General features: G+C 45.3%; 204 protein-coding genes, 2 tRNA genes, 1 pseudogene and 1 riboswitch (1 of these 208 cut by a window edge). Of the genes and pseudogenes, 103 read left to right on the top strand and 104 right to left on the bottom strand.

Annotated features, from left to right (window positions below; genetic code table 11):
* The 5 genes in view from LZG94_RS25965 to hemC are tightly spaced (at most 52 nt apart) and all read left to right on the top strand, a layout consistent with a single transcriptional unit that may run on beyond the window.
* Positions 1–318 carry the 3' portion of a RimK/LysX family protein gene (locus LZG94_RS25965; RefSeq protein WP_215236048.1) on the top strand. Its footprint begins 147 nt before the window's first position, so only the last 318 of its 465 coding nucleotides appear in the window; its start codon lies off the left edge, out of view; the stop codon is at positions 316–318.
* 34 nt (positions 319–352) lie between these two features.
* Positions 353–1,255 (top strand): 30S ribosomal protein S6--L-glutamate ligase, encoded by a 903-nt coding sequence (gene rimK / locus LZG94_RS25960; protein ID WP_215236047.1) that lies wholly within the window; start codon positions 353–355, stop codon positions 1,253–1,255.
* A 52-nt stretch (positions 1,256–1,307) separates the two neighbouring features.
* A complete protein-coding gene (locus tag LZG94_RS25955; RefSeq protein WP_233794567.1) occupies positions 1,308–1,619 on the top strand; it encodes a type II toxin-antitoxin system HigB family toxin in 312 nt (103 codons plus the stop codon).
* Positions 1,603–1,962: a type II toxin-antitoxin system HigA family antitoxin gene (locus LZG94_RS25950; protein ID WP_233794566.1), complete on the top strand. Its 360-nt coding sequence runs from the start codon at positions 1,603–1,605 to the stop codon at positions 1,960–1,962. Before LZG94_RS25955 ends, LZG94_RS25950 begins: the two co-directional genes overlap by 17 nt.
* Positions 1,963–1,990: 28 nt before the next feature.
* A complete protein-coding gene (gene hemC, locus LZG94_RS25945) occupies positions 1,991–2,923 on the top strand; it encodes a hydroxymethylbilane synthase (RefSeq protein WP_233794565.1) in 933 nt (310 codons plus the stop codon).
* A gap of 54 nt (positions 2,924–2,977) precedes the next feature.
* On the opposite strand, the gene LZG94_RS25940 is transcribed toward hemC, so the two are convergent.
* Positions 2,978–5,887, bottom strand: coding sequence for an outer membrane beta-barrel family protein (locus LZG94_RS25940; protein ID WP_233794564.1), 2,910 nt, complete (start codon positions 5,885–5,887; stop codon positions 2,978–2,980).
* A gap of 285 nt (positions 5,888–6,172) precedes the next feature.
* On the opposite strand from LZG94_RS25940, the gene LZG94_RS25935 reads away from it, so the two are divergent.
* Both LZG94_RS25935 and LZG94_RS25930 read left to right on the top strand, forming a co-directional pair.
* The gene (locus LZG94_RS25935; protein ID WP_215236044.1) at positions 6,173–7,249 is read left to right on the top strand and encodes a sensor histidine kinase; all 1,077 of its coding nucleotides are present in this window, start codon (positions 6,173–6,175) and stop codon (positions 7,247–7,249) included.
* The gene (locus tag LZG94_RS25930) at positions 7,246–7,980 is read left to right on the top strand and encodes a LytTR family DNA-binding domain-containing protein (protein ID WP_215236043.1); all 735 of its coding nucleotides are present in this window, start codon (positions 7,246–7,248) and stop codon (positions 7,978–7,980) included. Before LZG94_RS25935 ends, LZG94_RS25930 begins: the two co-directional genes overlap by 4 nt.
* Here the strand turns inward: LZG94_RS25930 and uvrA are convergent, their stop codons facing one another.
* Positions 7,981–10,833: an excinuclease ABC subunit UvrA gene (gene uvrA, locus LZG94_RS25925; RefSeq protein WP_233794563.1), complete on the bottom strand. Its 2,853-nt coding sequence runs from the start codon at positions 10,831–10,833 to the stop codon at positions 7,981–7,983. It lies immediately after the preceding gene.
* 325 nt (positions 10,834–11,158) lie between these two features.
* Between uvrA and LZG94_RS25920 the strand changes: the two genes are divergently transcribed.
* The 3 genes from LZG94_RS25920 to LZG94_RS25910 all read left to right on the top strand — a co-directional run bounded on the left by LZG94_RS25920 (position 11,159) and on the right by LZG94_RS25910 (position 16,487).
* On the top strand, positions 11,159–14,419 hold the full coding sequence (locus tag LZG94_RS25920) for a TonB-dependent receptor (protein WP_233794562.1): 3,261 nt from the start codon (positions 11,159–11,161) through the stop codon (positions 14,417–14,419).
* Positions 14,420–14,455: 36 nt separating this feature from the next.
* On the top strand, positions 14,456–16,219 hold the full coding sequence (locus LZG94_RS25915) for a RagB/SusD family nutrient uptake outer membrane protein (protein WP_233794561.1): 1,764 nt from the start codon (positions 14,456–14,458) through the stop codon (positions 16,217–16,219).
* 103 nt (positions 16,220–16,322) lie between these two features.
* Positions 16,323–16,487, top strand: a complete 165-nt coding sequence (locus LZG94_RS25910) for a hypothetical protein (protein WP_233794560.1) — start codon at positions 16,323–16,325, stop codon at positions 16,485–16,487.
* On the opposite strand, the gene LZG94_RS25905 is transcribed toward LZG94_RS25910, so the two are convergent.
* From LZG94_RS25905 to LZG94_RS26640, 4 genes are read right to left on the bottom strand one after another with little or no spacing between them, the layout of a single operon-like run.
* Positions 16,488–17,093, bottom strand: a complete 606-nt coding sequence (locus tag LZG94_RS25905; RefSeq protein ID WP_233794559.1) for a YigZ family protein — start codon at positions 17,091–17,093, stop codon at positions 16,488–16,490. It lies immediately after the preceding gene.
* Positions 17,083–18,267 (bottom strand): MFS transporter, encoded by a 1,185-nt coding sequence (locus LZG94_RS25900; RefSeq protein WP_233794558.1) that lies wholly within the window; start codon positions 18,265–18,267, stop codon positions 17,083–17,085. The genes LZG94_RS25905 and LZG94_RS25900 overlap by 11 nt, the downstream gene beginning before the upstream one ends.
* A gap of 51 nt (positions 18,268–18,318) precedes the next feature.
* On the bottom strand, positions 18,319–18,486 hold the full coding sequence (locus LZG94_RS25895; protein WP_233794557.1) for a hypothetical protein: 168 nt from the start codon (positions 18,484–18,486) through the stop codon (positions 18,319–18,321).
* Positions 18,470–18,922 (bottom strand): DUF6934 family protein, encoded by a 453-nt coding sequence (locus LZG94_RS26640; protein WP_409013372.1) that lies wholly within the window; start codon positions 18,920–18,922, stop codon positions 18,470–18,472. Before LZG94_RS26640 ends, LZG94_RS25895 begins: the two co-directional genes overlap by 17 nt.
* Positions 18,923–19,063: 141 nt before the next feature.
* On the opposite strand from LZG94_RS26640, the gene corA reads away from it, so the two are divergent.
* Positions 19,064–20,008 carry a magnesium/cobalt transporter CorA gene (gene corA / locus LZG94_RS25890; RefSeq protein ID WP_233794556.1) on the top strand — a complete coding sequence of 315 codons (945 nt, stop codon included), beginning with the start codon at positions 19,064–19,066 and terminating at the stop codon, positions 20,006–20,008.
* Positions 20,009–20,015: 7 nt separating this feature from the next.
* On the opposite strand, the gene LZG94_RS25885 is transcribed toward corA, so the two are convergent.
* Positions 20,016–21,434: a hypothetical protein gene (locus LZG94_RS25885; RefSeq protein WP_233794555.1), complete on the bottom strand. Its 1,419-nt coding sequence runs from the start codon at positions 21,432–21,434 to the stop codon at positions 20,016–20,018.
* 108 nt (positions 21,435–21,542) lie between these two features.
* Positions 21,543–22,427: a glycosyltransferase family 2 protein gene (locus LZG94_RS25880; protein ID WP_233794554.1), complete on the bottom strand. Its 885-nt coding sequence runs from the start codon at positions 22,425–22,427 to the stop codon at positions 21,543–21,545.
* A 245-nt stretch (positions 22,428–22,672) separates the two neighbouring features.
* Here LZG94_RS25880 and LZG94_RS25875 point away from each other — a divergent pair, with 245 nt between their 5' ends.
* Positions 22,673–23,668 (top strand): ribonucleoside-diphosphate reductase small subunit, encoded by a 996-nt coding sequence (locus LZG94_RS25875; protein ID WP_233794553.1) that lies wholly within the window; start codon positions 22,673–22,675, stop codon positions 23,666–23,668.
* On the opposite strand, the gene LZG94_RS25870 is transcribed toward LZG94_RS25875, so the two are convergent.
* Entirely contained in the window at positions 23,665–24,150 is a 486-nt protein-coding gene (locus tag LZG94_RS25870) for a regulatory protein RecX (RefSeq protein WP_233794552.1), read from the bottom strand. The two genes, LZG94_RS25875 and LZG94_RS25870, sit on opposite strands and share 4 nt — an antisense overlap.
* Before the next feature lie 111 nt (positions 24,151–24,261).
* On the opposite strand from LZG94_RS25870, the gene LZG94_RS25865 reads away from it, so the two are divergent.
* Complete coding sequence (locus tag LZG94_RS25865) at positions 24,262–25,077, top strand: metallophosphoesterase (RefSeq protein WP_233794551.1); 816 nt, start codon at positions 24,262–24,264, stop codon at positions 25,075–25,077.
* Here the strand turns inward: LZG94_RS25865 and LZG94_RS25860 are convergent, their stop codons facing one another.
* From LZG94_RS25860 to tyrS, 5 genes are all read right to left on the bottom strand, one after another.
* Positions 25,078–25,500 carry a PIN domain-containing protein gene (locus tag LZG94_RS25860; RefSeq protein ID WP_233794550.1) on the bottom strand — a complete coding sequence of 141 codons (423 nt, stop codon included), beginning with the start codon at positions 25,498–25,500 and terminating at the stop codon, positions 25,078–25,080. It lies immediately after the preceding gene.
* The gene (locus LZG94_RS25855) at positions 25,487–25,720 is read right to left on the bottom strand and encodes a hypothetical protein (RefSeq protein ID WP_233794549.1); all 234 of its coding nucleotides are present in this window, start codon (positions 25,718–25,720) and stop codon (positions 25,487–25,489) included. Before LZG94_RS25855 ends, LZG94_RS25860 begins: the two co-directional genes overlap by 14 nt.
* 173 nt (positions 25,721–25,893) lie before the next feature.
* Complete coding sequence (locus LZG94_RS25850; RefSeq protein ID WP_233794548.1) at positions 25,894–26,163, bottom strand: hypothetical protein; 270 nt, start codon at positions 26,161–26,163, stop codon at positions 25,894–25,896.
* A gap of 66 nt (positions 26,164–26,229) precedes the next feature.
* Entirely contained in the window at positions 26,230–26,442 is a 213-nt protein-coding gene (locus LZG94_RS25845) for a hypothetical protein (protein WP_233794547.1), read from the bottom strand.
* Positions 26,443–26,845: 403 nt separating this feature from the next.
* A complete protein-coding gene (gene tyrS, locus LZG94_RS25840) occupies positions 26,846–28,141 on the bottom strand; it encodes a tyrosine--tRNA ligase (RefSeq protein WP_233794572.1) in 1,296 nt (431 codons plus the stop codon).
* Between the two features lie 147 nt (positions 28,142–28,288).
* Between tyrS and LZG94_RS25835 the strand changes: the two genes are divergently transcribed.
* The 3 genes from LZG94_RS25835 to LZG94_RS25825 all read left to right on the top strand — a co-directional run bounded on the left by LZG94_RS25835 (position 28,289) and on the right by LZG94_RS25825 (position 30,687).
* Positions 28,289–30,064 (top strand): discoidin domain-containing protein, encoded by a 1,776-nt coding sequence (locus tag LZG94_RS25835; RefSeq protein ID WP_233794546.1) that lies wholly within the window; start codon positions 28,289–28,291, stop codon positions 30,062–30,064.
* A gap of 115 nt (positions 30,065–30,179) precedes the next feature.
* Complete coding sequence (locus LZG94_RS25830; RefSeq protein ID WP_215236024.1) at positions 30,180–30,389, top strand: hypothetical protein; 210 nt, start codon at positions 30,180–30,182, stop codon at positions 30,387–30,389.
* Positions 30,390–30,459: 70 nt separating this feature from the next.
* Positions 30,460–30,687 carry a hypothetical protein gene (locus tag LZG94_RS25825; RefSeq protein WP_233794545.1) on the top strand — a complete coding sequence of 76 codons (228 nt, stop codon included), beginning with the start codon at positions 30,460–30,462 and terminating at the stop codon, positions 30,685–30,687.
* 759 nt (positions 30,688–31,446) lie between these two features.
* On the opposite strand, the gene LZG94_RS25820 is transcribed toward LZG94_RS25825, so the two are convergent.
* Together LZG94_RS25820 and LZG94_RS25815 are read right to left on the bottom strand one after the other, a co-directional pair.
* Positions 31,447–31,878, bottom strand: coding sequence for a DUF5618 family protein (locus LZG94_RS25820; RefSeq protein WP_233794544.1), 432 nt, complete (start codon positions 31,876–31,878; stop codon positions 31,447–31,449).
* 46 nt (positions 31,879–31,924) lie between these two features.
* A complete protein-coding gene (locus tag LZG94_RS25815) occupies positions 31,925–32,536 on the bottom strand; it encodes a Uma2 family endonuclease (RefSeq protein ID WP_233794543.1) in 612 nt (203 codons plus the stop codon).
* Between the two features lie 155 nt (positions 32,537–32,691).
* On the opposite strand from LZG94_RS25815, the gene LZG94_RS25810 reads away from it, so the two are divergent.
* Both LZG94_RS25810 and LZG94_RS25805 read left to right on the top strand, forming a co-directional pair.
* On the top strand, positions 32,692–33,837 hold the full coding sequence (locus LZG94_RS25810; protein ID WP_233794542.1) for a ligase-associated DNA damage response exonuclease: 1,146 nt from the start codon (positions 32,692–32,694) through the stop codon (positions 33,835–33,837).
* Positions 33,834–35,432, top strand: coding sequence for an ATP-dependent DNA ligase (locus LZG94_RS25805; RefSeq protein ID WP_233794541.1), 1,599 nt, complete (start codon positions 33,834–33,836; stop codon positions 35,430–35,432). The genes LZG94_RS25810 and LZG94_RS25805 overlap by 4 nt, the downstream gene beginning before the upstream one ends.
* Before the next feature lie 16 nt (positions 35,433–35,448).
* Here LZG94_RS25805 and LZG94_RS25800 read toward each other — a convergent pair whose 3' ends face one another.
* Entirely contained in the window at positions 35,449–36,477 is a 1,029-nt protein-coding gene (locus tag LZG94_RS25800) for an acyltransferase (protein WP_233794540.1), read from the bottom strand.
* Positions 36,478–36,660: 183 nt separating this feature from the next.
* On the opposite strand from LZG94_RS25800, the gene LZG94_RS25795 reads away from it, so the two are divergent.
* From LZG94_RS25795 to LZG94_RS25785, 3 genes are read left to right on the top strand one after another with little or no spacing between them, the layout of a single operon-like run.
* Complete coding sequence (locus tag LZG94_RS25795) at positions 36,661–39,165, top strand: ligase-associated DNA damage response DEXH box helicase (protein ID WP_233794539.1); 2,505 nt, start codon at positions 36,661–36,663, stop codon at positions 39,163–39,165.
* Positions 39,155–39,796 carry a ligase-associated DNA damage response endonuclease PdeM gene (gene pdeM, locus LZG94_RS25790; RefSeq protein ID WP_233794538.1) on the top strand — a complete coding sequence of 214 codons (642 nt, stop codon included), beginning with the start codon at positions 39,155–39,157 and terminating at the stop codon, positions 39,794–39,796. Before LZG94_RS25795 ends, pdeM begins: the two co-directional genes overlap by 11 nt.
* 55 nt (positions 39,797–39,851) lie before the next feature.
* Complete coding sequence (locus LZG94_RS25785; protein WP_233794537.1) at positions 39,852–40,364, top strand: hypothetical protein; 513 nt, start codon at positions 39,852–39,854, stop codon at positions 40,362–40,364.
* A 56-nt stretch (positions 40,365–40,420) separates the two neighbouring features.
* Here LZG94_RS25785 and pyk read toward each other — a convergent pair whose 3' ends face one another.
* The 5 genes from pyk to LZG94_RS25760 form a co-directional block, all read right to left on the bottom strand.
* On the bottom strand, positions 40,421–41,860 hold the full coding sequence (pyk, locus tag LZG94_RS25780; RefSeq protein WP_233794536.1) for a pyruvate kinase: 1,440 nt from the start codon (positions 41,858–41,860) through the stop codon (positions 40,421–40,423).
* A 27-nt stretch (positions 41,861–41,887) separates the two neighbouring features.
* Positions 41,888–44,383 carry a primosomal protein N' gene (gene priA, locus LZG94_RS25775; protein ID WP_233794535.1) on the bottom strand — a complete coding sequence of 832 codons (2,496 nt, stop codon included), beginning with the start codon at positions 44,381–44,383 and terminating at the stop codon, positions 41,888–41,890.
* A gap of 105 nt (positions 44,384–44,488) precedes the next feature.
* The gene (locus LZG94_RS25770) at positions 44,489–44,686 is read right to left on the bottom strand and encodes a hypothetical protein (RefSeq protein WP_233794534.1); all 198 of its coding nucleotides are present in this window, start codon (positions 44,684–44,686) and stop codon (positions 44,489–44,491) included.
* A 46-nt stretch (positions 44,687–44,732) separates the two neighbouring features.
* On the bottom strand, positions 44,733–45,326 hold the full coding sequence (locus LZG94_RS25765) for an aminotransferase class IV (protein ID WP_233794533.1): 594 nt from the start codon (positions 45,324–45,326) through the stop codon (positions 44,733–44,735).
* Positions 45,313–46,314, bottom strand: coding sequence for an aminodeoxychorismate synthase component I (locus LZG94_RS25760; protein ID WP_233794532.1), 1,002 nt, complete (start codon positions 46,312–46,314; stop codon positions 45,313–45,315). The genes LZG94_RS25765 and LZG94_RS25760 overlap by 14 nt, the downstream gene beginning before the upstream one ends.
* A 147-nt stretch (positions 46,315–46,461) precedes the next feature.
* On the opposite strand from LZG94_RS25760, the gene LZG94_RS25755 reads away from it, so the two are divergent.
* On the top strand, positions 46,462–47,469 hold the full coding sequence (locus tag LZG94_RS25755; RefSeq protein ID WP_233794531.1) for a YpdA family putative bacillithiol disulfide reductase: 1,008 nt from the start codon (positions 46,462–46,464) through the stop codon (positions 47,467–47,469).
* Between the two features lie 18 nt (positions 47,470–47,487).
* Here LZG94_RS25755 and LZG94_RS25750 read toward each other — a convergent pair whose 3' ends face one another.
* On the bottom strand, positions 47,488–48,639 hold the full coding sequence (locus tag LZG94_RS25750; RefSeq protein ID WP_233794530.1) for an oxidoreductase: 1,152 nt from the start codon (positions 48,637–48,639) through the stop codon (positions 47,488–47,490).
* 56 nt (positions 48,640–48,695) lie between these two features.
* On the opposite strand from LZG94_RS25750, the gene LZG94_RS25745 reads away from it, so the two are divergent.
* Positions 48,696–48,992, top strand: coding sequence for a YtxH domain-containing protein (locus LZG94_RS25745; RefSeq protein WP_215236009.1), 297 nt, complete (start codon positions 48,696–48,698; stop codon positions 48,990–48,992).
* Between the two features lie 64 nt (positions 48,993–49,056).
* Here the strand turns inward: LZG94_RS25745 and LZG94_RS25740 are convergent, their stop codons facing one another.
* The 12 genes from LZG94_RS25740 to tgt all read right to left on the bottom strand — a co-directional run bounded on the left by LZG94_RS25740 (position 49,057) and on the right by tgt (position 65,072).
* Positions 49,057–49,605, bottom strand: coding sequence for a DUF4136 domain-containing protein (locus LZG94_RS25740; protein WP_233794529.1), 549 nt, complete (start codon positions 49,603–49,605; stop codon positions 49,057–49,059).
* 15 nt (positions 49,606–49,620) lie between these two features.
* The gene (dnaG, locus tag LZG94_RS25735) at positions 49,621–51,618 is read right to left on the bottom strand and encodes a DNA primase (protein ID WP_233794528.1); all 1,998 of its coding nucleotides are present in this window, start codon (positions 51,616–51,618) and stop codon (positions 49,621–49,623) included.
* Positions 51,619–52,011: 393 nt separating this feature from the next.
* On the bottom strand, positions 52,012–52,989 hold the full coding sequence (locus tag LZG94_RS25730) for a hypothetical protein (RefSeq protein ID WP_233794527.1): 978 nt from the start codon (positions 52,987–52,989) through the stop codon (positions 52,012–52,014).
* Positions 52,982–54,382, bottom strand: coding sequence for an O-antigen ligase (locus LZG94_RS25725; RefSeq protein ID WP_233794526.1), 1,401 nt, complete (start codon positions 54,380–54,382; stop codon positions 52,982–52,984). Before LZG94_RS25725 ends, LZG94_RS25730 begins: the two co-directional genes overlap by 8 nt.
* Positions 54,370–55,710, bottom strand: a complete 1,341-nt coding sequence (locus tag LZG94_RS25720) for a hypothetical protein (RefSeq protein WP_233794525.1) — start codon at positions 55,708–55,710, stop codon at positions 54,370–54,372. The genes LZG94_RS25725 and LZG94_RS25720 overlap by 13 nt, the downstream gene beginning before the upstream one ends.
* Positions 55,680–56,408 (bottom strand): cytidylyltransferase domain-containing protein, encoded by a 729-nt coding sequence (locus LZG94_RS25715; protein ID WP_233794524.1) that lies wholly within the window; start codon positions 56,406–56,408, stop codon positions 55,680–55,682. Before LZG94_RS25715 ends, LZG94_RS25720 begins: the two co-directional genes overlap by 31 nt.
* On the bottom strand, positions 56,408–57,559 hold the full coding sequence (neuC, locus tag LZG94_RS25710; RefSeq protein ID WP_233794523.1) for a UDP-N-acetylglucosamine 2-epimerase: 1,152 nt from the start codon (positions 57,557–57,559) through the stop codon (positions 56,408–56,410). The genes LZG94_RS25715 and neuC overlap by 1 nt, the downstream gene beginning before the upstream one ends.
* 1 nt (position 57,560) lies before the next feature.
* On the bottom strand, positions 57,561–58,562 hold the full coding sequence (locus LZG94_RS25705; protein ID WP_233794522.1) for an N-acetylneuraminate synthase family protein: 1,002 nt from the start codon (positions 58,560–58,562) through the stop codon (positions 57,561–57,563).
* 2 nt (positions 58,563–58,564) lie between these two features.
* Positions 58,565–60,901 carry a tyrosine-protein kinase gene (locus LZG94_RS25700; protein WP_233794521.1) on the bottom strand — a complete coding sequence of 779 codons (2,337 nt, stop codon included), beginning with the start codon at positions 60,899–60,901 and terminating at the stop codon, positions 58,565–58,567.
* 140 nt (positions 60,902–61,041) lie between these two features.
* A complete protein-coding gene (gene glf, locus LZG94_RS25695) occupies positions 61,042–62,145 on the bottom strand; it encodes a UDP-galactopyranose mutase (protein WP_233794520.1) in 1,104 nt (367 codons plus the stop codon).
* A 113-nt stretch (positions 62,146–62,258) separates the two neighbouring features.
* Positions 62,259–63,713: an OmpA family protein gene (locus LZG94_RS25690; RefSeq protein ID WP_215235998.1), complete on the bottom strand. Its 1,455-nt coding sequence runs from the start codon at positions 63,711–63,713 to the stop codon at positions 62,259–62,261.
* 225 nt (positions 63,714–63,938) lie between these two features.
* Positions 63,939–65,072, bottom strand: coding sequence for a tRNA guanosine(34) transglycosylase Tgt (gene tgt / locus LZG94_RS25685; protein WP_233794519.1), 1,134 nt, complete (start codon positions 65,070–65,072; stop codon positions 63,939–63,941).
* Positions 65,073–65,181: 109 nt separating this feature from the next.
* Between tgt and LZG94_RS25680 the strand changes: the two genes are divergently transcribed.
* The 4 genes from LZG94_RS25680 to LZG94_RS25665 all read left to right on the top strand — a co-directional run bounded on the left by LZG94_RS25680 (position 65,182) and on the right by LZG94_RS25665 (position 67,383).
* Positions 65,182–66,312, top strand: a complete 1,131-nt coding sequence (locus LZG94_RS25680) for a glycosyltransferase (RefSeq protein WP_233794518.1) — start codon at positions 65,182–65,184, stop codon at positions 66,310–66,312.
* A complete protein-coding gene (rsmG, locus tag LZG94_RS25675; RefSeq protein WP_233794517.1) occupies positions 66,303–66,923 on the top strand; it encodes a 16S rRNA (guanine(527)-N(7))-methyltransferase RsmG in 621 nt (206 codons plus the stop codon). Before LZG94_RS25680 ends, rsmG begins: the two co-directional genes overlap by 10 nt.
* Positions 66,924–66,943: 20 nt before the next feature.
* Positions 66,944–67,225 (top strand): hypothetical protein, encoded by a 282-nt coding sequence (locus LZG94_RS25670; RefSeq protein ID WP_215235994.1) that lies wholly within the window; start codon positions 66,944–66,946, stop codon positions 67,223–67,225.
* 84 nt (positions 67,226–67,309) lie between these two features.
* Positions 67,310–67,383 (top strand) — tRNA-Asn (locus LZG94_RS25665).
* Between the two features lie 284 nt (positions 67,384–67,667).
* Here the strand turns inward: LZG94_RS25665 and LZG94_RS25660 are convergent.
* On the bottom strand, positions 67,668–68,900 hold the full coding sequence (locus LZG94_RS25660) for a hypothetical protein (RefSeq protein WP_233794516.1): 1,233 nt from the start codon (positions 68,898–68,900) through the stop codon (positions 67,668–67,670).
* 256 nt (positions 68,901–69,156) lie between these two features.
* Positions 69,157–70,587 (bottom strand): hypothetical protein, encoded by a 1,431-nt coding sequence (locus LZG94_RS25655; RefSeq protein WP_233794515.1) that lies wholly within the window; start codon positions 70,585–70,587, stop codon positions 69,157–69,159.
* 147 nt (positions 70,588–70,734) lie between these two features.
* Between LZG94_RS25655 and LZG94_RS25650 the strand changes: the two genes are divergently transcribed.
* Together LZG94_RS25650 and LZG94_RS25645 are read left to right on the top strand one after the other, a co-directional pair.
* Entirely contained in the window at positions 70,735–71,253 is a 519-nt protein-coding gene (locus LZG94_RS25650) for a hypothetical protein (RefSeq protein WP_233794514.1), read from the top strand.
* A complete protein-coding gene (locus LZG94_RS25645) occupies positions 71,250–71,939 on the top strand; it encodes a nucleotidyl transferase AbiEii/AbiGii toxin family protein (RefSeq protein WP_233794513.1) in 690 nt (229 codons plus the stop codon). Before LZG94_RS25650 ends, LZG94_RS25645 begins: the two co-directional genes overlap by 4 nt.
* Positions 71,940–71,947: 8 nt before the next feature.
* On the opposite strand, the gene LZG94_RS25640 is transcribed toward LZG94_RS25645, so the two are convergent.
* The 7 genes from LZG94_RS25640 to LZG94_RS25610 all read right to left on the bottom strand — a co-directional run bounded on the left by LZG94_RS25640 (position 71,948) and on the right by LZG94_RS25610 (position 78,169).
* Complete coding sequence (locus tag LZG94_RS25640) at positions 71,948–72,532, bottom strand: hypothetical protein (RefSeq protein WP_233794512.1); 585 nt, start codon at positions 72,530–72,532, stop codon at positions 71,948–71,950.
* Positions 72,529–73,464 (bottom strand): relaxase/mobilization nuclease domain-containing protein, encoded by a 936-nt coding sequence (locus LZG94_RS25635; protein WP_233794511.1) that lies wholly within the window; start codon positions 73,462–73,464, stop codon positions 72,529–72,531. The genes LZG94_RS25640 and LZG94_RS25635 overlap by 4 nt, the downstream gene beginning before the upstream one ends.
* Positions 73,454–73,870: a MobC family plasmid mobilization relaxosome protein gene (locus LZG94_RS25630; RefSeq protein ID WP_233794510.1), complete on the bottom strand. Its 417-nt coding sequence runs from the start codon at positions 73,868–73,870 to the stop codon at positions 73,454–73,456. Before LZG94_RS25630 ends, LZG94_RS25635 begins: the two co-directional genes overlap by 11 nt.
* Before the next feature lie 85 nt (positions 73,871–73,955).
* Positions 73,956–74,900 (bottom strand): toprim domain-containing protein, encoded by a 945-nt coding sequence (locus LZG94_RS25625; RefSeq protein WP_233794509.1) that lies wholly within the window; start codon positions 74,898–74,900, stop codon positions 73,956–73,958.
* 241 nt (positions 74,901–75,141) lie between these two features.
* Positions 75,142–76,371: a primase-helicase family protein gene (locus tag LZG94_RS25620; RefSeq protein ID WP_233794508.1), complete on the bottom strand. Its 1,230-nt coding sequence runs from the start codon at positions 76,369–76,371 to the stop codon at positions 75,142–75,144.
* 11 nt (positions 76,372–76,382) lie between these two features.
* The gene (locus LZG94_RS25615) at positions 76,383–76,724 is read right to left on the bottom strand and encodes a helix-turn-helix domain-containing protein (protein WP_233794507.1); all 342 of its coding nucleotides are present in this window, start codon (positions 76,722–76,724) and stop codon (positions 76,383–76,385) included.
* A 446-nt stretch (positions 76,725–77,170) separates the two neighbouring features.
* On the bottom strand, positions 77,171–78,169 hold the full coding sequence (locus LZG94_RS25610; RefSeq protein WP_233794506.1) for a TolB family protein: 999 nt from the start codon (positions 78,167–78,169) through the stop codon (positions 77,171–77,173).
* Between the two features lie 175 nt (positions 78,170–78,344).
* Here LZG94_RS25610 and LZG94_RS25605 point away from each other — a divergent pair, with 175 nt between their 5' ends.
* The 5 genes from LZG94_RS25605 (at position 78,345) to LZG94_RS25585 (ending at position 81,155) form a co-directional block, all read left to right on the top strand.
* Positions 78,345–78,644, top strand: a complete 300-nt coding sequence (locus tag LZG94_RS25605) for a hypothetical protein (protein ID WP_157486847.1) — start codon at positions 78,345–78,347, stop codon at positions 78,642–78,644.
* A gap of 6 nt (positions 78,645–78,650) precedes the next feature.
* A complete protein-coding gene (locus LZG94_RS25600) occupies positions 78,651–79,028 on the top strand; it encodes a hypothetical protein (RefSeq protein ID WP_233794505.1) in 378 nt (125 codons plus the stop codon).
* Positions 79,029–79,194: 166 nt separating this feature from the next.
* Positions 79,195–79,419, top strand: coding sequence for a Kazal-type serine protease inhibitor (locus LZG94_RS26635; protein ID WP_233794504.1), 225 nt, complete (start codon positions 79,195–79,197; stop codon positions 79,417–79,419).
* Between the two features lie 1,000 nt (positions 79,420–80,419).
* Positions 80,420–80,716 (top strand): hypothetical protein, encoded by a 297-nt coding sequence (locus tag LZG94_RS25590; protein ID WP_233794503.1) that lies wholly within the window; start codon positions 80,420–80,422, stop codon positions 80,714–80,716.
* Positions 80,717–80,723: 7 nt separating this feature from the next.
* Positions 80,724–81,155 (top strand): hypothetical protein, encoded by a 432-nt coding sequence (locus LZG94_RS25585; protein WP_233794502.1) that lies wholly within the window; start codon positions 80,724–80,726, stop codon positions 81,153–81,155.
* 198 nt (positions 81,156–81,353) lie between these two features.
* Here LZG94_RS25585 and LZG94_RS25580 read toward each other — a convergent pair whose 3' ends face one another.
* The 5 genes from LZG94_RS25580 to LZG94_RS25560 all read right to left on the bottom strand — a co-directional run bounded on the left by LZG94_RS25580 (position 81,354) and on the right by LZG94_RS25560 (position 85,430).
* Entirely contained in the window at positions 81,354–81,656 is a 303-nt protein-coding gene (locus LZG94_RS25580; protein WP_233794501.1) for a hypothetical protein, read from the bottom strand.
* A gap of 121 nt (positions 81,657–81,777) precedes the next feature.
* The gene (locus LZG94_RS25575) at positions 81,778–82,200 is read right to left on the bottom strand and encodes a hypothetical protein (RefSeq protein WP_233794500.1); all 423 of its coding nucleotides are present in this window, start codon (positions 82,198–82,200) and stop codon (positions 81,778–81,780) included.
* A 449-nt stretch (positions 82,201–82,649) separates the two neighbouring features.
* Complete coding sequence (locus LZG94_RS25570) at positions 82,650–82,853, bottom strand: hypothetical protein (protein WP_233794499.1); 204 nt, start codon at positions 82,851–82,853, stop codon at positions 82,650–82,652.
* 134 nt (positions 82,854–82,987) lie between these two features.
* On the bottom strand, positions 82,988–83,983 hold the full coding sequence (locus LZG94_RS25565; protein WP_233794498.1) for a hypothetical protein: 996 nt from the start codon (positions 83,981–83,983) through the stop codon (positions 82,988–82,990).
* Between the two features lie 34 nt (positions 83,984–84,017).
* Positions 84,018–85,430 carry a tyrosine-type recombinase/integrase gene (locus LZG94_RS25560; RefSeq protein WP_233794497.1) on the bottom strand — a complete coding sequence of 471 codons (1,413 nt, stop codon included), beginning with the start codon at positions 85,428–85,430 and terminating at the stop codon, positions 84,018–84,020.
* Positions 85,431–86,080: 650 nt separating this feature from the next.
* On the opposite strand from LZG94_RS25560, the gene LZG94_RS25555 reads away from it, so the two are divergent.
* Positions 86,081–86,389, top strand: a complete 309-nt coding sequence (locus LZG94_RS25555) for a hypothetical protein (RefSeq protein ID WP_233794496.1) — start codon at positions 86,081–86,083, stop codon at positions 86,387–86,389.
* Between the two features lie 317 nt (positions 86,390–86,706).
* Here LZG94_RS25555 and LZG94_RS25550 read toward each other — a convergent pair whose 3' ends face one another.
* From LZG94_RS25550 to LZG94_RS25540, 3 genes are read right to left on the bottom strand one after another with little or no spacing between them, the layout of a single operon-like run.
* The gene (locus LZG94_RS25550) at positions 86,707–88,221 is read right to left on the bottom strand and encodes an alpha,alpha-trehalase (protein ID WP_233794495.1); all 1,515 of its coding nucleotides are present in this window, start codon (positions 88,219–88,221) and stop codon (positions 86,707–86,709) included.
* Positions 88,222–88,277: 56 nt separating this feature from the next.
* The gene (locus LZG94_RS25545; protein WP_233794494.1) at positions 88,278–89,084 is read right to left on the bottom strand and encodes a DUF2490 domain-containing protein; all 807 of its coding nucleotides are present in this window, start codon (positions 89,082–89,084) and stop codon (positions 88,278–88,280) included.
* A 45-nt stretch (positions 89,085–89,129) separates the two neighbouring features.
* Positions 89,130–90,620: a glycosyltransferase family 39 protein gene (locus LZG94_RS25540; RefSeq protein ID WP_233794493.1), complete on the bottom strand. Its 1,491-nt coding sequence runs from the start codon at positions 90,618–90,620 to the stop codon at positions 89,130–89,132.
* Positions 90,621–90,867: 247 nt separating this feature from the next.
* On the opposite strand from LZG94_RS25540, the gene LZG94_RS25535 reads away from it, so the two are divergent.
* The 3 genes from LZG94_RS25535 (at position 90,868) to LZG94_RS25525 (ending at position 94,776) form a co-directional block, all read left to right on the top strand.
* A complete protein-coding gene (locus LZG94_RS25535) occupies positions 90,868–92,142 on the top strand; it encodes a hypothetical protein (protein WP_233794492.1) in 1,275 nt (424 codons plus the stop codon).
* Between the two features lie 69 nt (positions 92,143–92,211).
* Positions 92,212–93,090 (top strand): alpha/beta hydrolase, encoded by an 879-nt coding sequence (locus tag LZG94_RS25530; RefSeq protein WP_233794491.1) that lies wholly within the window; start codon positions 92,212–92,214, stop codon positions 93,088–93,090.
* A gap of 138 nt (positions 93,091–93,228) precedes the next feature.
* Positions 93,229–94,776 carry a tail fiber domain-containing protein gene (locus tag LZG94_RS25525; RefSeq protein WP_233794490.1) on the top strand — a complete coding sequence of 516 codons (1,548 nt, stop codon included), beginning with the start codon at positions 93,229–93,231 and terminating at the stop codon, positions 94,774–94,776.
* Positions 94,777–94,884: 108 nt separating this feature from the next.
* Here LZG94_RS25525 and LZG94_RS25520 read toward each other — a convergent pair whose 3' ends face one another.
* The 9 genes from LZG94_RS25520 to LZG94_RS25480 all read right to left on the bottom strand — a co-directional run bounded on the left by LZG94_RS25520 (position 94,885) and on the right by LZG94_RS25480 (position 103,944).
* Positions 94,885–95,811, bottom strand: coding sequence for a carbon-nitrogen hydrolase family protein (locus LZG94_RS25520; protein ID WP_233794489.1), 927 nt, complete (start codon positions 95,809–95,811; stop codon positions 94,885–94,887).
* Positions 95,811–96,413: a GNAT family N-acetyltransferase gene (locus LZG94_RS25515; protein ID WP_233794488.1), complete on the bottom strand. Its 603-nt coding sequence runs from the start codon at positions 96,411–96,413 to the stop codon at positions 95,811–95,813. Before LZG94_RS25515 ends, LZG94_RS25520 begins: the two co-directional genes overlap by 1 nt.
* Entirely contained in the window at positions 96,413–96,817 is a 405-nt protein-coding gene (locus LZG94_RS25510; protein WP_233794487.1) for a nuclear transport factor 2 family protein, read from the bottom strand. The genes LZG94_RS25515 and LZG94_RS25510 overlap by 1 nt, the downstream gene beginning before the upstream one ends.
* Entirely contained in the window at positions 96,795–98,807 is a 2,013-nt protein-coding gene (locus LZG94_RS25505; protein ID WP_233794486.1) for a glycosyltransferase family 39 protein, read from the bottom strand. The genes LZG94_RS25510 and LZG94_RS25505 overlap by 23 nt, the downstream gene beginning before the upstream one ends.
* A 91-nt stretch (positions 98,808–98,898) precedes the next feature.
* Positions 98,899–99,921 carry an ABC transporter ATP-binding protein gene (locus LZG94_RS25500; RefSeq protein ID WP_233794485.1) on the bottom strand — a complete coding sequence of 341 codons (1,023 nt, stop codon included), beginning with the start codon at positions 99,919–99,921 and terminating at the stop codon, positions 98,899–98,901.
* Entirely contained in the window at positions 99,918–100,970 is a 1,053-nt protein-coding gene (locus LZG94_RS25495) for an iron ABC transporter permease (RefSeq protein WP_233794484.1), read from the bottom strand. The genes LZG94_RS25500 and LZG94_RS25495 overlap by 4 nt, the downstream gene beginning before the upstream one ends.
* Entirely contained in the window at positions 100,970–102,130 is a 1,161-nt protein-coding gene (locus LZG94_RS25490) for an ABC transporter substrate-binding protein (RefSeq protein WP_233794483.1), read from the bottom strand. The genes LZG94_RS25495 and LZG94_RS25490 overlap by 1 nt, the downstream gene beginning before the upstream one ends.
* An 18-nt stretch (positions 102,131–102,148) precedes the next feature.
* A complete protein-coding gene (locus LZG94_RS25485; RefSeq protein ID WP_233794482.1) occupies positions 102,149–103,420 on the bottom strand; it encodes an S-adenosylmethionine:tRNA ribosyltransferase-isomerase in 1,272 nt (423 codons plus the stop codon).
* Positions 103,421–103,431: 11 nt separating this feature from the next.
* A complete protein-coding gene (locus LZG94_RS25480; RefSeq protein ID WP_215235978.1) occupies positions 103,432–103,944 on the bottom strand; it encodes a hypothetical protein in 513 nt (170 codons plus the stop codon).
* Between the two features lie 97 nt (positions 103,945–104,041).
* Between LZG94_RS25480 and LZG94_RS25475 the strand changes: the two genes are divergently transcribed.
* Together LZG94_RS25475 and LZG94_RS25470 are read left to right on the top strand one after the other, a co-directional pair.
* Positions 104,042–104,602: a cob(I)yrinic acid a,c-diamide adenosyltransferase gene (locus tag LZG94_RS25475; RefSeq protein ID WP_215235977.1), complete on the top strand. Its 561-nt coding sequence runs from the start codon at positions 104,042–104,044 to the stop codon at positions 104,600–104,602.
* A 97-nt stretch (positions 104,603–104,699) separates the two neighbouring features.
* Positions 104,700–105,767: a branched-chain amino acid aminotransferase gene (locus LZG94_RS25470; RefSeq protein WP_215235976.1), complete on the top strand. Its 1,068-nt coding sequence runs from the start codon at positions 104,700–104,702 to the stop codon at positions 105,765–105,767.
* A gap of 156 nt (positions 105,768–105,923) precedes the next feature.
* Here LZG94_RS25470 and LZG94_RS25465 read toward each other — a convergent pair whose 3' ends face one another.
* Positions 105,924–106,808, bottom strand: a complete 885-nt coding sequence (locus LZG94_RS25465; protein ID WP_233794481.1) for an AraC family transcriptional regulator — start codon at positions 106,806–106,808, stop codon at positions 105,924–105,926.
* Between the two features lie 256 nt (positions 106,809–107,064).
* Between LZG94_RS25465 and LZG94_RS25460 the strand changes: the two genes are divergently transcribed.
* From LZG94_RS25460 to LZG94_RS25440, 5 genes are all read left to right on the top strand, one after another.
* Positions 107,065–108,888 (top strand): sodium:solute symporter family protein, encoded by a 1,824-nt coding sequence (locus LZG94_RS25460; RefSeq protein WP_233794480.1) that lies wholly within the window; start codon positions 107,065–107,067, stop codon positions 108,886–108,888.
* A 100-nt stretch (positions 108,889–108,988) separates the two neighbouring features.
* Positions 108,989–109,504 (top strand): phosphoheptose isomerase, encoded by a 516-nt coding sequence (locus tag LZG94_RS25455; RefSeq protein WP_233794479.1) that lies wholly within the window; start codon positions 108,989–108,991, stop codon positions 109,502–109,504.
* A 45-nt stretch (positions 109,505–109,549) separates the two neighbouring features.
* A complete protein-coding gene (locus LZG94_RS25450) occupies positions 109,550–110,446 on the top strand; it encodes a DUF72 domain-containing protein (RefSeq protein WP_233794478.1) in 897 nt (298 codons plus the stop codon).
* Between the two features lie 11 nt (positions 110,447–110,457).
* On the top strand, positions 110,458–110,910 hold the full coding sequence (locus tag LZG94_RS25445) for a GNAT family N-acetyltransferase (protein ID WP_233794477.1): 453 nt from the start codon (positions 110,458–110,460) through the stop codon (positions 110,908–110,910).
* Between the two features lie 11 nt (positions 110,911–110,921).
* On the top strand, positions 110,922–111,296 hold the full coding sequence (locus tag LZG94_RS25440; RefSeq protein ID WP_233794476.1) for a VOC family protein: 375 nt from the start codon (positions 110,922–110,924) through the stop codon (positions 111,294–111,296).
* Between the two features lie 31 nt (positions 111,297–111,327).
* Here the strand turns inward: LZG94_RS25440 and LZG94_RS25435 are convergent, their stop codons facing one another.
* From LZG94_RS25435 to LZG94_RS25410, 6 genes are all read right to left on the bottom strand, one after another.
* A complete protein-coding gene (locus LZG94_RS25435; RefSeq protein WP_233794475.1) occupies positions 111,328–111,531 on the bottom strand; it encodes a hypothetical protein in 204 nt (67 codons plus the stop codon).
* Entirely contained in the window at positions 111,528–111,836 is a 309-nt protein-coding gene (locus LZG94_RS25430) for a type II toxin-antitoxin system HigB family toxin (protein WP_233794474.1), read from the bottom strand. The genes LZG94_RS25435 and LZG94_RS25430 overlap by 4 nt, the downstream gene beginning before the upstream one ends.
* A gap of 137 nt (positions 111,837–111,973) precedes the next feature.
* Positions 111,974–113,275 carry an AarF/ABC1/UbiB kinase family protein gene (locus LZG94_RS25425; protein ID WP_233794473.1) on the bottom strand — a complete coding sequence of 434 codons (1,302 nt, stop codon included), beginning with the start codon at positions 113,273–113,275 and terminating at the stop codon, positions 111,974–111,976.
* A gap of 2 nt (positions 113,276–113,277) precedes the next feature.
* Positions 113,278–113,952 carry a TetR family transcriptional regulator C-terminal domain-containing protein gene (locus tag LZG94_RS25420; protein ID WP_233794472.1) on the bottom strand — a complete coding sequence of 225 codons (675 nt, stop codon included), beginning with the start codon at positions 113,950–113,952 and terminating at the stop codon, positions 113,278–113,280.
* 91 nt (positions 113,953–114,043) lie between these two features.
* A complete protein-coding gene (locus tag LZG94_RS25415) occupies positions 114,044–115,399 on the bottom strand; it encodes a D-arabinono-1,4-lactone oxidase (protein WP_233794471.1) in 1,356 nt (451 codons plus the stop codon).
* 67 nt (positions 115,400–115,466) lie between these two features.
* Positions 115,467–116,954, bottom strand: coding sequence for a PLP-dependent aminotransferase family protein (locus tag LZG94_RS25410; RefSeq protein WP_233794470.1), 1,488 nt, complete (start codon positions 116,952–116,954; stop codon positions 115,467–115,469).
* Between the two features lie 147 nt (positions 116,955–117,101).
* On the opposite strand from LZG94_RS25410, the gene LZG94_RS25405 reads away from it, so the two are divergent.
* Positions 117,102–119,048, top strand: coding sequence for a TonB-dependent siderophore receptor (locus LZG94_RS25405; RefSeq protein WP_233794469.1), 1,947 nt, complete (start codon positions 117,102–117,104; stop codon positions 119,046–119,048).
* A 52-nt stretch (positions 119,049–119,100) separates the two neighbouring features.
* Complete coding sequence (locus tag LZG94_RS25400; RefSeq protein WP_233794468.1) at positions 119,101–119,868, top strand: alpha/beta fold hydrolase; 768 nt, start codon at positions 119,101–119,103, stop codon at positions 119,866–119,868.
* Positions 119,869–119,874: 6 nt separating this feature from the next.
* On the opposite strand, the gene LZG94_RS25395 is transcribed toward LZG94_RS25400, so the two are convergent.
* The 5 genes from LZG94_RS25395 to LZG94_RS25375 all read right to left on the bottom strand — a co-directional run bounded on the left by LZG94_RS25395 (position 119,875) and on the right by LZG94_RS25375 (position 123,611).
* Positions 119,875–120,864: an NAD(P)H-quinone oxidoreductase gene (locus LZG94_RS25395; protein ID WP_233794467.1), complete on the bottom strand. Its 990-nt coding sequence runs from the start codon at positions 120,862–120,864 to the stop codon at positions 119,875–119,877.
* 20 nt (positions 120,865–120,884) lie between these two features.
* The gene (locus LZG94_RS25390; RefSeq protein ID WP_233794466.1) at positions 120,885–121,253 is read right to left on the bottom strand and encodes a YccF domain-containing protein; all 369 of its coding nucleotides are present in this window, start codon (positions 121,251–121,253) and stop codon (positions 120,885–120,887) included.
* A complete protein-coding gene (locus LZG94_RS25385) occupies positions 121,250–121,861 on the bottom strand; it encodes a pseudouridine synthase (protein ID WP_233794465.1) in 612 nt (203 codons plus the stop codon). Before LZG94_RS25385 ends, LZG94_RS25390 begins: the two co-directional genes overlap by 4 nt.
* Positions 121,862–121,869: 8 nt before the next feature.
* Complete coding sequence (locus LZG94_RS25380; protein WP_233794464.1) at positions 121,870–122,232, bottom strand: endonuclease domain-containing protein; 363 nt, start codon at positions 122,230–122,232, stop codon at positions 121,870–121,872.
* A gap of 308 nt (positions 122,233–122,540) precedes the next feature.
* Positions 122,541–123,611, bottom strand: a complete 1,071-nt coding sequence (locus tag LZG94_RS25375) for a DUF3500 domain-containing protein (protein WP_233794463.1) — start codon at positions 123,609–123,611, stop codon at positions 122,541–122,543.
* A 116-nt stretch (positions 123,612–123,727) separates the two neighbouring features.
* Between LZG94_RS25375 and LZG94_RS25370 the strand changes: the two genes are divergently transcribed.
* The 5 genes from LZG94_RS25370 to LZG94_RS25350 all read left to right on the top strand — a co-directional run bounded on the left by LZG94_RS25370 (position 123,728) and on the right by LZG94_RS25350 (position 130,136).
* A complete protein-coding gene (locus LZG94_RS25370) occupies positions 123,728–125,074 on the top strand; it encodes a deoxyguanosinetriphosphate triphosphohydrolase (protein ID WP_233794462.1) in 1,347 nt (448 codons plus the stop codon).
* A 108-nt stretch (positions 125,075–125,182) separates the two neighbouring features.
* Positions 125,183–126,307 (top strand): FIST signal transduction protein, encoded by a 1,125-nt coding sequence (locus tag LZG94_RS25365; protein ID WP_233794461.1) that lies wholly within the window; start codon positions 125,183–125,185, stop codon positions 126,305–126,307.
* Between the two features lies 1 nt (position 126,308).
* On the top strand, positions 126,309–127,661 hold the full coding sequence (locus LZG94_RS25360; protein WP_233794460.1) for an ATP-binding protein: 1,353 nt from the start codon (positions 126,309–126,311) through the stop codon (positions 127,659–127,661).
* A gap of 15 nt (positions 127,662–127,676) precedes the next feature.
* Entirely contained in the window at positions 127,677–128,105 is a 429-nt protein-coding gene (locus LZG94_RS25355) for a response regulator (protein WP_233794459.1), read from the top strand.
* 27 nt (positions 128,106–128,132) lie between these two features.
* Complete coding sequence (locus LZG94_RS25350) at positions 128,133–130,136, top strand: response regulator (protein ID WP_233794458.1); 2,004 nt, start codon at positions 128,133–128,135, stop codon at positions 130,134–130,136.
* Here the strand turns inward: LZG94_RS25350 and LZG94_RS25345 are convergent.
* Together LZG94_RS25345 and LZG94_RS25340 are read right to left on the bottom strand one after the other, a co-directional pair.
* The gene (locus tag LZG94_RS25345; protein WP_233794457.1) at positions 130,129–132,333 is read right to left on the bottom strand and encodes a molybdopterin cofactor-binding domain-containing protein; all 2,205 of its coding nucleotides are present in this window, start codon (positions 132,331–132,333) and stop codon (positions 130,129–130,131) included. The two genes, LZG94_RS25350 and LZG94_RS25345, sit on opposite strands and share 8 nt — an antisense overlap.
* Positions 132,330–132,803, bottom strand: a complete 474-nt coding sequence (locus LZG94_RS25340; RefSeq protein WP_233794456.1) for a (2Fe-2S)-binding protein — start codon at positions 132,801–132,803, stop codon at positions 132,330–132,332. The genes LZG94_RS25345 and LZG94_RS25340 overlap by 4 nt, the downstream gene beginning before the upstream one ends.
* Before the next feature lie 173 nt (positions 132,804–132,976).
* On the opposite strand from LZG94_RS25340, the gene LZG94_RS25335 reads away from it, so the two are divergent.
* The 4 genes from LZG94_RS25335 to LZG94_RS25320 all read left to right on the top strand — a co-directional run bounded on the left by LZG94_RS25335 (position 132,977) and on the right by LZG94_RS25320 (position 138,026).
* The gene (locus tag LZG94_RS25335) at positions 132,977–133,351 is read left to right on the top strand and encodes a BlaI/MecI/CopY family transcriptional regulator (RefSeq protein WP_215235952.1); all 375 of its coding nucleotides are present in this window, start codon (positions 132,977–132,979) and stop codon (positions 133,349–133,351) included.
* An 11-nt stretch (positions 133,352–133,362) separates the two neighbouring features.
* Positions 133,363–135,102 carry a M56 family metallopeptidase gene (locus LZG94_RS25330; protein WP_233794455.1) on the top strand — a complete coding sequence of 580 codons (1,740 nt, stop codon included), beginning with the start codon at positions 133,363–133,365 and terminating at the stop codon, positions 135,100–135,102.
* A 5-nt stretch (positions 135,103–135,107) separates the two neighbouring features.
* Positions 135,108–136,919, top strand: coding sequence for a M56 family metallopeptidase (locus tag LZG94_RS25325; protein WP_233794454.1), 1,812 nt, complete (start codon positions 135,108–135,110; stop codon positions 136,917–136,919).
* 81 nt (positions 136,920–137,000) lie between these two features.
* Positions 137,001–138,026 carry a Gfo/Idh/MocA family protein gene (locus LZG94_RS25320; protein ID WP_233794453.1) on the top strand — a complete coding sequence of 342 codons (1,026 nt, stop codon included), beginning with the start codon at positions 137,001–137,003 and terminating at the stop codon, positions 138,024–138,026.
* A 221-nt stretch (positions 138,027–138,247) separates the two neighbouring features.
* On the opposite strand, the gene LZG94_RS25315 is transcribed toward LZG94_RS25320, so the two are convergent.
* Both LZG94_RS25315 and LZG94_RS25310 read right to left on the bottom strand, forming a co-directional pair.
* On the bottom strand, positions 138,248–138,640 hold the full coding sequence (locus tag LZG94_RS25315) for a biopolymer transporter ExbD (protein WP_233794452.1): 393 nt from the start codon (positions 138,638–138,640) through the stop codon (positions 138,248–138,250).
* Between the two features lie 15 nt (positions 138,641–138,655).
* The gene (locus LZG94_RS25310) at positions 138,656–139,336 is read right to left on the bottom strand and encodes a MotA/TolQ/ExbB proton channel family protein (RefSeq protein ID WP_215235947.1); all 681 of its coding nucleotides are present in this window, start codon (positions 139,334–139,336) and stop codon (positions 138,656–138,658) included.
* A gap of 223 nt (positions 139,337–139,559) precedes the next feature.
* On the opposite strand from LZG94_RS25310, the gene LZG94_RS25305 reads away from it, so the two are divergent.
* From LZG94_RS25305 to LZG94_RS25280, 6 genes are all read left to right on the top strand, one after another.
* Complete coding sequence (locus LZG94_RS25305; RefSeq protein WP_233794451.1) at positions 139,560–140,372, top strand: MbnP family protein; 813 nt, start codon at positions 139,560–139,562, stop codon at positions 140,370–140,372.
* 19 nt (positions 140,373–140,391) lie between these two features.
* Positions 140,392–141,519, top strand: coding sequence for a cytochrome-c peroxidase (locus LZG94_RS25300; protein ID WP_233794450.1), 1,128 nt, complete (start codon positions 140,392–140,394; stop codon positions 141,517–141,519).
* A gap of 162 nt (positions 141,520–141,681) precedes the next feature.
* A complete protein-coding gene (locus tag LZG94_RS25295) occupies positions 141,682–142,017 on the top strand; it encodes a DUF6787 family protein (protein ID WP_215235945.1) in 336 nt (111 codons plus the stop codon).
* Between the two features lie 118 nt (positions 142,018–142,135).
* Positions 142,136–143,458 (top strand): signal recognition particle protein, encoded by a 1,323-nt coding sequence (gene ffh / locus LZG94_RS25290; RefSeq protein WP_233794449.1) that lies wholly within the window; start codon positions 142,136–142,138, stop codon positions 143,456–143,458.
* A gap of 2 nt (positions 143,459–143,460) precedes the next feature.
* A complete protein-coding gene (locus LZG94_RS25285; RefSeq protein WP_233794448.1) occupies positions 143,461–143,961 on the top strand; it encodes a hypothetical protein in 501 nt (166 codons plus the stop codon).
* A gap of 84 nt (positions 143,962–144,045) precedes the next feature.
* The gene (locus LZG94_RS25280) at positions 144,046–145,287 is read left to right on the top strand and encodes an alkaline phosphatase family protein (RefSeq protein ID WP_233794447.1); all 1,242 of its coding nucleotides are present in this window, start codon (positions 144,046–144,048) and stop codon (positions 145,285–145,287) included.
* A gap of 4 nt (positions 145,288–145,291) precedes the next feature.
* Here LZG94_RS25280 and LZG94_RS25275 read toward each other — a convergent pair whose 3' ends face one another.
* Entirely contained in the window at positions 145,292–145,954 is a 663-nt protein-coding gene (locus LZG94_RS25275) for a hypothetical protein (protein ID WP_233794446.1), read from the bottom strand.
* Between the two features lie 103 nt (positions 145,955–146,057).
* On the opposite strand from LZG94_RS25275, the gene LZG94_RS25270 reads away from it, so the two are divergent.
* On the top strand, positions 146,058–147,515 hold the full coding sequence (locus LZG94_RS25270) for an NADH-quinone oxidoreductase subunit N (protein WP_233794445.1): 1,458 nt from the start codon (positions 146,058–146,060) through the stop codon (positions 147,513–147,515).
* Between the two features lies 1 nt (position 147,516).
* Here LZG94_RS25270 and LZG94_RS25265 read toward each other — a convergent pair whose 3' ends face one another.
* Positions 147,517–148,386, bottom strand: a complete 870-nt coding sequence (locus LZG94_RS25265) for a TraB/GumN family protein (RefSeq protein WP_233794444.1) — start codon at positions 148,384–148,386, stop codon at positions 147,517–147,519.
* 82 nt (positions 148,387–148,468) lie between these two features.
* Entirely contained in the window at positions 148,469–150,061 is a 1,593-nt protein-coding gene (locus LZG94_RS25260) for a M28 family peptidase (RefSeq protein ID WP_233794443.1), read from the bottom strand.
* Positions 150,062–150,199: 138 nt separating this feature from the next.
* On the opposite strand from LZG94_RS25260, the gene LZG94_RS25255 reads away from it, so the two are divergent.
* The 10 genes from LZG94_RS25255 (at position 150,200) to LZG94_RS25210 (ending at position 160,037) form a co-directional block, all read left to right on the top strand.
* Positions 150,200–150,463 carry a DUF4160 domain-containing protein gene (locus LZG94_RS25255; protein WP_233794442.1) on the top strand — a complete coding sequence of 88 codons (264 nt, stop codon included), beginning with the start codon at positions 150,200–150,202 and terminating at the stop codon, positions 150,461–150,463.
* A 1-nt stretch (position 150,464) separates the two neighbouring features.
* Positions 150,465–150,734, top strand: coding sequence for a DUF2442 domain-containing protein (locus tag LZG94_RS25250; protein WP_233794441.1), 270 nt, complete (start codon positions 150,465–150,467; stop codon positions 150,732–150,734).
* Positions 150,735–150,945: 211 nt separating this feature from the next.
* Positions 150,946–152,760, top strand: a complete 1,815-nt coding sequence (gene typA / locus LZG94_RS25245; protein ID WP_233794440.1) for a translational GTPase TypA — start codon at positions 150,946–150,948, stop codon at positions 152,758–152,760.
* Between the two features lie 191 nt (positions 152,761–152,951).
* On the top strand, positions 152,952–153,983 hold the full coding sequence (locus LZG94_RS25240; RefSeq protein WP_233794439.1) for a sensor histidine kinase: 1,032 nt from the start codon (positions 152,952–152,954) through the stop codon (positions 153,981–153,983).
* The gene (locus tag LZG94_RS25235) at positions 153,984–154,694 is read left to right on the top strand and encodes a LytTR family DNA-binding domain-containing protein (RefSeq protein ID WP_233794438.1); all 711 of its coding nucleotides are present in this window, start codon (positions 153,984–153,986) and stop codon (positions 154,692–154,694) included.
* Positions 154,695–154,974: 280 nt separating this feature from the next.
* Positions 154,975–156,249 carry a Glu/Leu/Phe/Val dehydrogenase gene (locus LZG94_RS25230; RefSeq protein WP_233794437.1) on the top strand — a complete coding sequence of 425 codons (1,275 nt, stop codon included), beginning with the start codon at positions 154,975–154,977 and terminating at the stop codon, positions 156,247–156,249.
* Positions 156,250–156,539: 290 nt separating this feature from the next.
* Positions 156,540–157,631, top strand: a complete 1,092-nt coding sequence (locus LZG94_RS25225; RefSeq protein WP_233794436.1) for a cell wall metabolism sensor histidine kinase WalK — start codon at positions 156,540–156,542, stop codon at positions 157,629–157,631.
* Positions 157,632–157,660: 29 nt separating this feature from the next.
* Positions 157,661–157,960 (top strand): Dabb family protein, encoded by a 300-nt coding sequence (locus LZG94_RS25220; RefSeq protein ID WP_215235929.1) that lies wholly within the window; start codon positions 157,661–157,663, stop codon positions 157,958–157,960.
* Positions 157,961–158,186: 226 nt separating this feature from the next.
* Positions 158,187–158,495 carry a hypothetical protein gene (locus LZG94_RS25215; RefSeq protein WP_233794435.1) on the top strand — a complete coding sequence of 103 codons (309 nt, stop codon included), beginning with the start codon at positions 158,187–158,189 and terminating at the stop codon, positions 158,493–158,495.
* Positions 158,496–158,642: 147 nt separating this feature from the next.
* Positions 158,643–160,037, top strand: coding sequence for a sodium:solute symporter family protein (locus LZG94_RS25210; RefSeq protein WP_233794434.1), 1,395 nt, complete (start codon positions 158,643–158,645; stop codon positions 160,035–160,037).
* Here LZG94_RS25210 and LZG94_RS25205 read toward each other — a convergent pair.
* Complete coding sequence (locus LZG94_RS25205) at positions 160,030–160,824, bottom strand: SDR family NAD(P)-dependent oxidoreductase (protein WP_233794433.1); 795 nt, start codon at positions 160,822–160,824, stop codon at positions 160,030–160,032. The genes LZG94_RS25210 and LZG94_RS25205 overlap by 8 nt on opposite strands.
* A 112-nt stretch (positions 160,825–160,936) precedes the next feature.
* Between LZG94_RS25205 and LZG94_RS25200 the strand changes: the two genes are divergently transcribed.
* A complete protein-coding gene (locus LZG94_RS25200) occupies positions 160,937–161,815 on the top strand; it encodes a PIG-L family deacetylase (RefSeq protein ID WP_233794432.1) in 879 nt (292 codons plus the stop codon).
* 9 nt (positions 161,816–161,824) lie between these two features.
* On the opposite strand, the gene LZG94_RS25195 is transcribed toward LZG94_RS25200, so the two are convergent.
* The 10 genes from LZG94_RS25195 to rocD all read right to left on the bottom strand — a co-directional run bounded on the left by LZG94_RS25195 (position 161,825) and on the right by rocD (position 174,280).
* Positions 161,825–162,592 (bottom strand): bifunctional 2-polyprenyl-6-hydroxyphenol methylase/3-demethylubiquinol 3-O-methyltransferase UbiG, encoded by a 768-nt coding sequence (locus tag LZG94_RS25195; RefSeq protein WP_233794431.1) that lies wholly within the window; start codon positions 162,590–162,592, stop codon positions 161,825–161,827.
* Positions 162,589–163,509, bottom strand: a complete 921-nt coding sequence (locus tag LZG94_RS25190; protein ID WP_233794430.1) for a glycosyltransferase family 2 protein — start codon at positions 163,507–163,509, stop codon at positions 162,589–162,591. The genes LZG94_RS25195 and LZG94_RS25190 overlap by 4 nt, the downstream gene beginning before the upstream one ends.
* Before the next feature lie 2 nt (positions 163,510–163,511).
* A complete protein-coding gene (locus tag LZG94_RS25185) occupies positions 163,512–164,603 on the bottom strand; it encodes a DegT/DnrJ/EryC1/StrS aminotransferase family protein (RefSeq protein WP_233794429.1) in 1,092 nt (363 codons plus the stop codon).
* A complete protein-coding gene (locus tag LZG94_RS25180) occupies positions 164,600–164,986 on the bottom strand; it encodes an FdtA/QdtA family cupin domain-containing protein (protein WP_215235917.1) in 387 nt (128 codons plus the stop codon). The genes LZG94_RS25185 and LZG94_RS25180 overlap by 4 nt, the downstream gene beginning before the upstream one ends.
* A gap of 226 nt (positions 164,987–165,212) precedes the next feature.
* A complete protein-coding gene (locus LZG94_RS25175) occupies positions 165,213–166,412 on the bottom strand; it encodes a hypothetical protein (protein ID WP_233794428.1) in 1,200 nt (399 codons plus the stop codon).
* Positions 166,413–166,457: 45 nt separating this feature from the next.
* Complete coding sequence (locus tag LZG94_RS25170) at positions 166,458–169,556, bottom strand: SMC family ATPase (protein WP_233794427.1); 3,099 nt, start codon at positions 169,554–169,556, stop codon at positions 166,458–166,460.
* Positions 169,557–169,686: 130 nt separating this feature from the next.
* Positions 169,687–171,201 (bottom strand): GH3 auxin-responsive promoter family protein, encoded by a 1,515-nt coding sequence (locus LZG94_RS25165; protein ID WP_233794426.1) that lies wholly within the window; start codon positions 171,199–171,201, stop codon positions 169,687–169,689.
* Positions 171,202–171,310: 109 nt separating this feature from the next.
* On the bottom strand, positions 171,311–171,565 hold the full coding sequence (locus LZG94_RS25160; protein WP_233794425.1) for a GlsB/YeaQ/YmgE family stress response membrane protein: 255 nt from the start codon (positions 171,563–171,565) through the stop codon (positions 171,311–171,313).
* A gap of 64 nt (positions 171,566–171,629) precedes the next feature.
* Positions 171,630–173,021, bottom strand: a complete 1,392-nt coding sequence (locus LZG94_RS25155; protein ID WP_233794424.1) for a S41 family peptidase — start codon at positions 173,019–173,021, stop codon at positions 171,630–171,632.
* A complete protein-coding gene (gene rocD, locus LZG94_RS25150; RefSeq protein WP_233794423.1) occupies positions 173,018–174,280 on the bottom strand; it encodes an ornithine--oxo-acid transaminase in 1,263 nt (420 codons plus the stop codon). Before rocD ends, LZG94_RS25155 begins: the two co-directional genes overlap by 4 nt.
* A 121-nt stretch (positions 174,281–174,401) precedes the next feature.
* On the opposite strand from rocD, the gene LZG94_RS25145 reads away from it, so the two are divergent.
* The 5 genes from LZG94_RS25145 to LZG94_RS25130 all read left to right on the top strand — a co-directional run bounded on the left by LZG94_RS25145 (position 174,402) and on the right by LZG94_RS25130 (position 179,198).
* On the top strand, positions 174,402–174,635 hold the full coding sequence (locus LZG94_RS25145) for an addiction module protein (protein WP_233794422.1): 234 nt from the start codon (positions 174,402–174,404) through the stop codon (positions 174,633–174,635).
* Entirely contained in the window at positions 174,635–174,937 is a 303-nt protein-coding gene (locus LZG94_RS26630; RefSeq protein ID WP_409013369.1) for a type II toxin-antitoxin system RelE/ParE family toxin, read from the top strand. The genes LZG94_RS25145 and LZG94_RS26630 overlap by 1 nt, the downstream gene beginning before the upstream one ends.
* A gap of 47 nt (positions 174,938–174,984) precedes the next feature.
* A riboswitch (TPP riboswitch) is annotated at positions 174,985–175,079 on the top strand.
* Between the two features lie 79 nt (positions 175,080–175,158).
* Positions 175,159–177,612: a TonB-dependent receptor gene (locus LZG94_RS25140; protein ID WP_233794421.1), complete on the top strand. Its 2,454-nt coding sequence runs from the start codon at positions 175,159–175,161 to the stop codon at positions 177,610–177,612.
* A gap of 27 nt (positions 177,613–177,639) precedes the next feature.
* A complete protein-coding gene (hemE, locus tag LZG94_RS25135; RefSeq protein WP_233794420.1) occupies positions 177,640–178,668 on the top strand; it encodes a uroporphyrinogen decarboxylase in 1,029 nt (342 codons plus the stop codon).
* Positions 178,668–179,198, top strand: coding sequence for an HAD-IIIA family hydrolase (locus tag LZG94_RS25130; RefSeq protein ID WP_233794419.1), 531 nt, complete (start codon positions 178,668–178,670; stop codon positions 179,196–179,198). Before hemE ends, LZG94_RS25130 begins: the two co-directional genes overlap by 1 nt.
* Here LZG94_RS25130 and LZG94_RS26435 read toward each other — a convergent pair.
* Positions 179,195–179,323 carry a hypothetical protein gene (locus LZG94_RS26435; protein ID WP_255700718.1) on the bottom strand — a complete coding sequence of 43 codons (129 nt, stop codon included), beginning with the start codon at positions 179,321–179,323 and terminating at the stop codon, positions 179,195–179,197. The two genes, LZG94_RS25130 and LZG94_RS26435, sit on opposite strands and share 4 nt — an antisense overlap.
* 111 nt (positions 179,324–179,434) lie before the next feature.
* Entirely contained in the window at positions 179,435–180,922 is a 1,488-nt protein-coding gene (locus tag LZG94_RS25125) for an arginine decarboxylase (RefSeq protein WP_215235904.1), read from the bottom strand.
* A 540-nt stretch (positions 180,923–181,462) separates the two neighbouring features.
* Between LZG94_RS25125 and LZG94_RS25120 the strand changes: the two genes are divergently transcribed.
* From LZG94_RS25120 to LZG94_RS25095, 6 genes are all read left to right on the top strand, one after another.
* Positions 181,463–182,089: a TetR/AcrR family transcriptional regulator gene (locus LZG94_RS25120; RefSeq protein WP_233794418.1), complete on the top strand. Its 627-nt coding sequence runs from the start codon at positions 181,463–181,465 to the stop codon at positions 182,087–182,089.
* Positions 182,079–183,455: a TolC family protein gene (locus LZG94_RS25115; RefSeq protein ID WP_233794417.1), complete on the top strand. Its 1,377-nt coding sequence runs from the start codon at positions 182,079–182,081 to the stop codon at positions 183,453–183,455. Before LZG94_RS25120 ends, LZG94_RS25115 begins: the two co-directional genes overlap by 11 nt.
* Before the next feature lie 42 nt (positions 183,456–183,497).
* Entirely contained in the window at positions 183,498–184,631 is a 1,134-nt protein-coding gene (locus tag LZG94_RS25110) for an efflux RND transporter periplasmic adaptor subunit (protein ID WP_233794416.1), read from the top strand.
* Between the two features lie 30 nt (positions 184,632–184,661).
* Positions 184,662–188,093 (top strand): efflux RND transporter permease subunit, encoded by a 3,432-nt coding sequence (locus LZG94_RS25105; protein WP_233794415.1) that lies wholly within the window; start codon positions 184,662–184,664, stop codon positions 188,091–188,093.
* 179 nt (positions 188,094–188,272) lie between these two features.
* A complete protein-coding gene (locus LZG94_RS25100; protein ID WP_233794414.1) occupies positions 188,273–188,518 on the top strand; it encodes a GIY-YIG nuclease family protein in 246 nt (81 codons plus the stop codon).
* 3 nt (positions 188,519–188,521) lie between these two features.
* Positions 188,522–188,595: transfer RNA gene (locus tag LZG94_RS25095), tRNA-Pro, on the top strand.
* Between the two features lie 310 nt (positions 188,596–188,905).
* Here LZG94_RS25095 and LZG94_RS25090 read toward each other — a convergent pair.
* Positions 188,906–190,687 carry a tetratricopeptide repeat protein gene (locus tag LZG94_RS25090; protein WP_233794413.1) on the bottom strand — a complete coding sequence of 594 codons (1,782 nt, stop codon included), beginning with the start codon at positions 190,685–190,687 and terminating at the stop codon, positions 188,906–188,908.
* Between the two features lie 407 nt (positions 190,688–191,094).
* Between LZG94_RS25090 and LZG94_RS25085 the strand changes: the two genes are divergently transcribed.
* The 13 genes from LZG94_RS25085 (at position 191,095) to LZG94_RS25025 (ending at position 218,221) form a co-directional block, all read left to right on the top strand.
* The gene (locus tag LZG94_RS25085) at positions 191,095–194,928 is read left to right on the top strand and encodes a T9SS type A sorting domain-containing protein (RefSeq protein WP_233794412.1); all 3,834 of its coding nucleotides are present in this window, start codon (positions 191,095–191,097) and stop codon (positions 194,926–194,928) included.
* Between the two features lie 880 nt (positions 194,929–195,808).
* On the top strand, positions 195,809–196,189 hold the full coding sequence (locus tag LZG94_RS25080) for a hypothetical protein (RefSeq protein ID WP_233794411.1): 381 nt from the start codon (positions 195,809–195,811) through the stop codon (positions 196,187–196,189).
* A 13-nt stretch (positions 196,190–196,202) separates the two neighbouring features.
* A complete protein-coding gene (locus tag LZG94_RS25075; protein ID WP_233794410.1) occupies positions 196,203–198,701 on the top strand; it encodes a M4 family metallopeptidase in 2,499 nt (832 codons plus the stop codon).
* Positions 198,702–199,164: 463 nt separating this feature from the next.
* Positions 199,165–199,512 carry a hypothetical protein gene (locus LZG94_RS25070; protein WP_233794409.1) on the top strand — a complete coding sequence of 116 codons (348 nt, stop codon included), beginning with the start codon at positions 199,165–199,167 and terminating at the stop codon, positions 199,510–199,512.
* A gap of 1,521 nt (positions 199,513–201,033) precedes the next feature.
* On the top strand, positions 201,034–201,618 hold the full coding sequence (locus LZG94_RS25065; protein ID WP_233794408.1) for an RNA polymerase sigma-70 factor: 585 nt from the start codon (positions 201,034–201,036) through the stop codon (positions 201,616–201,618).
* Between the two features lie 102 nt (positions 201,619–201,720).
* Positions 201,721–202,983 carry a FecR family protein gene (locus LZG94_RS25060; protein WP_233794407.1) on the top strand — a complete coding sequence of 421 codons (1,263 nt, stop codon included), beginning with the start codon at positions 201,721–201,723 and terminating at the stop codon, positions 202,981–202,983.
* 268 nt (positions 202,984–203,251) lie between these two features.
* Positions 203,252–206,755 (top strand): TonB-dependent receptor, encoded by a 3,504-nt coding sequence (locus LZG94_RS25055; RefSeq protein ID WP_233794406.1) that lies wholly within the window; start codon positions 203,252–203,254, stop codon positions 206,753–206,755.
* A gap of 6 nt (positions 206,756–206,761) precedes the next feature.
* Positions 206,762–208,198: a RagB/SusD family nutrient uptake outer membrane protein gene (locus LZG94_RS25050; protein WP_233794405.1), complete on the top strand. Its 1,437-nt coding sequence runs from the start codon at positions 206,762–206,764 to the stop codon at positions 208,196–208,198.
* 68 nt (positions 208,199–208,266) lie between these two features.
* On the top strand, positions 208,267–209,268 hold the full coding sequence (locus LZG94_RS25045; protein ID WP_409013367.1) for a Gfo/Idh/MocA family protein: 1,002 nt from the start codon (positions 208,267–208,269) through the stop codon (positions 209,266–209,268).
* A gap of 25 nt (positions 209,269–209,293) precedes the next feature.
* Positions 209,294–212,053 carry a DUF1553 domain-containing protein gene (locus LZG94_RS25040; protein WP_233794404.1) on the top strand — a complete coding sequence of 920 codons (2,760 nt, stop codon included), beginning with the start codon at positions 209,294–209,296 and terminating at the stop codon, positions 212,051–212,053.
* Positions 212,054–212,089: 36 nt separating this feature from the next.
* Positions 212,090–213,568 carry a DUF1501 domain-containing protein gene (locus LZG94_RS25035; protein ID WP_233794403.1) on the top strand — a complete coding sequence of 493 codons (1,479 nt, stop codon included), beginning with the start codon at positions 212,090–212,092 and terminating at the stop codon, positions 213,566–213,568.
* A 16-nt stretch (positions 213,569–213,584) separates the two neighbouring features.
* Positions 213,585–215,078: a c-type cytochrome domain-containing protein gene (locus tag LZG94_RS25030; RefSeq protein ID WP_233794402.1), complete on the top strand. Its 1,494-nt coding sequence runs from the start codon at positions 213,585–213,587 to the stop codon at positions 215,076–215,078.
* 62 nt (positions 215,079–215,140) lie between these two features.
* Positions 215,141–218,221: a PVC-type heme-binding CxxCH protein gene (locus LZG94_RS25025; protein ID WP_233794401.1), complete on the top strand. Its 3,081-nt coding sequence runs from the start codon at positions 215,141–215,143 to the stop codon at positions 218,219–218,221.
* On the opposite strand, the gene LZG94_RS25020 is transcribed toward LZG94_RS25025, so the two are convergent.
* Together LZG94_RS25020 and LZG94_RS25015 are read right to left on the bottom strand one after the other, a co-directional pair.
* Positions 218,186–218,650 carry a hypothetical protein gene (locus tag LZG94_RS25020; RefSeq protein ID WP_233794400.1) on the bottom strand — a complete coding sequence of 155 codons (465 nt, stop codon included), beginning with the start codon at positions 218,648–218,650 and terminating at the stop codon, positions 218,186–218,188. The genes LZG94_RS25025 and LZG94_RS25020 overlap by 36 nt on opposite strands.
* A gap of 94 nt (positions 218,651–218,744) precedes the next feature.
* Positions 218,745–218,939, bottom strand: coding sequence for a hypothetical protein (locus LZG94_RS25015; protein WP_233794399.1), 195 nt, complete (start codon positions 218,937–218,939; stop codon positions 218,745–218,747).
* Between the two features lie 98 nt (positions 218,940–219,037).
* Between LZG94_RS25015 and LZG94_RS25010 the strand changes: the two genes are divergently transcribed.
* On the top strand, positions 219,038–219,346 hold the full coding sequence (locus LZG94_RS25010; RefSeq protein ID WP_233794398.1) for a M20/M25/M40 family metallo-hydrolase: 309 nt from the start codon (positions 219,038–219,040) through the stop codon (positions 219,344–219,346).
* A 156-nt stretch (positions 219,347–219,502) separates the two neighbouring features.
* Entirely contained in the window at positions 219,503–219,805 is a 303-nt protein-coding gene (locus LZG94_RS26625; RefSeq protein ID WP_409013373.1) for a peptidase dimerization domain-containing protein, read from the top strand.
* A gap of 21 nt (positions 219,806–219,826) precedes the next feature.
* Here the strand turns inward: LZG94_RS26625 and LZG94_RS25005 are convergent, their stop codons facing one another.
* The 3 genes from LZG94_RS25005 to LZG94_RS24995 all read right to left on the bottom strand — a co-directional run bounded on the left by LZG94_RS25005 (position 219,827) and on the right by LZG94_RS24995 (position 223,290).
* Positions 219,827–220,060, bottom strand: coding sequence for a hypothetical protein (locus tag LZG94_RS25005; RefSeq protein ID WP_233794397.1), 234 nt, complete (start codon positions 220,058–220,060; stop codon positions 219,827–219,829).
* An 81-nt stretch (positions 220,061–220,141) separates the two neighbouring features.
* A complete protein-coding gene (locus LZG94_RS25000; protein WP_233794396.1) occupies positions 220,142–222,712 on the bottom strand; it encodes a cation-translocating P-type ATPase in 2,571 nt (856 codons plus the stop codon).
* A 68-nt stretch (positions 222,713–222,780) separates the two neighbouring features.
* Complete coding sequence (locus tag LZG94_RS24995) at positions 222,781–223,290, bottom strand: DUF4833 domain-containing protein (RefSeq protein WP_233794395.1); 510 nt, start codon at positions 223,288–223,290, stop codon at positions 222,781–222,783.
* Between the two features lie 348 nt (positions 223,291–223,638).
* On the opposite strand from LZG94_RS24995, the gene LZG94_RS24990 reads away from it, so the two are divergent.
* Both LZG94_RS24990 and LZG94_RS24985 read left to right on the top strand, forming a co-directional pair.
* Positions 223,639–224,391, top strand: a complete 753-nt coding sequence (locus LZG94_RS24990; protein WP_233794394.1) for an SDR family NAD(P)-dependent oxidoreductase — start codon at positions 223,639–223,641, stop codon at positions 224,389–224,391.
* A 559-nt stretch (positions 224,392–224,950) separates the two neighbouring features.
* Complete coding sequence (locus LZG94_RS24985) at positions 224,951–225,724, top strand: hypothetical protein (protein ID WP_233794393.1); 774 nt, start codon at positions 224,951–224,953, stop codon at positions 225,722–225,724.
* Positions 225,725–227,339: 1,615 nt separating this feature from the next.
* Here LZG94_RS24985 and LZG94_RS24980 read toward each other — a convergent pair.
* Positions 227,340–227,969, bottom strand: coding sequence for an HAD hydrolase-like protein (locus tag LZG94_RS24980; protein WP_233794392.1), 630 nt, complete (start codon positions 227,967–227,969; stop codon positions 227,340–227,342).
* Here LZG94_RS24980 and LZG94_RS24975 point away from each other — a divergent pair.
* Entirely contained in the window at positions 227,969–228,262 is a 294-nt protein-coding gene (locus tag LZG94_RS24975) for an NAD(P)/FAD-dependent oxidoreductase (protein ID WP_233794391.1), read from the top strand. The two genes, LZG94_RS24980 and LZG94_RS24975, sit on opposite strands and share 1 nt — an antisense overlap.
* Positions 228,263–228,560: 298 nt before the next feature.
* Here LZG94_RS24975 and LZG94_RS26620 read toward each other — a convergent pair whose 3' ends face one another.
* The 4 genes and pseudogenes from LZG94_RS26620 to LZG94_RS24960 form a co-directional block, all read right to left on the bottom strand.
* Positions 228,561–228,830, bottom strand: a complete 270-nt coding sequence (locus tag LZG94_RS26620; protein ID WP_409013366.1) for a 2Fe-2S iron-sulfur cluster-binding protein — start codon at positions 228,828–228,830, stop codon at positions 228,561–228,563.
* 56 nt (positions 228,831–228,886) lie between these two features.
* Positions 228,887–229,969: a cytochrome-c peroxidase gene (locus LZG94_RS24970; RefSeq protein WP_233794390.1), complete on the bottom strand. Its 1,083-nt coding sequence runs from the start codon at positions 229,967–229,969 to the stop codon at positions 228,887–228,889.
* A 113-nt stretch (positions 229,970–230,082) separates the two neighbouring features.
* Positions 230,083–230,475, bottom strand: coding sequence for a DUF488 domain-containing protein (locus LZG94_RS24965; RefSeq protein ID WP_233794389.1), 393 nt, complete (start codon positions 230,473–230,475; stop codon positions 230,083–230,085).
* An 11-nt stretch (positions 230,476–230,486) separates the two neighbouring features.
* Positions 230,487–230,686: pseudogene (locus LZG94_RS24960) on the bottom strand (globin); the annotation flags it as partial.

Here is a 230,686-nt window from a genome sequence, read left to right as displayed (position 1 = left end):
CAAATTCAGCTGCAATTTTATCTCGATAAAAAAAAAGGAGCCCCGCAGGAGTCTTTTATCGTCGACGAATTCAAGGAAACATTTGTCCGAAATTCCTCTGGAAAAGAAGAAAAACGATATGTAATTAAAACCAAGATCAAGATTTTCGGAAAAAAGATACGAACCGAATTCTCGCTCGCGAATCGCCGCAAAATGCAGTATCCCATATTACTTGGCCGCAAATTGTTGAAAAACAGATTTCTCATTGACGTTTCCCAAAAAAATCTATCCGCTTCAAAGCTTTCGTCCGCGTCAAAGCGTTTGAAGTCTGATGAATAATACCCTCACCCGTTCTGCTAATTATTCCGATTCTATGAAAATCGCCGTTTTGTCCACCAATGCAGACCTTTATTCGACGCGCCGTTTGGTGGAGGCAATCAAGCAAAAAGGCCACGAGGCCACTGTTATTGACCATGTTAAGTGCTTTGTCATGATCGAGGGAGGCAAGCCAACAATTATATACAAGGGAAAACCGATCCCGGAGATCGACGCGGCTATTCCGAGAATTGGTACATCTGTGAGTGCATTCGGCTGTGCCGTGGTACGCCAGCTGGAATTGATGAAAGTTTTCACGACCGTCAAATCACAGGCGATATTGCGTTCGCGCGACAAGTTGCGCAGTATGCAGGTTTTAGCAAAAGCCGGTATTGATATTCCAAAAACCGTTTTTGCTAAAAATCCGTCGCAGGTAAATGAACTGATCCACCTTGTCGGCGGGCCGCCGGTGGTGATCAAACTACTGGAAGGAACGCAGGGAGTAGGCGTAGTTTTAGCCGAAACCATCAAGGCAGCAAAATCTACGATTGAAGCTTTTTACGGATTGAGAGCCAATTTCTTGATCCAAGAATATATTGCCGAATCAAAAGGCGCGGATATCCGGGCATTTGTGATCGGAAATAAAGTAATAGCGGCAATGCGCCGCCAGGGAGCCGACGGAGATTTCAGAAGCAACCTGCACCGGGGAGGCCAGGGCAGCCTGGTGGAACTTACCCCGGAAGAAGAAGAAACTGCCGTAGCTGCGGCAAAAGCATTGGGCGTGAAGATCGCCGGCGTCGATATGCTGCAATCTGACCGCGGCCCATTGGTTATGGAAGTCAATTCCTCCCCCGGCCTGCGCGGAATTGAGGAAGTAAGCGGGATCGATGTAGCCGCATTGATTGTTAGCTATATTGAAGATAAAATTGTTACCGACGAAGGGGATACTGTTGGAGTTTAGATCTCAAAAACCGTAACCAATTTGGGAACATTATGTATCTTTATAATGTGAGATGCGGGTAATAGCTGTAAAAACGTTGAAGACTTACTGGGAAAACTATCCAAAAGCGAAGCAATCCCTGCTAGCGTGGAACGAAGAAGCTGAATTGGCCGATTGGAATTCTCCCAATGAACTCAAAGAACAATATCGAAATGCTTCAATACTGAGCAGCAAACGAGTTGTTTTTAACATACATGGCAATACCTACAGGCTGATCGTTGATATTGAATTCAGATTGAAAATTGTTTTCATTGTATGGTTTGGCCCCCATGACGCTTACGACAAAATTGACGCAAAAAATATAGAATATGGCGACTCCAATTAAGAACAATGAGCAGCACGAGCAGGCGTTACGTCAGATATATCGATTGATGCAGAAAGATCTGGTACCTGATTCTGTGGAATCAGATGAACTGGAAGTACTATCTATTCTTGTACAAGATTACGAAAAGCTTAATTTTCAGATACCGAAACCGAATCCATTAGAGGCTATCCGATTCAGATTGGAGCAATTAGGAATGTCTGAAAAAGAGCTATCAGATATATTGGGTTTCAGATCACGTAAATCGGAAATTCTTTCCGGCAAGCGCAAGCTCAGTTTAGGAATGATTCGGAAGCTAAATCAGGCTCTTAATATTCCGGCGGAAATACTAATCCAAGCCTACTAAATACCTGAAAAACAGAAGCAAGTAAATCATGCATATTAAAATTGGAACACGCGGTAGCAGGCTCGCTCTTTGGCAGGCATATTATGTCAGGGACTTGTTGCTCGCTGGCGGGATAGATTCGGAAATTGTTATTATTGAGACAAAAGGAGACAAAATCCTTGACAGGTCTTTGTCAAAAATTGGAAGCAAAGGCGTTTTTACAGAGGAACTGGAAGACCAGCTGCGAAGTGGCGGAATTGATATTGCTGTACACAGCGCAAAAGATCTGCAATCACAACTAGACGATGCATTCGAAATAATCGCATTTACCGAGCGCGAAAAAGCGAACGATGTGCTCGTAAGCCACAATACTGCATTGTCGCTGAAAAGCGGCGAAACGTTTGTAGTCGGTACTTCTTCGACCCGCCGAATAGCTATTTTGAAGCATTTTTATCCCCAGATCAAAACTGTGGATATGCGGGGGAACCTGCAAACGCGCCTTAGAAAACTCGAAGAAGGACAATGTGACGCGCTGTTACTCGCTTATGCCGGAGTGCACAGAATGGAGTACGATAATAAGATCGCAGAGCATTTGCTATTGGATGAATTCACGCCGGCTGTCGGGCAGGGAAGTGTTGCGATTGAATGCGCGGTAACCCTCGATGAATCCAAAAAAGCGATCCTGAAAGTGCTCTTAAACCATAAAGAAACAGAAACCTGCCTCCTTACCGAGCGCGCATTCCTGAAAAGATTACAGGGTGGATGCAGTATTCCTGTATTCGCTATGGCGACATTAAATGAAGAGCAGATCCATATTACAGGCGGCATCGTCAGTCTCGACGGTTCTGAGTTGATCCGCAAAACGCAAACCGGCGCAAAGGCTTTCCCGGAAGAACTCGGACTAGCCCTCGCCGACGAGCTCCTCGAAGCAGGCGCCGACAGGATATTGCAGTCGATCCGATCTCAAAATACACTGGCCTAAAAAGTAAAAGCCCGGCACTGAGTCCGGGCTTTACTTCGGTTAACGGGTTATGTATTACTCTTTCTTCGGCAGTGAATCCGCGGGAACCGCAGGTTTTGCCGGAATTGAATCTGTTTTCACGGGAAGAGCCGAACTATCAGGTTTCATGGTAGAATCTGCCGGAACTACTGGTCTGGCTGCCGAATCCGGCATTACAGCAGGTACAGCTGGTCGCATTGTCGAATCAGGACGCATTGTTGAATCTCTTCTCATCGTCGAATCCGGAGTTACTCCCGGCTGCATCGGCATTCCCTGACGCACAGGTCTTGTGGTGCTATCTCCGGTTGGAGCCACGCCTTGCGGTCTTCCCGCTCCGTTTGGTCTTGCAGGTGTGATCGCCGGAGTAGATATTGCGGGTGCAGCTTGTCCACCGCCGCCACCGTCCATTCCGCCGCCGTCGCTTTTCTGATCATCGTTATTAATCGATTTTCTTCTGCGCGATTTTTGCTCTACGAAAGTCATTTTACCCAAACGATAAGAGAAATTCAACCTAAAACCTCTGTTAAACAGATAGTTGGTATTCGTTTGTGTAAATGTATTCGATTCAAGACTGGTGCGCATTTTGAAAGAAGGAGCCAGGAAGTTTTCCATTCCGAAACCTATACTTCCGCGTTTGTTCTTGAAATCCTTTTTAATTCCCAGATCATACATCCGGAAACCAGCCTGCGTTCCCTGCAACTGCACTTCGCGACCGCGGGCAAAACCGCCAGCCTGCAATCCCCAGCCATTTTTGATATTTAAACTGGTACGGAAACGACCGCTGATAACCACCCCGCTGTTATTGGATTGGAGCGAAGGATCCGGGCTATTGTTTGTCAGATTTGCATAATAGGCATCAAATCCACCACCGATCTGCCATTTTTTGAACAATGTGATATTTCCGAAGACATTCACACCGTAGTTTTTCTTCTCACCAATATTACCAAAGGTGGTAGAAATCACACCTGAAGTATCGGTAGTACGAATGCTCTCGATGGAATTATTGGTGAACCGGGCAAAACCCGAAACATTGACATATAGGGAATTTTTGAAGAAACTGGTCCCTACTTCCACCTGATCTGTCAGCTCAGGATCCAGATTTGGATTACCGAAACTGATGTTCTTTGGATTCGCAGAGTTTACGTTAGGGTTCAGAAATTGAATACCCGGACGCTGCAAACGGCGGTTATAGCCTAACTTAATGGTTTGCCCCTTGCCAAAAGTTTGGGATAAGTTAAGGCTTGGTACCAGGTTACTGTACGATGGCAGGGCCAGTTCTCCCTGCTCTCCCTGCGTCGCGTCGATGCTGGTATATTCGTAGCGCGTTCCCGCTTTGATCGTAAATCTGCTCTTGGTAGTATAGGTATATGATAAATATCCTGCGCCTACATTCTGATCATAGTTCAATGCACTTACCGGCCTCGCCGCGATCAGCCCGCCGTATTCGATATTACTTACTACCTGCCGGAAAATGCCTTTTCCACCAAATTCAAACATTTGATTATCCTTAATAGGAGTCTGGTAATCGATCTGGACCGTACTTTCCTGGTTGTGGCTGTTGTTATCGTTCAATTCCTGGCCCAGAAACTCACGTGTACTTGTTCCGCTCCATGAATATACGTCGGCCTCATAATCATTCGTGCGGTTGTTCCGGCTGAACTGTGTTGAAATGCTCAACTCCTGCTGTGGCTTCGAAAGCGTTTTGATATAATCTACATTGACATCCCAGGTACCGGACAAATCCTTCGAGTTAACATCCCGGAAACCGTTCCGGACCGGACCTGCACTGGGCGTGTCAAACGTAGATAATTGTTGTGAATTGCGCATATTCCGCATTCCGTAACGAACACTTGCGGACAGGGAAGTTTTAGAATCGATCTCATAATCCCACCCGAAATTGTAAGAACCGAAAGACATTTTATTATCAGACTCGCTGGTCTGGCGAATAGAGAAATTCTCTGTTTTACCTACTTGCAAATTCTCCGATTTACCCGGCATATTGTAGTTGAACCGGCCGAAACCGCCCAGACTAAAACCCATTTTGCCAGCGCGGTAGTTTCCTCTCAAACCTAAATTAGAACCCCGGTTTCCTATACCTGTATCCAGATTCAGCGTTCCGCCCTGGATCGTGCTTTTCTTGGTCACGATATTGATAATACCCGCAGAACCTTCCGCATCATATTTGGCGGAAGGTGAAGTGATCACCTCCACCGATTTGATCATATCCGCCGGAATCTGGCGCAATGCATCTGCTACACTGGTTGCGATAATAGTAGAAGGTTTGTTATTGATCAATACCCGAACATTGGAACTACCTCTTAATGAAATATTTCCGTCCAGATCAACCGTCAGCATCGGGACTTTCCGCATAATATCGGAAGCATCGCCGCCTTTGCTGGTAATATCCTTTTCAGCATTATAAACCAGCCTGTCCACCTTTTCTTCCACCAGCTGCGCCATTCCAACCACTTCCACTTCGTTCAGCTGCACCACATCCGGCGCCATGCTTATAGAACCCAGGTTAAGGTCCGATTTACGATCTATCTTGATATCGTTGATCGTTTTTGTTTTATAGCCAATAAATGAAATAAGGATCTTGAAATCGCCCGCAGCCACTTTCGACATATTGAACTCCCCTTTTTCGTTTGTAGTGGTACCATCGATCGGGTTGTTCGTTTTAATATCAACAAGAGATAATGCAGCGAATTCGACCGGTTTGTTACTAACCGAATCCACCAAGATACCTCTGATTTTTCCGCTTCCGCTGCGGGTATCCTCGGCAGTTCCCGGAATAACCGTCTGCCGCTGCCTGTCTCCGCCTCCGCGGAAATCTCCTCCGCCGCCGCCACCCGGCCGGCCTCCTCCGCCTCCGCCAAACTGCGCGTGGGCTCCAAATGTGATTCCGGTCAAAAGCGCCAGAATAGTAAATCGTATACTAAGTTTCATGGTTGGGGTTTGTATTAAATGCATTATCCGAGTCTCAAAATAAGTGCCTAATACCTGCGCAAAAAAAAGGAATAGATAGAAACAGGTAATGTACCGATCAAAGGCGCGTTTCAAACGATCAAGTTGCACGTACTCACCGATGAAAATCCGATTCTTATGATTAATAGATTCCACACCTCGATCAGTCGGTATTCACACTCCTTTGATCGATTGAAATAGTGTATTTGAAAATTTCCCTGTAAGATTGTGGTTGTATGTCAGGATCATTGACATACAAACTCACCGATGAAAATAGATACGCGCGCCGCAAGAAAATACCCGCCACTGCTCCTGCACCTTTTAGGATGGGGCTTCCTGGCTATGTTCCTGATGTGGCAGCCACTCAACTGGCAGATACAATTCCCGATCGCATTCTGGATCAAACAGGCTGTTCTTTTTACATTACTGGTAGTTATTTTTTACACAAACTACTATGTACTGTTTCCGCGATTTTTGGCCAGGAATAAATATGTTCAGTTCATTCTCCTGAATGTAGCACTGGTACTGGCGATCGCTTTTGCGATGGAACAGGTTAAGAACAATATTGATTTTGGCAGCCAGATGGAAAGTGCGTTCCGTTTGGCCAGAGAAGCGAATGGAGAAAAGAAACGGGCTGAAAAACTGGATAATTTTGCTATGATCACGGCATTAATGGTGATCGGGCTCAGTACCAGTATTGCAGCTGTGCGCAATGCGCAAATGGATAAACAGTACCGCCAGAATCTGGAAAAAGAAAAGATCAATTCCGAACTCTCGTTCCTGAAAGCGCAGATCAACCCGCACTTTTTCTTTAATACCCTGAATAACATTTATGCATTGACGGTAATCGACGTGGAAGCGGCCCGCGAGGCGCTGCATAAGTTGTCGAGAATGATGCGCTATGTACTTTATGAAACCCAGCACGGAACCGTTTTGCTGAGTCAGGAAATCGCCTTTGCGCAGGATTATATACAATTAATGCAGCTCCGGCTCACCGACAAAGTGACGGTACATTTGGACCCGCCTGTTCCTATGCACGACGTTTCGATTGCGCCAATGCTATTTTTACCTTTTATTGAAAATGCATTTAAACACGGAGTGAGCGCAGTGCAGCCGAGCCGGATCGATATCAAGATCAGCCAAAGCGGAAATAAGATTTTTGTGGAAGTGAAAAATACATTGTTTCCAGACAAAAGGGCGATTCTGGATGAAAGTAACGGGATCGGCCTGGCGAATACCCAGCGACGCCTCGATTTGCTATACCCCGGAAAATACCAGCTGGAAGTGAACGAGAATAAAGTTGAGAAAGAATTTGAAGTACATCTTGAATTGGAAACGGCATGAATGTATTGCAATGCATAGCCGTTGACGACGAACCGCTCGCACTTGGATTAGTTTGTGCTTTTATTGAAAAAACACCTTTTCTATCGCTTACCGGAAGGTATTCAAGCGCGGTAGAGGCATTACAAGTGATTCATACCCAGCAGATCGATGTCATTTTTCTTGACATTCAAATGCCCGATCTGACCGGAATTGAGCTGGCCCGCGTGATTGAAAAAGCAGGAGGCAGAGCTCCCAGGATCATATTTACAACCGCATTCAACCAATATGCCCTCGATGGCTTTCGGGTCGACGCACTTGACTATCTCCTAAAACCCTTTAATTATGAAGAGTTCCTCCGTGCTGCATCGAAAGCGCAGGCTTATGCCGAGCTTTTGCAAAAAGCGTCGTCGGCTGGCTCCGTGGAAACGAAGGATGAATACCTGTTTCTGAAAGTTGAATATCAGCTTGTCCGTATCGCCTACGATGATATTCTGTACACGGAGGGACTCAAAGATTATGTTAAAGTCCACCTGAAATCAGACCCGAAACCAATACTGTCGCTTACCAGCCTGAAAGCTTTGGAGGAAAAATTACCTTCCTCCAAGTTCATGCGCGTGCACCGTTCTTTCATTGTTAACCTCGACAAAATCAGCGCGGTAACGAAAAATACGATCCAGATCGGCACGATCACGATCCCGGTAAGCGACCAGTACAAAGAGAACTTCAACCAGTTTTTGAGTAAATGGATGTAGCTATTTAAGCTCTTCCTTCAAAAAATGACCTGTAAAGCTGCCTTTCACCTTGGCGACTTTTTCGGGAGTACCTTCGGCAATAATACGTCCACCCTTCGCACCACCTTCCGGCCCCACATCTATCACATGGTCGGCGACTTTGATCACGTCGAGGTTATGTTCAATAATCAATACGGTATTCCCCTTTTCGACAAGCTTGTTCAAAACGTTCAGCAAATGCCGGATATCCTGAAAATGCAGCCCGGTTGTAGGTTCGTCGAGGATATAAAGCGTTTTGCCAGTATCGCGTTTCGACAATTCCTCCGATAGTTTCACGCGCTGTGCCTCGCCGCCTGACAATGTAGTAGCATGCTGGCCAAGGGTAATATATCCCAAACCTACATCATTCAGTGTCTGCACTTTGCGAAGTAATCTTGGCAAATGTTCGAAGAAATCCAATGCAGTTTCAACCGTCATATCGAGGATATCTGCAATCGACTTGCCTTTAAATCGTACTTCCAGCGTCTCGCGGTTAAAGCGTTTTCCTTTGCAGGTTTCGCAATTGATATGTACGTCGGGCAGGAAGTCCATTTCAATTTTCTTCATTCCCGCACCCTCACAATCCTCACAGCGGCCGCCTTTTACATTAAATGAAAACCGGCCCGGCTTATAACCGCGGATCTTAGACTCCGGCAGCTCAGCGAAAAGTGAGCGGATATCTGTGAAAAGATTCGTGTAAGTAGCCGGATTTGAGCGCGGAGTCCGACCGATCGGCGACTGATCTACTTCAATTACTTTATCAATATGTTCCAGACCTTCCACCGATTTGTAAGGCAGCGGCTCTCTTCTGGACTTATAAAAATGCGCATTCAACAGCGGGAAAAGCGTTTCGTGAACGAGTGAGGATTTTCCACTCCCACTCACGCCGGTCACACATATCATCGTCCCCAGCGGAAACGTCATATTCACATTTTTCAGGTTGTGTCCCGTGCAGCCTTTCAAAGAAATCGATTGCCCGGATCCTTTCCTGCGCTTTTTGGGAACGTCAATTGCCTCGCGGCCACTGAGGTATTCGGCTGTAAGCGAGCCATTTTTGAGAAATACCTCCGGCGTGCCGGCACCCACTACATTTCCTCCATGGCGACCAGCTCCCGGACCAATATCGAGAATGTAGTCCGACGCAAGCATCATATCCTTATCGTGTTCCACTACCAGAACTGTATTCCCCAGATCCCGCAGACTTTTCAAGGAATTGATCAGCCGAACGTTATCGCGCTGATGCAAGCCAATGCTCGGTTCGTCCATAATATAAAGAACGCCCGTCAGCTGCGTACCGATTTGCGTGGCCAACCTGATCCGTTGCGCCTCTCCGCCCGACAATGTCCGCAATGCGCGGTTCAAGGTCAGGTAATCCAAACCTACATCGAGCAGAAACCCGACGCGTTTTCTGATCTCTTTCAAAACCTCGTGACCGATCACTTTCTGTCTTTCTTCCAGACGATCTTCGAGGTTTACCAGCCAGTCGGCCAGCTCGCGTACGTCGCTGTTTGATAGTTCTGAAATGTCTTTCCCGTCAATCCTGAAATGCAGCGACTCTTTTTTCAGCCTTTTTCCATCACATTCGGGGCACGTGCGGATCGACATAAAGTCTTTGAGCCAATCCTGAATTTTATCATTTCCACTTTCCTGCTGCCTTTTCAGGAAGTTGATAATCCCGTCGAATTTCGTTTCCCATTCTGTACCCGGATACTTTTTGGAAGGTACCGGCACAGCATCTTCGCTTCCGTAAAGTACCAGCCTGACCGCCTCTTCGGAAAACTTGTTGAGCGGGGTTTGTAAAGTGATCTTATATGGTTTGAGTAGTACTTCAAGCTGTTTGAAAATCCACGCCTCCCGGTATTCGCCCATCGGCGCGATCCCGCCTTTGGCAATGCTCAAAGTTTTATCCGGCATAATGGATTCTTCCGTGATCTCCTCGATCAGTCCCAGCCCCTGGCAGGTCGGGCACCAGCCGTACGGGGAGTTGAATGAGAATGCATTGGGCGCCGGATCGTCATAACTTATCCCGGATTCCGGGTCCATCAAATTTTGAGAAAAATAATAGGTTTGCCCTTTTTCATCCAAAACCATCAACGCGCCTTTCCCCTGCTTGATCGCCGTCGCTACTGACTGACTTAGCCGGTATCTCGACTGGCTATCTTCCGCTTCACTTTTAGGAATGATCCGATCGATCACGATTTCAATATCGTGCACCTTGTACCGGTCGAGCTGCATTTTGGGTGTAATATCCATTACTTCGCCGTCCACGCGCACCTTCGTATAGCCCAGACGGGTAATTTGGACAAACAGCTCGCGGTAATGTCCTTTACGACCTTTTACGACGGGCGCGAGCAGCACCGTTTTTTTGTTAACAAACTGAGTTAAGAGCTGGTTAATGATCTGATCCTGAGATTGCTTAACCATTCTTCGCCCCGTCACATACGAATATGCGTCACCGGCGCGCGCATAAAGCAAACGCAAAAAATCATAGATTTCCGTCACAGTACCTACGGTAGAGCGCGGGTTCCTTGATGTGGTTTTTTGTTCAATGCTGATAACAGGCGAAAGTCCGCTGATCTTATCCACATCGGGCCGCTCCATTTCACCTATAAAACCGCGCGCGTAAGAAGAAAAACTCTCCATATAGCGACGCTGGCCCTCTGCGTAAATCGTGTCAAAAGCCAGGGAGGACTTGCCACTGCCACTTATTCCCGTCACCACCACAAGTTTGTTCCGCGGGATTTTGACGTCAATATTTTTAAGATTATGCTCGCGGGCGCCCTCTACTTCAATGAGATCCTGCCCTGCAAGTTCTGTCGCATTCAGATGTTCCAATATTTTAGTTGCTGGTGATGAATAATGTTGTGCGGTCGGCTTCTACAAACTAACCACAAAAATACGCCTTGAGTTGCAAAAATTTAACAAGAATGCCTTTCGCAAACTTGTTTTTAATTATATAAACATTTCGTGATTTTCTATTATTACGCAAACGTTGCCAATTTGGATATTAACCTGAATTACACATTTGTCACCATTCGTATATTACAATTAATTCACCATTAGATACAAAATATTCTCTTACAATATCCCGACGATTCGTATTTTTGATATTATATTGACCATTAGTAATACATAATTAACATTTTAACATCCCCGTTTTATGAGAAAAAATTTACGAGTCATTGTGACTTCCGTAACGCTTTTGCTGTGGGCTCTGCTGGGTAGCAGCGTGGTCTATGCGCAAGACAAACAAGTTACAGGGAAAGTCTCCTCTTCTGCCGATGGTGCCGGGATTCCGGGCGTGAATGTGCAGTTACAAGGTTCCAATGTAGGCACCGTCACTGATTCCGAAGGCAGGTACTCTATCGAAGTAAAATCACCTAATGCAGTGCTGGTCTTTTCGTCGATCGGCTACATTAAACAGGAATTCACAGTCGGTTCGAAATCCGTAATAGATGTGAGTTTGGGTGACGATATAAAAAGTCTTACCGAGGTGGTCGTAACCGGTTATGCATCCCAGCGCAAGCAGGATATTACGGGCGCGGTAACTGTTATTAGTCCAAAAGAATTGACGTCGGTACCGAGTGCCAGCGTAACGCAAATGCTGCAAGGTCGCGCTGCAGGGGTAACAGTTGGAAATGACAACTCTCCCGGTGGCGGAACAATGGTACGTATCCGCGGTTTCGGTTCGATCAACAACAACAGTCCGCTGTATGTAATTGACGGCGTACCGACACAGGGAACGCTCAACCAGATCAACCCGAACGATATCGAGTCGATGCAGGTATTGAAAGATGCATCTGCTGCTTCTATCTATGGGGCACGTGCGGCAAATGGTGTTGTGATTATTACTACCAAAAAAGGAAAACCAGGCGAGCCGAACATTACATTCGATTTTTACACAGGTACGCAGCGCCCCGGAAAAATGCTGGATCTGCTCAATACCAGGGAGTTGGGAGAATATCTTTACCAGGCTGATTTGGGTGCAGGCAAAAACCCAAGTGCTACTTCCCCTTCGGTACAATATAAATTTGGCCCAAATGGTGAGCAGACCGTCGCAGATTACATTTACCCGAATGTGTTTGGTACACTGCCTGAAAACTACACGTATACCAATGATATCGCAGACCCGAATCTTGGCAAAACAGCATTTAACTTTACGAAGGCAAATAAAGAAGGAACAGACTGGCAGGATGTGATCTTTGATCCGGCGCCTATCACCAACTATCAGATTGGCGCTTCAGGTGGCTCGAAATCAGCTAAATATGCGATCTCGGCTAACTATTTCAAGCAAAATGGTATTCTGAGATATACCAACTATAAAAGGTACTCGATCCGCGCCAATACCGAATTCACAAAAGGAAGGGTGACGGTGGGAGAAAACCTGACTTTCTCTTATGATGAAAGACAGGGTATTACCAACAACGACGAAGGTAACCCGATCATGTTCGCGATCCGCGTTCACCCGATCATCCCGGTTTTTGACGTAACAGACGGCCCTGTGGCACTTGGCGGCAACAATACCTCGGCGTATAATGGTTTTGCAGGAAGCCGCGGTAGTAACCTGGGCAATGCGCCCAACCCGCTTGCGCGGCTTTACCGTGAGAAAGACAATATCACGAAAGGCACGCACGTATTCGGAAATATGTATGCGCAGGTGGATATCCTTCCGGGACTTGTGGCACGTTCCAGTTTCGGTCTGGAGTACAATCAATCCAACCGTTCTGAATATTTCCACCGCGATATTGAGGCTGCTGAGTCGCGTAATGCCAACAGTATGAACGTGATCAATAACCTCGATCGCTCGTATACCTGGTTCAATACACTGAATTATGCCAAGATTTTCGGTTCTCACAATTTGAATGTATTGGTAGGAACGGAGGCTGTTAAAACTTATTCGGCAGGCTTCCAGGCCAGCAGAAGCGGTTTTGCATTCGACGATCTTGACTACCGTTACCTGGATGCAGGTTCGGCAGCAGGTTTGGCCAATGCCGGTGCAGGTGCGACGCTGAGTGCATTGTTCTCACAATTTGGTAAGGTCAACTACGGTTATAAGGACCTTTTCCTGGCAGACTTTACATTACGCCGCGACGGATCTTCGCGTTTCTCCGAAGCCTTTCGTTACGGTATCTTCCCTGCATTCTCGGTGGGGTTGCGTCTGACAGAACTGAATTTCATGAAACCAACCAAGAAGGTTCTGGATGATTTGAAAGTACGTTTTGGCTGGGGTAAAACCGGTAACCAGCTGATCCCTAACGTATACAATGCATATACGCTTTATGCGCCTGATCCTCAGAACAATGCGTACGATATTAACGGAACCGGAACATCGATCGTCGGCGGATTTGACCTGGTTCAGTTTGGTAATGCAAATGGTAAGTGGGAAACCAATACTTCTACCAACCTTGGTTTGGATGCGGTTTTGTTAAACAACAAAATGGAAGTCGTACTTGATTTGTACAATCGTATCACAAGCGATATGTTGACGCAGATCGCCATTCCAAGAACAGCCGGTACAGGTACTATTCCTTATACCAACATTGGGGAAGTGCGTAACAGAGGTTTTGATATTGGAGTAAATTTCCGGGATAAAAGAGGTGACTTCTATTATATGGTCGGCGTGAATTTTGGCCACTATAAAAACGAAGTGCTGAAACTGAACAACAACCCGAGCGCTACTATTTTCGGATTCGCAACCCGTCTTCCTGCGATGTCTGCGACAAAAGCCGGTTCTCCTATTGCGAGCTACTATGGTTACTTTGTTGATGGTGTAATCAAAGATCAGGCAGAAGCCGATGCGGCACCGAAATTCGGTTCGTATACACGCGAAGGTACCTTCAAATTCCGCGATGTGAATGGCGACGGGATTATTACCGCGGCAGACCGGACTATGATCGGTAGCCCCCACCCAGATTTTAATTATGGTGTAAATGTGAATGTGGGCTACAAAGCATTTGACCTTACTTTATTCGGACAGGGTGTGCAGGGCAACGAAATCTTTAATTATGTAAGATACTGGACAGATTTCAACGTATTCCAGGGAAACAGATCGAAGGATATGCTCTACAATTCCTGGAAAAAACCGGGGGACGATGCAAAATTGCCAAGGTTGAATTCCAGCGATGCGACCAGCCAGCAGGTTTCTTCTTACTTCCTGGAAGACGGTTCCTACTTCCGTATCAAGAATATCCAGCTGACTTACACCCTTCCTTCGGTATTGCTGAAAAAGGTGAAAATCGCTTCTGCACAAGTTTATGTACAGGGACAAAACCTTGTGACTTTCACCAAATACACGGGTCTTGATCCGGACATTAACTTGAGAAGATCAGGGAATGACAATCAGGATACGCACATGGGCGTAGATGAAGGCGCTTATCCGGTTTCAAAATCTTATCTGGTGGGCTTACGTTTCGGTTTTTAATCTTCTTTGACATTCACATAATTTCATATTTGAAAGATGAAAAAAATAACATTACTAGTCTTTTTAATCGGCCTGAGTTTCTCCTGCTCAGACAGCTTTTTTGATCTGAAACCCCAGGGACGCGCGTCCAGGGAGCAGTTGAGCAATAAAAACGGGGTGAACGCATTGCTGATCGGCGCTTATTCCTTGCTGGATGGTGTAGGCTCGGGTAATACCGGCCGGCAGTCAACGATCTCCAACTACGTATTCGGTGGGATTGCCAGCGACGACGCAGTGAAAGGTACCGATGCAGGCGACCAGCCTGAGCAATCTTTTATCGAACAATACAACTGGCTTGCGGACAACACTTATTTCCTTGGAAAATGGTGGCATCAATATGACGGCGTAGCCCGCTGCAACGAAGTGATCCAGGTAGCGACCAGCGATCTGGTGAAGGATATGACAGAAGCGGAAATTGCGCAGGTAGTTGCAGAAGCTCGTTTTTTGAGAGGATTTTACCACTTTGAAGCCAAAAAAATGTGGAATATGGTACCTTACATCGATGATAAAATCTATGTAGCGGCGGATCCTAATTCTACCAAAATCCCTAATACTGAGGATATATGGCCAAAAATTGAAGAAGATTTCAAGTTCGCTGCTGAAAATCTGCCTGCGGTACAAGCACAAAAAGGGAGAGCTACGCAATGGGCTGCCAAATCGCACCTTGCAAAGGTGCTGGTGTTCCAGAAAAAATGGGCAGAAGCTAAAACTTTGCTGATGGATGTGGTTCAGAACTCAGGTAAGAAACTGGTCGCCAACTACCACGATAATTACAGAACAACCGGAAACAACAACAGCGAATCGATTTTTGAAGTACAGTTTTCGGTGAACGACGGTACCAATGGAAACAACGGTAATGCCGGCGACAACCTGAACTGGCCGTATTCAGCGAATGCACCGGGCCGTGGCTGCTGTGGTTTTTACCAGCCTTCTCACAACCTTGTGAATGCTTTCAAAACAGAAAACGGCTTGCCGATGATTGGTGCAGCGGGAGACGGTTCACTTGACACTTACAACAAAGTAGACCTGCCAAATGACCAGGGCATTACCGCTTCAACTGCATTCACTTTGGACAAAACGATCCCTGTTGATCCCCGCCTTGACTGGACAGTAGGCCGCCGCGGCGTTAATTTCCTCGATTGGGGCCCGATGCCAGGTTCTTCCTGGGTTCGTGACCAGACTTATGCTGGTCCGTTTTTAGGTAAAAAATGGATGTACTACCTCGCAGAGGAGAACAGTACTACCCACTCTACCAGCAAAAGGAATGTGAATAATAACTTCCGCCTCATCAAACTGTCGCACGTATTGCTTTGGCTGGCTGAATGCGAAGTGGAACTTGGCAACCTCGCTGCGGCAGAAGGTTATGTAAATCAGATTCGCCTGCGCGCCAAAACTGGCTCGGTTCAGGATGCGAGCGTTACCTATAAAGTGGAGCCTTATCCAGCCGGAACATTTGCAAGTAAAGGCGCTGAATATGCCAGAAACGCAGTTCGTATGGAGCAGAGACTGGAATTTGCAATGGAAGGCCACCGTTTCTTCGACCTGGTACGCTGGGGTATTGCCGAGAAAGTGCTGAACAAATATGCGACCGAAGAAGCTGCTGCGGGCAAAGAACCGTCGGGACGCACTTTCAGTAAAAGAGGATATATGGCCGGAAAAACCTTCACAGCCAAAAATCTTTACTACCCGCTTCCCCAGGACGAAATCCTGAATAGCCAGCTGGATGGAAAAATGATCCTGACTCAGAATCCCGGATATTAATTACCGATACTTTTTAACCTGACTAAAATGCAAAGACCTGCTCCGGCGGGTCTTTTGCGTTTTATGCCATTATAGATATCTTTAACATAAGATCTTAGAAACAATGGTTATCAAAAACGAAACGGAATACGAAAGAGCGTCGGAAAGAGCCGATGAGATTTTTGGCGCAAAAAAGGGGACGCCCGAGGAAAAGGAGTTGCAGGATCTACTGAAAGCGCTGAAAGCTTATGAAGACGATTTTGTTAAAATGCTGAAAGACAACGAATAGTTATTGCAACGTTAATTTCAGCCCGTCAATCTTTTGGGAGCGGGTGACAAATACTTCCGTTGCCGAAACGCGGACTTCTACGGTCATGCCGCATTCCATTTCAAACTGCTGATCCAATACAGTCAGCTCCATTTCCTTGACGATCCGCATTACATCGTTCATTTGCGGGTATTGAAATGCCATTTTATATCTATTGATGAAATGCCGGGTTACGATCTCCGCTGAGGCCAGCGCATCTTCCGTGGCCGCTTTATAAGCATTGATCAATCCCGGAACCCCGAGTAATGTCCCGCCAAAATATCTGACAACAACTACAATTACATTGGTAATATCCCTGGAATACAGGGTATTCAGAATCGGTCTGCCGGCAGTACCCGAAGGCTCACCGTCGTCGCTCATCCGGTAGCTCATTTTATCAGTTCCAAGCCGATACGCATAACAATGGTGAACTGCTTTGGGATGTAGTTCCTTTAATGCAGCGAGATGCTCTTTCGCGTCTGCCTCCACCGAAATTGGAAATAGGTAGGACAGGAATTTGCTTCCCTTGTCTTTGAAGAAACCTTCTGCGGGAGCGGCTATTGTTTGAAAAGTATCGTCAAATAGCACGGGCGCCTCTTTTATTTTTATAAATAACTAAAATGTAAATCAACGCCAGGATCGCAAATCCCCCCATACTGAAAAAAACGAGCGGAAGGTTCTGGATCTTGTTGGCAAATAAGGCAGCGGAAAGAAATGCGCCGATACCAATACCTGCTTCGAGGCAAATGTACATCGTGGCCAAAGCTCTCCCGCGATTGGTATCCCTACTCAGATCGACCGTCCATGCTGACAGAACCGGCGATAAAATTCCCATTGAAATCCCAAAAACAGCGCCTCCCGCCAAAAACAAGGTGATCGTATCGGCATACCCTGTGATGATCATCGATATGATCAGGATAATACACCCTGCCAGGGTCACGGGAATACGCCCGTGCTGGTCGGAAACTTTCCCCGCCACCAGCCGCACCAGTATCGACGAAACGGTGAAGATCATGAAGTAATACCCCTTATTCTGCAATCCCAAATGGTCGCTAAAATCCGGCGTGATGGTCGCAACGGCGCCGAATGAGAAGTAACATAAGAAGGTAATCAAAGCAGGGCTGAATACATCTGGCTCGAAAATATCCCGCCAGCCAATTTTGAATGCATCAACAGACAGCGGACGTTTTTCTTTCAAGGTTTCTTTCATATTCATCAGAATAGCGATTGAAAGCAATGCAAAAATGGAAGATGTATAGAATAATCCGTTCAGAGAAAATGACTGACTGATCATACTTCCCACGGCCGGCCCGAATGCGGATCCGACGCCCATACACATTCCATGAATGCCCATCGCCTCGCCGCGTCTTTCGGCGGGGACAATATCCGCCACGTAGGCTGAGGTACCAGTTGGCTTAAAGCCTGTTGAAAATCCGTGGACTAGCCGGAGCAGCAGAAAAGGCATTACTGTGGTAAAAATCGGGTACATTAACCCGCAAACAAAACAGACCAGAGAGCCAAACGCCATCACCGGAACCCGGCCGACCCTGTCTGTCAACCGTCCGCTAAATGGTCTTGATAAACCTGCTGTAAGTGTAAATAAACCAATAATAGCGCCTTTGTAATCGGCGCCGCCCATTGCGGAAAGATACCCTGGTAGCTCGGGTATCAGCATATTGAAGCTGGAAGAAAAGAGGAATGAACTGAGACCTAGTAACCAGAATTGCGTCGTGAATATGCTGTGTGGAGCTGTACTTTGCATTTTGCAAAATTACAGGAATCAAGCATACAAAATAAAACGCTTGCTAAGATATCAAGCTTTGTGGGGCAAGTTTAAAATACTCAAGTCCACGTTTTCGAGCGCTTTTTTTGCTGCCTCTACCTTTCTGACAACAAAAGGAGAATCTCGACAGGACTTTATATCCGGATTGATTTTGATTTGGGACAAATCAACCAAAGCTCTTTTATTTGACTTCTTCATGATTTCTTCGTTTGATTAGAAATGATTCAAAATTAATACAATTATCAAAGATTCGAATTCGACCTTCTGCCATTCCATACACTTCAAACATATCTCCCCAGTTCGTCCGCTCTCTTTTCAATACAATTTGGTATAATCTGGTTCGAGATTGCGTACTGCCTTCGAAATACAAAACTCGTGAAGGAAACACAGATAAAAACACATAAATAATATGGATTACTGTTGACAACACTTTCTCCATGTCGCGATTATTGGTGATGACTTGATCATCGATATCATTGTACGTATTAACATCACCAAATGCAAGATTATAGAGTTCAGCTCCGATCGGGACAAATTCCACTCTTTTCCTTATTTTCCTGGATTCTGAGCAACTTACAAAATCGAAAGAAAGGTAATCAAGTGATGCTTCAAAGGGATAATAGTGGTGTTTCAATGGATCTTTATTCTAAAAATCGAAATTAAGAATTCCAAAACAGCTTCAAAAAACTAATATCCCAACTGCCTGTATGAGCTTTCTAACGGAAAAATGTTGGGCTTTCTTTCCGGGGAAATTCTTTTTCCCCAACTTTAAAACATGGTACGCATATTCTACAAAGAAGGACGTTTGATCAAACGTGAAAATGATGTTCGGGAACTTGGCAAGGTAAAAAACCTGGTTTGGGTGGATTTGCAATCGCCTTCGGCTGAGGAAGAAGAATGGGTGGAGAACAAATGCAATATCAGTTTTCAAACCCCGCAGGAGATCGTAGAAATTGAAAGCAGCTCGCGTTTTTTTGAACAGAATGAGACCATTAATGCGAACTCAAACTTTCTGAGGATAGACCGTGACGGTTACGAAACTTACCCGGTCTCTTTTTTATTAAATCACAATGTACTCTTCACGTATCGCCGGGGCGATTCCAAGACCTTTGCGGATGTGGTGAAGAAAATGAAAGTGAGCCCCGAAGGTATTCAGGGCGGAGTGGATTTTATGCTGCTGCTGCTCGAAACGCGCATTGAAGCAGATGCAGATTCTCTCGAAGGCATTTCAAGGGATATTTCAGCGATCAGTAAAGACCTTACCCACGAGCAAAAAGCCCGGCAGGAAGTGCTGATCCGCATAAGTGGCTTGCAGGAAATTACGATGATGCTCCGCGAAACAAGTATTGACAAACAGCGCGTTTTGTCTGGAATTTTGAGGAGTCAGTATTTCCCGGAAGATCGAAAAGAGCACTTACGGATCATATTAAAGGATATCAGCTCGCTACTGGAATACACCACGTTCAATTTCGAGCGGCTGGAATATTTACAGAATACATTTATGGGTTTGATCAACCTCGAACAAAGTCAGGTTATCAAGATCTTCACCGTCGTGACGATCATTTTCATGCCGCCAACGTTAATCGCAGGTATTTTCGGGATGAATTACGACCATATTCCAACTACAAGTCACACGTGGGGATTTGGACTATCGCTGTTTCTCATGGTCTTGTCTTCGCTGATCGTACTCTGGTTTTTTAGGCGAAAAAGGTGGATCTGATCCCTATTCACCGCTCGTATATTGCAAACCTGCCATTGAAATAGGTCAATTTATAAAAGGGGATCGACTTGGTACCTGCCTTGGGATAGTAGGATTCCGGCCTGAAAGCATAGTCCATCAATATAAAACCCACATTGTTTTTGCGGGCCCAGTTGGCCATGTGCTTCGTGCTCATATTTCTTTTCCCCGACTGCAACTCATAGTTTTCGTGCGTCAACAGCCTCGGATATGCTTCATATTCATCAAAAAAGAAGGTAAGCGGCACAAATCCGGTATCGTTATCATCAATGCGGTTACGCAACTTTTCGTAGGATACCGGCAGATATTCCATAGTCAAATTCGCATAAATGATCTGGCACATTCCAAATGCGCCGATGATAAAGTAAGTCGCGATCACGAGGCGGAAAGGCAGGTTGCGAAATGGCCGCAACTTGTAAAGTTCGTACACCAAAATGAGCATGAAAGGAATAAATATCAGCATGTACAGTCCAACATTCGCCTTCGTAATAGTCCAAAAAGACAAAAACATAGTCAACGCATAGACTTTGGGTTTCGTAGGAAGGTTTTTCAGCAACCCGCGCTGGCTCCAAAGCAGAAATACCAAAAGCAGCGATAGTGCAATCTGCTCCGGCGATTTGAAGAACAGGAACGGATAAGTCAATATTTGCGTGAGCTTCGCGGTGCCTTTCAATGCAGCGACAGTCTGCGGATCGCCCGAAAACTGCGCCAGCCAGAGACTAAAACCGTTTTGTATCGACCAGACATCGAGAAAATAAGTGAGCGAGGTGAGTCCGCCTGCGGCAGCAAACCAGGCAGCGGGCTTATATTGTTTCAGGTAAATAAGCGTGACAAAGCCGGCTATCAGATAGATAATTCCATTCATGTGCCCGAGAAAAGCGAGGCCCGCAAGAAACCCTGCACCTAAGGCTTGTGAGATGGTAATTCTGCTGCGAGTCAGGCATAAAAAAGATGCAAACCCCAATGCGGCTACCATCATTTCGGGCCGGTTTTCGAAACTCATTTTGATCAACAGCCTGTTGGAAAAAATGAGGATCAACAGTGCGAGTATATAAGGCGAAGCAAAGCTGCCTTCTCGTTTTCCAATATAATAAACCAGCTCACAAATGAGAACTATAAAGAAAATCAGCCCTACGAATTGTAAAACGGGTAATTCGTAGCCGAATAAACGGATCATCAAAGCTCCGAATATGAGAAAAAGCTTATGACAGACAAAGATCTGTTTCTCGCAACCAACCAGTCCCCTGAAAAATTCTGACCGGATAATACCTCCCTTTTCCAGCCAGAATGCCTGTTCGCCGAGCCACGCATCGTCGCCGGTAGGGTATCTGTAAAAATAGGTAGTTAGGGCCAGAACAACGAAAATGACCAGAACAACAGTCAGCTGCCTTTTGGGAACTTCCAACATTTATCTCAGTGTGGTGATAATTTCCTGATAAACATACAGATTTATTGGAGCAATTAGCGAGGAGTCGGAAGTTTTCAGAAACATGCTTTTAGCTGAGGCGATTCCGTTTCAGATAAACCTGTAATTCCGAAACTCAAACAGCCGGCGGCCGGTCTTTTTTTCGAACCAGTATAATAGCGCGTCTTTCAAGCGAAATTTCTTTTTTGAAGGATCCAGCTCAATTTTCCAGTTTTGCCGCGCGATCCTGTCCTGCATTACAACCGGGTGCGAACCATCAAACTTTTTGATAGAGTCAAATTCAGTATAATCGAAGAAATCCTCTGATTTCAGGAGTTTATTGTGCTTATCCCCTTCGTCCCAAAACCGGCTCACATTCTTCATTTTGGTCTTCATCTGAACCGGACTTTTTACCCACCCATAATGATATACGGCGGCTCCCGAATGCGTTACATTTAATTTCTCCCGCCCGCGACGAAAACCTTGTGCGTCGCGAAATGCTGCTATCGGAGTCGCTTGTGGCTGCTTCTCATTGCGGATAATGCGTATTTCGCGGCGGTACCATTTGCGGCTGTCGCCTACGTAATCGTAAGTTCCGTAGAAATGAACATAGTCAAAAACTAACCCTTCCACTTCGGGATTATCGACATACTTTTTGCAGTTTTCGAGAATTGCCGGGTGGTACTTTTCATGCACTACCTCGTCACCCTGAATGTAAAATGCCCAATCACTATCAGGTGAAATTTGTTTCAAAGCTTTGTCCGTTTCCACCGCCAGCACTTTTCCTCCCTCACGCAGCGACATATCCCATTCTGACTCGACAATCCGGATTTTATCAGATGGAATGGACTTGATCAGATCCAGCGTACTGTCTTCGCTAACTCCCACACTCACAAGCATTTCGTCCACTACCGGAAGAATGGAAGTAATTGCTTCGACGATGGGGTAATCATTAATAACCGCATTTCTGATGATGGTAAATCCGGAAATCTTCAACAGTATATAGGTTTAAATGGATTAACGAGCCGCAGTTTTCTGACCGTCGATTAACATATTGGGAGCAACAAAGTTAAGGCATTACTAACAAGAACTTCTCTAAATAACTCTTCCGGTTTGATCCTTTTATCCTTGAGTTTTCGGGCCAAAGCGTGTAGATTTGTTATTCCCGGCTGTTGCTATCCCTGGCCAGCGAAACACGACGGGCTGTTCAAAATTTATCCCCGTATTTACTCAAACTAATTATGTCACAAGAACTTGCGCGTCCCGAGCCCCTGTTGATAGAAGATCCATTGCGGTTTGTTTTGTTTCCTATCAAACATTCCGATATCTGGGAAATGTACAAAAGACATGAGGCTTCGTTCTGGACTGCCGAGGAGATTGATCTTTCGCAGGACATGAAGGATTGGGAGAACCTTTCTGACGGAGAGCGCCATTTTATATCGCACGTACTTGCATTTTTCGCTGCTTCTGATGGTATTGTCAATGAAAATCTTGCAGTAAACTTTCTGAGCGAAGTACAATATGCAGAAGCCAAATGCTTCTACGGTTTTCAGATCGCAATGGAGAACATTCACTCTGAAACCTACTCGCTGCTAATCGACACTTATATCAAGGATCCTTTTGAAAAAGACCATTTGCTTCGCGCTATTGATACAGTTCCGTGTGTTGGTAAAAAAGCGGATTGGGCTTTGAAATGGATTAACAGTCCGGTATTTGCTGAAAGGATCATCGCATTCGCAGCAGTGGAAGGAATCTTCTTCTCCGGCTCATTCTGCTCGATTTTCTGGTTGAAAAAACGTGGCTTAATGCCAGGATTGTCATTCTCAAACGAGCTGATCTCCCGCGATGAAGGTTTGCACTGCGAATTCGCTTGCCTGCTTTATACTCAGCATATTGTCAACCAGCTGCCGGAAGAACGAGTGGTAGAAATCATGCTTGACGCGGTGGAAATTGAAAAAGAATTCATCACAGAAGCATTACCAGTTTCCCTGATCGGAATGAATGCAGAATTGATGAAACAATACATCGAGTACATCGCCGATTTCTGGCTCGAAAGATTAGGCTGTTCAAAACAATTCGGCTCTGCTAATCCATTCGATTTCATGGAGTTGATCTCACTTCCAGGCAAAACCAATTTCTTCGAAAAACGCGTGGGAGAATACCAGAAAGCCGGTGTAATGAGCGGCGTAAAAGACAAAGATTCAGGTCACAAAATTTCGTTTGACTCTGATTTTTAACTGCCGTTGTCATCCTGAGCGCAGCCGAAGGACAACCCTCCCAACTCCTTCCAAACCAATTCACTTTCATACCCTTTGGCCAGAGCATATCTGGCCAATTTTTGTTTTATAACCAGCGGGTTCGTCTCTGTTCTTTCCAATAAAGCCCTTTTCTTTTCAAGAAGCTGTTTCAAAGTGGCAATGTAACTTTCGTCCTTAATCTCCGCCATTCCCTGATCCAGACTATATTTACTGATCCCACGGCGCTGCAATTCTTGCTTGATCTTGATCCGCCCCCAGTTTTTCACCCTGAACTTCCCGCCAGCGAAAGTTTTTGCAAAACGCTCTTCGCTGAGGTAATTCATCGAAATTAGCTCTGCAATTATCTCGTCGGCTTCTTCGCCCCACACATTCCATTTCCGGAGCCGCTGCTTCACTTCGTCCTGCGTGCGTTCCTGGTAGGCGCAATACGAAGCGGCTTTTTGAAGAATGAGGCGGTCCATTTTTAATATTAATTATTGTTAATGCGATGCAAGAATAAAGAAAATATCGGCGATCAATAACTATTTTTGAAACAAATACCACCCCGACCTACTCACTAAACCCGGTTACCAATGAATTTCGAAAGACGGTCATTTTTGAAACTTGTCCCTGCCATTTCCACGCTTCCATTCCTTTCTTATAGTGTTAACGCAGGCCCGAAAGCGAGAATTGCATTACGCTTCATCGTCGCTTCTGATGGGCATTACGGTCAGCCAAATACCGAATTCCAGAAATTTCACAGTGACCTGATCAGCTGGGTAAACCGTGAAAAAATGCAGAAAGGGGTAGATTTCCTCTTCATCAACGGCGACCTGATCCACGATGAGCCGACACTTTTATACGATTTCAAAAAAACAATCTCCGGTCTCAGTGTACCGTTTTACGTAAGTCGCGGAAACCATGACAAAGTCGGTCTCGATGTTTGGGAAAGCACCTGGGGCTACCCGACCAACCACAGTTTTGCCAAAGGCGAATACGCATTTGTAGTAGGCGATACTTCCAACGAAAAGGGTGAATACGTTTGTCCGGACGTAAACTGGCTCCGCACCGAAATCGCCAAATACAAGGAAAAGAAAGGCATTTTTGTATTCCTACATATCACCCCAGTCAAATGGACCGTGAACGGAATTGAATGCAAAGAAGTAATCGAGCTATTCGAAAACACACCAAACGTAAAAGCCATTTTCAACGGCCACGACCACGACCAGGACAGCACGAAACAATACGGCAAAAAACCCTACTTCTTCGACGCCCACTTCGGCGGCAACTGGGGCACTTCCTACAAAGGTTATCGGGTTGTAGAAATTTACGAAGATCACACCTGGCAATCGTACCAGTACAATCCTACGGCTGCGCCGGTTTTGAATGCGTTTTCGGGGAAGGAGTGACTAGTGATCGACCCAATTTTGGAGTTTGATACCCGTCATATTCACAAAGTGCCGGGTATTCCTGGTTACAAGGATCAAATCGTAGATTATTGCAGTACTGCCGATCAACAAATCAAAATCGTCCACCGACTTCCCGATCCTTCGAAGTGAGCTTTTCTGACGCGCATATTCACTTAATACGTCGCTGATACGCAGAACTCTTCCTTTGAATATCCGGCGAAAACTTTCGAATTGATGTTGGTTCATTTGACGGCGATGGTCCGCACTATTTTCGACACCAAACAATAACTCAGCAATATTTACTTCTGAGAGAAAACACGAATCAATACCTACTTCGCCTATTTTCTGCTTAATCCCGAAATCGCTTTTCAGCGCATGTACACAAATATTGGTATCGAGCAGAAACCGATCAGAATTCGACATTCCGTGAGCTGGATTGTCTTGCGCCATAAATCATTGCGTTAAGTTCATCGCCTGTCTCGTCTCCCTCCCAATGTAGCTGATTGAGCAACTGCATTTGCTCCTCTTTACTCAGGTGACTTTTATGCGATTCTTCAAAAAGAACACCCAAGCTTTGCGCCAAACCCTTTATTTGCTCAAATTCTTTCTCGTCTTGTGTTTTTATCGTGATTGTGTGTATCATAAAATATCATTAGGTGAACAAATAGCTAAACAACTGATTGACACAAGAAATTCGGTTGACCAAAATTCTTAACGCCTATCAAGATAGCGATTTGATTACTCAGTTCCACCGAGAATGAGCCAACGACTCAATCCATCTTTTGTGCGGCAAAAAGATTGTCAACGATTATTGAATCACCATTTTACCGCCGTCTCTCCCAACTTTGTAATTAACGTTACCACCCGAAGCTGGTTTGCAATATGTACCCGCATTTCAGGAGTGACGTTTTCTATTTCTTCCGTAAACAACAAAGTTTCTACTAACGTGTTAAGGGAATCTACAATTTCGGCGCTCCCATCTCTTTTGAAAAACTCCTTTACGGCTTCATGCTGCTTTAACAACATTTGAGTTTCTGCATCTGAAAGAGAATTCTGACTATTTTTAGCATTTGTGTTGATAATCATTTTATAGTGGTTATAGTTTGAAAAATGGATTTGTAGGAAATTCCGATAAATTCCTAGCAAAAAAATTTAGTCTGGAAAAAATAACACTTCGGTCTTTACTTCAACCCTGCCAAATTCTTCGAGAATGCTTTTCATTCTTTTTTCAGAAATGCCTTGATTGTAAGTAAAATCCCTCCAAGCCGTCGTCAACTTTCCCTTTTTCACCTCAGGCGGTAGCTTTGGATATATCTCTGTCAACCACCATTTGAAAGCTTCGGTAACAGATGAAAATTTCTTCATTGCAATTTACTCATTTGTAGGAAAATCCGATAAATCTCCACCGAATTATTTTCAAATCTAGAAAATCTGTATGAAATCCGTACAAAAAACAGGAGGCTCCTGCCGGAGCCCTGCATTAAATTGCATTCTAACTTCTATAAACAGGATGTTCCTCTGGAACACTTTCAAACGAGAATCTAGATCTTCACGAGTAATCCAATTCGCCTATAATAGAAAAATCCCAGAGGGATTCCCTGTTTCTAGAAAAAAAGACAACCAAGCCAGAAAAGGCTCCTGCGGAGCCTCCTGTCAACCGAAACAAACCTTGCTAAAACAAAGGAGGCTCCTACCGGAGCCCCACATAATATTGCATTCTGATTTTCTATAAACAGGATGTTCCTCTGGAACATTTCCCTTTAAACTCTCAAACCACCCTCACTAAATGATTCTTCTTCCCTTTCGAAATCAGCAAAAACCGATCTTGCAACAATGAAAACTCGCTCAAAGCCTGCGCTTCCGAGGTAACCTTCACTTTATTGACACTCACTGCATTCTGCTGAATTGCTCTTCTGGCTTCTCCTTTTGATGGATAAATTTCGGCTTTGGTAACCGTTGAAATCAGGTCCAGGATATTAGCTGTTCCATTCCATTCCTCGCGCGTAATTTCCGTTTGCGGTACTCCATTGAAAATTGTGTCAAATTCGTCAACTTCAATGCTTTGCAAAGTTTCCAAAGTCGCTTTTCCGAAAAGTACTTCTGATGCTTTGATCACGGTTTGAAAAGCTTTTTCGGAGTGAATGCGGGTCGTCAGTTCGGCGGCGAGTGCTTTTTGCATAATGCGCAAATGCGGTTCGGCGGCGTGGCTGGTTTCCAGCGCTTCAATTTCCTGGCGACCTTTTAATGAGAAAACGCGCAGGTATCTTGGCAGATCTTCATCCGCCTGATTCAGCCAAAATTGGTAAAACTCGTAAGGAGAGGTTTTCTCAGGATCCAGCCAGATATTTCCACCTTCACTTTTCCCGAATTTTGAACCGTCGGATTTTGTCAAAAGTGGCGTTGTGAGTGCGTAGGCTTTGAAATAACCCTCTTCGTCACCTTCTTTTCTGCGAATGATTTCGGTGCCGGTTGTGATGTTGCCCCACTGGTCCGAACCGCCCATTTGCAGGCGCACATTTTTGTTTTTGTATAAATGATAAAAGTCGTAACCCTGCAAAAGCTGGTACGAAAACTCGGTGAAAGATATCCCGGTTTCCAAACGCATTTTAACAGAATCTTTGGACATCATATAATTGACACTCAGAAACTTACCAGCTTCCCGCAAGAACTGCAAAAACCCGATTTCTTTGAACCAATCATAATTATTGACCATTTCGGCAGAGTTTTCACCGCAGTCAAAATCAAGGAATTGCTCCAACTGTTTTTTGATACCTTCCTGATTAAAACGCAGGGTATCTTCATCCAAAAACGAACGTTCGGCTGCTTTAAAAGAAGGGTCGCCGATCATTCCCGTAGCCCCACCCACCAATGCAAAAGGCTTGTGACCAGCACGTTGGAAATGCACGAGCAACATAATCGTGGCCAGGTTGCCGATATGGAGAGAGGAGGCCGTGGGGTCGAAACCAATGTAACCGGAAGTCATTCCCTTTTTCAGTTGTTCCTGTGTGCCCGGCATCACGTCGTGCAGCATTCCGCGCCAGCGCAGCTCCTCTATAAAATCTATTTCCATTGTGAGTTCAAATACTTTTTCAAATCGAAGCGCAAAGGTAAAAGTTATCGACTTGAAATGCTGCGGTATCAACAACGTTTTGAAAATCGCACCTCATATTTCGCCCAAAAACAGTTATTTTGGTATTGATAAAAGATTTAAATGCAATATACTTACATGCTCAAAAAACTGACTGCCACACTATTAACCTGCTCACTGACGCTGCTTTGTACATTGCAGGCGCTGGCGCAGACTACCTATTGTAATCCGATGGATATCGATTACAAGTACAATTTCGAGCAGCTCAATGAAAATATCAGCTACCGCTCCGGCGCTGATCCCGTGATTATCAACCACAAAGGCGAATATTTCCTGTTCGTCACGATTTCCGGCGGCTACTGGCATTCGAAAGATATGCTGAACTGGAAGTACCTGACTGCCAATCGCTGGCCTTTCGAAGATATGTGTGCGCCCGCCGCCGTTTCGGTGCGGGATACCTTGTTTTTGTTCCAATCCACATTCGAATCCAGACCTATTTTGTACTCGGTAGCGCCGGAAAAGGGCATTTGGGAATTTTATAACCGCTGGACGCCGAGACTGCCGAAAGATATCGGCCCGTGGGACCCGGCGCTTTTTCATGATCCCGATACCGATAAATGGTATATGTACTGGGGCTCGTCGAATGTGTACCCGATTTTCGGTTCGGAGCTCGATTATTCCAAAAGACTTGCATTCAAAGGGGATTACAAAGCCATGTTTTGGTTAAATCAATATGATCACGGCTGGGAACGTTTCGGCCCAAACCATTCCGATCCATTCAAACCATTCACCGAAGGCGCGTGGATGACGAAGCACAAAGGCAAATATTACCTCCAATACGGCGCGCCCGGCACGGAATACAACGTGTATGCAAATGGTACCTACGTGGGCGACGATCCGCTCGGGCCGTTTACTTACGCACCTTATAACCCCGTTTCCTACAAACCAGGCGGGTTTGCGACGGGAGCTGGTCACGGAAATACATTTCAGGATAATTACGGAAATTACTGGAATACGGGCACCACCTGGATCGGGCTGAACTGGGGAATGGAGCGGCGGATTGTGATGTACCCCGCCGGCTTCGACAAAGACGGACAAATGTTTGCAAACACCCGTTTCGGCGATTTCCCGCACAAAATGACCACCAAAACCTGGACCGGAAAAGGCGACGAACAGTTTACCGGCTGGATGCTTTTGTCCTACAAAAAACCAGTAACAGCCTCATCGACAATGGATACAATGGCGGCTGCGAAGATCACCGATGAAAACCCGCGTACATTCTGGGCTGCGAAGCAAAATAACCCTGGGGAAAATCTGACAATCGACCTCGGCGCAGAACAGGAAGTGAAGGCAGTTCAGGTAAATTACACCGATTACAAATCCAACATTTTTGACAATAAACCAGAAAAGGTTTACACCCAATTCAAGATCCTGACTTCGAAAGACGGCAAGAAATGGGAGGCCGCGGCAGATCTTTCCAACGAACCAAAACGCGACCGGCCAGTAGCTTACATTGAACTAGCGACACCTATAAAAGCGAGATATGTACGCTACGAGCACATTTACGTAGCCTCTCCCATTCTCGCAATCAGTGAGTTTCGCGTATTTGGAAATGGTTTCGGAAAAGCGCCCGCTACTCCAAAAAGCTTTACAGCTGTGCGCCAGAAAGACGCTAGAAATGTGGATCTGAAATGGGAAAAAGTGTCAGGCGCAACTGGATATAATGTTCTTTGGGGCATTGCGCCCGACAAATTGTACCAGACTTACCAGTTCTTGAACGACGAGCCGAATGCATTCGAGCTACGCGCATTGAATGTTGGGGTGCCTTATTATTTCAGAATTGAGGCTTTTAATGAGAATGGGGTTTCTGGGGTGAGTGAGGTTGTTGGGATTAAGTAAATCAGAAACTTTATAATGTGCAGCAAATGGTATTATTAGTAAATACCCGATATTCGGGAAAGCAAATATTTTAGAGCAATTTGCGGAGTTTTACATAAATTTCTTTACTTTTGAAATGAAGACATTCTCTTCTGTGTCTGAGGCCTTTGACTGGTGGGTTAAAAATTTGTATCCTGAATTGAGCCCCGAACAAAAGAAAGGCAAAGCGGTTCAGGCAATGCAGGATTACATTTACGGAAGAGGAATCTCAGAAAAAAGAATGCGACAGATTCTCATGGAATACGGTCATTTTGAAATTGAAACCGTAGTCAGATATAAGCCTTAATAGGCTTTTTATTTATTAGAATTTTATGTAAAACTCCGTAATTATCTTTCAATTAAACTATTTCAAAACTATGAACACACTGAAAACCAGCCTATCGGATGAAGCCTTAGTTAAACAAAACGAGATCATTCGCGATTTTTTCGCAACCGACCATGTCAGCGAAATGGTGGAATCAATGCACTATATGGTTGAAAGTTTCTTGTTCAGCACAGATTTGGAAAATGTTACTCCTGAAATGCGCGTGCATATTGTGAACCAGCTCAGAGTTGCAACAATGCTGATGAAGCTTGGTAACTAGGAATCGTTCGATCTACACTAAATGCAACAGGAGGCTCCTCAGGAGCCTTTGGAGTGGTAGGGAATATGTTGTTTCTATAAACAGGGCGTTCCTCCGGAACGGTTTTGGGCTAATTGTACTCTAAATGCAAACAGGAGGCTCCTCAGGAGCTTTTGGAGTGGTAGGAAATATGTTGTTTCTATAAACAGGGCGTTCCTCTGGAACGGTTTCGGGCTAATTGTACACTACATGCAAACAGGAGGCTCCTCAGGAGCTTTTGGAGTGGTAGGAAATATGTTGTTTCTATAAACAGGGCGTTCCTCTGGAACGGTTTCGGGCTAATTGTACACTACATGCAAACAGGAGGCTCCTCAGGAGCTTTTGGAGTGGTAGGAAATATGTTTTTCTATAAACAGGGCGTTCCTCTGGAACGGTTTCGGGCTAATTGTACACTACATGCAGACAGGAGGCTCCTCAGGAGCCCTTGGAGTGGTGGGGAATATGTTGTTTCTATAAACAGGGCGTTCTTCTGGAACGGTTTCGGGCTAATTGTACACTAAATGTAATTAGGAGGCTCCTCAGGAGCCTTTGGAGTGGTAGGAATATGTGTTTTCTATATACAGGGCGTTCCTCCGGAACGGTTTCGGCTGACAATGCAGCTCCAGAGGAGCCTCCTGTTTATAGAAAAGTGCATCCCCAGAAAACGTGGCTCCTGAGGAGCCCCCTGTTTATAGAAGATGTGTATACATCGGAAATCACGGCTCCCGAGGAGCCTCCTTTTTATGAATTGAGAGGTTTTCGGAATTGCGAGAATGAGTTTGCAATGTAGTTCAGCATCTTAGTCACATTGGTAAGACCAAGCTGGATTGTATCCACAGACCTGGTACCGTGATAATAACCTGCCAAATGCAGCTCGTCATAAACACTTGCCAGCAACCGCAACAATTTCTTATCATACTTTCTTAGCCGCGACATATAATCCTCTATGCTAGTCGGCTTTTTGAAATGAATCCCTTCTTTTTGTTTCAAATATTCATCTAAGATTAGCAAAGCAGCAGAATACGCTGTGCCGGCAGCCATTTTAACATATTTGATATCCGCATATTGTCCATCTCTCTTCCCGGCTTTTTCGCTAAGTATGGTACTTGCATTCTCCAAATAGCGTTGCGCTTCCTCAGCTGCTGTTCTTTCTTCATGTGTTTTTGTCAACATAGAATTATAATTGTTACGCATTATCCGCCGATAGAATTCCTCAAAGTCATCGTTCTTCAGAAGGCATCGATTCAGCCTCTTCCGGCAAAAAAGTAATGCCTTCATATATTGCAGCGACCGGCAGCGAAAACCCTAAATCGTCAAATGGAACCTGGTCTGTTGGATTAGCAAAAGTTTGGTAGGTCCAAATATCATCCTTGCCGGAGCGCGTGTACAACTGCACGTAGCATTCATATTGTGTGACCAGAAGGTAATATTGCAGCGAGGCGATCTGCGTGTAGAGTTTTAGCTTGAATACCTGGTCGTAGTTGGCAGAGCTGTTCGACAAAACTTCCACAAGAATGCTCGGATTACGCACTATGTAAGTACTCTTAAAATCTTCGGCCGAGCAGGTTACCATTGCGTCAGGATAGCAATAGGAAAAATTCTTGATGCATTCAACCTTCACACTTTCAGCAAAAGTCTTGCAGCCTTTCGGCTTGAATACTTCTTTCAAAAGCGTACGAATATTGTCGACGATCTCATTGTGTATGAGCGTCGTACCGGCCATAGCGAACACTTCCCCGTCATAATATTCATGACGGATCTCGCTTTCCTCTTCCAGTTTGAGGTATTCAGATATGGTATATTTCGGTTCGACCATAAGCGCAAATCCCATGTGTGTAAAGTGTTTATGAGTGATCTGACAATTTACACAAACACAATTTACTAATTCAAATCCGATTATCCTGTGACATGTTTTATCGAGCTTAGGATATTTCAAGCATAAATGAGCATTAATCAAGCTGGCACACTTTTCATGATTTCCGGTTCATGCCAGCACAACCGTTACTTCAATTTACCGGCAAAAGTATATACTGCTCCGTTGCCGATGTTCACATTGATCCGTGGATTCCGGTAGACCGGGCGATCATCACGCACGCGCATAGCGACCATGCGCGCTGGGGGAGCCGGCATTACCTTTCCCACAAGGACAGCGAGCCCATTCTGCGGCTTCGTTTGGGGCAGGATATTTCTTTGCAAACGATGGAATACGGTCAGAAATTCATGATTAATGGCGTGAAATTCTCACTGCATCCGGCTGGACATATTATCGGTTCTGCGCAGGTTCGGGTGGAATATCAGGGTGAGGTTTGGGTGGCAAGTGGTGATTATAAATTAGAGAATGATAACTTCTCAGTCCCTTTTGAACCAGTGAAATGCAATGTATTTATCACTGAATCTACCTTCGGTTTGCCCATTTACAAATGGCAGCCGCAGCATGAAGTGATGACCGAGATCGATAACTGGTGGGCGCAGAACCGGGTTGATGGGAAAGCGAGTGTGATCATGGGTTATTCTTTGGGTAAAATGCAGCGGATCTTGAAGAATATTCAGTTGCAGCAAGAACCTATTTACGCGCACGGCGCCATTTTCACATTAAATGAGAGGCTGCGTGAGGCAGGATTTGATTTGCCCAAACTCACATTAGTGACAAAGGAAACCGATAAGAAACTCTTCAAAGGGGCATTAGTAGTTGCGCCTCCTTCGGTGGATAGCAGCACGTGGATCAAAAAATTTGCGCCTTATTCTCTGGGATATTGTTCAGGCTGGATGGCGCTGCGCGGGGCCAAAAACCGGCGGGCTGTCGATCAGGGTTTTGTGCTGAGTGATCACGTGGACTGGCCTGATTTGAATACAGCAGTTTTGGAAACCGGCGCTGAGAAAGTATATGTAACACACGGTTATACCGCCATTTACTCCCGCTGGCTAAATGAAAACGGCATCTGGGCCGCAGAAGTGAACACCATGTACGGAAACGAAGATGAAAATGAGGAGGAAGAAGTAGTGCAAGACGCCGCAGTAGCAAGTGAAAGTTACGAGCAACACAAAGCCGCACTAGACGCCGAAATCGACCTAGCGTCGACAAAGTCCCCCATGGGGGATTTAGGGGCAGGGGAAGGGGGCCTGCAATCATGAAACAATTCGCAGACCTCTTCATGAACCTCGACCGCACGAACAAAACAAATGCGAAAGTCGATTTGCTCAGACAATATTTCCTGGAAGCTTCCGACGAGGACAAGCTCTGGGCACTTACCCTTTTTACCGGCCGGCGACCTTCATTTAAGGTAAATCGCACGATGGTGAAAGAATGGGCGGCGCAGGAAGCGAATGTACCGATGTGGCTTTTTCAGGAAAGTTATCATAGTGTAGGAGACTTGGGGGAGACGATTTCTTTGCTTTTGCCCAGAACAGGAAGTGCAGGTTCGGACAAGTCGCTGACGGGCTGGTTTGAATACCTGGGCGAGTTGCCGAAGATGACCGATGAAGAAAAACATGCACATATAGTCAATGCATGGGCTCAGCTTTCACAGCACGAAACCTTTGTTTTCAACAAACTTTTAATGGGCAGCTTTCGGATTGGAGTTTCACAAACCTTGGTCGTAAGAGCATTAGCCGAAGCTACGGAGACTGATTCCAATGTGATCGCCCACCGTGTAATGGGCCAATGGGAGCCGCAGAGCACAACTTTTAAAAAACTGATTCTGGACAAAGGTGAAAATGACAATGCGTCCCGACCTTATCCTTACTATTTGGCTTACCAAATTGAGGGCGACGTATCAGATTTAGGTGAGCCTGCCGATTGGTTTGCAGAATGGAAATGGGATGGAATTCGTTCGCAGATCATTCATAGAAATAATGAGCTTTTCATCTGGACGAGAGGCGAGGAGCTTTCTACCGAAAAATTCCCTGAGCTGCATTTCCTGGCGGAGATTTTGCCAAACGGCACTGTCCTTGACGGTGAAATCGTAACTTATCAGGAAGGAAAACCAATGCCTTTCAATGTGCTGCAGACGCGGATTGGCAGGAAAAACTTATCTAAAAAAGTACTTGAAGAAGCGCCAATTGCTTTTCTAGGTTACGATATGCTGGAAGCAAATGGCGTAGATATTCGGGGGTTAACGCAGGAGCAACGCCGGGCTGAACTCGAACTATTGCACAGCCAGGTTGCCGGACAATCAGTTTTCTATCTTTCTCCATTAATTGATTTCAAGGAGTGGAAGGATTTACATGATCTGCATTCAACTTCCCGCGAGCAGAATGCAGAGGGTTTTATGATCAAGCGTAAAGCCGGTACTTACCAGGTTGGTCGCAAAAAAGGCGATTGGTGGAAATGGAAAGTAGATCCGCTGAGTGTCGATGCAGTTTTAATTTATGCCCAAAAAGGCTCAGGCCGCCGCGCTGAATTGTTTACAGATTATACTTTCGCTGTGTGGGGAGACGATGGAAAACTGGTCCCTTTCGCAAAAGCTTACTCAGGCTTGACTGATCAGGAAATAGGGAAAGTGGATTATTTTATCAAAAGAAATGTAATCGAAAAGTTTGGTCCGGTACGCACAGTAAAGCCGGAATTGGTTTTTGAAATCGGATTTGAAGGGATTAATGCTTCAACGCGGCATAAGTCTGGGATTGCAGTGAGGTTTCCGCGTATATTGAGGTGGAGGCAGGATAAAAAAGCAGAAGAGGCGGATACGCTGGAAAACCTGAAAGGGATTTTGGAAATGTATCGGTAAATTCAAGAATAGCTACTTAGATAGGTTTCGAGATTTTCTTTGAATCAAACCTTTTGTCCATTACCGACTTTAATGCTTTCAAAACGGGTTTCTCAAACCATTTGTGAATAATTACTGCGACGATGCAAACGATAATCATCGTACCAATCAATTGCGCCAGCTCAAATGCACGACCTTCCATCTTAAATCTGACAAAAACCAACCTGATGAATGCGTAGATCACAAACGGATGCACCAGATACATCGCATAACTCGCGTCGCCCAGCAAAATCGCAGTAGAATGGACTTTGTTCTGCCGATTTACTTTCCCTTCCATAATCAAAAATGCATTCGCGATGAAAAATGCGGGAATTCCAAATAACAAAAACCGGGTTAGATTCGGATCTTGTAAATAATCAGCATACACCAGGAATATAAAAGATGCGGCGCCGAGTGAAAGTCCCATCGCTTCGACAAGCGGCGATTTGAGATTCCCGAAATTTCTCCAATAATAATAGAGCAAACTACCAGTCACGAATTCGAGAATAATGGTATTGCTGTAAAATTCCAGCACGTAGTTTCGGATCGGGAAAATATTGAACACGACCACGAAAAGTGTCAGGAAAATCAGGGAAGCGTTCATTCCTCTTTTATTTCCAAAAATGGCGATAAACACAGCTATGGATACGTAAAAGAACATTTCGTAGACCAAGGTCCAGCCAAGAGAAAGAATTGGGCCGCTTCCTTTAAGTCGATAAGGAATGAATAACAGCGACTTAATAATCGCCTCCGGAGTAACAATTAAGCTTCTAAACCAACTAGGCTTCACCGCATAAAGTGCGAGTGTCAGCAAGGTCATAAACCAGTAAATCGGGATAATCCGGACAAGGCGGCGGTAAAGAAATGCGTCAGGGTTTTTGTTGACAATGTACGCCATGATAAACCCGCTGATGATGAAAAATATATCAACACCAAAGCCTCCGACAGCTGGGTGTATAAATTCAAAGTGTGCGAAAACAACTAACAATGCGGCAATTGCGCGGAGAATCTGAATACTATTGAGCATGGATTTGAATGGAAAATTTAGTGTGTCCCGGATGCAGTTGAGGCAGGAGTTTTAAAATTTGCACCCCAACTTTCGAACAAAAGTAGCTATTTTGACTTCAATTGAACAATTCGGAACCCGTTCCTTTCATGGTACAGTATTTGAGATTGTCGTTTATTATAATCAACTTAATTTTCAACCTCCTTGACCAAATCCCGCGGACATAGTATTGCTGAACAATGGTTTAAAAATAAGGGATGGAAATGGGCTACTTTTCAAAAAGAGGCCGCTGCTGCGTATCTGGACGGAAAAAGCGGACTGGTAAATGCGCCCACCGGTAGCGGAAAAACCTATTCACTCTGGGTCCCGATCCTGATCCGGCATATCAATTCGCTTCCAACCAAAGAACCGAAAGCTAGCCCGACAGAACCGAAAACTAAATCAAAAGAGTCGAAGGCTAAAAAAGGTTTGCAAGTTCTCTGGATCACACCCCTGCGTGCACTTTCGAAAGACCTTTTCCGCAATATGGAATTGGCTGCATTGGAAATGAACCTGACCTGGCGTGTTGGAATGCGAACCGGTGATACCAATGCAAAAGACAGGAGCGACCAGAAGAAGCAAATGCCTGATGCATTAATCATTACACCCGAAAGTCTGCATATTTTATTTGCGCAAAAAAACAACTCAGAGCTTTTCAAGAATCTGCATACCGTCGTAGTCGACGAGTGGCATGAATTAATGGGCAGTAAACGCGGCACGCAAACCGAACTTGCGCTGGCCCGGCTCAGGACTATGAATCCGCAGCTGCAAACCTGGGGGATTTCTGCGACGATTGGCAATCTGAATGAAGCGAAGCAGGTATTGCTGGGAATGCGGTTTCCGGAGGAAAATGCGGTAATTATTAAAGCTAATACGGACAAGAAAATCCTGGTAGAAAGCATTATCCCTGAGCGGGTTGAAACATTACCGTGGTCGGGGTATATGGGGACGCGTTTGGTGGATCAGGTAGTGGAAATAGTGAACCAAAGCAGTACTACGCTGCTATTTACAAACACCCGATCTGGTACTGAAATCTGGTACCGGACGATCATTGAAAAATACCCCGAATTCGCAGGAATAATGGCATTGCACCACGCTTCGCTCGACCGTGAAATACGCGATTGGGTGGAAGAGGCACTGCACGATGAAAGGTTGAAGCTTGTGATTTGTACAGCCAGTTTGGACTTGGGTGTGGATTTTCGCCCGGTGGACACGGTTATTCAGGTCGGGAGTCCGAAAAGTATCGCGCGGTTTATCCAGCGGGCAGGTCGGAGCGGCCACCGGCCGGGCGTGGACAGTAAGATCTATTTTTGTCCGACCAATGCCCTGGAACTGATTGAGGCGGTTTCTTTGCGTGAGGGAGTTGCCAAAAATATGCTGGAAGACCGCCCGCCGGTTGCGCATGCATTCGATGTGTTGGCTCAGTGGTTAATGACGCTGGCTGTTGGGGATGGTTTTGAGGAAGCTGCATTGTTTGCGGAAGTCCGAGATAGCTACGGTTATCAATATTTGAACCGGCAGGAATGGGAGTGGCTTTTGGGATATATTACTACCGGCAGCTCTTCACTTACGGTTTATGACGAATATAAAAAAGTGGAGCGCGTCGATGGGCGCTATGTAGTTACCAGCCGGCGGGTAGCATTGCGCCACCGGTTAAGTATGGGCACTATCGTTTCGGAAACGGGTATTAAAGTGAAGCTCCAAAGTGGAAAATATCTGGGTACCGTCGAAGAATCTTTTGTAACCTGGATGAAGCCGGGCGACGTTTTCACATTTGCGGGAATGACGGTGGAGTTTTTGCGAATTCACGAAATGACTGTTTCTGTCAAAAAAGCCGAGGGGAAAAAAGGTTTTCTGGTGCGTTGGGCCGGCGGAAGAATGCCCCTTTCCTCCCAACTATCCACATTTATCCGCGAGCGACTGGCGGATGCGATTGAAAATCCATTTAAAGAAAAAGAACTTGCAAAAATGCGGCCGCTGCTGGAATTACAGGCGGAACGATCGATGATACCGAAAACGGACGAGCTGCTGATCGAGCAATGCGAAACGCGTGAAGGTTACCACGTTTTTATATTTCCGTTTGAAGGTCGGCTCGTGCATGAAGGTATGTCTATTATCCTCGCCTACCGGATCAGCAAGCTCACTCCCATTACATTTTCAGTCGCGATGAACGATTATGGTTTTGAGCTGCTGAGTGACCAATATGTTGATTTTGAGAAGCTTTTGGCAGAAAACGACCTTTTTTCAACCAAACATCTTGTCGACGATATTTACCAGAGCGTGAATGCGACGGAAATGGCGAAGCGGAAATTCAGGGAGATAGCGTCGATTTCGGGTTTGATGTTTCAGGGTTATCCGGGAAAAAATGTTAAAACAAGACAATTACAAGCTTCCAGTTCGTTGCTATTTACGGTAATGAGCAAGTATGAAGATAATAATCTGCTGATAAAACAAGCTTATCAGGAAGTATTGACTTATCAACTCGAAGAAGTACGGATGCGAATGGCGCTCGACCGTATTGCGACGCAAAAAATTATCGTTAAAAAAACACCAAAACCTACCCCATTTTCTTTCCCGATTATGGTGGATCGATTGAGAGAACAATTAACTTCGGAAAAGCTGGAAGACCGCATCCAGAAAATGATCAAACAGTATAGTAATGCAGATTGAAATCAGAGGGGAACATTTTTTATTATTAAGTCAAAAGGCCATTTTCTGGGAGGAAACGCAGACATTATTGATCGGAGACCTCCACTTAGGCAAGATAACGCATTTCAGAAAGGAAGGAATTGCTTTGCCGCCCAATGCGATCGACAACAACTTCAAGCGGCTCAATGAGCTCGTTCAAAATACCGGCGCCACCCGCATTATCTTCCTGGGCGACCTGTTTCACAGTCAATACAATGCAGAATGGGAGCTTTTCCGCAACTGGCGAATGCAGCACCATTATATTGAAATGCTGATCGTAATTGGCAACCACGATATTTTGCCTGTGAGTTTGTTTTTGGAAGCTGATATTGCGGTGCATTTGAATGATTACGAAGAAGGTGATTTCGTTTTTACACATCACCCGAAAGTAGATGCAATTAAGAATAAATTCGTCTTCGCCGGACACGTTCACCCCGTTTTCACAACCTACGGAAAAGGCCGCCAAAGTGTTCGACTGCCCTGTTTCGTTGTAGATAATCACCAGGCAATTTTGCCGAGTTTCGGCGTTTTTACGGGTGGTTTTCAAATGGATCTGACGGAGAATCGGAAGATATTTATTACTACGGAGACTAAGGTGTTTTCGGTGTGTTGAGATTTTAAGGGAGGAAGGAGGAAAGGGAGGGAATTTGATTAACAATTTCTTTAATATGACGATACACCACTTCCGGGACATTCTTTCAGAAAACCTCTATCTCTCTCCCGCTCCACTCACAAACACTAAGCGCATTCTAGCAGCTGATATTCAATGTGTTAGATATGCATTTGAGGAACCTTGGAATGGGGAGAATGTCTATGATTTATTATTTCAAGAATGCGCTGAATATCTCTGTAAGAAGTTCTCTGAGGACAACAAGCAAAACACTTATCTGGTATTGGCGAAAGGAAACGTGACCATCGTGAAATTAGATCAGGACAATTTCAACAGCTACATTCACTTCATTCTCGATAGCAGAACTTGCTTTATCATATCCTTGGAAAAAGAACTGTCGATTGAAAGCTTTGCTAATATCACATACCTCCATCGGCCCGGAGATACTATTCCGCCAATCGACTATTTGAAATTGGTACTTCATCACTGCCCGAATGGAGCGACGATTTATAAAATGAGTGGCGATGGAGGTGACAATTACATTGCGATAGATGCATTGGCGAAAGCCTGAAAACAAAAAAGACTGCCGGTTAAAGCAGTCTCTTCTCCTATTTTATAGCTCGTAAATTACTCTACAACGCTCAATTTCACTGTATTCGTTTTACGTTGTCTCGAAACCGGCATGCTCAGGGTGTTAATAAATACATCTCCCTTTTGCAGCTCGCCTTTTTCTACTAAAAACGTCTTGATATCTTCGATCAGATCGTCTGTTGAAACGTCCTGGTCACGGTCATAAAAGTATACTTTCGTTCCCCAGTAAAGGGCCAATTGATTCATTAACACTTTATTAGAAGTGAAAATGATCAGACTCGCTTTCGGGCGGTGATGTGACAAACGGAAAGAAGTATAACCCGACCGCGTGATCCCGATAATTGCGCTCGCTTGCGTATCACGGGCAAGGCGGCAGGCGCTCATTACCACATTATCGTTCAATTTGAAAGAACCCGGACTTTCATTTACAAATGCATGGTGTTTGAAATAAATGCTGTTTGTAGCCGATTCCACTTTTTCAATGGTCCGTGTCATGCTTTCTACGGCAAGGATCGGGTATTTACCGGAAGCAGTTTCAGCACTAAGCATTACCGCATCCGCCCCGTCCAATACTGAATTTGCTACGTCGTTCAACTCCGCGCGTGTTGCACGTGGGCTGTCGATCATACTTTCCAGCATTTGAGTGGCAACAATTACAGGTTTAACGGCCTTGTTACATTTATCAACGATCATTTTCTGGATCATCGGTACCTCCTCGGCAGGAAGCTCAACACCCAGATCACCGCGGGCTACCATAATCGCGTCGCTCGCTTCAATAATTTCGTCGATATTCACAATAGCTTCCGGTTTTTCAACTTTCGCCACCAGACGCGCCGTTTTTCCTTTGTTCGCAATGTATTCTTTTACTTTCAGGATCTCAGCCGCAGTACGAACGAATGACAAAGCGATCCATTCTACGTTGTTTTCAAGTCCAAAGTCAAGATCTTCGTAGTCTTTTGTAGTTACAGAAGGCATTGAAACTCTGGTATTTGGAAGGTTAACACCTTTTTTGGATTTCAGGTAACCGCCGTAAATAACTTCAGTTACCACGTCGCTGCCGTCCAATCCTGTTACCAATACTTCCAGCTTTCCGTCGTCCATCAGGATACGGTCGCCGATTTTTACGTCGTTGTACATGCCGTCGTAGGGAGTACTAACCTTTTCGGCAGTACCTAATACCTCTGTATTAGACAGAATCAGCTTTTTGCCCGGCTCAATCAGAACCCCATCCTTTTCAGCCACAAGGCCAATACGGATCTTAGGTCCCTGTAAATCTTGCAGGATCGCGAGATTCAGTCCATGTTCTTCGTTGATCTCCCTAATCGTTGTGAGTCTTGCAAGGTGGTCGGCGTGGGTACCGTGGGAAAAATTAAGACGAAATACGTTTACTCCGGCTTTTGCGAGTGCATATAATGTTTCTTTTGTTTCTGAGGCCGGACCTACTGTTGCAACAATTCTGGTTTTTTTGGAAGACATAGGGGATTTTGCAGTAAGAAATGATTTTTATAAACAGTCCACGTCAATCACGACCTGGATGCTTTTCAATGTTTTGTCGGTCAATATGTCAATTACCTTTTCCTGTATGAATGACTTTGCCGCCTTAAAATTAATCTTTTCTCGCTCAAGTTTGATGAGAATGTCGAACAAAAACAGATTTCTTACTCTTTCCACGAGTGGCGGCTGAGGTCCTAAAACCCTGCTCAAACCGAGATTTCCGGCCAGCTTTTCGGCCAGTACCTTCGCAGCACGGTTTGCAGTAGCCTCGTCAATATGCTTGACAGTGACTTTAATCAGTCTGGAAAAAGGAGGATAATTATATTTTTCACGCTCTCCGATTTCAGATTCGTACATACCTGTATAATCATTCAGGACAACTCTTTCCAACAATTTTTGTCCCGGATTTGCGGTTTGAATCAGCACTTTACCCGGTTTGTCCGCCCTCCTTCCTGCCCTGCCGCTCACCTGTGTCAGCATTTGGAAAGCCCGCTCAGTAGCTCTGAACTCCGGGAAATTAATCATTCTGTCGGCATCGAAAATACCTACAATACTCACATTATCGAAGTCCAGGCCTTTGCTAACCATCTGTGTACCAACGAGAATATCAATTCCACCAACTTCAAAATCCTGAATGATCTGCTGATATGCATTTTTCGCGCGCGTGGTATCCATATCCATTCGCTGCACACGCGCCTCGGGAAACATCAGGTTAATTTCGTCCTCGATCTTTTCGGTACCAAATCCGATCGTCTTTACTTTCGGAGAGCCGCAGTTGGGGCAGGTACGAGGCACTTCTTCCTTGTGACCGCAATAGTGACAACGTAACTCACTGACTTTCATGTGGTAAGTCAAGCTTACGTCGCAATTTGCACACTCAGAAATCCAGTTGCATTCCTCGCATTGCATATAGGGCGAATACCCGCGGCGATTTTGGAAAAGGATCGTTTGCTCTTTGTGTTTGAGGTTATGCTGCAAATGTTCGATCAAAACAGACGAAAACTCATTTTTCATCTTCTTCTGCTTTTTCTCTTTTTTAATATCAATTAATTCAAAAGTCGGCAATGCGGCATTTCCGAAACGCTGCTTCATTTCTACCAATCCATACCTGCCGCTCGTGGCGTGATAATAGCTTTCCAGTGAAGGAGTTGCAGAGCCAAGAAGCGTTTTTCCGTTGTGCATGTACGACATAATCACCGCCACATCGCGGGCATTATAGCGCGGCGCGGGATCGTGTTGTTTATAGGAAGATTCGTGCTCTTCGTCCACGATAATCAACCCCAGATTATCAAAGGGAAGAAAAATAGCGGAGCGCACACCGACCACGAACTGAAACTTCCCATCTAATATTCCCTTCCAAACCTCAACCCGCTCGTTGTCAGAGAATTTGGAATGATAAATACCCATTACATCTCCGAAAACCTTCTTCAACCGCACTACAATCTGCGTAGTTAATGCAATTTCAGGAAGTAGAAAAAGTACCTGTGAGCCGCTTTCGAGCACTTGACGGATCAGGTCGATGTATACTTCGGTTTTGCCACTACCGGTAATCCCGTGCAGGAGTACTACTTCTTTTTGTTTAAAATGCTCCTGAATCTGCGCGACTGCCTCTGTTTGGGTCTCGGTTAAAGTAATTGCTGTGGTACTCCCAGCGGGAATTTCTTCAAACCGGGAAATGAATATTTCAAACTGCTCAAAAACTCCTTTTTTAATTAATGTATTCAACGACGAAGCAGAAATTGAATCGTCGCCGCCGAAAACAGACTTATCCAAACCCTTTTGATTGAGATCGGGGTTATTGTAAACCGGAATAAAACTGAGGTATTTAAGCAGAATATCCTGCTGTTTCTGGTTCTTTTCCAGCGAACCTGCCAGTGCATTCAGCGCTTCATTACTCAGGTAAGCGCTTTTCAGCCTGATTTTTTTGACAACTTTCGGCTTGTACCTTTCCTTCACTTCCTCGTAAAGGATCACCGCCCGTTTGCCTACAAGTGACTTAATTATAGATGTGATATTTGACTTTTGCAGCAGCCGCTCCACCTCTTCGTATGAGAGTGTCTGATGTTTTTTGATCTCCTCAATTACAATCGCTTCCTGATCCGTTAAAAGATCCTCATATTCAAACTCAGGGTTTAATTGTATTCGCGACTGACTCGTAATTTTCAATCCCGCAGGCAAGGCTACATTGAGTACTTCACCGATATTACACAGATAATATTCCGCTACCCACTTGAATAGTTCGAGCTGGTGGTTAGTAACAATAGGTTGCTCGTCAAGCAGTTCCATGATGTATTTCGCCTGGTACTGCGGCGGTGGCGTCGAGTGGATTTTTGCAATAACCGCAGTAATCACCCTTTTTTTACCAAACTGAACAATCACCCGCGCACCCACTTTCACAAGCCCGCTCAGCTCGCGCGGAACCCGATAAGTAAATAACGAAGGCACCGGAACCGGCAAAATCAAATCAACAAAAAGCGTGGTTTCTTCCTCAAAAAAAGAGGTCATATAATTATTGGAATGGAGGAAACTAGTAAATCCGCTTCTTTTTAGGATGCTGGCGCGTATCAAATACAGCCAACACAAGAAGATGCGTTTTAGTAGTTTTGTAAATCAAAAGGTGTGAGAAATACCCTGTCCGAGCTCTATTTGCTTCAAGGATTCTTTAACATCCAAAATCACCTTCTCAGGCAAATCGGACCATTCATTGGAATCATCAAAATTCCTGAATATAGATTTTACTGCATCAATGATCTTTTCGTCTTCCGTATCTAACAGCCTCTTAGCCAGTTCGATTTTTTCAGCTTGCATGTCCATAAGATCAAATTTACAATTTTGCATTGAAATTAAACAGGCATTAGTCAATCATCCTCACATCAATCACAGGCGCCTTTTCCCAGTTAACCAATGCATTGAAAAGCTTCACTGAATCGAATGTAAAAATATCGGTTTCAGAAATCTCACGCTCCTGGATAATACCCTGGTCGAGTAAAAAAGCTCTTTGCGTGCCCGGCAACAGGTAAGTTGTCGGCGTATACCAGCCGGTTCCGTCACTGAAAGCTACATTATAATAATACGCATCTGTTACCCAGCCATTTTTGATGATCAGAATTTCGTCTGCGTCTTCGCGTTGCGCAAATAGTGTATTCAGCTCCTCTCGCTGGTCGTATTTATAACTGTAATCAACGCTATTGTGATAAACCCTCCGCAGCTTAGTGATTTGCCGCCCAACGTGTGGCTCCCATTTGATATTGTCAATTTTCAGGTCGTAAGCCACCCTGCATTTATGTATACTATCATCCACAAAATCAGGAATTTCTAACATTTCGGACAAGTCCCATCGATCCTGGTAACCCCAAAGTTCCTGACGCGTTCTGTTCAATCTGGCTTCATGGTAGGCCAGATTTTTCAGTTCGCGGTTCTCTACACAAATCGTTTCAATACACAACATGCGGGATATGGTTGAATGGGAGATAAACCTTATCAATTAATTCCTGGTACTCGCCTCGCGCATTACTCAGGGCCGTAATCCCGCCGCCACTTTTGAAAACCATTTTTCCATTTTGATCTTCAATAAAACGGATCATCACAGCGCTCTCAAAATTTGCACCGTCAAAATAACCCATAATGCCGGTGTAATAGCCTCTATCATAGCCTTCTACCTCTTCGATAATCTTTAAAGTACTCGGCTTCGGCGCACCGGTTATCGATCCAGCCGGAAGTAAGCGCAGTAATAAATCGCCGTAATTAGCAGCAAAACTGTCTGGCAAAATGCCTGCTACTTCCGAGCTGACCTGCAAAAGCGTTTTATCGTAAGCCTGCACTTTTTCAATGTAACGATACCTTTCCACCCAAACTTTCTCCGCCACCATACTCAAATCGTTCCGGATCAGATCCACAATCGTCGCATGTTCCGCAGCTTCTTTAAAATCGGATAATATCACATTTTCAGCATCCGGCACCGAAGCATCGATCGTGCCTTTCATCGGAAAAGAAGAAATACGGTTTCCACTGATTCTGACAAATATTTCGGGTGAAAAACAGACAAACTGATCTTTCAGCCAAAACCGGTAAGGCGCGTCGCTGTATTCAAATATTTCCTTTAAAGTCAGACTGGTTTCAATCGGCGTCGGTACAGACAAATTCAGCAAAAATGAGTTTCCAGCCCTGATATTGCCGATCACGTGATTAAACTTAGGCTCGTATTCCTCAAAAGATATAGGCGATTTACGGAAAGAAAAATCTCCTAAAAAGCTGTCAACCTTGCGTTTTTGATTAGAAAAACCATTCAGATCGAACATTACTTCCGATGGATCAATGTCGGTCAGCTTCCAGGCCAGCGGCTTTTGCATCTTGTAATCCACAAGAAAAACAAACGGAATTCCTTCGTTCCCCCATTTATTCAGATTGCCCGTAAAAGTGTCCAGCCCGTTTTCCAATTTTTTGCGGAATATCGCTCATTTTTAACCGTAAGCGAATTTACAAAGTTCAGAAACCAATATCCGATTTGCCGGGTTAAATTGAATAGGCGGCGTTCCGGCGAGCAGGCTGCCGGAAATACATAGAATCAAAACATATCTGACGTAATGCACATTTACGATGTTATAGTAATCGGCGGTGGTCCTTGCGGACTGGCAATGGGCGTGGAACTTGCCAAAAGCGGCATGGATTACCTGATTTTGGAAAAAGGAAACCTGACCGAATCGATCCGGAACTATCCCAGGAGAATGCGATTTTTTTCCACCGCTGAGAATATCGAGATCGGTGGGATCCCTTTTGCTATTTCGGAAGTGAAAGCCAGCCGCAACGAGGCGCTGCAATATTACCGCAAGGTGGCCGGCTATTATAACCTCAATTTCAAGTTATTTATAGATGTAGATCGCGCCGAGAAACAACCTGACGGCACTTTTCTGACTTATACAAACGACGGGCAGATTTTTCAGTCGAAAAATGTGGTGCTCGCTACGGGTTATTTTGATGTGCCCAGACTGTTGAATGTGCCTGGCGAAAACCTGCCGCATGTTTCGCATTACTATGATGAGCCTTTTAAATATTCGTTTACAAATGTGGTTCTGGTAGGCGGTTCTAACTCTTCCGTGGAAGCTGCATTGGAATTGTACCGCCACGATGCACACGTGACGATCGTACATAAAGAGGCCGATTTCAGGACAAAAGTGAAATATTGGCTGGTACCTGATGTTAAAAATCGCGTGAAAGAAGGCAAGATCCACACGCGTTTCAATAGTGTAACCGAGGCCATTGAGCCTGGCCGAATGCTGATCAGAAATACTGAAACGGGAGAAACTGAGTGGCTTCCGGCCGATTTTGTGTTCCTGCTGGTGGGCTATTTACCTGACGAACATCTACTTACAAGATGCGGCGTAAAACTGGACCCGGCGACGAAAGTACCTACATTCAATACCGAGGATTTCGAAACGAATATACCCGGACTCTACCTTTGCGGGACAGTTATGGCGGGCGTATTCACCGAAAAAGTCTTTATTGAAAATGGCCGGGATCATGCCGCCGCCATCGCAGATCATCTGGCCGGCCGCGAGATCAGGACTGTTAAGGAATTGATTGACAGGATTTAAGGCACTAATGCAAGCCAGCTATTCATCAACAAATACCAGTTTTCTTTTTCTCTTTTTGAAAGAAAGCTTTTCCACTTTCCCGATCAAACCGCTGGCTCCTACTCCGTAACCTACATTGCCTGCGAAACTGACCGCGTGGAATCCTTCTTTCCCCAAAAACCGCCACGATTTACCGCGGTCAATAGAATAGCTGCTGCCGGAGGGGCCAGTCGCGACCAGGGCGTAATCATCTGCCCGGAGCTGCGTCTCCCCCGTCCATATTGCGTCGGTTTTTTGATACAATGCAACACACTCTTTCAAGCCGGCCGGAACGGTCATTTTTGATAGAATCCAGGTTACTCCGCCGTCTTTTGTAAGCAGCACATTTAATGTCGAGTCGGTGGTTTTTTTGTAATCCCCGCCCACAGCAATTCCATTTTTATTTGACCAAAACCTCAACCCAAATATCCCGCTGGTAGGTCCGGCCGGTAGTGGCGTTGCGGATACTTTCCAGCTTTGCCCAAAATCTTCTGACCTGAATACGCGCGCCATTTTCGATCCTCCGGTACCGATGTACACATTACTTTTTCCGAAAGTAATAACAGAAGTACCACTCGCAGCGAAGCAAGCTTCGCCGGGTTCTGCCACCGGACGCTTTTCGATTGGTAGTTCAGCCCATCTTTTACCTCCGTCTTCGGTAGTCAATATGAACAGTTTTCCGTCGATCGGATCACCCAGACAAATCCCTTTATTTTTATCCCAAAAGTCGATTCCATCCAGAAAAACCCCATTTTGTGTAGTTTGGTACACAAGGTTCCAGCTCTCACCGCCATCTTCGGTCCGGTATATTTTCGCCTGACCTTTCTCGGATTCTCCTGCGCTCATCGCCACCAATGTATTCTTATTGATTGCATGCACATCCCGGAAATCCAGGGAGTCGGCGCCGGGTACTTTATACGTTGCCCAGGTCTTTCCGCCATTGGTTGTTTTCAAAATCGTCCCTTTCGAGCCCCCAACCCAGCAGATAGTAGGCGAAACGGTGTGGACAGCCCGCATGTGAATATTTGATTTGATATCCATAACCCTCCATTGCGCATAAACCGGCATTGACAGGGAGACCTGTAATGAAATGAAAAGCGCCGTCAGATATTTGAAGCAGCCTATTGAAGAAGTATTTAAAGAAATTGGCACAGTATTTTTGTTGCTTGCTATTCTAATCTATTATTATCACAAAATAGGAAATTCATATGAACAAGAATCAAAAATTTTTGATAGGCTCTATTGGTGCATTGCTTACAGGCATCGCAATCGGCCTTTTGGTTGCTCCTAAAAACGGAAAAGACACTCGCAAGCTGATCAAGCACAGAGCGAATGACCTGGGGGGAAATGCCAAAGATAAATATGAAAAAAGCCTCGAAGAGCTATCTGTTTTAGCTGATAAATTGAAAGAAGGCTTCCTGAAAAACGTAAGCACGGTGAAAGACAAAGCTGGTGCTGTCGCTGACAATGTAAATGACAAAGTGCGCGGCGTAGTAAATCACTAATCGCACTCCCATATAAAAATATTAGGAAGGCCGGTTCGCAATGAACTGGCCTTTTTCTTGCGCCTTACTTTGGAATTTGACCAATAATCTCTGCGACTGCCTGATCAATATCTTCCTTGAAATTCTTACTCTTTTCCGGGATAATGCCGGAAGCGCCACCCTGCCACACGAGTTTGTTATTTGCAGCATCTACCAGGTCAATCATCAATGTTCCCTGCCTGTATTTACCTATTACAACCTCTTCACTTTTCCAGGAATAACGGCGCTGGCCCATGTAGCGCGGCAGTCCGTCCGTCCGAAAATCAGTTTGTCTGGTTTGCTCTTTCTCCTCTACTGAGAGCGCGATATTCACCTTCAAATTCGCGTCCCGCGCCTCATCGAGGCCTTTCGCCTGCAAATTCTGAGCGACTGCCGCTTTGATAACTTCAACGTTCTGTTCAAACTTCTTTGAAACCGTATCTCCGGAAGCTTCGATTTCATAGAATCCAAATGTTGGATAATCCGAAAGCCTGAAACTGTCTTCCTGCTTTGGTTTCAAAACTTTATACGAGGTGCTACAACTGGCCATTACAATTAAAATCAGCCCCAGCGTTGCAGAAACGATACTTTTCATGATCAGCTATTTTAGTTATCCGATAACACTTCCCAATTCTTTGGCAGCCGCCATACTGATACCCTTATAAAAAATAAACTCGCCCATAATATTGGTCTGTTCCTCCTCAGACTTTGCGTATACCGCCTGGTCGAGACATACCTTCATTTTTTCCTCAATAAACGCCTTTTTCAACCGCAGGATATTCACGAAGGCGGTTTTGTCCAATACATCCGCCTCAAACGGAACATATATCTCATACTTTTCGGACCAGAGCCCGCTCAGCTCATACTTACTTGTCAGCCAGCCTATTGTCAGCGTTCTGATCTCGGATTCGTGGTGATTGAGGAAATAGTCTGTGTCTGGTACATAATTACGCCCCAGGTTTTCACGAAAGAGAGTCAGCAAATGTTGAAAAATGGGATCTTTAAAATCTATTCCGTCAATCTCGCCGAGTACGTATTGACAAACTGTGATGGTAGGTTCCAGTTCCTTTGTCCCAAAAAGCACCAAAAGACGCGTAAAGGCTTCTTCCTGGTAATATAACTTACTTTTTTGCGGCGCCTCGTGCGTGACTGGCTCCGGCTCAAAAGGATTGAAGTCGTCTTCGGAAAAAGTGAAATTCCCCGGCATCGAACCAATATCATTCGGCCCCTCGGGCATACTGCCGGCTTGAAACGGAGCTCTTTCAGGCTTTTTCTGAGTTGACAGTCTGCGCGCGAGCTTGTTGCCCTCGGTGATCAGCATTTGCTCATCCACCTTCATCATTTCCGATGTGCGCCGAAAAAACACCTGCCGTTTGATCGCATCAGGAATCTTCACGATACTGCTCACCACTTCGCCAATCACAGCAGCCAGCCGGAAAGGATCATCACCCGCATCTTGTAGCAGTACTTCGGTTTTAAATGTGATAAAGTCTTTCGAAGCTTTCTTTAAATATTGCTTGAAAGCCTCCGCACCCACTTTCCGCACATAACTATCGGGATCGTCGCCATCGGGAAATAATACGATATTAACATTCAGACCTTCTTCTAAAACCAGATCCAAACCTCGCAATGCAGCTTTTATCCCGGCAATATCCCCATCGTAAAGTATTGTTACGTTAGGTGTAAAACGACCGATCAGCTTGATTTGCTCGATGGTGAGCGAAGTACCCGAAGATGCTACAACATTCTCGATTCCAGCCTGATGCAATGAAATAACGTCTGTATACCCTTCAACCAGGTAGCAATGATCAAGTTGCCTTATTGCGTTTTTGGCCTGAAATATTCCGTACAGTACATCACTTTTGTGATAAACCGCCGTTTCAGGTGAGTTTAAATATTTAGGTTGATTGGCTTTCGAACTGCTGTCAGATTTCAGAATACGCGCGCCGAAAGCGATCACTTTTCCGCCGACATGGTGAATAGGAAAAATCACCCGGCCTCTGAACCTGTCGTACCCACCGCTGCTGCTGCTTTCCCGGGGAATCAGCAGCCCGGCTTTTTCAAGCAGCTCCGCCGAATAACCCTTTTCAAGCGCCTCTTTGGAAAAGGAATCCCAGGTGTCCAGACTGTAACCCAGCTCGAATTTCTGCCTGATCTCATTCGTAAATCCCCTTTCCCGGAAATAGCTCAATCCGATCGACTGTCCTTCGTCTGAGTTTTGGAGCTGGTTCTGATAAAAATTCTTGGCGAAGTTGAGCACGATATACAGACTCTCCCGCTCGTTTTGCCGGAGTGTTTCCTCATCGGTCATCTCCTCCTCCTCGATCTCGATATTGTATTTGCCGGCCAGATAGCGTAATGCTTCTCCATAACCTACATTATCAACATCCATTACGAACTTGATCGAATCGCCCGCAGCCCCGCAGCCAAAGCACTTATAGATCTGTCTAACCGGGTTTACGTTGAAAGAGGGTGTTTTTTCATTGTGAAACGGGCAGCAGGCTGAATAGTTTGCACCTTTTTTTTTCAGGGACACAAAATCTCCTACCACCTCCACAATGTCGGCGGCCTGCTTGATGCGGTCTACGGTTTCAGGATTGATCCTCATGTACTGTAATCTAATTTCGTTAACGCGATCGCGCAGCTCCTCTCATTCTCGCGTATGTGTCTTAGGAACAAAAAAGACAATACTAAAATTTCGCGTATACGAATGTAACGAGAGGCAAACCTTTGAGCAATTATTAAAGAATATTTCCCTAAATTTGACACCTTAATGGATTTTGCCGAATTGTATTTAAAAATTATCCATTATTTTCTTATTAGAATTTAGAAATTCACAATCGAAAGTTTTTTTCTAATTACTTTAGTTTGTTATTTTGCGGTATTGGAATTGAATCCGAGAGCCATCAAATAGATTGATATAGATATTAAAAATATAGTGTGTGTATAGTGTGAAACAGGGCATGGAAATTTTTCTATGCCTTTGTTTTTTTGAAGCAGCTCAACTTCTATCTGCCAGTATTTCCCGATACACCGCAATCAATCTCTGAATAACCTCTCCGCCACATAGTTCGCTATTGCTGCCGGAAAGCATCTTTCTCCCCGCAACGATTTCACTTTCCAGATCCAGTTGCCATAAACTTTTGAATATGCCGCAATGTGCCGGCCGACTAACCGAATCGGAGGCTAAAACCGGTACATTCAACTTCATTGCTTCACAAATTGACAGAGATACCCCGTCGGTGGAAGTATTTCTGATAAATGCATCTGACACTTTCAGGACGTTCCTGAAATCGTGCGGAATGGACAGAAACAGCACATTAGCAGAAATCTTTTGATATTTTTGTTTAATAAACGGCGCATAGTTACCGGAGGGATCGGAGATAACTAACGCGTATTTTCCGTTTTCCGCAGCCCATTCAACCAGTTCAGAAATTCCGTAAATCTCCTTTCCGTGTTTATCAAATGCCACATTCCATGCATTCGTGCAGGTTATAAGTTTGTATTTTTTGGTAAAATTCAAAAGCAGTGACGAAGTGTCTGGGTCAAGCGGCGCAATATAGTCGGAGTGGAGGTAGGTTGAGATTAGTTTCGCATTCCTGTTCCATTGAAATGCCTTTTTGAAACTTTCCTCATTTTGAATAATAGGAGTGTGCGCTAGCCAGCAGGATAAAGTGACGGAGAGATTTCCAGCCAAATCATAACGTCCCCAATTTCCATGATAGGTGACCATCAGTTTTTTCAGCAATAGTCTGCAAATCAGCGCCACGCACAATTGCCAGTAAGGATTGGACAAATGCAGATGGATCGCACGGTTTGTAACAAATTTCCAAAGGACACCCGGAAGACCTTCATTCAAGTCAGCGAAGTCGAAATTTTTGAAACCGATTCGTTCCAGGTTCTCGATCAGCCGGCTCACGTGGATAGTGACTCCACCGATCGGTGGGGGCAACCGGCCAATAATCAATATGTTAGCCATCGAAATAAGTTAAAACCTGGCGTTTCGCATAGAAATACTGGCATATAAGCAAGATTGGGGCTATGCAATTAACGGTCACACTTTTGGATGGGATGATCACGAAAACGCTTCCAACAGTGTGGTTGAATAGCAGGTAAAAAAGTATGGAGAGCGGCATTACCATATATTTTCTCCCGCCGGCGTTTACCGTCCACACAGTGCAGAAGCATTTTGATAAAAGCAGGTACATCAGAATAACTCCGAGTAACCCGTTCTCTGCCAGTAATGTATACCAAAGTGAATGCGCTTCCCGATAACCGGGACCCAGTACTTCGAAGCTACCGGTACCATGCCCAACCAGCGGACTGGCAAGGAACAATTTGTAAGCGATTGCCTGGATTTCATTTCTGCCGCTGGCTTCGAGCAGCTTACTGATCGCATTTCCTTTTGAAACTTCACCAAATCTCAGTTTCCAAAAGTAGGATAGATCCTGGGTTGCAAGGAAAGTTTCGATTTGAGCCAGAAAGAGCAGGGTTATGCCGGAAAGGATCATCAGAATAAGCATAAGCGCCTTCCTTGAAGTGAGCCAGAGGGAAATCAGGATAAAAGGGCCGATCAACAATACCGCTCCCCTTGAAAATGAAAGTACAACCACGGCGACGAGAATCGCCAGAGTCACTGAACTTGTGATAAAACGAAGAAATTGCTGCCTGAACCTGGCCCCATACAGCATCGCAAATGGCCACAACAACAAAAAATAGGCCATTGTTATATTGGTATCAGTAATATTCCTGGTAGCCAATAAGTTGTCCGAACCTTTATAAGCAGCTCCGGCGATGACCAAACCGAAAGTTCCGACGCCTAATATCAGGTAGCTGACGAATAAGTACTTTTCAAGTTCACGGCAAAAGTCTGTTGCCTGCATTGCAAATCTCAGATAGATAAAATAGCAGGGCAAAATGAGCAGGTTAAGAACAATTGACCCTACTATAATAGGCCCGAGATTTGGAGATATGGATAGATAAAAAAAGCCCAGCACAATCCAGACGATCAGAAACAGCTTTTCGTAAGCAGATATTGTAATCTTCTTTTTGACAAAAAAATTGAGAAAGTACAGAATGAGTATTAAAAACGGCATTAAGCGCCAAAGTGAATTAGCGCCGGCCGGAAAGGAATATTTTTGAAACAAATGCAAAAACTGTGTAAAAAGCGGAATCGAAACGACGTGAAAGAGCTTGTCAGGCGAGAAAGTAAATAGTACAACAAAACAATACACATAAAACGAAAGCACGATAGTAAGTTGGAATTCAGTATCTCCAAAAACCGTCAATGAAGGGAATAGGAAAAGAAAAGCGCTCGTAAAACATAGCGAGCCCAGTCCTTTCAGCACGATTTCCGCTATTAAGCCAGCCATTCATCCACATATTGAATCATCGAGTCGACTGATTTTGCCTCGGTGTGATGAATGAATTTTTGTATCGCCAATCTATGATCAGTGCTTCCTAAGTCGTCTACGAGCAATTTGTCCAGGCATTCAAATAGCTCCTTTTTACTAAACACAGGATGATCGATGCGAAGATGATTCAGCGGAATCTGATGCGAATAGCTATATAAACGCCTGACCGAACGCGCGTAGGGCAATTTCTTATTTCCATCATAAGCAATACTAATAGTCGGCTTGTTACATGCAGCTGCGTCGAGACGCATGGTGGAGGCTACCTGCAGACAAACGTCACAACGAAATAGCGTGTCTGCTAAAACTTCCAAAAAATCGAGCGCCGGGAAAGGAGAATAACGATTTTGTTTTTGCCACGGCCAAATCTCCACGTTTTCAGCCGCAAACTGTCGGTAAGCGTCCGGATCGTCTGCTGGGTGGCACCTTATAAGTAATGAAAATCCGTTTCTGGTTTGCATGTATTCCCTCAGATCTTCGACGATTTGATACTGGTCCGGGAAATGCTTAGGTGCGCTGGTCGCGAATAAGATCGTTTTTCCTCCGGACTTTGCTGGCCGGCTTGTTCTTTTCCCGAAGTAAATATCAAATCTGGGAACTCCCGAAACGCATATTTTTGGCTCTGTTTTACAAAACGAATACAGCCGCTCAAACTCCGCTGCCATTTGTTGGTTCCAAACGAGCATTTGATCAAAATCACTATTGATCAGCCCTTTCGAGGTCAGGTTATCCCAACTTATAACGACACCCATCGCCGGAATCCTGGCGTATCGAATAAGAAAATTGACAATTATATTTTCGCGGATATCCAGCGGAGACGAGGACATTACGCCATCAAAATGAAGCACACTTTGCCCCTCTTTTTGAAACATCCTCGATGATATGACCATAATTATCTCCCTGATTCTGGTCAGCATTGACCGTGAAAAACGCTTCGCGATCGGCATTTTATCGAAACAATACAACAGAAACCGGAAGGGTAACCCGAGCTGCAACACCTTAATACGACGCGTAGAAGTATTGAATGTCATGAAAAACAATACCTTTTCAATCCATCGCAAATAACGGAGAAACCTGGTTTCTGATGGAACGTTCGTATTCAGCAGTTCCAGGGAGCAGTTAAAGTGTTCATTGATCGACGCAAGATCCCTTTTGTTGATCAAATCAGATATCAGCGATATGTCGTATCTCCTTGAAAGCTTTTCCAGAAAACCTGTGTGAATCATATTGAGGACTGCAAATTGATTGGTTATCAGGATCAATAGCCTGCGTTTTGGTATTGTCTCCATTTGTCGATCTGTATTTGCGCTGCCTCCCAGTCAGCATAAGAATCAATATTAATGTCCGGCTCGCCTTCCGTCAGCAGGCTCGCAATCCTTCCACCTAAGAGCCTCCCTTCGCGGATCAGGGCCGTTTTTGAAATGTAGATCTTACCATCCCGGTAGTAGCTATCGGACAAATCCTGGCGCCTCGGTACAATCGTTTCATCTTCCTTGATTGCCCGCCGCAAACCTTGCTGTCCGTCAAAAAAAGCCCAGTCAGGATGAAACTTGTGCGGTATTTTCTGAATTGTAACAAGGCTGTCTGCTTGGTTATCAACAATTAGCTGGATAGATCTATCGATCAAATCCGGACTTCGAAATGGCGACGTAGGTTGAAGCAAGACAACATATTCAAACGCGATCTCCGCCTCAGCATAGTAATTTAATGCGTGGCGGACCACTTCAAGCGATGTGGAAAAGTCTGATGCAAGGTGTTTAGGTCTCACAAATGGAATTTTAATAGCCGGGAATTGCTGCGCATATTCAAGAATCCGCTGGCAGTCGCTCGATATGATAATGGTATCGAGCAGCTTGGATTTCAGCGCCGATTCAATGGTATAGTAAATGAGCGGTTTGCCTCCCAGCAGCTTCATGTTCTTATTATAAATACCTTTGGAACCCTCTCTCGCCGGGATAATTCCTAAAATTCGTATAGGTGCTTTCATCAGTAAGTGATTTTCTTGTCGATGCTGAGGGGAACGCTGGCAAGCAGATCGGCAATTTGCCGGCCTGCACTGCCTTTACCGTAGATAAAGTCTGGTGGGAAATGCGGGCGGGATACCTGCTTTTGTATAGCTTCAAATATTGCGTCGCTCCGGTGCTCTGCGTCCACTACATTCTGACCCCGCTCCCGCCCTTTCTGTCTGCTGCCGATATTGACAGCGGGAACCCCCAATGTTGCACCTTCCCGAATACCGCAACTGGAATTGCCTACGAGACAAACACAGTTTTTAAGGATCTTCAAAAAATGCTCGGGGCGCATGTTATTGAAGAAATGAAATGGCAAAAGTGTGTTTTGAGCGTAAAATGTACTGATCCTGTTAAATGTGCCCGCGGTGCCTCTATCTGCATTTGGCAAAAACCACAATACTGGAAGTTGCAGCGAAATAATCGCGCTTAATGTGCTGTTAAGCTGTTCTTCGGAAAGCTCCGATTCAGTGGTTACGGGGTGCTGCAAAACAGTTACGAAAGGGTCAGATAAATTTGGCTTGCTTCCAATTCCGCCGTATAGTTCATAAGGGTCAAAATCCAGTACCGGATTTTTAAGGACATCCATTACAATATCCAGCGACGGGCAGCCTGTGTAAAATACTGTTTCGGGAGCCTCGCCCATTCTGATCAATCTCTTGCGTGCCTCGGAGGTCGCAACAAAGTGTATATCAGACATTTTCGTAACTGCGTGTCGCACTTTCTCGTCGATGTTACCGGTCACTTCCCCTCCCTGAACATGCGCGAGAGGAATGTTCATATAAGCTGCCGCCACTGCGGTGGACATAGTTTCGAACCTGTCGCCAACTGTCACCACCACATCCGGCCTGATCCGCTCAAAAGTGTGCGCAAGCTCGAGAATACCGGAAGCAGTCGTGATCGCAGCAGATGTGGGTTCGTCTGTAATGGAAGAGTTGGCAATACGCTCATCTATTGCAAAACCATCATCCTCGATCTGACTCGCCACGTGCCCGTATCTTTCGAGTAAAGTGCTACCTGCCACAACCAATTGTAATTGAAGGTCCGGATGTTCCTGAATTGCCCGCAATAAAGTCTTCGCCCTGCCATAAGTAGCACGGGCCGTGATTACTACGCAAACTTTTCGCATCTCAGAAATGATTTTCAGTTATAAAATCCCATTGCTGTGCATCCTGGGTTAATACTCTACCTAAAACCTGACTATAATCATTCGGTGGAATGCCCAGGCCGGCCGGCTTTTTGGATTCCAGATCGTCCATGCATATCAGCTGCCCTTTTTGCATGAATTTATTGACGACCAAGGATTTACCGAATTGTGCTTTCAAAATCCTGAACGCGGAATTATCAGATTTGTCGACAGGGTTGTTCAGCGCATGCTCTATTGCCCGCACCCCTTCCACCAATTTGAATACCTCATCCACTTCCAGTGAGGATGATGCGTCCGGGCTAAGCATTCTTTTATCAAAAGTCACATGAAATTCAAGGAGCCGCGCCCCAAGGGTCGCAGCAGCAAGGCAAGCAAACAGCCCTCCCGAATGATCCGAGAAGCCGGTTGGTAACTGATATCTTTTTTTGAGTTCCTCAATAACATTCAATCCCCATTGAGACGGATCAGTGGGATAAGCGGTGGTGCATTGCAGGATTGAAAGCGCACAGGAATACTTCTTCAAGCAAGCTATTGTTTCATCAAGCTCATAAAAGGTACTCATCCCCGAAGACACAATTACCTCTTTCGCAATTGCTCCAATTTTATCGAGCATCAGCAGGTTCTCGGTTTCCCCGGAACCGATTTTGAATCTGGAAACCCCGATCTCAGTCAGAAGGTCAACAGCGGCTATGGAAAAAGGGCTGGCGATAAAGTCAAGTCCATGGTATTCACAATGCTGTTTGAGCTCAGCCCATTGCGCTTTTGTAAATTCCATCCTTTTCCAATATGCCATTCTTGTAGTATCAGCGAACGGAAAAACTTGCCGGAAACTATCATAAGGGCCACTTTCTGCTTCCGCGATGTGAACCTGGAATTTCATCGCATCGATGCCGGATTTGGCGACCGCGTCGATATATGCATGTGCAAGTGTGATGCTCCCTTCATGCGCCTGACCGACTTCACAAATCATGTAAATGTTGTCCATTACTATTGGGTTAGTTTGAAATTGTGCTTCCATTTGAAGAACGAGCCCTTTTTTTCTGCGTTTTCATAATACTGATAGTAGCGGCTAGCTTGCTGAAAACCATTGTAGAGTACGTGAATATTCGATAAGCGGTTATCGGTGAATAGCTTGTTCAAATCATGCATTTGCTGTCGGCCGGTAACATTTTGCCGGACCACATATAAGGTAAGGTCGACAAATGGTCTGACTGTATGCGCGTCAGTCACCAAACCTACCGGCGGGGTATCAATGACAATGTGATCGTACTTTTCTTTTAGCGTCAAAATCAACTTTTCGAACTTCGTAGTTGATAGAAGCTCGGCTGGGTTCGGCGGAGGGTAGCCGGAGGTTATCACGTCAAAGCATTGCCTTTGCCCTGATTTTTGGATCAAAATATCAGAATCTGACCTATTCAGCAGATAATCAGTGACGCCACGTGATTCTACATGGAGATAGTTCGCCAGGGTGGGTTTACGCAGATCCAGCTCAATAAGCAATACCTTTTCACTGATCATCGCGAAAGACTGAGCGAGATTTGCCGCTACGAAAGACTTCCCTTCACCGGCATTTCCTGACGTGATCAGGATAGTTTTGCAACCTGCCAGACCAGATGCGAAAAGCAAGTTCGCCCGGAGTGTCCTGAACTGTTCCGAAATCAAACTCTTTCCGTCGGGCTGTAAGAATCTGGAATGAGCGCCTTTCTGGTAACTGATTTCTGCGATTACCGGCGCTTTGCAGTATTGGGCAAGACTATTTTTGTCAGGAATTTTGTCACTCAATATTTTTGATAAATGCAGACCCGCCATCGGGATACCCAAACCGAAACAAGCGGATACCAGAAATACGAGCTGTCTATTGGGCGTGACGGGATTTGAATCTGCCTTGGGAGGATCAATAACCTTCGCATTTGGGATTGTCGATGACCTTGAAATTGAAGTCTCGATCTGTTTTTTGAGCAAAAACAAATACAGCTCCTGCTTGATCTGCTGCTGCCGCGTATAATCCAGATATATCCTCTGCTTCGGCGGCACTTTCGAAATCGCATCCTGATATCCCTGCCCGCTCCGCCGAAATGCGGCCAGACTTATACCTAGCTCTTTCTGTTGCATATTGAGGGCAGATAATATATCAGCTCTTAGCCCAGTTACCTGATTTTCAATTGCCAATATCGCCGGGTGACCTTTGTTCATTGTGACCAAATTCTTGCTTCGCAGTAGAATCAAGTCATTGTATTTACTGGCCAGCTCCTTAAAGTTTGCCTCCTGTTGGATCAGGGAGCTGGGAATGATTCCTGTCGGGTTGTCAATTATATACTTCGCAATAGTTTCGACAATCTTTAATTTAATTGCAAACTGACTATATTGATCTGATGTCGAGCTTGCCTGTTGGATCAGCTGCTGGGTTTCTGCTTCGATATCCAGTAACATGTTCGTTTTCCGGAATTGCTCAATACTCCCTTCGATCTTGTGCAGTTCGGACGAAACCAGGGCTAAGTTTTGACCTATGAAAGTGAGCGTTTTGTCTGCTACCCTATTTTTGTCATCAATGCTATTGCTGATATAGTGACTAATCAGCGTCGACAGGATCGCCTCGCCCTTTTCAGGAATCGTCTCATTGATAGACAGGTTAATTACACTGGCAAACTTATTCGCTGTCGAGACAGACAAACTCGCAGTCAGTTTCCGGATCGAATTTTCCTTATTCTCTACAACCAAATAATATTTGTCATCTTCGGAAATAACATGCTGAGTTTTTGATAAGACCGCCCGCCGGTTATCAATTGAAATAGTGTCACTAAATTTCCCGAAAACAGTTTGTTTATTACTGAGAAGCTCAAACTCATTATTCTTCAAAAACACCACCTGATACTTAGCTAGCGTGTTTCCAGGAAACTCTGTACCTAAAAACACAATTCTGAAAGGAGACTTATCATACAGCTCAGTTGTTTTCACGCGGCCCTCCGCGAAATAGCTGACATGAAGCGCGAGCGCATCCACGACGTTTTCAGCCAGACTTTTGCACTTTAAAATCTCAATCTCATTGTCAATACTGCTGCTGGTTACTGACAAACCCAGGTTTTCCAGTGCAGCCGCATCCCCGAAGTTCGATCCGCGTGAATCATCCCGTATCAATAGTGAAGACTCGATGAGGTATTTCGGGGTAGCATACCGCAGAAAAACAGCGGTGACTACTGCACTCATTGTCAACCCGATCAGGAACAGGTGCCAATGTTGAAGTATATCTCTCAGGAAAGCATGCATCGAAACGCTCTGCTCCTCTGCCCGCAAACTGGTAATTAGCTCTAAATTATGGTTCGCCATTACATACTGGTTAGTTTAGTATGATTTAGACGGCGGTTAGTAGATTACGTAACGCGATAACTGAAATTTTTTTGAAAAAACTTTTACAAAAAAAATCCCCAGCCTAATAGGACTGGGGATTACGTTATCGTGAGTGCGTTTTAAGCGAAATGCACCTTCACTTTTTTTAGCGCTGAGGCAACAACCTGGTGCATATCATAATATCGATATTCAGCCAGGCGACCTCCAAAAATCACCTGTTCCTCTTCGGAAGCGAGTGCTTTGTACTGGTTAAAAACAGCCGTGTTCTTGTCGTCATTAACAGGATAATACGGTTCTGCGCCTTTTACCCATTCCTGCGGATATTCGTGGGTGACCACGGTTTTAGGCTGTGTACCAAATTCAAAGTGCTTGTGCTCAATGATACGCGTGAAAGGAGTTTCACCGTCGGTATAATTCACAACTGCATTGCCCTGGTAGTTTTCCTGGTCAAGTAATTGATTCTCAAACCGAAGACTTCGGTATTCAAGCTGGCCGAATTTGAAGTCAAAATATTCATCAATCGGTCCTGTGTATACAATCGTTTCCGCGAGTGCGGTAAGTGACTCACGCTCTTTGAAAAAATCAATCCCTAACCTTACTTCAACACCTTCCAAAAGCCCCTCAGTCAGTTTGTTATATCCACCGATTGGAATGCCCTGATATTTATCGTTGAAATAATTGTTATCGAACGTAAATCGAACAGGTAAGCGTTTAATAATGAATGCAGGAAGCTCGGTCGCCTTTCTGCCCCATTGTTTTTCTGTATAGGCTTTGATCAGCTTTTCATAAATGTCGGTGCCGACCAAAGAAATTGCCTGTTCTTCCAGATTTTGCGGATCTTTAATACCTGCCGCTTCCACTTGTTCCCTGATCTTTTCCTTCGCTTCCTCAGGCGTTTTTACCTTCCAGAGCTGATAAAAGGTATTCATATTGAAGGGCAGATTATACATCTCCCCATTGAAATTAGCGATCGGGGAATTCGTGTATCTGTTGAATTCAACGAATGAATTCACATAATCCCATACTTCCTTGTCGTTGGTGTGAAAGATGTGCGCGCCATATTTATGGACATTAATACCTTCAACATTTTCGCAGTAAACATTACCGCCAATATGTGATCTTCGGTCAATTACAAGACATTTCTTGCCTCTTTTAGTAGCCTCATGCGCAAAGACGGAACCCCATAGCCCCGCCCCCACTACCAGATAATCGTATTGTTTCATTCAGTATTTAGAATAATTGATGTAAGTATGTTTGCTTTTCAACCCTTTTATAAAACAGAAAAGGCCTCCATTACGGAGACCTTGTTCTGTATTTATCTTTATTCCATTAAATACTATGGAAGAAGTTTAAGTTCTACGCGACGGTTTCTTTGAAGTCCTTCACGTCTTGCGCTGTCAGCGATTGGTTTGAATGAACCGAAGTAATCAACGATCACTTTGCTTGGGTCAGTCAATCCTGCTTCGTTGATCAGGTAGTTTTTAACTGCATCAACCCGGCGGCGTGAAAGTGCGATGTTGTAGCGGTCAGATGCACGACGATCTGTGTGACCAGCCAATTGCAGGCGGCAACCGTTCAGGTTCATCAGTTTCGCCACGTTTTTCAACATTTCCTGAGCCTCTGGCTTAATCGTGTTTTTGTCAGTATCGAACATTACGTTAGCGAAGATCTCAGCACAAGCTGCACCATTTTTAAGCGCATTTTTCACGTAAGCATCGAAGTCAAGAACGCGACCACCACCGTCAACTATGCTTCCAGCTGGTGAATTTGGTTCTTTATCGAAGAAGTCAGAAACACCGTCACCGTCTGTATCAAGCAATAGTCTTGGATCGATATCTTTTGGACGGTTTGCTTTTGCAACTGAGTCCATTTCTTCAAGCGTAAGGATTTTTGGAGGCTTAATAAGCGCCTTAGGATCTGTGTAACGCAGGTGGTAGTATCCGCCTTCGTCAGGTTTGTAATCCCATTTGCCATCCACTTTCTGAACTTTCAATGGGTTTTTACCCAATTTGTAAGTTACCTGCACAGCACCGTATCCGTAGCTATCCAGTTCTGAATTTCCTTTGCGGGAGGTTTTTTGGTCTGCAATTACAAAGCTGTTCGCAGTTCTGTCATAGTCACCACCGAACGTTGCGTCCAGGTAGTCAGAATTTGTATGAGTCAACCGGAAGTCAAGTCCGATGTCAATTCTTTTGGTTACTTCATAGTTTACGTTTAATCCCGTTGGAACGATCCAGTCGTTCATGCTGCCGGTTTCGCGCAACTTAACACCGCCAGTCAGATCGTAAGCGTCAGCGTTGTAGAAAATCTGTCCTACTCCAACATACGCATCTACTTTCCAGCGTTTCATTTTATTAGGTCCCATTAAAAGACCTTTCAAATTCACTGTTCCGGCAACAGAAACATCAAAATAGTTGCCCTCAAAATAACGGTTGTAATTCCGGCGTTTCATACCTCTCAGGTTTCCGAGAGAAACGTCCAGGCGAGAGCCGAACCAGTATGAAAGCTGTTTGTTTAAAGTGAGGCCTCCTTGAATTGTTCCGGATTCCTTGTGGCTGTCAGCTGTTGTTTTGGTAACAGGCCAGAAATCATACTCTCTCAAATCGCCAAAAAACATGGATGGACCGAAGTGCGCTGAAATTGACCAGGTGTTCAGCTTGTAGGGACCGTCGTAGGTTGCTTTGGGATTGTAATCCGGAGAATTCGGTTGCTCTAGTGGTTGCGCCAATGAAGGCAGCGCCATCATTGCCCCCAAGGCAAACGAACAAATCAACTGGGATACTTTTTTCATACTATTCAAGTTAGCGTTATTAAGATTAACTAGGATTGATCTTTTAGTCAATTATGAGTAAATTAGGTATTCAATTCATGGCCAATTGTACGTTAACCAAATGCCTAGTGCGCACAAAAATAGGTTAACAATATCATTAAATCAACCGAAGTACACCAGAATTGGAAAAAGTTTCAGGATTTTTCATTTTAATTTTTCCCGAAAGAAATGCCGATTCTGCAACTTTCAAAGCCGTTGATTTATTTTTTTTTCTATTTCCCTCTTCCAGGAAACAAAATTCCCTTCCTTGATTTTTTCCCTCGCACTCCGCACCAGCCAAAGGTAAAAAGTGAGATTATGCACACTTGCAATTTGTGCGCCAAGCATTTCATCCGATTTGATCAGATGACGCAGATACGCTTTTGAATAGAAAGTGCTCACATAACCACCCAGGCCGGCATCAATCGCCGAGAAATCATCCTTCCATTTCTCATTCCTGATATTGATCACTCCCTCCGTAGTAAAAATCATGCCATTACGGGCGTTTCTGGTAGGCATTACACAGTCGAACATATCTACCCCCAAAGCAATACATTCCAGGATATTCGCAGGGGTTCCAACTCCCATGAGGTACCTTGGTTTATTTTCCGGTAAAATGTCGCAAACCACTTCCGTCAGTTCGTACATAATCTCGGCCGGCTCCCCTACTGACAGTCCGCCTATTGCATTCCCTTCCCGGTCACAAGAAGCAATATATTCCGCCGACTGTTTTCTGAGATCTTTATACACACTGCCTTGTACGATCGGGAAAAGTGTCTGATTGTGTCCGTAAAGCGGAGTTGTACTGTCAAATCTTTCGCAGCAGCGCGTCAGCCAGCGGTGAGTCATTTCCATAGATTGCCGAGCATACGAAAATTCGCAGGGATATGGTGTGCATTCGTCGAACGCCATGATAATGTCTGCTCCGATCGTGCGTTGAATATCCATCACATTTTCCGGCGTGAATGTGTGTACGCCACCGTCAATGTGTGACTTAAATACCACACCTGCTTCATTTATCTTCCTTCCGGTACCTGCCAGCGAGTAAACCTGGTAGCCGCCGCTATCGGTAAGGATCGGTTTATCCCAACCATTAAATGCATGCAAGCCGCCCGCCCTACCAATAATATCGAGCCCGGGGCGAAGGTAAAGATGATATGTATTTCCAAGAATAATCTGTGCCTGAATATCGTCGTGCAACTCGCGCTGATGAACTGCTTTTACTGTACCCGCAGTCCCCACCGGCATGAATATCGGTGTTTCAATTATTCCGTGATCTGTTTCAATGAACCCTGCCCGCGCCTTCGATCCGGGGTCTTTCGCCTCTAATGTAAACTTCATTTAAATTTTAAATTTCTGCCCTGCAAAAATAGATTGAAGGTCTCGAAGAATCCTGACAATGACTGTATATTTGTGACAATATGGTAAAAATTTACTTCTCTCTTCTATTGTGGCCGACTCTTTACTCTATGCGCTAGCGGCGTTCGTTTCAGTACAATTATTCTATTATCTCTTCTTTTTTACAAGACTTGCATTTTATGAAAAAGGCGCGAACTACGGCAATTCAAGGCCGGGAGTAACTGTACTGGTATGCGCATGGAATGAGAAGGAAAATCTGACTGAGTTGCTGCCGCTGCTAGACGCACAGGAATATCCCGAATTTGAAGTGATCCTGCTCGACGACAGGTCTGACGATGGAAGCGAAGATTATATCCGCAGCAACATATTCAATTGGAAACATATCAGGTACATCCGGATCAACGATCAGTTTGATCACGTAACACCGAAAAAGTACGCGTTGACAGTCGGAATGAAGCAGGCCAAATATCCGATCGCATTGATGACCGACGCCGATTGCCGGCCCTCTTCCACACATTGGATCACCGCGATGACCTCCCGCGTGACGGAAGACAAGGATATCGTTTTGGGTTTCTCTCCCTATTCTAAAAATGCAGGTTTGCTCAACTGGTTTATCCGCGTCGAAACCTTTTACACCGCCGTTCAATACCTATCGTTCGCGCTCGCCGGAATGACCTACATGGGTGTCGGACGTAACATATTATATAAGCGTTCTGTTTTCTTCGCGAATAAGGGTTTTTATAAGCACAAAAATGTATTCGGCGGCGATGACGATATTTTCCTGAATGAAGTATCAAACAGCTCAAACACCACCGTTTCAATCGAGGAAGATTCATTTGTTTATTCTATCCCAAAAACGACCTGGAAAGCGTGGTACCGTCAGAAACAGCGGCATATTTCGGTAAGTAAATACTATAAGATGCGGAACAAGATCTTGTTGGCCCTGCTTTCCGGCAGCCACATTGCGATCTGGCTCCTGGGACTGGCCGCATTAGCCTTTGGACTCATCACCAGAGACTTTCTTTATCTGCAATACTTAGGGATCATCGTGGGAGCCAGGTGGGTGATCCAATGGTTTTTATTGATCGTTATTAATTTGAAGCTGGATAAAACGGTAGAGTGGTTCAGTTTTTTGCTGATGGATTTTGCGTTATTCGCCTATTATACCGTTTTCGGATTTGTTACTCTACTTAAAAGAAGGCCTCGCCGGACATGGAATTAATCAATAAATATTTTCCCGAACTTACTGATGATCAACGTAGTAAGTTTAGCGAAATGGAAGGACTATATCAATATTGGAATGCACGGGTCAATGTGATTTCGAGGCAGGATATTGATACCTTATATGAAAGACACGTTTTGCATTCACTGGGTATTGCCAAAGTGCAGCCGTTCAAATCAGGAACAAGCGTTTTGGACGTAGGTACCGGCGGCGGATTTCCGGGTATTCCGCTCGCGATTATGTTTCCCGATGCGCAGTTTCATTTGGTGGATAGTATAGGAAAAAAGATCCGCGTTGTGCAGGAAATCGCCGATGCATTGAAGCTGACCAACGTAAAAGCCGAGCAGATCAGGGCCGAGAAGCTGGACGATTCTTACGAATTTGTGGTGAGCAGAGCGGTTACCCGCATTACTCCGTTCGTAGGCTGGGTCAGGAAAAACATCAGCCGAAATTCCTTTCACGAACTCAGGAACGGAATTTTATACCTAAAAGGCGGTGACCTGACCGAAGAGCTGGCAGAATTACCACACAAAAAGCGCATTTTCGAGCTATCGGACTATTTCAACGAAGAATTCTTTGAGACGAAGAAGGTCGTCTACGTACCTTTATAAAAATTTAATAACCTAATCTTATGAACGAACAATTCAGCGCCAGTGGACTAATGAATCCATTTTTTCCGGATAAAGTAACATTCGGTGATAAAGGTGTAACATTCAAAGTGAGCAAGCTTTTCAGAAGTACTGACAACTTTGTATTTTATTCCGACATTTCAGGTGTTGAAGTCGACAGTGGCATGTTTTTCTCGACGATCCGGGTGATCCCGAGAATGCGTCCTGAAATTATTATCAACAATTTTACGAAGGGAGATGCCAAGAAAGTCAAGGAGTTAATATTACAGAAGGTGCAGGCGTGACATTTTTTTAACGTTAATACTTGCGCTATATACCTTTGACGCTTACATTTGCACCATAATTCGAATAAACAACCGGGTTTACACTCCTGAATAGCTCAGCCGGTTAGAGCATCTGACTGTTAATCAGAGGGTCGTTGGTTCGAGCCCAACTTCGGGAGCCTGAAAATGAAGCACTTAGCATTAATTTGCTAGGTGCTTTTTTCTTTAGTTGCAATAAAAGTTGCAATAGTTGTGGATCAGTCCGAAAAGTTGGGGCGATCAAAAAGTTAATTGGTTTGCAACGAATCAATATTGAATGCATGGCAAGAGTCGCATTTAGCCCCTAGTCCGCTTCCTGTTACCTGAGGGTTTCCTCGATCACTTAGAACTTTTCAAAATCGTTGAAGGCCTCAGACAAGAGAAGATTTTACTGATCATAGAGGCATTAAGGACAAAGGGTTCATTAGAGAGATAAATAGGTTATATCAGCAAAATGAGCGGTCCCACTGAGCTTATCTACCAGCCATTTGGTCTCTCTTTTAAGCCGTTCGGTAGCAATGAGATGGGTAGCGACAACCAATTCTCCTGACCAATAGGTTCTAATAGTTATGCAAACCAAGCAGTCCATTCGAAGTTTTTCATAAAGTCGCGTCACTTCATCAAGATTCAACATGCTCGGCTGGTGAAACAAACCAAAATTAAACTCTGGAAGAGACTCGCTGTCGATAAAAATTATTTTCTCAATATCTTCTGAATCAATATGTTGTATCTTTTTTTGTTTTAGAACGGCCTCGAGATGTTTAAGGATTTCATGTTCCTCTATTGGAAACTTGAAATTGATTCCGCTATTAGGAACTGATTGACCCACCAAGCCATTTGAATAAAAAATAATATCGTGACCTTCATTTTTTAGCTGGTCTAATAGTTCATCACTAAAGTGCTCGGTTCTCACCAAGCCGTACTCACTGTCAACTTCGAAATTCATTGATTCACTTGTTTGAGCGGTGTTGAGGTGCTTGCGCAAGTGAATGAGATAAGTCGAAAAATGTGATCTGTACGCAGGTGTAATTCTTCCCTTAAAGTCAACGACAACTATTATGGGTGGAAGTTTAACAGTTTTCTCAATTAACAATATGAAGTCGGTCGCAACTCTTTTAAGGACATCAAATTCTATTCGTTTTGGAATCGCAGGTTTGGTACATTCAATTATGAATTTTTTGCCAGCCAGATAGCAAACACCATCGAGTGGCTTCCCATTACCTTCAGGCTTTTTTTCAACTGGAATTTGTTTTTGCTCGAGAAGCCTTATTATGTAAATTTCATAGAAAAAGTTTCGAAGGTTCTCTGCATGTACTCTCTTAGGATCGTTGTAGCCTCCTCTTAAATGCTCAAATTCTTTAACTACGTGGCGGGGAAGTGTGTGCAGGTAGTCCGTTAGCTTAGCAATTTTGTCCAAAGCAGCAATGCATTCAAAGCTATTTTTATTTGCCAACAGATCTACTATCCAAAAGTGTTTATCAATGGACTTATCCTCTCGCTCAGAAATTACAAAGTACTCGTCACCGAAATACAATTTTAGCGTTGTGTACACCCGATAAAACACTCCGCGGCTAATAGTCGGCCTTAGTAAAAATTCGGACGAAATATTTTTGCCATTATCTAACCATTCTTGCAATACATTTATTTTTCTTCCCATGCGATGACTTAGATTGTGGGCATTCGCAACCTTCTTTTGGCAAATTACCTTTTTGTCGAGACGGTTCAAAGCTCTCAAACTAATTTACACCTCTCCGACTAACACACATCCAGCCGCTAAACTCGATATCCCAATGGCCTTCAAAATCAGCGCAGAGAAGCGCGTGTGGTTAATGGCGAGTCTATGTAGATAGAACACACCGGCCCGGGCATTTTTGTAATGCCCGGGCCGGTGTTTGTTTTGATACAGCACTTTTTTAGTCTTCAACATCCTCAGGCTCATCCACACCCAGGGCCTTAACGATTTTTTCTTCACGTTTGGTCATCCTCTTCTTCGCTTTGCTTTCTAACATTGCGCCAATTTTCCCTAGGCCAGGAACGCCTTCCAACCGATCAATAGCAATTTGGAACTTATAACTCTGTTCCAGGGCCTCCATAATCGGGTGATCTGATACTTCATAATTAGAAATAAGCTTACCTGGATTCTCAGCCGAGACCTGGAGAAAGTTTGAAAGCAATTTAAATTTTAATTCCTCAGATTGTGCTTTGTCGTTAATATTTGAAATCTGAGTAGAGAGACCCTCATATGTTTTACTTAATACTTCTTTATGAGCATATTCCTCTATCAACCGTTTTGAAAGATTTAGTTTTTTGTTTGCCGAGTAAGTAAACCATAGAACAGGAATATACATTGGGATAATTGCGAGAACTAGTCTCGGAATTTTCATAATGACTTGTTCCAGAGTCACTCCTTGGTACAAAAATATGATACTAATGATCAAGGGAATTACACTAACACCTATCATGAGATAGATTCCGAGAGAGAAATTTTTCTGTAATTTCTCAGACGCTTCAACTTCATTGTCTTTTTTACTTGAAAATGCTGCGCTCAATCCTGCTGTTAAAGCGTTAGGCAATAAACTTGCTATTTCGTCCTTTACTGCCTTATAGCCCTCCTTATGCCCACTCTCAAATTCAGAATACTTAGTTGAATAATCGCTATGTAATTTTTCAACTTCCTCAAGTGCTGCTACGAGATTTTCAGAGAGTTTGTTGTAACTGGATTCTAATTCATCCTTTAAGCCTTCAATTTTGGTTGCATCGCCATCTTCATCGCTAGTTTCGGTGTATCCGAATATCTCGCGGTACAAGTCGTCAACCTCCCTTTTTCTTTTATTTAAAGCACTAAGACTTACCCCAGATTTGTCAAGATTCTCTTCAACTTTTAAAATGAACCCGTTGATCTCTTCTATCTTAGTTTCCAAGTCGGGATACTTGGTTGTAAATGCGTTTATTCTTGTTATACTTGTATCAACGTCTCTTAATCTTTGTTGATAGTTGATTTCAAGTTCTTCCAGCCTCCCAATAGTTTCTTGAATCGATTGTTCTTCTTCGTCAATATCTATTTTTGTTTTGTTGATCTGGCTAACAGCTGCTCGTGCAGTTTCTATCTCAACTTCAATTTGATTAACAAAATTAGAGGCTTCTTGGTAGCGTTCCTCAGCTTTATTTCGAAATTCCGCCGCTTTTCTTGAAGCTTGTGCAGCGTCTTTTTCCGAGTCTGTAGCCTTTTTTTGAATTTGCTTTTCTAACTCCTTTGCATACTTTTCATTGCGAATTAGCCGATCCCAGAGTTTTTTTCTTTCGTCCTCTAAATATTCAAGTTGTTTACCGTCAAATAGTCCCATGATATCATTATAGAGTAAGGTTTTAGCAATATAATTCAATTTCGAGATATCTGCTCAAACCTTACTAGACTGTTGCAGTTGGAAGATGACTTTTTTCGTTCGCTGTTCGCGATTTGCAAACAACGAACGAAATTGTATCTTTACTCCATGAAAGCTCATAACGGAATGCGTCCCTTGGACGTGGTGATATTGCTAAAAATCGTCTGTTTAGAAAGTAAGCCCTGGCAATACCGAGATTTATCTTCACAGCTTTATATAAGCGTGTCTGAAGTTTCGGAATCTTTAAGCCGGAGCCATATTGCGGGATTGATAGATGAAAGCAAAAAAAAGGTACGGGTTAATAACCTTGTCGAATTTATTGAATTCGGGTTGCCTTACGTCTTTCCAGCAGTGCCGGGGCAAATCGTAACCGGTGTTCCAACCGCGTATTCCAACCCCTTTTACAAATCACATTTTCTTGGGTCGGTTGATTACGTTTGGAAGGACGAGCAGGGAACTATGCGGGGTTTATCCATCGAACCGCTTCACAAAGGAGTAACAAAGGCAGTCTTAATGGATGAGGTACTTTACAAATTACTCTCCGGTATCGATATTTTGCGGGTTGGACGAGCGAGAGAGAAGAAAATGGCCTTGGAGCAAATGAAGATGTTAATCCTTAAGAAATGAGTCAAAGAGAGAATATTCTACGTATCAAAGCCGTATACGACGCGCTGGAAGAGCTGCAAGATTCTGCAATTTTTATCGGTGGGGCAACAGTAGCTTTATATGTACAGCGTATTGCAGAAGAAGTAAGGCCTACAGACGACGTAGATGTATTAATTGAAGTAACTGGTTACAAAGCTTATGCGGATTTGGAGGAAAAGTTACGGTCTAAGGGATTTACCAATGACATGGAATCCGGTGTAATCTGCAGATATAAAGTACAGGGAATTATTGTCGACGTAATGCCTACCGACAAACAGGTTCTCGGATTCAGTAATATCTGGTATCCGGAAGGCTTCAAAACGGCGGTAAAATATGATTTGGGAGAAGGTTACCATGTTAATATTTTCAAACCAGAATACCTTGTCGCAAGTAAGTTGGAGGCATTTAAGAATCGAGGCGGCAACGATGGAAGGACAAGTACCGACTTTGAAGATTTGGTGTACATTTTGAACCACCGCACGTCGTTGTGGGAGGAGATGCGTTTGGCGAAGGAAGATGTCAAGCTTTACTTGCAACAAGAATTCCAGAAAATACTCGAAAACGATTATTCCGAAGAATGGATCAGCGCCCATTTGGAATATGCAGAACAGAGGAGGGTAAACTATATCCTGGGTAATTTGACAGAATTTTGTTTTGGGTCAGTCTGACAAACCGATCACTCTTTTTTAAGCGATTTTAAGAGCTTGCGAGCATTTTCGGCCTCCTCCTGTTTTTTATTGAAATTGGCCTCCGCATCCTTCAATACCAACTCAAAATCTTCTCGTCGTTTAGTTTCCGCTAGCGCTGAGTCGGGATTATTGTGGTAGGTGCTATCCGCCCAAGCGACAAGCGCCGGATTGATCTGGCGAATCATTCTGTACTTAACATCATTTCCGGCAAGACGCCTACTTTCCCGATCGCTGCTAAAAGCCACTGCAATACTAATGGCCGTCGTAATCAAAAGTGTAATGGCTGACATAATAAAGCCCTTCGAGCGAAGATCAAAATGGTGGTGGTTTCTCACCTCCGTTGTTTTCGGAATATTTGCAATAGCTTGCTTGACTTCCGAAAAGTAAGACTCGAAGTATTGGCTTGATGGATTCTGCTTTAAATCCCTCTTTATTTCGATCAGGGCTTCTGAGAGTACCTTGTTTTGAGAATCAGCGGCAGTTTGGATCAGGTTCTCAATAGATGCATTCTTTCTGATCACAAGCGAAAGCACTTCTTCAATCGATTCGAGTTGTTCTTCTATCTTTTTCATAAGCTATGTCCTAAATATTGTTTGCGTTTTTTCTTTTTTGACGGATTGGTCATTGTTTGCTCTGGCAGTTGTGTGGGTTTAAACAGGTCGTCAAGCATCCGGTCATTCTGGCTTCCCTGCGGTAATGTGGTAGGCTGAAATCTCTCTTCTGATAAGGCAGGTTGATAAACCGGCTGCTTTTGAAACTGCTGCAACAGCGATTGTTTCTGATTCTGCCTGATTACTGCATCCAGTTTGCTAAAACTTAGGGCCCGGTCGATCTTTGACCCTTTGAATTGTAGACCGCTCTTTATGAAACTGAATTCCTGGATCTCATTTGTCCCAACCTTGTACTTAAAAACGATTTCGATTTCCTGACTTTCTAGTCTTGCCCTAAGCTCGTTCCAACTTTTAACCTCAGCGCTTGCTGCCTTGATCGCATCATGGAGCTCGTACTTAATCTTATCAGCCCCTTTGAGCTGCTGCCGATTGACCTGGCCTTTCCCATTTCCCAAATGATACCCATATTTAAGCGTGATCTCTTTACAGACTTTATGGTTCCTCTCTGTTTGAAACCGGTCTGAAATGGTCTTGCCTTCGTCATTTACTCGGTTATAGATGATGTGCAGATGCGGATGATTTTTATCCCGGTGCTCGACCAGGATAAACTGGGTACCGGTGATCTTCATCTTTTCCATATAGTCTAATGCACGTTGCTTCATAATCTCAGGCGAAAGCCGGGCTGCGTCTTCCTTGCTCCAACTCAGCGAGATATGCCCGACTGCCCTTGTCAAGTCAAGGTTTAATTTCCTTTGCATATTAAAATCATCGATCATGGAGCGCACTTGATCTGTTCTCACACCTTCGGCTAGTAACAGGCTCGCTTCCTGCTTTTCCATCGCATAGCGGATCACACCGCCGAAGCTGCTGCCAATCGTCACCTTACCGATCATCGCCGCCAATCTTTTTCAGGATTCTATCGATTTGCAAAAGCAGTTCTTTGCAGGATTGCCGTATGAATGTTAATCCTTCCTTATGGGCAAGGTGCGTCAGCTGATTCAGGTTGTTGGCCATGCCTGTCATCGTCCTTAAATGTTTGAGGTCATCAGGTTTTAACCTGGCCAAAACTTTTGCTTTCTTGGCAGCCAACCTGAACCAGGCGCTTGGTTTCATCCCGGCATCCTTGGCTTTTTCTTCGATCAAAAAACGCTCGGTTTCTGTCAGCCTGACCATGAGTTGGCTCTGCCGTTTTACTTTTTTAGGTGGCCTGCCACCTTTCGGGGTATGAAGTTTTCGGTCTTTAATTTCTGTCGTTTCCATCTCACATTCCATTATCTGTTTTAAACCTTTTGCGACCAACGGGAGAAAAAGGCAAGTTTCCAGTCACGCGGGAGCGGGACGGGTTTTTGCGAAGCGAAAACACAAACTTGCTCTCTGATGACTTTTACAAATGCAGCCCGCCAGACTTTTTGAAAGTCAGCTGCTTTTTTACTTCTTTTTGGCTTGATTTCTGACTGACTAAGTAGTCATTGACATCCTTGTACTGCTTGTAGATGATCGAGGCATCAACTGTTTTAAGACCTGCTGACTCATATTTTTCCTGCGTCTTTCTTCCAGCATTGTCATGGTCCAAATACAGGAAAATGCTGCGATACCTTTCCAAAATATCCAGGCTCCTGTCTGCCAGGCCCACCGAGTTGAGCACCAGAAAATCACTGCGAATCGGGTGAAGGCTTTTTTGCAGGGTGAGCAAGGAAAGGAAATCCATGAACCCTTCCACTACGCAGATCGACTTTGCCCCGTTTTCAATGTGGGTAATATCCTTGGGGGAAGTTGATCCTTTGAAGTGAGCATTTCTAAGCTCATAACCGCCGGACCTGTTTTCAAATCCTGCCGCGAAGTACTGTTTGTCTTCCAACTGATAATACACTTCCTTACAATACCGCTTTGCCACATCGATCGGAATAGCCCGGCTGTCCAGATAGCTGGTTATTGCCGGGTTGTTTCCTAGGGGCTTCACCTCGTTGATAGTGATAGCAGCAGCAGTAACTGGTTTTTTGCTAGCGCTTTGCCATATAGGTTTAGCCGACAACGCGGGATTGGGCATTTGCTGTTCAAAAAGAAAAAGGTCATTTATCTTTTCAATTAGGCTACTTGCATCCTGGTTGGGATAGAGCCTTTCTGCCAAGTCAAATAACTTCCCGCCCTGCATAAGGGCGTAGTCATACCATCGATTAATAACTGTATTGACTTTAAACGATGGGGAATGCTCGGACTCCCGGATTGGGGATACATACCATTGGTTTTCCCCCGTTTTATAGCTGGACTCGATACCGATTCTGTTTAGGAAATCAGTGATCGGCAGCTGATTTAATTGCTTGATATTCATGGTTTTGTTTTTTGATTAGCAGACACCTGTTTTAAGCAGGCTGGTAGAAGCCGTTTTTATGATGAGATGATGAGAAATCGATATAAATAATTGATAATGATATAAGTTACAGGCTCATCATGGCCTCATCAAGCATATTTGCCATGATGAGTTTTCTCATCGTGCTCATCAAATCTCATCATAAAATAAGATACTTTGATGAGCGTGTTATTCGTTGATAATTAACGAGTTGCGGTTCGTTTTACAACCCCTCATCAAACTTTTGGCTAATCCAGTCCATTGAAACGCTATAATACCTGCCTGTTGAATGCACTGCGGCAAGGTCATTGCAGCTGTTGTACAAATATGTCTGGTAGTTTAAACTGTTGGCTACCGGCTTCAATCCCCAATCGTTTTGCAGGACACTAGAAACCTGCTGTCGCGTCAGCCTTGGCATGTTCCGCTTCAACAGCTCGAGCATATCCTTGTTAGTGAATTCGAGCTTGCTGATGCCGGTATTCTCAAAGATCTCCCTGAGGATAAAGAGCATTTCCGTTTCCAGCCGGTTGCGGTTGCTTCGGATGACGCGCATCAATGCTTCAGTGCGGATTTGCCTTTCGGAAAACCACATTCTGGTTTGTGCTATTGGGACTGACAGATTTCGGCAAAGCAGATAATGCAGGAAGGCTGGAACCTCGCTAGCTATTAGATCCAGCAGATGGACATTTTCTGAGGGCAACACCGGCACCTTGCGTACCCAATACCGGGTTTCGGCCGGGTCAATGACAATAAAGTTCTCTTCATTGTTGGAGCACAGCACAAACTTGCCAAAGAACTCGGTTTCTTTTCGGTCCTTGCCTTTGGCTTCGACCTTCGAATTCCGGGCAGTGCTCAGGTTCTTGATCTTCTCTGAATCCTCCCTGCGGTCGAGCAGCACTTCATCGACGGCAATGATCAAAGTGTTCATCCAGTCGGAATTGAACTGCGAGCGGAAATCACTGTTGCCGTTAAAGGTCATGTTCTTTCCAAAGATCATTTTTAGAAAGTTCAGGAAAGTGGTCTTTCCTGTTTTGCGTTCTTTGGAAACCAGGCACAATACCGGAAGCTTCTGAGTTGGTCTTTGGTAAAGAAGGCTCAGATAATCCAGGCCGAGCTCAAACTGTTCGCCGAAAATGTGGCGTATAAACCCGAGCGTATTAACAGGATCCCCTGGTTCCGGTTTCGCTCCCAGTCGGTGGTAGAGATTATAAAAGTTTCCAACGATCTCTTTGTAATCCAAGTGATCAGGGACACAACAGAACCCGTCAAACTTTCTGATCTTCTTGATCTGGCTCGGTTCAAGATCTTGCCTGAGCATTTCGGCTGACCATGGGATCCACATCTCCATAAATTCCTTGCTGACTGTCGGCTGCATACACTTTTTGTAATAGCCGGTCTGTACCCGTATATAGCTGCCTGGCAGGTTCAACGGATAATTGTTGGCTGACATCATTGAGGAATAGCTTAGCGAAGTCTTCCTTTGCGTGTGCCCACCAAGGAGGGGAGTTGCTCGCGGAGTTCGGATATTGTTTGTTTCTTGCCGGACTTGATCCATTCTTCCAACTCGGACTTATAGAAGTAAAGCCTTTTGCCCTTCTTGCTGACGGGGATCTCACGGTGGCAGACTTTGCCATAAAGCGTCTGCACGGAAAGCTTAAGAAACTCAGCCGCCTGGGAAATCGTCATCAAGTCGATGGCTTGCGGAACGGCTTGTCGGGACTCTAAAAGAAGGTCTTGGATGCTGTCCAGCTTCTGGTGAAGCTCAGAAACTGCGCGGGGCAGCTGGTCAAATGAGTATTGCTCCATAACAATTGCTTTTTTTGTTTGATACCGCAATGTTATGTGCTTGGTTTGGTGGGTTACAAGGAGGAAGCCGTGTTACCATACCTTTACCTACCGATATTTATTGATTTTTTTTACTGCTTGAGACCGCAATGCGGAGTGCTGATATGATTCGCCACCGCGCCCAACAAGCCAAAGGGCAGAGCCCTCCTTTTGAGAACCAAAAAAGGAAAATAAAAGAGCTGGTGCAGCAGGCTGAAAAAAGCCCCGGTAGGAGCAGCAGAAAAAGAGAGGTTTCGGATTTAGAATGCATTAATTCTCCCGCACTAATTTTTCCAAATAGCGCAAGAGAATCAAATGAAGCAATATATTGTTAATGCTAGTTGCCACAGTTATGTTGACACCATTTCGAAACAACGGGTGTCGTGCTTCTTTGAACTATGGTAACTTTGATCCGACTTAGGAACAGATTACCAATTTTCTGTAAGCCCGGTCATATACAAATCGTAACCGCCTTTACCACCAGGTCTGTCCGACGAGAATAGCGTTAGGCGATAGGAGAAATTGTTTAATGCAGGAATGATTGGACGATACTCATTATGTGCCGTATTGATCCGGTCTCCAGCATTCACAGGAGCAGACCATTCCCCATTCTCATATCTAGCGTAGTAAATGTCTTGCCCGCCCTTGCCGCCTGGCCTGTCGGATACAAATACCATCATGTTATCTTGAAAGTAAGGACATTTATCGTCGCTGGCACTTGATAGTTCTTCCACCTTCCTCAGTGTATATTTTTTTGGGTTTATCAGGCTTTCTAGTGTAACATTTTCATTTTCCGTTCTGGGGATTGATAGTTCATGAATGTCAAAACTCCCATCGCGGTTCGAGCTAAAATAGATTTTATCACCTAGCCTTGAAAAACTTGGATAACCATCATCTTTTGAGGAGTTGAGAAGATCAAATTTAAAAGGACCTTCACTATTATTCTTGATCAGGTATTTGATCTCCATATTTCCTTCTGAATCGTCGGCATAAAAGAGCATAAAATCCTTCACATCGCCGTATGTGTTCAAATCATACCTGAAAGACAACGTTTTTGGTCCGTAAACATTAAAATCACCATTCGCTCGCCATGCAAGTGCATCTGTGGCAGAGAATTCTCCCAGATAATCGTAATTGACTGCTTTGTTTGATTTCTCCAGTCCCAGGTGCTTATCATAAGTGAATTGCGCCGGGAAATAAACTAGGTTCAAAAATTCTTTCTTGTCTCTTTTGGAAGAAAAAACGAGATGTGTTTGACCCGACTTGTTAGAGGGCAAGTTGGAATTATAATCATCAAATTCAGAGTTGAATTCGTCAAGGGGGACGACTTCGCTAAGAAATTTACCGTTTCTGTCCCCGTCGATTACATTTTCAGGCCAGCAGGCGGTGCACAAAAAGATTGTAACGAGTAAAGATGATTTTTTCATACCGTTTATAAGTAAACTTGAGTAGCCTAAGATAAAAATCTATGACAAGCCGCAATTAGTTTTAGTTGGAAAAGATATTGTATGAAAACTGAGAACGCAAGTAAATACCGATATAGGCTGCGTTGCAACCATTTAGGCCGAATTGTGGTCTGTGCTTTATAAACCGATCGGCATTATGAATAAGTCTATCCTAGTAATTGTGGGAATTCTGACAGCAATTATTGGCTTAACAGGCTGCTCGAAAGTTCAACCGGAGGAAAAAGCTGCTGTTATTGTAAATGTGGATTATACGATGTGTGGTGGATGTGGCGGCTGGTTTGTTCAAGTCGATTCAGCCAGGTATCGCGCTGATGTTGTTGCACCCTACAACAAAGAAAACACACCTGTTTGGATTCGCTATAAGAAAGACGAAAGTGAAGGGCTTAAAATCCATAATAGGTGGATTATCATTTCGTCAATACGTGACCGAAAATAGAGCATTATGAAATATCTATCAAAATTTTTCTGGCCAATTTTCTTAATATCCGTTTTGTTTTTGATAACAAACTGCAAAAGCGATGAGCCTGTTCAAGAAGCGGATATTGTATGTGGAGTTGCAGATCCCATAAACAACTTAAAATGGCTGAATGATGAATTTAAATCATTTCTTGGTGGACCGGGAGTAAATGGAATTGTCTTATACGAATACAATGGGAACCAGGTAATTGAGGTTCAGAATAGCCTTTTTAGTTCTACGAACATTCACCAACATTTGTGTAGTGGAGTAAAACTCGATTTACAGTCTCCACAGGCAATTAGTGATTATCGTGCCAAGCGAATAGAGGTTAAAGTCCTATATGGAACCAAGATGTGGCCATAACATAAGTTGATGTCATGTGTCCATGAAAACGTCCGATCGGTGCAACAGATCTAAACCATGATAAGTAGGGGAGGTTGTCTGGTAAAAGAGCCTTTTGTGAGAATTACAACATTCCTATTCATCAAGCGTCTATTTTTAATATTTTAACGATTAAATGAAATAGAGTATGAATCTCAAATTGCATCATCTACTTCTATTAATCATAATAGGATGTAGCGAAAAGGATCTAGACCGGAATTGCGCCGAGAAACCAAGAGACAATTCTGGGTGCTATGCGGTTTACAATCCGGTTTGCGGCTGCAATAGAAAGACATATAGTAATGACTGTGAAGCTCGCGCTCACGGCATAGAAACTTTTACCGCTGGCGAATGTCCTGGGAAAAGCAGATAGAATTCATGGTAAGTTCAAGTCTCCGTTATGGATAAAACGAAGCGAACTGCATTTTCCAACCAGTCGACTATAAAGATTGTCTCTATTGGGAGTTTACCTGTCTTAAATATTTGTTCATGAAGCACATACATATCTGCCTAGCATTCTCCTTTCTTTTGTTAGCCTCTTGTAAGGACAAGACGCCCGAAGGAGATTGCGGCTGCGCATCTAAACAGTACACAGCTATAAAAGATGTGCGCGTAAGCTACGTGAACGGCGGTATAAATACTTTTGCAGATGACAATCGTCTTGTGAACTCTTATGTACTCTGTACACGGCTCGATACTTTGGCAGAAAGCGCAAATGAACTAAAACCAGACTATATTATGAACGGCGAAATGAGAATGCCATGTTTCATGGGACCGACACTAATTCCACCGCAGCCGCTCCTCAAAGTGACTGCAATTAGAAAAATTCCCTAATACAATCGGAAAGAATTTATCTCACGAAACGTCGGATATTTATGACAATTACCACCGTTCCTAAGCGAAACGGTTGACATAGGAACCAATGGCCCGGAATGAGGCCAGTAGCCTTGACATGCCAACCATGGGTTAAATTGAATCTAATGAAAATGGCTCTGCTTCTGCATGTATAGATCACAAGATAATTGCTTGAAACATTTATGTCTGTTTCTAACCGATATACGTAGATCGGGATAGCCTTGTCAGACAAATTGAAAAAGCCCTGTTTAAATGACCATTTGTAATGTGATAACCAATTTTTTGAACTGTGATTAAACACAGAACAAGGGTGAAGGCAGTTTTTGGAAAGTTCTTCAATAGTGGAAGGACTTGGCACTTTTTGTAACTTGCTTTTGAGGGGCGCAGCAGATATGTTTAACCTTGGTCGGTTATTCGATGATGGCGATCCATCTCTTTTTTCATATAACTAGCTTGTATGGATAGGTTTGCAACCATTTAAGTCAAATATGGTCTTTGCTTTACAAACCGTTGGCAATATGAAAAAGACCATTCTGATTTATGTGAGCATTCTGATAGCAGCAGGGAGCTTATCAGGCTGCTCGGACGTGGAGCCTGAAAGGGCTGCTGTTATTATACAAAGGGATTATACAATGTGCGGTGCTTGTGGTGGCTGGTTCGTTCAAATTGATTCGGTCCGGTACCGAGCCGATGTTGCTGCACCTTATAACAAGGAATCTACGCCTGTTTGGATTCGGTTTAAAAAAGATGAAAGTGACGGGCTTAAAGTGTGGGGACGGTGGATCAACATTACTTCAATACGCAATCGAGAATAAAAAAGCGATGAAAAATCTATCAAAAGCCATTTTCTCAGCATCCTTAACGGTCATTTTGTTTTTGGCAACAAATTGCACTAATGAAGGTCCAATAGAAGACCCGATAAGGGGTCATGATATTCAAAGCGCTCTTAAAAGAGCTCAGGAATTGTGCAATCAAGATTCGATGGTGTGGTTATCTGATATGCTTCGCAAAGCCGAAGAAGATCGCACTAACAAGACTCACAAAGGCAATTACATAGGCATTGTTTCCCTGATTAAGTACCAAGGTCAACCAGTGGTGTACACTAATTTCGGGATGGGTAGCGGCGGAATTGCATTTTACCTGTTTGACTGTAACGGGAATTCGGTCAACTGTGAAGCAAATGATCAAGCTGGTAAACTTCCCAACCTAGCAAAAACAAAAGAGGCCGTCATTTACTCAAGTTTAGGGTTATAAGCCTTCCTACGATCGCACCCTTACTATCGCGTAACCTTTCATAACCTCTCTTACGAAACTGTGCGCCGGCCTAGCGGCCGACCAAAATCAGGCAGAAAAGTGCGTAAATAGCTAGATTATTGCATGGATTTTCAAGTCCTTAGTAAATTCTCACCTTCCTTTGAATTTGGCATCAAGAGAGGAGTGTAGCTATCTAGGTCAGCGGCGTTTCCGGATAGATCCGATCTTTATAAAATTGCAGGCGTGTATTTTGCTTCTAGTGGTATCAGATTCATATTTAACCCAAACTTTCAAACCTTTTTGATTCCTAAAGTCTTCAGGTACCGCAAGAGCAGGACGCTGATGAGACCCAAAATCGAATATCCAACCTGCACATGGATTGTATGTGTCATCGTGAAACCCAACCAGAACCGCTTCCACTTCTCCAGGACGAATTTCATCAGACTTGCGACATGCGTCAATAAGGACAACAAATAAGAGTAACGCAATAAATCTTTTCATCGGATAAGTTTTTATGAAGACCCTCATGGACCAGAATCGTTGGAATGATTCATCTTGTCTTAATAAACGCCTGTTTCCTGCACACCTTTCGGCAACGGCCAGGCCACTTCCAATAGGAGTTCTACTTAATTTTCACCGATTCTATAATCTGCATGAACGTATTTTCACTACTGCTTCTGCCGAAAAGCGTCAATCTAATTACCCCCAAATTATAATAGATCCCAATCAAGCCTTCGCCAGGTTTTCTTGGCTTCACCATCTTTATTGGGTACCCATCCCGATTACCTTCTGTAATGATATGCGTTTGTGCGGTTTCAGCAGTAAATCTATACGAATACATACCATAATCGTAAGCCAGAGTATCCTTGCCATCGGTAATGCCTCCCACCTTAGAATCGTAGCCCTGGGCGCTGAATTCTTTCCATTTTGAAGGTGCTTCTAGTGTGAATGTGTCAAAATCGAATGTCTTCCATTCGCTTCTTGGTTCTTCTTTATTGCATGCCAGCAACAGGCAACAAATTGTCAGATATATAATGGTTTTCATAACATCTGGTTTAATGTTTTTTGTTAAGAAACGGTTTTTGATCAAATGGTTGCAGCACCTAGATTTACTTAGTAACCGGCTGTAGCCTGTAGCAGATAACCTCCCTTTCCTGCGACGGGTGCTGGCCGTGATCTGACCCTTTAGAAAGATCCAAAAAGTGTATCATTTCGTTATCCCAGGAATCAATCCGTCACCTGTAACCACTTCACTGAGTTTGTGCGACACTTTTCTTAAACAGAGGAAATAGTATTTTCATCGCCGCTCTGCTATGCTGCATACGGCATCTTCTCATTTATAAAAATTTCCAGGGGTAACCCTAAGTGCTTGTGAAGGTTATGGATTTGCTGTAAGGTAAAGTACCGCTTACGGTTAAGTATTTCAGATACTCTTGACTTGGGGCCGATGAATTGCTCCAAATCTTTATTTTTCCAGCCATTTTCTTCCATTAGTTATTTAATTGCGTCAATTGGATCCGGATAAATTATAGGATTGTGCGTTTGTTCATAAGCATGCACCAAAGTGCTTATGACATCAAGTTCATCGTCCAATTCAGAATGAGGGGCTGGATTAAGAATAAGTAATTCATCAATGCGCCGAAGGGCATTTTGATAGTCTAATGCCGTTTTTATTGGGGTTACAGTTACTGTACTCATTGCTTGAATTGTTTGAACAATAATATGATTTACACGGTATTAGCATCAATCTTATCATATTCGGCATGTGTTTCAATCCACCGATAGACTATTTGCCGGTGAACCAGGATCACAGTATGACTTTCCGCAATACTTTACATTGAGCTATCACTTCCCTTCTTATTTCTGCCAATAGCAGCCAAAGCGGGCTCTCCGGTTCCTTTTCTGTTCACAATCAAAATTGGTGACTTGCAAATTTTAACATCTGACGATATAATTCCATTGAGATAGCCAGCCGTGAAGGATTTCACTTGGGAATTCGACACGTATTGGAAATGTTCAATGATCCAACTTTCAAGTTCTGCCTTGTTACAAGAAACGATCAAATTAGCCTCAATCAACTGCTTGAATGCATCTGCGAGCTGGTTACCGTTACTGTTGAAAAGCAGTTTCCCTTTCGGATAAACGTTGTTGGTTAGCAGCGAGAATAACAGCAGCTGATCTTTTTCATCAAAATATTCCTTAAATATTTTGAAAAACTGCTCGGCTACACCCTCAACAAATACCGGGTAGCGGCGAATACGGATTGGCAGCGGTTCACCATCAGTTTCCTGTTCTGCGTCGAAGGTTTTCTCCTGCATTTTTTCAAGCGCAGTGATTTCTGTGATAAACTCGGCCAAGCTTTCTTCTCTTTCCCTAATTGAATCGCAAAGGTCTTCAACAAATTCTGGAGTGATAATCGCGTCTGTCTTCCTAGGCTCCAGAAGATCATTGTAGAAGATCTCTGCAAACTCGATAACAAGCAGAAAGTTGTCCTGGAAGTTTTCTCCATTCGCCGGGCTATGACGGAAGTAATTTTCCCAGTACCTGTTGAATAGGAATAAAAGCTTCTTCGTCTGATCCAAATATGCTTTTCGCCTCCCTGGGTCTGCGCCTATAATGTCAATGACTGCGAGATCCTTCAAGATTTGCAGATGCTTTGCAAACTGCAATGAGAAATGCGGCGTCTGATGGGTAATATCATATCCTGATTTGAAGACTGGGCCGAGTTCCGCAGGTTCACGCTTGTCCCTGATTTCAGAAAGGCGAAGGTCAAATTTTTGTAAGAATGTGAAATATTCCTTGAAGTGTTCCATGCTTAGAAATTTCATTACTGGCTATCTAGACGATGTTCAGGACCAGAAACTACAACAGCGCGCTGAGATAATTCTTAGTTTTTTCATCGTCAAAACTGCCTAAATAGCTTTCCGTCGTTGAAATTGAAGTGTGGCCGAGCGATTGGCTAATGAAAGCAAGTGGTGCTTCTGATTGGAGAAGGATCGTTGCGAAGGAATGTCTGGCGCTGTATGTATTAACGTCTCCGGTGATTTCATTAGCGGCCGCAATGTCCCTCATGTATTGATTTGTGATTTTCACCACCTGATTGATTACGGTTTTTTGTCTTTCTGGTGTCATATCGTGCTCCAAAAATGGGAAGACATAATCCTTCGGGTTTTTGCTCTTTACCCCCCAGCGTTCAATAATGTCAAAAGTTTCTTTGAATAAGGTGACCTTGATCGTGTTTTGGTTACCCCTGGTTGAGCGAGCAGTCTTTTGGCGGATAAAGGTTAATCGGTCGCCCTCTATATCCTGCCAGCGAACACGACAAATGTCATTCATGTTCATCCCATTACATAAATAGGAAAAAACCCATAGATCACGGCTTCGCTGTTCGAATCCTGGATTGCATTTATGCGCTATGATTTTTAGTACGTCATCCTTGCTGAGTGCTTTTTTGGTATTGCTGCCAGCCGGTATCATATACCTTCTCTTGCCAAAAGGGTATAACTCTCTATTCATAATGCCCGCGTCAATGGCGTCATTACAAACAGATCTGATGTGCCGGCAATAGATGCCAACGGTTGTCAGTGTAGCGGGGGATGAGCTTCCTTTTGGTCCCCTACGTTTTCGACCATGTTTGAGCATCCATTTCTCATAACTGGTCAAAAACGCTGAAGTCAGATATTCAAAGCGGAGTACAATCTCCTTTTTCTTCGCCTCGTTGATTGGGAGGGGCGGAAGGTTCAGCAATTCCTGACGTTGCTTTTCGGTGAGAGACTCGAGAAAACGTAGTAATGAGGTGGACGTTGAAGTGTAGCTTAATGCATTTCCAATCCGACCTTCCTTGTTCATGTCGTTTGCTTTCAAAGTGAGAGCCTGAATGACATTGTTTTTATCCCTGGTCTCCTTGCTAGGTTTCGATTCCTGGCCAAACATACTTACCTCATATGCGAATCGCTCAAAGCTGAAGTCGTCCTCTAGTTTGCCCACAATTGTCCTGGCTCTACCCAGATAGCTTTCGACTTCCTTGCCGGTATACTCTTCCTCATACGTACTTCCGAACAACTTGTTCCATAACTTCCTTCGGTAGTCGTTTTTTATTTGTCCGGGCATACCGGATTTGTGCTTTTTGAGAAAGTCCCAGTCCTGCTCTGAGATTTTCAGACCAGTGGTAAAAAGTCGTTGTTTCCCTTCGTGAGAAACCAACCATTTTACCACACCTTCATCACCTTTTGAAGCTCTTTTGTCGAGGAATAAATTTACCGTTGTAGCGCTCATGATTGTTGGTCATTTCGTTCTAGTTGCAATAAACTTGCAATAGTAAATTAAAAAACATCGAAAGACATCACCAAATAAATCCGAAAATTAATTTTCTAATAAATTGAAAATAAAGTAATTATATAAATATCGAAAAATAGGTGAAAACAAAAAAAGGCGTATTTTATCTGACTGTTAATCAGAGGGTCGTTGGTTCGAGCCCAACTTCGGGAGCCTGAAAATGCGGTCCGCCGCTTGGAAAGCACTTAGCATTAATTTGCTAGGTGCTTTTTTCTTTGGTCGCAATAAAAGTTGCAATAGTTATCGAATGGTTGCGCCGTTTTTTGACACTTACTCATTCTCATAAATAAGTATGGTGTCAAGCCCTCCCAAAATCCTAAAAGAGATTCGGTGAAACGGGATGGAGCCGGTTGGTTTAATAGCCACCCGGTGTCTGCCTGCGGTCGGAAATGTGATGGTTTGATATCAGTAAAGTGTCGGTGATGTAAAAAGTATCATCGACGATTACAGTGGTAGATTACAAGGTAATTTAAGCCTTTTCGATAAATCCAGCAATTTATGTTGGAATAAATATGCGATTTATCGCTGAAGTTCGCATATTTTCAGAGCTAAATAGCGAGGAAACGAAGGTAACTTATCTGTTTTAAGAGATGCAGTTAATACAAGTGTTTATTCCGATTTATGACCAGGCCGGAAGCAGGTTTGAGCAGCGTTTTTTTGACCAGTTAAAAGAAAAGTTAACTGGCCGCTTCGGCGGGGTAACGATTTACCAGCGGGCCCCGGCTACCGGCTTGTGGAAGGAAGGTAATGAAGCAGTACATGACGAAATGGTCATCTATGAAGTAATGGCGCAAGAACTGGACCTGGATTTTTGGAAATCGTATAAAGCGGATTTGGAAATGCAGTTTCAGCAACAGCAAATTTTGATCAGATCGTCGGAAATTAATGTAATTCAGTAGCAGTTCGTGCTGGATAAACGACGGGCAGCTTTCCAGGCCAGTAACCGTGTCCAGGATTTACTGGCGTAGTCCATTCCAGCGTATTGGAATGCCATGGATTTTGCGGCGCGACTTTACCTGCAAAATTGATTTGAAAAAATTCCAAAGGAAATAACTGCCCAAGGAATGTGAAAGCTGCCGTGACCAGAATGAACATGTTACAGAGGACACTGAGGTCGGCGGAAGAAAGCAGAAACTATCTGTTAGTCTCCGGCGGGATGGGCGGAAACTGTTCCAAAAGCGGTTCTTGAATACCAGTGTTTTTACTTCATATTTAACTAATCAATCATGAAAGTAAAGCTGTTGTTCCGGACTGACTTTTTATGCCCGGCCAGGCTTACGACCACTTCCATATCATTTCGAGCACCCGCGATAGTATATCTAACCTTCACCGAACCTGCTTGACTCGAAACATATACATTCAGCCGGTTACCGTCCGGCAGGAGCAATTTTTCCAACGCAATATCCTGACCGAGTAATGCTTTCGGCAGGTTTGGCTTAATGGTGATCGTTTTTGTAAATCTGTTGTATTCAATACCAAATATGTTTTCCGTCAATATCTGAATGTACTGCGCGGCGCTCCATGCGTATCTTTTTACGCCCTGGCCGCTGGCGTCGGAGGTTTTCAGAAATTCGGTGTAGTTTGAGTTGAACATCTGCACCGTTTTTAAGCTCAGCTCCGAAGCAAGGTCAAATCTTCCGCTATCTTCCAATCCTTCAATCACCACCTGGTTCCGAAGTGTCCAGATATCGCCCGACCAGGCTGGGTTTCCGTTATAGTCGCCTACCGTTTCGTTGTAAAGCGGGTCGGTTTTGGCAACGCTGGTGATTGCATTGCCTTCCCAGTTAAAATATTTGTGGTCGGTCAGCATGCGGATCATCGCGGGAATCCTGTCAGCCGGCGCGATACCGAAGCGAAGGGGATCAAATGTGTAACAGATCAGCTTATCGTCTAGCTTTTTTTCATTTACCAAATAGGCATAATATGCGCCCGTAGCCTCATTCCACATGTATTTATTAATACTTTGCTTTAATTCTTCACCAAGCCTTGCATATTTTACAACATCCGCTTTTGACCCCAATTCCTTCGCCAGACCTGCTACAACCTGACAGCCCGCCACAATTTCTACATTCAGATCCACCTGTGCGACGTCTTTCAATCTGTTTTCAAATGGCGGAAAGGATTCTTCAAATACGCCTGTGATCAGGCCGCTTTCCTTGTCGAGGCGGGCGTCGGAAAACCACCAGTCGAGGTACAGTTTGAGAGTTTTGTAAGTTTCAGCAACCAGCTTTTTGTCCCCGGAATGTTTAAGTACATCGTAAGCCGCCTCGAACAACTTGGGCAGCGAGCTGCAAGTAGGATAGTTCGGGACCTTATCATGACCGTATAGCGGTACCCGACCGTCGGGTTTCTGCACTCCCGCGAAGCCGCGGACCATATTTTCGGAAAATGTCTGGTTTACCCATTTCGTTGCCTGCAAACTGATCGAACCATCGAGTTGCCACCAGCATTGTCCATAATGCCCGCCCGGGGCGATAAATGGATATTTGAACCCAAAACCGGGATCCATCACCAGACATTCGTTCAGTACATTGAATGCATCCTGAAAATCCGCCTGCGTAATGCCCGGAAAAGTCAGAACCGGCACTACGTCGCTCCCATTCAGATTTTCCCGTTTTGGAATTGAATCTGATTTTGTAAAAGCATTGAAATTTGAAGCGGCAGCTACGTTACCGACGAAAATTGTGAAATATAAAAGAATGGAGAGGCGGTGTTTTGCAAAGAAGTTCATGGACGTTCATTTGATATTCCTTAATGAAGCCGCAGTTGAACAAAAACTAATCGGTTTTAATTTCTGCTGAAATCAAGAGAATGGTTGATATTCAGCCTGAAACCGTTATTTATTTCAAAAACCGGCCTGCCGGAAATTGGATCATTGTCCGCATGCTGGACAATCTGGTTCAGGTAATTCAGTTCAATCTGCAGTCCGTCGAAAACCTGATAACCCAGGCCAAGTGAAATGCGGTTTTGGTTAAAAACATTTTCACCTACATGCTTTCCAAAACCTATAAATATTTCATCAAAAGCATTGATATAGAACTCCCTATCGTCTATTGTTTGACCTTTTAACGCGAAACTTCCGTCGATCTGATAGCGGATCCGGTTCTGAAATGGCCACTTATCCACTTTTGAAGGATTTGTCTCGTCCAACTCCGAAACCCAGCGTTGTTCCAGCCGGAAACGGTGCGTTAATGCCAGTTTTCCGTAAGTTTCTTCTAGCGAAATATCCTGGTGCAACCGATGCTCTGGATAGGATTTCCCCAGATCGGCCTGCGGATAGGAACCGTAGGGAAAAGTTTGAAAAAAAGTGTAGCCAGCCCCAATTCTAACTTTTTCAGAAAAAATGAAATTAGCGCCGACGCGTGCCAGAGACTGCTGCCAAATCCGAACGAAATCAATGCGCCGCCACTGATACTCCGTATGCAACTCCCACTTTTCGCTCAGTTTATGATCGCCATTGTAGACAAACCAGCCAATCGCATTATGGTCGATCAGACGTTCCCGCTGTGCATTTACATTGGAAAACGACAAAAGCAGAAGCACCGTCAAAACGGGTACAGAGAATCGGGAAGAATATTTTTTGGCCAGCTCCATGTAAGTCGTTTTGAAACAATGACCGACTCAAATATCAAGCCAAAATCAGCGCCGCGCTTTTTTAATGGCCAGCGTGGCTTCATTCCCGAGGTCGAGAATCTCGTAGGAATGATTTTTTGAGATGGAATCCAGGAGATTGGTACCGCCTTTTTCGAAAAGCAGGTAATCGGTGTCGGTAGTGTCAAATGCAATCGAAAGTCTTGCATAGCGCTGATAGGCAGTGTGAATCCCCGATTCCATGCTCACTTCCTTGGGCAGATAAACCTTGGAACGCTCCGGGACCTTCGCTTTCAGCGCTTTTGCTACTTCATAATTCCTGTCGAAATCGGGGTGGCCGAGCTTGTAGACCATTAACCCGACCAGCATAACCGCAGCAGCAGGAAACAAAACTTTGGGCAAAATGCTGAATCTGTCCGCCAGCAAAAGTAAAGGCTCAATGCAGCAGGCACCGAAAAATAAGCCTACAAAAGGCAGTGCGGGCATCAGGTAATAGTCACCTTGCTTCACACTGGCAAGCATCGGAAGTATAATTGAAATACCGACCAGAATTGTCAATACGCGCACTTTTCGGGTGTCTGACGGGGCAGGAATATTGATTTTTGCAAAAAGTTTGAACAGGTAAAGTCCCCCAAGAATGAGCAAATGAGGCACGATATTCACCAGCAGCAGCATTAACAGATATAAATGGGCTGTCCACCCGGAGGTAACCCGCTCGCGCTTTTGTAAAAGCGCCGCCATCACCTGTCCCTCGAAGTAATTTTTGAGAAAGTAATTTGCCGGTTGATAAATGAGAAGCGCACCCAAGAGTATGAAAAATGTGACGGAGGTGACAACTAACCCCGACGCAGCTTTCGTGAAAAACGCCTTCCCGTAAACAAACAGGTAGATCGCCGGAAACGCCAGCGGGAAGAGCCCGACCGGACCTTTCGTGAGACAAGCCAGCATGATCATCAAACCCGCCGCCACCCAGTAATGAAATTTCATTTGCGGCGACTGCAATGCTCTTAGTTGAAAATAGCAAGACCACAAACAGAACACCGCCATTGTAGTATCCAGCAGATTGTTCGGCACGCTCCACCACACAACCCGTATTCCGTACCACATTAATACAGGAAGCCACGCTTGCTTTTGTGCCGCTATATTATTTTTAAATAACTCCCTCCAAATCAGGCTTATGAGCAGGACGCTCGCAATTAAAACGATCAGATTATAGATATTTTCAACCACCAGACTATCTCCAAAAAGGCGAAAAAGGAGTGATTCCATTCCAAACATAAGCGGCGGATGTTCGCAGAAGAAAGTACAGCGATTATAAGGAAGCCAAAAGGAATCGGCGAAATAAGGCTCCCAAAATGAGCCAAGTCCCATTGCCATATTTCGGGAAATTGCGGCGTAAGCCAGCCCGTCGACGAACAAGACGTGGTCAAAAGAGCGGGGAACGAAGGTGAGGCAGATGAAGCAGATCGCCAGCAGCCAGCCTGCTATTTTTAAGTTGAGTATCGATTTTCTCGAAACAGCCAGTTGCGTGTCGCCCATGCAGGTTCTGTTTGTTAGGATTCCCGAATATCGCTAAGTAACCGCTGACTAACAAAACCGATAAATAATTAATGTTGCACAAACGTGTTAAAGCAGTTGAAAAACAAGCAAATGGTATTAAGAAACTACTTGGCGGTATCAGATTTTGATCAAACATGTCAGGATCACGAAATCAGGAATATAGGAAGTAAGTTTTCGGATACAAATGGTTTTGGTTTTGAATGCAAATGCATTCTTACCGCCAGCCATGACAAAAAACGGAGAAGAGCAGGACTTACAAAAATGCCTAACATTGATCGAGTCGCAGCTCGGTTGGGGCAGCAGTGCAAACTGGACAAACTATGATTTCGAAAAATTAAGTGACACTTTTCACGAAAAAACGGGTGTAAGGCTAAGCGGCACTACTTTAAAGCGGATTTGGGGCAAGCTGAAATACGACAGCGCCCCTACCCTCACGACGCTCAATGCACTGGCGCGGTTTGCAGGGTATGAAGATTGGCGAATGTTCAGGCAGCGGCAGGAAAAGCTTTTTACCCAAACTGAAATTAATCTACCCGCCGAGGTTCCAGCGCCTGTTTTCACGAAAAGTAGAAACAGATTTTACTGGCTCCTGGCATTGGTCCCGCTGTTACTGGCTGGTTACGCATTGTTTTCTATTAAAGCTGCTGATAATGAGCTCGAACCAAAGTTGTTTTCCTTTAAAGCTGATAAAATAATTACGGAAGGCGTACCCAACTCTGTCGTATTTCAATATGACGCAAAAGCCGCTAGAACGGACTCGGTTTTCATTGTGCAAACCTGGGATATCCGCAGGAAAACGCTGGTCCCAAAGGACAAAAATTACCATTCTTCGATTTACTATTATCCCGGCTTTTTTAATGCGAAATTGATTGTGGATAAGCAAATCGTAAAGACGCAGGATCTGTGGATTACGACCGACGGCTGGCTGAGTCTGGCAGAAGATGAACCTTCGCCAATTTATTTCAAGAAAGAGGATTGTGTCAAAAATGACGTTTTGGAGGTGAATGAGGGCATTTTGAAAAACTATAACCTGTCGCTCCACCCGAAAGCGCCGCGGGTGCGGTTGTTCAATCAGCGGGATATGGGGGATTTGATGAGTGATAATTTTGTATTTGAAACTACTGTAAAAAACAACTTCGCGCAGGGTGCAAATGCCTGTCAGCCTATGCAGGTTTTGATCCAATGCAAAGATGACATCATCATTATTCCGCTTGCAGCGAAAGCGTGCGTGGGAGATTTGTCGCTTGCATTTTGCGGTAGTTATTTAACGAGCAAAGCGGCCGATTTATCCAAATTCGGGGCCGATCTGACGCAGTGGACAAAGCTTCGCATCGAAACGGTGAATAAGAAAGCGGGCATTTATGTGAATGGCGAAAAGGCTTATTCACTCGACTTTGAGAATCAGCCGACCGGCATCGTTGGTGTTCAGATCCGTTTCAATGGTACCGGAGCGGTGAAGGATACGTGGTTTGAGAATAAGGGAAAAGTAACACGGTTGTAAAGGTATTTAGTGAGCAGTAATCGCTGGCGGAACGATGTGCGTATGTCTTTATAAACGACACATTATCTTATGAAATCGGAAGCCAGAGTTACTTTGATTGTACTTACCATTATTGTATGCGCATTTTTACTCACGCTCTCCGCTTGCTCCCTCAGGCCCATTTCACGCTCTAAACATATTGAATATCAACCTTCTGACAAATCTGTAACTGCCCAGCACCTTAACATTTTTGCCCCTAAAAAACATAAAAAAGCCAGCGACGTGCTGCTATTCGTACATGGTGGAAACTGGAATTCGGGCAAAAAATCGCAGTACAACATCATCGGGAATCACTGGGCAAAAAAGGGCATCGTTTATGTGGTTATCGATTATCCGCTGGGCTCTGGTGTAGATTATAGCGATATGGCCCGTGCAACGGCGAATTCTGTAAAATGGGTGAAGGAAAATATCAGTCGATATGGTGGAGATCCGGAACGTATATTTCTGTCCGGGCATTCTGCGGGCGGGCATTTAGCCGCGCTTGTTTCTATTGACAATCAATATTTTGAGGATCTAAAAATTGCGAATCCGCTGGCCGGAACAATCCTCATCGATGCGGCCGGATTGGATATGTTCGGCTATTTAACAGAAGAAAAATTAGAAAAAGGGCATACTTACCTGAACACTTTCACAACCGATCCGAAGATCTGGAAGGCAGCAACGCCACTTTATCATTTGCACAAAAAAATGCCGCCGATGCTGATTTACCGCGGCGGAAAAACATATCCTTCTATCTCAAAAAGTAATGAGAAGTTTATCAAAGCTTTAAAGGAATATGCCCCAGCAACTCCCTATCGCATTCAGGAAGGAAAAAAGCACATACCGATGATCACGCAATTTTTTAACCCCTGGAACCGCAGATATTCAGAAATAATTGATTTTATGAAAAGCGTAAAAACGGGCAACTAAACATCCTGCATATATTCCCTTTAAAAATTTCAAACGGACTGCTGGATAATTACTTTCAGCATTCGATTGAAGTTTTTGCTTTAATTAGGTCTGACTCCCAATGTGGCAAGTGGAGTTTTACCATCTTAAAGCAACTTTATGAAATCCGTATCTTTATCACTTCTTATTCTACTGTCCTCCAAGTTTCTAGCCGCCCAAGCTCCGGAACAATTCAGTTTTCAGGGAGTTGCACGCGGCGCCGACGGGAATTTGGTGAAAAACGTTGTCGTCCGCCTTCGCGTGACCATTCACTCTGAGAATATTACCGGGCCAGCAGTTTACCAGGAAAACCATCGTCCGCTAACCAATGAGAACGGAATTTTCACGATCGCCATTGGAAAAGGGATTGGCAAAAGTGGAAATTTTGAAGAAATACCCTGGAAGGCGCAGGAACAATTCATACAATTGGAAATGGACCCGACCGGCGGGAATGCACTAGTGGATTTAGGAACGACGCAATTGTTGAGCGTGCCTTATGCTTTGCAGGCAAAAGCCGCGTCGCATTGGAACCACGGGCTTCCGGTTGTTCAGAGTATGGTGCTAGAACCAGGATTAGACCCGATTGCACCTGCGCCTAATGATCCAAAGCTTCAAAAATATCTTCTTCCGACAATAGGGGATGGATATAAGCTAATCTGGTACCCGATTAAAGGTGCATTCCGGGTGGGTTATTCCTCTGCTGGGAAATGGGAAGATAATTTAATGGGAAGTAATTCCTTTGCCACTGGCACAGAAACAGAGGCAAGCGGTGCAGTTAGCGCCGCCTTTGGAAGCAATACAAAAGCTCTTGGAAGTTACTCGCTGGCCACAGGATTTAATTCGGAGGCGGCAGGATATTACTCATCCAGTTTCGGAGTAAATACTGCGGCATACGGCGATATGTCCACTGCATTCGGCTATTTTACCAGGACAAAGACGAAGGCTTCCTTTGTTGCCGGATTATACAATAACTTCTCTGATCAACCTGACCCTGCGATAGACAAGGAAACCGATCGAATTTTTCAAATAGGCAATGGGTCCATTGATGCCAGAAAAAATGCATTGACAGTCCTGAGAAACGGAAATCTCGGTTTAGGAGAATTCGTACTTAAACCGACCCGCATTCTTGACATTGGCGGCAGGCCGCGTATACGTCACGACGGTGCCACTGCGGGTATTTTTTTAGATAATTCCCAAAACACCGAACGGGCATTTGTCGGCATGAAAACGGATGACGAAGTTGGGTTCTTTATGGATACCTGGCAGTTGTGGGTTAATAATCAAGGGAATGCATATTTGAGAGGGAATGTGAGCCTTACTTCTGACGCCCGCCTGAAATATAATCTGTCGCCGCTTTCGGGAAGTTTAAGAAAAGTAAATGATCTAACCGGTTATAATTACAACTGGATCGATCCTGCGCGCGATCAGTCGATGCAAACTGGTCTTGTTGCGCAGGAAGTCGAAAAGCTCTTCCCTGAGCTGGTTCAAACCGATGATAAGGGTTTCAAATCCGTGAACTACATTGGCCTTATTCCGCACCTGATCGAATCCGTTAAGCAGCTGACGAAAGAGAATGAAGCGCTCAAAACTTCTAATAGCTCGTTCGAAGGCAGATTGCAGGCGCTGGAAGCAGCGAATACAGTCAAAACTAGTGGCAACGCAAAATGACCAAATATTGGTGACAACACCAACAAAGGTAAAGGCGAAACTGCAATGTTGGTGACAACACCAACAAAGGCCGCACACCAACAAAAGCGGCAAAGCCGCAAGAAAAAATCAATTGCCCCGGGCTTCAGCCCGGGGACAAAGTTGGATTTGTTTGATCTGGATTTTTTCTGTTTCTAAGGTGCAGCTGATCTGCCGGTGGTCTTTGTGATTAAAAACTTGTCCTTCGCTCCTAACCTGCTCAATTTTTGAAAAATCGAGCTCCTGAATCAGCCAGCCTTCTTTTTGCGCGGACATTGTGGCTATAATACCTTCTTCCGGCAGATCTGTATCTGGTGTTGAATAAAAGGCTGCGAAACCGTAATTGATATCAACCGCAGGCGACCACGCTGCATCCCCGACCGTTTGAGAAACGACGGTATAGATTTGATTTTCCAATGCGCGAGCCCGGGCACCGATATGTACGCGGGATGCACCGCGGATCGTTTCCGTGCAGCTGGGCGCTAAAATCAGTGTTGCCCCGGCTTCGCTTAATATTTGAGAGCCTATCGCAAATTCGACGTCATAGCAGATTTGAATACCAAATTTCCCCCAATCAGCTTCGAAAACTGTCAGTTTCTTGGGTGCACTTTCAATACCCCATTCCTCATTTTCAAAACGGGTCATGAAAAACTTATCCTGATAACCTGCAAATCCATTCTTAGAGAAAACATACGCGCGGTTCACATTCAAGCCATTTTCGATAACCGGGATCGTGGGGGCAACAATAGTCACTTTATGTTGCTTTGCAAGATCTTCGAATACGGCGCAAAACTCACTTTTGATAGCATCTAATGAAAAGACCTGTTTTCTGACATCGTTCCTGATATCTTCCGAAAATATGCTCATAAGCTCCATGGCACCATATTCGGGAAAAAGCAGCAGCTGTGCACCTTTTGCGACAGCTTCCGTAACCCAGCTTGTGATATGTAGTTTCCACGCCGAAACATCTGCGTGTTCCGTGATCGGATATTGCGCCGAGGCGATCGTTACTTTCATTAACTATTCTCTAAACTCTTTACCCAAAATGTCATTTTCTTTACAGTTTGCTCGCTCTCACCAATGTCGAGCCACTGCATATTACTTTGAAGCCCAGGCTCCTTCCTATAACCTCGTTTCAACCAAAATGCATCATTCGGGCGATATTCCGCCGCTTTTAAAGGGTGACCGGCTTCCCTTTCGACAGCGCAAAAACATGCGATATGAAAGCTTCCGAAGCTGCGCGCATGGGCTTCTCTTTCATCAAAAAACCGGTGACCCAGCCCAAGACCTCTGTATTCTTTTAACAGAATGCTCTCGCCAAAATAGAATACTTTTTCCACGTCATAATCCGCATCCATGAAAGGTTTGCGCACTTCTTCCGTTTCGTCCGACAACGGAATGCAAGTTGTGGCGCCTACCATTTCGTCACCATCGTAGACTGCAAAAAGCAACGATTTTTCAGACTGGGAATATATTTTCAGATATTCCATTTCATAGTCCAGTGAACCTTCGTACAGATACGGAAAATCGTGAAAGACCGCAATGCGCAACTTCCCCAGATCTTCAAAAACCGACTCGATCTCCGCCCCCTTTTTCCAGATAAATGTCAGATTTCTCATTACTTTTTCGAAACCAGGTCAATCCAGTGCGGCAGATTGTAGTAGGTAGTCACCCGGCTTATTTTCCCCGCCTTAACTTCCAGGAATGCCGCGGCGGGAAGTACATAAGTTTGCCCGTAAGCTTCCGGAAAGCCTTCTTCGCCTTTTTTGTAAATTCCATTGACCACAAATTCGGCCGCTACCCGCGTTCCGGACTTTTCGGTGAAGAAGACGATTTCAGTCAGCGTCTCTTCATAAGCAGTGTCCATATCGCCTAAAAACGCTGTAAACTTTTCGATCCCGATCCGAACCTCTCCCTGGTTTGGCTCGTGGCGAATTTCAGGGTCGAGCAGCGCGAGCATTCCTTTCCAGTCTTTATTATTAAACCGATCGTAATACAGTTCAACGGTTTCCAGTGCTGTCATTTTCAAATTCGTTTTGAGGTATATAAATCCATTTATCGCGCGCGCGAAATCCTACTTTATAGCTTCTTCCATGACAGGCAAACTGCTCACCTTCAAATCGTTCTGCAAGAATGACGTCAGGTTGAAATTCGGATTTCTCCAAAGCATTCGAAGGATTCCGCACCATCACGTGCTCAAAAATACGGCCTTCCTTTTGCAATGAATACTGAAATGCGTAATCATAACTCGCCTCTGTAAATACAAATCCTATTTTCTGCGGGTTCCTTGCATTGATATATCGGGTAAGTGCCTCCGTTTCCGGAAGGAAGTCTCCCCAGATTATTTTCTCCGGTTTAGCAAAAAGGACACTTTCCTGCATGAGATTAAGGTTTTGATTACCGACCTGCATATTCAAATGCAGAGCAGTATTGATTTTGGGAAAAATGTCCTCAAAAAACCATTTCGTTGAAAGAAGCGGATGTGTCGAACTCAGCAATGCAAACGGCAGCGCGGAAAGCCAGAGAAAAATGATCAGAATTCGGGACAAAACGAAGGACAATACCGATCCGTAAACCAGTCCGATTACCGGGGATATCAATATAAAAAAACCGATGTGCAGCCGCGAACCGTAAATCTGGTAGCCTATAAATGAGCAAAAAGCGAAGAAACTTAGAAAAGCGAGTCCGGTAAACCATTTCGCTTCCTTAGAAAGCCGGGCAAGGAACAGCAGCGGAATGCTCAGCAGGACAAGCCACATCCCGAAGAAATTATGCGCAAAATCCTCATTGAAATTCAGCTTATTCATTTTAAAGGGCATTCCGGTCGCAGGTTTGTCAATCGGAACGCCGATGGTTTCGTGCAGACTGAGCAACTGCGATTCCATAAAATGGTTGTACGCATTACCAGGGGATACAAATCCGAGATGAAGAAAAATATGCTTTGAAAGTAATGAAGTCAGGTCGGCCGCACTCCGGATATCTGCCCGGTTACCGTTGCTCATAGTGCCCACCGGCGATTCAAATATTTCATAGGTACGCAGCCAGAACGGGGCGTTCAGCAGCAGCACGATCATCACGATACCCCCCATAGAAAAAGCCAGCGCTTTCCAGTAAATCGGCCTGATCAGCAGGAAAATCAAAAAATAGAAACCAAAAGGCAGCACGTAGAACACAAAAGTACCTTTCGTCATCAGCCCCAGGGCGACCGTGAGGGCGATCAGGAAGAAAGCAATGTATTTGCGGTTGATCGTAAAATCGAAAACATACAAAGCGGTGGCTGCGATCAGGAACCCGACGATGAGATCGTTTTGGGTAGTCATAGATTCCAGCACAACGATCGGCAGCGTGGCTGCAAAGCATAGTGCGATCCGCAGAGCGCGGTCACTGCCCGAAAGCAGCAATACGATGATGGAAATGCATATTAAAATACCCGCCAGACAAAGCCACTGCACCAGCTGAAAATAGCGGTTACCGCCCGAAAGCAGGTAAGTATGCAAATGCACATATTCAGAAAATGGGCTGAATGAGATAGCACGCTCAATATGAGACGCATAGTGCTCTACATTTCCATTTTGAACCCAATAAACAAGTCTGCTCAAATGATAGCTAAACGAGTCCAGGTTATTGGGAGTGGCGACAATGGCGACGATTAATGTACAGGTTAATATCGATGCCAATGCAAAAACGGTAAGTGGACCCAGCTTTTTGTAAAAAGCTTTGGAAGAAACGAGCCAGTCTCCCATGATCGTTCGCAAATTGGTCCGGTGCTTTTTTTGGAGGCGGGCTGAAATGCCGATCAGAGTGACATTCAATAGCAGCCACACCGCGTCGATCGCAATGGCGTTGATTTGATTGAATGCGCTGAGCAATTCGGTACTGGCGGCAATAAAAAAGAACAAAAATATCCCGGAAGCCAGCAGCGAGCGCCGGAACGACTGGGGCGAGCCTTTGAAAAAAGCCAGATAGCAACAGGCTGAACAAAGCCACATCGCCAGCGGAATCAAAAAAATCATGTGGAAGGTAAGGTACTGTTTGACTAGTATGTACCAAAACTAGTTAATAAGACGAAAAGAACAGCAGTAAGTCACCGCCTCTCTATTTCTTTTAATTATTAAGTTTAATAAAATGCAAAAGCGCTGCGATGGAGTGCAGCTTTACCAGTCGGTTTTCAAAAAAAACTTCCCACATATCTTCTCCCCGGTGATCTTCTGACGCGTTGATTCTGAATCTCGCGGTTTCACTTTTTTCTATCCTTATACCTTGTCTTCGAAATGCTTTTTTAGTCCAGAATACCTGTTTTTCATTTCCTGACAAATCTATTAAATACGATTGCGCCTGCCGCTCGATGACGAATCCGCCCGATAGTGCATCGAACAATATCCCGTTTTTGTTGAAAGCAGATTCGAAAGAACCGTTTAGTATCAAATCCTCCGGCACGCCTGTCACCAGCGGCTTTCCCGGCTCCATTAACCAAAGCTGGTCAGCTGTTTGCAGAGCAAGGTCGAGTTCGTGGGTACTTAGTAAAATGGCTTTTTGCGTTTCGTCGGCGAGGTAATGCAGTAATTTCATCAGCTCTATCCTGCTCGGCAAATCCAGATGTGCCGTGGGCTCGTCGAGCATGATCACGCCGGTATCCTGCGCCAGCGCCCTGGCGAGCATTACTTTCTGGCGCTCACCATCGCTGAGCTGGTTCATGTGCCGGTCGAGCAGCTGGCCGGTCCCGGTAAATGCAATTGCTTCACTGACTTTTCCCAGATCTTTTTCGCTCAGTTTTCCAAGCCAGCCCGTATAAGGCGTGCGACCCAATGCGATCACTTCCGCAGCGGTCAGGTTACCGGTTTCGAGTCTTTCTGTTAAAACGAGACTAAGTTTCGTTGCTAATTCCTGCGGTTTCAGCGCAGTTAGCGGCTGATTATCAAGAATAACTTCTCCGGAAAGCGCAGGCTGCAACCCAGCCAGTGTGCGCATTAATGTAGATTTCCCCGAACCATTCGCACCCAGCAGACAGACTAGCTGACCTGCATACAAATTGAGATCAAGATGAGTGGCTATAACTTTTTCACTTTTCCTGGAACGATAGCCGATCGAAAGGCCGGTGGTTTCCAGCACAGGTTGCAGCCCTTTCATGAGAATGAAGAACGAAGGTTATTACTGCGCAAAATTACCCAGATCACCACAGGAGCGCCCAAAAATGAAGTTACTACATTGATCGGGATCACGGATTGTGTACCGGGCAGCTGCGCCACGATATCGCAAAAGAGCATTAATAACGTCCCTGTCAGGCAGGTTGCGGGAATGAGAATGCGGTGGTTGGAGGTTTGTAGTAATGATCTCGTCAAATGCGGGATCGCAATGCCGATAAAACCGATAGGCCCGCAAAATGCTGTGATACTGCCGGTTAACAGACTGGTACTGATCATGATCAGCAGGCGTGTGCGGCTGATACTGAGTCCCATGCTTCTTGCGTAATTCTCTCCCAAAAGCAATGCATTCAGGGATTTGGAGGAAATAAATGCGATTGCGAGACCAAACAAAACCACCGCCGCCAATGCGAATAAATGATATTGCGTAACGCCGCCCAGCGAGCCGAAAGTCCACATAATGTACTCCTGCAACTGCTCCGGCTGACTGATATATTGCCAGATACTGATCACAGAAAGCGTAATGGTACCGATCATCACGCCCACAATCAGCAGTACCACATTGTCTTTCACCCTGCCTGCGATCAATAGGATCAGCGATAAAACGAACCCTGAGCCCAGCGAGGCCATTAATATCACGAGCCAGCTGCCTGAAATTCCCAGCTCGCGGATCGCGTACATCCCTGCGCTGCTTCCGCCCGCCAACATGACCGACGCCACACCGAGCCCGGCACCGGCGGTAATACCTAGTTCAGAAGGTCCCGCGAGCGGGTTACGGAACAGAGTTTGCATTTGTAAACCGCTCACAGACAAACCACATCCTGCGAGTACCGCCGTAATAGCCTTCGGGATCCGTATTTTTTCAACAATAAATAACCAGGCGGTATTTTCGGATTTTTGAAAAACGACAATGTTGAATACCTCTTTAAATGGTATTGCCACTGATCCCGACATGATATCCAGTGCAAACAAGGCGACCGTAAGTATTCCCAGGCCGGTCAGCAGCAACCCTTGTCTGTTTGCACGTGCGTTCATTAAGGCAGTTGTTTGTAGTAAACCAATTGATGCTCAGGCAGGAGCTCGGGGTGAAATATACGGATCAAATCGGCAAGTACCTTGTGCGGGTTGATAGTACCAGATTCAAAAAAATCGTTCGAACCCTGTGCATTCACGCGATTATTGTAGCTGTACATTTTCCCGCTTTTGTAAGCTTTGAAATCGGCATATCTTGAATCCATCGCCAGAACACTTTTGCGCGTATCACTTTTATCAAAACCAACATTCACCCAATATTCAGCATTCAATGCAAAGGGATATACGGATTCGAAATTCAGCGACAAGCTTCCGCCGCCTTTTGTGCCGCCCCAATGATAATCCGCGCCGGCATCTTTCAGAAATTGCGCCATATAGTTTTCCCCATTTGGCAAAAACCAGACGTCTTTTGTATTCAACCCTGAAATCACAGCAGGCTTTGACTTAGCAGAAGCTGCAAGCGCCGACAGATTTTTATATTCCTTTTCAATTGCATCAAACTTCTCGTTCACAAGTTTCTCCTTGTTCAGCAACGCAGCAGCGATCTTCACCCATTCCATTCTTGCGAGCGGCGTTGTTTCAATCCACTCAGAGTTGGCCAAAACCGGTATTCCGGCTTGTTTCAATATTGCATAACTATCCTTTTTTGCACCCGGCGTACCAATTGTCATCACCAGGTCAGGGTGCATTTCCACAAGTTTTTCCTGGTTCAAACCATTATCCCGCCCCACTTCCGCGACTTTACCTGCTTTGATCATTGCATTCACGGCGGGTGAATATACGTATTGCAGACTACCAAGCCCGGTCAGTGTATTTTCAGCTTCCAGAAATTCCAGCAGCCCAATATGCATCGACGACATTGCTACCATGCTTTTTAGCGGGATCTCGATTACCTGCGCGTCGGGAAATTCTTCCGGGCGAGTGGCCCCTTTTTCGAGCAGGATATATTGATCTTGGCGGGCGCTTGAGTCTGTATTTTTAATGCTGACAATTTTATACCGATCAAAATACCGGATCGAAAAACCTTTCGCGTGGCGAACGCTTGTTGTGTCGGCGAAGCTCGTTTTGGCTTGTTTTTCCTGCTGTTTTTCCTGTGAAGCTTTGTCCGTATTACATCCCTGCAATAACCAGAAAATCAGTAGAAGCGGGAGTAGTTCTCTCATAGTTTGATATCTAAATATCTATTTTTCAGCATTTTGACCCCACAATAAAGAAGAGTCGCCGTAACTCAAGAAGCGGTAGTTATTCTCAAATGCTTCTGTGTAAATGTCCTTCCAATCTTCCCCTACAAAAGCGGCTACGAGTAAAATAAGCGTCGATCCCGGCTGGTGAAAATTGGTGACAAGCCCTTTGCAAAGCTGAAAATGATAACCCGGAAAAATAAATATCTCCGTTTCACCGATCAGCTGTTCCATAGAGTTCGCATCCATAAAACGCGCCACCTCCGCAAGTGCTTCCGAGGATGTGGGGAGTGTATTTTGAGACGAATAGTAAGGATACAGTTTCTCAATCCGGAACTCGCCAGTTTCTTTTCTAAACAACTTTACACCAAACCAGTACAAACTTTCCAGCGACCGCAGCGAAGTAGTGCCCACAGGAACGATCGTTTCCGGCGACGCGCGCAATTCATTAATCAGTTGTCTTGAAAAAACGACCTGCTCGGAGTGCATCTGATGCGCCGTAACCGACTCCACTTTAATCGGGAGAAAAGTGCCGGCTCCCACGTGCAGCGTCAGAAATGAGCGGCGGATACCTTTTGCTTCCAGTTCTTCAAAAACACGATCTGTGAAATGCAGGCCGGCGGTAGGTGCCGCAACTGCGCCATCGTGATGCGCGTAAACGGTCTGGTAAGTCTGCTTGTCAGCCTCCTCAGTGTCGCGGTTCAGGTAGGGCGGCAAAGGTATTTCGCCCAGTGCTTTTATAATTTCGAGAAATGTAAAATCTGCATTCCAGCTCAGCTGAACGTGATTTTTAACATAATCCACATAAGAAACTTCCAGCGTAACTTCCTGCGTACCGACCTCGACACACGTTTTCAGGCTTTCGCCAATCTTCCACCGCTTCTTGTTTCCGATCATACATTCCCAAACGCATTGCTCCTTCACGAGCATTGCATCCTGAATCACGCGGGTTGGAAACTCGGGATGCAACAGCAGAATTTCGATCACTGCGCCGGTCGGTTTTTGAAAATAGGCCCGCGCAGGAATTACTTTGGTATTGTTGAAAACGAGTAAGGTATTGGCGGGAAGCTGTGCCGGTAAATCGGTGAATTGCCTGTGAGCTATATTCCCATTTCGATAAACAAGCAGCTTGGACTGGTCGCGCACTTCAAGCGGATAATGCGCGATTCGTTCGTTTGGGAGGTCATAAACGTAATCTTCGAGTTTTATCGCCTCTGCCTCCCGAAGCCAGCCGGCCTGCGTTATTTCGGGTGTCCCATTCTCATTTTCCATACCGCCAGATTTTACAGCTTATCCTCAGGAACAGGCGGCCGGAGCAGGCGCAAAGGCAACAGGAAGACAGCTACTATTAGAACGATCCCTGCGTAATACACCCAAGAAAAGTCGAAAACATCCAGCTTGTATTGCGTGCTATTAATGGTCGCCAATGCAAAAAGGCTGAATCCCATGATGGTATTGATCACCGCTACCAGGAAGTAGATCCAGTTGATAAGGTGCTCGTTCAGCTCGGGACGGTTCTGCGCCCAGGCTTTTCTGTTCGGGATAGGGAGGTGCATCGGGTCTACATTGGAAATATGTCTGGCAAATGCGGCGATCACCACATTGTTCAGCAAAAAGAGACCCATAATGATGTAAAAAATATGTTCTTTACTCACATACCGTTCCGCAAGACCGGTATTGGCAAAGTCTACTGCGACCATTTCGGGGAATAGTGAATAGGTCCAGACCAGCGCTCCGACCACAAACAATATGGACATCCAGCGCCAGATTTTTATTGCAAATGTTGTAATTTTCATGAATTCTTCAACCTTCCGGAGGTTTTCGCCAAATTAAAATCAGGGTGCAAAATTAGGGCGGGGACTTTCTAAAACCTAATTGACAACGAAGCCAAAAATGAAAATATACACAAAGACAGGTGACAAAGGTATGACGTCGCTGATCGGGGGCACGCGGCTCAGCAAGGCCCACGTGCGGATAGATGCGTACGGGACAGTGGACGAACTGAACAGCTACATCGGCCTCCTGCGCGACCAGCCCGTGAATGAGGGGAGGAAAGAATTGTTGAAGGAAATCCAGGACAGGCTCTTTACCATCGGCTCGCATTTAGCCTCAGAATCAGACCGTAGCAAGCGGATATTGCCTGACCTGCACGATGACGACATTTTTCTGCTGGAAACCGAAATGGACCAGATCGAGCTGAGCGTTCCCACGTTGCGCGCATTCGTTTTGCCGGGCGGGCACCAGTCGGTTTCATTCGGGCACCTGGCCAGGACGGTTTGCCGCCGGGCCGAGCGTGGGGTTATCCATTTGCAGCAGGGAGAGGAAGTAGAAGAAATCGTTGTAAGGTATCTCAACAGGCTTTCCGACTACCTTTTCATGCTTTGCCGGGCGATGACTTATGAGCTTGGAATTGAGGAAGTGACGTGGAATCCGCGGGTATCTTCAAAAAAATAATTGTTATACTAAATATCGGGTATTTATAGATTAAATATTTAAATTGCAATCCCTGATAAAGTCGTTATTAGCGTACGAAAAATTAAATTCTGGCATCATGACAGCCGACACATTACAGATTGAGATTCAGCCTACAAGCCAGTCTCGCTTACAGGATGTTGACTTCAACAACCTGGTTTTTGGCCGGAATATTTCCGACCACATGTTTATCGCCGAATATCGCGGAGGCCAATGGCAGGACCTTCGGATCGTCCCTTACGGCGACCTCTCGCTCAGCCCTGCTACTGCTGCGCTTCATTACGGACAAGCGATCTTCGAAGGAATGAAAGCTTATAAGAATGAAGAAGGGGAAGTGCTTCTTTTCCGTGCGATTGACAACTGGAAACGACTCAATAAATCGGCAGAACGCCTTTGCATGCCTTCGATTCCGGAAGACGTTTTCATGAACGGGCTGCTTGAACTGCTTCGTCTGGATTCGGGCTGGGTACCGTCACAGCCTGGCTGCTCGCTGTACATTCGTCCGTACATGTTCGCTACCGATCCTTATATTGGTGTAAAACCATCTGATTCATACTACTTTATCATTTTCACAAGTCCGGTAGGCACTTACTATGCGAAGCCGCCGCGGGTTAAAGTGGAAACGCATTTTATCCGCGCTGCCGAAGGTGGTGTGGGCGGTACCAAATGTGCTGGTAACTACGCCGGTTCATTGTACCCTGCCAAGCTTGCACAGGAGGAGGGTTATGATCAGCTGATCTGGACCGACGCCCGCGAGCACGCTTATATCGAAGAATCGGGCACGATGAATATCATGTTCCTGATCGACGGGAAGCTGGTAACACCTTATGTATCAGAAACTACGCTTGACGGTATCACCAGGAAAAGCATTGTAGAAATCGCTAAAACCTGGGGTATTCCGGTGGAAGAGCGCAGGGTAAGTGTGAAGGAAATCATCGACGCCGCAAAAGACGGAACGCTTGAATCGGCCTTCGGAGCGGGTACAGCAGTAGTAATATCTCCTTTCGCGACCATCGCCTACGAAGGTGTAGACTACGCACTTCCCGAGATCAAAGAAGATTCATTTGTCAATAAAGTGAAAAACTACCTGACCGACCTCCGCACCGGCAAAGTCGAAGACGGATTCGGCTGGATGACGAAAGTGTAGTTTGGGTTTTTGAGTTGATGAGTTTAAAGTTTATGAGTAAAGAGTTCAAAGTCCGGGTCCGCCCAGAACTTTGAACTCTTTTTTTATTCAATCATTCATCGCACCGGCGACCCGGTCATTCACTCATTCGATCATTCAATCATTCAAAACTCTCACCTACACAAACGTCCGCGTCCCCGAATAATTCTCCCTAAACTCCTTTGGCGTGCAGCCGTTTTTACTTTTGAATATACGGTTGAAATAAGACAGGTTATTAAACCCGCATTTATAGGCGATTTCGGAAACTGTATTACTGGTGTTGATCAAATACCGCGACGCGTGCCCCAGCCTGATCTCGTTCAAACTCTCGATGAAAGTCTTCCCGGTTCTTTTTTTGATAAACCGGCTGAAAGAAACCTCCGACATTCCTGCCAGCTTCGACACGGCGTCGAGATCAATTTCCTTGTCGTAATTGTCCCGCATAAAAACAAATACCTTCTCAATCCGCCGGCTGTTAAAATTAACCGTATCGTCGGTGAAAGTACCTTTCGAAAGCGTCCGCATATTGCGCGAAACGGACAGATCATGCAGGATTGACATCAGTTCCAATATCGAATCGAACCCACTTTTTTGTTCCAGGGCCTGAAACCGCGGCAATATCCTTTCAATCGTATCTTTTGAAAAAGCTATCCCTTTCGCCGATTTTTCCAGCAGCGACCGGACGAAAAATAACTGGTTCCGTTTCAGGAATTTTTCGTCAAAAAGATCTTTGTGAAACTGCACCGTGATCTCCTTCACCTCCGGCATTCCCTCCTCCCACTTATAGCTGTGCGTAAGCCAGCCGTGCGGGAGGTTATTCCCTACCAGTACCAGTTCTGCATTATCGATCACCTCACTATGGTCGCCCACAATGCGCTTGACGCCACGCCCGGACAGGATCAGATTCAGCTCGAACTCTTCGTGCGTATGTAATGGAAAGTCAAAAACCGTCTTACTTCGTGTAAATACCGTAAAACAGTCGTATTGCGTCAATGGAGTAATCTCGCGGTAGATTTCATTCATAGATCTGGGCTTACAATTATATAAATTTATCAATAAGAGTTTAAATTGTATCAGGTAGCGGCAATTATTTTATCTCAATAAAATATTTAAATAGTGCCAATAAAATCTGGTATCAGGCTTTTTAACCAGCTAAACACAACAAAACATTGTTTATTTTATAAAATGAGCTATAATTAACCCCGCCTTTGTTAAAATAGTATTACACCAGAAACCGGTAAGCATTTAGCGGCAAAACCACCTGCACAGATACCTCTTAATGAAAATGCAAACCCTTGATTTTCTGGTTATCGCGCTTTACCTCGCCCTGGTAGCCGTGATCGGAGTTATAGCAAGAAGGCAGGCTGGAAGGACGAATACAGATTATCTGCTTGGCGGCAAAAGTATCCCCTACTGGATGCTCGGCATTTCAAATGCGTCGGGTATGTTCGACATTTCCGGCACAGCCTGGATGGTTTCGATTATGTTCGTTTATGGAGTAAAAAGCGTGTGGCTCCCGTGGCTGTGGCCGGTTTTCAACCAGGTGTTTTTGATGGTATATCTCTCTATGTGGTTGCGCAAATCAAATGCGTCAACCGGCGCGGAATGGATGCTCACACGGTTTGGCAACCAGAAAGATTCCCGGCTCTCCCACTCGATCATCGTAGTATTTGCATTGCTGAGCTGCATTGGTTTTATGACCTACGCGTTCATCGGCTTGGGTAAGTTTCTGGAAATCTTCATCCCCTGGTCAGCTATTTCGGAATATGTGCCATTTTCGATCCCGGCCGGGTACGTTGCCCATTTTTACGGGTTCATTTTTACCATATTCACTGTATTTTACTCGCTGCTCGGAGGGATGAAAAGCATTGTCTGGGCTGACCTCGCGCATTATATTGTTATTCTGATCATCTCGGTTTCCGTCGCAATCATTGCAATGCACGCACTGAGCGGCACTTCCCTGTCCGTACCAAAACGCTGGGACGAACTTTCATTCGGTAGAGACCTCGATATTGACTGGAATACCTTGTTACCCGAAGCCGCGCGCAAGATTTCAGACGACAATTTTTCTCCGTTCGGCTATTTCTTCGCATTAATGGCCACGAAAGGAATCCTGGCCAGTCTGGCCGGACCAATGCCCAGCTACGATATGCAGAAAATCCTTTCGGCCCGCTCTCCGCGGGAAGCCGCTTTAATGAGCATGCTAGTGAACTTTGCTCTTTTACCAACCCGCTACCTACTGATCACCGGCGTTGCTGTGCTAGGTCTTTTGCATTACCGAAACACCGGCCCGGGCATGTTACCGGGACAGGATTTTGAGCGGCTGCTACCCGCTGTTTTGAACACCCATATCCCGTCTGGTCTGCTGGGATTGGCGCTGGTTGGGCTCCTGGGCTCGTTTATGGGCACTTTTGCAGGCACTTTCAATGCGGCGCAAGCTTATCTTGTCAACGATATTTACCTGAAATCCATCAACCCAAACGCAGGGAATTCGCAAGTTCGGCGGATGAATTATCTGCTTGGCCTGGCAATCGTATTGCTCTCGGTTTCGCTGGGTTTTGTTGTCAATAATATCAATAGCGTTTTGCTATGGATCGTCGCCGGATTGTACGGCGGCTACCTCGCTTCAAACGTGCTGAAATTTCACTGGTGGAGGTTTAACAACCACGGTTTCTTTTGGGGAATGATCGCGGGGATTGTCTGTGCGCTGAGTTGTCCGTACCTGTTTCCGGGCACGAATCCACTTTATTATTTCCCGGTTATACTTTTCATTTCCCTCGTCGCCGCAGTAACAGCCACGTTTCTGACCCCGCCAACAGATATGCAGGTGCTCAAAGCATTTTATAAGAACGTAAATCCGTGGGGCTGGTGGAAGCCCGTAGCGGCTGCGGTTTGCATTGAAAATCCTGATTTTGTACCTAATAAAAACTTTCCCCGCGACGCATTCAATATTGTAGTTGGGATTATTGCGCAAACGTCGCTTACGCTGCTGCCTGTTTATATTGTACTGCTACTCCCCTCTCAGGCGGCGATTGTGGCTGCGATATTGCTCGCCTGCGCGGCTGTTCTCCGGAACTCCTGGTACAAAAAGCTGCCGAACTGACCGAAGGTTATCTAAACCTGTCACACGGTAATTTTTAGGTTGACTTTTTGTTTTTTGTTCTAATTTTGAAATTCACCTTATCTACGTTATTTCCCTTTATATGATACAATCATTCACAGCCGATGCGGACAAAGATGTCGTTTTTGCAAAAGTTCAGCAGTTTATCGACGAGCAGGGCTTCACGGTTGTCAGCAAAGATCATTCTCGACCCTGGGGCGGCTTTTTTGTTTTAGACGAAAGTCAGGCGCCTCAATTCATTTCTACTTTTTTCCCGCATTTGTCACTGGAAGACTTCGCAGGCTACGAAAAATTGAGTCCTAAAATTCTGGTAGTGGCTCCAAACAAGCGCCTCTCCTGGCAATATCACCACCGCCGCGCTGAGATCTGGAAAGTAATAGGCGGAAACGCAGGAATCGTGATCAGTGATACCGACGAAGAAACCGAATTGCAGCAACTACCGATCGGAACTGTTGTCGATCTGAAAAAAGGCGAACGCCACCGGCTGGTTGGAGTAAATGAATGGGGTTTTGTAGCTGAGATCTGGCAACACACGGATCCTGCCAATCCTTCTGATGAAGACGATATTGTGCGTGTTCAGGATGATTTTGGGAGATAAACAAGAAAAGGCTTTCCATTGATTTGACAAAATTCAGGCTATAATATGAAATTCGGAAAAGTTGACAATCCCGCAGAAATCGATTTCACGCTGCCGCCCGACGCGCCTGGGACCAAGATTATTTTTGCCAATGCAAAAGGCGGGGGCAACCCCGAAATTTGTATCGGATGCGCCAAATGGAACAAAACGGACCTGAAAACCTTCTACCCGAAAGGGACCAAAGATGAGCTGGGCTACTACGCGACGCAGTTCAACAGCATCGAATTGAATGCCACATTTTATAATAATTTCCCTGTTGAAACCATTGAGGGCTGGTACAATAAAACGACTCCCGGTTTCAAGTTTTTTCCCAAGATACACCAGGGTGTCAGCCACTGGAAAAGGCTGAAAGAAGCAAAGGAACAAACTGACGTGTACCTCGACGGGATTTCGCATTTGCAGGAAAAACTGGGAATGCTGTTTTTGCAAATGCCGGATAATTTTGGACCCAAGAACTGGGAAGCACTGAAAGCATATCTGGAAGAATGGCCATCAGGCTTTCCGCTTGCGCTGGAATTGCGGCACACCGGCTGGTACGACGGCACATTCGATAATACCGAGTTTTACGAAGTGCTCGAAAAAAATAACATCACGCACATCATCACCGACGCAGCCGGGCGCCGCGACCTGCTGCACATGCGTTTGACTACGCCTATCGCGTTTATCCGTTACAATGGCGCCAATGTAGATTCTGATTATACCAGGCTCGACGAGTGGTTTGAAAGGATAAAAGTCTGGGTAGCAGAAGGTATTGAAAAAATCTACTTTTTCGTCCATCAAAACCACGAAGAAGCCTCGCCCTTTCTATCAGGTTACCTGATCCGGAAATTCAATGACGAGTTGGGAATGAACCTGCACGTACCTATTGACCCGAAGAATGCGGGGCAGATTAAGCTGCTTTGAGTTCTGAAAAAATGACCGAGCTAATCAGGACAAACAGCGAAAATCCTGACTTTAAAACATTAACGGACAAGCTGGACGACGAGCTTTGCCGGATATACAATACTAAAAAGGAGGATTTTGAGGAGTACAACAGGATCACAGGTTTAAAAACGGTTTTACTTGCCTATTCCCACGGCCGCCTTGCCGCTTGCGGCTGTTTTAAGATACTGAGCACGAACACCATAGAGCTCAAACGGATGTATGTGGAGCCCGATTTTCGCGGTCGCGGGATTGCGTCGGCTCTGGTAGCTGAGATAGAGAAGTGGGCGCTGGAATTGGGATATAATACTGCGTTTCTTGAAACCGGCAAAGGGCAGCCTCAGGCAATAGCATTGTATAAAAAGTTAGGTTACAAGCCGGTTACCGATCCGATTTTAGAAGTATCGGATTATAGTGTTTGTATGCAAAAGGATTTGAAACCTTAAAAAGTAAGCAAATGGCAAAGAAATTCCTCGGTCTCCGGACTACCATTTACAAAGTCCCCGACATTGAAAAAGCAAAAGCCTGGTACACCGCAGCATTCGAAACGGCACCGTATTTCGACGAGCCGTTTTATGTCGGGTTCAATATCGCCGGCTACGAATTAGGCTTGCAGCCGGAAGAGGCAGAAATGTCCGGAAAGACAGCGAATGTAGTAACCTATTGGGGAGTCGAAAACGCCGGGCAGGAGTTTGACAGACTGATAAGCCTTGGCGCTACGCCCCACGAAGAGCCGGCCAATGTCGGCGGCGATATCGTAGTAGCCTCCGTGCTCGACCCCTGGGGAAATGTGATTGGCGTGATCTATAACCCGGAGTTTACGTTGGAATAGGGTTAATGTGTTTTCAGGATAAAATCGGCGTCTAGACCATACCTTGCAGTGCTTTGGGAGGCTCAATATAATAATGCTCTCTCTCATAAGCTTCTGCCGCCAGTGCCATTTTGCGGATCTTCTGCATTTCCGCCTCAGAAAGATTGACCTCGCCTTTATTCATTAAGACCAATATCTCCTCCATAATACGGTTATACTCTGGCTCGCTTTCTATTTTCGTGTAGGTACTATTCATTTTTTTCTGAGCTTAATTGTTGAGGCATCTATTTTATCGTATTCACCGTGCGTCCCGATAAACAACAGATAAATAGTCCTGATACTAAAGTTGATAAGGGCTATTAGCCGATAATTGTTTCCCTTTATGTTAAATACGTATCTATCATTTCCGACGGCGTCGACCGAATTGAAATCTTCTTTTAATTGATGAAAATTCGACCAGTTTGCCTTTTCTGATGCTTTAAACCAGGTATTTAAAGCATTAGCTGAATCTGGATAATGTACTGTAAACTCCCTGATCAATTTGTAACTGATCACAACCATAATGTCCGCGAAAGTGTGTGTGACGCCATAATGGCTATTTATTAAAGTTAAACATATTTTAGAAAATCTGAATTCAAGTATAACAAAAAATGGCAGACCTCCCGGTCTGCCATTTTTTAATAGGACAATATCAATTATTACACCGCTAGCTGCTTCGTTTCCACTGTTGCCTTCAAATCGTGCAGCAGGCTGAACAGGCCGAAAAAGGTCCTGTTCATATAAATGAAATGCTTGGATCCGCGGTTCATATTCATTTTGCGAAGTTCTTTATCGTTGGCGTATTTCTCACCGAGTGCGGCCAGTTTCAGGAAGAACGTTTCGTCTGAAAAATCAAATGTATCCGAGTTAAATGGCTGTGTCAGAAGTCCGAGTACGTCTTTGAAGAGATTTGAGAAATAGATGATCTCCTTTTCTGTATCCTTTGGTGTCAGGATTTCCAGTTCCACAAGCCTTTTATTATAGATAAGCGGATCGTTCAGATTTTCAGGCTCGGCCAGATCGAAATATGGTGTGTAAAACGATTCAGGAATCTCTTTGATACAGCCAAAATCAATTGCAATCAGGTTATCCTGCTCGTCGATCAGGAAATTGCCGGGGTGCGGATCTGCGTGGACTTTTCGCAACTGATGTACCTGGAACATATAAAAATCCCAAAGCGCCTGCCCAATTTTATTGGCTAAATGCTGGTCTTGATTAGTCTTCGTAAACTCTGATAAATGCCTTCCCTGCATCCAGTCCATCGTAATAACCCTTTCGCACGAATATTCGGGATAGTACACCGGAAAGCGAAGATTTGGAATATGGGCACAAGCCTCTGCTATTTCAGCACTTTGCGCAATTTCCAGAATGTAATTGGTTTCTTCCGTCAGCTTGGTCTCAACCTCTTTGAAATACTTATCCGAGTCTTTTGCCTGAATATTGAACATCCGCATCGCGATCGGCTTCACCAAGGCAAGGTCTGTTGAAATGCTTTCCGCAACGCCGGGATACTGAATTTTTACTGCCAATTGTTTATCTCCAAGCGTAGCTTTATGCACCTGCCCGATGCTCGCGGCATTAATCGCATTCGCATCAAAACTGTCGAAAAGATCAAGCGGCGATTTGCCGAAATATTTACGGAATGTTTTCACAACCAGCGGAGCGGAGAGCGGCGGTACCGAAAACTGCGACAGCGAAAACTTCTCCACATAAGCCTGGGGAAGGAAATTCTTCTCCATACTCAGCATTTGAGCCAGCTTTAATGCACTGCCTTTCAGGTTTTTGAGGCCATCGTATATATCTTCCGCATTATTCGTATTCAAATTATCACGTGCCGACTCCGGATTTGTGATTTTCTCGCCGTAATACTTCAAATAATTCCCGCCGATTTTCACGCCGGTCGAGATCAATTTAGAGGCACGCTGAATTTTCGAGGTAGGTATACTATCAATTGTCTCCATTCCTACCGCAGCTTTTCTTTAATGAGAAATTTTCCAAAATCAATAATGCTTTCAAGTGGTGAAGTATCGATCAGGTCGAATGTGGCTCGGAGCGACTTTTCGATAAACAGGTCTGTTTTTTCAAACCCGATCGACTCGTCGTCGAGCCAGAATTTCAAGGTCACCAGGAACTGGATCCAGGCGCCTTCGTTCAGCGCATCCTGCTGCGCGCTGCGAATCCTTTCACTCTTCATTTTGAGGTAACCCGCACTGATCTGGTTGATAAATTCCTTGAATTCCTTCCGGAATTCCTTCAACTTCATCAGACTATCCAGCTTGTTCTTATTGTCTTTCAAAGCCAGTATCACATAGCTTCTATTCGCTGTAAGTATCTCAAAATAAGTGTAGTAGTAAGTAAGCAACTTATCCTGAAAACCCAGTAATACTGTATCTTGACTCTGATCCATCAGCTGTACTGCGAGCTTGTGAAAGCTCACGAATACACTTTTTTCAATCGCGTCAATGGACGAGAAATGTTTGTAAAAATCCTTTTCCACAATTCCATTCTGCTTGCAGAACAAATACACCGACTCAGGCTTTTTGTTGTGTTCCAAACAGTAATGCATGAATAATTCGGTAATTTTTTCGGAGGTAATCTCCTGTGCAGCGGCCGGAAGTTCTCTCAATTTTGTTGCCATTATAGATGTTGATTAGCGCAAAATGTCTACACTGAAGAACGCAAACGCCGCGCTATTCGTGCCAGTTTCTACATCGTATTCGAGGAAAGTTTCAACCGAACACGTTCAGCTTCAGGAAGTCATTGACGAATTTTCCCTTCGGATCGTATTCCCTGGCCAGCTTTCTGAAATCAGCCAGTTTCTCATACCGTTTTTCAAGAAGTACAGGCGAAATTGTAAAAAGTTTCCCCCAATGCGGCCGGACATTGAACGGGGCAAGTTCGCGTTCAATAACAGGCAAAAGCTTGCTCACAGCCGCCCATTCCTGTTTCCAGGTAAAGTGAATAGCGACCGAATCCTGCTTGTAACACGGGCTGAGCCACAAATTGTCCGCCGCAACAGTCCGGATCTCGGAGGTAAAAAGGTGCGGGCCGACCTGGTTGCCCAGTTTGGAAATCGCCATAATAGCTTCCACGGCATTTTTGCGCGGCACGAAATATTCCGACTGCAACTCTTTTCCGCTGCTGGGCGTAAAACCCATTTTGAAATGCGGCATCCGATCGTACCAGGGACCCGGCACGCCCATTTGCTCGGTACAGTTTTCGGCTGAAAGTTCCGGGATCGGATGCAGGTTTTTAGTAGCGAGTTTTCCTCCGAAAAATTCCTTTTCTGCTTTGAAAGCATTATCTCCAACCTTGAATTTTACCCACACTTCCTGAATCGCGTTACTTTGCCAGTTGGTGAAAAGGCTGACACTATATCCGGCAGATTCAATCGCATCAAAATGCTCCTTTAACTGGTCAAGCGGCAGGTTTTCGTACACATATTGTCCCATCATAAATGTCGGCTGCACATCGAGGGTAACCTGCGTCACCACGCCCAATGCACCCAGGTTTACAACCGCCGCATTGAATTTCTCCCCATCGTTTTTTCTGCTTAACCGAACTACTTCCCCGCTCGCGGTAACCAACTCCATCGCAGCAACCGCCGTCGACATATTTCCATTTTTCTCCCCCGAACCGTGCGTAGCAGTCGCACAGGCGCCGGCTACGGAAATGTGCGGCAGCGAGGCGAGGTTATGCAATGCAAATCCTTTTTTATGTAAAGCCGGGCTCAGCTGGCCATATTTCAGTCCGGCATTCACAGTAACTGTCTTATTTTTTTCGTCTAAAACGATCTGCTCGTCGGCATTAACGACAGATATAAACTGGTCTTTCGTGTCTGCGATATTATTGAAACAATGCCGCGTGCCGAGCACTTTCAGCTTCGGATATTTGGCAACTATTTCCTTCACCTGCTGCAACGATTTCGCTGAATCCAGCTTGTCGGTGCTATATTCGAGATTACCCGCCCAGTTTTTTAGCTTTTCTTTTGCGGCCCGACCGTTTGCGGCCCAACCGGTTAGCGGAGAGAATAATGGAGCTGTCATGAATGCAGATGATAATTTAATAAATGTTCTCTTCTTCATACCGGGGAAGTTGCGTGGCAGGTTTATGAATTTATCACAAATTAATTGAATAATTCAGGATTCCAACTCAGCTTTCCTGCGCCACTACTTCACTCAGAATCAGGATCGCTTCCCGCATTTCATCCTCATTCATATTTCCGAAACCGAGGCGCACCGCACTTAACTTTCCCGTTTGAAAAAGTAAGGTTTGCGGCAAATGCAGGTTTCGTTTCAGACAAGCCTTGCTGACGCGCATCAGATTAATATCCTTCCGCCACTCCGTCCAGAAAGCCAGTCCGCCGGGGGGAGATTTGAATGTGAGATAATCGCTTAAATGGGCATTCAGCAGCGTTTCCAGCAGGTCGCGGCGCTGGTGATACACTTTTTGCGCCTTCTTGATATGCCGCTGCACTTCGCCTTCGTCCAGCAATTCGCCCAGTGCCTGCTCCATCATCAAATCCCCCTGCCGGTCAATGATCCGCCTAAACTTCCCCAGCTCAGTGATCAGATCAGCGGGCGCAACCAGGTAACCCGAGCGCAACCCGGGTGCCAGCGCCTTGCAAAATGAGCCTACATACACCACCATTCCAGCGCGATCGGCACTTGCGAGCGGCAGCACCGGACTACTATTATAGTGGAAATCGTAATCGTGATCGTCTTCCAGAATGATAAATCCAAATTTCACCGAAAGTCCCAGCAACTCCATTCGCCGCTCGGCACTGAGCGTCACGGTGGTGGGATAGTGGTGGTGCGGCGTAATATAGAGCAGGCGGACCGGCGTGGTTTCACAAAGCTTCCGCAATGCATCTACCGATATTCCCTGCTCGTCGACCGGAATAGAAAGGATATGTGCGCCGGCCTTTTGGAAAATCATATTGGCCGTGTAATAACTCAGATCAGCCACTACAACCCGATCTCCTTTGTTGATCAACAGCTGCGAGGCGAGGTAAATACCCATTTGAACTCCCCGGGTAGTCAGGATATTTTCTGCTTTAATATGCAGCCCGCGGGTATTGTTGAGGTATCCGGCAAGCTTTTCGCGAAAATACATATTGCCTTCTGCGTGCGAGTAACCCAGGTATTTGCGGTTATTTTTTCTTCTCAAAACACCTGAATAGGCTTTTGCCAGTTTGTCCATCGGTGCCAGTCTCACGTCGGGCAGCCCGTCTGTAAATTCAAGATCCACATTTGAAACAGAAACAGGACGATCGAGCAGCATGCTTTTTTCAAATGCAAAACCGGTTTCGCGGGGGTAACTAACCAGATCTTCCGCCCGGAAATTTTTCAGCCCCGGGTACCTGTTTTCTGATGAATACGTCACATAGGTACCCTTATTCGGCCGCATTTCGATCCAGCCCTGGGCGTCGAGCTCCTGGTAGGCGGCCACAACGGTCTTCCGGTGCACTTCCAGAATTTCGGCCAGCGAGCGGGTTCCGGGAAGTTTGGCGCCATTTGCCAGCACCCCCCGCTGGATCGCATTGATCAGTTTATGAGCCACTTGCAGATAAACCGGCGTACCGGAAAGCCTGTCGAGCAGAATGATATTTTTAAATGGAATTTCAACCGGACTATTCATTAGATCAAAACCGGAGCATTTAGACGGTCCGGCAAGGTAGTAGTTTTGGAGGGATTAGCTGTTAGCTGTTAGTGAAACTGGATTTCGTAAAAATGTACTCAATAAAAAGCTAACGGCTAATTGCCAATAGCTAAAAGCAAAAAACAAATGAAAATCTCTATTACAATCTGCGCCCTCACGTTGCTCTCAACTTCTTTATTCGCGCAGGACATTTCTTTGGATCCGGTGACTGTTACTTCTTCTATTGTTGAAAAGCGGGCTTCGGAGACTGGGCGGAATATTGCGGTGATCAAGGGGGAGAATTTTCAAAACCTTCCGGTGCATAGTATCGACGATCTGCTCAGGTATGTACCGGGCGTGGAGATTCAGGCGCGTGGACCGATGGGCTCGCAGAGTGATATTGTGCTGCGCGGCGGTACTTTTCAACAAGTGCTGGTGATCCTGGACGGAATTCGCTTAAACGATCCTAATACCGGACATTTTAATAGTTACATCCCCATTTCCCCAGCTGAAATTGAGCGGATCGAGGTCTTAAAAGGTGCCTCTTCGGCGATTTATGGTTCAGATGCCGTGGGCGGGGTGATTCACGTGATTTCCAAAACCTTCGCAGCCCGGTTAAATGGTGAACAAGCTGAAAGTGCTTCTTCAAAAACGAATATCAGCGCAGGCGTTTCAGCCGGTCAATATGGACTTTTGAATGCGAATGTTGGGGGGTTTTATCAAAAAAGCAGATTAGCAATATCTGGCGGGTTGCTTACTAATAATGCCACCGGCGTGCAGCAGCGGGGTATTAAAGGCTATTTTCACAATAATACCGCGTCGCTTTCCCTGAATTACCAGCTCTCGGATGCGTGGAATGTGGCAGTGCGCAGTTCGTACGATCACCGTGATTTTGCTGCGCAGAATTTTTACACCGTATTAAAATCAGATACCGCAAGCGAAAAAGTCAGATCGTCGTGGAACCAGCTTCGGGTGGGTTATAAAAAGAACAAAACTGCATTTTCCTTCGATGCAGGCTACAAATTTGTGGAAGATACTTATCTGTTTAATCCGCATTCAATAGCCAATAACAGCAAATCACAGCTTTGGCAGGGATTGGCGACTTTGCAGCAGGAATTTACGCCAGCCACCAGTCTGATCGCCGGTTTGAATTATCAGAACAAAAATATCGCTTCCAACGACCGCGGCGATCATTCACTTCACCAGCTGGCTCCTTTCGTTTCGCTTGTTCAGCGTTTTGGCGAAAATTTTACAGTAACTCTTTCTATTCGAATTGACTGGCGGCAAAGTATCGGTACGGAAGCAGTTCCTCAAATTACATTATCCTACAAAAAAGACAGCTGGCAGCTTCGCGGAAGTGCGGGCAAAACGATCCGCGACGCAGATTTTACCGAACGTTTTAACAACTATAATAAAACCCTCGTCGCAGGCGGAAACGTAGGTAACCCTGATCTGAAAGCCGAGCGGTCGTTCAGTTACGAAGCTGGCGCAGACTGGTTTCTGACTGCAAATAATGCCTCTCAGTTCAAATTCTCAGCTACATTTTTCCAAAGATTACAAAACGATCTGATCGATTACGTGACCACGCCTTATGCGCAAATGCCGAGAAAGGATAACCTTTCGCCGACCGGAAATTTTGGTCTGGCGCTGAATATTGCCGAGGTCAATACCACCGGATTTGAGTTGGATATCCAGTCTGCAAATACGATCAGTACTAACCAGAAGCTGCTTTTCAATGCCGGATTCACGTGGCTTGATAGTAAAAACAGTAACCAGGTACCCTCGTTTTATGTGTCGTCCCACGCCAAATTCCTCACCAATTTTTCTGCTATTTATCAGGTTAATAATTTCTCCCTCAGCCTGAATGGTTTATACAAACAAAGAGCGGCGCGGGAAGCGGCGGCGATTGAGGCTGCAATCACGAAAAGCTATTTTGTGCTGAATGCGAGAGCTGAATATGCGATTCTCGGTAAAATGCTCGCCGTTTATGTGCAGGCTGATAATACATTTGACAAAGAATACAGTGATTTGCTAGGCTCGAAAATGCCGGGTCGCTGGTTGCTGGGCGGAATCAGATTTAATCTCGCGAAGTAGGGAATCGTTAATTGGGCGCAGTTCGTATATTGAGAAGCTACTTTTTAAAATTATGCTTTCTTACAAACGGACTGCGCTTTTTGTTTTAACGTTTTTCTCGCTTTTTTCGGGTCAATATGCATTTGCCCGGGAAAAACCCTCCGTTCCTGTTGATTCTTCTAAAATGAATGTCTACTTCCTCAGCGGCCTCGGCGCCGACAAGCGTGTTTTCAGTAATCTGAAACTTGACGATGACATTTCCGTGCACCATATTGAGTGGGTTAAGCCTTTAAAAAAAGAAACGCTGGCACATTATGCTGGCAGGATTATCTCGCAGATCGATACCACGAAACCGTTTCAGCTGGTTGGGGTTTCTTTTGGAGGGATGATCGCGTCGGAGATCTCGGAAATTGCAAAGCCAGAGCAGATTATCATCATTTCGAGCACTTCTACCGGCATTCCGGTTTCAGGATTTTATCGCGGATTAACCCGGTTTTTACTGGCATCCCCATTTGCCGGGCCAGTCTTGAAATCAGCCAATAAAACTACATACAAGTATTTTGGAGCAAATACACCGGAGTCAAAATCACTTTTGAAGGCTATTTTGCACGATACCGACACTAAATTTCTAAAATGGGCACTCGTGCGAACAGGAAGTTGGGAGAAAAAGCAGCGGGCTGAAAATCTTTATCATATTCACGGCGATAGTGACCGGCTGATCCCGGTAAATCTGGTAACACCGGATACAGTGATTGCAGGCGGCGGGCATTTAACGGTATTTGAGCAAGCTGACGAAATTTCTGCGATTTTAAACAAAAAATTAGCAACGCGGGACAGATAACGAATCTCAGTTATTGACTAGAATAATCTTCCCGATATGCTCGCTGCTTTCCATTAATGCGTGCGCCAATGCAGCCTCATTTAATAGAAATTCTTTGAATAGCACCGGTTTGAACAAGCCCTTTTCCAGCACCGGCCAAACCTGTTCGCGGATTTCTTGAGTAAGCTTTGTTTTAAATTCAACCTCCCGATTCCGTAAAGTACTGCCTGTGACGGTCAGCCGCTTTCGCATGATCAGCCCAAAATCTACCTGATCTTCCTCTGATTTTACCTTACTACCCCTCATTGTATTGATAAAAACCAGGCGACCATCGGTATTCAGCAGGCGGATATTCTTGGGAATATAATCACCGCCGACCATATCGAGGATCACATCGACACCTTCGTCTTTCAGGACACTTTCGAAATCCATTTCTTTATAGTTAATGCAAATATCAGCTCCCAGTGCAATACAGGCTTCGCATTTCTCCGCAGTACCGGCTGTGGCAAAAACCTTCCCTGCCCCCATTGCTTTTGCAAGCTGAATCGCAGTGATACCGATTCCGCTGCTGCCACCGTGCACAAGGAAATTTTCACCCGCTTTGAGTTGCCCGCGCTGGAATACATTATGCCAGACTGTAAAAACAGTCTCGGGCAAAGATGCAGCCTGTGCGTAGGTATAATTAGAAGGTACCGGAAGACAATGCCCCGCCTGAGCGACCGCATATTCGGCATAACCGCCGCCGGAAAGCAATGCGCAAACTTTGTCGCCCGGCTTCCAGCCAGTTACTTCACTGCCCGTTTCCACAATTTCACCAGCTACTTCCAGTCCGGGAATATCTTCCGAAGCGCCTGCTGGTGGGGGATATTTGCCCTGCCGCTGCATGACGTCAGGCCGGTTTACACCCGCGGCGTAAACTTTGATTAATACCTCGGTTGCTTTGGGTTTCGGCACTTCGCGCTCGCGGATCTGCAATACTTCCGGTGCGCCGGATTGTGTGATAACGGCTGCTTTCATGCCTGTTAATTTGGTTCGGATTAATAAATCTCCTTCCCGAAAGGGGTCAAAGACAGCGTCATTAGTTTGAAATGCTGTTTTGCGAAAGGAAGTCCGATAATGGTAATGGCAAGAATTATTCCAAAGACCAGGTGGGTGAGCGCGATCCATATCCCGCCGATCACGAGCCAGATCACATTGAAAACAGTGGACAAGCAGCCTGTATTGCCTAGAACATCGCGCACTTGCTGCCCGAATGGGAAAAGCGCGAGCATACCGATCTTGAAACACTGGATGCCAAATGGAATTCCAATGATTGTAATGCAGAGTATTAAGCCCGCAACCATATATTCGAGGAAAACCAGAAAACCGCCAAAGACGAGCCAGATAATATTCCCAATGAGATTCATGATTGCCAGTTTTTTATTTTTAATAACCTGAAAAATTCCGTTTCGTCTATTTCCCTGACCCCACCCGGCGGCAGGTCGCCGAGTTCCAGCGCCTCGATACTAACGCGGACCAGCCGCTTGCACCGGTGCCCGGCTACGCGTACCATTTTGCGAATCTGGTGAAATTTTCCTTCTGTCAGGGTCATTTCCAGCCAGGTATTGGGGATGTTTTCGTAGGTTTCATTTTTGTGTTTGGTTAAAATAGCAGGTCTGGGGATAATCTCTACCTCACAGGGATTGGTAATATACTCCACTCCGCCTTTGACCCTTATTCCGATGCCGGTGCGGAGCAACTGCAAAGTCTGCTCGCTCACATGATGTCCCACATTGACCCAATAGGTGCGCTTATGCGGGACTTCACCCATGAAAAGGAGATTAGTAACCTTTTTATTGGTGGTTAAAATCAGCAAACCTTCGGAATGGCTATCCAGTCTGCCTATTGCATGCGTACCGTCCGGAAACTCAAAATCCAGATCCCCCAGTAACCCCACCTCGTCCGTGCTGACGAACTGGGAAACCATATTAGGAGGCTTATTGATAATGAAGTAGCGGTGACTCGGCTGGGGCATTTGCGAATTTACTGACTCCCGGCGACAATTTCCTGGATTGTGGAAATGACTTCATCAATCCGGAAATATATATCTTCATTCGAAAACCGAATCACCTGAACATCAAAATCGTTGATCAGCTCAGATCTCAACCGGTCATATTCGACGTTCTCATCCAGCAAATGAATGCTTCCGTCCACTTCGATCACAAGTTTCGCTTCGTGGCAATAAAAATCTACAATATACAGGTGGAATGGGTGCTGCCTTCGAAATTTAACGCCCAGTTGCTTATTAGATAATCTTTCCCAGAGTAATTTTTCAGCTCTCGTTTCGCTGTTGCGAAGTATCCTCGCTCGCGCAAATAAAATTGGCGAAGCTCCGTAATGCATCATAATGTGTGTGTGAAAGCTGTTGCTAAGTCGAGCTTTCTATTGGTTTGTATTAATACCTGATTTAGAGGAAAAGGACTAGTGACTTGTAGGGACCGTTGGGCATTTGCCCCCGGCCCCTGAAGGGGTTAAGCGGTAGCCCGTTACACTTGCTCACCAACGCAAGTCCCCAATAGGGGATTTAGGGGTAACAAGCGAGGTGGTATCGGGCGGGAGTACATGTGCCCCCGGCCCCTGAAGGGGAGCAATGCATTTTCCATACAAACTTTGGTAAATAGGAAAAGTCCCCAACAGAGGATTTAGGGGTCTCTTCACCGGTGCCCCTTTTCATAATGCGCACGCAACATATCTTCCCCGAAATCATTCGTCAGGTCCCTTACTACTGTATGAATGTGGTTGCCGCCGTTTTGGGTGTTGTCGAATTCGATCAGGAACGTAGGGGCGTGGATGCGGTAGTAGTGGCCGTGGCCCGGACCGATCAGCGGCTCGCGGTCGCCCATCCATGCGAAGTGGATATTTTCCAGGCCGGCCTTTTCAAGTTCAGCCCACTGCTGGCTTTTGAGTGTGACGTGATAGCGTTGCAGATAAGCCATGATCAGGTCCTTGAAAATCGCCTGCTGCGCAGCATTCAAATCCCGCATTGGTATTCCTTCCATTTTTTCGAGAGACGCTTTGCGGGTGTTTGAAGTGAATATTTCGTTCGGTGCCTTTGCGCCCAGACTAGCTTTTTCCTGTTGAGATTTGTCAAGGCTGTTCAGAAACTTGAATGCTGTTTCCTGCTCGGCTTTCAGGATTACTTTCCCTTTTTGAGGTACGTCGGCGAGCACTTTCCCCGGATTGCTGCCCATGAAGCTGGGCGTATAGGTAATGTGGTTATTGATCGATGAAAAATGGAGGGACATGTGGTGGCCTTCCACACGCCAGCCCCAGGGATCGTTGCCAGGCTTGCCGAATATGAGAAACGCATAATTTTCAGGGTCGCGGTAGGTATCGTTGGCGGGGCGAGTTTCTACTACCCGCAATACATTTTCCAGGTCGATGATCTGCTCGGCTTTACTATATCCTTCCTGGCTTAAAACCACCTTGATCAGCGCCATTGCGGCTTTTCGTTGCGCTGCATCCATTTGTTTCAGAGAAATCCCTTTTCTGTCGCGGGGTGTAAAATTCCAGTCAAACCGCATTGGATCGGAATAGGGCAATATCGCGTCTTTCTGCTGGCTGGCATCCAGCAGTTTGATGAATGCATTTACGGCGAGCGCCATTTCTTTGGCGAGCTTTTCATCCTTGCCCAGCCGCGAAGCGGGATTATCTGCATTGGAAGCCGCAATTCCTGCGACGAAAAACAATATACACAGACCAGCCTTGAACCCTATCCTTTTCATAAGCAGTCACTTTTGAGATTTGATTTGAGTATTTCCCCGAAAATGAAAAGGATTAGCCGGCAGGAAACTACCAATGCGAGGCGAAACCGATTAGATTTGCCATTTAAAGACAGCAAATGATGAATTGGGAAAAATTGCTCTCGGCCAAACGCTGGGGAAGCGAAGACAAATACAATGCAGATCCTGCTGAGGCCAGATCGGAATTCCAGCGCGATTACGACCGCCTCATTTTTTCCTCTCCATTCCGCAGACTTCAAAATAAAACGCAGGTATTCCCGCTGCCAGGAAGTGTTTTTGTCCATAACCGGCTCACGCACAGCCTCGAAGTCGCAAGTGTCGGTAAATCTTTAGGAAGGATATTTTACAATAAACTCCGCGCCGACGATCAGGATATAGATATCAAATTGCCTCTGATAAGTGAAATCGGGAATATCGTTTCCGCTGCTTGTCTGGCGCACGATCTCGGTAACCCGGCATTCGGGCACTCCGGCGAGGCGGCGATCTCCCATTATTTTACAGATAACGACGGACAAAAATACGAGTCGCAGGTAACCGCGGCGCAGTGGGCTGATCTTACTCATTTTGAGGGAAACGCAAATGCGTTCCGGATCCTGACACATCCGTATGCAGGTAAGGGTTACGGAAGTTTCGCGCTCACCTATTCCACGCTGGCTGCGATCGCCAAGTATCCGTGCGAGGCAATTGCCGGACATAATAAGGCGAACATCTACACAAAAAAATACGGCTTCTTCCAGTCTGAACAAGCTGGATTTCAAAAGATTGCGGATGAATTAGAATTACAAAAAGAATCCGATTCGCCACTCGTGTACCGGCGCCACCCGCTCGTTTACCTCGTTGAAGCGGCCGATGATATTTGCTATAATGTGATTGACCTTGAAGATGCGCATCGGTTGAAAATCCTCTCTTACCAGGAAGTGGAAACGCTGCTCCTGCAACTCTGCAACGATCCAAAAATGCCCGCCCGGTTGCAGGAAATAGACGATGATGATGCGAAAATCAGTCTTTTAAGAGCTAAGTCGATCAGTACGCTCATCCGCGAATGCTCCGAATTATTTTACAATGAGCAGCAGACAATCCTCGACGGCAATTTCAATCGAAGCCTGATCGACGGGATTGAGGAACCGTACCGCTCAGCGATGAAGGAGATCGGGCGCATTTCTGTTAGTAAAATTTACAACTATTCGTCCGTGGTACAGATCGAAGTCGCTGGTTACAAAGTAATTGGAGGATTGCTAGAAGAATTTGTACCCGCTTATCTGAACAACAATTCACATTACACTAAAAAACTGGTAGAGCTGATTCCCAAGCAATTCATCACCTCCCGAACCGATCCCTATTCGAAGATCCAGACTGTGCTCGATTTCGTTTCCGGAATGACGGATTTGTACGCAGTCGAACTTTTTCGGAAGATCAAAGGGATATCGTTTCCTTCCATTACCTGAACTGTAATTGCCGGAGTTTCACGGGGATAAGGCTAATATTAATTCGAGTATCAAAACTTTTCTGTAAATTGTTAATCCGACTTATAAGCCCGATCAGAAATCCACCTCATGCAAATTGAACAGGTTGTTTATAATGATATTTCCTCCTCTCTTTCATTCAGTTTCACACCTCAGTTATTCTTTGTTTTTGGCAACCGCGAACTGCTCGAAACAAGTAATCTCACACAAAAGCTGACTGCCGAATATCCCGGCGCGATTTTTTCTGGTTGCTCTACTGCGGGTGAAATCGCAAACGTCTCTGTAAAAGACAATTCCATCGTTATAACAGCCCTTAAATTTTATAAAACAGCTATTAAAAGCTCGCTGGTGAAATTAGACCATGTTCAGTTCGCCAGCATGGAAGCCGGAAAACAGCTGGTATCGCGCTTGCCCAGGGAAAACCTTAGGCACGTTTTTGTATTATCAGATGGTTTAAAAGTGAATGGTACCGACCTGGTGAAAGGAATGGCGGAGAATTTACCTTCAGAAGTGGCATTGACTGGCGGGCTTGCGGGTGACGGACCCCAATTTGTCAAGACAGTAATTGTGGAACCCGACGGGACTATTGCCGCTCATAGCGTTGCAGCAATTGGTTTTTATAGTGAAAGCTTATCTGTCAGTTTCGGATCAAGAGGCGGCTGGGATAGTTTCGGTCTGGACCGGCTGGTTACTAAATCGAAAGGGAATATACTTTATGAAATTGACGCACAGCCTGCACTCGACCTGTATAAATCATTTTTAGGTGATAAGGCCAAAGATCTTCCTGCGTCGGGACTACTGTTTCCGCTGAGTATGCGGGATAGTGAAGACCGGGCGCCTGTCGTGAGAACGATTCTGGGGATTAACGAAGAAGAAAAGAGCCTTACATTTGCCGGCGATATTCCTGAAGGCTCCTTTGTGAAGTTAATGAAAGCAAATAATGACCGCCTCATTACAGGCGCCGAAGAAGCTGCACACGCTGCGTCCGAAGGTCTCGAAAATGCACCCGATTTTGCGATTCTGGTGAGTTGCGTTGGCCGAAAGCTGGTATTGAAGCAAATGGTGGAAGAAGAGGTCGAATGCGTATCCAATGTACTCTCAGCGCCGGTGATGACAGGATTTTATTCGTACGGAGAGCTGGCACCTTTTAACCGTAACTCCTTGTGTGAGCTGCACAACCAAACCATGACCATTACTACCTTCCGGGAAACGTAAAATGCCTGCGCTAGAAATTTTAGAAACCAATTACCACCGGCTACTCAAAAGGCAGATCCGCAAGTCTTTACCGCCAGATCTGGCCGAACATCCTGATCTACAAGACTTCCTGATGTCGGTGCATTTAGCTTATACTGAATACCAGGACGACCTGGCCAGAGTAGAACTGATCCTCGAACAGAGTTCCGGCGAGCTGTTCAAGGCAAATCGCGAGCTGAGCCGGATCGCTCAGGAAAAAACCGAAGAAGCTGCATTGACCAGCAAGCGACTGGAACAGGTAGTGAGCAGTATTTCGGAGATATTAATCCAGCTAGGCTGTGACGGGAATATCATTTATCTGAATAATGCATGGGAATTGACTACCGGCTATCAGGTAAGCGACACGCTGAACCGGAACTGGAAAGACTTTTTTACCCATTCTTCGGACCCGATCGCGGAGCTGCTCAACTCGGAAGTGTCTGTGGTGGAAGCTACGATCAAGCTATTTACGACGACGGGAAAGGAGCTGTGGATAGGCGGATCGTTGAGCAAACAATATGCGGGTGACGAGCTGATCGGGTATATCGGTGCATTCTCCGATGTGACCGAAAAAGTAAGTTCCGAACGGAAGTTGAAATCCTATATGCGCGATCTGGAAAGGATCAATGCAGAGCTGGACCAATTTGCATACGTGGTCAGTCACGATCTGAAAGCGCCTTTGCGGGCGATCAATAACCTTTCTGAGTGGATTGAGGAAGATATCAGCCATTTGCTGGAAGGTGAAACCGAAGATCAGTTCAGGCTGCTGCGCGGGCGCGTACACCGGATGGAAAGTCTTATCAACGGTATCCTATCCTATTCAAGGGCGGGGCGGATCAAGACGGTGAAAGAGAAATTTTTGATGAAAACGCTGGTAGATGATCTTTCGGAAACTTTCAAAAGCAAAAACCCTGTTCGCTTCCTACTGAACGGAGATCCTGACCTTGAACTTGAAACTGAAAAGATTACGCTGACGCAAATCCTGCAAAACCTGATTTCCAACGGAATCAAATACAATGACAAGCCGGAAGCCGAAATTACGATCGGATGGCAGGAGCAGGATTCACTTTTTGAGTTCTGCGTAGGCGATAACGGGCCGGGTATCAGTCAGGAGTTTCACGAACGGATATTTGTGATTTTTCAAACATTGCAGGCCCGTGACGAGGTAGAAAGTACCGGTGTGGGACTGGCGATCGTGAAGAAGATCCTGGATGAAAAAGGAGGTGTGATCAGGATTGAATCCAATATGGGCGAGGGTACCAGATTCTTTTTTACCTGGCCTAAAACCGACCTCAAAACCACAGATATGTCACTTAGAAACAACCCTTTTCTATAATCCAAGCAACCAAAAATGTCTATTTCCACGCTAATACCAATGACAATCCTGCTGGTCGAAGACGATGAGGTTGATGTCATGAATGTCAGGAGAGCATTTAAGAAAAACAATATCTCGAACCCGCTGATCGTGGCTTCCAACGGAATCGACGCGCTTGAAGCCCTGCGCAACGGTAAAGAACTTCCGAAACCGAAGATTGTATTGCTGGATCTGAATATGCCCAGAATGGGCGGGATCGAATTTTTAAAGGAAATAAGGCAGGATCCGGAACTGAGCTCGCTATCTGTTTTTGTCATGACCACCTCCAATGAGGATAGTGACAAGATCGATGCATTTAACCTCAACGTTGCCGGATATATACTAAAACCACTCTCAATGGACCGTTTCATCGCCGCTGTATCGACGCTGAATAGTTACTGGACCCTTTGTGAATTTCCGGAATAACATCACTCAGCGTTACAAAAGCCTGTTATGACTACTCTTGACATCCTGTTAGTTGAAGACGACGATATCGACGCAATGCACTTTACGCGCGCCGTTCAAAAGTCACAGGTACAGATCGGAGAAATAAAGATCTCGAAGTACGCCGAAGATGCATTGCAAGTGCTGGAAACCTGGTTTCCTACCTGCATTTTCCTGGATTACCAGCTGCCGAAAACGAACGGTCTCGAATTATTGAAGAAGATCAAGAAAGTGGCGCCTAATCTCCCGGTGATCGTACTTACCTCACAGGGTGACGAACGTATTGCCGTGGAAATGATGAAGGCCGGAGCAATGGACTATTTCCCCAAGTCGGAGATTAATGCCGATAAACTGGCGAAAACATTCCATACAATGAGCAGGATGCGGGAAGCGGAAGAAGGACGCAAGCGGGCTCATCGCGAACTTGCCGAAAAAGAGGAATTTATTAATAAAATAGCATTGCTGTCTCCCAATATCATCTACGTGATCGATATTGAGAACTGGACCAACATTTTTCATAACAAACAGATATCCAAAATATTAGGATATTCAGAGGAGGATAATATATCCGACAGCATTAGTGGGTTGACCAAAATTATCAATGACCAGGATCAGCTCACATTTCGCCGGCACTACCATTATATGCGGCATTGGGTAAAGGATTCGGATGTGATCGAAAAGGAGTTCAGGCTAAAACACCGTGACGGGTCCGAGGTCTGGATCATTACGAGAGAAGTACCTTTCAAGCGCAACGAAAAAGGAAGTGTACAGGAAGTGCTGGGTACCGCGATTGATATTACCGCCCGGAAGCTGGTGGAAAAAGAGCTGTTACAAGCCAAGAAAGATGCCGAAGAAGCTACGCGGATCAAGTCGGATTTTCTGTCGACAATGAGCCACGAGATCCGTACGCCAATGAATGGTATCATTGGATTTACAGAGCTCCTGCTGAGCAGCAATTTCCCTGAACAAGACAGGCAATACCTTAAAATGATCAAATATTCGGCTGATAATCTGATGGTTATCCTGAATGATATTCTTGATTTCTCCAAAATCGAGGCAGGTAAGTTCGGGCTGGAAAACTTTGAATTTGACCTGAAAGAGAAACTGGAATACCTGGTCAGGACATTCGAGGTGAGAGCGATGGAGAAATCGATCGACCTCGCTTTTCGCGCCGGGCCCAATGTGCCAAAATTATTAATGGGAGATGCATACAGACTGAACCAGATTCTGATCAATCTGGTCGGGAATGCGATCAAGTTTACGGAGGAAGGCGGATTTGTGAAAGTTTCGGTGGAACTGCATGAGGATAAGGGTGATAGTGTCGACATTAAAATTGACGTAACAGACTCAGGGATTGGCATTTCGGAAGATAAGCTCGGTAATATTTTCGACAGTTTTTCGCAGGCGCATCAAAATGACGCTACCCGGTATTTCGGCGGGACCGGTCTTGGTCTGAGCATTACCCGAAAAATTACCGAACTGATGAACGGAACGATCTCTGCCCAAAGTAAACTGGGCGAAGGCGCCACTTTCAGCGTGATCCTTAATTTTGGTAAGGTCGCAAATGCGATCGAACCGCAGCGGGTAGTAGCGCCGGAGCAGGTTTCTCTAAAAGGTTACCGCATCCTGGCTGCCGAGGATATTCTGGCCAATCAGATATTGCTCAAACATCTGCTTACGCGATGGGGAGCTTATTTTGTCATTTGCAATAATGGACAGGAAGTCCTTTCCTACCTGGACGACGGCGAATTTGATCTGATCTTAATGGATATTCAAATGCCTGTGATGGACGGAATTGCCGCGATGAAAGCTATTCGCGCCAATTATCCTCAACACGCGCACGTACCTGTGATCGCTTTTACCGCAGATACTTTTGCCGAAAAAGCGCCGGAAATTGACGGGGTGAAATTTGCGAGCTTTGTTACCAAACCTTTCCGTGCAGAAGAACTGATCCGGGTGATCAGCCGCCACCTAAATGTGAGCCGGAATGCAGCCCCTGAGGTAGTTAGCTGATCTTTTCCCAATCGATTTTATCAGGTGTCAAAGGCAGTTCCCGCAGGCGGCTGCCGGTAGCGTGAAAAATCGCGTTGGCAATCGCGGCGGCAGTTGGTCCCTGGGCCGCTTCGCCCGCACCAAGCGGCTCTTCTCCCGGCCTGTCGATTATATGAACTTCCGTATGCGGGACCTGATCGAAACGGAGGATCGGGTAAGTTTCCCAGGTAGTGCTGGTGACGCCCGTTTTATCAAACTTCACTTCTTCCAGCATTGTCCAACTTGCCGCTTGGATCATTCCGCCGGAAGTCTGGTTTATGATCCCATCGCTATTGATCACCTGACCGGCATCGATCACAGCGGTTAATTTCGTCAACTGGTATGTTTTGGCTGCTTTGTCAATACTTACTTCCGCTTTCACGGCCAGGTACGCCGCGCTGTTTTTATATTGGGCAAAAGCAAAACCTTCTCCTCTTCCCTGCCCCCAGCCTGCTTTCTCAACCATGGTCGTGATCACCTGCCGCGCGCGTTCATCTTTTAAATGCGTCAATCTGAAAGCGACCGGATCCTCGCCCGCTTTCCATGCAAGCTCGTCCATGAAAGATTCCAGCGCGAAGATATTCCCGTACGCGCCCAGACTCCTTAAAGCAGAACTCCGCAATGGTCCGTAGAAGTCGCGCAGGCTGATTTTCTTGGCAGAAAAATCATAAAGCGGCACCGAATTCCGGTGGCTGCCTCCCGAAAAACCGCCCGATTTGAAGGTAAACGGTTTGGCAATATGTCTTCCTGCAAGCAAGTGACCCGCATTGCCGCCCGGCCGCGAGCTGTGCGTATCCGAACAAATCTCAGTATTCCAGGCATCGATTTTAGCAGCCGCGCCGATCCGCCCTTTTACACTTAATACCATTGCAGAACCATAAGGCTCCCATTTATGCTCGTCTTCCCGCATCCATTGTACGCGCACGGGCTTACCTGGCATTCCCATTGCAAGCAAGGCCGCGTCGCCGCCCGCATCGTCGGCGCCATTGTGACCGTAGCAACCTGCACCCGGCACACCGATTACCCTGATCTTGTTTTCCGGCATTTGCAGCAGATCAGAAATCGTTTTCCGCAGCGGGTAAACGCCCTGGCTATGCGACCAGACAGTAAGCAGGTCGTTCTTCCAGAGGCCGATCGCGCACGACGGACCAATCGATCCGTGCATTTGATACGGTTTTTTATATACCGCTTCGTGCGTAAAGTCCTTCGCTGGTACACTGCCGCCGCTCTCCTCGACTACTTTGGGCGCAGAGGCAGTTTCCAGCATATTGTTATATAAATTTTGAGGTAAAACAGCGAGTGGCTTGGAATCCCATTTTGCATTGGTTTTTAATATTTCCAAAGCTTTTACAGCAGCATATTCCTTGTCTGCGATCACGGCCACGAAGTTACCGTTCACCACCAGTTTCAGCACCCCAGGTACTTTTGCGATCTGTTCTTTTTGTATAGAAACAAGTTTAGAATCGTATACAGGCGGCCGTAAAATGCGGGCGTGCACCATCCCGGGTAACCGCATATCCTGAATGTAATATGCTTCGGCTGCGGCCATTTGTGCAATATCATCGCGGGGAATCGCTTTACCCACCAGTCGGTAAGAGGCAGGTTCTTTCAGCGGCGCCTTTCCGGTTACTTCTACTTCGAGGCGTTTACCCGCCACTAATTCCTGGTAAGTGACCGTGTTCTTACTTTTGGAAGACATTACCACTCCTTCTTTGACCGACAGGTTTGCAACATCCGTTTGCAGCTTTTCCGCAGCCAGATTTAATAGATATTGCCTGGCTTCGGCAGCTGCATTCCGGATCGCGCGGCCGCTGCCTTCGATGGAGCCGCTGCCGGCGGTATAGCGTTCGTCCTGCGTCTGGCCGGTGTCGGCGATGATAATTTTAACCCGATTCATCGGGACATCCAGTTCTTCGGCCGCCATTTGCATCAGCGCCGTGCGAATTCCCTGGCCGAGCTCCATTTTGCCAGTAATAACCGACAGCTTCCCGTCCGCATCGAAGCGGATCCAGGCATCGATCGTTTGCCCGTCCGCAACCGGCTGTGTTTCGCATGCGGATTTATCCTCAAACCCGGTAATAGCAGCTAATGCAGGAAAAAGCTGAAAACCGATCACCAAATGCCCGGAGCTTTTGAGGAACGAGCGCCTGTCGGAGCTGAAATGCGACTGATCTTTCATGAATTTTTCATTTTAGCCGCTGCCTTTTTTACCGCACTGATAATCCGGGTATGTGTGCCGCAGCGACATAGTACCCGGTTGAGCGCCTGGCGAATCTGTTCGTCGGAAGGATTTTTGTTTTCGGCGAGTAATGATTTGGCGGACATGATCATGCCGTTCATGCAATAGCCGCATTGCGCAGCCTGCTCTTCTATAAATGCTTCCTGAACAGGATCCAGCCTTCCGTTTTTGGCGAGCCCGTCCAATGTGGTGACCTCGTAAACCGCGGCCGAAGCGGCGGGTATCACGCAGGAAGGTTGTGACTTTCCGTTTAAAAGCACCATACAACTGCCGCAACGCTCGATCCCGCAACCGTATTTCGGTCCGTTCAGCTGCAAATCGTTTCGCAGCAGATAAAGCAAAGGCATTTCTGGATCCGCTTCGATTTTATGCACTTTGCCGTTTACCTTGATCGTGATCAGTTCAGCCATATTTGGATAGAAAGAGAGACAGAAAGCAGGTTCGCTAATACTATGCCAGCCTCGTTTAAATATAAAAACAAGTGAGAATTCTTAAATAACTAATAAAATAGTTTTGAAACTAAATAAATAGTCCTACATTTGAATTATCAGTTAATTAACTTTTTCAATACAATATCAATATCATGGAAGTACGCACATTGACACGCGCTGAGGAAGAGGTAATGCGGATTCTTTGGCAATTAAAAAAAGGATTTGTCAAAGATATACTGGCCGAAATGCCTGAACCTAAGCCGGCATACAACACGGTTTCGACGATCATCCGCATTCTTGAAAAAAAAGAGGTGGTAGGCTACAACGCTTACGGAAAAACGCACGAATACTTTCCGCTGATCAGCGAGGAGGAATATAAGCGGCACGAAATGAAGCAGTTAATGGTCAATTATTTCGACAATTCACTACCTAACCTTGTTTCGTTTTTTGTAAAAGACAATGATCTGAAAACAAAGGATTTGGACGAGATCATGAAACTCATCAATCAGCACAAAGACGAAAAATAAATCTGTTAGCCATGGATATGCTCTTATATATCGGCAAGGTAAATCTGTACTGGATTTTATTATTTGCCTGTTACCGACTGATGCTCCGGAACCACACCTTTTTCCAGTGGAACCGCATTTACCTGCTCGGCTCGATCGCGATCGCATTTGCATTGCCCTTTGTGATCTATCCCGAAACCGCGCCGACGATCCCGGCTATTTACGAAGTAAACTCGGCTCCGGTCTCCATTACGTTTGAGCAGCAGGAAGAACCGCTGGTGATGTGGACGGAAGTAGCCTGGTTCGTCTATATTATCGGACTGATCATTTCCTTCAGTTATCTGGTCAGGCATATTCTGCAACTCCGAAATTTCCTAAAATCCGGCGAAGTGATCGAGCTGGAAGATTGCACCGTGGTGATGATCGACTCGAACAAGATCGGCTCATTTTCTTTCCTTAAATGGATTGTGATCAACAGAAACGATTATGAGAGTCATTTTGACGATATTCTATGTCACGAAATGGTGCACACGAGGCAGTGGCACAGTGCGGATATTCTGTTTTTGGAGATCATGAAAGTTCTGTTCTGGTTCAATCCGATCCTGCTCCTTTACAAACGCGATTTACAGGAAGTACACGAATTCCTGGCCGATTCGAAAGCCTCCAACCGAGAGAATTATGCACGTTTTCTGGTAAGTTATGCATTAAATGCGCCCGTCGCTTCATTGACAAACCATTTTTTTAAACCATCACAACTTAAATCCCGAATCCAGATGATCTACAAAAACCGAAGCCCGAAATGGCTGCTGAGTACCTATCTGGCAGCAGCTACACTAATAGGCGCCACCGCATTGTTCGTAGCCGGCTGTGAGCAGCGTGAAGACAAGCAACCGGAAACAGCCAAAACTGGGGAAGAGAAAATGCCTGACAAAGTTTTCACGGTAGTGGAAACCCAACCGAAATATCCGGGAGGGGAGACAGCGATGTTTCAATTTCTAGCCAGAAACATCAAATATCCGACAGCTGCGGCAAAAGCAAATGTGCAGGGTAAGGTGTTCGTTTCTTTTATCGTAACCGAGTCAGGTAACGTCCAGAATGTATCGATTTTAAAAGGAATCGGGTTTGGTTGCGACGACGAGGCGATGCGCGTGGTCAAAAGCATGCCCGCCTGGGCACCGGGAGAACAGAGCGGGCACAAAGTGAATGTAAAAGTTACCCTGCCGATTAACTTTCAATTAGAGGAAAATACGGCAAAATTAAGCTCCGAAGACGTGAAAGGTAATCCGCTGTACATCGTGGACGGGAAAGAAATGAAAAAGGAGGATGTTCAGAAAAACGTCCAGTCTTACCAGATCGCGTCGGTGAATGTACTTAAAGGTGACCAGGCTATTGCTTCTTACGGTAGCAAGGCGAAAGGCGGAGTGATCGATATTACTACAAAACCAGCCAAGCCGGAAGCTTCAAACGAGGCTACTGTCGTTCATATTTCCGATAAAAGGAACGACCCAGCCTCAGGTACCGCCAAAGTGCGTGAGCTGAACCCGGGTGGTACAGCCAGCGTAGGAGTACGGTTCAAAGGCGACCCGTCGGCAGAGAAAAATCCGCCATTGTATATCATCGACGGTGTTAAACAAACGGACGGTTTCAGCGCATCCGAACTTGATCCCGATAAAATTGAATCGATTAGTGTTTTGAAAAAAGCAGGAACAACGGATGTATACGGAGAAGAAGGTAAAAATGGCGTAGTCCTGATCACGACCAAGAAAAACTAGAAATCATGGAAACGCTAAGCTACCTGGCGAAGACCAACTTGTACCTGGTCCTGTTCTACGGCTGTTACTGGTTGTTTTTCAGACAGCATACGTTCTTTAAGTGGAACAGATTCTATTTATTAGCGTCGATTGGAGCAGCGTTCCTGCTCCCTGCGATCACATTTTGGGTTCCTGCGCCGGTATTGGAAACGAGCTACGACCAGCAAACCACGCAGCTAATTCCCGCGGTTACTGAAACGGTAGAAGCGCCCTTCAACTGGGCTATGCTAGTCGCGGGTTGCTATTTGGCCGGAGTTATGGTCATGACTTTCAGGTTATTAAGCTCATTTCAAAAATTATTTTCGCTGCTCCGCCAGGGCGAGCGCATCCGCACGGAAGCTTACACGCTCCTGTTACTTGACAACGGACAGCTCCAAAATGCAGATACCGGCTCATTTTCATTCTTTAAATGGCTGATCGTGAACAGGGCTGACTACGAAAATAACCCCGACGGGATCATCCGCCACGAATATGTGCATATCCGGCAGTGGCATAGTTTCGATGTTGTTTTGATTGAGTTGCTGAAAGTAGTGTTTTGGTTCAATCCGGTAGTGTGGATGTACAAGCGCTCGATACAGGCTGTGCACGAATACCTGGCTGACGTGGAAGCTCCTAACCGTGACCGTTATGCGAGTTTTCTCGTCTCCTATGCATTAAAAGTGCCTGAACAGGTACTTGCTAATCATTTTGCCAATTCATCCTTACTTAAAAACAGAATCCAGATGATATACAAAAACCGCACTTCGAAATGGTTGCTGGGGAAATATGCGCTGATCGTCCCATTGACTGCAATCACTGTTTTTCTGACCGCGTCAAGAACGTATCTGCCTGCGCCGGAACGTGAAAATCCGGCTGTTAACGAAAGTTTTGGTATTGATATTAAAGGAACTGTTTCGGACAAAAGCGGAAACAAAATTGCCGATGCGATCGTGATCGTGAAAGGGACTAACCAGGGCGCACCGACTGATAAGCAGGGAAAATATGAACTTCGTAATGTTCCGGAACACGCCTCGATCGTAGTCAGTCACGTGCAGTTCAAGTCGCAGGAAATGACCATCGTTAAAAACAAACTTACTTACGATTTCACGCTCGAAGCTGCAAATGAGCTGACTAAGGCTGACCATGTATCTCAAACAGCACAGCCGGCCACGCCTAAAACAAATACGGATGGCTTGGCGATAGCCGAACAAAAGCCGCAGTTTCCGGGTGGACATCAGGCGATGCTCGAATATCTCAAAACTAACACCAAGTACCCGGAAAGCGCAAGTAAAGCACTTGTCTCAGGTTCCGTGTTCGTGAGATTTACCGTTGCAGAAGAAGGATCTATTGGCAATATAGTGATTGTAAGAGGCGTAGGATTTGGTCTGGATGCAGAAGCGATCAGACTTGTGAAGAACATGCCTAAATGGGAGCCCGCAATACAGAATGGGAAACCGCTGAGCGTGGCGCAGAATATCGAGATCAGATTTGATCTGCCAGTGGAGAAATCCGACAAACGCCAGGGATTTCATTTACCCGAACAGCCTGCATACGCGATTAATTTTCAGGTAGCAAAGGTCGAAATTGAAGAGCTTTTCAATTCGTCGCTCAATTTTTTTGAACCGAAAACTTTCAAACCTTCGCTGAACCCGCCAAAGGCAGAATACAAATACCAGTCCGATTCAAGCAGCTATCGATTTATGAATTATCAGACTTCTTCGCAGCCGAATTATGGTATGACGCTTCAAACGACCGGCAAGTATAAGTACCTCAAAGAGTCGGCCGAAAAAAGTAACTAGTCACAGATAAAAGTATTGGCTGTTATTTCTGGCAATGTTTCCATATTTTACGGCAACCGAATCAGAAATAACAGTTTTAATATGCCCATTCTTAAAGTCGCCATCATCGGCGGCGGCCACATTGCCGATCAAAATCACATTCCTGCATTAAAAGCGCTCGGTGATCGGGTTGAAATCGTTTCGATTTGCAGTAGGGTAAAGGAAAAGGCCCGTGCGCTGGCTGACAAGCACCAGATCCCATTCGCTTATGATAAGGCCGCAGAAATGTACGCAGGCGAAGGCAGGCCGGATATTGTTGTGATCTGTACTGCCAATAATCTGCATTACCCTTTTGCGATTCAGGCGCTCGAAAACGACTGTCACGTATTCTGTGAAAAGCCGCCGGCACTTTCTGCCGAGCAAGCCAGCGAAATGGCGGAACTAGCCAGAGAAAAAGGAAAAATACTTGCCTATAATCTGCAACTGCGCCAAACTCCCGAATTTACCTTAATCAAAAAGTGTCGCGAAGAAGGAACGCTGGGCCGCATTTATCATATTAAAGCCAATTATCTCCGTCGACGCGGGATTCCGGGCTGGGGTAATTTCACCAATAAATCCATACAGGGAGGAGGCGCATTAATGGACCTCGGCGTGCATATCCTCGACCTCGCGCTTGAAATGCTGGATTACCAGATGCCCGACCGGATTGTAGCTAATACCTACGATTTTCTGGGTAAGGCAGGCGGAAAAGGTTTGATGGGGGAATGGAATCCGGACAGTTTCGAGGTGGAAGACGCCTGTTTTGCACATTTATCATTCCCCGACAATTCGAGTATCTCATTATCAGCTTCATTCGCATTGAATATGAAGGCTGAGAAAGATATTAACCTGGAAGTATTCGGCACTAACGGAGGGGCAGTTTACAAGCCACTTTCGCTATTCACAGAAATCGGAAGCGAATTGGCAAATATTGATTTTCCGCACATAGAAGAAGCAGATATTCAACTCAAAAACACAATTGCATTCCTCGATGCTTGCGAAGGAAAACATAGTAATATAGCGAATGCAGAGCAGGGAGCGATTTTGCAGAAGATTGTTTCGAAGATCTACGAGAGTGCCGGGAGTTAGGGGAGGAAGGAGGAACGGAGGAAGGAGAAAATGGGATAAACAGAGTAAGGGGAAGAAAGGGAGGATGGAGGAAAATTAAGGACGGAGTCACTGATTTAAAATTTTCTGGCTGAGCGTTCAATTTTTGTCAGTCTGAGCGCAGTCGAAGACATGGTGCACGTGTCTTCGACTGCGCTCAGACTGACAAATCCTTCGTCCCTTCCTCCTTCCTCCCTTTCCCCCTACTTCGCAGTAGCCATTACCATCTTAATATCATTCTTCGCGCCTAGTTCAAGTACATCTACGAGGTCCTGAACTGCCAAATTTTTATCTACTCTCAAAACGATCGTGCGGTCTTCTACATTGGCGAAAATGCCTTGCAGTTCGGATTCGAGACGGTCGAATGGAATTTGTTCTTTATCAATAAAGTAACCCTTGTTGTCATCCACCGACAGCGTAATCTGTTTCTTGTACATCTGCTGCGTGGCGGAAGCTTTGGGGAGCATCAGCTTGATCACGTTCGGATTGGACATCGTGGAGATGATCAAAAAGAACAGCAGCAGGAAAAACATGATATCGTTGAGCGAGTGCGTGAACACCTCAGGGGCAAACCGGCTCTTGCGACGTATTTTCATAAATTGATTTGTCTTTTACTTCGCAGCCACAGGCTTTTGTAATACATCCAGAAAATCAGAAGCCGCCATTTGCAGACGCAATGCGAAATTGTCGATTTTCATATTCAGCAAGTGGTACCCTGCGTAGGCGATCAGACCAATGATCAGACCCGAACCGGAAGTGATCATCTTTTCATACATACCACCTGCAATTGTACTGATATTGAAGTCGTTGGAAATGGAAATATCGTAGAAAATCCGGATAATACCCGAAATCGTACCCACAAACCCGAGCATAGGCGCGATACCTGCGATTACACCGAGGTAAGGCAAGTTACCTTCCATGCGCTGAATCTCGATCTGGCTGGCATTTTCAATAGTCGTTTCAATGTCCTTGATCGGGTAACCGATTCGGCCACAAGCTCTTTCCAGGATCCGGCCCGCTGCATTGCGCTGGTTGCGGCAAAGCGACTCTGCCGATTTCAGGTTACCCTGCTGGATAAAATCTTTAACATTGTCCACAAACTGCGGCTCGATCTTTCCATTTGCACTAATTCCTAAAAACCGCTCGATGATCAGAAAAAGAGTCGCCAGGAAAAGTAAGCCCAGCGGTAACATCACCCAACCCCCTTTTGCGAGAAGATCTATAATGGAAAGTCCCTGGTCAGCAACAGGCGCTGCTACCGTAGAGTCAGTAAGTGCTTGCAGAAGCATCATATTAAATATAATAGTGAAAGTTTAAGCGAATGGAACAGAGGTCAATCCTGGAAAAAATGGCTTTGAACATAAACGGAGGCATGCCTGCCATATTGTTTAAAGGCCAAATATAGGAAAATTACTACATATTATTTTTCATCCTAAACCAGCTGATTTCGCATAAATGAACCCTTTTTTCTGTTTTAAGTTTTAGTAAATGCCTTCATTCTGTTTCAGATCGTGTATGAAAAGATACTTTGCAATATCCTCTGCTCTCGCGTTTCTCGCATTGGCCTTAGTCCAGCTTTCCTGTTCCAATGATAATGAGCCGGCTGTTGAAACCGGTAGTATCTTAGTGAATTTCAACAACATGGCCGGCGATACGAAACTGGCTTTGAACAGCGCTACGTATACGAATGCAGCGGGAGAAGATTTTACGGTCAGCAAACTCAACTACTATATTTCCAATATTAAATTCACCAAAGCCGACGGCAGCAGCTTTACGGTACCAAAGGATTCGAGCTACTTTTTAGTAAGGGAAGGAAATGAAGCGTCGAAAAGTCTGAGGATTAGCGATGTGCCGGTGGGTAGTTATACTGGAATTGAATATGTGATCGGAGTGGACAGTCTGAAAAGTATTGAAGAGCCGGAGAACAGAAAAGGGATCCTGGATATATACACTGGCCCGACGAACGAAGAAGCTATGTATTGGAACTGGAATCCGGGGTACATTTTCCTTAAGTTCGAAGGAAAATCGGACTCGTCTACCATAGCGAATGGAAAATACGAATACCACATTGGCGGCTTCGGCGGTAGATCGGGGAGAACATTGAACAATATCAAAACGGTAAAATTGAGTTTCGGTAGTCAAGCAGCCTCAGTTACCACCGTAGCGACACCGCAGGTTTATATTCAAGCTGATATCCTCAAAATTTTTGACGGACCAACCAAACTGCGTATTGCAGAGAAATCGGGAGTAATGTTTGAACCGTTTTCGGCGAATATTGCCGAGAATTATGCGAATATGTTCAGTGTCGAAGAGGTGCGAAACAACTGATTTAAAGTCAGTAGCTGGGATGAAAAAGATCTTTAACTTTTCGGTCATACTCGCCTGGCTACTGCTGGTGCTGATTTCCTGTGGAAAGGATCCCGAAAAGCCGCTGCCCGAGCCGGAACCGAAACCAACGGGGCCGAGGCCAGTACAATTTACAAAGCCCTCCTATTTCCCCGCGCCGGTTTATGACCTGTCCAAAAACCCATTGACCGAGGAAGGAATCGAGCTCGGCCGGTTTCTATTTTACGATGGGATTTTGTCGAGAACTGACAATATAGGCTGTGGAACCTGTCACCAGCAGCAGGCTGCATTCACCCACCACGGCCATGACCTCAGCCACGGCGTAGATGACAAGATCGGAATTCGGAATTCTCCTTCGGTTCAAAATATGGCGTGGAATACTTCCTTTTTCTGGGACGGTGGTGTGCACGCAATGGACGAAGTGCCGCCGGTACCTATTCAAAATCAGGTTGAAATGGGCGAGAAAGTTGCAAGTGTGGTTGAAAAGCTTAGAAAAACGCCTGTGGCAGGCGCTGCCAAACAGGTCAACTATCCCAAGATGTTCGAAGCGGCTTTTGGAACAAATGAAATTACAGCGGATAAAATGATGAAAGCATTGTCGCAGTTTATGATGACGATGGTTTCGGCCACTTCCCGCTATGATTATTATTTGCAGGGAGACGCGTCGGCTTTGAATGCTTTGGAAAAGGAGGGATTATCGGTTTTTAAACAAAAATGCAGTTCCTGTCACGCTACGGAGCTTTTTACAGACCATAGTTTCAGAAATAACGGATTGCAGCCCAACCGGATCAACGACCAGGGCAGGTATGCAATCACATTAAATGAGGCCGACCGCCTGAAATTCAAGGTACCAAGCCTGCGGAACATCGGCCTCACGGCGCCGTACATGCACGATGGGCGGTTTACTACTTTGGAAGAAGTGCTGAACCATTATGCAAATGATAATGCAAAACTCAGCATCCACGAATCCCCTACTCTCGACCCACTTCTGAAAACGGGTAGCAAAGCAGGCATACAGTTGAATGCAACTGAGAAACAATCGATCATCGCATTTTTGAAAACCCTGAATGACGAACAGTTTATCAGGGATAAGAAATTTTCAGATCCTGGAATCGGCACTTCACTGTGAGGAGAACTAACAAGTTATACGCTTTATGGATACAGCTTATAGTCCGGCGCATCGTCAATTCCGCTGACCAAAGTCATTATTAAACATTCATTAAAATCAAGGAAAATTGCGATTCGCATTGTTTCTTTGCAGGAAATTAAAACGCAGACAAGACACTAATATATGCAGAGCGGAGAAAAAAATGCGCAGCCCTGGTTAGGTAAAATGCAGGAAAGATGGGGATTGGAGACTACCAGACAGGTTCTTGTGGTATTAGCCGTTTTCAGTTTGGCGGGCTCGTCAGTTGTTTGGTTCAGAAAGGGACTTTTTTATCTCCTGGGCTACGACGATCTTACGCCGATGTGGCTGAAAACCATTACCTACATCATTTTCATTTTCCCCACATACCAGACTTTACTGCTTGCATACGGTTTCTTACTCGGCCAGTTTTCATTTTTTTGGGAAAAAGAAAAGAAAATGTTCCGCTGGATCGCCGCCAAGTTCAAAGGCAAAAAATAAGGTTAGTACTCAGATATCGCATTTGAATTTAAAGGAGTACAGGATTCCATTCCTGTACTCCTTTTTTTATTTATACATTTGTGACTTATTTCAGATCAAGAATAATACTCTATAATCCATGTTTGAGAACTTACAGGATAAGCTAAATAATGCCTTTCGCACACTCAAAGGAAAGGACAGGATATCCGATATAAATGTTGCCGCAACTACCAAGGAAGTCCGCAAAGCATTGGTCGACGCCGATGTAAACTTCAAGGTTGCCAAAGAAATCACAGATCGCATCCGCGAAAAGGCGCTTGACAGAAAGATATTAATCTCTGTCGAGCCGGGACAAATGTTCGTCAAAATCGTCCAGGAAGAGCTGACCGAGCTGATGGGCGGAACAGCCGAAGGGATTAATATCAAAGGCGATCCCGCTGTGATCCTGATCGCAGGTTTGCAGGGTTCGGGTAAAACCACTTTCTCCGGAAAACTGGCTGCATTACTCAAAAAACAAGGTCGCCAGGTATTGCTTACTGCCTGCGATGTATACCGCCCAGCGGCAATCGACCAGCTGAAAGTGCTCGGCGAGCAGGTGGGTGTGGAAGTATATTCAGAGCCTGAGAACAAAAATGCAGTAAGCATTGCGCAGAATGCAGTGGCGCACGCGCGGAAGACGGGCAAGAAGATCGTGATCGTCGATACGGCGGGCCGTTTGGCTGTGGATGAGGTGATGATGCAAGAGGTGGAAGATATTAAATCCACCGTAAAACCGTCTGAAATTCTCTTCGTCGTGGATTCGATGACAGGACAAGATGCGGTGAACACAGCTAAAACCTTTAATGAAAGACTCAATTTCGACGGAGTTGTATTAACAAAACTCGACGGTGACGCACGTGGTGGGGCGGCGCTTTCAATTCGTCAAATTGTTGATAAGCCCATCAAATACATCAGTACCGGTGAAAAAATGGAAGCCCTGGATTCTTTCTATCCTGACAGGATGGCGAGCAGGATCCTGGGTATGGGTGACGTTATTTCTCTGGTTGAGCGCGCGCAGCAGGCTTTTGATGAAGACGAAGCGAAGCGGATCAACGCAAAAATGCGTCAGAACAAATTTGATTTTGACGATTTTCTTGGTCAATTACAGCAGATCAAGAAAATGGGTAATGTGAAAGACCTGATCGGTATGATCCCCGGAATGGGCAGCGCGATGAAGGATCTTGATATTAGCAATGAATCCTTCAAACCCATCGAGGCGATCATTCAGTCGATGACCAAAAAGGAGCGGGAAAACCCGGATATGATCGACGGAAGCCGCAAGAAAAGGATCGCAGCCGGTAGCGGAACCACGATTTTACAGGTAAACAATCTGATCAAGCAATTTGATGAAATGCGCAGAATGATGAAGAAAATGAATACCATGCAGGCTGCCGGTAAATTGAATAAAGCGATCCGCCGCTAGTGATGAAAAAATTGTTTTGCTTACTCTTCGTTCTTTCTGCATTAAGTACCGAAACCTTGAAAGCGCAAGCTTCTGTGGGATATTACCCGTGGAGCAGCCTGCTTTCGGTAAGTACTAACCCCCGAAAAGCGATCTGGCTCGATACACGTTTTCAAACGAACTCGCTTTTCAGCAGCCTGAGCGTCGATTTGCTTCCGATGATCAATCTCAAAAGGGGCGAAGTTGTACAGTGGTATATTGGCGGCGGACTTCGGCTGAACCCGCTTTATCGCATTGCCGACGCGGATGCAGACCTGATTACGATCGACGGATATTCACTGAATGTGGGTGTTAGAATATCACCTCTGCCTCAAAACAGAAACATTCAGCTCGCTCTGGAACTGAATCCTTATGTGAAGGACGAATTCGACAGCGGGGTACTGAAAAGCCACTTTGGGCTTGTTTATGTTTTTGGTAAAAAGAAAAAGACCGAAGAAACGCCAGCATTGCCGGCAAATCCCTGATATTTAATAATTTCTTAGTGCATGAATGCTCTCAAATCCGGCAAAATCGCCGTTAATTTGAGAGCATTTTTTATTCTGTTTCAAATGAAAATTCTACGGTTATTTCTGTTCAGTTTCGTCTTAGTCCTTTTTCAAAAAGAAAGCATTTTTGCCCAAACTAAAATAAAAAAGACGCTTTTCGTGATTGTGGATGGGATTTCCAGCGATAGCAAAGAGAAAATTCCAGCTCCAAATCTTGACGCGATTGCAAAAGTAGGCGGCTATACCCGCGCGCACGTAGGCGGAGAAAAAGGCACCTATTCAGAAACACCGACCATTTCGGCGGTGGGGTATAATAGTCTGCTGACTGGAACCTGGGTGAATAAGCACAATGTATTTGATAATGATATTAAAGACCCCAACTACCATTACTGGACTTTATTCCGATTTTTAGAAACTCAATATCCGCACAAAAAAAGCGCCGTATTTTCAACCTGGCTAGATAACCGCACGAAGCTGGTGGGCGAAGGGCTGGAACAAACTAATCAATTGCAGCTAGATTATTCTTTCGACGGCCTGGAAGTAGATACCATTCATTTTCCACACGACAAACAGGCAGAGTACATTCACCAAATCGATGAGAAAGTAGTGGACGAAGCTGCGCTCTATATTCACGATAATGCGCCGGATATGTCATGGGTTTATCTCGAATTTACCGATGATATGGGGCACCGTTTCGGCGATAGTGAACAATTCCACAAGGCTATTCAAACGATGGACGATCAAATGGGCAGACTCTGGAAATCGGTTCAATACCGGGAAAAGACATTTAATGAAGACTGGCTGGTGGTGGTTACCACCGACCACGGCCGCGATAGCAAGACCGGAAAGGGCCACGGCGGGCAGTCTGACCGCGAACGTGGGACATGGATCGTAACGAATGCAAAAGACCTGAATGCGAACTTCAAAGCCAATCCGGGAATCGTCGACATTATGCCGACAGTCGCGCGGCACATGGACATTCACATTCCAAAAGATCAGGCATTTGAAGTAGACGGAATTGCGCTCACAGGGAAAATTTCAATCAATAATCCCACTATTAAAAAAGAGCAGGGTAAAATAGCAGCAACCTGGAAATCAATCGATAAGGAAGGAAAAGTGAAGGTTTGGATCACTACTACTAACAACTTCGCAAAAGGGACTCGGGACATTTATCACCTGGCCGCCGAAGTGCCGGTTACCAATGAAAAAGCCGAAATAGATATCAGTAAATATCCTTCCGGCTTTTTTAAAGTGGTGTTAGAAGCGAAATACAATAGTGTGAATCGCTGGATCGTAGAAAAATAACGGCTTAGTTACCGCCGCGACCCGCTTTGTAAGAATCGTATTCTTCCAGTAATTTAATCAGGTCATCGTCAGCGGCGAAGTCAAGCTGCTGCTCACGGATCACGTACTGCATTTTATTTTTTTCATCGGTTAGCAGTTTCAGAAAACTATTCCGGTTTTTCAGATCCACAAGGTTCATTTTTCCGTCTTTCAGAATGTAAAGCTTCGCAGACGGATCCATTTGAGTAGTCGCACTTGCTTTTTCAACCTTAATCGGCTTCACGTATTTTTTCAAAAGCTTGGTATTCCCGTCGTACATCAATCGGTAAAAGCTCTTCTCGGTTTGATCTGCGACCGAGGGATAGCCGCTTCTGAATGTGTACAGATCCGTGCCGGTGGGCAAATTGAACTCTTTGATACCCGCCGAAACGCGGTACATACCAGAATCCGATTTATATTCCAGTTCGTCCTTATTTACATCATAACGGATTTTCACTCCATCCTTAACGCGGTCGTCACTGGTTTTGATACTGCCTGAATACCATTCTTTGAACAGGTAATGCGAACCGTCGGTACTTGCGGAAGCCTCATTGTAGGCAGTGCCTGCAAGACCAGTTGAATCCTGCGCGATCGCCAGGTGTGCAAGTAATATTGGTGTTAAGAGAAAAAATCTTCTTAAATAATTCATGATTTAAGTTGGTTAATTTGATAAGTTCGAAGTTGGGTAGCCGCATTGGCTGGTTTCCCTGTCATCTTTAAGTACTTTTGCCAAAAAAATTGTACCCGTTCCATTGAATATCAGCGAACAGCTCATACATATACGCCAAAGCTTAGCAGGCATCGTTCCGGAAATTTTCCTGGCTCTCCTTTTTTGTTTTATCCTGCTAGCTGAACTGCTTTTTTTAAAAAAACTAACTCCGGCAAAATCCGCAGCCTATTTGCAAAACATTGCGCTGGCTGGCTGCATTATCACTTTTGGGTTAGTGTTAATGCAGTGGAATGCGGAGCCTTCGTTCAAATTTCATCCCCTGCTATTTCTAGACCGACAGGCTGTTTTTTTCAAGTTATTAATTGTATTTGCCTGGCTGTTTACCCTCTTACACGTCCGGATCCTGAAATATGATTTCCCGCCGGAGTACAATGCATTGCTGATCGCGGCCGTGGCCGGGATGAATTTGCTGAGTATGTCCACACATTTGCTCTCCATTTATCTGTCACTCGAACTCATTTCCATCAGTTCCTATATTCTGGTCGCATTGTCGCCGTACCGGAAAGCCGCCGAGGGAGGTATTAAATATTTGCTTTTTGGCTCGGCGAGCTCGGCTGTAATGCTTTATGGAATATCGTTCATTTACGGAATTACCGGCACTATGGATATTACCAGTGAAGCAATTACGGTCGGACTTTCAAACAATAATGACCTGGTGGTAACGGTAACCATTGTACTGACGCTAGCCGGGTTGCTTTTCAAGCTTTCGCTCGTACCGTTTCACGTCTGGACGCCGGATGTTTATGAAGCTGCTCCTACTCCGCTCGTCTCCTTCTTATCTGTGGCGCCTAAGGTAGCTGTTGTATTGGTATTAATGCGCCTTGCGGGAATTTTACCTGCACAATACTTCCCGATCCTGGGCGGGATTGCGCTCATTAGCATGACAATCGGGAATGTAGCTGCATTGTGGCAGACCAATGCACGGCGGCTTCTTGCCTATTCCTCTATTGCACAGGCGGGTTATCTGCTGGTAGGTATCGCGGCTTACAGTCGGTTTGGGTTTGAATCTGCTGTATTTTACACTGCTTCCTATTTGATCATCAACCTCGGTGCATTTCTATTGATTGACCTCTTAAAACCAAAATCCGACACTACTCTCGCCGATTATGAAGGGTTGGGAAAAAGATATATCTGGATTTCCGGAACACTCACTGTGATTATGATCGCGCTCGCAGGATTACCTCCAACTGTGGGTTTTACTTCAAAACTATTAATATTCTCTGCACTTTGGGAAAGCTACCATCAGCAGGAATTTCCGTGGATGTTGTGGCTGCTGATCGGCGGGATATTGAATGCGGCTATTTCGCTCGCGTATTACCTGCGACTTCCTTATCTGTTGTTTTTCAAAACTGAAAAAGCGGGAGTGCGCGAAGTAAGTGAAAATATAGCGGGAAAAGTATTGGCAGGATTTGTATTAATTGCGGTACTGGCACTATTTTTCAGCCCCGACTGGCTGCTGCAGTGGATTACTGCATTCTGAATTACAGTACCGGGCGAACTTTAAATCCTTGTCCCCGCAGCAATGCGATCACGCCCTTTTCCCCTCCCAAATGCGCCGCGCCTACCGCAAAGAAAGTAGGCTTTTCGCTGATCATTTTCTGAATGCGGGGTATCCATTTTTTATTTCGGTCAAAAAGCATGATCTCCTCATTTCCTTCCAGCCCATATTCACTTTTCATGGTCAGATCATACAGCCCGCGAATATTCTGACGCTTGTAAAGTGCCACCATCTCTTCGAATTCCTTTCTGGCTTTCGGCCGGTCGTTGATCATGGAGACAATCATTTTTGCCTGCTCTTTATAGGGTATTGAATCAAAAATCGCCATTTGTTCTTCCAGCGCTTCCAGCCCTACTACTTCCATGTTTTGCTTTTTGGCCAGCTCAACCAGTGTCATTTCGTAGGACTGGGGCTGGCAAGCCAATACTGCATGGAAAAGAGGCCCCATTAACACGAAAGGTTTGGCCTTTTCAAGCAACGCAAGCCCCATTCCAACCGAATCAGTGTAAAACCGGTTAAGCTGGTTGTATTCGGACTCAGTGATCAGACTTTTTAACTCGACGCCGTCTTTCATATTCATAGACTTCATCATCGTCATCATCATCCCCGGATCGTCCATATCCATCTCCAATGCGATCTGGCCGGACTTTGTCACGGCGGATTTCAGTGAATCGCTCAGCACAAAATCTGCCGGGCAGATGAGGTGAATGGTACCAAAGAGGTAGGAAGGTTTAGCCTGCCCTGGTTTCGATATCTCCCAAAGCAACGCATTTTCAGAAGGAACCTGAGCAACCCCGGCCTCCACCAAAAAGCAAAACATCAACCCCAAAAAACCCAAAACCCGAATTTTCATACAAACGAAATTTAAAGTCTTCCTCCCTTCCTCCCTACGCCGAAGGCCCTTTCCTCCTTCCTCCCTCTCCTCCCTTTCTCCCCTATTCCTTATTACTATCCACCACAATCCGCTCGTCCCTATTCACAAGCTCCCAAGCCGTGTGAAAAACCAGTTTAACGATCGAAGTTTGCTTTTCAAACAAGATCTTTTCAACATCGTCGCCGGGCTTGTGGTAATCCTCGTGCACTCCTGTAAAATAGAAAATCACAGGTATGCCGACTTTCGCGAAGTTGTAGTGATCAGAACGGTAATAGAAACGGTTCGGATCTTTGGGATCGTTGAAAGTATAGTCCAGCTTAAAGTTCACATATTTCTTATTTGCCTCTTCGCTGATCTCGTGCAGCTTGGAAGAAAGCTTATCTGAACCGATCAGGTATACGTAATTATGGTCATTTTTATGTGCTTCATCCACGCGCCCGATCATATCTATATTCAAATCGGCAATCGTGTTTTTAAGCGGGAACAAAGGATTTTCGGAATAATACTCAGAACCAAAAAGACCTTTTTCTTCACCGGTTACATTCAAAAATAGAATGCTTCTCCTCGGCCCTTTTCCTTCTGCTTTTGCTTTACTGAATGCTTCCGCGATCTCAAGGAGAGATACTGTGCCCGAACCGTCATCGTCTGCGCCATTGTTAATTTCTCCGTTTGGGGAAATACCGATATGGTCCAAATGTGCGCTGATAACCAACACTTCTTCCTTTTTATCAGAACCTTCCATGAAAGCAGCTACGTTTTCCGTCTCAATCGTTTCGCTTGTCCGTTCCGCTTTTACAGCTACCTGCCCGGATGGATTTTTAGTCAATGGTTTGCCCGATTTGTCAATAGCGGCTTTATTTTTTACCAGCTTCGCCACCGACGTATTCAGGATTTGGGCTGCTACATCCTGCGATACACCCACCGCCGCAATGTTATTGGGGTTTTCCTGAACAGGTTTTAAAGTAGGTGCATTGAACCTGCGCGCCATCACAGCCCGCTGCCGGATTTCCTTATCTAGATCATCGCCCGTTTTATCGGTGATAATAAAAACATATTTCGCTCCCTTCTCGTGTGCCGCTTTTACTTTACTCTGCCAGCCCACAGCCGCGCCCCATTTGCTTTTCTCAGCAGTCCCGCTGATCAGGTATTTCCCGTCGGCAGCTTTCGGCTCGCCTTCGAAAACGATAACAGACTTACCCTTCACGTCCAGATCTTTGTAATCGGAATATGCCTGATCATCAATACCATAACCAGCCAAAACTACCTCTGAAGAAGACTCCTCAGGGGCTATTAATATCCCGTTCAGGTAAAAATCCTTATTGAACTCAAATTTCTTATCTCCCGCTTTTACATACACTTCGCCCCAGCTCCTTTTGTGCAGGGTATATTTTTGTAAGAAGCTTTTTGATCCGTCGGCATCGGTTGCGCCTGGCTGCAAGCCAAATTGCTTGTAGTATTTGGAAACATATTCAGCGGCCTTTTTCTGGCCCGGCGAGCCTGTATCCCGGCCTTCAAGACTATCGGAAGCGATAATCACCAGGTGTTTTTTTAGATCATCCTTGGTGATGCTTTCTGCATATTTTACAGCCTCGTCCTGTGCATTCGCTATTGTTGCAGCGGAAAGCAATATTCCGGCGAGCAAATTCTTATTCATGTATCTGTTTGTTGTTATGTCAATCTTTACAAAGTAACTAAACCTGCCGGCGAAAGCAAAATCGAGACAATTGTGGCGTTGTCTCCAACTGTCGAAGGAAAATCTTAAATTTGAATCTCATTCACACATTATAATTCTATGCCTGAAATAAGCCGCTTTCTCGGAATCGTTATCAGAATGTTTTTCGACGATCACAATCCACCCCACTTTCACGCAGAATTCCAGGAATTCAAAGCGATTATTTCAATCAAGAATGCTGAGCTGCTTGAAGGCTATCTTCCGCCGAAACAGCTGAAATTGGTACAAGCCTGGGCAATTATTCATGAAGTAGAATTGTTAGAGAATTTTGTGACGCTGGGCGAGAATCACAAATCGTGGAACAAGATTAACCCGCTTCAATAAAATGCTGTACTACATTCAAAAAATTGTTTCCGTAAAAGATTACACAGTCAGCTGCCTGTTCAATACGGGCGAACTCCGTGTAGTCCATCTTGAAAAAGTTATTGAAAAGTATCGGAAGATCAACGATGGTCTCATAAGTCAGCTTGCCGATCCCGACTATTTCAAATCTGTCAAACTCGATTCTTATGGGACATTAACCTGGGAAAATGGTGTTGACTTTGATCCTGACAATCTTTACAAAATGTCACAAGCAGAGATCGCAACATTCTGACTTCCCTTTCCTTCATTTGCACTTCTCATAGTATAAAGCCTCCTTTTCAGCTATTAACAATAATTTAATTGTAAAATACTGCTATTCAGCAGAAAACTCGTACATTTGCACCTTATTTTGACAATACTTCAGTCAAACAAGCATAGCGGGGCCTGGTAATTCTATCCAACTATCCAATTTCAGGTTTCGTAAACAATTGATCTATAAAACAATGCAAGCCATTCGTAACATCGCAATCATTGCGCACGTTGACCACGGTAAAACCACATTGGTTGACAAAATCATCCACGCTTCAAAGCTCTTCAGAGAGAATCAGGAGTTCGACGACCTTATTCTTGACAACAACGACCTGGAACGTGAGCGTGGAATTACAATTACTTCGAAAAACGTATCTGTTCGTTACAAAGACTATAAAATCAACGTAATCGATACCCCAGGTCACGCCGACTTTGGTGGTGAAGTGGAGCGTGTACTTAAGATGGCGGATGGCGTATTGTTGCTGGTCGATGCTTTCGAAGGCCCGATGCCACAGACCCGTTTTGTACTGGGAAAAGCGATCGATTTGGGTTTGAAGCCGATCGTCGTTGTTAATAAAGTAGATAAAGAAAACTGCCGCCCGGAAGAAGTTCAGGAAAATGTATTTGACCTGATGTTCAACCTAGGTGCTACTGAGGATCAACTTGACTTCGTTACAGTTTACGGTTCGTCAAAACAAGGCTGGATGGGCCCGGATTGGCAGCATCCTACTGATAATATTACCTATTTGCTGGATACAATCATCGAATCCATTCCTGCGCCGGTTATCGACGAAGGTACGCTGCAAATGCAAATCACTTCACTTGACTACAATGCATTCGTTGGCCGGATCGCAATTGGTCGTGTGAAACGCGGTACTATCAAAGAAGGATCTACATTGTCACTTTGCAAAGCAGATGGTGTGATCAAAAAAGTGAAAGTGAAAGAACTTCAGACATTTGAAGGACTTGGCCGGGTGAAAGTTGCCGAAGTTACAGCAGGTGATATCTGCGCAGTAACTGGTATCGAAGATTTCGAAATTGGCGACACACTTGCTGATCTTGAAAACCCTGAGCCAATCGCTCGTATTGCAGTGGATGAACCAACAATGAATATGTTGTTCACCATCAATAACTCTCCATTCTTCGGTAAAGAAGGCAAGTTTGTAACATCACGCCACCTTCGTGACCGTTTGATGAAAGAAACTGAGAAAAACCTTGCATTGCGCGTTGAGCCAACAGATACAGAAGATAAATTCCTTGTTTTTGGTCGTGGTATCCTTCACTTGTCGGTATTGATCGAAACAATGCGTCGCGAGGGCTACGAGTTGCAATTGGGTCAGCCTCAGGTTCTTTTCAAAGAAGATGAAAAAGGCGAGCGTTTGGAACCGATTGAAACATTGGTTGTAGACGTACCTGAATCAACTGCTGGTAAAGTAATCGAGTTGGCAACGCAGCGTAAAGGTGAATTGCTCGTTATGGAGCCAAAAGGCGATTTGCAACACCTTGAATTCCTGATCCCTTCAAGAGGTTTGATCGGACTTCGTTCTAACGTGTTGACTTCAACTCAGGGTGAAGCAGTTATGACGCACCGTTTCAAAGAATTCGGTACATTCCGCGGACCAATCCCAGGACGTATCAGTGGTTCTATCATTTCAAAAAACACAGGACCAGCTACTGGTTATACAATTGATAAATTGCAGGATCGCGGCCGTTTCTTCGTAGAGCCTGGTGATGAAATTTACGGTGGACAGGTTATCGGCGAGCACAACCGCCCGAACGATATCGTGGTAAACCTTCAGGAAGCGAAAAAATTAACCAACATGCGTGCTTCTGGTACTGATGACGGTTTGAGAATCGCTCCGAAAATCAATTTCTCGCTTGAAGAATCAATGGAGTACATCCAGAAAGATGAATATCTTGAAGTAACTCCGCAAAGCATCCGTATGCGGAAGATCTATCTGGAAGAAAACGATCGCAAGCGTAATTCCGGTAAAATGGAAATGGCGTAAAAGCCAATATCTTTGAATTTGAAACGGGCAGCTCTGAGAGCTGCCCGTTTTTGCTTTGTACACACTTCAAAGAATCAGTTTAGAAATGCTAATCTGCTCATTGATCAGTCAGCAACGCCTTTCTGTCCCGCACATTTATATCCAGGCAATAGGAACATCATATTTGTGAAGTACTTAAATTGACAAACAAGATGGATATCTGGACAAAAAGTGGTTTTAAAACAAGGGACAAATACCTTTTCCTGTCGGCAGTAGCTGCCGGGCCGATCTGGGTTGCTATGACCTTAATTACCGACCTGATTGTCGTTCCTGAAAACCAGCTAGTTGCCCCTGCACTTACGCTGTCATTTCTAACCAGTATTTTCCTGGGCAGATACTTTTCCGAACTGATCGCTGCCCGTTTTCACCCACTTCAGAAACTGGTAATTTCCCTTTTGATCGCGCTGGTTATTTGTAACATCATGCTGTTGATGCAACTCGGGGCCGCGATCTCCGGCTCCCGCCCGGTGCATTTGCCTACGATGTGGATACTGTTTGCAGTTACCAGCATCTTGCTCGGTATGGTCTTGAAATTGCTGAGTGCTATCGGAAAAACTGAACTGCGTGAGGCAAAGGGCCAGGCGGCGCATAGCCAAAGCGAGCTGCATTTGCTGCAATCACAGCTGAGCCCGCATTTTTTATTCAATACCCTCAACAATCTGTACGGACTGTCGCTTACCCAGCACGAAAAAATCCCGCCGCTCCTCCTCAAACTGGCCGATCTGTTGCGTTACTCGGTTTACGATTCCGCGGAATTATTTGTCCCGCTGAAAGGCGAGCTGGCCTATATTCACAATTACATTGATTTTGAAAAGATCAGGATCGGCGAGCGGCTGACGCTGGTGACCGACATTGAAAATGTGCAGGACCCGAGCATTAAAGTAGCCCCGATGCTGCTGATTGTATTTATAGAAAATGCATTCAAGCATTCTAAAAACACAGCCGACGAGCAGATATTTATCGAGATTTCGCTTAAAACCTTCGATAACTATATCCTTTTTTCAATTAAAAACTCCTGTGGAAAATTCGAAGAAGAAGAAAACACGATATTGAGAGAAAACAGCGGTTTCGGACTTCCTAATGTGAAGAAGAGGCTGGAACTATTATACCAGAATAACCACGAGCTGACTGTTAAAACGGAACCAACGAGCTATCACGTTACACTCAGACTTAAAGCAAAGTAAATGGAGCAATTGAAATGCATGATCGTAGACGACGAGCCTATTGCGCGGGATATTCTCAAAACCTATTGCACACACCTGTCGTACCTGAATGTAATCGCATCTGTCGGCAATGCATTGGAAGCGAAGAACTTGCTATTTGAACAGAAAGTAGATATTCTTTTTTTAGATATCAATATGCCCGTGATTGACGGTGTGACATTTCTAAAAACGCTGAAAAACCCGCCACAGGTCATTTTTACAACTGCCTATAAAGAATATGCGCTAGATGCATTCGACTTGGCAGCGTGCGATTATCTCCTGAAACCCTTCTCGCTCGAAAGATTTATCTCAGCCGTCGACAAAGCTGTGGATCGACTGCAAGTTTCTCCGCATTTCCAAAATAGTCCGGAGCCCAACCAGATAGATTACATTTTCATCAGAACAGAAGGCAAGATATTTAAACTGCATTTTAACGAAATTCTATTTGCTGAAGCCAGTGGCAATAATACCAAAATCGTTACCTCCGAACAGACACTTTTCCCGGCTATGACATTCTCCGGCTTCGAAGAACTGCTACCGAAAAGCGTTTTCTCCCGTGTACACAGGTCTTTTATTGTCAACAAATCCAGGATCAGTCACATGGAAGGTAACCGGCTATTTATCAAATCAACCGAGATCCCGATCGGCAGTAATTTCCGCGAAGGCTTTCTAAAAGAGTTGGGATTGCATTAGGAATGCTATTTTATAAAAACGCTGCAAAAAAAATTTCGAATTCCGTCAATTTGCCTTATTCTAGAAAATCACGAAAACCTGTTATCAAATTTGGATTTATGATTTGATCGCGGTAATTCATACCTGACATTCTAATCGCCAAAGAACAATCTACTTCTGGCATTTTATTGTAGTATTCCAAGATATTTTGAGTTTTTGTTATTATAAAAACAAATGCCGTAAGTTTGTATCGTTTAATACACATTATTCATTAACATTCTTTATTTCAACAAGTTAGAAAATGTCATACATAGAACCGGCTCCCATTAAGGATAAGGAAAATCCGCTGGAGTCAATGATGCAGAGATTTGATAAAGCCGTGGAAATTCTCGGAATTTCCGAAGAAATGTACCACATATTAAAAGTCCCCCGCAAGCAGGTAATCGTCGGTCTGCCCGTCACAATGGACTCCGGTGAGATCAGGACTTTCGAAGGTTACCGCGTAATCCACTCCACTATTTTAGGTCCCAGCAAAGGAGGTATCCGCTTTGATCCTGATGTAAATCTGGACGAAGTGCGCGCGCTCGCTGCCTGGATGACGTGGAAATGTGCGGTAGTCGATATTCCTTATGGGGGTGCAAAAGGCGGTGTCGCATGTAACCCGCGTGAGATGTCGGCCGGTGAAATTGAACGATTGATGCGGGCTTATACCACTGCTTTGCTCGACGTTTTTGGCCCGGATCAGGACATTCCAGCACCCGATATGGGAACGGGCCCGCGCGAAATGGCGTGGCTGATGGACGAATACTCTAAATCAAAAGGGATGACGGTGCCTGCGGTAGTAACCGGAAAACCGCTGGTACTGGGCGGCTCGCTGGGCCGGACAGAGGCTACCGGTCGGGGTGTGATGGTTTCGGCGCTGGCTGGTATGGAAAAATTGCGGATCAACCCATATCGTGCGACTGCTGCGGTTCAGGGTTTTGGCAATGTGGGCTCACACGCTGCATTACTCCTCCGCGACCGAGGTGTGGCGATCCACGCAGTAAGTGATATTTCAGGCGCATATTATAACGATAAAGGCATTGACATTGCTGCTGCGGTTGCTTATCGCGACGCGAATAAAGGTTCTCTGGCAGGATTTACCGGCGCCGAACTGATCCCCGGCGACGATCTGCTGACACTACCGGTTGACGTACTGGTGCCGGCAGCGAAAGAAGACGTGATCACTCGCAAAAACGTATCAGGTATTCAGGCGAAAATGATCGTAGAAGGCGCAAACGGACCTACTTCTTCCAAAGCCGACGATATTATCAATGAAAAAGGAATTATGGTAGTCCCTGATATCCTGGCCAATGCAGGGGGCGTAACTGTCTCCTATTTCGAGTGGGTACAAAACCGGATCGGCTACAAATGGACCCTGGAAAGGATCAACCGCCGCACCGACCGGATCATGAAAGATTCGTTTGATAAAGTATACGAAGTTTCCCAAAAACACAAAGTATCCCTCCGCATCGCCGCCTACATCGTGGCTATCGACAAGGTTTCGAGTACTTATAAGTTTCGGGGGGGATTTTGATTTTATGGATTGTCATTGGTGGTCATTAATTGTCACTTGTAGTCATTAGTTGTCACTGTCGTCATTCGTGGTCATTGTAGTCAGGGATTGTTGAGAGTATTAGTACCTACGTACGCCTGACAAGAAATAACTACCAATGACCATAAATGGCTACAAATGACAAATCAATGACCACCAATGACCCAAACGCCCCACCACATTACCCAAACATTAACAAATCCCGCCTCACCCGTTAAATGCACCTTAATAAGTGACATAAATGTTAACTTTATGGGAATAATGTTCTTGTTATGTCGCTGAGCCCCCGATTTATTGCATTTATACTTGCATTCCTGATTTCCCTTATCACCAGCAGTTTTCTAGCGTTTGTCGAGGGTGTATCGAAAGGAATGCTTTTCGTGGTTTCTATTGCCGCGTTTATCTCCTCCTTTTTTCTTGTTCTGTATACGGTCGATATTCTGGTCTTCAGGGAGGTGAATAAAATGTACCGTACCATTCACAAGCTCAAAATGCGGGATTTTAATCTTGCTCCACGCAAAAAGCTGATCCAGGAATCCAATCCGTTGAAGACGATCAATGATGAGATATTTGTGTATGTTACCAAAAAACAGAAGGAGATCGATGAGCTGAAAAAGCTGGAACTATTCAGGCGGGAATTTCTCGCTGATGTATCCCACGAGTTTAAAACACCCATTTTCGCTGCCCAGGGATTTATCCACACATTGCTCGACGGCGCGATGGATGATGAAAAAGTACGCGAGCGCTTTCTGCGCAAAGCAGCCAATAATTTGGATAGTCTCGATGTACTCGTAAAAGATCTGCTCGTTTTGTCCCAGATGGAAACGGGCGATATTAAAATGAATATGGCCGCAGTCGATATGCGGCTGATGGCGCTGAATATCTTCGGCAGACTTGAAAATATCGCAAAATCCCGAAATGTTACATTAAAAGTAAAGCCTGACGAACTTACAGAAGTGTGGGTTAAAGCCGATGCCGACCGAATGGAGCAGGTAATGCTCAACCTGATCGAAAATGCGATCAAATACGGGAATGAAGGCGGCAAGGTGACTGTGCAATTCAGTGAGGGTAAAAAATACATGGAAGTGGCTGTGCGGGATACCGGGCCGGGCATTCCGCACGAACATTTGAACCGTATATTTGAGCGTTTCTACCGGGTCGACAAAAGCAGGAGCAAAGATATCGGCGGTACCGGACTCGGCCTGGCGATTGTAAAGCACATTCTGAATGCGCACGACACCAAGATCGCCGTGATGTCAAAGCCGGATAAGGGAACCACATTTTCTTTTAAGCTCGAAAAAGCCTTTACCAGCGCGCATTCAGAGCATAGTGAAGAGGATTTTGTGACACAAGTGAATTCTTAAGCATTTTAAAACCTATAAAACCATCATCCATGTTTGTACATAATGTCTTTTTTTGGTTAAAAGAAAAGGATAATGCAGAAGCGCGCGAGCAGCTGCTGGCCGGAATTAAATCCCTCGAAGCCATTGAATCAATCGAATCAGTTTACATAGGTACCCCGGCAGCAACGCGCCGCCCGGTAATTGACGCCACTTATGATTTTGCGGAAATCCTCGTTTTTGCAGATGAAGCAGCACACGATGTGTACCAGGTTCACCCACTTCACAAGAAGTTTGTCGACGAGAATGCACACCTCTGGGAAAAGGTGCTGATTTACGATGTAGAAGCATAATTCACTTGCTAATATTTGTTAACAAGTTATCCACACTACAACTGTGGATAACCTGTTAACAACTTCACAAAACCTCCATTTACAACTCTTTACCCTACATTTACAGCTTATCCACCCTGTGGATAACTAAACATCCTCCCTTCCTCCCTCCTCCTTTCTCCCCCAAAAAACGCACTATTCAGAGCCAAAAATCGTTTTTATAATATCAACAAAACGCACTCAGGCCATGAAGACAAATAGATTCTTGCTGCCATTGATTGTAACAATTATTGCAGCAGTTGGGATTTCCTCCTGTACCTATCGCGGTTCGGTAAGCCCGGGTTATGACTACGGATACAGGCACGGTTACAGTTACGGACACAGACCCTACTACTATGCACCGCCTCCACGGGTTGTGGTAGTGAAGCCGGCTCCGCGAAGAGTTATCCATGCCAACCGTCACCGCCCAAGCCGCAACGATAACAGGCATTACAGACAACAATACAACCGCGGCAACCATTATGGAAACCGTAACCACAGTCGCGGACCAAGATAATTATTCACCAGACTTTTAGTTTACCCCGGCAGTCAGATCATCTGGCTGCCGGTTTTTTGTTGTGGTGTTTGAAAATATTTCCTTGCTTAATTGCCCTACCGAACGTTTGTTTGCAAAATATAATATTGTAAAGCTGCGATTCGGCAAATGCTGGCACTCTCCATTTTCATCTACTTGCTGGCTAATCTGGGAATCGGGCTCTGGGCTTCGACCCGCATTTCCTCCACCGAAGATTTTGTACTGGCCGGCAGGAAACTGCCGCTCGTTCTCGCCGCTTCTGCCAGCTTCGCAACGTGGTTTGGGTCCGAAACTATCCTCGGCGCGCCTACTGAATTCGTTGAAAAAGGGCTTTTGGGTGTAATAGAAGACCCTTTCGGAGCGGCGCTTTGCTTGTTGCTGGTGGGATTGTTCTTTGCGAGAAAGTTCTATAAAATGAACATCATCACGTTCTGCGACTTTTTTAGAATCAGGTATGGGCGTAAAGCAGAACTGCTGTCTGCGTTATTGATCATCCCTTCCTATTTTAGCTGGATCGCCGCGCAATTGCTCGCTATGGGTATTGTATTGAAAGTCGTATTGGGCTGGTCGTTGGCGAGTTGCATTATCGGCAGTTCCTTTGTTGTAATCCTTTATACGATCTGGGGAGGTATGTGGTCCGTCTCGATCACCGATTTTATCCAAACGCTGATGATCATCATCGGGTTAGTAATTGTAGCAGTGAGTTTGTATCAGGATGTAGGCGGTTTTCAGCCGCTGATCGATAAGGCGCCTCCCGGTTTCTTTCGTTTCTATCCCGATTTTACATTCAAAGCTTCCGTAGAATACTTTGCCGCCTGGATTACCATCGGGCTCGGCTCCATTCCGCAGCAGGATGTTTTTCAAAGAATTATGTCGGCTAAATCGGCGAAAGTCTCGGTACAGGCTTCACTTCTCTCTTCCTTTATGTACCTCACAGTTGCGCTGCTACCCTTATTTATAGGTCTTTGCGGGCAATATCTTTATCCCAATGCAACAGAAGACGGACAAATGATCATTCCGAATATGATCCTGCGTCACATGGGACTTCCGTTGCAGATCCTCTTTTTCGGGGCGCTCGTTTCTGCTATTCTGAGCACGACAAGCAGCGCGATCATGGCCCCGGCTGTGGTGCTCGGTGAGAATATTTTCAAATTTTTCAATCCTAAACTAACGGACAAAGAGCTGCTGCGCATTATCCGCATCGGTATTGTGGTGATTACCGCTATTTGCATTATCATGGCGCTCACCCGTGAAAGTATCTTCGAGCTGGTAGCCGAATCTTCCGCTTTCAGTCTCGTTTCGCTCTTTGTCCCGCTTGCTGCGGGCGTGTATTGGAAGAAAACGAATGAGCTTGGCTGCATTCTCTCAATGATCGCCGGACTTATTGCCTGGCTGGTTTGCAGCTATTTCGATACTGAATATCCCCCGCTGATATACGGATTACTAGCAAGTATGGCGGGAATGGTACTGGGTATAATCGTTGCGAGACTATACCCAGGCCTGGCAGAAAATCCTGTTAAATAATGAATTTGGCAACACCGCCATCTACTTTCAATGCCGAACCGTTGGTGGCCGAAGAGAGCGGGCTCGCCACGTATGTCACCAGATTGGCGACCTCTTCCACGGACGAAAACCGTTGAAGCAGTGAAGTCGGGCGGGCCGTTTTGAAAAAATCTTTCTCAGCTTCTTCCGCAGTCAAATTGTTACCCGCAGCCAGTTGCTTTACAAACTCAGCGACACCTTCCGATTTCGTCGGGCCGGGCATTACCGTGTTGACAGTTACATCTGTACCCTTCGTTAACTCAGCCAGACCGCGACTTACACCTAGTTGAGCCGTTTTTGTGGTTCCATAATGGATCATTTCCTCAGGAATGTTCACCGCAGATTCACTTGAAATAAAGATAATTCGCCCCCAGTTCTTCGCGATCATTTTTGGCAAAAAGTACCGCGACAAACGCACGCCGCTCATGACATTTACTTCAAAAAATTTAAACCATTCTTCATCTGTAATTTCGACAAATGGTTTAGGTTCAAAAATCCCCGCGTTATTGATCAGAATATTCACATCAGGCAGCTTTTCGATCAATGCATTGATCTCATCCACTTTGGAAAAATCCGCTGCAATACCTGAAACTTCGGCACCGGGAACAGCCTGCTGCAATTTTTTCACCACTTCATCCACCTTATCCTGCGACCTCCCGTTGATGATCACCGAAGCGCCTTCTTTGGCAAGATTCTGAGCAATAGCCAAACCGATTCCCTGCGTTGAGCCACTGACAAATGCGGTTTTCCCTTTTAGTTGCAAATCCATAATTTTTTATTATTATTCAAATAAAATATTTTACTAAAAACCCTGCGACTGAGCATGTAAGCAATGTTCGCAGCCGATTCGATAACAAGTCAAGTCCCGAAAACATCCAACTATGAGAAATCTTTTCCTGTACTTATTTCTGTTTGTCTCGGGACTTTGTGCGGCTCAGAGCCCGCGTGTGCTGATTGTAACTGCGCATCCCGACGATGAAACAATGTTTCCCGTCACTATTTTCAAAGTTACCCGCGAACTGAAAGGCTCGGCCGATCTTGCACTCATCACAGATGCTTCGGGAGGCTACAACGGACTTGTTGCGTCGAGCTTTTATGGGCTCAACCTGGTTGATTCTGCTACCGGCAGAAAGCATTTGCCTTTGATCCGCAAAAAGGAAATAATGGCTTCCGGCGAGATTATGGGCATCGGCAACTTCTTCTTTTTCGACCAACTGGACGATTATTATAACCGTGATGAAAAACCTTATCTGGCAGGTAAAAACTGGGATATTAAATACATTGAGAACCGCCTCGACCAGATCCTGCGCAATGGAAATTACGATTTTATATTCTGTCTGATCCCGCACGAAGGCCAGCACGCGCATCATAAAACGGCTTCGATCAGCGCAATTCGGGCGGTACAGCGTTTTAAAGGTCCCAAAAAACCGATCGTGCTCGGTGGCCAATCCCAGAACAAAGGATCTGCATTCCAGTTTTCAGGCCTCAGTGGCTATCCCGAAACCAATATCCTCGCATCAGCGCCGGTTTTCGAGTTCGACCGTTCATTTAGTTTTGGAGAAGATAACAAGCATAGTTACATGATCGTGGCCGACTGGGTCAAGGCTGCGCACAAGTCGCAAAGTGGTGATATGAACCAGGCTATGCATCGCGGCGAACTGGAAACATTCTGGTACTTTACGATCAATGGGGAACCCGGACTGAGCAAAACGAAAGAATTTTTTGAGCAGATCAATAATTCCGGATTTTCGAAAAAGTAAGTTTCTGCGTTATTTAGGCTGCAATACCATAAACAAGGAGCTGCCGAAAGGTGCTTTTTTCAGTAATACAGCTTCCGTTTTAGTTACAGCTCGGAGCACAGAATTGATCAGGTCACCCGGATATTTCACGTCGGAATCTACCTGGCTCACATCAATCGCATTGCGGCGGATCTGGTAGTTTTGCCACTGCCGCACAGCCAGAATAGGCAGCGAGAGTAAAAAAGGCCAGTAGGTGTTATATGTAATTTTAAGACCCGCTGTGTTGCTATATCTATTAAAATCCTGCATTGTAAATCTCCGCTGACTTCCCACAGCCAGGTCGTGAATGCCGGAAAATGCTTCAAATGCATGGATATTGATGATAATAAGCCCGTTTGGATTCAAACGATTTTTGAAGTTTTGCAGCGCATTAATAATCTCGTGATCGCTCAAAAAGTACAATGCATCGTTGCAGCAGATCACATCGAACATTTGCCCCGGCGAATAGGATTCCATGTTTTTCAGATCGCCAAATGTCACATTCAGATCACGTTCATTTGCAAAATCAATCGCATGTTGCGAGTAGTCGAAACCGCTCAGATTCTGGAATCCATTTTTCCGCAAATAAGAAAGCAACCCGCCCGTCCCGCAAGCTGCATCCAGAATAGCCGGATCCTTTTTCTGAGGTTTAGAACGTTGATTAATCTGCTTCAAAACCCGCTCGTGCAGAACCTGATACCACCAAAGCTGCTGCTCCACCTCAAACATGCGCTGGTATTCCAACCTGTTATCGATCATACCGGCTCTTCGCTATTGTATTTGATAACATATTGCGGCTGACCACTTTGCGCCATAAAACTTTTACCGATATATTCTCCCAATACACTTAATAATGTACATTGTATGCCGCCGATAAAGATGATCGTAGCTGTTACCACCTGCCAGCCTTTTGGATCGGGTCCGATGAGCCACTGAACAGTCAGGAATAGAAGCAGGAAAAAGCCGAGTGTAAACAAACCGAATCCAATAGGCATAAAAAGCCGGATCGGGAGCGACGAATAGCAAAAAAGGATATTAAGAAAAAGGGAGACTAATTTTTGCCAGGTATAGTTAGAAATACCTTCTTCGCGCTTCAAATGCGCTACCTGCACGGTACCGATATTCTTCGTAATCCTGAAAATCAACCCGTCGATGTAGGGATAAGGTCCCTGGTATTTGATAATTTCCTGCACCACTTCCTTGCGGATTAGCTTGAAGCTCGACAGATACAGATCTTTGGGTTTATTCAACAAATAGCTGGTCAGCCAGTTTACCAGCCTGCTTCCGAGGTTGCGACCTATCGAATGCTGTTTTTTGGAATAATAGGTATAAACCACATCAAAACTGCCATTTTCAGCCACTTCAACCAGTTTCAGAATCTCCTCAGGCGGGTTTTGGAAGTCATCGTCGATCATCACACAGTAATCACCGAAGGCCCAGTTTAACCCGCACATAACTGCATTAAATTCACCGTAATTGCGGCGCAGCGAGATAAAACGCACATTCGGATACGTTTTGGATAGCTGCATGCACACCGCTTCGGACCTGTCGCGGCTGCAATCATTGACAAGAATGATCTCGAAAGTGATTTTGGATAAAGTTGCCTGCAATTTTTCAACCAAGAAACGAATCGTCTTCTCGCTGTTGTAAACCGGAATAATGACTGACAACTTCATGCTTAAAGGTCAAATTGGTTAATGGTGCCGATGATATAGGTAATCTCTTCTTCGCTGAGCACCGGGTTGAGCGGCAGGCTGATCACCTGCTCGTGAATACGCTCTGTCAGCGGCAGACTAAGATCATTGATGGACTGGTACGCCCGCTGCTTGTGAATCGGCAAAGGATAGTGAACGTTCGTCTGTATACTTTTGCCTTCCAAGTATTCGATCAAAGCGGCCCGCCGAGGGTGCCGGACTACAAATAGGTGCCACGAATCCTCGTTTACGCGGTCTGCTGGCGGTAATATCAATTCTGTCAGTTTAATCTCCCGCAGGTATCTGTCAGCGATTTCCCGCCTCCGGTTATTCTCCCTGTCCAGAAAAGGCAATTTGACATTCAGAATTGCCGCCTGAATTTCATCCAGCCGACTATTAACTCCCTGATATTCATTCTTATATCGTTGCTGCGAACCGTAATTGCGCAGGTATCTTATTTTCGTTGCCAGTTCACTATCGGATGTGGTAACTGCCCCGGCGTCGCCCAAAGCTCCCAGATTTTTGGTTGGATAAAAGCTAAAAGCCGTCGCGTGGGCGATAGAACCGACTTTTTTTCCGTGGTAAGTAGTACCATGCGCCTGGGCTGCGTCGGTAATTATTTTGAGATTATATTTCTCAGCGAGTGCGATGATCGGATCCATTTCACAACTTCTTCCGTACAGATCCACAGTCACGATCGCCTTGGTCGCGGGCGTTATATGTGCTTCCACCAGCTTCGGATCCAGCAGCATCGTGGCCCAGTCGGGCTCGACGAATACAGGTTTCAAATTGAGGTAGCTCAAAGGAAGCACCGAAGCAATATAAGTATTGGCCGGAACGATCACCTCGTCGCCGGGCTGGAATTCCATTGCTTTCAGGATCAATGTAATCGCATCGAGCCCGTTAGCCACGCCCACACAGTGATCAGCCCCGCAATAGGCAGCGAAATTGTTTTCAAAAACTTCCAGTTCCCTGCCCAGAATATACCAGCCCGAACGGATTACCCGCAGGGACGCAGCTTCAATCGCATCGAGATAGGGCGCATTAACGCGGTTTAAATCCAGAAAAGGGATCATTGAACAAGCAGCGGCTTCAATGCGTAAGGTTCGTCGATATAATCGGCTTTATCGTAGTACTCATTTGACAGAACCAGCAACATCGCATCGGAAGAGAATGTATCCATTGTGTGCCAGTCTTTCGGTTCCAGGATGAGGCAGGTAGCCGGGTTATCGAGTGTGAAATACTCTTCTGTTTCACCATCGTTGGAATAAACGCGGCAGCTTCCGTGAAGACAGATCAATGCATTCCACGTTTTATGGTGCCTGTGTCCACCTCTGGGCGCATCCCCGGTACCATATATATAGAAAACACGCTTGATAGTCCCCGGAATAATCTTTTCAAAAACCGTCAGGTTGCCCGAGTCGGTATTGAATGTATTCAAAGTAATTAATAATGGCATATAAAACCTTCTGTTTGGACTTGCTAAAAAACACCCACACAACAATTACCCGGAACTCATATTTCTTCTGAAAATACAAATAAAAAAATGAGATAAAAAAAGCGTTTAACAAAGGGCCTTCGCTAACTTTTTTATTATCAGTATATTAAAAAATAAACTTTATAAAACGATAATTTAAGCGATCTCCGTAAAGGACACTTTAAAGCAGAAGCAGTCAGATCGAATGCTACCCAAAAAAATTCCAGCCCGCGAAATGATCTATATACATGAATATCTTGACCGGTAAAGGTTCCAGCCAGAGTATCCTATTGTAACCCATATAAAATACTTCCAGGTGCGTGACGCAGACTACCGCCGTGAAAAACAGGATCAGCCGGATTGTTGCGATCGATGTAGTTTGAATAAGTATATGAAGAGAAAGCAAAATAAAGGGAAAGCCATAAGCCAGCGCCCGGTCCAGATCGTGCACGTAGATTCCAGTTGCGGTTAATACAATAAACCCGATGAAGAGCGCCAGTACGAGCCAGTATTTTTTTGTAAGCCAAAGGATCAGAAAAGCAGCGAGTATAATCAGCCAGGTTCCCTCAAAAGTGGCCCAGATACTACTTCCAAGGCCATTTCGGTGCGCATCTGCAAATAGTACCGGGGTACCTATTGTGGAATAGCTGTGGTTTGGAAAATATTTATCCTGCACATAAAAACGAATTCCAAAGTATACGATCCAAGCCAGCCACACTACCAGACTCTCTTTTGTAAAAAACCGCCTGAAAATTCCCAAAAAGCTGAAATCGTCTTTTTCGTAAGCTTTCGCAACCATCCACCAAAGCAGCAGATACCCGCCCGCGATCACAGCCCGCTCGTCGGTAAAAAAGGCAGCCTGAAGCGAGAAAAATATGATCAACGGATTTCTGCTTAACAATGCAGCTAACAAGAAAAAATAGGCGAATCCGTCGCCGTAACCGTGAATATCAGCGAAAGTCCAGACACTCACGAATGTATTTGCAATAGATAATATGACCAGCGCGGTCACCGCTTTATCCTGGCAAAGTACATAAACGTAGTTACCAATTCGTTTTAAAAACAATACCCCCAGAAATGCCTGAGCAAACAATATGATGAGAATATTGCCATTTGTCAGGAATGAGAACAGCGGCAGTGTCCAGCGAAAAATCATATTCTCCCGGCGCACATCATAATCCATGTCTTTCGGGTGAAAGAGGTCCTGCGCCTGGTTATGGATAAAAACCCAGGCATCGAGCTTCACACCGCCAGGACGAAAATGGTCGATTAATAGCGTGTAGGGGGGAAATGCGAGAAACAGCGCGATAGCGACAGAAACCAATGTGGCTTTCCATAACCAATTGTCCGCGGCCAACTTAAGCTCAATCCAGGTAAAAAAGGACCGGTAGAAATTTTCTAAGATCATTGGGGGTAAAGTGCATACAGCATCAAAGATACGTCTATTGAAATTTCACTTCCAACTGGCTTCGATTCGGCTTCCCTCTTCACTTTCCGTTATCTTGAGATAAGTCTGTATTTCCTGTTGTAAATCCTCTACGTGGCTGATAATCCCGACAATACGATTTTCTTTTCGCAGCGATTTCAATGTATCGAATACGGTTTGCAGTGCATTTTTATCCAGAGAACCGAAACCTTCGTCAAGGAAAAAGAAATTGTGTTTTGATTCGTTGCGGATGTGAATGTGATCCGCGAGCGCGAGGGCGAGAGAAAGTGCCGCCTGAAATTTCTGTCCGCCCGAAAGTGTTTTCAGCAACCGCATATGTCCGCCATTCAGCAAATCCCTGATCCAGAAACTGTTACCTTCTCCCAGTTCCAAATGCAGCTGCTGGTGCGTCATTTGATGAAAACGGTGGTTTGCCGCCTGGATCAGATTATTAAGATAAATACTGGACGCATAATCGACGAATCCGCTCGAACGGAACAACTTGGCTAGATCGTCCAAATGCTCCTTTCTTAGCTTCAAACGTGCTTTTTCCTTTTCCAGCACATTCTTTTTGGCCAGATCTTCCTCCATTTTTTTGACAAGCCTGTCGAGCCCTCCTTCTTCTTTTTGCTGTTCGTTCAGTCTGGCAGTCAGATTTTTTTTGGTCAGAATCGCCGCTTCGTGTTGCACCGGATCATATTGCTGCTCCGGATTTTCCTGTAAAAGGTTATGCAAATCCCGGCTGGTTGATTCTAATGCGAACTTGAACGTTTCAATCGCTTTCCGCTCTGCATCAATCTGGATCTGGTTTTTCAGTATCGTTTCAACCTGCGATTCTGAATCAAATTGGTATCTCGCGAGCTGCAAGTCAATGCTATTCTGGGTCTCTTTCAGGTCCGTTCGATAACTATCCAATGCAGTCTGCAAAGTCGCCTGACTTCCCAGAAGTACATTTTTTTCAGTTTCGAGCGTATCGAGTTGTTTTTCAGTTTGTTCAAAAAGCGAAACGATCTCTTTGTAGCTCGACTTCAATGCATTGATTTTCTCAAAGATCTTTACCTCCGGCTCATTTCTATAATCCGCCAGATCAATCCGTTCAAGCTGCTCGGTTAATGTTAAAATTGTGTTTTCAAGCCGGATTATCTCGTCTTTCAGTGCTTGGAGGGGCTTTTCTATCTTTTCGGTTTTCTCTTGAATTTCCGTTTCAAGCTGTAATGTCAGCTTTTTAATAGCGGCTTCTGCATCGCGGATAGTTTGCTGGCTCTGGGTGACCGTTTCAAAATATTTGTCAAAACCTTCTCTGTCATTCCGGTCGAATCTGATCCAGACAAACAGCTTTTCGTGCGCTTCTATTTTCGCTTTTGCCGCAGTCCAGCGCTCTTTAATAGCCGCTTTTTGTTTTTCAAGATGATTGATTTCGTCAAATAACCGCTCGATCGGCGACTGTAACGTTCGAACTAATTTATCGTTTGCGTCCAGCTGCGCAATGTTTTTCTCCACCGCATTGATCTCCGGCGAGAGCGACTGATCCGCATGTAAAACCGAGGGATGATGCGCAGAGCCGCAAAGCGGGCAAGGTTCACCGTCTTCAAGTGCGCCAGCGTACTGTTGCAATGCAAGCTGTGTATTGAATTTCAGCAACTTACCTGTCAGATTTTTCCTGGCAATATCATTTTTATTCAGAACCTCCTGAACATAAACCTGGAACTGCGCCAGATTGATTTCCACAGGTGCCCCCAATGCAAATTCGGCCCAAAACTCCTCTAATTGCAATTGCAGTTTCCCCTCTCGCGATTCAATATCCCCTTTCAGATCGTCCGCTTCTTTCTTAACAGCAGTTCTGTTTTCTAGCAAATTCCCCGAAGTGGAATACCAGGATTTTATCAGACTAAGCTCCTGAATATCTGCAAGCTGCGCTTTCCTGGTCTCATTTTCAGCCTCACTTTCGGCCTTTTTCACCTTCAACAATTCGATCGTGCGCTCCTTACTTTTAAGCTGATCTTCCCCGCGTAGCAAAGCTTCTTTTCTTTTCTCAGCTGCTGCGGAATTTTCGAGAATACGAATTACTTTTTCGAGTTCTTCGGCTGTATCAAGCAGCTCTTCTTTTTTCTCGTAATGTGGTTTCAGTTCGTTGAATGTACCTTTTTGCTTTTCGACCAGAAGAGCCAGTTCTTTACTTCTCAGCTGATTATTCAAAAATTGCTTTTCGTCGCGCTCTGTGTCGGTTATTAATTTTCTTTTTTGGTCAAAAAGCGATTTGAAGTGGAGTGAGCAGATTTCATAAATGCGGAGTATTTCCTCCCGGCGCTGCATTTCCGGCGCGTTCAGTTCCAGTTCTGCTTTTTGTTTTTGGAGCAAACCGATCTTTTCTGCCGTAGCTTTTAAGCGCTGAAAAAGGCTTTCCAGCTCGGTTTGAAGTAATAATTCAGCAGTAACTTTCTTGATTTCCTCCCTTACCGTTTCCCGCTTTTTCTGCTCTTCACCGATCATCTCGGGAGTTACCTCGCCCAGTCCAGTCAGCTGCCCATCGACGTTTGATAATGCGAGATCATTTTGTTTGCTTAGTGAGCCTACATTTCTGCTGAGATCGTATTTTTCAAGCTGAAAAAGCTCCTTCATCATCCGCGTCCGTTCCGCGTCGCGCAGCTCTATAAATTCCTGAAAACGTCCCTGCGGAATAATGATCGTGCGCCTGAAATTATCATAGCTCAGCCCTATTATATCCTCAGCCGATTCATTTTCCGGTAATGGTACCCACTTATCATCTTCCCATTTATAACCTCTTCTCTCAAAGGTTTTTACTTCTTTAAAATTCTTGGTATTCCTCTTCCCTCTGACAGTAAACCTATATTTATCCCCATTTTTCCCCGCAATGCACTCAAAATCAATCAGTAACTCATCAGAGCGTAGATTCATCATGTTGTAGGTACGATCGTCCCCCGACTTATTCAATCGCTCGGTATCGCCGTACAATGCAAATGTGATCGCTTCCAGAATTGAAGATTTCCCACTTCCCACTGCGCCGAAAATCCCAAACAACGCAGCGTCTGTCAAAGGATCAAAATCAATCTCCTGCTCTGTCTGGTAAGAATACAGGCCTTTAATTTTCAGGTACTTGGGAATCATTGAATTGGCTTTAAGCTGTTAGCTATTGGCTATTAGCTGTTAGCTGTTAGCTGTTAGCAGTTAAGTTTAATGAATGAATCGAATGGTGAGCAAAAAGCAGCTAAAAGCTAAGGGCTAAAAGCTAAACAGCTTATATTCCCCCCAGCAGATCATCCAGGTATTCCCGGTCGTTGCTGAGCCTGGGGACTTTATTCTGTCCTCCCAGTTTTTTCCGTTTTCCCATCCACGAATAGAAGGTACCGGCTGGTACGAAGTGGATGACGGGTGGCAGGAGCGCCATATCTTTGTATCTTTTGGCGTCGTAATCCGAGTTTACTTCACGTAATGCCTCGTCCAGCGCGTGACTGAATTCCTGCTCATTTTCAGGCGCTTTGGTAAATTCAATGATCCATTCGTGGCTGCCGCGCGAGCCGTCGCCCATATATACCGGGCCGGCTGTGTAGTTGGCCACGAGACAATCGGTTTTCTGCGCCGCGACTTTGATCGCATGATCCGCATTTTCGACGATCACTTCTTCTCCGAATGCATTGATAAAGTGCTTGGTACGCCCGCTTACTTTCACCCGAAACGGATAAACCGACGTAAATTTCACAGTATCCCCGATCAGATAGCGCCATAAACCGGCATTGGTGGAAATGACCATCGCATAATTCTTGCCCACTTCGACTTCGTGCAGCAGCAATGCTTTCGGGTGTTTTTTACCAACTTCCTCCACGGGAATAAATTCGTAGAAAATGCCGTAATCGAGCATCAGCAGCATTTCACCTACTCTGTTTACATCATCCTGGATTGCGAAAAAACCTTCCGAAGCACTGTAAGTTTCAAGATATAAAACCTGATCCGACGGGAAATATTTGGTCATGAAAAGATCGCGGTAAGGCTCGAATGAAACTGCACCGTGAACGAATACCTCGAAATCGGGCCACACTTCCAACATATTCTTCTTACCGGTCAATTCAAGTATCTGGTCGAGCAGCACGATCGTCCAGGTAGGTACGCCGAGAATGCTCGTCACGTTCTCCTGTGAACAAATGGAGGCCATTTTTTCAAGCTTACTTTCCCAATGGTCCATCAACGCCACTTCCAGCGGCGGGGTGCGCATAAATTCAGCCCAGGAAGGCAGATTTTGCATAATTACCGCAGAAACGTCGCCGATCTGTGTATAATCATCAAATGGATTTGCGTGTAGAGTCCCGCCGATCGACAATCCTTTTCCGTCAAAAACCTGCGTATCGGGCCGGTTATTGATCAATAGCGTCATCATATCTTTTCCACCCTCATAATGACATTCTTCCAATGCTTCGGGGGAAACGGGGAGGTATTTGCTTCTGGCGTTGGTAGTTCCGGAAGACTTGGAAAACCATTCGATCGGCGAAGGCCACATTACATTGGGCTCACCTTTCAAAACACGCTCAATATAAGGATACAGATCTTCGTAGGTAGAAACCGGCACCTGGTCCTGAAACTCTTTCACCGATTTGATCTGACCAAAATTATAGCGACTACCAAATTCCGTGTAGCGGGCCGTTTCAATCAGTTCTGAAAAGATACGCTGCTGAGTCTCCACGGGATATTTCATAAACTGCTCTATCCTTTCAAAGCGACGCTTTAAAAACCAGACAGTCATATCGTTAACCAGCTTCATTGTATTTACTCAGTTTGAAGTGCCAGATGCAAGACCGTAAAAATAGCAATAAAAAATGGTGGGAGAGCAGTTTTTCAACTTGTTTCCCACCATTCTGTTACTTAGAAATCTATGATCTTGAGCTAAACTTTCGGTAGATGAAAAGGAGCAAAACTGCACCTAATATAGCTATGAAAAGGCTTCCGAAATTAAATCCGTCAACGGTACCGTAACCCAGCATCGATGAGATCCAGCCCCCTATCACGGCACCCGCGATACCAATCAAAATGGTGATGATAAAACCGCCCGGATCTTTACCCGGATGGATTGCCTTCGCAATAGCACCGGCGATCAGGCCAACAACGATCCATGTTATAATTCCCATGATACTTAGTTTAGATTAATGAATGTGATTACAACTCAATAATCAAAAAGCATGCCGTATCAGATCATTTATCAAAAAACATATTGCTGCCCCCTGCCTTTTTCACAATCGAAGAAGTAATTTCCTGACCTTCCTCTTCCTGCAAAACGCGCACATTCCGTGCCTGCCTTACCACGCGCTCTCCCGTGATTTTGAACAGGGCTTCGCTCAGCAGCGGATCTTTCGGGCTTCCGTAGGGATAAAGAATGTTACCCTCACTGGCTGGAATATCGGGTACAAAACCAGTGTGGTAATCTGATTTTTTATCCTTGTTTAAAGACTTCGAAACAATAGGCTGCAATCCCCATTTAATACCCCTATCCTCGCCTGTTAGCGTTACGGATCCCACATTTTTACCAACCGTTTTGGATCCCACCAGCGTTACGTTCATAAATGGTTTCAGCCCATTGATCAGCAGTTCACTTGCCGAAGCTGAACGGGAGGAAACCAGGAAAACGAGGTTATTGAGGTTAGCGCCCAGGTTTTGTGGTTTAGTGATGAACTTATCGTAAAAATAGGAGTCACCGTATTTCTTGCGGTTCGTCTCGGTTACTTCGTCATTGTATTCTTTGTAATAAAAAATATCATTCGAATTACCTTTCACGATCAGGCTCGCCAGGTTGGTTGCGGAACTCACGTACCCGCCCGGATTATACCTCAGATCCACGATGAGCGCATTCACATTGTTCCGCTGGAATGTAGTGAAGATATTGTCGAGCTCCTTGTCGTATTGTCCGTTCGTCGCCTTGTAGGGCTGGGGGATAAACTGGTGGTATACGACATAACCGATCTTGTTGGCCCCGTAAGTGAATATGGTATCAAAAAAAACCGGATTTTCCTGCAATACAACCGGCGTTAGTTCACGCTTTGTCGTGCTTTCTTCCAGTTCGCTACCATTGATTTTCGCGAGTCCGAATGTCTTTTTATCCTGCGTATTCAATAACCCGACGTAGTTGCTGTTGACCAGTTTCTGGTCGTTTATCCGATTGAATATATCGCCGCGCGAAAAGCCTGCCTTATCTGCGGGAGAATCGGGAATCACGTATAAAACAATACCGACCACATTAATGGTGCCGCTGGGAAAGTTGACGAGCTTATATTCCATGCCCGTCGTTTTCGACTCTCCCGCGAGCGACGCTTCGAGCTCGTCGGCACTTTCCTGGATCCATGAAAAGCGGTCGCCGTCGGGGCGAGCATTCGCATCAAATGGATATAGCAGGGATTTGAAAAAATCGGCTGGACTTTTGGAATAATCGGGCTTGTCAGTGATCTTATCGTTCCAATAATACCAATACTTCATATTGGCGTAAATCCATTCATTGGTCTCTGTTTCGGACGCTGGATTCACATTTTTCTCCCGGCAGCCGACGATTGTCAATGCGGCCAGCAAGAGAAGGGGTACGTAATTTAGTTTCATAGTGCTTGATTAGTTTGCAGAAATACCTCCTGAATGATATCGCAGGCCTGGTTCATTTGCGCCTCGTTAATAACCAGCGGAGGCGCGAACCGGATCTTGTTGCCGTGGGTAGGTTTGCAGAGCAGTCCTTTTTCCATCATTTTGTAACAAAGATCCATCGCCGTCGATCCTTCCTCGCTGTCATTGATTACGATCGCATTCAAAAGTCCTTTCCCTCTAACGATTTCAATCAGAGAACATTGCTGCTGCAAATCCAGCATTCTTTTTCGGAAAATCTGGCCCATTTTCTCTGCGTTTTCTGCCAGGTTTTCATTTTGCACCACTTCCAGGGCTGCAACCGTCACAGCGCACGCGAGCGGGTTGCCTCCGAACGTGGAACCGTGCTCGCCCGGTGCGATCGTGAGCATGATTTCGTCATCGGCAAATGCGGCCGAAACGGGCATTACGCCGCCTGAAAGCGCTTTTCCCAATACGAGTATATCCGGTTTCACATTTTCCCAGTCACAAGCCAATCGCTTCCCTGTGCGCCCGATGCCGGTTTGTACTTCATCCGCTATAAAAAGTACGTTGTATTTGGTACACAAATCCCTCACACCTTTAAGATAACCCTCTTTCGGCACCACTACCCCGGCCTCGCCCTGGATCGGCTCGACCATAAATCCTGCTACATTCGGGTCACTCTTAAAAATAGATTCCAATGCTTCGAGATCGTCGTAGGGAATGATTTCATAGCCAGGCAAAAACGGCCCATAATCGTCAGTGCTCGATGGATCAGTGGAAGATGAAATAGCGGCTAACGTTCTTCCCCAGAAGTTGCCAGCAGCGTACACTGTTTTAGCTTTTCCCGGCTCGATACCTTTCACTTTATATGCCCATTTGCGGGTTAGTTTCAATGCAGTTTCGCCTCCTTCCACACCCGAGTTCATCATTAAAACCTTGTCATAACCGAAGTATTCACACAGATATTTCTCGCATTCACCCAGCTTATCATTGTAAAAAGCGCGGGAAGTAAGCGTGAGTTTTTGCGCCTGCTCGATCATCGCATTGATAATATGCGGGTGGCAATGCCCCTGACTCACAGCACTATAAGCAGACAAAAAATCAAGATATTGCTTTCCTTCCACATCCCACAAATACACACCTGACCCTCTTTCAATCACCACCGGCATAGGCTTGTAATTGTGCGCGCCGTAACGGTATTCCAGCTCCATTGCATTTTCAGTCGCATTCGCAGCGATAGTGTTCGTATAGTCAGGCATTTTGTGTTTTGTTTTGAAAAAGTAAAGTATGTAAAAATAGCGAAAAGCATTGACGGAATTAAGTGATTTTACAGTAACCCCAATAATCCTATATTTGTAAAAGCTAAAAAAAATAAATGTTATGAAACCGCACTATATTCCAGACAATCACGGCATCACTACCCGCATTTTCATTCCAATTCAGGAGTGGAATTCGCTTAAAGCAGAACATACGGAGATTGAGAGACAGAGAACTTATGAAATTCCTCAATGGCATAAAGACCTCGTTCTTGAAAGAATGGAAGCGTTCAAGCGTGGAACAGAAGAATTAATCGACTTCGAAGAGGCTATGGATGAAATTGAAAAGAATCTTTAATGCACAAAATTCAAATCTCTCGCTCTGCCGGGCGGGATATCAGAGAGGCGGCTCTTTGGTACAATGAACAGCAGCCCGGCCTAGGCAGACGATTCACACACTCGGTCAGGGGAAAGCTTAAATTAATAAGTAAGAATCCCCGCTTATATGAGCTTCGATATGCGAACGTCCGCGTGGCAATATTGCCAATTTTTCCATTTGCGATACATTTCAGAATCGATAGTGCAAAGAAAACAGTCGGTATTTTTGGCATTTTTCACACAAGCGTAAATCCTGAAAAGTGGCAGTCCCGAAAAGAATAAGGGAAAGCTGCCTTGAAACACCGATTTCAAGCGCTAAATTTGCAAACATAATCTCAAAGGGGTGCCCTACCTGACGGGCTGAGATCATACCCATAAACCTGATCCGGGTAATGCCGGCGGAGGAAGAGAAAGCTGGAAAAATTCATAGCTGTTTCTATTTTTTATTTATTGTTAAACATCAAGATAGGTGGCCCCTGCCTGTTGTAACTATTTATCTCGCAATGCGAAACGTTACTACCTATCTGCTCGTGCTGGTTTTCAGCGCAACTTTTTGTGCCAATACTTCTGCACAACGCACCATTTCCGGCCGGATTACCGATGCCGAAGACGGGAAGCCACTCCCCGGCGCGACGATCAAAGCTTCCGAAATCCGTGGTACCAATTCTGACCAGAACGGAAATTTTACCTTACGTAATATCTCAGAAAATGTCAGCGAAATTGAGGTATCCTATATTGGTTATGAAACCGGCAAATTCGCAGTTTCACCGCAGAACCAGCTGGATATCAAGCTTTCCAGAAGCACTTACCAGGCCGACGAAGTGGTGATCAATGCAACACGCGTCAATGAAAAAAGCGCGATGGCGTTTACGAATGTGAGCTCGGCGGCGATCGACAAGCAGAATCTCGGCCAGGATTTACCGGTACTCCTCAATTTTACGCCTTCTCTGGTAAGTACAAGTGACGCGGGCGGGGGTGTAGGTTATACCGGAATCAGGATACGTGGCTCCGATGCCACGCGCATTAACGTGACCGTCAATGGGATACCTTATAACGACGCTGAAAGTCAGGGTGTTTTTTGGGTGAATATGCCGGACTTTGCATCGTCGGTCAGCAGCATTCAGATCCAGCGCGGGGTAGGTACTTCGACAAATGGTGCCGCTTCTTTTGGCGCGACGGTGAATATCAATACCAATGCATTGCGGAAGGAAGCTTATGCCGAGCTGAATAATGCTTACGGATCTTTCAATACTTTCAAAAATACATTGAAAGTAGGTACCGGTCTGATCAAGGATAAATTCACGTTTGATGCGCGCCTTTCCCGCGTTTCGTCCGACGGTTTTGTCGATCGTGCGGCATCTGAGCTGCATTCCTATTATTTGTCAGGTGGATATTTTGGCAAGAAAAGCTTTGTGCGGATTAATGTATTTTCGGGAAATGAGCGTACTTACCAGTCGTGGAACGGTGTACCTGAGGCGAAACTGCGCGGCGACCGCGAGGGAATCCTGAGCTACATTGATAGAAACGGACTGGACGAACCAGATGCGCAAAACCTGCTGAATGCAAACAACCGGACCTATAATTCTTACACCTACAAAAATGAAGTAGACAATTATCGTCAGGATCACTACCAGATCGTTTCGTCGCACAGTTTAAGCGATAAATGGAACTTCAATCTCAATGCATTTTTGGTAAGAGGTTTGGGGTACTACGAGCAGTACCGGAAAGGTGATGATTACGCAAACTACAACCTGCCAAATGTGATAATCGGCGCAGATACGCTGGAAAGTACAGACTTGGTTCGCAGGCGCTGGCTGGACAATTATTTTTACGGAACAACATTTTCACTCGATTACAACAGCTTCAAAAAGCTGACAGCCAGCATTGGTGGCGGCTGGAACAAATACGACGGCGACCATTACGGACAGATTATCTGGGCCAAAAATGCAGGAAACATTGAAAATGAGCATCGGTACTATTACAGTCAGGGGATCAAAAAGGACTTTAATATTTACGGAAAACTATATTACCAATTTACCGACAAGCTCAATGCATTTGCCGATCTGCAATTCAGGACGGTAAGTCACGCGATTCACGGAACCGACAATGATCAGCTGCAACTCGCTGTGGATCAATCCTATTCGTTCTTAAACCCCAAGGCAGGACTAACCTATCAGATCGCGGATCAAAGTACCGTTTACGCTTCTTATAGTATTGGCAATCGCGAACCTAACCGGGACGATCTTACTGCCACGACAACTGCTATTCTGTTCCCCAAAAATGAGAGTCTGCAAAATGTGGAGGCTGGATTTAAAACGCAACGGGGAAAATTTGCTTTTGCTGCGAACTACTATTTAATGCATTACAAAAATCAGCTGGTACTCACCGGTCAGATCAATGATGTTGGAAATTCGATTCGTGTGAATGTTCCGAAAAGCTACCGGACAGGAGTTGAGCTGGAAGGAGCGGTGGCATTTAACCGTTTTCTGAAATGGAATGTAAATGCCACTTTTAGTCAGAATAAGATCAACAATTTCACCGAATATGTGGTTGATTATGATAATGGCGGGTATCAGACCATCGACCACGGAAAATCTGACATTTCATTTTCACCCAATGTAATTGCGGGAAGTCAGCTCATGTATTCCATTCAGAAAAACCTCGAACTCGCGCTGCTGACCAAGTACGTAAGCAAGCAATATCTGGATAATACTTCTACCGAAACCCGCAAACTCGACGCTTATTTCACAAACGATGTGCGGCTTTCGTGGACGATCAAACCAGCCTGGGCGAATGAAATTTCATTCAATTTATTGGTTAACAATATCCTTTCCGAGCAGTACGAATCGAATGGATATACGTATGGCTACATTGCAGGAGGCGCATTAACGCAAGAGAACTTCTACTTTCCGCAAGCCGGCAGAAACTTTCTGGTAGGGGTCAATTTTAGGTTTTGATTTCGACTTTCTGGCTACCTTTGCCGCATGGAACTCAAAAATGATCTTTTGCTTCGAGCGGCGCGGGGCGAGAAAACGGAGCGGACGCCGGTTTGGATGATGCGGCAAGCGGGCCGGATTTTGGCTGAATATCGTGCGGTCAGAGAAAAAGCAGGAAGTTTTATTCAATTGGCGACTACGCCGGAACTTGCTGCCGAAGTAACGTTGCAACCCGTTGATTTGCTGGGCGTTGATGCAGCGATTATATTTTCAGATATCCTGGTGGTACCCGAAGCAATGGGGCTGCCTTACGAAATGGTAGAGCAGCGCGGGCCTGTTTTTCCCGCGACCGTGCATTCGATGAAGGATCTCGAAAAGCTGCACGTAGCCGAACCAGAAACCGATCTGAAATATGTCCTCGACGCCATTAAGATCACAAAACAAGGTTTGGAAAACAGGGTTCCCTTAATCGGATTTGCAGGTGCGCCTTTTACTATTTTCTGTTATATGACAGAAGGAAAAGGCTCGAAAACCTTTTCAGTGGCAAAAAAGCATTTGTACGCAGATCCTGAGTTTTCTCATGCATTGCTTCAAAAAATAACAGACAGCACGATCGCCTACCTGAAAGCGCAGGTGGTTGCCGGCGCCAATTTGGTGCAGATATTCGATTCCTGGGCAGGGATTCTGTCTCCCGAACAGTACCGGATTTTTTCACTCCCCTACATCAAGCAGATCTGCGACGCGATTAATGAAGTGCCTGTGACGGTTTTTGCCAAAGGTGCTTTCTTTGCAAGAAAAGAGATCAGTGAACTGAGCTGTGAAGTGGTGGGGCTTGACTGGAATATGGATATCCGCGAGTCACGCGAACTCATTCCGAACAAAACTTTACAGGGAAACCTGGATCCTTGCGTGTTGTACGCATCCTACGATCAGATTAAAATAGAGGTAAAGAAAATGCTGGAACAGTTTAGTACCCAGCGATATATCGCCAACCTCGGCCACGGCGTTTATCCGGATACAGATCCGGACAAAGTCCGCTGCTTCATCGAATCTGTCAAAGAATATTCAAGTCTGTAATGTCCTCATTAAAAACAAAATGCGTTTTCCTCGACCGCGACGGTGTGCTCAACGAGGATTGTACCAATTATACTTACGACCTAAAAGAGCTTGTTATCCTGGAAGGTGTGCCGGAAGCGCTCCAAATGCTCAAAAAGGCAGGTTATCTCCTGATAGTTGTCACCAACCAGGCCGGGATTGCGAAAGGTTTGTATAAAGCCGAAAACGTGTATGCAATTCATGAAGCAATGCAACAAGCTTCGGGAAATGCATTGGATGATATTTACTTTTCACCTTACCATCCGGAATACTCCGGCGCTTCACTTTCCCGGAAGCCAGGTTCTTTAATGCTGGAAAAAGCAATAACGAAATATGATATTGACCCGGACCAATCGTGGATGATCGGCGACAGGGACAGAGATATGGAAGCTGGTAAAAAAGCGGGTGTGAGAACAATTCAGATTGTTCCTGAAAAAGAAAGTTCAGAGGGAGATTATGCGGCAGCCAGTTTATTGGAAGCTGCGCATATTATATTACAAACTGCAAATTAGGCCTTTACTACCGGCGCAGCCTGTGGTGCTGTTTGAACTGAACCGTAAGCAGGACAAGCATGTTTCGTGCAAGCTGAGGCTGCCAATGTTCCGCAAATCGCAACCAGAACTAAGATTTTCTTCATTTTCCGTTCGTATAAAGTTTTTGTCACCGTAAAAATATAAAAAAATTCTTTGAATGAGAGTTAGAATGTGACTAATAACGAACTCATTCAAAGAACTTTATATCCAGCGTATTAAATTTTTGTTTCGACCAATTCTTCTTCGACCTCTTCCGGCGCGTCTTCTTTTCCGTCGTTGTTATTAATCTGACTTATAAAAGGCTCTTCTTTAAAGCCCAGAATACGCAGCATTGAATCGCTGTTCTGCTCTTCGGCAAATACGCGCGTGGTAATCTTCCCATCTTCGTCCTTGTCCACTAAAACGTGTTTCGGAGCTGGTATCAGGCAGTGCTGAATACCTCCGTAACCGCCCAGTGATTCCTGATAAGCCCCGGTGTGAAAAAAGCCGATATATTGCTTTTCAGTCTCTTCCTCGAAAATAGGCATATACAAATCCGCACTGTGCATTTCGCTGTTATAAAAATCCTGCGAATCACAGGTCAGCCCGCCCAGGTTCACTTTTTGGTAAGGACTGTCCCAGTTATTGATCGGGAGCATGATGTACTTTTGGTTCATACCCCACGAATCCGGAAGCTGCGTAATAAACGATCCGTTGATCATATACCAGAGCTCCTTGTCATTTTGCAGCTTTTTATCAATGATCTCATAGATTACCGCGCCACTTTCACCGACTGTATAGCTACCGAATTCAGTAAAAATATGTGGGACAGGAACGTTGTTCTTGTTACAGATCCACTGGATATTTTCAATGATCTCGTCAATCATCTGCTGGTAATCGTAACCAGCCTGCAAAGAAGTTTGGATCGGTAAACCGCCGCCGATATCGATCGAATCGAGCTCAGGGCAGATCTTTTGCATTTCGCAATATTTGAACATAAACCGGGTGAGCTCACTCCAGTAATACGCGCTGTCCTTGATACCGGTGTTGATAAAGAAGTGCAGCATTTTGAGTTTAAACCGGGGATTCGGCTCAATTTTCTCTTTATAAAGCTGCTGCACATCGTGGTACCGAATACCCAGACGTGACGTATAGAATGCAAAATTAGGTTCTTCATCCGTCGCAATACGCATCCCGAAATTCACAGTATCCGCAGTTACCTGCTGCTCGTAAGATTCGATTTCTTTGAGGTTATCCAGAATAGGGACCACATTGAAACCTTCGTTGATCAGCTCACTGAGGTATTGCGTGTAACGAGGCAATTTGTAACCGTTTGCAAGGATGTAGGTACTCTTAGTGACCTTGCCGCGGCGGTATAGCTCGCGAATAATGGGGATATCAAACGCAGATGAAGTCTCAATATGAATGTTATGCTTCAACGCCTCTTCCAGCACGAAGCTGAAATGCGATGATTTTGTACAATAACAATAGGTATAAGTACCCTTGTAATTGTGCCTCTTGAAAGCATTCCTGAAGAACATATTCGCATTCTCAATATGCTCCCCGATTTTAGGTAAATAATTTATTTTAAGGGGCGTACCGTGCTCCCTGATGATCTCCATCAGAGGTACATTGTTGAACAGCAATTCATTATTATCAACATTAAATTCCATTGTGGGAAATTCGAACGTCTGCTCAATAAGGTCAATGTAGCTGCTTTTCATTATATGCTCGTCGCGGTTGTAATGATGGACTTATAAGTAAATGGAAATAAAAAGACGCGAAATTTGGATAGAATGTGCGTCATTTCCAAACACTGTTCACAATGAAATCATTCCCTTCATGCAACGTTTTATCGGCCGTTTTCAAAGGTTCATACCTCAAATACTCCGTTTAAGAATTTTTTGATTGACCATCCGGACCAAGAGTGGCTACTTTTAAGCCCGGAGCCAGACCGAAAAGCTCTTTATCCGAAAAAACACCCTTCCTCCCGCCGATAATATGGCACTAGTTATTCAGGAAATAATACAAATTAAGTTATTGTTATCATTTCTCGTATGCTTGCGAAAAAGGCCCCTGGTATATGATATTATGTAAAAATAAGTGGTGCGACGCTGTCCAAAGGTGATCTGCAACACATTGAAGCAGCTTTATAAAGCATTGGCATAGAAAGAAATGCAGTAAATGAAGGAAAAACTAGAAAACTTTAAAAATTCACAGAGTTTTCGTAGTTTTTATCATTCGAATATTTCAAATTTGCCTCCGTGAAAGATCGAATTATAAAATCAGCTTTGAATCTGTTTTGGCGCTACGGTATCAAGAGCGTTACGATGGATGATATTGCCAGGGATCTGGGCATCTCTAAACGGACTATCTATCAGCATTACTCGGACAAAGAAGCAATTCTGGCATTGGTTATCCAGGAAGAAATCAAGTCTCAAAAATGTGATATGGAAATGCTGGACTCGCAGGCTTCCAATCCGATTGAACAAATGCTTTACGCCTCGGTTCAGATGCGGGAAACGATGGCAAATATGAACCCAACTTTTTTATACGATCTGAAAAAGTATTACCCCGCAGCATGGGACCTGTTTCAAACTTATAAACATGAATATATTCTCAAAAGCATTCGCGACAACCTGAAATCGGGCATCGAGCTTGGACTGTACCGGCCGGATATTGATGTGGAAGTACTCTCACTACTGCGCATCGAGCAGGTCGTAATGGGTTTCGACCCGACTATTTTTCCGCTCAAAAAATTTGATCTGATGCACATTCAGATGGAATTCGTACACCATTTCCTGAGAGGCGTCTTATCGGAGAAAGGATTTGAAAATTATAACACCATAAAAGATAAATCAGCAATTGAAATCAATACCCATGAAAAATGAACGGATCACGCGCCGCAGTCTGGTACTGCTGGCGATATTATTGAGTTATGTCCCGCTGTATGCGCAGGACGGAGGTTTTTCACTGAAACAGGCAGTCGATTACGCGATCAAGAACAACCTGAATATCAAAAATGCCCAGCTCGACGCAGTTTCTGCGGAGGCCAGGATCGGCGAAATCAGGGCGGCCGGGTTGCCTCAGGTTAGTGCCAACTTCAACCTGACCGATAACCTGATCATCCAGCGATTTTTCCTCCCTCCCGGTGAGTTTGGCGGCCCAAGTGTACCCGCTACTGCTGAACCTGTTGCGATCGAATTTGGGGTAAGGTATCTCGGAACCGCTTCGGCGACGTTAAATCAGCTCATTTTTAACGGTTCTTATTTTATCGGTTTAAAGGCGGCGGCAACTTACCGTGAGCTGGCACAAAAGAGCACTACTTCTTCGAGAGTACAGGTGGCAGAGGCGGTTACGAAGGCTTATTACTCAGCTCAGGTTGCGGAAGAACGCGCTAAGCTGCTCGATCTAAACATTTCCCGGGTAGATTCGCTCATGCGCGAAACCAAGGCTATGAATGCCAGCGGCTTCGTTGAACTTCTGGATGTGAACCGGCTCGAAGTGCAGATCAATAACCTGCAAACCGAACGGCAGAAAGTGCAGAACCTCATCGAGCTGAGTTATGCATTGCTGAAATACCAGATGGGAATGCCGGCCAACGAACCGATCAAGCTGATTGACGATATCAATGCAGTGAACATCGATTCCCTGAAATCTTCCTTCTCCGGCGCTGAGCTGAATTACAGCAACCGCATTGAATTTTCGCTGCTGGATACGCAGGAAAAACTCGCAGGATTAGATATCCGGAATGTGCGCGCGGGGTATCTTCCAAGTGTGTCGCTTAACGCAAGTTATGGCCACAACAACGGTCAGAGTACATTTGCTAATTTGTTCTCCACGAGATGGTTCAACAATGCATTGGTAGCATTGAATGTGAACATTCCGATTTTCGATGGTTTTACAAAAAAGTACCAGCTCGACCAGCGGAAAATTGCATTGGACAAGATCAAAAACAGCCAGTCGCTGCTCAAACAATCCATCGATCTGGAAACTAATCAGGCCACGATCAATATCAAAAATGCATTCGCCACACTGGAAACACAACAGCGGAACCTGCAATTGGCAGAAGAGATCGTGCGGGTTTCCAAAATCAAATACAAAGAAGGCGTAGGCTCGAACATTGAGGTGATCAATGCGGAATCGTCACTGAAAGAAGCACAGACCAACTATTTCACCGCGCTGTACGACCTGATGATCGCCAAAGTGGATCTCAGCAGAGCAAAGGGCGAACTTTATACCGAAACAGGAAATTGACCTTAACACTTACAAAACTTGAAACAGCTACTTACTAATACCATGAAAAGACATATTTTACTGATAGGCGCCCTGGCTACGATACTTGCTTCATGCGGAGGTGAGAAAAAAAATGATCTGGCAGGCAAAAAAGAAGAGCTAGCCAAACTGAAAACTGAACAGGCTGAAAAAGAAAAGCAGATCAAGGCACTCGAATCTGAGATCACTAAACTCGACCCTAAAAAGGCAGCTGAGGCCAGGATCAAGCCCGTATCCATTGATACTTTGAAAGCCGAAACATTCCGTCACTTTGTAGAACTTCAGGGTACCGTCGACGCCAAGAACAACGTGATGGTTACGCCTAAGGCAGGCGGCGTGGTAGTCGCGATGAATGTAAAAGAAGGTGATTATGTAAAGGCGGGAACCACCATCGGCAAGATCGACAATAGCTTACTGCAGGAATCTGTGGAAGAATTGAAAACCCAGATGAGCCTAGCCAATACGATCTATGAGAAACAAAAAAATCTTTGGGACCAGAAAATAGGTACCGAGATCCAGTTTCTCCAGGCGAAAAATAACAAAGAATCGCTGGAAAGAAGAATGAGTACTTTGAATGCACAGCTTTCGCAAACCAATATCGTCTCTCCAATGGCGGGGGTAGTGGATATGGTTAATGTGAAAGTGGGCGAAACGGCTTCTCCCGGAATGGGCGTGGTCCGGATCGTCAACCTGAGCAACCTCAAAGTGTCTGCGAAAGTATCTGATACCTATGCTGCCAGTGTTAAAAAAGGGGACGAGGTAATCGTGAAATTTCCCGACCTAAAAAAAGAATACAAGGCGCGGGTTTCATTTGTAAGTACTGCCGTGGATCCGCTTTCAAGAACTTTTACGATCGAGGCCAATCTTCCGTCTAACAAGGATATTAAGCCCAATATGATGGCCAATGTGCAGATCAACGACGCGATCAGTAAAAATGCGCTGGCTATTGATCAGAACTATGTTCAGAGCACGGAAAAAGGCAATGTGGTGTACGTGGCAGTGACAGAGGGAAACAAAAAGATTGCCAGAGCCCGCGAAGTAAAAACGGGTTTGAGCTATAATGGGAAGATCGAAATCCTTTCGGGGCTTACTGCCGGCGACCAGCTGATTACGCTAGGCTACCAGGAAGTTTCAGATGGTCAGCCGATTAGTTTTTGATAGCAAAAAACCATTCAACATTAGCTTTTTATGAAATTTAGCGAATACAAAACCCTTGGTTTTACCAACTGGTGCGTAGAGAATCGGACGACGATCTACATCTTTACGTTCATCATCACGCTGGCCGGGTTTATGGTTTACAATAACCTGCCCAAAGAGCAGTTCCCGGATATCAAGATCCCGCAGATCTACATCAATACCGTTTACTTTGGAACTGCGCCTGCCGATATCGAGAACACGATCAACAAACCCATCGAAAAGCAGCTTAAATCGCTGAGCGGGGTTAAAAAGATCAAATCCAATGCATTGCAGGATGTATCCGTGATCCTGGTTGAATTTACGCCGGATGTAGCCGTGGAAGTCGCATTGCAGCGGGTCCGCGACGCGATCGATAAAGCAAAAACCGATTTACCACAAAACCTGGATACCGGCCCTACCGCGCAGGATGTGAACTTTTCGGAGTTCCCGATCATGAACGTGAACATTGCCGGAAATTATTCACTGAAACAGCTCAAACAGTTTGCCGAGGATTTGCAGGATGGAATTGAAGCGCTGCCGGAAATTACGCGCGTGGATATCCTGGGCGCATTGAACCGTGAGATCCAGATCAATGTAAACCTGGATCGCATGCGGTCGACCGGTCTGACATTCTATGACATTCAAACCGCGATCCAGGGTGAAAATATCAACGTGTCGGGTGGTGAATTGAATGTAGAAGGTGTAAGAAGGACTTTGCGTGTAAAAGGTGAATATACCAATGTAGCCGACATGGCGAATATCCGCATTCGTACTGCCACAGGCGCGACGATCCGGTTGGGCGACGTTGCTGACGTGCGGGATGATTTTGAAGAACAGCAGGATTTCGCACGTTTGGCCAACAAATCGGTAATTACCCTGAACGTGATCAAACGTTCCGGTGAAAACCTGGTAGCCGCGGCAGATAAAATCGAAGAAACAATTGCCGATTTCAAGGAAAACCGTTTTCCGCCCGGATTGGACATCAATATCACAGCTGACCAGTCGATCCAGACCAGAGCCGATCTCCACGATTTGATCAATACGGTTATACTCGGATTTATATTCGTAGTAATGGTACTGATGTTTTTCATGGGTGTGCGCGACGCGATCTTTGTCGGGTTGTCGGTGCCGCTCTCGGCTTTGGTGGCCTTTGTAATGATGCCGATCATCGGGCCGCTGGTAGGGACCGAATTTACTTTGAACACCATTGTACTCTTTGCATTCCTGCTCGGTATTGGTCTGGTTGTGGATGATGCAATTGTGGTAATCGAAAATACGCACAGGCTTTTCAACAATCATAAAGACTGGACGATCCAGCAGGCGGTGAAAGCAGCGGCTGGCGAGGTGTTTATCCCGGTACTTTCCGGAACACTCACTACCATTGCACCATTCTTCCCATTGCTTTTCTGGACTGGTATAGTCGGGGAATTTATGAAATTCATGCCGCTGACGCTGATCATTACGCTCGGCGCATCACTTTTCGTAGCGTATGTAATGAACCCTGTTTTCGCAGTATCATTCATGGGCCGTCACGACGACGAAAAAGAAGCCCACGATACCAGCTTCAAGGCGATCCGCAGACCTGTGATCATTTTGGGAGTAGCTGCATTGATCGGCTACCTGGTCGATCGTGGTATCGGTAACTTCATAGTATTCATATTGGTACTCTGGATTTTCAACCATTATATCCTGACACCAAGAGTGCTTGTTCCTTTCCAGGACAGACTGTTGCCTGCATTGAAAAATAACTATCGTAAACTGATCGACTGGCTGCTGCGCGGCTGGCGTCCGGTGGTTGCGATCGTGTCGATGCTGGTACTTTTGGTAGCGACATTTATTATAACCGGTATTGCCCAGCCAAAGGTACTTTTCTTCCCAAGCGGCGATCCTGACTATGTGTACGTTTACGCTAAAATGCCTATTGGAACAGACGCAAGAGTGACGGATTCTGTGACCAAGATCATCGAGAAAAAGGTTTTTGATGTTTTGGAGAAGGAAAAAGCGATGGATATGGTCAACTCGGTGATTGCCAACGTGGGTAAAAATGCCGGTGATCCTTATAATCCCGACCGCGCTGCAACGCCGCATAAATCTAAAATCACGGTTGCATTTGTGTATGGAACCGAGCGTGGAGGAAGATCTTCGGAAGCGATCCTTCGGAAAATAAGGGCCGCAGTAGCGGGTATCCCGGGTGCCGAAATATCCGTTGAACGCGAAGCGGTAGGTCCGCCAACTGGTAAGCCGATCTCCATTGAAATTTCGGGAGATGAATTTGAGCAGTTGCAGGCTCTGGAAAAAACGGTATTGAAGCGCGTTGAACAATCCGGCATCGAAGGTATCGACCAGCTTCGGTCCGATCTGGTGACTAACAAGCCTGAAATTGTAATTGATATCGACCGTGAAAAAGCGCAGCGCGAAGGGATCAGCTCCCAGCAGGTAGCACTTGCAGTTCGTACCGCATTGTTCGGTCTGGAAGTGTCCAAATTCCGCGATGATAAGGACGAATATCCGATTATGGTAAGGTTGGAAAAAGATGATCGCGAGCAGATTGAGAAGCTTTTGAGCCTCAATGTGGTGTACCGCGATATGAATATGGGCGGTGCATTGCGCCAGGTGCCTATTACTTCAGTGGCCAATATCCATTACTCAACTACATTCAGCCAGATCAACCGCCAGGATCAGCAACGCATAGTTACCCTGGGATCCGACGTACTCCCCGGCTACAACGCCAACGAAATTGTTGCGCAGATTCAGACATTGATCGAAGATATGGAGGTACCAAATGGTTATACCATTAAAATGGGTGGAGAACAGGAAGAACAAAACGAATCGATGGCGTTCCTGGGAACTGCATTCGGTGCGGCAATCCTGTTGATCTACCTCATCCTTGCAACTCAGTTTAACTCGGTCGTCAAACCTTTCATCATCTTCTTCACGATCGTACTTTCACTGATCGGGGTGTTACTGGGTTTTGTAATCTTCAAAAAAGATTTCTCGGTGATCATGTCGGGTGTGGGTATTATCGCGCTGGCTGGTATTGTGGTGAAAAACGGTATCCTTCTCATTGAATTCATCGAAGAGCTTCGAGGCAGAGGTTACCCGATGCGTGAAGCGATCATCGAAGGCGGCGCGATCCGTTTGACACCTGTATTACTTACCGCGTCAGCGGCGGTGCTTGGTCTTGTTCCCCTTGCATTGGGTATCACAGTCGATTTCGTCGGACTTTTCCGCGATCTTGAACCCGACCTGATCATCGGCGGACCAAGTTCGATTTTCTGGAATATCCTCGCCTGGACAATCATTTTCGGTCTCACCTTCTCAACCGTACTTACGTTGATATTGGTACCGTGTATGTATTATGTAAATGAGAGGGTTCGTGAAAAATGGTTCAGAAAAGGCAAGCAGGAAGTTGTGAACCCGAACTGGCAGAACGAAACGATCTAAAAGGAGAAATACTGCCTGTCTCAATTTTTTTCAAACTGAGATAGGCAGTATTCCAAAAATTCCTAGATTTGCAACCCCAAAGAATCGGGAGCTGACTCACTCAGCAACATTTCGGGATGTAGCGCAGCCCGGTAGCGCATCCCGCTTGCAGCGGGAGAGTCGCAAACACACTATCTGAAATGAGTTTTGTTGTATATATTTTATTTAGCGAATCGCTCAATAAGTTTTATGTAGGACAGACTCAGGATCTGGATAGCAGGCTGCGAAGGCATAATGAAGGCCGTGTTAATTTTACCGGCAAAGGCGTTCCTTGGATATTAGTACATACCTTTGAGTGCTCAGACCGTTCAACGGCCATGCAATTGGAGGGTAAGATTAAGAAAAGAGGAATTAAAAGACATTTGCAAGACTTAGGTCTGCAATAATTTCGGGATGTAGCGCAGCCCGGTAGCGCACTAGCATGGGGTGCTAGGGGTCGCAAGTTCGAATCTTGTCATCCCGACATTGATTATCAGCAACTTACAAGTCAAATTGTAAGTTGCATTTTTTTTAGGTCGAACATAGGTCGAACATTTTTTGTCACTATCATTGAGTTTTTGTTAGTTTGGATTGAGCCCGAGGTGATATTTTCTACAATTTTTTAGCTCTTTGCCTGCCGTGTAACGCAACGCATTCGTGTCGACAGGAGGATCTTTGTTAACTACAAACAACAAAATCAATGCAAATCCTCTGCTCACAAAGCCCCTCCTTACATAGACGACGGACTAACAATCATTTCGCCATCAACCTTTGTTAGCAGGCATTTCTGGAACTTAGTCTTCACTTAAATTGATTTTTTTTCGCAGCCGGTATCGGGCTTTCCTGACCGATTCTTTCGATATTCCCAGCATCCATGCGATTTGAGTGGTGGATACATTCATTTTTTCAAGCGCATAAAGTCGTTCTTCCGCAACAGTAAGGTCCCCGTAGTTCAATTTAAGCTGATCCAGCTCTCCTGCGAACGCCTGATTAAATCGCTTTCTGAAATCATTCCAATCGTCAGGGGTAAGTAGTTTAATATTGGCCAACTGGTTTACCAAATTGTCCAGTTGCTGGTTTTCCAAATCCGGGAGCTTCCGCCAGTTGTCTATTTGTTGGCGAAGGGTTTCAACCAGTTCACTCTTTTCTTTTAGATGGTGCATATATTGCTCTAGTTCAACATTTGCCTGAACAAGTCTTGTTTCCGTTTTTTTCTGTAATTCGAGCTGTATTTCTCGCTCCTTTTCAGCGATCATACGATCTTTCGAATGCCTTAATCTCAATAAATAATAGCGCAGCGACAGAATAACGACAAGCAGCCCCACGACTCCGAGAATGAATTGAAAGCGTGTAAGAATCCTTTTTTTGTCGGCTTGTTGTGCGGAAATATCGGCAAGTTGCTGCTGTATTTTCAGTCGGTCTTCACCCAGCCTTGTATCCTTTTTATTGTAGAGAAGGTTGGTTTCGTTGCGCAGACGGGTGAGGCTATCAAGGTAATTGTAGGCCATAGCCATGCTACCCAGGGTTTTGTAATAGTCGTGAAAGACCTGATAATAGTTGAGGTAAAATTTCCTGTCGCGTTGCTGCTGCCACATTGGTTCTGAATTTCCGACCAAAGTGTTCAGCTCCTTGCTAATCGTCAGATAATGTAAAACACTGTCTGGCTGTCCAAATCTTTGCCAAATAGAGGCGATTCCAATTGCTGTATTCCGGGCAAGGATCGGGTGGCGATTTTTGTAGCGGCTGTTGATATAATCCTGCATCATCATGTTCAGAGCTTCCCGGTAGCGTCCTTGCTTTTGGTAAACACTTCCCAGGTTACCTATTGCAATGTAAGGCCAGGTGGGATTACCAATTGAAATCGCAATATCTCGGGTGCGCTTGAAGAAATAGATTGCGCTGTCCAGCAGGTTAAGATTCTCGTAGGCAATTGCCAGGGTATTATAGCGCTGGACGTGCAGATTTATGTTGTAGGGCGGCAGGCGGATAGCAGATTGCATGAGCTGTACAACCTTCTGGTAATTGTGAAAATAAAGATTATTGATAGACATAACATGCAGATACTTACCCATCTCAGGGATTTTGTCAAATCCCACAGCTCTAAAGAGCTCCAAGGCTTTGGCCTGGTGGTAGAAGGCTTCTTCATACTGGTTCTGTTCATATCGATGTTTGCCAATGTAGAAGTGACAGACCCCGGTATATCTTAGGTCGTTTCTATTTTCAAAATAGGTTCGCGCCGAGTCAAACACAGCAATAATGTCGTCGGGTGCTAAGGCAGATTGAAAGCCTCTTTTTGTGATCTGGTGGAATCGGACATGATTTAATAATAGCTGATCATTCCACAAGTTTGCTCTGTGGGCTAGTTTTTCCAAGCGATAGCTCACATCTGCTAATGATGCTTTTGATTCCCTGAGATTATCTACATATCGGGAGGTTCTGATGACACGATCAGAAGAAAGCATGCTGGCGAGCTCACTTATTACAGTTTCGGGTTCATCGGGTTGCTGGGCGGATGAGACATTGTGAAAGAAAAGACATAAAAACAAGAGGAACGCTAAAACAAAATATCGGATCATAATCTGGCAAACGCCGTCGGAAAATAAACAGAAAACCGGGTTGGGTACTTCTACAAATAAAATCTACAAATGCTTCTACTTGCTGGAAGTGCATCTATTTTGTTCCCAGGAATGAGTGCACAGCATGTACTTACGGGTCCATATTGTAACCAATGTACCACCTATTAAATCCGCATTGCGACAGATGATGCACCGGGATAGGGCTATGCTTCTTTACAGGCTCTTCATTTGCAGCTATTTAGGAGGCATTTTCATTTGTCTACGCTTTTGTCCATGCCCGTTTTTAGCCTTCACCAGAAAAGAGTTCTACATTCGAAACCGTAAAAATAGTTGTACCCATTACCCAACGCGGTTGTTTTTTCCATCTCATTGCTATGAAAAAAAAATCGTCCAAGCCGAAATTTTTTATGAAAAGAACATTTACTCAATCCTTATTCGCTGTTTTGCTGAGTGTGCTCACTTGGAATGCGAGCATCGCTGCAAGACCAAATTTCGCAAACGAACCGTTTAGCTGTAATGATGGTATTGCCTACCAGACCGTCAATTCTGTTGCGGATAATACATCATCACTTTACGGATTCAAAATATCTATGGGTGCCAAAACTTTGATCGCCACCTTACCGCATATATTGAACGGTTTGATCTACAATTCTGTCGACAATATGTTATGGGCTTTCAGCAAGGGTTCCCTCGTCAGAATAGACAGTGAAGGCGGGACGGTGACATATCCCGTAGTAGGTTTGCCATCCGGGATCAATGTAGGTGCCGAGCTGCCCAGTGGCTATATGCTGTTGTATAATAATCAGGCAACGCATTATTATGTCGTTGATGTCAATCCAGGTCGCGCAACCTATTTACAAATGGTGGATCCGACTGCTGGGTTTGCCCTGCAAACGGGTCCGGTGTATGGAACACCGATCAGTACTCCGCTTGCCATTGCGGATGTAGCCTTTGTAGCCAAAGATCAGCTATGTTATGGAATCTCACAGAGCGGTCAGATTGCAACGCTGGATCCTTTTACGGGTAATGTGACGGTGGGAGCCGCCGTTAGCGGGCTGTCCGGGACAGATAGCTATGGTGCCGTATTCAGTGATATTTCTGGAAAAATATATGCGTTTCAGAACAATACCGGCGCTTTTTATCTGGTAAATCCTGCCACCAATACTGCCTCCTTGATTTCCACGGGTGACCCATCAGGTAATAATGACGGTGCAAGCTGTGCCAATACAATCCTGGTTGATCAGCCCTTCACCTGTAATGATGGAACTGCTTATCAAACCATCAATTCTGCTAATATATCATCACTTTACGGGTTCAATGTTTCTACGGGAGCCAAAACCTTGATCGCCTCCATACCGTTTGCATTGAATGGTTTAATTTACAATTCCGTGGACAATATGCTATGGGCTTTCGGCAAGGGTTCCATCGTAAGAATCGACAGTGAAGGCCAGACAGTGACATATCCCGTAGTGGGTTTACCATCTGCGATCAATGTAGGTGCCGAGCTGCCCAGTGGCTATATGCTGTTGTATAATAATCAGGCAACGCATTATTATGTCGTTGATGTCGATCCAGGTCGCGCAACCTATTTACAAATGGTGGATCCGACTGCTGGGTTTGCCCTGCAAACGGGTCCGGTGTATGGAACACCGATCAGTACGCCGCTTGCTATTGCGGATTTAGCCTTTGTGTCCAAAGATCAGCTATGCTACGGAGTTACAGCAAGCGGTCAGATTGCAACGCTAGATCCTTTTACGGGTAATGTGACAGTAGGAGCCGTCGTGAACGGGTTGTCCGGGACAGATAGCTATGGTGCCGTATTCAGTGATATTTCTGGAAGGTTATATGCGTTTCAGAATAGTACCGGCTCTTTTTATCTTATACATCCTTCTACCAATATTGCTTCTCTAATTTCAACAGGTGACCCATCGGGTAACAATGACGGTGCAAGCTGTGCTAACACAAGGCTGGCAGATCTGCCATTTACCTGTGAAGACGGCGTTACGTATCAGGTTGCAGTGTCAGCTAGTGAGACAACGTCCTCGCTTTACGCATATAATGTGGCCACAGGGCTGCGTACGCTGATTGCTCCATTACCTTATTCCGTAAATGGATTGGTATACAATTCAGTGGATAATATGTTGTGGGGATCTGTTGGGAATTCAATTGTCAGGATCGACCGCGAAGGTGAAACCACATTATTTCCCATCGCCAATTTGCCTGGTGGATTTAACATTGGTGTTGAGCTCCCGGATGGCTATATGATGTTGTCGTACAGTAACAATGCCAACTATTACGTTGTGGATATTGACCCAAGTCGTACGACTTATCTTCAATTGGTCGATCCGACTGCCGGATTTTCACTTAAAACGGGCCCGGATTACGGTACCCCGGTAAGCGCCCCTCTTGACATTTCAGATATTGCCTTCGTATCAGATACGCAGCTGAGCTATGGTATTACGAAAGAGGGAAAGTTGGCTTCGTTAAATCCTTTAACAGGCGCTGTCGTAGTAGCAGAAACATCCGTGACCGGATTGCCGGCAAGCACTTATGGTGCTGTTATCAGCGATATTACGGGACGGTTATATGCTTTTGATAATGTTACCGGATCTTATTACAGAATAAATATTGCTACAAACTCGGCTACTTTAATATCAACTACCATCCCGTCCGGTAATAATGACGGAGCAAGTTGTGCCAATGCCATCATGGAGAATCTGCCATTTATTTGTAATGACGGAACCACCTATCAGATTGCAGCCGCTGCCGGCGAGACAGCTTCCTCCCTGTACGCATTTAATGTGTCCACCGGAACCCGAACGCTGATCGCGCCAACACCTTACGTTTTAAATGGTCTGATATACAATTCAGCTGATAACATGTTATGGGCGTTTATAAATGGTACAAACAGGATTGTGAGGATTGACAGCGAGGGCGGAGTAATTGCACATACAATCGCAAACCTGCCGAGTGGGTCTTACAATATTGGTGTTGAGCTTCCCAATGGGTATATGATGCTTACTGCTACCAACACAGCCAACTATTATGTCATAGATCTTAATGCAACCCGGCCTACATACCTTCAATTAGTGGATCCGACGGCTGGGTTCGTACTTAAAACGGGTCCTGGTTATGGTACCGCGGTGAGTAGTCCGCTCGACATTTCAGATATTGCTTTTGTTTCCAGTGCCCAGCTGGCCTATGGCGTTACGTCCCAGGCAAAGTTAGCGTCTCTGAATCCTTTTACCGGTAGCGTTGTGGTAGCAGAGACGTCCGTGAGCGGATTACCAAATGCAGGCTACGGCGCTGTTGTGACCGATGCGACGAGCCTTCTATATGCCTTTAACAATACCACAGGGGGATTTTATAAAATAAACGCCGATGATAATACAGCCGACCTGATTAATACGTTTACACCCTCGGGCAGAAATGATGGTGCCAATTGCTCAACAGCGACATTGTGTGATCTTCCCTATGCGCCAGTCGTATCGCGAAACACTGTCGAACTGCTATGCCCTGTAATCACTGCGGATCTGACTGCGCTTGTAACGAGCATTACTCCATCCGGAAGCACGCTGACATTTCACACCAGTGCAACACCTTCGGATGGATCACTGGTTAGTAATCCTACCAACGTAATGCAAGGAACCTACTATGCAGTTTATAGCACTGCGGGATGTGCATTAAGCACGAAGATCACAGTAACTGGCTGCTCATTGCCTGTGACGCTGGTTTCATTCACGTTAACGAAGGAAGAATCCATTGCGCATCTGACCTGGTCAACAACGGAAGAAACCAATAGCGAGTCATTCCAGATCGAACGCAGCGTGGATGGACAGTCATGGAAGCAGATTGGTGCAGTATCAGCTCATGGTGAAAGCAGTGTTTTGAAAAAATATGAGTTTTTAGATTCTGCTCCGCTAAAAGGAGGAAACTACTACAGATTGAAAATGGTTGATAGAGACGGCACTTTCGCTTACAGCAGGATCCAGTTTGGTGAGTTTGCAAAAGCAAAAGAACCCATTTACCCGAACCCAGCCAGCCAGAACCTTTTCTTTACAAACTATACGGAGATCCGGAGCGTGGCAATTTATAATCCGATAGGGGTGAAAGTACTCAATACGCAAACAATTTCATCCGCAGGACTGAACGTAAGTAACCTCTCTCAGGGAATATATATCGCTGTACTCACACTAATTGACGGTTCTACACAAGCACAAAAGGTAGTTATTGTCAAGTAAGACAGATGATCCGGGTGACATAATTAAGGTTGTCCGGATCATTCCCATTTGTCTTTTACTCTCAAAAGCATGCAGCTAATTCCCAGTGGCTATGCGACTACTCTTCGTACCGGGTGGCTCTGGGACTCAGACCGGCACCGGCCGGGCATCCGAAACGGTTCATGTTCGGTTGAGGGTTACTGATTTACTCTTAAGTGTATCCCTTCGTGTACTTTACGACAACGATCAATCAGCAGTCTATTATCCATGCTTATAGCACGTCGGCATAAGGCATTTTATAAAGCCTGGCGAATTCAATGAAACCAAAGAAGCAATCGATTTGATCATCAATACTGGATAAAGTGTGCTGCTCCTAACAACTTTTGAAAAGTTGCCGATGGTACCATTAAAAGTCATTCGTTGAGCACCACCTTTCTTTAAATAGTATGGTCGGCATCCAAATAGTACAGTTTAACGTGCCAGCTTGCAATATCCAGTAATTTGTTTTGGTGTACCACTAATCTGTAATTTGAAAGTGCCGTGTTCGGCACTTTTCAGAACTGAATGGAAAGAAAAATCAAAAGGTCAGAGAGTACAGAAATACCACCGTTTCTGAGTACTAGCAGTGGTGCATATAAGTGATCAGTGACTAGTGTGAATTTCAACATTATGCAGCTGGTATTGAAGTCTTCACGATTTTTTCCGCTGGGCTGTCCGCTGCCCTAACTTTTATTTGCTTGCCCTACTATACTTAAAAACACTGCATACCTAAGGCGAAACCGGTAATGAGTACCAGCTCTTACCGTTAGGTCAATATATTAATAATGTAAAAAAAATTCTTAATATATTCCAACTAATTCTTACAAGTTGTGTCTATGAGGAAACAATAACAAACAGACCCATGAAAACGATTGCAACACTCCTTATAGCTATCACCCTCGTAGCGTGTGAAAAAAAGGATGTTAATCCAGAACAGCAAATTCTCGGGAAATGGGAAGAATTCTATCTTGGTAATGGAGAATATCAACCCCATATTGTTAATCCGCCTGCCTCCTGGCACTTTCTCCCTGATAGTGTGCTGCTGGAATATGAATACGCTACAAAAAGAACAATAAAAAGAAAATACTGGATTGATACCCTGCTAAATATCGGAACTACTTATAATGACGGAAATCAATTGAGATTTTATTACACGCCTAAGTTTTATGCTGATACAATGGAGCTTCGTGCAGAGAAAAGCTCACCTATATTTTCTATATCTAAATGGAAACGAATCAATTAAAATCATGTAAACTATGAAAAAACAAGTACTTTCCGCAATTTGCTTAGCTGTGCCATTTTTTGCTGGTGCGCAAAACTCTGAAGAGCCAACTATATTAAAAGATAGTAAGGGCATAATTCAGACGATTGAGTTTACAGAATCAGATAAAGGTATGTCTGATCAGGATTTTATGAAGCAATATTTACAAATATCCGCAGATGATGGTTTCGTTAAAGCAAAAGATAAACAGCGCAGCCAAGATTATACTGACGATCACTATGACCAGTTTTACAAAAATGTAAAAGTAGATGGAGCAGGCTATAATTTCCACTATAAAGCCGGCAAGATGTTTTACGCGCATGGTCATTTCGTGGAATTGGGGAACCTTGATGTTCATCCGAAACTAACGGATAAAATGGCGAGAGACTCTTTTGCTAATTATAAAAAAATCCCTTCTTCTGATGTTCGGGACTTTACTTCCGAATTGCTAATCAAGGAAATTACATCCTTGGACAGTACAAAGTACTTAGTTTTTAAGATATATTTGAGAAACAATCATCCGTCAAATGATGAAATCGGGTTTGTTGACGCACAAACCGGGAATGTACTGACAACTGAGCCAATATTTTCACACGCGTCGCTAAATAGCTCAAATAATGAGTTGAAAACTGGAAGCACTTCTATCACAGGATCAACGGCTCGCACTTTTGCTTTACCTCCTGCAACAGGCACTTTCGCTACACGGTACAGCGGATCGCGAACTGCAAGTACATTTGATGATGGCGGTACCCTTCGCTTTCGCTTATTTGACAACACTAGGGGCGCAGTAATTCACACGCGGAATTTGGAAGGAAATACTGATCCAGTTTTTGGAAATGTGGAGTTGAGAGATGCAAATAACACATGGACTACCGCGGAGCATAGCCCCCTAGAAAATAATATGGGGCTGGATGTGCATTGGGCATTACAGCGAATATATGATAGGCTTAATACTACGCACGCTGTTAATAGCTTTAATGATCCGGTTTCTGGCACAGGAGCCCCTATTAATGCCTATATTCGATATGGAACTACAGCAAATGACCGAGATAATGCTGTGTGGAATGGTCAAGATGATTTTTTAGCCTTTGGTGACGGACTTACGACATTTACTCCTGTTGCTAGTGTGGATGTCGTCGCCCATGAATATGGACACGGTATTACTGATTTTCAGATCGGATGGGGTAACACTGGGGATCAAGGATCATTCAATGAAGGTCTTAGTGATGTTTGGGGTGCAATAATGCAACACAGAATTACCGGGGGCAATATTTGGCAAATTGCTGAACAAATTATGGTTAGCAATACTTGCTTGAGAGACTTGCAGAATACAAACTCTGCCGGCGTCGCTCGTGCAATGGCTGACACATACGCCGGACCACAATATAATGCCAATTCAGGGAATCCGGGTATTGATAAATACGTTCGGAGTGGTGTTTTATCCCATTGGGCGTACATATTGGCTAATGGTGAGTCCGGGACGAATGATGTAGGAACACCTTACAGGGTATACGGTATGGGAATGGATCAGTTAGAGAACTTAATTGTCCGGGCAATATTTGGAAATTTTCTTGATAATACTACAACCTATGCCCAAGTTAGAACAGGAATGGTTAATGCGGCCAGGGCACTATGTGGTAATCAAAATGGTGTATTAGTTCAGCAGGTTGAAAATGCGTGGAAAGCGGTTAATGTGGGAACAGCAACACAATCTAGTATCTCCGGTGTTGACCATCTTTGTCCTAGTTCAACCTATTCTGTTGCAAATCTCCCACAAGGTTCTACTGTGGCTTGGTCGAGCAGCAATACTGGTGCAGTAACGATAAATAGTAGCGGTCTTGCAACCCGAGTGGGTAGCTTTCACGGTAGCGTAACCCTCACAGCAACGGTTTCTGGTGGTTGTGGCACGCTTGTGCTGACAAAAGTTATCAGCGTTGGTAAACCTTTTACGACCAACATTGCCATTAATGCGCCAAATAACTGTGTTGGTACCAGCCAGCTCGTAGTAGCCACTATGTCAGGCAATCCGACAAGTTCGACTTGGTCTATCACCAGTGGCAATGCTTCGAATGCTTCTTTAAGCGATTTTGGAAACGGCAGTGCCTCTTTTTATACGAATGTGCCAGACTGTTACGGATTGACACTTAATATGTCCAATTCTTGCGGTTCTGCTAGTGCGGGTACATCGATCTGCATAGATAACTGTTCTGCTCGTTACACAGTTTTTCCTAATCCAGCAAAAGATCAACTGTTAGTACAGTTCGATCACTACGAAAGTTCCGCCTCAATGCCGGATCAAATTAGCTTATTTAGTGAAAAAACACAGGAGGCCGTATATACGATAAAATCTGACGGGATTTACTCGAAAGTTGGCTCAGACGGACTTTTTAAAATTGATGTCGGTTCACTGCCACGTGGTACGTACTATTTGCATGTAACTTATAGTAAAAACGGTGAACAAACGACAGACAGAACAAGAATTGTTTTACAATAAATCAGCTATTAGATAGACTTTATGGTAAGTTTATAACCGGGCATTAATGTCCGGTTATTTTTTGGATTATAACGTCAGTGTATATGTGGTATCCTTGGTGTTGATAAAATTGTTGTGTGCTGGGTATGCCAAATACCACCGAATGATAGAACATTACAATACAATACAATAGTTAGATAATATAATATAACTCATGGATCGTGCACTTAATGTCTATATATAAGTTTTTATTATATGGGAACATTTACTGAATGCAATTACATGAGATCTATCAATTTACTCGTTCTTGCCGCCCTGACGATTTGTTCATGCGACCAGCTAAAGCAAAAGCATTCCACAAAGAAGGCGGCATCTTCGGTTAATTCGCTGCACTTTGTCGAATACAACTCCTTTGAAGCAGCATATAAACGTGATCCGGATTTAAAGAAGCTGAGTAATATTTGAATTTGATTGGATTTTATTGTTGGATTCCACTTTTGCAGATGCCATATATGATTTTGATCCGAAGCTTAGGGAGGAAGTCAAGGGTGCTTTACTGGTTTGTAAGCCCAACGAGCATACGATCGGTTTCCGTACCGAAGCTCAGAATTTGAAGAGCTGCTGCGCGATAGGGAAGGAAAAGAATTTATTTTTCGGTGCACTCTCTCCGAAACTACTGGGACCTACCCCGGACAAGCTAGCGGATATTGTCTATATCAACGACAATACGGCAATCATTAAAATCCAAAATTTCACTTATTATAGCGTTTATTATATCACTTTGCAAGACCAAACCGTGCAACTAAATTTGCTGAAAAGTCTCATCGAATAGTTGTCTCAAACAATCACCTGTATACATTCTGAGCTAAATGCAAATTACAGTCTAAGGTGCGGTCATCTTACTTTCCTTGAACATCAAAATCCCTTCCAGCGACGGGTAACAAATTTGGCACGATCTACGAATTTCACTTTAACCACTGTTTGAATAAACCCGCCTATGTAAAATATCATTGTTAAAACAGTGCAAAACAATTCTAAAATTCACGACTAAACGGGAAGAAAAATTGAAGGTTGCGAGAGTACGCTTATACCACCGTATTTATTTGGCAGGCATTTGATATTGACAATATCTATAACGCAAAGTTAAACAACGAATGTCGTGGCCTTTCGGTAGTATGTCCAAGTAAGAAATATAAGAACCAAAGTGAGACCGTTAAGATCAGACTCAAATGATTATTGCCCAATAATGAGCCGCTCCCTAATGCTCTAAGCGCGGAACCAGCATCCCGGAACGTGGCAATATTAGATTACTGCATGTGTTACATTAGCCACCCCCGAAGACCCTGATATTAGAAAGCCCATACTGTCCGTTAACCAATCTGTAAGAGGCGAAATCAAAAGGGAAAAAATCCGTGAAGCTGAAAGCCCCGCATCTGCGGCAGTAATTTCAAACGTGACCAATCCGGCTGCGCGCTTATCAACAGGGCCCATTCAAAACCACTAGCATACCTTCCACTGCAAGCCCCTAAAAAACGCTAGCCGACTAAAGAATAGCGGAAATGACATTTTAAAGCAAATTGCCAGGCTGGCGACCGCCCCTTTCTTTAAGTTTGAGGGCAAAGTATATCCCCGCGTCAAAGAAGTGCGATTACCAAAAGATTGAATTCGGACTCATTACTTCAAAAGGCACTGGGCGGATTACTAGCGCCAGCAGCGGCCCTGACTCAATGATACTTTCGCCTATCCCCAGTGTCAGGCCTTTCTTTCGATAACCAATGCATAAATAATTGCTCCAGCGAAGGAGAGAATGGGATATGCCCCTTAGAAACCCTGAGCAGCACCATAGCCAGCTGTGGCTAATACGGAAATAGTTGCCGCAACGATGCCGGGTATACGAAAACCTGCAAGAATGAAAACTCGCAAGATAAGTGAGTTAAGCAATACGTGCAAAGGTTGATTGAAAGGATGGTTCCTATCCAAATGATTGAACGTAGATGCTGGAAGCATTTTTGTAGGATAAATCTATCATATTTTACGATTGGCTACGACTTACCTTATAACAGGAACTGATCAATTCATTAAGATAAAGCAGTTTGCTGCCATAAGCATTACCTTATGTGCTGCGGCTTTTCCAAGAACATTTGTTTTATTCAATCCATTATACATCGGGAATTACTCTTCGAGACTGTCAAAATGAGTGACATCCCCTTTTTGCAATAGTTATGTTATTTTCCGCTGAACCTGGTCAGGATTTCTAGCTACAACAGTTACCACTTCCTTTTATATTTACTTTTTTTAGCAGTATATTCTATCGACTTTTGCAACTTTGGCAAAATAATAAGTGAGTAAATCAATGAGTGGCATTAAGCGATTAGTTTCTTTTAAAGGTAGCGCATCCGACTTGGACCTGAATTCTCTCTTTGAAGAGTTCTATGATCGACTGGTCTATTTTTCGCATCAAATTTTAAAAGATCAGACTCAGGCGCAGGATATTGCACAAGAAGCATTTATCAGTTATTGGAGAGAGAAGGATTCCATAGAAGTAAACAAAACCGCTATAAAGAACTATTTATATAAGAGTGCCCGCAATGCCAGTCTGAACCTGATCAGACATGAAAAGGTAGTGCAGCAATACAATCAAAAGCAAGGAGCAGAGGAGCCGGAAGAACCACCGGTCATAGACGCCATCATCTCTTCGGAGGTCATTGCACAAATACACCTGGCGATTGAATTGCTTCCAGGGACGTACCGTCAGATTTGCACCCTGGGTTTCATCGAAGGGAAAAAAAATCAGGAGATTGCTGACGAGTTGGGTATGTCCATCAACACGGTAAAAAAACAAAAGCAAAAGGTTCTAGACTTGCTTCGCCGCCGGCTTTCACCCGAACTCTTCTTTGCACTGATGTTTTATCATGAAAATACTCCTGCACTCCTGTAATGCTCACGGCATCCTGGCCGACAGGGAAAATATTTACAGAAATTCGATTTTCTTTTATCCGATCTCTATTTTCAAGTGTCTCTATAGTCTAAACACAGACTCATGGAGGGCTATAACCAATATTTTGAGCAAGGGCATTTGATCTTTAAGTATTTAAATGGTCATATTACTGCACAAGAGCAGGAGGAACTTGATCATTGGATCACTCTGAGTGAAAGCAACAAAGCACTGTTTGCCAGGCTAACAGACAGATCTGCTCTTCAATCCGAGGTAAATGCGTTCCCAACTGCTGACAAGGCAAAAGCGTGGGAGAGGATTTCGCTTGAAACGGGATTCGACAAACCGGAAAAATCCAAACTCATATCTGGTCTTTTCCTTCGATATGTTGCCGCAGCTGTTTTCGTGCTCGTATCCGGGATTAGCATGTATCTGATGTTGATGCGGATAGACGACAAAGATACCGTCGCTATCCAGCAAGCAGCTGATGTAGCTCCCGGGAAAAATAAGGCTGTGCTTACGCTGGCCGATGGTTCAGAGATCTTACTTGATGAAGTGTCGGAAGGTGAGATTGCCATGCAGGACAATTTGTTGATCACTAAAACTGATGACGGGCAGCTTGTTTACACAACCGGTAAAAACATGCGAAAGAACGACGCTCGACATCAGACGTATAATGTGGTAAGTACGCCAAAGGGAGGTCAGTTTAAGGTGGTGTTGCCGGATGGTAGCAAGGTCTGGTTAAATGCGGCTTCTTCTCTTAAATATCCTACGAAATTCGGTTCGGAAAGAACCGTAGAGCTGGTGGGAGAAGCCTATTTTGAGGTAACAAAATCCGGCGCGTACCAGCAATCCGGAAAACGTAACGGTTCATTTGTAGTGTTGTCTGCCGGTCAGGCGGTGGAAGTTTTAGGTACCAGGTTTAACGTCAACAGTTATTCGGATGAAAAGCGGATCACGACGACGCTGCTGGAAGGAAAAGTTAAAATCATATCCAATCCGAAAAACAGTAAAAACAGTCATGCGGCCAAGCTACCAGAACGGGCTGTTATGCTTAAACCTGGTCAACAGGCGCAATTAAGTATAGATAGAGGTGACGAAATTGAGGTAACAAATAAAGTAGACCTTGATCAGGTGATTGCCTGGAAAAATGGCCAGTTCATTTTCAAAAATGCCAGTTTAGCTGAAATCATGAGGCAAGTATCCCGCTGGTATGATGTAGAAGTTGTATTTGAAGGCAAAACACCTGAAAACAAATACAGAGGTCAGATAGCCCGCGATGCGCCGATAGCACAGATACTCCAGATTTTGCAGGTTAGCGGCGTTAATTTCAAAATTGAAGGAAGGAGGATTATTGTCAAGACTTAACTGCTGTTGAGACAACTCTTGAAAAGGTATTAAAAAATAAAAATGCCGAAAGTGTTGCGAGCACTTTCGGCAAAGGCTGAGTGATCTTGCCCCACAGGGCAAAACATGAATTCTTGTACGGAACTTTCTTTACCCAAACCCAAACAAATATATGATTAATTTTTCTACGCCTCCATTGCCGGGCATTGCCAGGCGGTTTAGCAAGGCATTTCCAATTACAAATGCCATTAGCCTGCCAGTAAGCCCGCCTTCTAAACGACTGCTCGTAATGCGAATAAATTCTGTCGCCATTTTATTGCTGATTTCTTGTCTACACATTTATGCATCAGGTTACAGCCAGCAAATTACATTGTCAGAGAAAAATGCATCACTCGACAAAGTACTTGATAAGATTGAGAAACAGAGCGGCTACTTTTTCTGGTTGCAAAACGACCTTCTGACAAAAACCAACAAGGTCACCCTGAACTTGAAAAAGGTTTCTTTGGAAGCGGCACTGGATGCGCTCTTCGGTAATCAAGGCCTCTCTTATACCATTATCAATAAAACAATAGTGATCAAGAAGAAGGCCGATATCAACACCCAAAAACCGGAGTCTCCTCACGAGGGCATAAGTCCCCTTGACAACAGCCGGGAGCGCCAGCAGATCAGAAAACCGGTCGCTCCTCCGGTCAAGACAGACAAGCAAGTCAATCTTTCCAATGCAAAGGGCAAAGTGTCGGATGAAAAAGGGGAAGGACTCCCGGGTGTCAGCATTGTCGAGAAAGGAACCCAACGCGGCACGGTTTCCGATGCAAACGGGAATTTCACTATCGAGACTTCAAATGCTGAGACCGTACTGGTTTTCTCTTTTGTAGGATATCTAAGTCAGGAAATCAGGATTAATAGCCGGGACGATGTTGCCGTTGTTCTGACTCCTAACATCAGAGAGCTGGAACAGGTGGTGGTAGTCGGATATGGCACGCAACAGAAAAAAGATATTACAGGAGCTATCTCCTCTATTAAGTCAGAATCCATTAAAGACCAACCTATTACGAATATTGGTGAAGGCATGGCGGGAAGAATGCCCGGCGTACTGGTGCAGCAAAGCAACGGGGCACCGGGAACGGTTCCGAATTTTAAAATACGCGGATTAGGTTCGATTAGTGCGGGCACAGGGCCTCTCGTAGTCGTCGATGGCCAGCCGCTCAATGATGGTGCGCTCAACCTGATCAACCCTAATGACATCGAGTCTGTGGATGTACTTAAAGACGCCTCGGCCACGGCGATCTACGGATCGCGCGGCTCAAACGGTGTTTTGTTGGTTACCACAAAAAAAGGCACAGCGGGGAAGACACGGATCAATCTCGATTATTTTACGGGCATCCAGCAAGTGACGAAAAAAATGGATATCCTTAATTCGCAGCAGTTTGCTGAATTGGTAAAAGAGGCCGTAAACAACGCTTATCTGGACCGTGTTCCGGGAGCGCTGGCCAGTGACCCCAACAGCAAACGGCCCGCCGGTGAGCGGTTCCGTTATCCAAGAGGGGAGTTTGAAGGGCTCAATTTCGACGAACCGGGAAACTTGCCATACACCGATTACCAGGATCTGATATTTCGTTCGGCACCGATCAGCAGTTATCAGCTATCGGCGTCAGGAGGCACTGAAAAAGTAAAATTCATGCTATCTGGCAACTATCTCGATCAGAAAGGAATTATCAAGAAGTCCGGGCAACGCCGCTATTCTTTGCGCTCAAATATCGATGCGCAATTGACTTCCCGATTAAAAGTTGGTCTCAATTTCAGCCCGTCGATGACCGTTGAAGACAGGGTAAATGCCGACGGACCCTGGTCTACCAATGGTGTAATCAATGCGGCACTCGGGATTGCGCCAGTTGTGCCTGTTTACGCTCCGGATGGAAGCTACACTGCCCAGATTGCCATTGCAGCACCCTACGACTGGCCGGGGATTACCAACCCGCTCGCCAACATCACCGAGGTCGAAAACCGCGTAAATACATTGCGCGTATTAGGAAACCTTTATGCCATGCTCGAGTTGACCAAAGGGCTGAATTACCGCATTTCCATCGGTGGTGATGCGCTTATATCACGGCAGAGCTATTTCCAGAAATCCACCATGCCCACAAGTTCGCTGCTGCCGCCCATTCCTACAAGCGGCTACTCGAATACGGGTCAGAATCTAAACTGGGTTGCCAGCCAGACACTGACTTTCAACCGGCAATTTAATGAAATACACAATTTTGAAGCGCTGGTCGGAATGGAATCCCAGTCCAACGACTTTGAACAAAATCGTGTAGGGGCGGTCAACTTTCCAAATGATGTTGTTCAAACGATCAATTACGGCAATGTCAATTCAGGCTATTCATACCGCGAGCAGTGGAAGCTTGCTTCTTATTTCGCCCGGATAGCTTACAACTATAAAGAAAAATACCTGTTTAATGTCTCGGTTCGCCGGGATGGTTCCTCACGCTTTGGCGTGGATAACAGATGGGGTACGTTCCCGTCCGCTTCCGTCGGATGGCGCATGAGTGAAGAAGACTTCTTAAAGTCCGTTCCAGCAATTTCAGAACTGAAACTTCGGGCCAGCTACGGTCTGGCAGGTAACAATGCGTTTTCGGGATCCGGCAGCCTCCCCGCCAACTACATTTCACCGAATTATATGTCACTGGGATTGCTCAGTGTGGATAACTACATTTTTGGCAACAAGATCATTAATGGTCTGGCTGCAAAAACGATTGGCAATTCCAATCTGGGCTGGGAAAAAAGCCGCCAGATGGACATTGGTTTAGAGCTTGGACTTCTTCTCAATAGGTTGTTCGTCACAGCCGATTACTATTCGCGCATCACTACCGACCTTCTGCTTTCGGTTCAAGTCCCTACCCTGACCGGGTTCAGCACGGCGATTAAAAATATCGGTAAGGTTGAAAATAAGGGCTGGGAATTCAGCGTGACATCCAGAAACCTGACCGGCGCGTTCACATGGACAACAAATCTGATGTTGTCCCAAAACAAGAACAAGGTCCTGGCCCTAGGGCCAAAAGGCGATCCCATCCGCAGCGGTACGGGTGTCGGCGAATCGAATATCACCCAGATCGGCCAGCCGCTGGGCAGTCTTTACGGTTATGTTCAGCTTGGTATTTTTCAGGACAAATCAGACCTGGACAGTCACCCGCACTTTGCAGACTCCCGTCCCGGAGATGTCAAATATGCGGATTTGAATAACGACAATAAAATAGATGCAAACGACCGCCAGATCATTGGCAATAACCAGCCGGATTTCATTTATGGAATGACCAACAATTTCTCATTCAAGGGGATTGATCTGAGCGTGGGCATTCAGGGTGTTCAAGGTGGACAGATCCTGAATTTATCACGCAGGTTTTTTGATTCTCAGGAGGGTAACCACAACCAAATGACAACCGTCCTGAACCGCTGGCGGTCTGCCGAGCAGCCCGGCGATGGAAAATCCCCCAGAGCGAACAGCCGGCCGACAGGAAACAATAACCTGGTATCCACCCGCTGGGTTGAAGACGCATCATTCCTACGGACCCGAAATATCACACTTGGTTACAAGCTGCCTAAAGGCGTCTCGGATAAAGTAAGACTGGAATCAATACGGCTCTACGGCGGTGTTCAAAACGCATTTACATTTTCCAAATACCTGGGATACAATCCCGAAGTGAGCGGATATGAAGGCCCATTAACCGGCGGTGTTGACTATGGCTCCTACCCTCTTCCTCGTACATATACAATTGGTATCAACATTGGTTTATAAGCAATCATGAAAAAACGATTTTTATTCGCGGCTTTCCTCAATCTGTTTTTGCTGGGTTGTTCCGGCAAATTCCTGGATCTCGCTCCGGTATCCGAAGCCAGCACAGCCAACTTTTATCAAACAGCTTCTGATTTCAACAATGCATTGGCGTCGGCTTATGCCTCTCTGCAATTGAATGGACAATACGGACAATATTATGCAGTTTCAGAGATCCCGTCCGACGATTCCCGGCCGGTATTGTCCGGCTCTGTCATTGATCAGGATGAGTTTGACAAATTTTACCTTCGCTCAACCAATCCTTACCTGAATACAAGGTGGGCAGACGGGTATAAGGGAATTTACAGGACGAATGTCATCTTATCCCGTATAGATGCGATAAGTATGAATGCAGATCTAAAAAAACAATATATCGGCGAATCCAAATTCCTTCGCGCTCTGATGTATTTCAATCTGGTCAGGATCTTTGGGGACGTACCGCTTATTTTAGAGGAAATTGTTGATACGGAAGATGGTTACCGGTATAACCGTACACCCGCTGCTGAAGTTTACGCCCAGATCATCAAAGATCTAGGGGAGGCTGAACTGGCCCTGCCTGCCACTTACACCAGCAGCGATCTGGGCCGGGCTACCAGAGGTGCAGCCCAGGCACTGCTGGGAAATGTATATCTGACCCAGCACCGATACGCAGAAGCAGCTTCGAAGCTGAAACTAGTAGTTGACTCCGGTATTTATGCTCTTCTTCCCAAGTATGCCGACGTTTTTAGCCCGGCTAACAAGAATGGCAAGGAATCCGTCTTCGAAGTTCAATACAAAAAGGGTCTCAGCCCATTGAAAGGAAACGGGCTGGGCAGTACCTATGCCCCTGCCAATTCAGGAAATTCGGTCATTCAATTTGGTGGTGATGGCAATAATGAACCAACCGCTGACATGGTCCAGGCCTATGAACCGGGCGATAACCGCAAAGACGTATCACTAGGGACATTTTATATTAATAGCATTGGTCAACGGATCGATCAGAATTTCATACGAAAATATGATGATGCGCCCACTGTGAAATACGATTCAGATGATAATTTCCCGGTACTCCGGTATGCTGATGTGCTGCTGATGTATGCAGAAGCGCTTAACGAAGCCGGTAATGTCCCGGATGCGCTAACACTCCTTAACATGGTACGTGCCCGCGCCGGCATCAGCAATAAACAGATCAGTTCTAAGGAAGATATGCGTTTGGCCCTGGAACAGGAACGCCGGGTGGAACTTGCCTTTGAAGGTCACCGGTGGTTTGATCTAGTCCGCACCGGTCGCGCCCTGCCGATTCTGAATGCAAAGGCAAGCGCGATTGGCATCACCACTAAGCTTACTGAAAAAAACCTGGTATTCCCGGTTCCTCAAAGTCAGATTGATATCAACCCCGCGCTAATTAAACAAAACGAAGGTTACTAATCCAACATTTATCAGCAAGTAAAACGGGTACGTACCCTTTGTGCAAGATCAACAATTGACAAAATATCATGATGACAATGAACAGGAGAAAGTTTATAGAAGCTTCCGCACTTGCCGGTACAAGTTTGGGTATCCTGGGTTTTAAAACGCCGCATACCTTGGTAGCCGAAGGAAAGCGAATTGGAATTATTGGCCTGGATACATCCCATAGCATCGAATTCACCAAAGTCCTAAATGCCGCACAGCCCAACCCCGCTTACGATGGCTACCGGATTGTAGCAGCGTATCCCTACGGCAGTAAAGACATTGAAAAAAGTGCCAGTCGCATCCCGGGATATATCGAAGATGTGAAGCGGATGGGCGTACAGATCACCGGATCGATCAAAGACTTGCTTGAAATTACGGACGTCATTCTACTGGAAACTAATGACGGCAGGCTCCATCTCGAGCAGGCAATGGAAGTGTTTAAGGCCGGAAAGAAAATGTTTATAGACAAGCCCGTTGCCGCCTCGCTTCGGGATACGCTTGCCATTTATAAAGCATCAGAAAAATACAAAATCCCTGTTTTTTCTGCGTCTTCGCTCAGATATATCAAAGGCATTGACAGCATTGATAAAAGCAAAGTAGTGGGCGCCGATGCATTCAGTCCCGCTGCGCTTGAAAAAACGCATCCTGACTTTTACTGGTATGGTGTCCACGGCGTAGAAACACTGTATACGGTCATGGGAACAGGATGCAAAAGTGTAACTCGGGTACATACTCCGGACACCGATATCATTGTCGGGGTGTGGCAAGACGGGCGGATTGGTACCGTCAGGGGCTCGCGTTCCGGCAAGAATCACTACGGTGGGACTGTTTTCACCGTCGATGGCAACCAGATCCTGGGTCCATACGCGGGGTATGAACCGCTGCTGGCGCATATCGTGAAATACTTCAATACCGGCGAAATACCTGTTTCGCCGGAGGAAACGATTGAGATATTCACGTTTATGGAGGCGGCTGATGAGAGCAAGCGCCAGTCTGGCAAGAGTGTAACACTTGAAAGTGTATTGAAAAAAGCCAGCAGTTAGAGTTTAAGAACTAATTCATTGCGTTATGATGAGCAAGACTTTAATAGGCGTAATCTGCCTATCCATTTTACTTTACTCCTTCACACTGTCCACTACCTGGTTTGGTCCAAAGGTTGATTACAATGCGGACGTAAAGCCTATTCTGAACAAGCATTGCATGGGCTGTCATGGCGGGGTAAAAAAAGCAGGCGATGTCAGCTTTCTTTTTGAGCACGAAATGCTTGAAGCCGGCAAGTCTGGAAAGATCCCTGTGGTAAGAGGTGATGCAGATGCAAGTGAGATGATCCGCCGTATCCTCACGGACGATCCCGACGAAAAGATGCCGAAGAATTCGACGCCGCTCAGTGACAACGAAGTTGACGTATTAAAACAATGGATCAATGAAGGGGCAAAATGGGAAACGCACTGGTCATACAAACGGATTGAAAAGCCGGATGTGCCGTCCACACGCAGCTTGTGGAATCTGTTCGGACTTTTAAACTGGAAAGAAAGTAGCTGGCCGAAAAACGAAATCGATCATTTTATCATTGAGAAAGCGAAAGATCAGGGGCTTTCCACATCTTCGGAAGCAAACAAGCCAACGCTCATCCGGCGCCTGAGCCTGGACCTGACGGGCCTGCCCCCTACAAAAGAAGAGGTAGCTGCCTTTGAAAAGGATGGTTCTGCCGACGCTTATGAAAAAGTGGTGGACCGGCTTTTGGGATCCCCGGCGTATGGTGAACGCTGGGCTGGCATGTGGATGGACCTTGCCAGGTATGCCGATACCAAAGGCTATGAAAAAGACGGTGGGCGCAGCATCTGGCGCTATCGCGATTATGTCGTCAAATCCTTTAATTCCGACAAACCTTTCGACCAGTTCACCATTGAGCAGCTTGCCGGAGACTTACTTCCCAAAAAACAGGGGTTGCCCGCGCAGGAGCATTTGGTTGCGACAGGCTTTCACAGGAATACCATGAATAACGATGAGGGCGGAACCTCAGATGAAGAGTTCAGGGTAGCAGCTCAGATTGACCGGGTCAATACAACCTGGGAAGTTTGGCAGGGTACCACGTTTGCCTGCATACAATGCCACAGCCATCCCTATGACCCCATCTCGCATGATGAGTATTATAAATACATGGCGTTTTTTAACAATACCCGTGATGAGGATGTACCCAGCGATTCACCCACGATGCGTTTTTACAAAGGAGAGGACTCGGCGCGGGTCCAAAGGGTTATGGACTGGATAACCAGACATGAACCCGAACAGGCCAGCCAGGTTTCACAGTTTGTGCACATCACAGAACCCAAGATCAACTCCCACGATTTCAAAATCATAGGAAAGTCAACGCTTCTGGACGGGAAGTACTTAGGTCTTAAACAAAAAACCTCCGCCCGCCTGCCAGCAGTCAGCCTAACAGGTATGTCTCAGCTAGTGGTAAGTATTGGAACGCAGGCAGAAAATGCGCTTCTCACCATCAAAACAGATACCCTGGCCAAGGAAATGCTCGCACAGTTTAAGGTACCCACAACAGGATACAAGGATACGGTGCTTGTTGTTCCTATCAACCAGGTTGCGGGAAAACACGACCTGTACTTTACGTTGGAAAGTCCAAAAATGCCGGATAAATGGGTGCAGATCAAATGGCTTTCTTTTCAAAAAGCATTGCCTGGCAAAGATCAGGCCAACTATGAGGAAATCATCGCCGACTATTCTCAGCTGCTGACATCCAAGACTGACGAAACTCCTATCCTTTGGGAATCAGCCGGAGATATGGTCCGGAAAACGAATGTGTTTGTTCGGGGAAACTGGCTTGTTAAAGGTGCGGAGGTGAAACCGGACATTCCAAAACTGCTGACACCAATGCCAAAGGAGTATGCCAGGAACCGCCTGGGTCTTGCGCGGTGGATGGTACACAGGGATAATGCGCTTACCTCCCGTGTGATCGTCAACCGATTCTGGGAGCAGCTTTTCGGCAGGGGGATTGTTGAGACTGTTGAAGACTTCGGTTCCCAGGGCAGCGCCCCTTCCCATCCGGAACTTCTGGACTGGCTGGCAGTAGAATTCATGACAAACTACCGATGGAGTGTCAAACTCTTGTTGAAGCAAATGGTGATGTCGGCTACTTACAGGCAGGATTCACGGTCAGACAAGGAAAAGACAGAAAAAGATCCGGAAAACATGTGGCTGACGCGCGGGCCACGCGTAAGGCTTAGTGCGGAGCAGATCAGGGACCAGGCGCTGGCGGTGTCGGGGTTACTTTCAACTAAAATGTACGGGCCCGGCGTGATGCCTCCCCAGCCAGACGGGATCTGGCTCTCGCCATACAGTGGTGAAACATGGGTGCCAAGCCAGGGAGAAGACAAGCACCGCAGAGCCATTTACACCTATTGGAAACGTACAGCCCCCTACCCTTCCATGATGACTTTTGACTCACCCAGCCGAGAATTTTGTCAGTCCAGACGCATACGGACCAATACGCCTCTGCAGGCTCTGGTCACATTGAACGATCCGGTTTATATGGAAGCAGCTGTCCAACTGGCATTGAAGATGAGAGGCAGCGCGCCAACACCGCAGCAGCAACTTCGGGCAGGTTACCGAATGGTCACATTCCAACCGGTCAGTGAAAAGAAGCTCGCTGCACTACTCAATATCTATGAAAGTGCTTTGACCAGGTATAAAAGTAAGCCTGCAGATGTGGATAGCGTCCTGGTTTATTCAGCACAGAAGTCTCCGGAACTGGCGGCGCTGGCAGTATCGGCGAATGTACTTCTGAATCTGGATGGTGCAGTCACCAAAGAATAGCGTTGCACACTGAACTTCATCTTAAAAACTTTGAAAATGGAAAAGCTGATAACAGAATTACAACAAACAAAGGTACTACACCAGACACGCCGTCATTTTCTTCAGTCCTGTGGATTTAGTTTAGGTGCGTTAGGGTTAGGTTCACTACTGGATTCCTGCAGCCCAACAACTTCGAATCCGTCAGGGCTATCAGCGGATGCGATGTCTGTAAAAACTCCTCAGTTTGTCCCGAAAGCCAAAAGAGTCATTTATATCCACATGGCCGGAGCTCCTTCACAGCTGGAACTCTTTGATTACAAACCTGAACTCCTGAAATATCACGGCAAAGACTGTCCTGCCGAGTTCCTGGAAGGCAAGAAGTTTGCATTCATTCAGGGCGTGCCTAAAATGCTCGGCCCGCAGGGAAAATTCAACCAGTACGGGCAATCTGGCGCCTGGATTTCTGATTATCTGCCCCATTTACAAACTGTTGCGGACGATATCACCTTCATCAAGTCCATGCATACGGACCAGTTCAATCACGCGCCAGCACAGTTGCTTATGCACACTGGGGGGGCGCGGCTCGGCCGGCCGAGCCTGGGATCCTGGGCCGTGTATGGCCTTGGATCTGAAAATCAGAACTTACCGGGATTCATTGTGCTCACATCAGGAGGTAAACAGCCCGACGCCGGAAAGAGCATCTGGGGAAGCGGGTTCCTGCCTTCTGTATATCAGGGCGTTCAATGTCGCACGGGAACAGATCCCGTATTGTACGTTTCGGACCCAAAAGGGATCAGCCGCGATTTGCGCAAGCAAACCATTGAAACAATTAACGAAATCAACCGGCAGAGCTACGAAGACATACAGGACCCGGAAATACTGACACGCATCAGCCAGTATGAAATGGCGTTCCGGATGCAAATGTCTGTCCCCGAGGTGATGGATATCACAAAGGAGCCTTCGTTTATTTTGGATATGTATGGTGTCAAACCGGGGGAAGGCTCATTTGCAATGAACTGTCTGCTTGCCCGCAAACTGATCGAAAATGATGTGCGTTTCGTGCAGCTTTTTGACTGGGGATGGGACGGGCACGGATCAAATGCGAGGGATAATATAGAGGGCGGGCTTCACGAAAAATGCAGACAGACAGACCAGCCGGTAGCTGCACTTTTGCGCGACTTAAAAATGCGCGGACTTCTGGAGGAAACGCTGGTTGTCTGGGGAGGGGAATTTGGCAGAACGCCCATGCAGGAAAACAGGAATGGCTTGGTAATGCCTTATATGGGCCGCGATCACCATGTGGAAGCATTTACGATGTGGATGGCTGGCGGCGGGATCAAAAAAGGAGTTGTGCATGGAGAGACTGATGAACTGGGGTATTACGGAGTAAAAGACCGGGTTCATGTCCATGATCTTCAGGCTACCATCCTGCACCTGCTGGGCTTCGACCACGAGAAGTTTACCTACCCTTTCCAGGGCCGGAATTTCAGGCTGACAGACGTGGAAGGGAAACTAGTAAAAGAGATTATCGCTTAATTATCTCCTCAATACAATGCATCACCCTCTTCTTGAAGTCACAGGATGGCCCATTTTCATTGGCCGGTTCCATCCTGTTATTGTTCATTTACCAATTGGCTTTTTATTAATCCTGGCACTTCTTGAGATTATGCAGCGGTTCAGCAAAATCCGGGTTAGCCAGGATATGCTACGTTATATCTTACTTTGGTCTGCCATCTCTTCAACACTTGCCTGCGTGGCCGGATACCTTCTTGCATCCGGCGGCGGTTACCAGGAAATGTTACTTAGCAATCACCAATGGCAGGGAATTGCAGTCGCCGCATTTAGCTGGATTGCCTGGATTGTCGGCGCTGATCAGTTCAGAAAAAAAATACAGTCAGGCCGGGTCTTCTATTTTGCCACGCTGGGCATTGCGGTGGCTCTCACATTAGCCGCGGGGCACCAAGGAGGATCGCTCACACACGGCGAAGGTTACTTAACACAACATACGCCTGAACCATTCCGCAGCATCACCGGCATGCAACCTTCCCCCGAACAGGCGGACAATGGGCATCGGATAACAGACATTCAGCAGGCGGTTGTATATACAGACATTGTTAAACCTATTTTGGAGCGCCGTTGTACGCAATGCCATAATGCAAGCAAGCAAAAAGGCGACCTGCGTATGGATCAAATTGCAATGCTTGTGAAGGGAGGAGAATCGGGACCTGCATTAATTACAGGCAACAGTGCCCAAAGCAAGATGATCCTGAGATGTATGTTACCTGAGAATGATGACAAACACATGCCTCCGAAGGGCAAGCCGCAATTGACCCAGGATGAAATTTTGCTGCTATCCTGGTGGATAGACAAGGGCGCCCCGGCTGAAAAAAGAGTGGCCGACCTGAAAATATCCGGCCAAATCGAGCCGGCCTTGGCAACGATCGTGTCAAATGCGAACTCTGCTGCACCCGAGCGAGCAATGAAACCTTCTTTGTTTTCAAAGGAAATTCCCAAGGCTAATGTGAAAGACATTGAAGCGCTCAGAGCGGCAGGTTTGATTGTCAATAATCTCTCAAATGATCAGCATTTTTTGGAAGTAAGTGCAGTCAATTCCCCTGGTTTCGACGACGGGGAATGTACTTTGCTCACCCCGTTATCTGAACAGGTCACCTGGCTTAAACTAGCCGGCACAAATATCACAGATACCGCATTAAGCCACATAGCAGCGCTTAAAAACCTGAGCAAACTTCATCTTGAACATACTGCCATTACCGATCGGGGTTTGGCACAGCTCAAAAATTTGACTCATCTGGAATATTTGAATCTAACCCATACAAAAATCACGGACACAGGACTTAAAACCATTGCATCAATGAAAAGCCTCAAATCTATTTATGTCTGGCAGTCGGCTGTGACAGATTCTGCGGTAGCACAGCTAACCAGGCAATATCCGAAGCTCTCGATTGTCAACGGAGTAAATGTTTCCGGGTTAGCGCAATCCATTAAAAAAACTGATCAACTCGAAGCCACTGCAAAAAAGCATTAATAAATGCACACGACTTTTTTCCAAAAACCCTACCTGCTTCCCGCGTTTTAAATCCTACAAGAATGAACATACACAAGATTTTGGCCCCGGCGGGCCTGGCTATTCTATTAACAGGGCTTACCAGTGAAATCTTCCTGAATAATATGCCGACTGAGCAAAAGCATGTCGTCTCAGACACTTTGTACGAAGATTTGACCGAGGCGCAAAAAAGATCACCAAAGTACGCGGCGGCGGTGCTGGAGGTAACCGACGGGCTGAAAGCCATGCTATTTGCAGCGGAACCTATGGTAACAAATCCGACGAATATCGATGTAGATCACCTGGGCAGAGTATGGGTTTGCGAGGCTTACAACTACCGGCCGGCTATCAACGGAAACCCCACCAAGAACGAAGGCGACCGCATCCTGATCCTGGAAGACAGCAACGCAGACGGGAAGGCCGACAAATCCACGTTATTCTATCAGGGAAAAGAGATTAATTCTCCGCTCGGTATTTGGGTGATGGGCAACCGGGTGGTTGTGTCCCAGAGTCCTTTCGTCTGGCTTTTTACTGACGTTGACCATGATGGAAAGGCCGACAAAAAGGAGATCATTTTTGAAGGTATCGGAGGTGAGCAGCACGACCACGGTATGCATGCATTCACTTTCGGACCCGATGGTAAGTTCTATTTCAATTTCGGTAATGCAGGCGGCCAGTTGCTGGACGGGAATGGAAAGCCGGTAACAGGTCAGGACAACCAGCCCATCGACTTTGGCAGATACAAGCAGGGTATGGTCTTCCGCTGCGATCAGGACTTCAAGAATATTGAGGTCTTGGGAAATAATTTCAGGAATAATTATGAGGTTGCCGTTGATAGTTATGGGACGATGTGGCAGTCAGACAATGACGACGACGGGAACCGCGGCGTCCGTATCAATTACGTGATGCAATATGGCAACTATGGCTATACCGACGAGTTAACGGGAGCGGGCTGGCGCGCAAACCGCACAAACATGGAAGATTCGATCCCGTTCAGGCACTGGCATTTGAATGATCCCGGCGTGGTACCGAACCTTCTCCAAACCGGATCGGGATCGCCAACCGGAATGATCGTTTACGAAGGAACGTTGCTGCCGCAATTGAGGGACCAGATGATCCATTGCGAAGCTGGCCATAATGTGGTCCGTTCATATCCGACAAAAAAGTCGGGTGCAGGATATACGGCAACAATCAGTAATATAGTAGATGGCAAACGCGACCAATGGTTTCGTCCCTCCGATGTGTGTGTGGCACCAGACGGTTCCCTGATCGTTTCCGACTGGTATGATCCGGGCGTAGGGGGACACCAGGCAGCAGATCAGAGCCGGGGCAGATTATTCCGGATTGCACCGGCTGGCGTTTCATATCATACACCTGAAACAGATCTAACAACAGCAAGCGGCGCTGTGAATGGATTGCAAAGCCCGAACATTTCTGTGCGGTACCACGCATGGAATGCCTTGCTAAAAATGGCCGATAAAGCGCTTCCAGAAGTTAGAAAGCTATTTAGTAGCCATGAAAATCCCCGAATGCGGGCTCGCGCGCTTTGGGCTCTTTCCTGTATTGACAAAACAAATACGGATTTTCTGGACAAAGCTGTTGCTGACATGAACCCCGACCTACGGATAGCAGCACTGAGAGTTGTCCGTCAGAATAGAAATAACGAGCTGATAAAATATATTGCCTTACTCGCCAATGATGCAGACACGCAAGTACGGCGTGAATGTGCCTTGTCTCTTCACGGCCTGAAGTTGCCAGGTGTCGCTGCGCTCTGGGCTAGGCTTGCCCTGCAACACGATGGCAGCGACCGCTGGTATCTGGAAGCACTGGGGATTGGTGCCGATGGGCAGTGGGATTCGTTTTTTAAAGCATGGCTGGCAATTGCCGGTCAGAACCCAATCAAAAACCAGGCAGGTAGAGACATCGTATGGCGCGCGCGGACACGACAGTCGGTCCCACTCCTGACATCACTTGCCAGTGATCCGAAAGTTCCATTAAGTAGTCGCCTGCGTTATTTCAGAGCTTTTGACTTCAATCCGGGCAGTAAAGAGAAGTCTGCTGCTTTGCTGAAACTGACGCAAATAAACACGCCTGATCAGAACGAGGTTACCAACCTGGCATTGCACCATCTTGATCCTAGCTTCGTCCGCCAGTCCCCGCAGGCGCTCACGGCTCTTAAAAAACTGCTCAACGACACGTATGGCACAGCCGGCTATATGGATCTGGTGGCCCGCTACGAGCTTCCTTCCGAAAACGAACGCTTGCTGAATCTGGCGCTATCGCAGTCAGCCACGCCTATGGGACGTCAGGCCGGGCAGCAGCTGCTCAGGCAGGGCGGATCAGGTTTAATATGGAAGACGATCAACGGAAAAAACGCACACGATACAAAAAATGTACTGGCCGCCATTCGGAGTGTGGGAAGCAAGGAGTCAATTGGAATTTTAGAAAGTGTTGCGCTGGACCCGGGATATGCAGTTAATATTCGTATTGATGCGGCCCTTGCGGCGACAAGTACATCAAACGGAGAAGACCGAATGTTGGTTTTGTTAAGACAAGATAAGCTTCCAGGAGAACTGAAAAGTGCCGTATTGCAGAAATTGAGTAACGCCTGGCGCAAATCGGTAAAACAAGAGGCCAATGAGTTTCTTGGACAAAACTCCCAGCCTGCCCAAAAGAAGCATCCGGCACTTGCAGAGCTGGCAAAGATGCGTGGCGAGGCCGCAAAAGGTAAGGAGGTATTCATGCAGTACTGCGCCATTTGCCACCAGGTAAATAAGGAGGGTGCTGATTTCGGCCCTAAACTCTCGGAAATCGGGAGCAAGCTTCCCAGGGAGGCGCAATATGCTGCCATTTTCGAACCCAGCTCAGGAATCAGCTTCGGTTATGAAGGCGTAGAGATCACCTTCAAGGACGGTTCTACGGCTGGGGGGCTAATTTTAAGTAAAACAGAAACGGACATTACGCTGAAATTTCCGGGTGGGTCACATCAGGAATACAAAATGTCGCAGGTGAAATCCATCAACCAGATGAAAGATTCGATGATGCCGGCCGGCCTTCAGGATGCGATGAGCACGGAAGAATTGGTCAATCTAGTAGAATATATGAGTGGTTTGAAAGGAAATTAAGTTTGATAATAGTTGGTTCCCGCTGCATCTGCTCACAAGGCTGGTACCGGCCATGATTAGATTTTTTTCATCTGGCAAATGCCAGCTTTTTTTGTTTGATTGATTTACTGCGCCAACATTTTCGGCGCGGCATAGGTCATAAAGCACGCCAGGTCGGAAAAGCCCAGGAAAAAGAGCGACATCGTGCGCGGGCCGCCAGGGCGACAAGCGTCCTACCCTACCGAGCCAATACGCCAGAACGATATTTGAAAGCGCCAAAACCGTATTGACCAGCCGTGTGGATAATCCTTTAAAGGGCGGCGAAGTGAATGGCGTGGGAAAACCTTGCCCGTTAATGCCATGCACCAAGTGGGGCAGCAGGTTCAGCGCCCAGAAGCCTGAGAAAAAACAAGCCAGATAATGCGTCCATTTCAATGCAGGATTGTTCACAAGTAGTCTTTGTCAGGGGCTGGCAGAAAAATATACCGGTCACGCAAAAAGGCAGCAACCCAGATCAGCACCAACGGGGTAAGTGCATTGAGCATCATGTGGTGTGAAACCTGGGTGGCCATTGCGCCTGCGAAATATCAGTCAGCAAAATGAAGCCGATCTTCATGGTTTTGGGAAAGGCAAACAAGGTAGCAAAAGCGATCTCGGCAATGCCCGACAGCACCCGGTAATGGCCAACACCTACCGTATCGAGCATTTTTACCACATCCGGGCTGCCGGATAGCTTCATTACACCGCTCATTGCGGCCATTCCAACAGCCAGCACTGTAACCGACAGCTCGCTGAGTATCCGGGCGATATCATGGAAGGAGTACGCTTACGGGCGTCGTGGGTATACTGAAAGGCAGCAAGCCAGGAAAAATGGTTGCATTACGGGCAGATATGGATGCCTTACCCGTTACAGAGCCGGCTGGGCTGCCTTTTGCTTCAAAGGCCACCACTCAACAACACGGGGCGACGGTGGGCCTGATGCACGCTTGTGGGCATGACACGCATACGGCAATGCTGATGGCTACCGCCGAAGTGCTTTCAAGCCTGAAAGCCGACCTTCCTGGTTCAGTTATGTTTATTTTCCAGCCTGCCGAAGAAGGGTCCAGTGTGGTCCAGCCTGGAAACAGCCAAAAGCTGGGGAGCTAAAAGGATGCTTGAAGATGGTATGTTCAAAAAAAAAACCGGATGCAGTTTTCGGACTGCACGTTCATCCAGGTAAGTCAGGCCAAATTGATTACAAAAGCGGACCAGCCACTGCCAGCAGCGACGTTCTGAATATAACTGTCAGTGGCCAGCAGGGCCATGGAGGTAGGCCCTGGAATATCAAAGACCCCATTGTACATCCGCTTATGTGATAGCAGGCCTGTAATCCGTGGTCAGCCTGCGGACTTAACCAAGTCTCCCGCCGTTGTTTCTGTGGGAATGATTCATGGTGGATCCACTCAGAACGTAATCCCAGACACTGTAAAAATGGTCGGTACCATCCGATCCTACGACCCTGGGGCACGCAAGAAACTCCATGCAGACATTAAGCAGGCCGCCGAGCATATGCGGAAGGAACCTATGCGAAAGCGCAGGTTGATATTTTGCCTATGTGTGATGTAACAGATAACAATGATACCCTGGCTAACCAGATGCTTCCAGTGCTAAAACGCGCGGCGGAAGCAGGCGTGGTTCCAGGATCCTTACAGGGTGCTTCGGAAGACTTCTCCTATTTTGCCAAGGAAGTCCACGGCTGTATATTTTCCTGGGAGTTACGCCCGATGGTGACGACCCGGCCAAAGCTGCTCCAAACCACAATCCTAAATTCTTTGTCGATGAAAAGGCACTGGCTGTGGGTACCAGGGCGATGTCGGCCATGGCTGTTCACTTTCTAATCAGCAGATCGAACAAATAAAGCTGACCATATTCGGTTCTGCTTTTAGATATGAACTCGATTTATCACTCTGGCGATTTCAGATATTTCTTCTTATTCACAAGCTTTACTAACTCAATAAAAGCAATACAAACCATAGTTACAATTACAATCATTAGCATGACATTCCAGCTTAAGGGCGTTGTTTTAAAAACAGTATCCAAAAACGGAACATATACAATTAACATTTGAAGGAGAACCGTTAGCAGTATTGCTGCCCACATACCCCGGTTGTCAAAAATGTCGGAAGAAAACACGGAATGGTATGTGGAACGAACGGAAAGTGCATTGCCTAACTGCACAAAGCATAAAGTTGTGAACACCGCTGTTTGTTGTGTAATAACATCGTAACCTTCATTAATGCACCACCACTGGATAAAAAGTGATGCAAACGTCATCACGATCCCGGTGACAACGATCCGAAGGATCAGACCGCCAGCAAATAAATTTTCTTTTGGCGGGCGCGGCGGGCGGTTCATAATGTCCTTTTCAGCAGGTTCCGCCACAAGTGCGATACCGGGCAAGCCGTCAGTTACCAGATTTATCCAAAGGATGTGAATAGGAAGCAAGGGGATCGCAAAGCTCAGGATAGGCGCAAAGAAGATGACGAGTATCTCACCCAGGTTGCAGGACAGAACATAAACGATAAACTTCTTGATGTTTTCATAAATCCTCCTGCCTTCACGAACAGCCTTCACAATAGTGGCAAAATTGTCGTCCAGCAAGATCATATCAGATGCTTCTTTTGATACGTCGGTACCGGTAATGCCCATCGCAATACCTATATCAGACTGTTTAAGTGATGGTGCATCATTTACGCCATCGCCAGTCATGGCGACAAATTCACCATTGGTTTGCAATGCTTTTACAATGTTCAGCTTTTGTTCGGGCGACACACGTGCATATACCGCAATATGTTTTGTTACACTTTTAAACTCTTCGTCAGTCAGCTTCTCCAAATCGGAGCCTGCCCTAACCTCTCCCGATCCTTCGTCGATCATACCCAGGCGCTGGGCAATGGCGGTGGCGGTAAGTGGCTGGTCGCCGGTTATCATCACGGTTTTTATCCCAGCGGTTTTGCATTCCTTAATGGCCTCTATGACCTCTTCTCGTGGCGGATCAATCATGGCCGTCATTCCCAGAAATTCAAGGTCACGCTCTTCGTCTGAGGTAATTGTGCCCGGGTCTTTTTCAAATATTTTGTAACCAAAAAACAAAACGCGCAGGCCATCTGCTGCCCATTCTCTATTCTGCGCCAGCCACCCTCCTGTCTGATCCCTGTAACTTTCAGAAAGTGATGACAGCATTCTTGACGGAGCGCCTTTCACAAACAAGATCCATTTGTCGTCGTATTGATGTAAAGTGCCCATCCGCATGCGAACTGAATCGAATGGCAGTTTTTCGAGGAGCGGGAATTTTTTGTCAGCTTCTTCCTTTGTTTTCCCATTGTCCAGCGCATACTTCACCAATGCTGTTTCGGTAGAATCCCCCAGCAACTCTTTATCAGCGGAAAAGCGAACTTCGTTGTTTAGCATCATAGCGTAGCTCAGCAGTTCTTCCTTTCCTTCTGAGGCCAGTATTTTTTCAACCGTCATGATGTTTTGCGTAAGCGTCCCTGTTTTATCGCTGCATATATAGGTAACCGAACCCAATGTTTCGACCGCAGGCAACTTTCTCATCAGCGCATTCTGGTTGACCATCCGGCGGGCACCCTGCGCGAGGGCTATGGTGATTACGGCAGGCAATGCCTCGGGCAAAGCGGCGACAGCCAGCGAGAGTGCAGTAAGAAACATAGCAAATGGCGGCTCGCCACGAAGCAGGCCAAGACCAAAAACAAAAAGGCAAATCACCAGAACGATAACCGCCAGTTGCTTACTAAAAACCGCGAGCCTTTTTTGAAGTGGCGTTTTTTGAGCACTCACCTCCATCATCCCGGCGATTTTTCCAATTTCGGTATTCATACCAATCGTAGTCACCACCGCTTTCGCCGAACCATTACTTACAATCGTACCTTTGAAAACCATATTGAGCTGGTCACCAGGTACTATGTTCTCTTCTTTTATCGGTCTGGTTATCTTTTCTATTGAATGGCTTTCTCCGGTAAGCGATGCCTCGTCTGTTTTGAGAGAACTTACCTCGATCAATCTTGCATCGGCAGGGACAATATCACCGGCTTCCAGTAAAATTATGTCGCCGGGCACCAACTGGCTGGCTTCAATTTTTGAAGGATTATTATCGCGGAGCACTGTCGCAAATTGAGCCGACATGTTTTGCAACATTCTGACAGACTCCTCAGCATTATATTCTTGCGAGTAACCCATCCATGCATTGCCAAGTATAATGGCTAGGATAACATAAGCATCTGTATGTTCGCCAACGATAAATGAGATAACTGCTGCAAGAATAAGTATCAGGATCATTACATCCTTAAACTGCCCCACAAGAATGGACAGCTTGCTTTTTCGTTTGGCCTCCTGTAATACATTTTTCCCAAACTCCTTCTGAAGATCAGCAATTGTATCTCTCTTTAAACCGGAAATAGAAGTGTTAAGAGCACTTAAAACATCTACCGTGTTAAGCTGGAACCATGTTTGCATATCTGATAAACAATTTAAATAGATGAGCACTCACCTTCTATGCAAAAAACTAAACCTATCAATTATTACTACTGTTTCGGAATCGTTTTTTCGATTATAGCTTGCCCGGTCTCGAAATCCGCACCATAGAAAAGCGCATAATCGAGTTTCACTTTAAGGCCGGACGTGCCCTCCTTGATTTTAAGAAAAATCCTATCCAAAAACATCTTCCGGTTGTTGACCGTCACATAAACCTTCGGCACTCCTGATTTGACCAAATTAAGGTAGAATGTCACTTTCTTTGAAGCTGCGAGCTGCATCTCGTACACATTAGCAGACAAACGCCTCGTTTTCATTCCAAATGCAAACTTTCTTTGAATAACGGAGAGTGATGTACGTTTCCCTCCTTCCGTATAGGCGATCCTATACACATCAACAGGTTTGTCGTCCAGGATGTTACTATCTTTAATAACAGCGTCATAGACAAAGGTGTTATGATTGTTGCTATGCTGAATATAAAACAAACGGTTTTTGTTAAATGGCGGCACAGGATAGGCTTCCTGCGAATAAGATCTTGAACTAAAGATTACCAAAAACAAGATTATAAGATATTTCACGACTTTTATCCGTTGGTTGAGATTTCGATGTGCAGGATGCTAAGCTCGATGTATAAGATGCGCTTTTGACCTTTCACAAGATACTGAACAATCTAGCGAGAAACTTTGTACGTATCGGAATTTGCCCGGGTACAAAGTTGGTGGATGTTACTATCAAGCAAAAAATTACTTGAAAGGCTTTTGCCATAATTATTTCGAGCCCTAATGGTTGACTGATTTGCAAAATAGGAGTCTTTTGTTGAAGCTAAGATGCGCCACTGCACACAAAAAGCTGATTTCAGTCATTTTTAATTGACTTTGCGGCAATTAGTTTTGGGAAAAACTAATTCTATGAACAGACTAGATAATAAAATCGCGGTTGTTACCGGAGCTGCCGGAGGAATGGGTGAAGCCATCGCACGGCTTTTCGCTCAGGAAGGTGCCAAAGTGCTGGCAACTGATATTCAGGAAGATAAATTAAGAACGTGGGTATCGGGCGCACAAAATGAAGGTGCGGCGATCGAATGGGAAAAACACGACGTAGCATCGGAAACTGACTGGCATATTGTGGTTGATAAAGCCATCAACTTATATGGCAAAGTAGATATTCTCATAAATAATGCGGGCATTTACCCTGTCGGCGCATCGACGGAAAGTACTTCCGTTAATGAATGGGAAAAAGTATTGGCTATTAACGTTACCAGCTCGTTTATCGGGACAAAGCTTTGCGCCCCATCAATGAAATCTTGTGGCGGCGGTTCTGTTGTCAATATTTCTTCCATCGCAGGGATCGTGGGCGGCAATGGACCTGCGTACTCGGCTTCCAAAGCTGCTCAACGTTTATTGACCAAAGATCAGGCCGTGGAATTGGCTAAGTACAACATTCGGGTCAATTCAATCCATCCCGGCGGCGTGCTGACCCCCATGACAGATTTCATGGTTAGTTTGGAAGCCTCCGAAGAAATTTTAAAGAACATGTGCCCGCTCGGTCGTATCGGTAACGTCATGGAAATAGCCTATGGAGCGCTATACCTGGCCAGTGATGAATCCTCTTATACAACCGGGACAGAACTGATAATAGACGGGGGGGTGACTGCCCGGTAATAAAAGAAATATGCACGGGGTAATAATTGCATACATAGCGGATCTTGACACCAGCTACTAGCTGCATAAGTTTACGTAGACATACAACTTTGAAGGCGATAACCCTGTTTCAAAACATCTCCTGGTATCTAACTTTCATCAGCCGCTGAATCAAGGTACCTGGCAGCGAAGCACGCCAGCGCCTACGTATTTATCTGGTTTCTGCATACCGAGTAATTGTGATTGCTCTCGCTAATTGTTAACGATTGGTAGTTCATCATGGACAGACACATATCCTGGAAGGATTACTTTACTGACCACCCATTGAACTCAGCAATCAGTACTTAACTGTTGTGTCATAGACAATGGCTTCATCCCATTTATGTTGGGTCATCATGGAAATTGGTGAATGATGGATCGACTTTCATTGTGATGTTTGAGTAACCCTTGAATTCTGTCTACCGCCTCAAAATAGATGGTATCTTGTCACGTTCAGTCACTTCACCTCTAAAATACCGGGAAAGCTTCGACATAGGAGTTTTTGATTTAAACTGCCTATTTTATATGTCTGGTCTGAGCATTGGGTGAACAATGCTCAGCGCTCTCTGAAACCGATGGGGGAAAAGCTGCTTATAAAGATCTTGAAATTGATAAATCGATTCGTCCCCACAACCAAAGCCAAATTGATAGAATTCAATCCAGTGATGCCTTGAAGAACGGAGAATTTAACACAGGACAAACAACCTTCGGTAAATACGTTAGCTGGCTTGTGTTTATACTGGGCCTCACGTATGCGCTTATTACCATTGGAGGCATTTTATCAATCGCCTCACCGGCTGAGCAAATCGGCCAACCTTACTTTTTGCTAATGGAGTTGCTGATTATACTAATTGCCCCTTTGATGGGAGTAACCATGATTTCAGTTCACTTCACTACTGATCCCGATTACAAAATATTTAGCTTGGCCGCAACTTGCTGCATGTTCGTAATGGCCACCATTACTTCCAGCGTTCATTTTGTTGTGTTATCTACAGGAAGTCAATTGACGGCACATTATCCGTTCTTTTTTACCTTTCAATGGCCATCCATTGTTTACGCACTTGATATTCTCGCCTGGGACTGGTTTTATGCATTATCAATGTTCTTTGCTGCTACTGTTTTTCGAAAAACCCGGCTGGAAATATCCATACGAATAACAATGATAACCAGTGGAGTTTTAAGCCTTACCGGCTTGTTGGGCATACCGTTTGAAAACATGCAGTTAAGAAATATCGGCATAGTGGGATACGGCCTGATCGGTCCGCTTGTTTTTTTATTAATAGGAATATCGATGAAAAATAAAAGGGTATTTTAAAAACTAGACGATTGTCATCTAAATGCACCATCGAACAACTCGGGTTAGAAGGTATCTTTTAAACTGCTTTCTTTTGACCGTACCGATAATGGTATGGAACCTTATTCTCACTAATCATCTGCCTCGACCCTTTCAACCCGAAATATTTTGGAATAATATATCCCATTAGTATTGGTGATTGGAGAACAGGCTTCAAGAATAATGATTTTCGGATTGAGTTTATTGATGCCTCTTTCCATCACATCCAAATCTCAGAAAAAAGGCCTGTCTTTATATATATTCGGAGTGTTAGCCTATTTCGCATCCTGGCTACCTTTGATCTGGCACCCGGAAAGTGTATGGAGCAATTGTTATCTCGGTTTTATGGCCCCGGCCTATACACCCATGTTATGGCTTACCGGTATCGCACTCACCGGTAATAAATGCTATCCGAATCTTCCCTGCATACGGGGGTTATTTATAATCCTTTCCGTTATTTTTATGTTGTTTCATAACATACATGCATTCATCATCTACAATAGGATTTGCCAGCACTGATATCAACAACTTTGCGGGTTAATTAGGCAACACTGTTCATATTTAGAACTGGGACAAAGCGCATTTTTTATACCGCGTTGGTTACTTTAAACCGACCTTGCAGATGAATAGCCATTCAGGATCTGCCAGCAATGACTGTATAAATTCAAAAACGACTGAAAGCGAATGAGCTTTGCATGACAGAGATGTTAACTGACGCAGTGTACTCGAATGGGTTACTATGAGTCCCTGGAACTGAGAAATGTCATGGCATTCTACGATGGCTAGAAGAGATTTAACGAAAATTGCCAAGTCGAAGGAATCATTGACAAGATGCTATCTAAGGTGCCCAAAGACCTGGAAACAATCTAACTTGTAACCAGGACTTCTGAACACATTCCCTAACTCATTCGGTAATGTGTAACAGACCATGCCCTACGTTTACAGATGCAATGATTACCTCGAGTAAATGGGGTTGCTGCACACGGACAAAGTGATTAGTAGTGATTTTGCGCTCAATAAGTTGTGGAATTGAAACTGTTTTCCATATACTTTGCGCCATATACCCCTTGAGGTTGTTGTGCACCTGAGTCGTGGTAGGATACCTCCTAAATGTAGCCCGTGAGCAATCCTCCCGCGAGAGGAAAATAACATATTGCGCTCATACGAAGTGTTCCGCCATTGGAATCAATTCACGCTCGCCCGTACTTTGCATCAGTTATAATCGATCTGTAACGCTGTCGAAAGGTATAGCGCCGAAAATGCTTGCTACTTTCTAGGCATGAGAATCTGCCATTAAGGCTAAGCCTTTCTTGTTTGTACGTAACGAATTAAGCTAAGAGCTGTCTTACTGCACTGACAAGTTTACATGTAGTATTCCCGACAACCTAAATACCTCGATCCTTAGGTATACGGCCACTGCTGCCGGATTAAAGGAATTTAGAAAATACCCTCTGATATGCCGGATTATGGCTCCCGGTGTCGTACTATCAGGGATTTGGTTAACCAGCTGCGGAAGATCAAGTGTTGGACAGCATGGAACGTGCGGCAGATTTAAAAAGGATAAGAAATAAAGGGTAATAACGGATGAATATCAATTTCAACTTGCTTTCACAATGTTCAAAATTTCTCCTGGGCTAGCTACCAGATAGTCTGACCTCGCGGCAGCGGCTGTTTCTTTGGTGTCATAACCCCATTCAACCCAGGCGATTTTGATACCCACTTTTTGACAAGCAATGATGTCCCGCGTTTCATCTCCTACATAGAGGACTTGGTTGGCACCGAGGTCATACTTTTTAAGAAATTTGGCGATCAGTCTGTCTTTCCCAAACAGGCTGGCCTTACAATAAATCTTACTGATAGACTCTACATTATTAGATAAAAGAAAACGTGTAATATTTTGTTCGGCATTAGACGAGATGATTGCTGTCTGGCAGCCTAAATCGTTAAGCCCTGCCAGCAGCTCTTTGATCCCGTCAAAGAGCTTCACCTGTTGAAGCTCTGTTTTGTATAGCGACAAGAATTCCGATGCTATCAACGGAATTCTATACATGGGGACATTGAGATACTTGCAACGCTCCGGAATGGTAAGGCTTCGCAAGTATTGCAAGTTGCCAGATTCGATCTGCCGGTAAGCTTTTTTTGCAGCTATTTGGTTATAAACAGAGATAAAAACTTCATAGGAATCGGCCAGGGTTCCATCGAAATCGAAAATAACGTAATTAAACATTGAATATTGACTATAAAAATGGAATTGATGATCACGGGCAAATTTCAGAAAGTCCGGTCGTATCCGAATGTTTCTTTTTAAAAGACTTATGTATTGGGATCAGGGTTACCATTAATTATTCAACGCTACGTCCACCTTTCTTTGCTAACCGAAAACTTCCGTTAAATAAGCCTTGGAAGGCTAATCGACCTATGCCGATTACGCTGATTAGTGATGCAGCCCATTTGATGCCGCCCTTTACCGGTCAAGGGATCAATACTGGCCTGATGGACGCTTCTAGTGTTAGCGGATAATTTGACGAGCGGAAATTACGAAACCATACGAGCCGCTTTCCACGATTACAAACAAAGATGTTTGCCTATGCGTTCGATCCCACCAGATCGAGCGAAATGAGTTAGAAATGCGTCATCCCGTTTTACGTTCAAACGATCATACATTAAAAGCATTCTAATTTTAGGTCAAGAAATCTTGCTTGAGGTGACTCCAAAAGCGGCACCCATTTTTTGCACATCATGATGCAGAATGGGTTCAAAAAGGGACCAGGACCCCAAATGGTTAGGGCAGCTGTCAGGTTAAACAGGATTAAAATATTCAAAAAATGGAAGGCTCAATTGTTATTTTTGAATTAGCAAGCCAATCGTCAACAGGAACCTGACAGGCTAAGGTGCAGCGTCCGTCTATCTGTACCATACAGGTTCCGCAGCTCCCCATACCACAGCAGAGCCCAAATCCGGAAATGCTCACATAATCCGAAATCAACGTCATCAAGGACAAGTATTTCTTTTCCCGGGTCTGGACCTGATATTCCTCAGTTCCGTAGATCAGTGTAAAGAGAATTGTGCTTTTGGGTTCTTCTTCCAAATTGATAAGGTTGACTATATTTTGTATTGACGTTTTGGTTTAACTTCTCTCTGTGCTCAAAGGCCTACCACAGGCAAACCACTCGGTACAGTTGCAGGGATTGTTTTGTCAAAGGAATCATCGTTGAGCGTGTTCAAAAATTCGACGATCCTTGAAATATCTTTAAAATTCACGTCCATGTGTGTCGCAAGCGAATCAATGCTGCCGGCTTTCACGTTCGGGTTCAGGATCTTGCCTCCTGCCACATCCTCATAAAATAACAACACCTGATCCAGGGTAGTAAACTTGCCACTGTGCATGTAAGGAGCGGTAAAGCGCAGGTTACGTAGTGTGGGTGTCCGGAAAGCATAATCCTGGTTGATCCCCGGATCACTTTCTGCCCGGTTATCCGTGTCGGGCACGCCCAGGGTATGTAGCTTATAATCAGAAAACATCGGGCCCGAGTGACATTTTGCGCACCCTGTTACTAAAAACGCATTCAGCCCATCTTTTTCGCTGGTCGACAATGCGCTGCTATCACCACGCATGTACTGGTCAAACCTGGTATTGGTGGCAATCAGCGTTCTCTCGTAGGATGCTAATGCCTTCGCTAAGTTTACCTGGGTGACTGGTTTGGGATCTGTGGGAAATGCTTTCGAAAATAGCTCATTATAGGCAGGGATCTTATTTATCCGCTCGATGATTTCATCCAGGATCTGGTGATCCGCATAACCACTGCCCCGCATTTCTTCCAGTGTTTTAATCGGCTCCAATGCCTGCGCCTCTAAGCCTTTTGCTCTTAAATCCCAAAACATCGGGGCCAGTTCAGGCCTGTATGGTTCATGATTGGTTATGCCGTTAAAGGCTGTGTTTAAAATGCTTTGCGAGTTTCTTTTTACAAACGGAATATCATTGGGGTCCAGAAACTGTCGCTTGCTGCCAGTACCTCTCCCATTTACCCCGATGGAAGTTTCAAGGAACTCTGCATAATTGAACTCGGTCTGGTGGCAGGTGGCGCAGGATACGTCTTTGCTTCCGGAAAGGATAGGGTCAAAAAATAAAAATCGGCCCAGGTTTACCTTTTCCCGGGTCGAAGGGTTGTCTTCCGGGTCTGTTGCATACCTGGGTAATGCGCCCAGATCAGCAATTGTTTCGATCACCTTCGGCTTTCTTTGGCGCAATGTTTCCTGGTCCCTTCCGCAGGAGCTACAAAGAATTGTAAGTATAAACACTAAACAAATGGGATGGATAATCATTGTCTTACCGGAATATCTTACTCATTGATGGTCTGCGTCATAAATTTGTCCAGGAAACATTTCAACGCAATTGCGTTGTTAAACTGTTCGTTTTGGGCAGCATACAAAAGGGATACTTTTTTGTGCTGCTTGATCAAAGCGATAAGTTGCCCGGCAATTTGCCTGTTTTTGTTGAGCTGGAAGGTGTAGTCTGCAACAAACTCCGGCCACCGTTCCGGGTCGTGGTTAAACGATTTTCTCAATTCAGCACTCGGGGCAATTTCCCTCAGCCAAAGGTCGACCCCGGCCTGGCTTTTCTTTAATCCCCTGGGCCACAAACGGTCAACAAGTATGCGAAAGCCATCCTTTTTGCTGGCCGGTTCATATATCCGCTTTACGTTTATTACAAGATCTTGGTGAGTCGTTTCCATATTATCAGACCTTACAAAATCACACGAGATGGGTCACTTTGGTAGTACTTGATTTTGTATTCAAACATTTCCGCCATCTTACCTGCCCTGAACTTTGCTTCCTGGGCTTTCTCGCCGACAAACAGTTCATCAATGGTCCCGACAAATAAATCCATCCATTTTTCAAAATGCGTGTGGTCAACCTGTAACATGGCATGCGGCGTAAACGGGC

Origin of the sequence: Dyadobacter sp. CY343, from assembly GCF_021390335.1 — a bacterium.
Lineage (GTDB): Bacteria > Bacteroidota > Bacteroidia > Cytophagales > Spirosomataceae > Dyadobacter.
Note: the sequence above shows the minus strand (reverse complement) of the source record. Positions and strands in the feature narration are given on the sequence as shown.

What these genes read in the sequence shown, in the direction of transcription:
- rimK (WP_215236047.1), top strand. Translation starts at nt 353, where the DNA reads ATGAAAATCGCCGTTTTGTCCACCAATGCAGACCTTTATTCGACGCGC.
- LZG94_RS25955 (WP_233794567.1), top strand. Translation starts at nt 1,308, where the DNA reads ATGCGGGTAATAGCTGTAAAAACGTTGAAGACTTACTGGGAAAACTAT.
- LZG94_RS25950 (WP_233794566.1), top strand. Translation starts at nt 1,603, where the DNA reads ATGGCGACTCCAATTAAGAACAATGAGCAGCACGAGCAGGCGTTACGT.
- hemC (WP_233794565.1), top strand. Translation starts at nt 1,991, where the DNA reads ATGCATATTAAAATTGGAACACGCGGTAGCAGGCTCGCTCTTTGGCAG.
- LZG94_RS25940 (WP_233794564.1), bottom strand. Translation starts at nt 5,887, where the DNA reads ATGAAACTTAGTATACGATTTACTATTCTGGCGCTTTTGACCGGAATC.
- LZG94_RS25935 (WP_215236044.1), top strand. Translation starts at nt 6,173, where the DNA reads ATGAAAATAGATACGCGCGCCGCAAGAAAATACCCGCCACTGCTCCTG.
- LZG94_RS25930 (WP_215236043.1), top strand. Translation starts at nt 7,246, where the DNA reads ATGAATGTATTGCAATGCATAGCCGTTGACGACGAACCGCTCGCACTT.
- LZG94_RS25920 (WP_233794562.1), top strand. Translation starts at nt 11,159, where the DNA reads ATGAGAAAAAATTTACGAGTCATTGTGACTTCCGTAACGCTTTTGCTG.
- LZG94_RS25915 (WP_233794561.1), top strand. Translation starts at nt 14,456, where the DNA reads ATGAAAAAAATAACATTACTAGTCTTTTTAATCGGCCTGAGTTTCTCC.
- LZG94_RS25910 (WP_233794560.1), top strand. Translation starts at nt 16,323, where the DNA reads ATGGTTATCAAAAACGAAACGGAATACGAAAGAGCGTCGGAAAGAGCC.
- LZG94_RS25900 (WP_233794558.1), bottom strand. Translation starts at nt 18,267, where the DNA reads ATGCAAAGTACAGCTCCACACAGCATATTCACGACGCAATTCTGGTTA.
- LZG94_RS25895 (WP_233794557.1), bottom strand. Translation starts at nt 18,486, where the DNA reads ATGAAGAAGTCAAATAAAAGAGCTTTGGTTGATTTGTCCCAAATCAAA.
- corA (WP_233794556.1), top strand. Translation starts at nt 19,064, where the DNA reads ATGGTACGCATATTCTACAAAGAAGGACGTTTGATCAAACGTGAAAAT.
- LZG94_RS25885 (WP_233794555.1), bottom strand. Translation starts at nt 21,434, where the DNA reads ATGTTGGAAGTTCCCAAAAGGCAGCTGACTGTTGTTCTGGTCATTTTC.
- LZG94_RS25875 (WP_233794553.1), top strand. Translation starts at nt 22,673, where the DNA reads ATGTCACAAGAACTTGCGCGTCCCGAGCCCCTGTTGATAGAAGATCCA.
- LZG94_RS25870 (WP_233794552.1), bottom strand. Translation starts at nt 24,150, where the DNA reads ATGGACCGCCTCATTCTTCAAAAAGCCGCTTCGTATTGCGCCTACCAG.
- LZG94_RS25865 (WP_233794551.1), top strand. Translation starts at nt 24,262, where the DNA reads ATGAATTTCGAAAGACGGTCATTTTTGAAACTTGTCCCTGCCATTTCC.
- LZG94_RS25860 (WP_233794550.1), bottom strand. Translation starts at nt 25,500, where the DNA reads ATGTCGAATTCTGATCGGTTTCTGCTCGATACCAATATTTGTGTACAT.
- LZG94_RS25855 (WP_233794549.1), bottom strand. Translation starts at nt 25,720, where the DNA reads ATGATACACACAATCACGATAAAAACACAAGACGAGAAAGAATTTGAG.
- LZG94_RS25850 (WP_233794548.1), bottom strand. Translation starts at nt 26,163, where the DNA reads ATGATTATCAACACAAATGCTAAAAATAGTCAGAATTCTCTTTCAGAT.
- LZG94_RS25845 (WP_233794547.1), bottom strand. Translation starts at nt 26,442, where the DNA reads ATGAAGAAATTTTCATCTGTTACCGAAGCTTTCAAATGGTGGTTGACA.
- LZG94_RS25835 (WP_233794546.1), top strand. Translation starts at nt 28,289, where the DNA reads ATGCAATATACTTACATGCTCAAAAAACTGACTGCCACACTATTAACC.
- LZG94_RS25830 (WP_215236024.1), top strand. Translation starts at nt 30,180, where the DNA reads ATGAAGACATTCTCTTCTGTGTCTGAGGCCTTTGACTGGTGGGTTAAA.
- LZG94_RS25825 (WP_233794545.1), top strand. Translation starts at nt 30,460, where the DNA reads ATGAACACACTGAAAACCAGCCTATCGGATGAAGCCTTAGTTAAACAA.
- LZG94_RS25820 (WP_233794544.1), bottom strand. Translation starts at nt 31,878, where the DNA reads ATGTTGACAAAAACACATGAAGAAAGAACAGCAGCTGAGGAAGCGCAA.
- LZG94_RS25815 (WP_233794543.1), bottom strand. Translation starts at nt 32,536, where the DNA reads ATGGGATTTGCGCTTATGGTCGAACCGAAATATACCATATCTGAATAC.
- LZG94_RS25810 (WP_233794542.1), top strand. Translation starts at nt 32,692, where the DNA reads ATGCCAGCACAACCGTTACTTCAATTTACCGGCAAAAGTATATACTGC.
- LZG94_RS25805 (WP_233794541.1), top strand. Translation starts at nt 33,834, where the DNA reads ATGAAACAATTCGCAGACCTCTTCATGAACCTCGACCGCACGAACAAA.
- LZG94_RS25800 (WP_233794540.1), bottom strand. Translation starts at nt 36,477, where the DNA reads ATGCTCAATAGTATTCAGATTCTCCGCGCAATTGCCGCATTGTTAGTT.
- pdeM (WP_233794538.1), top strand. Translation starts at nt 39,155, where the DNA reads ATGCAGATTGAAATCAGAGGGGAACATTTTTTATTATTAAGTCAAAAG.
- LZG94_RS25785 (WP_233794537.1), top strand. Translation starts at nt 39,852, where the DNA reads ATGACGATACACCACTTCCGGGACATTCTTTCAGAAAACCTCTATCTC.
- pyk (WP_233794536.1), bottom strand. Translation starts at nt 41,860, where the DNA reads ATGTCTTCCAAAAAAACCAGAATTGTTGCAACAGTAGGTCCGGCCTCA.
- priA (WP_233794535.1), bottom strand. Translation starts at nt 44,383, where the DNA reads ATGACCTCTTTTTTTGAGGAAGAAACCACGCTTTTTGTTGATTTGATT.
- LZG94_RS25770 (WP_233794534.1), bottom strand. Translation starts at nt 44,686, where the DNA reads ATGCAAGCTGAAAAAATCGAACTGGCTAAGAGGCTGTTAGATACGGAA.
- LZG94_RS25765 (WP_233794533.1), bottom strand. Translation starts at nt 45,326, where the DNA reads ATGTTGTGTATTGAAACGATTTGTGTAGAGAACCGCGAACTGAAAAAT.
- LZG94_RS25755 (WP_233794531.1), top strand. Translation starts at nt 46,462, where the DNA reads ATGCACATTTACGATGTTATAGTAATCGGCGGTGGTCCTTGCGGACTG.
- LZG94_RS25745 (WP_215236009.1), top strand. Translation starts at nt 48,696, where the DNA reads ATGAACAAGAATCAAAAATTTTTGATAGGCTCTATTGGTGCATTGCTT.
- LZG94_RS25740 (WP_233794529.1), bottom strand. Translation starts at nt 49,605, where the DNA reads ATGAAAAGTATCGTTTCTGCAACGCTGGGGCTGATTTTAATTGTAATG.
- dnaG (WP_233794528.1), bottom strand. Translation starts at nt 51,618, where the DNA reads ATGAGGATCAATCCTGAAACCGTAGACCGCATCAAGCAGGCCGCCGAC.
- LZG94_RS25730 (WP_233794527.1), bottom strand. Translation starts at nt 52,989, where the DNA reads ATGGCTAACATATTGATTATTGGCCGGTTGCCCCCACCGATCGGTGGA.
- LZG94_RS25725 (WP_233794526.1), bottom strand. Translation starts at nt 54,382, where the DNA reads ATGGCTGGCTTAATAGCGGAAATCGTGCTGAAAGGACTGGGCTCGCTA.
- LZG94_RS25720 (WP_233794525.1), bottom strand. Translation starts at nt 55,710, where the DNA reads ATGGAGACAATACCAAAACGCAGGCTATTGATCCTGATAACCAATCAA.
- LZG94_RS25715 (WP_233794524.1), bottom strand. Translation starts at nt 56,408, where the DNA reads ATGAAAGCACCTATACGAATTTTAGGAATTATCCCGGCGAGAGAGGGT.
- neuC (WP_233794523.1), bottom strand. Translation starts at nt 57,559, where the DNA reads ATGCGAAAAGTTTGCGTAGTAATCACGGCCCGTGCTACTTATGGCAGG.
- LZG94_RS25705 (WP_233794522.1), bottom strand. Translation starts at nt 58,562, where the DNA reads ATGGACAACATTTACATGATTTGTGAAGTCGGTCAGGCGCATGAAGGG.
- LZG94_RS25700 (WP_233794521.1), bottom strand. Translation starts at nt 60,901, where the DNA reads ATGGCGAACCATAATTTAGAGCTAATTACCAGTTTGCGGGCAGAGGAG.
- glf (WP_233794520.1), bottom strand. Translation starts at nt 62,145, where the DNA reads ATGAAACAATACGATTATCTGGTAGTGGGGGCGGGGCTATGGGGTTCC.
- LZG94_RS25690 (WP_215235998.1), bottom strand. Translation starts at nt 63,713, where the DNA reads ATGAAAAAAGTATCCCAGTTGATTTGTTCGTTTGCCTTGGGGGCAATG.
- tgt (WP_233794519.1), bottom strand. Translation starts at nt 65,072, where the DNA reads ATGAAGTTTACATTAGAGGCGAAAGACCCCGGATCGAAGGCGCGGGCA.
- rsmG (WP_233794517.1), top strand. Translation starts at nt 66,303, where the DNA reads ATGGAATTAATCAATAAATATTTTCCCGAACTTACTGATGATCAACGT.
- LZG94_RS25670 (WP_215235994.1), top strand. Translation starts at nt 66,944, where the DNA reads ATGAACGAACAATTCAGCGCCAGTGGACTAATGAATCCATTTTTTCCG.
- LZG94_RS25660 (WP_233794516.1), bottom strand. Translation starts at nt 68,900, where the DNA reads ATGGGAAGAAAAATAAATGTATTGCAAGAATGGTTAGATAATGGCAAA.
- LZG94_RS25655 (WP_233794515.1), bottom strand. Translation starts at nt 70,587, where the DNA reads ATGGGACTATTTGACGGTAAACAACTTGAATATTTAGAGGACGAAAGA.
- LZG94_RS25650 (WP_233794514.1), top strand. Translation starts at nt 70,735, where the DNA reads ATGAAAGCTCATAACGGAATGCGTCCCTTGGACGTGGTGATATTGCTA.
- LZG94_RS25645 (WP_233794513.1), top strand. Translation starts at nt 71,250, where the DNA reads ATGAGTCAAAGAGAGAATATTCTACGTATCAAAGCCGTATACGACGCG.
- LZG94_RS25640 (WP_233794512.1), bottom strand. Translation starts at nt 72,532, where the DNA reads ATGAAAAAGATAGAAGAACAACTCGAATCGATTGAAGAAGTGCTTTCG.
- LZG94_RS25635 (WP_233794511.1), bottom strand. Translation starts at nt 73,464, where the DNA reads ATGATCGGTAAGGTGACGATTGGCAGCAGCTTCGGCGGTGTGATCCGC.
- LZG94_RS25625 (WP_233794509.1), bottom strand. Translation starts at nt 74,900, where the DNA reads ATGAATATCAAGCAATTAAATCAGCTGCCGATCACTGATTTCCTAAAC.
- LZG94_RS25620 (WP_233794508.1), bottom strand. Translation starts at nt 76,371, where the DNA reads ATGATGTCAGCCAACAATTATCCGTTGAACCTGCCAGGCAGCTATATA.
- LZG94_RS25615 (WP_233794507.1), bottom strand. Translation starts at nt 76,724, where the DNA reads ATGGAGCAATACTCATTTGACCAGCTGCCCCGCGCAGTTTCTGAGCTT.
- LZG94_RS25610 (WP_233794506.1), bottom strand. Translation starts at nt 78,169, where the DNA reads ATGAAAAAATCATCTTTACTCGTTACAATCTTTTTGTGCACCGCCTGC.
- LZG94_RS25605 (WP_157486847.1), top strand. Translation starts at nt 78,345, where the DNA reads ATGAATAAGTCTATCCTAGTAATTGTGGGAATTCTGACAGCAATTATT.
- LZG94_RS25600 (WP_233794505.1), top strand. Translation starts at nt 78,651, where the DNA reads ATGAAATATCTATCAAAATTTTTCTGGCCAATTTTCTTAATATCCGTT.
- LZG94_RS26635 (WP_233794504.1), top strand. Translation starts at nt 79,195, where the DNA reads ATGAATCTCAAATTGCATCATCTACTTCTATTAATCATAATAGGATGT.
- LZG94_RS25590 (WP_233794503.1), top strand. Translation starts at nt 80,420, where the DNA reads ATGAAAAAGACCATTCTGATTTATGTGAGCATTCTGATAGCAGCAGGG.
- LZG94_RS25585 (WP_233794502.1), top strand. Translation starts at nt 80,724, where the DNA reads ATGAAAAATCTATCAAAAGCCATTTTCTCAGCATCCTTAACGGTCATT.
- LZG94_RS25580 (WP_233794501.1), bottom strand. Translation starts at nt 81,656, where the DNA reads ATGAAAAGATTTATTGCGTTACTCTTATTTGTTGTCCTTATTGACGCA.
- LZG94_RS25575 (WP_233794500.1), bottom strand. Translation starts at nt 82,200, where the DNA reads ATGAAAACCATTATATATCTGACAATTTGTTGCCTGTTGCTGGCATGC.
- LZG94_RS25570 (WP_233794499.1), bottom strand. Translation starts at nt 82,853, where the DNA reads ATGAGTACAGTAACTGTAACCCCAATAAAAACGGCATTAGACTATCAA.
- LZG94_RS25565 (WP_233794498.1), bottom strand. Translation starts at nt 83,983, where the DNA reads ATGAAATTTCTAAGCATGGAACACTTCAAGGAATATTTCACATTCTTA.
- LZG94_RS25560 (WP_233794497.1), bottom strand. Translation starts at nt 85,430, where the DNA reads ATGAGCGCTACAACGGTAAATTTATTCCTCGACAAAAGAGCTTCAAAA.
- LZG94_RS25555 (WP_233794496.1), top strand. Translation starts at nt 86,081, where the DNA reads ATGCAGTTAATACAAGTGTTTATTCCGATTTATGACCAGGCCGGAAGC.
- LZG94_RS25550 (WP_233794495.1), bottom strand. Translation starts at nt 88,221, where the DNA reads ATGAACTTCTTTGCAAAACACCGCCTCTCCATTCTTTTATATTTCACA.
- LZG94_RS25545 (WP_233794494.1), bottom strand. Translation starts at nt 89,084, where the DNA reads ATGGAGCTGGCCAAAAAATATTCTTCCCGATTCTCTGTACCCGTTTTG.
- LZG94_RS25540 (WP_233794493.1), bottom strand. Translation starts at nt 90,620, where the DNA reads ATGGGCGACACGCAACTGGCTGTTTCGAGAAAATCGATACTCAACTTA.
- LZG94_RS25535 (WP_233794492.1), top strand. Translation starts at nt 90,868, where the DNA reads ATGACAAAAAACGGAGAAGAGCAGGACTTACAAAAATGCCTAACATTG.
- LZG94_RS25530 (WP_233794491.1), top strand. Translation starts at nt 92,212, where the DNA reads ATGAAATCGGAAGCCAGAGTTACTTTGATTGTACTTACCATTATTGTA.
- LZG94_RS25525 (WP_233794490.1), top strand. Translation starts at nt 93,229, where the DNA reads ATGAAATCCGTATCTTTATCACTTCTTATTCTACTGTCCTCCAAGTTT.
- LZG94_RS25520 (WP_233794489.1), bottom strand. Translation starts at nt 95,811, where the DNA reads ATGAAAGTAACGATCGCCTCGGCGCAATATCCGATCACGGAACACGCA.
- LZG94_RS25515 (WP_233794488.1), bottom strand. Translation starts at nt 96,413, where the DNA reads ATGAGAAATCTGACATTTATCTGGAAAAAGGGGGCGGAGATCGAGTCG.
- LZG94_RS25510 (WP_233794487.1), bottom strand. Translation starts at nt 96,817, where the DNA reads ATGACAGCACTGGAAACCGTTGAACTGTATTACGATCGGTTTAATAAT.
- LZG94_RS25505 (WP_233794486.1), bottom strand. Translation starts at nt 98,807, where the DNA reads ATGATTTTTTTGATTCCGCTGGCGATGTGGCTTTGTTCAGCCTGTTGC.
- LZG94_RS25500 (WP_233794485.1), bottom strand. Translation starts at nt 99,921, where the DNA reads ATGAAAGGGCTGCAACCTGTGCTGGAAACCACCGGCCTTTCGATCGGC.
- LZG94_RS25495 (WP_233794484.1), bottom strand. Translation starts at nt 100,970, where the DNA reads ATGAACGCACGTGCAAACAGACAAGGGTTGCTGCTGACCGGCCTGGGA.
- LZG94_RS25490 (WP_233794483.1), bottom strand. Translation starts at nt 102,130, where the DNA reads ATGAGAGAACTACTCCCGCTTCTACTGATTTTCTGGTTATTGCAGGGA.
- LZG94_RS25485 (WP_233794482.1), bottom strand. Translation starts at nt 103,420, where the DNA reads ATGGAAAATGAGAATGGGACACCCGAAATAACGCAGGCCGGCTGGCTT.
- LZG94_RS25480 (WP_215235978.1), bottom strand. Translation starts at nt 103,944, where the DNA reads ATGAAAATTACAACATTTGCAATAAAAATCTGGCGCTGGATGTCCATA.
- LZG94_RS25475 (WP_215235977.1), top strand. Translation starts at nt 104,042, where the DNA reads ATGAAAATATACACAAAGACAGGTGACAAAGGTATGACGTCGCTGATC.
- LZG94_RS25470 (WP_215235976.1), top strand. Translation starts at nt 104,700, where the DNA reads ATGACAGCCGACACATTACAGATTGAGATTCAGCCTACAAGCCAGTCT.
- LZG94_RS25465 (WP_233794481.1), bottom strand. Translation starts at nt 106,808, where the DNA reads ATGAATGAAATCTACCGCGAGATTACTCCATTGACGCAATACGACTGT.
- LZG94_RS25460 (WP_233794480.1), top strand. Translation starts at nt 107,065, where the DNA reads ATGAAAATGCAAACCCTTGATTTTCTGGTTATCGCGCTTTACCTCGCC.
- LZG94_RS25455 (WP_233794479.1), top strand. Translation starts at nt 108,989, where the DNA reads ATGATACAATCATTCACAGCCGATGCGGACAAAGATGTCGTTTTTGCA.
- LZG94_RS25450 (WP_233794478.1), top strand. Translation starts at nt 109,550, where the DNA reads ATGAAATTCGGAAAAGTTGACAATCCCGCAGAAATCGATTTCACGCTG.
- LZG94_RS25445 (WP_233794477.1), top strand. Translation starts at nt 110,458, where the DNA reads ATGACCGAGCTAATCAGGACAAACAGCGAAAATCCTGACTTTAAAACA.
- LZG94_RS25440 (WP_233794476.1), top strand. Translation starts at nt 110,922, where the DNA reads ATGGCAAAGAAATTCCTCGGTCTCCGGACTACCATTTACAAAGTCCCC.
- LZG94_RS25435 (WP_233794475.1), bottom strand. Translation starts at nt 111,531, where the DNA reads ATGAATAGTACCTACACGAAAATAGAAAGCGAGCCAGAGTATAACCGT.
- LZG94_RS25430 (WP_233794474.1), bottom strand. Translation starts at nt 111,836, where the DNA reads ATGGTTGTGATCAGTTACAAATTGATCAGGGAGTTTACAGTACATTAT.
- LZG94_RS25425 (WP_233794473.1), bottom strand. Translation starts at nt 113,275, where the DNA reads ATGGAGACAATTGATAGTATACCTACCTCGAAAATTCAGCGTGCCTCT.
- LZG94_RS25420 (WP_233794472.1), bottom strand. Translation starts at nt 113,952, where the DNA reads ATGGCAACAAAATTGAGAGAACTTCCGGCCGCTGCACAGGAGATTACC.
- LZG94_RS25415 (WP_233794471.1), bottom strand. Translation starts at nt 115,399, where the DNA reads ATGAAGAAGAGAACATTTATTAAATTATCATCTGCATTCATGACAGCT.
- LZG94_RS25410 (WP_233794470.1), bottom strand. Translation starts at nt 116,954, where the DNA reads ATGAATAGTCCGGTTGAAATTCCATTTAAAAATATCATTCTGCTCGAC.
- LZG94_RS25405 (WP_233794469.1), top strand. Translation starts at nt 117,102, where the DNA reads ATGAAAATCTCTATTACAATCTGCGCCCTCACGTTGCTCTCAACTTCT.
- LZG94_RS25400 (WP_233794468.1), top strand. Translation starts at nt 119,101, where the DNA reads ATGCTTTCTTACAAACGGACTGCGCTTTTTGTTTTAACGTTTTTCTCG.
- LZG94_RS25395 (WP_233794467.1), bottom strand. Translation starts at nt 120,864, where the DNA reads ATGAAAGCAGCCGTTATCACACAATCCGGCGCACCGGAAGTATTGCAG.
- LZG94_RS25390 (WP_233794466.1), bottom strand. Translation starts at nt 121,253, where the DNA reads ATGAATCTCATTGGGAATATTATCTGGCTCGTCTTTGGCGGTTTTCTG.
- LZG94_RS25385 (WP_233794465.1), bottom strand. Translation starts at nt 121,861, where the DNA reads ATGCCCCAGCCGAGTCACCGCTACTTCATTATCAATAAGCCTCCTAAT.
- LZG94_RS25380 (WP_233794464.1), bottom strand. Translation starts at nt 122,232, where the DNA reads ATGATGCATTACGGAGCTTCGCCAATTTTATTTGCGCGAGCGAGGATA.
- LZG94_RS25375 (WP_233794463.1), bottom strand. Translation starts at nt 123,611, where the DNA reads ATGAAAAGGATAGGGTTCAAGGCTGGTCTGTGTATATTGTTTTTCGTC.
- LZG94_RS25370 (WP_233794462.1), top strand. Translation starts at nt 123,728, where the DNA reads ATGATGAATTGGGAAAAATTGCTCTCGGCCAAACGCTGGGGAAGCGAA.
- LZG94_RS25365 (WP_233794461.1), top strand. Translation starts at nt 125,183, where the DNA reads ATGCAAATTGAACAGGTTGTTTATAATGATATTTCCTCCTCTCTTTCA.
- LZG94_RS25360 (WP_233794460.1), top strand. Translation starts at nt 126,309, where the DNA reads ATGCCTGCGCTAGAAATTTTAGAAACCAATTACCACCGGCTACTCAAA.
- LZG94_RS25355 (WP_233794459.1), top strand. Translation starts at nt 127,677, where the DNA reads ATGTCTATTTCCACGCTAATACCAATGACAATCCTGCTGGTCGAAGAC.
- LZG94_RS25350 (WP_233794458.1), top strand. Translation starts at nt 128,133, where the DNA reads ATGACTACTCTTGACATCCTGTTAGTTGAAGACGACGATATCGACGCA.
- LZG94_RS25345 (WP_233794457.1), bottom strand. Translation starts at nt 132,333, where the DNA reads ATGAAAGATCAGTCGCATTTCAGCTCCGACAGGCGCTCGTTCCTCAAA.
- LZG94_RS25340 (WP_233794456.1), bottom strand. Translation starts at nt 132,803, where the DNA reads ATGGCTGAACTGATCACGATCAAGGTAAACGGCAAAGTGCATAAAATC.
- LZG94_RS25335 (WP_215235952.1), top strand. Translation starts at nt 132,977, where the DNA reads ATGGAAGTACGCACATTGACACGCGCTGAGGAAGAGGTAATGCGGATT.
- LZG94_RS25330 (WP_233794455.1), top strand. Translation starts at nt 133,363, where the DNA reads ATGGATATGCTCTTATATATCGGCAAGGTAAATCTGTACTGGATTTTA.
- LZG94_RS25325 (WP_233794454.1), top strand. Translation starts at nt 135,108, where the DNA reads ATGGAAACGCTAAGCTACCTGGCGAAGACCAACTTGTACCTGGTCCTG.
- LZG94_RS25320 (WP_233794453.1), top strand. Translation starts at nt 137,001, where the DNA reads ATGCCCATTCTTAAAGTCGCCATCATCGGCGGCGGCCACATTGCCGAT.
- LZG94_RS25315 (WP_233794452.1), bottom strand. Translation starts at nt 138,640, where the DNA reads ATGAAAATACGTCGCAAGAGCCGGTTTGCCCCTGAGGTGTTCACGCAC.
- LZG94_RS25310 (WP_215235947.1), bottom strand. Translation starts at nt 139,336, where the DNA reads ATGATGCTTCTGCAAGCACTTACTGACTCTACGGTAGCAGCGCCTGTT.
- LZG94_RS25305 (WP_233794451.1), top strand. Translation starts at nt 139,560, where the DNA reads ATGAAAAGATACTTTGCAATATCCTCTGCTCTCGCGTTTCTCGCATTG.
- LZG94_RS25300 (WP_233794450.1), top strand. Translation starts at nt 140,392, where the DNA reads ATGAAAAAGATCTTTAACTTTTCGGTCATACTCGCCTGGCTACTGCTG.
- LZG94_RS25295 (WP_215235945.1), top strand. Translation starts at nt 141,682, where the DNA reads ATGCAGAGCGGAGAAAAAAATGCGCAGCCCTGGTTAGGTAAAATGCAG.
- ffh (WP_233794449.1), top strand. Translation starts at nt 142,136, where the DNA reads ATGTTTGAGAACTTACAGGATAAGCTAAATAATGCCTTTCGCACACTC.
- LZG94_RS25285 (WP_233794448.1), top strand. Translation starts at nt 143,461, where the DNA reads ATGAAAAAATTGTTTTGCTTACTCTTCGTTCTTTCTGCATTAAGTACC.
- LZG94_RS25280 (WP_233794447.1), top strand. Translation starts at nt 144,046, where the DNA reads ATGAAAATTCTACGGTTATTTCTGTTCAGTTTCGTCTTAGTCCTTTTT.
- LZG94_RS25275 (WP_233794446.1), bottom strand. Translation starts at nt 145,954, where the DNA reads ATGAATTATTTAAGAAGATTTTTTCTCTTAACACCAATATTACTTGCA.
- LZG94_RS25265 (WP_233794444.1), bottom strand. Translation starts at nt 148,386, where the DNA reads ATGAAAATTCGGGTTTTGGGTTTTTTGGGGTTGATGTTTTGCTTTTTG.
- LZG94_RS25260 (WP_233794443.1), bottom strand. Translation starts at nt 150,061, where the DNA reads ATGAATAAGAATTTGCTCGCCGGAATATTGCTTTCCGCTGCAACAATA.
- LZG94_RS25255 (WP_233794442.1), top strand. Translation starts at nt 150,200, where the DNA reads ATGCCTGAAATAAGCCGCTTTCTCGGAATCGTTATCAGAATGTTTTTC.
- LZG94_RS25250 (WP_233794441.1), top strand. Translation starts at nt 150,465, where the DNA reads ATGCTGTACTACATTCAAAAAATTGTTTCCGTAAAAGATTACACAGTC.
- typA (WP_233794440.1), top strand. Translation starts at nt 150,946, where the DNA reads ATGCAAGCCATTCGTAACATCGCAATCATTGCGCACGTTGACCACGGT.
- LZG94_RS25240 (WP_233794439.1), top strand. Translation starts at nt 152,952, where the DNA reads ATGGATATCTGGACAAAAAGTGGTTTTAAAACAAGGGACAAATACCTT.
- LZG94_RS25235 (WP_233794438.1), top strand. Translation starts at nt 153,984, where the DNA reads ATGGAGCAATTGAAATGCATGATCGTAGACGACGAGCCTATTGCGCGG.
- LZG94_RS25230 (WP_233794437.1), top strand. Translation starts at nt 154,975, where the DNA reads ATGTCATACATAGAACCGGCTCCCATTAAGGATAAGGAAAATCCGCTG.
- LZG94_RS25225 (WP_233794436.1), top strand. Translation starts at nt 156,540, where the DNA reads ATGTCGCTGAGCCCCCGATTTATTGCATTTATACTTGCATTCCTGATT.
- LZG94_RS25220 (WP_215235929.1), top strand. Translation starts at nt 157,661, where the DNA reads ATGTTTGTACATAATGTCTTTTTTTGGTTAAAAGAAAAGGATAATGCA.
- LZG94_RS25215 (WP_233794435.1), top strand. Translation starts at nt 158,187, where the DNA reads ATGAAGACAAATAGATTCTTGCTGCCATTGATTGTAACAATTATTGCA.
- LZG94_RS25210 (WP_233794434.1), top strand. Translation starts at nt 158,643, where the DNA reads ATGCTGGCACTCTCCATTTTCATCTACTTGCTGGCTAATCTGGGAATC.
- LZG94_RS25205 (WP_233794433.1), bottom strand. Translation starts at nt 160,824, where the DNA reads ATGGATTTGCAACTAAAAGGGAAAACCGCATTTGTCAGTGGCTCAACG.
- LZG94_RS25200 (WP_233794432.1), top strand. Translation starts at nt 160,937, where the DNA reads ATGAGAAATCTTTTCCTGTACTTATTTCTGTTTGTCTCGGGACTTTGT.
- LZG94_RS25195 (WP_233794431.1), bottom strand. Translation starts at nt 162,592, where the DNA reads ATGATCGATAACAGGTTGGAATACCAGCGCATGTTTGAGGTGGAGCAG.
- LZG94_RS25190 (WP_233794430.1), bottom strand. Translation starts at nt 163,509, where the DNA reads ATGAAGTTGTCAGTCATTATTCCGGTTTACAACAGCGAGAAGACGATT.
- LZG94_RS25185 (WP_233794429.1), bottom strand. Translation starts at nt 164,603, where the DNA reads ATGATCCCTTTTCTGGATTTAAACCGCGTTAATGCGCCCTATCTCGAT.
- LZG94_RS25180 (WP_215235917.1), bottom strand. Translation starts at nt 164,986, where the DNA reads ATGCCATTATTAATTACTTTGAATACATTCAATACCGACTCGGGCAAC.
- LZG94_RS25175 (WP_233794428.1), bottom strand. Translation starts at nt 166,412, where the DNA reads ATGATCTTAGAAAATTTCTACCGGTCCTTTTTTACCTGGATTGAGCTT.
- LZG94_RS25170 (WP_233794427.1), bottom strand. Translation starts at nt 169,556, where the DNA reads ATGATTCCCAAGTACCTGAAAATTAAAGGCCTGTATTCTTACCAGACA.
- LZG94_RS25165 (WP_233794426.1), bottom strand. Translation starts at nt 171,201, where the DNA reads ATGAAGCTGGTTAACGATATGACTGTCTGGTTTTTAAAGCGTCGCTTT.
- LZG94_RS25160 (WP_233794425.1), bottom strand. Translation starts at nt 171,565, where the DNA reads ATGGGAATTATAACATGGATCGTTGTTGGCCTGATCGCCGGTGCTATT.
- LZG94_RS25155 (WP_233794424.1), bottom strand. Translation starts at nt 173,021, where the DNA reads ATGAAACTAAATTACGTACCCCTTCTCTTGCTGGCCGCATTGACAATC.
- rocD (WP_233794423.1), bottom strand. Translation starts at nt 174,280, where the DNA reads ATGCCTGACTATACGAACACTATCGCTGCGAATGCGACTGAAAATGCA.
- LZG94_RS25145 (WP_233794422.1), top strand. Translation starts at nt 174,402, where the DNA reads ATGAAACCGCACTATATTCCAGACAATCACGGCATCACTACCCGCATT.
- LZG94_RS26630 (WP_409013369.1), top strand. Translation starts at nt 174,635, where the DNA reads ATGCACAAAATTCAAATCTCTCGCTCTGCCGGGCGGGATATCAGAGAG.
- LZG94_RS25140 (WP_233794421.1), top strand. Translation starts at nt 175,159, where the DNA reads ATGCGAAACGTTACTACCTATCTGCTCGTGCTGGTTTTCAGCGCAACT.
- hemE (WP_233794420.1), top strand. Translation starts at nt 177,640, where the DNA reads ATGGAACTCAAAAATGATCTTTTGCTTCGAGCGGCGCGGGGCGAGAAA.
- LZG94_RS25130 (WP_233794419.1), top strand. Translation starts at nt 178,668, where the DNA reads ATGTCCTCATTAAAAACAAAATGCGTTTTCCTCGACCGCGACGGTGTG.
- LZG94_RS26435 (WP_255700718.1), bottom strand. Translation starts at nt 179,323, where the DNA reads ATGAAGAAAATCTTAGTTCTGGTTGCGATTTGCGGAACATTGGCAGCC.
- LZG94_RS25125 (WP_215235904.1), bottom strand. Translation starts at nt 180,922, where the DNA reads ATGAAAAGCAGCTACATTGACCTTATTGAGCAGACGTTCGAATTTCCC.
- LZG94_RS25115 (WP_233794417.1), top strand. Translation starts at nt 182,079, where the DNA reads ATGAAAAATGAACGGATCACGCGCCGCAGTCTGGTACTGCTGGCGATA.
- LZG94_RS25110 (WP_233794416.1), top strand. Translation starts at nt 183,498, where the DNA reads ATGAAAAGACATATTTTACTGATAGGCGCCCTGGCTACGATACTTGCT.
- LZG94_RS25105 (WP_233794415.1), top strand. Translation starts at nt 184,662, where the DNA reads ATGAAATTTAGCGAATACAAAACCCTTGGTTTTACCAACTGGTGCGTA.
- LZG94_RS25100 (WP_233794414.1), top strand. Translation starts at nt 188,273, where the DNA reads ATGAGTTTTGTTGTATATATTTTATTTAGCGAATCGCTCAATAAGTTT.
- LZG94_RS25090 (WP_233794413.1), bottom strand. Translation starts at nt 190,687, where the DNA reads ATGATCCGATATTTTGTTTTAGCGTTCCTCTTGTTTTTATGTCTTTTC.
- LZG94_RS25085 (WP_233794412.1), top strand. Translation starts at nt 191,095, where the DNA reads ATGAAAAGAACATTTACTCAATCCTTATTCGCTGTTTTGCTGAGTGTG.
- LZG94_RS25080 (WP_233794411.1), top strand. Translation starts at nt 195,809, where the DNA reads ATGAAAACGATTGCAACACTCCTTATAGCTATCACCCTCGTAGCGTGT.
- LZG94_RS25075 (WP_233794410.1), top strand. Translation starts at nt 196,203, where the DNA reads ATGAAAAAACAAGTACTTTCCGCAATTTGCTTAGCTGTGCCATTTTTT.
- LZG94_RS25065 (WP_233794408.1), top strand. Translation starts at nt 201,034, where the DNA reads ATGAGTGGCATTAAGCGATTAGTTTCTTTTAAAGGTAGCGCATCCGAC.
- LZG94_RS25060 (WP_233794407.1), top strand. Translation starts at nt 201,721, where the DNA reads ATGGAGGGCTATAACCAATATTTTGAGCAAGGGCATTTGATCTTTAAG.
- LZG94_RS25055 (WP_233794406.1), top strand. Translation starts at nt 203,252, where the DNA reads ATGCGAATAAATTCTGTCGCCATTTTATTGCTGATTTCTTGTCTACAC.
- LZG94_RS25050 (WP_233794405.1), top strand. Translation starts at nt 206,762, where the DNA reads ATGAAAAAACGATTTTTATTCGCGGCTTTCCTCAATCTGTTTTTGCTG.
- LZG94_RS25045 (WP_409013367.1), top strand. Translation starts at nt 208,267, where the DNA reads ATGATGACAATGAACAGGAGAAAGTTTATAGAAGCTTCCGCACTTGCC.
- LZG94_RS25040 (WP_233794404.1), top strand. Translation starts at nt 209,294, where the DNA reads ATGATGAGCAAGACTTTAATAGGCGTAATCTGCCTATCCATTTTACTT.
- LZG94_RS25035 (WP_233794403.1), top strand. Translation starts at nt 212,090, where the DNA reads ATGGAAAAGCTGATAACAGAATTACAACAAACAAAGGTACTACACCAG.
- LZG94_RS25030 (WP_233794402.1), top strand. Translation starts at nt 213,585, where the DNA reads ATGCATCACCCTCTTCTTGAAGTCACAGGATGGCCCATTTTCATTGGC.
- LZG94_RS25025 (WP_233794401.1), top strand. Translation starts at nt 215,141, where the DNA reads ATGAACATACACAAGATTTTGGCCCCGGCGGGCCTGGCTATTCTATTA.
- LZG94_RS25015 (WP_233794399.1), bottom strand. Translation starts at nt 218,939, where the DNA reads ATGAAGCTATCCGGCAGCCCGGATGTGGTAAAAATGCTCGATACGGTA.
- LZG94_RS26625 (WP_409013373.1), top strand. Translation starts at nt 219,503, where the DNA reads ATGGAGGTAGGCCCTGGAATATCAAAGACCCCATTGTACATCCGCTTA.
- LZG94_RS25005 (WP_233794397.1), bottom strand. Translation starts at nt 220,060, where the DNA reads ATGGCCGACATCGCCCTGGTACCCACAGCCAGTGCCTTTTCATCGACA.
- LZG94_RS25000 (WP_233794396.1), bottom strand. Translation starts at nt 222,712, where the DNA reads ATGCAAACATGGTTCCAGCTTAACACGGTAGATGTTTTAAGTGCTCTT.
- LZG94_RS24990 (WP_233794394.1), top strand. Translation starts at nt 223,639, where the DNA reads ATGAACAGACTAGATAATAAAATCGCGGTTGTTACCGGAGCTGCCGGA.
- LZG94_RS24980 (WP_233794392.1), bottom strand. Translation starts at nt 227,969, where the DNA reads ATGTTTAATTACGTTATTTTCGATTTCGATGGAACCCTGGCCGATTCC.
- LZG94_RS24965 (WP_233794389.1), bottom strand. Translation starts at nt 230,475, where the DNA reads ATGGAAACGACTCACCAAGATCTTGTAATAAACGTAAAGCGGATATAT.